Source organism: Mesorhizobium sp. Mes31, assembly GCF_024519675.1.
Lineage (GTDB): Bacteria > Pseudomonadota > Alphaproteobacteria > Rhizobiales > Rhizobiaceae > Mesorhizobium.
Window position 1 is genome coordinate 227,854 of sequence record NZ_JALJRL010000001.1, and the last position, 230,686, is coordinate 458,539.

Sequence of the window (230,686 nt, forward strand, 5' to 3'; positions counted from 1 at the left end):
TGGAAGAGAAGCTTGGACGCGAACGTTGGGCTGACGCCTCACGGGGTCGTCGCGATGCACCCCTTGCCATGATGGTGGATTTGTTGGGCGCGCTTGTCAAGGATGGTGAGTGTTCTCGCCTACGGCTGGTGTACGCAGCGCTGAACGGAAAGACGGCAGGCGGTCTGATTGATCAGGTCGCCTGCCGTTGATTCCAGCATCAGTGACTATCGCTAGGAATAATCAATGATTGTCCTTGGGAATAATCGATGATTACCCCGGGGAATAACCAATGATTACCCAATCAGTGATTGTCCCTGGGGACACCGCTGGTGTGCGCGACATCCTGGTATTTCACCGCCGGCTTCAGCACCATTCCCTCGGAGAACTGGTCGACCATGCCGCGCTGGATTTCCTGCCACGGCGTCTGGTGCTTCGGATAATGATAGCCGCCATTGTTCTGCAGTTCGGCGCGGCGCCGGGTGATCTCGTCGTCGGTGACGAGGATGTCGGCCGTGCCCTTCCTGAGATCGATGCGGACGCGGTCGCCGGTCTTGAGCAGCGCCAATCCACCGCCGATCGCGGCTTCCGGCGAGGCGTTGAGGATCGACGGCGAGCCCGACGTGCCCGACTGGCGCCCATCGCCGATGCAGGCGAGCGCATGGATGCCCTTCTTGATCAGATAGGCCGGCGGCTGCATGTTGACGACTTCGGCGCCGCCAGGGTAGCCGACCGGGCCGGCGCCGCGCATGAACAGGATGGTGTGTTCATCGATGCCTTGCGCCGGATCGTCGATGCGGGCGTGGTAGTCCTCGGGCCCGTCGAAGACCATGGCGTTGCCCTCGAAAGCCTCTGGATCCTTGGGGTTGGAGAGATAGCGCTCGCGGAACTCCGGCGAGATGCCGCTGGTCTTCATGATCGCCGAATCGAACAGATTGCCCCTGAGGTTGATGAAGCCGGCATTGGTCTTCAGCGGCTCGGCGACGGTGCGGATGACGTCGATGTTCTCATTGACGACCCCCTTGCAATTGTCGCCGATCGACTTGCCATTGACGGTCAAGGCATCGGGATGCGGCAACAGCCCGCCCTTCATCAGTTCGGCCACCACGGCCGGCACGCCGCCGGCATGATGGTAGTCCTCGCCGAGATACTCACCTGTCGGCTGCAGATTGACGATGAGCGGCACCTTGAGGCCGATCTTCTGCCAGTCGTCATTGTCGAGCGGCACACCGAGATGGCGGGCGATGGCGTTGAGATGGATCGGCGCATTGGTGGAGCCGCCAATGGCCGAATTGACGACGATGGCGTTCTCGAAGGCTTTCCGCGTCATGATATCGGACGGCTTCAGATCCTCATGCACCATCTCGACGATGCGTTTTCCGGTCTCGTAGGAAATCTGGCCGCGCTCGCGATAAGGGGCGGGAATGGCGGCCGAACCGGGCAGTTGCATGCCGAGCGCCTCGGCCAGCGAGTTCATGGTGGTGGCGGTGCCCATGGTGTTGCAATAGCCGGTGGACGGCGCCGAGGACGCGACGATGTCCATGAACTCGTCATAGTCGATCTCACCAGCCGACAGGCGCTGGCGCGATTCCCAGACGATGGTGCCGGAGCCGGTGCGCTTGCCCTTGTGCCAGCCGTTCAGCATGGGGCCGACCGAGAGGGCAATGGCCGGAATGTTGACGGTGGCCGCCGCCATGAGCAGAGCTGGGGTCGTCTTGTCGCAGCCGATGGTCAGCACCACGCCATCGAGCGGATAGCCGTAGAGCACCTCGACGAGGCTGAGATAGGCAAGGTTGCGATCAAGAGCCGCGGTCGGGCGCTTGCCGGTTTCCTGGATCGGATGGCAGGGGAACTCGAAGGGAATGCCGCCCATCGACACGATGCCTTCGCGCACGCGCTTGGCGAGTTCGATATGGTGGCGGTTGCAAGGCGACAGATCCGAGCCGGTCTGGGCAATGCCGATCAGCGGCTTGCCGGACATCAACTCGGCCCGCGTCAGGCCGTAATTCAGGTAGCGCTCCAGATAGAGCGCCGTCATACCCGGGTTGTCGGGGTTGTCGAACCACTCCTGCGAGCGAAATTTCTTCTTTCTGGTGGGGGCGCCTGCCATCGTGGTCTCCGTATTTGTAAGACAAATCGATATGGCAACGCGCGAGAGCAGGCAAGAGGGCGTGCGGTCGCAACCGGACTTTGGTGCGATAGACACGCACCCGGCCGTGCGTTACGGCTTCAGGCAGTCTTGTCTGGGAGGTTTTCATGGCTTTGGTGATCGAAGGCGAGGAGCGCATTGCCGCACCCCTGCGAAAAGTGTGGGAAGCGCTGAACGATCCCGAGGTTTTGAAGGCGACCATTCCAGGCTGCCAGAGCCTGGAGATGAAGTCGCCGACCGAGATGGCGGCGACGGTGGTGTTGAAGATCGGGCCGATCAAGGCGACCTTCAACGGCGAAGTGACGCTGAAGAATCTCAAGCCACCTCATTCCTACACCATCCAGGGCGAAGGCAAGGGCGGCATTGCCGGCTTCGCCAAGGGCGGCGCCGACGTTACGCTGACGGAGGATGGCCCGGATGCCACGGTGTTGAAATACGCGGCCAAGGCCGATGTCGGCGGCAAGATCGCCCAGCTTGGCAGCCGGCTGATCGAATCGACCTCGAAGAAACTGGCCGGACAGTTTTTTTCGAAGTTCGGCGAGAAGGTCGGCGCGGCTTAGGCTGCTGCTGGCACTGTCCGCCGGCGATCCTCCTCTCCCCGTTCTTTACGGAAGAGGGTAATGATGAGGGGCAGCGCCTGCCGAACGGAAAACTTACTCGAACACTATGCTCGGCACCGCGGCTGCCGCAGCACCGCGCTCTTCATTGACCCGGTCCCAGACTTTGCCGGCGATGTCGCGATAGATCTTCGCTTCGGCGCCATCGGGCTTCGAGACAACCACCGGCGTACCGGCATCCGAACTCTCGCGGATACCCATCTCGAGCGGCACTTCGCCGAGGAAGGTGACGCCGAGACGCTCGGCCTCGCGGCGGGCGCCACCATGGCCGAAGATGTCGTAGCGCTTGCCGGTGTCGGGAGCGATGAAATAGCTCATGTTCTCGACGATGCCGAGCAGCGGCACGTCGACCTTCTTGAACATGTTGAGGCCCTTGCGAGCGTCGATGAGGGCCAGGTCCTGCGGCGTCGAGACGATGACGGCGCCGGCCAGTGGCACCTGCTGGGCCATGGTCAGCTGGGCGTCGCCGGTGCCGGGCGGCATGTCGACGACGAGCACGTCGAGCCGACCCCACTCGACCTCGCGCAGCATTTGCGTCAGCGCCGACATCACCATCGGGCCGCGCCAGATCATCGGCGTTTCCTCATCGACGAGGAAGCCCATCGACATGACCTTGAGGCCGTAATTCTCCATCGGCTTCAGGATCTTGCCGTCGACGGTCTGTGGCCGGCCATGGATGTTGAGCAGCCGCGGCATGGAGGGGCCGTAGATGTCGGCGTCGAGCACGCCGACGCGCAAACCGTTGGCGGCGAGGCCAAGGGCGATGTTGACGGCTGTGGTCGACTTGCCGACGCCGCCCTTGCCTGAAGCCACCGCGATGATCGCCTCGATGCCGGGCACGCCGCGCTTGCCGTGGCTTTGCGATGCGGGGGCGTGGGGAACTGGCCGCGGAGCAGCTGGAGCGGCCGGCGGCGCGGGCCTGGGAGCAGGACGCGCCGGAACCGGAGCCTCCATGCCGCCGCCCTTCTTCTCGGCAGTCAGCGCGACGACGGCGCCGGCGACGCCGGGGATCGCCTTGACGACGCGTTCGGCGGCGGCGCGCAGCGGCTCCATCTCCTGGGCGCGGGCGGCAGGGACGGTGATCGAGAAGAAAACCTTGCCGTCGGCGATGAAAATCTCGGAAACCATGCCGAGGTCGACAATATTGCTGGTGAAGTCCGGCCCGTTGACCGTTTTCAGGCGTTCGATGACGGTATCCTTGGTGACGGGCATGATTTTTCCTCGGCGTTCGGCACCTCAGATAGTGTAGTTTTCGACCAGAACCAAGCAGCCGACTCGACGCACCCCGGCCCCTGCGAGCGAGAACTCCAGCGGGACGCCGGTCGTCAAGCAGGGCACGCGACCTATTTCAATGAGCAACATGAGGAGCGCCAACCAGGGAAGGAGACCATCATGCTTGCAAACAGCAACGCAACGGCCAATCTCGCGGTGAAGGACCTGGCGAGAGCAAAGGCTTTTTATGAAGGAACGCTGGGCCTCAAGCAGGTCGACGATATGGGTGGCGAGCTGATCGTCTACAAAAGCGGCGATACGGTCATCAATGTCTATCGTTCCCAGTTCGCCGGGACCAACAAGGCGACCGCGGTGACCTGGACGGTCGGCGATCAGATCGAGGCTGTCGTCAAATCGCTGAAATCGAAAGGCGTTGCGTTCGAGCACTATGAAATGCCCGGCCTGACGATCGAGGGCGACGTCCATGTCGGCGCCGGCATGAAGATCGCATGGTTCAAGGACCCGGACGGCAACATCCTCAATCTTGTGAACCGATAGACGGTGTCGTGATTGCCGGCCGTTCCAGGCGCTGCAATGCGCACCTCATCCCGCCAGGCGGACCGCGAAGTAAGTGAGCGCCGAAATGGCGGCCGTGGCCGGCAAGGTGACAACCCAGGCAATGACGATGTTGCCGGCAATGCCCCAGCGCACGGCCGAGACACGGCGGGCGGCGCCGACGCCGATGATGGCGCCGGTGATGGTGTGCGTGGTCGACACGGGAACACCGAGCCAGGTGGCGGCGAACAGGGTGATGGCGCCGCCGGTCTCGGCGCAGAAGCCCTGCATCGGGTTCAGCCGGGTGATCTTCGAGCCCATGGTGTGGACGATGCGCCAGCCGCCGAGCAACGTGCCCAGCGCCAGCGCCGACTGACAGGTCAGGACGACCCACAGCGGCACGTAGAAATTGGCGCCGAGCATGCCTTGCGAATAGAGCAGCACGGCAATGATGCCCATGGTTTTCTGGGCGTCGTTGCCGCCGTGCCCGAGCGAATAGAGCGAGGCGGAAAAGAACTGCATGACGCGGAAGGTGCTGTCGACGGCGAACGGCGTCTGCCGCACGAACAGCCACGAAACGACAAGGATCAGGACAAGCGCCAGGACAAAACCGGTCGCCGGCGACACGACGATCGCGGCGACCGTCTTGCCAAGTCCCGCCCAGACGATGGCACTCAATCCAGCCTTTGCAAGGCCGGCGCCGACCAGCCCGCCGATCAGCGCATGCGAGCTGCTCGACGGGATGCCGGCAATCCAGGTGACGATGTTCCAGACGATGGCGCCGACAAGGGCTGCGAAAATCACCGCCGGGGTGACGATGCTGACGTCGACGATGCCCTTTCCCACGGTCTCGGCGACGTGAAGACCGAAGAACATGAAGGCGATGAAATTGAAGAAGGCCGCCCACAGCACCGCATATTGCGGCCTCAAAACGCGGGTGGAGACGATGGTGGCGATGGAATTGGCCGCATCGTGCAGGCCGTTGAGAAAGTCGAAGAACAACGCAACCGCGATGAGACCGGCGAGAACGGGAAAGGCTATGGTGGCTTCCATTACCTAGACATTCTCGATGACGATGCCGCTGATCTCGTTGGCGACGTCCTCGAAGCGATCGACCACCTTTTCCAGCTGGCCATAGATCTCGCTGCCGATCAGGTAGGCCATCGGGTCGCTGCGGCCATGCTTCCTGAACAGGTCCTTCAGCCCCTGCTCGTGCAGGTCGTCGGCCCGGCTTTCGACGCGCATGACCTCTTCGGCAATGGCAGTCAGGCGCGCGGTATGAGTCCCGACCTTGGCAAGCAGCGGGATCGCCTCGGCCACCAGCTTGGCGGCGGCGACGATGACGCCGCCCATTTCCTGCATCAGCGGGTCGAATTCCTTCTTTTCGAACAGCTTCACCGTCTTGACGGTCTTGTGCATCATGTCGATGGCGTCATCCATCGACTGGATCAGGTCCTTGATGTCGCCGCGATCGAAAGGCGTGATGAAAGAGCGCCGCACGGCCAGCAGGACTTCGGCGGTGATGCGATCGGCCTCATCCTCGAGATCGATGATCTTCTGACACCAGCGATCGATGTCCTTGCCCTGGAGAAGCTGCTGGAGCGCCTCGGCGCCGCCGACCACGGTACGGGAATGCCGTTCGAACAGGTCGAAGAAACGATCTTCGCGCGGCAGCAGCTTGCGGAACCAGCCCAGCATGTCCGACCTCCCCGTATTCTGTCCCACCACATAGCGCCACATTCCGCCGGGGGAAACAGGTAGCCGGCTCAAAGATGTGGATGCAGGCCAATTGCGCATAGCGCTTGCGGCGAAGCGCAATTTCCCCGACCTTGCACGCAAAGACCGGACAGATGGCATGATCGACAAGCTGGAATTCTTCATCGCATTGGCCAAGGAAGAGCATTTCGGCCGGGCGGCGGAGCTGTGCGGTGTCACCCAACCGACACTTTCTGCAGGGATCAAGCAGTTGGAGGGCCAGCTCGGCGTGATGCTGGTTCTGCGCGGCTCGCGCTTCCAGGGGCTTACACCGGAAGGCAAGCAGGTGCTGATATGGGCGCGGCGCATCGTCGGCGACACCCGCGCCATGCGCGAGGAAATGCGGGCGGCGCGCCATGGCCTTTCCGGACGTATCCGCATCGCCGCCATCCCGACCGCTCTGGCCATGGTGGCGCGGCTGACGACCCCCTTCCGGGCAAAACATCCCGGCGTCACCTTTTCGGTGCTGTCGCGGACTTCGATCGAGGTGCTGTCGCTGCTTGGCAATTTCGACATCGATGCCGGCATCACCTATCTCGACAACGAGCCGCTGGGACGAGTGACCAGCGTGCCGCTCTATGACGAGCGCTATCAGCTGATCACCGCTGTCGGAAATCCCTATTCCGACCGCGACAAAGTGACGTGGGCCGAGCTCAGCCAGCTGCCGCTCTGCCTGTTGACGCCGGACATGCAGAACCGCCGCATCATCGACCAGCATCTGGCCGAGGCCGGCGTACAGGTGCGGCCGACGCTGGAATCCAACTCGATGATCGTGCTGTTTTCCCACATCCGCACCGGCAAATGGTCGTCGATCATGCCGCTCAACCTTGCGGAAACATTCGGCTTTTCCGAACCGGTCCGGGCCATCCCGATTGTCGAACCGGATGCCAGCCACACCGTCGGGCTGGTGGCAACACCGCGCGAGCCGCACACACCGCTGGTCTCGGCGCTGTTGGACGAGGCGATGGCGCTGGCGGACGATTTCCACGCCCAGCGCTAGGCTAGACAATGCAGGCTGAACACGATCGATAGAAGATCTCTATCGATCGACGGTACAGCGATATTGATTTCGCGGGTTTCCTCTGATTTTGTAAAGACTTAGCGAAAAAAGCTATCGACCAGGGAGGGCGCTGCATGACCATGCAGCCTGCAAGTACCGAGATCGCATCGCGCACGGCGGCGATCATCCAGGAGATGAGAGGGCTGGAAGGCCCGTTGCTGCCGATCCTCCACGGCATCCAGGAAGAGTTCGGCCATGTGCCGCAGGACTCACTGCCTGTCATCGCCGAGGCGCTGAACATTTCCAGGGCCGAGGTGCACGGCGTCGTCAGCTTCTACCATGATTACCGCAGCCATCCGGCCGGGCGGCATGTGCTGAAACTCTGCCAGGCAGAATCCTGCCAGTCGATGGGTTCGGACGCCATCGCCGCCAAGATCAAGCAATTGCTCGGCATCGGTTTCCACGAGACCACCCGCGACGGATCGGTTACACTGGAGCCGGTCTATTGCCTCGGGCTTTGCGCCTGTTCGCCGTCGGCAATGCTGGACGGCGAGGTGATCGGGCGGCTCGATGACACAAAGATCGAAGAGATCGTTGCCGAGGTGCGCTCATGATCCCCCGCATCTACATTCCTGGCGATTCCGGCGCACTGGCGCTGGGCGCCGAAAAGGTCGCCAAGGCGATCGCAAGTGAACTCGCCGAGCGCGGCATCGAAGCCAAGATCGTGCGCAACGGCTCGCGCGGCGCCTATTTCCTCGAGCCGATGGTCGAGGTTGCGACAGCGAATGGCCGTGTCGCCTATGGGCCGGTGAAACCCTCCGATGTCAAAAGCCTGTTCGACAGCGGCTTCCTCACCGGCGGCCATCACAAACGCTGGCTGGGCGCGCCCGACAAGATCCCGTTCCTGGCCAGGCAGACGCGGCTGACTTTCGCGCGTTGCGGCGTCACAGATCCGCTGTCGCTCGAATCCTACAAGAAACATGGCGGGTTGAATGGACTGACGAACGCGTTGGAACTGGCGCCCGCCGCCATTGTTGCGCAAGTGACTGAATCCGGGCTGCGCGGGCGTGGTGGTGCGGGCTTCCCGACCGGCATCAAGTGGAAGACGGTGCTCGATACCGTTGGCGACCGCAAATACATCGTCTGCAACGCCGACGAAGGCGACTCGGGCACCTTCGCCGACCGCATGATCATGGAGGGCGATCCCTTCGTGCTGATCGAAGGCATGACGATCGCCGGCATCGCCACGGGTGCGACCAAGGGCTTCGTCTATATCCGCTCGGAATATCCGCATGCGGTGGCGGTGATGAACAAGGCTGTCGAGGTCGCCCGCAAGGCTGGTGTCCTTGGCGCCAGCGTGCTGGGCTCGTCCAACGCTTTCGACATGGAGATCCGCGTCGGCGCAGGCGCCTATGTCTGCGGCGAAGAGACGGCGCTGCTCGACTCACTCGAAGGCAAGCGCGGCGTGGTGCGGGCAAAGCCGCCGCTGCCGGCTCACAAGGGGCTGTTCGGCAAGCCGACGGTGATCAACAATGTCATCTCGCTGGCTTCCGTGCCTGTCATCATGGACAAGGGTGCCGCCTTCTACAAGGACTTCGGCATGGGCCGCTCGCGCGGCACGATCCCGATCCAGATCGCCGGCAATGTCAAACATGCAGGTCTGTTCGAGGCTGCCTTCGGCATGACGCTGGGCGAGATCGTCGACGATATCGGCGGTGGCACCGCGACCGGCCGGCCGGTGAAGGCGGTGCAGGTCGGCGGGCCGCTCGGCGCCTATTTCCCGCGCGCGCTGTTCGACACGCCATTCGACTATGAAGCCTTCGCGGCCAAGGACGGGCTGATCGGCCATGCCGGTATCGTGGTGTTCGACGACACTGCCGACATGCTGAAGCAGGCGCGCTTCGCCATGGAGTTCTGCGCCATCGAGAGCTGCGGCAAGTGCACGCCCTGCCGCATCGGCTCGACGCGCGGTGTCGAGACCATCGACAGGCTCGCCGCCGGCATCGAGCCGGAGAAGAACCTGGCTCTGGTCACCGACCTCTGCAACACGATGAAATTCGGCTCGCTCTGCGCGCTGGGCGGCTTCACGCCTTACCCTGTGATGAGCTCGATCACCCATTTCCCCGACGACTTCAAGCCTGCGCCCGTGCGCGTTGCTGCTGAATAGGAGCTGGCAGATGAACATCAAGGCCGACTTCCCATCCCTCGTCGAAGAGATCGACTACGGAACCCCGCAATCGAAGGCCGAGAAGCAGGTCACGCTGAGCGTCGACGGCCGCAGCATCACCGTACCGGAAGGCACGTCGATCATGCGTGCCGCGATGGAAGGCGGGGTCGAGATCCCGAAGCTCTGCGCCACCGACATGCTGGACTCGTTCGGCTCCTGCCGCATCTGCCTCGTCGAGATCGAAGGGCGCGGCGGCACGCCGGCGTCCTGCACCACACCTGTCGGCGAAGGCATGGTGGTGCGCACGCAGTCCGAGCGGCTCGACGCCATCCGCCGTGGCGTCATGGAACTCTATGTCTCCGACCATCCGACCGGCTGGAACGAGAAGGCCGGAACCGGCGCCAGCGAGTTCGACGCGGTGGCGAAGTCGGTCGGCCTGACCGAGAACCGCTACGGCATCGAGGGCCGCAACCACGTCAAGCAGGAGAACGGCGTGGCGCCCGGCCATGGCTCGCTGGCGGTCGACTACATCGCCCGCGATGAATCCAATCCCTATTTCACCTATGATCCGGCGCAATGCATCGTCTGCTCGCGTTGCGTGCGGGCTTGCGAGGAGGTGCAGGGCACCTTCGCGCTGACGATCGAAGGGCGCGGCTTCGAATCCAGAGTTTCGGCGGGAATGCACGAGGCGTTCATCGATTCGGAATGCGTGTCCTGCGGCGCCTGCGTGCAGGCTTGTCCGACCGATGCGCTGCGCGAAAAATCGGTACTTGCCAAGGGCTTGCCGGAGCGTTCGGCCGTCACCACCTGCGCCTATTGCGGCGTCGGCTGCTCGTTCAAGGCCGAGGTGAAGGGTGACGAAGTCATTCGCATGATGCCCTACAAGGAGGGCAAGGCGAACCACGGCCATTCCTGCGTGAAGGGCCGTTTCGCTTATAGCTACGCCACCCACAAGGACCGCATCCTGTCGCCAATGATCCGGGAAAAAGTCACCGATCCCTGGCGCGAGGTGACCTGGGAAGAGGCGATTGCCCATACGGCCAAGGAATTCCGCCGTATCCAGTATCAGTACGGACGCACCGCGATAGGCGGCATCACCTCGTCGCGCTGCACCAACGAGGAAACCTACCTCGTCCAGAAGATGGTGCGGCAAGGCTTCCGCAACAACAATGTCGACACGTGCGCGCGCGTCTGCCACTCGCCGACCGGCTACGGGCTCGGCCAGACCTATGGCACCTCGGCCGGCACGCAGGATTTCGACTCCGTCGATTTCACTGACGTCGCCGTCATCATCGGCGCCAATCCCGCTTCCGCCCACCCGGTGTTCGCCTCGCGGCTGAAGAAGCGGTTGCGCCAGGGCGCCAAGCTGATCGTGCTCGATCCGCGTCGCACCGAGATGGTCAAGTCGGCACATATCGAAGCGGACTATCACCTGCCGCTGAAGCCCGGCACCAATGTGGCCGTGCTGACGGCGCTGGCGCATGTCATCGTCACCGAAGGTCTTTTCAACGAAGCCTTCATCCGCGAACGTTGCGACTGGGCGGAGTTCCAGGACTGGGCGTCTTTCGTCGCCTTGCCGGAGAACAGCCCCGAAACCGTCGGCAAATTGTCCGGCGTCGATCCCGAACTGATCCGCGGCGCGGCGCGTCTCTACGCCACCGGCGGCAATGGCGCCATCTACTACGGCCTCGGTGTGACGGAACACAGCCAGGGTTCAACCACGGTGATGGCGATCGCCAACCTCGCCATGGCCACCGGCAATATCGGCCGGCCGGGCGTCGGCGTGAACCCGCTGCGCGGCCAGAACAACGTGCAGGGCTCCTGCGACATGGGTTCGTTCCCGCACGAACTGCCCGGCTATCGCCATATCTCAGGCGAAGCCGTGCGCGACATCTATGAGACCCTGTGGGGCGTGAAGCTGGATGACGAACCCGGCCTGCGCATCCCCAACATGCTGGATGCGGCGGTCGACGGTACCTTCAAGGGGATCTACATCCAGGGCGAGGACATTCTCCAGTCCGATCCGGACACCAAGCATGTCGCCGCCGGCCTCGCCGCCATGGAATGCGTCGTCGTGCACGACCTCTTCCTCAATGAGACCGCCAACTACGCGCATGTGTTCCTGCCGGGCTCGACCTTCCTCGAGAAGGACGGCACTTTCACCAATGCCGAGCGCCGCATCAACATGGTGCGCAAGATTCTGGCGCCGAAGGCGCGCTACGCCGATTGGGAGGCGACGCAGGAGCTTGCCCGAGCGATCGGGCTGGACTGGAACTACCAGCATCCCTCGCAGATCATGGACGAGATCGCCAAGACGACGCCGAGCTTCGCCGGTGTCTCGTTCGAACTGCTCGACCGTGTCGGATCCGTGCAATGGCCCTGCAACGAGAAGGCGCCGCTCGGCACCCCGATCATGCATGTCGATGGTTTCGTGCGCGGCAAGGGCAAGTTCATCCGCACCGAATATGTGGCGACGGACGAGCGGACCGGGCCACGCTTCCCGCTGCTGCTCACCACCGGGCGCATCCTGTCGCAGTATAATGTCGGCGCGCAGACCAGGCGCACCGACAACATCGTGTGGCACAGCGAGGACCGGCTGGAGATTCATCCGCACGATGCCGAGAACCGCGGACTGCGTGACGGCGACTGGGTGCGGCTGACCAGCCGCTCGGGCGAAACGACGCTGCGCGCGCTGATCACGGACCGGGTATCGCCAGGCGTCGTCTACACGACATTCCATCATCCCGACACGCAGGCCAACGTCATCACCACCGACTTCTCCGACTGGGCGACCAACTGTCCGGAATACAAGGTGACAGCGGTGCAGGTCGGCGCCTCCAACGGGCCGTCAGAATGGCAGCGCGACTATGACGAGCAGGCCAAGCAGAGCCGCCGCATCGCAAAGCTGGAAGCGGCGGAGTAGTACGGACAGCCTGCTCTCGTGAGAGATGAGTAGGATGGTGCACTGATGGAGAAGCAAACGTGACCCGAAAGGACGCCTACGAAAAGCTTCTACGCTTGTGTGAAAAGCACGGCTCCGAACTCGACGGCTTTCTCAGCGATATTCAGAAAGAGACTGCCAAAGAAGACTTCGACAACCTCCGTCGCATAGTCGGAAAGATAATGGGCAACGGGCATTACGTTGCGTTTGAATCCATTGCGAGCGACGTTCCCGAACTTACACCGGATTGGATGAGGCGGGCCTAATGCACAAACGCCCTCCTATCTCTCAGATTTCTCGCCTCGCCCACCGTGCCAGCGGCACCGCGGCGGCAAACCGCATGGTGCCGGAGGAGACGCCGGTGGCGTTCTCCTTTGCCGGCACCACCCATGCGGTGATGATGGCAAGCCCGGCCGATTTCGAGGATTTCGCGCTCGGCTTCTCGCTGACCGAAGGCATCATTGCCGACCCGCAGGAAATCGAAGCCATCGAGGTCGAGGATCTCGGCGAGGGCATCGACATCCAGATCCGGCTGAAGGATCAGGCCAACACGCGTTTCGAGGCGCGACGGCGCAGGCTCGCCGGCCCCGTCGGTTGCGGGCTGTGCGGCATCGAATCGATCGAGGAGGCGATGCGCTCGGTCGATACGGTTGGTGCGTCAAAGCTTACGCTTGATGCCGAGGACATCGTTCGCTCGGTCAAGCTCTTGTCCAAGGTCCAGCCGCTGCATGCCGAGACCGGTGCGGTGCATGCCGCCGGCTTTTACATTCCCGGCAAGGGCATCGTCATGGCGCGCGAGGATGTCGGCCGCCACAATGCGCTCGACAAGCTGGCCGGAGCGCTGGCCAGGGCCGGCATCGGCGGCGCTTCCGGTGCCGTCGTGGTGACCAGCCGTGTCTCTGTCGAAATGGTGCAGAAGACGGCGGCGATCGGTTCGGCCTTCATCATCGCCGTCTCTGCCCCGACAGCCCTTGCCATTCGCACGGCGCAAGAGGCCGGCATGACGCTGGTGGCGCTGGTGCGTGGCGATGATTTCGATATTTTCACCCACCCCGACCGGGTGGCTTCCGGAGTTGCCAAGCATGTCGCATGACGAAGAACACATCATGAGCACCAGCGAGAAGCTGGTGCGGATGGCAAACCAGATCGCCGATTTTTTCCATTCCAAACCGCGTGAGGAAGGGATCGCGGGCGTTGCCGAGCATATCAACAAGTTCTGGGAGCCGAGGATGCGTCGGCAGCTGTTCGAGATGCTGGAGGGCGGCACCGAGAACTTCAACGAACTGGTGGTGGCCGCCTCCGCCAAGATCAAGCGGCCGATCACGCCGGCCGAGGCCGACCTCAAACTCGGGCTCGAGGCCTTCCCGGCAGACGTCGCCGCCTCGCAAAAATAGCCGCCGAGCCGCGCCGGCTTATATTTCCTTTCGCTAAAGTTTAAGCTGCCGCAATCGGCACTGTTCTGCTATGGTTGACGATCAGAAATCGTCAGGCCGGGGGCGGATAACCTGGTGAGGCCGATCGAGACCCGATACGCCCTTAGCGGCGACGTGCGGATCGCCTACCAGGTGGTGGGCCAGGGATCGTTCGATCTCGTCTTCGTGCCGGGCTTCATTTCCAATCTCGACCTGCACTGGGAAGACGAAGGCTACAGCCGGCTCTTGAAGCGGCTTTCGGCGTTCTCGCGGCTGATCCTGTTCGACAAGCGCGGCACGGGTCTTTCCGACCGTGTCGACGCGCACCACCTGCCCAGTCTCGAAACACGCATGGATGACGTGCGCGCGGTGATGGACGCCGCAGGCAGCGGCCGCGCGGCGCTGCTTGGTGCCTCCGAAGGCGCGCCGATGGCGATGCTGTTCGCCGCAACCTATCCGGAACGGACGCGGGCGCTGGCACTCTATGGCGGCTATGCGCATTTCCACAAATGGGTGATGCCGCCAGAACGCCTCGAGGCCTTCATCGAGACGGCGGGGACGGCCTGGGGCACCGGCGCCACTTTGCCGAATTTCGCGCCGGGTCGCGTTGATGACGCGCATTTCGCCCAGTGGTGGGCGCGTTTCGAACGGCTGTCGGCGAGCCCGACGGCAGCGGCGGCGCTGGCGCGTATGAACGCGGAAATCGACGTGCGTGACGTGCTGGCGGCAATCAGCGCGCCAACACTTTTGATCCATCGCCGCAACGATGCGCGGGTCGACCCCGACGCCAGCCGTTATCTGGCGAGAAAGATCCCAAACGCCAAGCTGGTCGAAGTGCCGGGGCGCGACCATCCGATCTGGACCGGCGACGTGGACCGGGTGGCCGACCTAATCGAGGAATTCCTGACCGGCGAGCGCGCCGTGGTGGAAGCGGAGCGCGTACTGGCTGCGCTTTTGGTGACACGCATCTACGATACGGCGCGGCTTGGCGACCGCATGTGGAGCGAACGCAGCCAGCGCTTCCAGGAAACATGGCGAACACTTGTCGGGCGCCATGGCGGGCGCTGCGTGGATACGCATGGCGAAGTGATGATTTCACGTTTCGATGGACCGGGGCGTGCCTTGCGGTGCGCGGCGGCGTTGCGCGAAGCAGCGCAGGAAATCGGCGTAGCGAGCGCACAAGGGGCGCATGTCGGCGAGATCGAGTTGCGCGGACCGCCGGCAGGACTGACAGGCCGCGTGGCGATGCAACTCTCTACTCATGCCGGGCGCGGCGACATCCTGGCGTCGCGGCTGGTCGCCGATCTGGCCGCCGGCTCCGGGCTGCATTTCGCGGATGCCGGCCGTATCAGCGTCGACGAACTGGACGAGCCGCTGGCGCTCGTGCTGGCGATGTCCGAACAGCATCTGGAACCGGCTTGCCGTCCCAAGGTCAGGGCGACGGAGCCGGCTTGCCTGACGGCGCGCGAAAGCGAGGTGGTGAGCCTAATCGCCGACGGCAAGAGCAATGCCGCGATTGCCGCCGAGCTCAGGCTGAGCGAACACACGGTCAAGCGCCACGTCGCCAACATACTGCTCAAACTCGATCTGCCATCGCGAGCGGCGGCGGCGGCATTTTCCGTCAGGCACACTGGCCCAGACGGGCCATGAGAGCCATGGCGCTTTCGGGCGAAGCGGCCATGCCACCGTAAGCGCTATCAATTTCTCCCATGCAGGCCAGGCGGGTGTCGCCGGGAAAGGCGCTGCGAACGGAGGATGAAATGCTGAAGTCAAAGCTGAATGTCAGATCACTCGTGATAGCGGCAGGCGTTGGCGCGCTGTTCGCCATCACTCCCGCAAAGGCCGAGGATGCATCGGCAACGGCCGCCTACAAGGACATCCAGGCAACTCTCGGCTCGGTGCCGGACATGTTCAAGACCTTGCCTGACGTCGCGATCGCCGGCGCCTGGGCCGAGATCAAGGGCGTCCAGCTCAACCCGAACACGGCGCTCGACGGCAAGACCAAGGAACTGATGGGCCTCGCGGTCGCGTCGCAGATTCCTTGCCAGTATTGCATCTATTTCCACACCGAGGCGGCCAAGCTCAACGGTGCGAGCGACGAGGAGATCAAGGAGGCGATCGCGATGGCGGCGATCGTGCGCCACTGGTCGACGATTCTCAACGGCAGCCAGGTCGATCTCGCGACGTTCAAGAAGCAGACAGACGACGTGTTTGCTGCCGTCAAGGCGAAGTCGCAGTGAAAATCCCTGCCCGGCGATGAGCGCCGGACAGCACTTCTGATTATCAACCGCCCGATCGCGAAGACGGGCACATGGAGGATAAAATGCTGACCAAGACACAGGCCGTGGACGGCGCGGCGATCAAGAAGGCAATCGAAGGCCGTGACGGAAAACTCCTGTCGAGCTTCTATGCCGACGACGCGCTGGTGCGGGTGATCGACCGCAACAACCCACCGAGCAAGCCGCGCGAAATCCGCGGGCGCGCAGCGATCAGCACGTTCTGGGACGACATCTGCAGCCGGGCGATGACCCACAAGGTCGATACCACGATCGCCGATGGCGACAGCCTGGCCTTCACCCAGGCCTGCGCCTACCCGGACGGCACGAAAGTGTTCGCCGCGGCGATGCTGGAGCTGAAGAACGGGCGGATCGCACGGCAGACCGTCGTGCAGGCCTGGGACGAGTAGATCAATCGCGGGCTCAACCGCAATCTCGGAGGAAACCACCATGTTCAGCGCCAGATGGCAGATCGACGCCAAGTTCGGGCACAAGCAGACCGTGCTTGAACTGTTGAAGAAATGGGAACGTGAGATCGGCTCGCAGGTCGGCATCGCCGACCTGAAGTTCCAGATCATGACCGGATCGATCGGCGCGCGGGAGGCGACTGTCGAGTCGCATCACCAGGTCGAGAGTCTGGCCCAGTTGGAGGCGGTCTTCGCCAAGATCGGCAAGATCGACGCCCACGCCAAATGGGGCAAGGAGATGGAGCCCTATGTCGTGTCGGGCACCAGCATGTGGAACATCTATCGCATTGTGGAGTAGTGGCGACGCCCTTCTCCCCGGCAACGGGGAGAAGGGAAGCAGGCGGCGCTGCTACATCAGGCCAAGCTGCTTGTAGAAGCCGAGCGCGTCGTAATAGTCGCTCTGGGTCGCGATCTTGCCGTCCTTGACCGAGAACATCGAGGCGCCGGTGAAGGAGAACTTCTTGCCGGTGGCGGCGGTGCCGTCGGCCCAGGCGCCGGTATTGGTGCCGGAAAACTCCCATTCGAACGAGACGCGGTCGCCCTCCACGACGGGCGCACCCTTCATCGTCCAGACGGCATCTGGAACGGCCTTGAGGAAGTTGTCGATGACGCCGGTCTTGGCGGCCTCCTTGCCCTTGACCGGTTTGCCGACCGAGGCGTCGTAATAGGTGACGTCGTCGGCGAAGTAGCCGGCGGCCTTGGCCGAGTCATGGGCATTCCAGGCGGCGAGATAGGCTTCGACCACTGATTGCGCCGTGTCGGCGGCAAAGGACGGCGCCGCGACGAAGAGCGCGGCGGCGACGGCTGCGGTTGTCAGAAACTGGCGGCGATGCATGGTTCTTTCCTCCCTGGTTGAATGCTTGTATTGCGCGCTCAAGCGCTAGCCGTGGGCCACCATCACATGCCGCACGGCGGTGTAGTCCTCCAGCGCATAGAGCGACATGTCCTTGCCGTAGCCGGATTGCTTCAATCCGCCATGCGGCATCTCGTTGGTCAGCATGAAATGGGTGTTGATCCAGGTGCAGCCATATTGCAGGCGGGCGGCCGTCGCCATGGCGCGCGAAACATCCTTGGTCCACACGGATGACGCCAGGCCGTAGTCGCTGTCATTGGCCCAGTTCACCGCTTCGTCGACTTCCGTGAAACGGGTGATCGAGACGACCGGCCCGAACACTTCGCGGCGCACGATCTCGTCTTCCTGCAGTGCACCCGCGACCACTGTCGGCTGGTAGTAGAAACCGGAGCCCTCGCCCGGCTTGCCGCCGGTGGTGATCTCGATGTGCTTCAGTTCCGAAGCGCGCTCGACGAAGCTCGAGACACGGTCGCGCTGACGACGCGAGATCAGCGGCCCGATCTCGTTTTCCGTGTCGTCCGGACGATTGTACTTGATGGTCGAGACGGCCGAAGAGAGGTCGGCGACCAGCTTGTCGTAGATTTTCTTGCCGGCATAGATGCGGCAGGCGGCGGTGCAGTCCTGACCGGCATTGTAGTAGCCGAAGGCGCGCAGCCCGTTGACCACCGCACCGAGGTCGGCATCGTCGAAGACGATGACCGGCGCCTTGCCGCCGAGTTCGAGATGGGTGCGCTTGACCGATTTGGCGGCGGCCTGCAGCACCTTCTTGCCGGTGGCGACGTCACCGGTGATCGAGATCATGTTGACCTTGGGATGATTGATCAGCGTGTTGCCGACGCTGTCGCCGCGACCGAGCACGACATTGACGACGCCTTCGGGCAGGATTTCGGCAAGGATCTTCGCTAGCTTGAGCGAAGTCAGCGGCGTCTGTTCCGAGGGCTTGAAGACGACGGTGTTGCCGCCGGCGATGGCCGGCGCCAGCTTCCAGGCCATCATCATCAAAGGATAGTTCCACGGCGCAATCGAGGCGACGATGCCGATGGCATCCCGGCGCACCATCGAGGTGTGGCCGGGAATGTATTCGCCTGCAACGACGCCCGGCATCGAGCGGACGGCGCCGGCAAAGAAGCGGTAGCAGTCGACGATCGCCGGGATCTCGTCATTGAGCACGGCGTTGATCGGCTTGCCGCAGTTGAGCGCCTCGAGCGTGGCGAACTCCTTGGCATCGGCCTCGATGCGGTCGGCGATCTTCAGGAGATATCCGGAGCGCTGAGCCGGCGTGGTGCGCGACCACAAGACGAACGCGTGTTCGGCGGCGCTGACAGCCGCCTCGATCTGCGCCTGGCTGGCTTCGGGCAGGTTGAGGATCGTCGCTCCGGTCTTCGGATTGAGGATCGGCTCCTCGGTTTCGGTACCCTTCTCGAATTTCGAGCCGATCAGCATCTGGGTGTCCATGGAAGTCTCTCCCTTGGGAACTCTTGAAATCATTTGCCCGAACCGGCGATCTGGTCGCCGTCGCGGGTCAGGTAATAGGCGGCGAGGATGGGCAGCAGCGTCACCAGCACGACGACCATGGCCACGACATTGGTGACCGGGCGCTGGCGCGGCCGGATCAGCTCCTCCAGCATCCAGATCGGCAGCGTCTGCTGCTGGCCGGCGGTGAAGGTGGTGACGATGACCTCGTCGAAGGACAGAGCGAAGGCGAGCATGCCGCCGGCAAGCAGCGCGGTGGCGATGTTGGGCAGCACGACATGGCGGAAGGTCTGGAAGCCGTCGGCGCCAAGATCCATCGACGCTTCGATCATCGAACCGGACGTGCGGCGGAAGCGGGCGACGGCATTGTTGTAGACGACGACGACGCAGAAGGTGGCGTGGCCGAGCACGATCGTCCAGAACGAGAAGGGAATGTCGGCCAGCGAAAACGCCGAGCGCAGCGCGATGCCGGTGATGATACCGGGCAAGGCGATCGGCAGGATGACCAGCAGCGAAATGGTTTCCCGGCCGAAGAATTTTGTCCTGGAAACCGCCGCCGAACAGAGCGTGCCGAGGATCAGTGCGATCGCCGTCGAGATGGCCGCGACCCTGACCGACAGCGACAGCGCCTGCCAGACATCGGGGCGGTTCCAGGTGACGGCGAACCATTGCGTGGTCAGGCCGGGCGGCGGCCAGACGAAGCTCTTCTCCTCCGTCGTGAAGGCGTAGACGAAGATCAGCAGGAGCGGCAGGTGCAGGAACAGCAGGCCGCAAGCGGCGGCGACCTTCAGGCTGAGCGGTGCGGTTTGACCACGATCAGAGCGCATCGAAGGCCCCCATGCGCTTGGCGCCCCAGAGATAGAAGCCCATGATGACGATCGGCACGACGGTGAAGGCGGCGGCGAGCGGGATGTTGCCGGCGGTGCCTTGCTGCGAATAGACAGCCTGGCCGATGAACAGCCGGGAGGTGCCGATGATCTGCGGGATGATGTAGTCGCCGAGCGTCAGCGAGAAGGTGAAGATCGAGCCGGCGACGATGCCCGGCAGAGCCAGCGGGAACAGCACGTTGCGAAAAGTCTGGCCGGGCGAGGCACCGAGATCGGACGAGGCCTCGACCAGATTGCCCGGCACGCGCTCCAGTGCCGCTTGCACCGGCAGGATCATGAACGGCAGCCAGACATAGACGAAGACGATGAAGGTGCCCGTGAACGACACCGACAGCGAGTTGCCGCCGACGACCGGCAGCGACAGCCAGGCGTCAATCAGCCATTGCAGATGCAGCTTGCCGAACAGCCAGGTGAGGATGCCTTCCTTGGCCAGGATCAGCTTCCAGGCGTAGATCTTGACCAGGTAGCTCGACCACAGCGGCAGCATGATGCCGAGATAAAACAGCGCCTTCCAGCGACCGCGCGCATAGCGTGCCGCATAATAGGCGATCGGGAAGGCGATGATGGCCGAGGCCAGCGTGACCAGGGCCGCCATCGTCACCGTGCGCAGGATGATGTCGAGATTGGCCGCCTGCAACAGGTCGCCATAGGTTTTCAAGGTGAACTGGCGGTTGATCAGGCCGGAGTACTCGTCGATCGAGAAAAAGCTCTGCGCCAGTAGCGCGAACAACGAGCCGATATAGACGATGCCGAGCCACAGCACCGGCGGCAGCAGCATGAGCAACAGCAGGACTTTTGGCTTGCGCCAGAAAAGATCCGACAGCGCGCCGCGCAAGCCGCCACTGCCTGGCAGGATGGCGGGCGCCGTGGCGCGCGGCATGGCGGCGTCGAGGCTCATGCCGGCTCGTCCATCAGATGCAGGTGCTCGCGGTTGAAGGTGAGGACGACCGCTTCGCCTTCCGCCGGCAAGGCCGTGCCGGCCGGCACGATGGCGTGCAGCCGCAGCCCGTCGGCGTCGAGAGCCAGTTTTGTCGTGGCGCCGAGATAGTTGGTCGAGACGAGGCGAGCGGAAACGCCTTCGCCGCCCGCCCCGCGACCGACGCGAATGGATTCAGGGCGCAGACTGCCCCAGCGATGCTGGCCGGAATAGAGCTGGACGAAATCCGGCGGCAGCACGTTGGAGGAGCCGACGAAATCGGCAACGAAGCGGGTCTTCGGCCGCTGGTAGATGTCCTCGGGCGTGCCGATCTGCATGATCTTGCCGTCGTTGAAGACGGCGACGCGGTCGGCCATCGACAGCGCCTCGCCCTGGTCGTGGGTGACGAAGACGAAGGTGATGCCGAGCGCCTTCTGCAGCGACTTCAACTCCTCCTGCATGTTCTCACGCAGCTTGAGATCGAGGGCGCCAAGCGGCTCGTCAAGCAACAGCACCTTGGGCTGGTTGACCAGCGCGCGGGCGAGCGCGACGCGCTGGCGCTGGCCGCCGGAAAGCTGGCCGGGGCGGCGGGCGCCATAGCCGGGGAGCCGCACCAGCGACAGCGCTTCCTCCGCTGCCTTGTGCCGTTCCGGCTTGCCGACGCCCTTGACCATCAGCCCGTAGGCGACGTTGTCGAGCACATTGAGATGCGGGAACAGCGCATAGTCCTGGAACACGGTGTTGACGTTGCGGCGATAGGGCGGAACGCCCTCGGCGCGTTCGCCGAAGATCGAGATCGAGCCCGAGGTCGGCTGCTCGAAGCCGGCGATGAGGCGCAGACAGGTGGTCTTGCCGGAACCCGAAGGCCCGAGCATGGCGAAGAACTCACCCGGCACGATGTCGAGATCGACCGCGTCGACGGCGCGAACGCTGCCGAAATGGCGCGAGACTTTCTGGAAGGAAACGGCTGATGTCATGGCTTGTCCTGATCTTTCAGGCTCGTCAAGTTCGGGCGCTGCGTTGCCCCTCATCCGCCTGCCGGCACCTTCTCCCCGCATAGGACGGGGAGAAGGGACTTGGCGGAAACGCTGGCGACCCCCTCTCCCCGTTCTTCACGGGAAGAGAGTAAGGGTGAGGGGCAGCGCTATGCTCTCAGCGAAGCGGAATCACCGCCCGCCGATGACGCCGATATAGTCCGACACCCAGCGATAGTAGGGCACGCACTGGTCGTTCTGGGTGGCGCATTTCGACACCGGCGTCTTCCAGAACTTGATCTTTTCGAAATTGTCGTAGCCGTTGGTCTTGCAGCCTTCGTCGGTCAACAGCTCGTTGCCCTTGCAGGCGGCGGGCACCACCGGCAGCGAACCGAACCAGGCCGAGACATCGCCCTGCACCTTCGGCGACAGCGAATGCTCCAGCCACATATAGGCACAGTTGGGATTGGCCGAATCGGCTTCCATCATGGTGGTGTCGGCCCAGCCGGTGACGCCTTCTTCCGGCACGGTCGAGGCAACCGGCTTCTTGGCGGCGACCAGCGCGTTGACCTGATAGGGCCATGAGCCCGAGGCGACGACGCCTTCGTTCTGGAAATCGTCGACCTGGATCGCGGCGTCGTGCCAGTAACGGCCGACCAGGGTGCGCTGGACGCGCAGCAGCTCGAGTGCCGCCTTGTACTGGTCCTCGTTCAGTTCATAAGGATCCTTGATGCCGAGTTCCGGCTTGTGGAACATCAGGTAATTGGCGGCATCCGCAATGTGGATCGGCCCGTCATATGCCTGGACGCGGCCCTTGTTGGACTTTCCGTCCGGCAGCTTCATTTCCTCGAACACGACGTTCCAGCTCTTGGGCGCTTCCTTGAACACCTCGGTGTTGTACATGAGGATGTTCGGACCCCACTGATAGGGTACGCCGTAGTGGACGCCGCCGACGGTGAACCATGGGGCGTCCTTCAGCCGGTCGTCGACCGTCTTCCAGCTCGGGATGAGATCGGTGTTGATCGGCTGCACGCGCTTGCCGGCGACAAGGCGCAGCGACGCATCGCCCGAAGCGGTGACGAGGTCGAAGCCGCCCTCGTTCATCAGGGAGACCATCTCGTCGGAGGTGTTGGCGGTCTTGACGTTGACCTTGCAGCCGGTCTCCTTCTCGAAGGAGGTCACCCAGTCATAGCCCTTGTCGGTCTCGCCGCGCTCGATATAGCCCGGCCAAGCCACGATGTTGACCTGGCCTTCGCCCTTGCCAAGTTCCTTGACCTGGGCGACGGCCTGACCCGAGAAGGTCAGCGCGACCGTCAACGCAGTGCATGACTTCAGGAATGAATTCATCATCGATCTCCCATTTTGGCGCCTGACCCCGAAAGCCGGTTTCGGTCTTCGCTGGGGGGCACGCGCGGACTGAAAAAGTGTCAGTTCTTCCTTCGGACGCGTGTCGCTCTGGTGGCGGCTTTGGTCCCTGAACCGAAAAGTGCTTTGAAAACTCCGGTTTCGCAAATTCATTTATCAGAAAGGCGATATCGGTTTTTCCGATAGATCAGCGACCAATCTTGTCGGGCCGCTGGCGGACCATACGCTGCGACTGGGCAAGGCCGATGAAATCGCGCGCCGCCTGCGGCAGGCCGGAGCCGCGCCGCCAGACCATGCCGACCTGGACCACCGGCAAGGAGCCGGAAATGTCGCGCGATTCGATGCGGTCGCCTTCCAGAGACCATGGCCGGTAGACAAGATCGGGCAGCAGCGCCACACCGGCGCCGGTGGCAACCAGGCTGCGCACTGCCTCGACGGAACGCGTGCGGAAGGCGACATGCGGCTTGGCGCCGATCGCCGTCAGCAGCTTGCCGGTGTTCTCCTCGATCTCGTCGACGGTCAGCATGATCAGCGGCTCGGAGGCGATGTCGCCAATGCTGATAATGTCGGCGCCGGCGAGCGGGTGGCCGAGCGGCAGCCACAGCCGATAGGCCGAAACCTCGAGGATTTCCGACTGCAGCGCGGTGCGGTCGCGCAGGTTGGACGTGACCATGACGGCAATGTCGAGCTTGCCGCCGATCAAGAGATGTTCGAGGTAGTCGCCATTATCCTCGATGGCGGAGACCTCGACGCCCGGATAGGCGCGGCGGTAGCGGGCGAGCAGATCCGACAGCACATAACCGGCGACCAGCGAAGTGACGCCAAGTTGCAGCCGGCCACCGGAAGCGGCCTTTTCACTGGAAAAAGAGCGGCGCGCGTCGGACACGTCTGCCAGGATCTTCGTCGCATGGCGCAGGAACTGGTGCCCCTTGTGGGTGATGTTGAGGCCGCGCGGGTGGCGTTCGAACAGTTCGACGCCAAGATCGTTTTCCAGCTCCTTGATCGCTTCGGTGACCGAGGATTGCGAGATGGAGAGGTTCTGCGCGGCACCCGACACCGTGCCCTGCTCGGCGACGGCGATGAAGAACTGCAGCTGGCGGATGGTGAAAGCCATGGCCGGACTAAACACGCTGAAGGCGGCGGTGGGAAGTGCCGGCCAATCGTCGGCAGCCGTTGGCTGGATCAGAACCCGGCTTCCCCGCCGGCAATGCTGAGCCGCGCGCCGGCCTGCGCAAGGGCGGCGGCAATGTCGCGCGGCGGCGACCGATCGGTGGCGAGTTCGGAAAAGCTGTCGAAGCCGCAGACCTGAACCAGACCAAGGCGGCCGAACTTGCTGTGATCGGTGACGACGATCGAACGCTGGCCGCGCGACAGCACCATGCGGGCGAACTCAGCCTCTTCCAGATCATAGTCCATGACGCCCATCACCGCATCGACGGCGCCAGTGGAGATGATGGCGTGGCTGACCGAGAAGCGGCTGACGAACTCGATGGCCGAGACACCGAAGGCGGCGCCGGAATCGCTGCGCAGTTCGCCGCCGGCCATATAGACTTTATTGCCATTGATGGTGGCCAGCGTGCGGGCGATGTCCGACGAGTTGGTGACGACCGTCAGTCGCCGGTGGGCGAGCAGTTCACGCGCAAGGAACGAGGTCGTCGTGCCGGTGTCGAGCATGATCGATTCCCCGTCGCGGATGGTGGCGGCGACCATGCGGGCAATGACGCGCTTGGCGTCGGCATTTTCGCGCATGCGCCGCTCGAACGGCGCTTCGCCGATCATCGACGGCAGGCCGATGGCGCCATGCATCTTGAGGACGGAGCCGTCGCTGGTGAGCGGCTTGACGTCGCGGCGCACGGTCTCGAGCGACACGCCCAACCGGTCGGCCAGGCTGGCGATGGTGACGGTCCCCTCTTCCTGCAGGAGCCGCAGGATCTCGCCGTGCCGTTTCGAGTGAGCCATGGGGTCGTTTCCGGTCGCATCGTTGCGCAATTGACCGCTTCTAAGGCAAATTTGCTGGATATTACAAGAAATCTCGAAACAAACCGGTCATAAAAGCAGAAAAAGCCACAGAATCCAGTTGACATCCGGTGTCGCGCGGCGTGACATTGGTCTGGTGACAGGCTCGGACTGCCACGGGAGAACGATGGCAGAGCCGCATCCAAACTTGCATGCCCAAAGGTCTGGAAACTGTCTGGCGCAAGGGCGAAGGAACCTATCGAATCCGCGGGGGCGGATGCCGGCCTCGAAGAGCCCGGCACATGGGACTCGTCGGTGCGGCGCAGGATACCGATCCCGAATGCCGCGCCGACGAGATCTTTGCCAAAATGAGCATCCGTCGAAACGGCACGCCGGCACCGCTGCGCCGCCCTGTCGATGCCGTGTCGGACCAGGGGCCAATCCATGATCGCCGAAGACCGCATCCGCGCCCTGCCCTGCTGGACCGGCGACATCGAGATCGCACCGCTGCCTGGCGGGTTGAGCAATGCAAACTATCTGGTCAAGGACGCGGCCGGAAGGCACGTCGTGCGCTTCGGCAAGGACTATCCGTTCCACCATGTCTTTCGCGAGCGCGAGGTGATGACCGCGCGGGCGGCCCATGCCGCCGGTTTCGCGCCAGCCGTCCGCCATACCGAACCGGGCATCATGGTGACGGAGTTCCTTGGCGCGAAGACTTATCTGGCCGAGGACGTGCGGGCCAATCTCGGTCGCGTCGCGGCCCTGATGCGCGGCTTCCACCGGGAGATGCCGAACCATATCTCCGGCGCCGGCTTCATGTTCTGGGTATTCCACGTCATTCGCGACTACGCACGCACGCTGGAAGAGGGCGGCAGCCGCAAGCGCAGCGAGTTGCCGCGCCTGCTGACCCTGGCGGACGAGCTGGAACGCGCACAGAAACTGCTGCCGATCGTCTTTGGCCACAATGATTTGTTGCCGGCCAATATTCTCGACGACGGCAACAGGCTGTGGCTGATCGACTTCGAATATGCCGGCTTCAACACGGCGATGTTCGACCTCGCCGGCGTCGCCTCGAACGCCGGCATGAGCGACGAGGAATCCTTCGCCTTCCTGACCGCCTATTTCATGAAGGAACCGGATGAGGCGATCCGCCGCTCGCACGCGGCGATGCAGTGCGCCTCGCTGCTGCGCGAGGCGATGTGGAGCATGGTGTCCGAGCTCTATCTCGACGCGCCCGGCATCGACTACGTCGCCTATACCGAGGAAAACCTGACGCGGCTCGAAGCCACTCTGGAAAACTACAGAACAAAATACGGGATACAAAAACCATGACATTGCCAACCCATGCTGGCGTCGTCGTCATCGGCGGCGGCATCATCGGCTGTTCGACGGCCTATCATCTGGCGCGCGACCACAAGGCCGATGTCGTGCTGCTGGAACAGGGCAAGCTGACCTCGGGCTCGACCTGGCACGCCGCGGGCCTCGTCGGGCAATTGCGCTCGTCAGCCTCCATCACCCGCGTGCTCAAATATTCCGTCGATCTCTACAAGGGACTGGAGGCCGAGACCGGTCTGGCCACCGGCTGGAAGATGACCGGTTGCCTGCGGCTGGCAACCAACGCCGACCGCTGGACGGAGTACAAGCGGCTGGCGACGACGGCGAAAAGCTTCGGCATGGACATGCAATTGCTGTCGCCGGCGGAGGTCAAGGCAATGTGGCCGCTGCTCGAGACCGGCGATCTTGTCGGCGCCTCCTGGCTGCCCACCGACGGGCAAGCAAGCCCCTCCGACATCACGCAGTCGCTGGCCAAGGGCGCGCGCATGCATGGCGCGAAACTGTTCGAGGATGTCCGCGTCACCGGCTTCGAGATGAAGGATGGCCGCATCACCGTGGTCAAGACCAGCAAGGGTGACATCGCCTGCGACAAGGTGGTCAACTGCGCCGGGCAGTGGGCGCGGCAGGTCGGTGCCATGGCCGGCATCAACGTGCCGCTGCAGCCGGTGAAACACCAGTATATCATCACCGAGAAGATCGACGGGCTGGCGACCGACGCGCCGACCATCCGCGACCCGGACCGGCGCACCTACTTCAAGGAGGAGGTCGGCGGGCTGGTGATGGGCGGCTACGAGCCGAACCCGCAGGCCTGGACGATGGGCGACGTGCCCAATGATTGGGAATTCCGGCTGTTCGACGACGACTACGACCATTTCGAGCAGCATATGACGCAAGCGATCGCGCGCGTGCCGGCGCTCGAAACCGTCGGCGTCAAGCAGATGATCAACGGGCCGGAGAGCTTTACGCCGGACGGCAATTTCATCCTCGGCACGGCGCCCGAATGCGCCAACATGTTCGTCGGCGCCGGCTTCAACGCTTTCGGCATCGCCTCGGGAGGCGGCGCCGGCTGGGTGCTGGCGCAGTGGGTGGTCGATGGCGAGGCGCCGCTCGACCTGTGGGTCGTCGACATCAGGCGCTTTTCCAACCTGCACCGCGACCGGCAATGGGTTTGCGATCGCACGCTGGAGGCCTATGGCAAGCATTATACGATCGGCTTCCCGCATGAGGAGTACGCCAGCGGACGACCCCGCATCGTCTCGCCGCTCTACGAGCGGCTGAAACAGCAGCGCGCCGTGTTCGGCTCGAAGCTGGGCTGGGAACGGCCAAACTGGTTCGCACCGGAGGGCATCGAGCCGCAGGATGTCTATTCGATGGGCCGGCAGAACTGGTTCGCGGCGGTCGGCGACGAGCACCGCCATGTGCGCGAGAAGGTCGGCATCTTCGATCAGTCGTCCTTCGCCAAATACGAGTTGAGCGGGCCCGACGCGTTGAAGGCGCTGGACTGGATCTGCGCCAACGACGTCAGCAAGCCGGTGGGCCGGCTGACCTACACGCAGCTTCTCAACACGCGCGGCGGCATCGAGGCCGATCTGACCGTGGCACGGCTGGCCGAGGAGAAATTCTACATCGTCACCGGCACCGGCTTCCGCACGCATGATTTCTCGTGGATCGGCGACCATATCGGCGAGGGACTCGACGCCTCGCTCGTCGATGTCACCGAGGATTTCGGCACGCTGTCGCTGATGGGTCCTCGAGCGCGTGATGTGCTGGCTGATGTGACAGACGCGGATGTGTCGAACGCGGGCTTCCCGTTCGGCCATGTGCGCGAGATTGCCTTCGCCGGCCACACCGTGCGGGCGCTGCGTGTCACCTATGTCGGCGAGCTCGGCTGGGAACTGCATGTGCCGATCGCGGCCACGGGCGAGGTCTTCGACGCGCTGATGACGGCCGGGAAGAAGCACGACATCCGCCCCGTCGGCTATAGGGCACTGGAATCGTTGCGGCTGGAAAAGGGCTATCGCGCCTGGGGCTCCGACATCACGCCCAACGACACACCGCGGGAAGCCGGGCTCGGCTGGGCGGTCAAGTTGCGCAAGAACACGGATTTCGTCGGACGGCGGGCGCTCGAGAAGACCAACGGCGCGGCATTGAAGAAACGCTTTGCCGGCTTCACGGTCGACGATCCGGAGATCGTGCTCGTCGGCCGCGAGACGATCCTGCGCAACGGCGAACCGGTCGGCTACCTCACCAGCGGCGGCTATGGCTACACAGTGGGCAGGAACATCGGCTACGGCTATGTTCGCGATGCCGACGGGGTGAGCGACGATTTTCTCGCCTCGGGCGACTATGAACTGGTTGTGGCGATGGAGCGGACGCCGGCCCAAATCCATCTCGAGCCGCTGTATGATCCGTCGATGAGCAAGATCAAGGCGTAACGGTGCAGCGATGAGTTTCCATGCGGATCGTCACGTCCATATCCTGATCATCGGTGGCGGCGCCATCGGCACCTCGGTGGCCTATCATCTGGCCCGCGACGGCGCCAAGGACGTGTTGCTGGTCGAGAAATCGCTGCTCACCCACGGTTGCACCTGGCATGCCGCCGGACTGGTCGGACAGCTCCGGGGCAAACGGAACCTGACGCGGCTGATGCAGAATTCGGTCGCCGTCTTCGACCGGCTGGAAGCCGAGACCGGGCAAGCGATCTCATGGAAGAAAGTCGGCTCGCTGCGGCTGGCCGGAAGTTCCGCCCGCTGGAGCGAAATCCGCCGGTCGATGACGCAAGCCAAGAGTTTTGGTGTCGAATGTCACTCGCTGTCGGCCGAAGAGGCAGCCCAACACTTCCCCTACATTGTCAAGGAAGGCATCGAGGGCGCCGCCTACATTCCCGGTGACGGCTATATCGATCCCTATTCATTGACCATGGCCTATGCCAAGGGCGCACGGCAGAATGGCGCCAGAATTGAGGAAGGCGTGACGGTTGAGGAGATCGTCATCGAGGGACGGCGCGCGGTCGGCGTGGTCACCAATGGCGGCTCGATCTCCTGCGACATTCTCGTCAACTGCGCCGGGCTGTGGGCCAAGCGCGTCGGCAAGATGGCCGGTGTGCCGTTGGCCGCAGGTGTCGTCGAACACCAGTATTTCCTCACCGAAAAGACGCTGACGCTCGATCCGAACCTGACCACGCTGCGCGACCCCGACCACAATTTCTACCTCAAGCCGGACACTGGCAGTTTTGCCATCGGCGGCTGGGAGGACGGCTCGAAAGGCTGCTGGCGCGGCATGCCGCCGCTCGATTTCGGCCGTGAGCTCTTCCCGCCCAACATGGAGCGACTGGAACTGTTCGCGCTGCCCGCGGCGGAGCGGCTGCCAGTGCTCAATCAGATCGGTATCCAAACTGTCATCAACGGGCCTATCCCGGTGTCCTTCGACGGCGAGCCGATCATGGGGCTGGCGCCGGAACTCGACAATTTCTTCGTCGCCTGCGGATTTACCGCCGGTATCGCGGCGTCCGGCGGCGCCGGGCTGGCATTGTCCAACATGATCCTTCATGGCGATGCCGGTATGGATTTGTGGCCCTTCGACGTGCGCCGCTTCGGTGCGGTGCAGGCGCAAGGCTGCTATCTGGAAGCGCGCGCCATCGAGGCCTATGGCGCCTACTACAAGATCCACTGGCCGGCGGAGGAATCCCACGCCGCGCGCGGTCTGCGCCTTTCGCCATTGCATGACACGCTGCGCGGCAACGGCGCGGTGTTCGGCTCCAAATTCGGCTGGGAGCGGCCGAACTGGTTCTCTGTCGATGACGGTAAATCGGTCGAGCTGGCCAGCTTCGAAGGCCAGCCCGGCTGGTTCAACGCTGTCGGCGACGAGGTGCGCGCAATCCGCGAGCGCGCCGCCCTGATCGACCAGACCTCGTTCTCCAAGTTCGAGATTACGGGCAATGGAGCACAGGCAGCACTGCAACGCATTGCCGCCAACGACCTTTCCGGCGCGCCGGGTAGGGCCGTCTACACCCAACTCTGCAACGAGAAGGGCGGCATCGAAGCTGACGTGACCATCGTTCATACCGGTGAGGATCGCTTCCTGCTGGTCACCGGCTCCGGCTTCGGTGTGCATGACCGGCATTGGATATCGAGGCATCTGCCGGCCGGCGTGTCGCTGCGCGACGTGACCAATCAGTATGCCACAATCAATTTGTGCGGCCCCCGCGCCCGGCACATCCTGCAGTCGGTCAGCGATGATGATGTTTCCAACGACGCGCTGCCCTTTCTGGCCGCGCGCACCATCGAGGTCGGCAACGCCACCGCACTCGCGGTACGTGTCGGCTATGTCGGCGAACTTGGCTACGAACTCTACGTGCCGCAGGACTATGCCGTGCATGTCTACGACACACTGCGCGAGGCGGGCGAGCCGCACGGCATTGCCGATGCCGGTTATCGCGCCATTGACGCCTGCCGCATGGAGAAGGGCTATCTCTACTGGTCCGGCGACATCACCCCCGACTACAATCCATACGAAGCAGGGCTCGGCTTTGCGGTGGCGTTGGACAAGGGTGAGTTTCTCGGTCGCGAGGCGCTGTCGCGGATCAAGGCCGAAGGCGTGACGCGAAGGCTGTGCTCCTTCACCGTCGACGGCTTCGCCCCGTTCCACGGCGGCGAGGCGATCCTTTTCGGCGGCATGGTCGTCGGTTCGACCTCATCCACTGGCTATGGCTATACGCTCGGCAAGACCATTGCCTTCGGCTACCTTCCGGTGGAGCTGGCCGGCGAGGCCGCGTTCGAGATCGAGGCCTTCGGCAAGGCCTACAGAGCGACGCGCGGGCCGCGCACGCTTTATGATCCAAAGATGGAAAGGCTGCGTGCGTGAGTGACGATCTAGCCCTCGCCCGCCAGGCCATGACAGCGATCCCGCTGTTCAAGGATTTCGCCGGCAAAGCAGAGCGACTTGGCGGCCTCACCAACCTCGTCTTCAAGGCTGGCGAGTTCTGCCTGCGCATTCCCGGCAAGGGCACCGAGGAGTACATCAACCGCGCCAACGAAGCGGTGGCGGCGCGCGAGGCGGCAAAAGCGGGGGTCAGCCCCGAGGTGCTGCATGTCGATCCCGGCACCGGCGTCATGGTGACGCGCTTCATCGCCGGCGCCGAGACCATGTCGCCGGAGAAATTCAAGGTTCGGCCGGGCAGTCCGGCACGGGCTGGCGAGGCTTTTCGCAAGCTGCACACGTCTGGTGCGGTGTTCCCCTTCCGCTTCGAACTGTTTGCGATGATCGACGACTATCTCAAGGTGCTGGCAACCAAGGATGTCGCACTACCCGTCGGCTACCATGACGTGGTGCGCGAGGCCGGGAGCGTGCGCTCGGCGCTCGCCACCCATCCGCTTCCGCTCGTCGCCTGCCATTGCGACCCGCTTTGCGAGAACTTTCTCGATACCGGGGACAGGATGTGGATCGTCGACTGGGAATATTCGGGCATGAACGACCCGCTATGGGATCTTGGCGACCTCAGCGTGGAAGGAAAGTTCGACACGGCGCAGGACGAAGAGATGATGCGCGCCTATTTCGGTGGCGAGGCGAGGCCGGCGAAGCGCGGCCGCATCGTCATCTACAAGGCGATGTGCGACCTGCTGTGGACGCTGTGGGGACTGATCCAGCTCGCCAACAACAACCCGGTCGACGATTTCCGCGCCTATGCCGACGGCCGTTTCGCCCGCTGCAAGGCCCTGATGGAGACGCCGGAGTTTTCACGGCACCTGGCCGCGATACGACGGGGCTAGGGACCAGAAACCCGGAGCCTGAAGCGCGGCGCGCTTCAAGTCATTTCTTGTGCATGTCGTTATCCCAAAACCGCTGCGCACTTTTGGGCGACATGCATCAATTCACACCCTTCGGCACGTTTTCCGGCGGTACCGTGGTCTCGACCACTTTCTGGCGGTGGAAGATGAACAGGCCGGCCAGCACGACGATGCCCGAGCCGATCAGGATGCGCGGGCCTGGAACATCGCCGAAGAACACCAGCCCGAACACAACCGCCCACAGAAGCAGCGTGTAGTGCAACGGTGCCAGCGTCGAGGCCGGCGCCAGCTTGAGCGCCCTGGTGATCATCAGATGCGCCCCGCAAGAAACGATGCCGAGAAGCAGCATGGCACCGAAATCGAGCGCCAACGGTGTCTGCCAGGCGCCGATGGTCAGAATTCCCCCGACGACCAGCGTGCCGATGGTCTGCCACGTCACCAGATTGGTGTCGCTGGTGCCGCGCAGCCGCCGGTTGAGGATGATGGCGAAAGCGAAGGCGATGCTGCCCGTCAGCGCGTAGGCAGACGACAGGGAGAACGCCGCCGAGGAAGGCTTAAGGATGATAAGCACACCGCAGAAGCCGAGCAGGATCGCCATCCAGCGGCGCCAGCCGACCTTTTCGCCGAGCAAGAGGTGCGAGAGTGCCGCGACATAGATCGGCCCGGCCATGTAGAAGCTCATGACGTCGGCGAGCGGCAGATAGACGACGGCGGCATAGAACAGCGCGGTGTCCAGCGTGGTCATGACAACGCGCAAGATCTGCAGTTCGAGCCTCTCCATGCGGAACAGCTTGGCCGTGCCCTGATGGGCGATCATCGGCCCAAGCACGAAGAAGGCGCCGATCGAACGGATCAGCACCACCTGGCCGACGGAGAAGCTGGCGACCAGCCATTTGCCCATGGCGTCGTTCAGCGCAAACAGGAAGTCGCCGGCCAGCATCAGCAGAATGCCGGCCAAAAGCACGTTCCTGATTGTGGAATTCTGCGCCACGGGCTGCGTCATGCCGATCCCGATTCCTCCCTTGCGTAAGCCGCGTCGTAGACGGAAGCAGCCGCTTTGACGAGGAGAATTCGGGGAAACCGGCGAGACCAGAACCGGAAATCGGCTGGGCCTACGTGGCTTTGTGCCTGCGGTTCACCGCCGCCGGCCTTCCATCGATCGAAAGCCGCGTATCCTGCCTTGTCCGCTCCGCTACCACCTTGCCCCTGGCGATGACGCAGATGCGCTCGGCGCGCAGGCGCAAGGCTTCGACAGGATTGCCGGCATCGAGAACGACCAGGCTGGCGCGCTTGCCGACCGCGAGACCGAGATGATCGAGCCCCATGATCGATGCGTTGACGTTGGTGACCATGTCGAAGCAGCGCGCCATGTCGACCGGGCTCGACATCTGGGCAACGTGCAGGCCCATGAAGGCTACATCGAGCATGTCGGCCGTGCCCAGCGAATACCAGGGGTCGAGCACGCAATCCTGGCCCCAGCCGACGCGGATGCCGAGCGCCAGCATCTCCTTGACACGGGTGAGGCCGCGGCGCTTCGGGAAGGTGTCGTGGCGGCCCTGCAGCATGATGTTGATCAGCGGGTTGGGAATCGCCGAAACGCCAGCCTCGGCGATCAGCGGCAGCAACTTCGAGACATAGTAGTTGTCCATCGAATGCATCGAGGTGAGGTGCGATCCGGCCACCTTGCCCTGCAGGCCAAGACGCTGCGTCTCGTTGGCCAACTGCTCGATATGACGCGACAGCGGATCGTCGGTCTCGTCGCAATGCAGGTCGACCATCAGGCCGCGACTGGCCGCGATCTCGCAGAGTTCTGTCACCGAGCGCGTGCCGTCGGCCATGGTGCGCTCGAAATGCGGAATACCGCCGACGATATCGACGCCCATGTCGAGCGCGCGGATGGTGTTTTCGCGCGCCGTCGGCGAGCGATAGAATCCGTCCTGTGGAAAGGCCACCAATTGCAGATCGATGTAAGGGGCGATCGTTTTCTTGACGTCGAGCAGAGCCTCGACCGCCAGCAGCCTGTCGTCGCAGACATCGACATGGGTACGGATGGCGAGCAGGCCCATCGACACCGCCCAGTCGCAATAGGCAAGCGCGCGGTCGCGCACCGCTTCATGCGTCAAGAGCGGCTTCAACTCGCCCCACAGCGAAATGCCTTCGAGCAGCGTGCCCGACGCATTGATGCGCGGGATGCCGTAGGACAGCGTCGCGTCCATGTGGAAATGCGGATCGACGAAGGGCGGCGAGACCAGATTGCCACGGGCGTCGACCTCGGTCCGCGCGGAGCCCTGCAATGTCGGCTCGATCGCCACGATCGTCTCGCCGCTGATGCCGATGTCGGCAATGGCGCCATCAGGCAGCATGCCGCCGCGAACGATAAGGTCGAAATCCATCTGTCGTCATCCCGCTTGAAGAATCACCCGTTCCATCGTGTCGCAAAAGACAGCTTGCCGCAGCGGTTTCTTTGCCGCCGCTGCCGACGGTTCCATCTCGCCGCAACTCCCTCTATAAGCCGCCTTCGTCGTCCCGTTTCAAGGATCAGCCGTTTGTTTCGTTTCTTCCGCTCGACGGAGAACCAGCGCCTCGTTGCGAGGTTGGTCAGGGAATCCTTCCGACAGCATATGTTCGGATACGGCGCCGCCATAGTGTCGATGCTGGTGGTGGCCGGCATGACGGGCGCCAGCGCCTGGATCCTGCGCGAAATCACCAATGAATTCGTGATCGACAAAAGGATCGATCGCGTCAACATGATTGCGATGGCGGTTGCCGCCATCTTCATCATCAAGGGCATCGCCAATTTCGTCCAGGCCTATTTCATGAGCCGGGTCGGCAACGCCATCATCGCCGAACGGCAGCGCAAGATCTACGATCGGATTCTCGCGCAGGGCATCGAATTCTATCATTCCACCTCCTCGTCCGACCTGATCACCCGCATGACCAACAATGCGCAGGCGGCACGCAACGTGCTCGACCTCGTGGTCACGTCCTATGTGCGGGATCTGGTGACCTTGATTGTCCTGGTGCTGGTCATGGTGGTGCAGCAGCCGGCGCTATCGCTGATTTGCTTCGTCGTCGGACCCTTGGCCATCTACAGCGTCAACCGCATCCTGAAGCGTGTGCGCAAGTTCGCTGCAATGGAGTTCCGCTCGGTCGGCCAGATCGTGCAGGTGATGCAGGAAACCGCAATCGGCGTCCGCGTGGTCAAATCCTTCAACCTCGAAGGCCTGATGCGCAAGCGCATGTACAAGGCGGTGTCGGACGTCGAGGATCGCGCCAACAACATCGCTGCGCTGGAAGCGGTGACCAGCCCGGTGATGGAGACGCTGGCCGGGCTGGCGATCGCCGGCGCTGTCGTGGTCAGCGGCTTCCTGGTCCTGCAGGGCGGTCAGTTGCCGGGCAACATCATGGCCTTCATCGCGGCGTTGCTGCTTGCCTACGAACCGGCAAAGCGCCTTGCACGCGTCCGCATCTCCCTGGAAAGCGGCATTGTCGGCGTCCGCATGATGTTCCAGCTCGCCGACGAACCGCTGACGCTGGCCGAGAAGCCGGATGCGAAACCGCTTCTGGCCGGGCCGGGCGAGATCCGGTTCGACACTGTCAGCTTTGCCTACCAGAACGGCCCGCCGGTGCTGGACCGGTTCGACCTGACCCTTGCGCCCGGCAAGATGACGGCGCTGGTCGGACCTTCCGGCAGCGGCAAGTCGACGATCTTGAACCTGATCATGCGCATGTACGACCCGCAGGGCGGCAGGGTGATGTTCGACGGCCAGGACATCTCTCACGCGACGCTCGCGTCGCTGCGGGAAAAGATCGCCTATGTCAGCCAGGACACGTTCCTGTTCGCCGGCACGATCATGCACAACATCCGGCTTGGGCGTCAGGACGCGACCGACGCGGAAGTGATCACTGCCGCCAAGGCCGCCAACGCGCATGACTTCATCATGGCGCAGGCGAAGGGCTACGAGACGGATGTCGGCGAGAATGGCGGCCTGTTGTCCGGCGGCCAGCGCCAGCGCATATCGATCGCACGCGCCATGCTGCGCAATGCCGAGATCCTGCTCCTGGACGAAGCGACCAGCGCGCTCGACGCCGAATCGGAAGCGCTGTTCCGCGACGCGCTACAGCAGTTGACGGAGGGGCGCACGACGATTGTCATCGCGCATCGCCTGTCGACCGTGCATCAGGCCGACACGATCGTGGTGCTCGAAGCCGGCAAGGTGGTGGAGAGCGGCCCGCACCGGACCTTGCTCAAGCAGGGCGGGCTTTATCAGAAGCTCTACGAGTATCAGCTGATGCCGTGACCTGCCTTACCCTCCCCCTTGTGGGGAGGGTCGCTGCGAAGCAGCGGGGCGGGGGTGCGGCGCCGACCCCACCCGGACCTTCGGTCCGACCTCCCCACAAGGGGGAGGTAGGGGTCGCAGCCTAATTCACTCCGGCACGCGCCTGACTGCGCCCTTGTCGGCGCTGGTGGCGAAGGCGGCATAGGCGCGCAAGGCGGTCGTCACCTTGCGCTTGCGCTTTTCCTCAGGCTTCCACGCCAGGGCGCCCTTTGCCTCCATCGCCGCCCGGCGGCTGGCGAGCTCGGCGTCGCTGACGGCGAGACGGATGGTGCGGTTGGGGATATCGATCTCGATCGTGTCGCCCTCCTGCACCAGCCCGATCGTGCCGCCCTCGGCGGCTTCCGGCGACGCATGGCCGATCGACAGGCCCGACGTGCCGCCGGAGAAACGGCCATCGGTGACCAGCGCGCAGGCCTTGCCGAGGCCTTTCGACTTCAGATAGCTGGTCGGATAGAGCATTTCCTGCATGCCGGGCCCGCCGCGCGGCCCCTCGTAGCGGATGACGACGACATCGCCGGCCTTGACCTCGTTGGAGAGGATCGCCTTGACGCTGGCGTCCTGGCTTTCGAACACGCGGGCCGGGCCGGTGAACTTCAGGATCGATTCGTCGACGCCGGCGGTCTTCACGATGCAGCCGTCGAGCGCCAGATTGCCTTTCAACACGGCGAGGCCGCCGTCTTTCGAGAAGGGTGTTTTCGCCGAGCGGATGACACCCTTTTCACGGTCGAGGTCGAGCTCGTCCCAGCGCCGGTCCTGGCTGAAGGCGACCTGCGTCGGCACGCCGCCGGGAGCGGCGAGGAAGAAGTCGCGGACGTTCTGGCTGGTGGTGCGGGAAATGTCCCAATGGTCGAGCGCCTCACCCAGCGTTCGCGTATGCACTGTCGGCAGGTCGCGGTTGATCAAGCCGGCATTGTCGAGCTGGCCGAGGATTGCCATGATGCCGCCGGCGCGGTGGACGTCCTCCATGTGCACATCCGCCTTGGCGGGAGCAACCTTGCACAGCACCGGCACCTTGCGTGACAGCGCGTCGATATCATCCTGATCGAAGTCGACCTCGCCCTCATGCGCTGCGGCCAGGATGTGCAGCACGGTGTTGGTCGAGCCGCCCATGGCGATGTCGAGCGTCATGGCATTCTCGAAGGCGCCCTTCGAGGCGATGTTGCGCGGCAGCGCCGTCTCGTCATCCTGCTCGTAATAGCGCTGGGCCAGATCGACGATCAGGTGGCCGGCCTCGACGAACAGCCGCTTGCGGTCGGCATGCGTGGCCAGCGTCGAGCCGTTGCCGGGTAGCGACAGGCCAAGCGCCTCGGTCAGGCAGTTCATGGAATTGGCGGTGAACATGCCCGAACAGGAACCACAGGTCGGGCAGGCCGAGCGCTCGATGACCTTGACGTCCTCATCGGAGATCTTGTCGTCGGCGGCCGCGACCATGGCATCGACCAGGTCGAGCGCCTGCGTCTTTCCGGCCAGCACCACCTTGCCGGCTTCCATCGGGCCGCCGGAAACGAAAACGGTCGGGATGTTGAGCCGCAGCGAAGCCATCAGCATGCCGGGCGTGATCTTGTCGCAATTGGAGATGCAGACCATGGCGTCGGCGCAGTGGGCGTTGACCATGTATTCGACCGAATCGGCGATCAGCTCGCGCGACGGCAGCGAATAGAGCATGCCGTCATGGCCCATGGCGATGCCGTCATCGACGGCGATGGTGTTGAATTCCTTGGCGACGCCGCCGGCCTTTTCGATCTCGCGCGCGACCAGCTGGCCGAGGTCCTTGAGATGGACATGGCCCGGCACGAACTGGGTGAAGGAGTTGACCACAGCGATGATCGGCTTGCCGAAATCGGAATCCTTCATGCCGGTGGCGCGCCAGAGGCCACGGGCGCCGGCCATGTTGCGGCCATGGGTGGTGGTGCGGGAGCGATAGGCAGGCATGAATTTTCCTTAGGTAGGTGGCCGCGCTCGACGGGAGCGTGACGGCGCTGAATTCGGACCGCAGGCGTTATAGACGCCGAAGCCTGGTCTGGCCACAATTTTGCAATGCGCCAGATTTGTCACAAAAAATCGCGACCACTGTCGGATCACGCTCCGCCACAACGTCCTCTGACCGTAACCAGACCGCCACCAACCGGAAATCCGCACCAAGGAGAGACGTATGCAAAAGATCACCACCTTCCTGTGGTTCGACGGCCAGGCCGAAGAGGCAATGAACCACTACATGTCCATCTTCAAGAATTCCAAAGAGCTGAGCGTAACGCGTTGGCCCAAGGGTCACGCTCTTGAAGGCCAGGTTCTGGTGGCCTCGTTCGAGCTCGACGGCGTCCCGTTCCTGGCGCTCAACGGCGGACCGCAATACAAGTTCACCGAGGCGATCTCGCTGTCGATCGACTGCAAGACTCAGGAAGAAGTCGATCATTTCTGGAGCAGGCTCACCGAGGGCGGCGGCGAACCCGGCCCCTGCGGTTGGCTGAAGGATAAGTTCGGCGTCTCCTGGCAGGTCGTGCCGGAACAACTGCCGCGCCTGCTCGGGGATGCGGACCGGGCCAAGGCCGGCCGGGCGATGAATGCGATGATGCAGATGGGCAAGATCGACATCGCCAAGATCGAAGAGGCGGCAAGAGGCTGAGGGAAGCCTTCAAGCTCGGCGCTGCCCCTCATCTGCCTTTCGGGCACCTTCTCCCCGTGAACGGGGAGAAGGAAGAACGCTCTTACGCCGCCCTGTCGCGGACCTGATAGTCCTTGATCGTGGCGAAACGGATCGCCTTCCAGCGCTCGGCTTCGTAGTTCAGCGAGAAGGCGTGCTGGGCGAGGAACACCGGGTCGTTGTCGAGGTCGCGGGCGATGTCGCCGCGATGCGCCTCGATGAAGCGAAGCACCTCGGCCTTGTCGTCGGCCGAAATCCAGCGGCAAACGGAAAAACGCGACATCTCGAATTCGACGGGCAGCGTGTATTCGAAGTTCAGCCGCTCCTTCAAGACATCGAGCTGCAGCGCGCCGACGACGCCGACAATGGCCGGTGAGCCGTCCTCGGGCGAGAACAGCTGCACGACGCCCTCCTCGGCCATCTGGTGCAGCGCTTCCTTGAGTTTCTTGGCCTTCATCGCGTCGCCGAGGCGGACACGGCGCAGGATTTCCGGGGCGAAATTCGGCACGCCGCGGAACAGGATTTCCTCGCCCTCGGTCAGCGTGTCGCCGATGCGCAACGTGCCGTGGTTCGGAATGCCGACGACGTCGCCCGCAAACGCCTCGTCGGCGGTGACGCGGGTGCGGGCAAAGAAGAATTGCGGCGCCGACAAGGACATCGGCTTGCCGGTGCGCACCAGTTTGGCCTTCATGCCGCGCTCGAGCTTGCCCGAGCAAACGCGCACGAAAGCGATGCGGTCACGATGGTTGGGATCCATGTTGGCCTGGATCTTGAAGACGAAGGAGGTCATCTTGTCCTCGGTCGCCTCGACCTTGCGGGTGTCGGCCTCCTGCGCGCGCGGCGGCGGCCCATAGGCGCCGAGCGCCTCGATCAGGTCGCGGACGCCATAGTTGCGCAGCGCCGAGCCGAAATAGACCGGCGTCAGGTGGCCTTCGCGGAAGGCGTCGATATCAAGGGGTCTGCACGCTTCTCGCGCGAGTTCCAGTTCCTCGATGAAGGCCTCGCGCTCGTTTTCCGGCAAAAGGCCGGCGACGCGATTGGAATCGGGACCGTTGACCGGCGTGCGCTCCTTCTCGTCATCGCCCTTGCGGACCGCGTTCAGCGCCAGGTGATAGGTGCCGGAGAACGTCTTGCCGCGGCCGATCGGCCAGGTGATGGGTGCGGTATCCAGCGCCAGCTTCTGCTCGATCTCGTCAAGGATCTCGAACGGATCGCGGCTTTCGCGGTCCATCTTGTTGACGAAGGTGATGATCGGGATGTCGCGCAGCCGGCAGACTTCGAACAGTTTCAGCGTGCGCGGCTCGATACCCTTGGCGGCGTCGATGACCATGACGGCGCTGTCGACCGCCGACAGCGTGCGATAAGTATCGTCGGCGAAATCCTCGTGGCCGGGCGTGTCGAGCAGGTTGAAGACATTGTCCTCGTACTCGAAGGTCATCACCGAGGTGACCACCGAAATGCCGCGCTCGCGCTCGATCTTCATCCAGTCGGACCGGGTCTGGATCTTGTCCTTCTTGGCCTTGACCTCGCCGGCAAGCTGGATGGCGCCACCGAACAGCAGCAGCTTTTCGGTGAGCGTCGTCTTGCCGGCGTCCGGGTGCGCGATGATCGCGAAGGTGCGGCGGCGCGATACCGCCTGTTCGATGTCTTCAGCCAATGTCTGGAATCCTGTCTGTGGCGCGGGCTTCTAGCAGCGCATTTCAGGCCTGTCGAACAGATTTGGCCAGATTGGTCCGACATCGCCGGTGTGACCCTGGAGAATTGGCAAAGAGACCGCGACTTTCAAATCCATAGACGGCCGCGACCGTCCTCGCTGCCGGAGCGGATGACCGACAAGATTTCGGAGCGATCAATGCCGATGTCGCGCAACAAATAGTCCGGCATGTCCTCAAGCCATGCCCGGTCTCTGCGAATGCGGATGATACGGGCGAGAGCACGAAGGCCGGCGCGATGTATTGCGATGGCCACTGCGAAGAAGCGCCCGGTCGCAGGCTGATCAATGACGAATTCCGGTCCTCTGCGAAGAATTGGCATGGTCATATTCCTTGTTTGATCGAACGATGATTGGGAGGGCCGTCCATGGTCCTCCCAAGAAGTGCCGAGCATCGCGTGCTTCAGGACCGATCGTGTGCGCAACTCACATAGGGGTTCCAATCGGCGAACATGCCGGCTGGATTGTGCCGCCAATGCCAGACGTGAAGCTCGTAGTAAGGGTCCACCGGGTGGACACCCACCGTCGTCTTGCGCTGCAGAGTGCGTCCGAGGAACTCGGGAACACCCTTGCCCTTCCAGTCCTTCTCAAAGACGATGTACTCCATGCCGACGAGTTGCATCGAGCCGTCGGACTCTGGTTCGTACGTCAGAACATCCGGCTCACCGAGCACCAGCTTGCCGTCGCCGGCACGGCCGGGATGGATGAAGTGAACACCCATCGTGCCGTGCTCGTCATGCGTCGTGCATTCGAAGAGCTGCTGGTAGCCCTCGGCCTTGGCGACCTGGATGTTGACGTACTTGGCCGCCATTTCCCGGGACCGGTTGAGCACTGGGTCGGGCGTATCCTGGGCATCCGCGGAGCCACAGGCGAGCGCGGAGGCCCAAATGCAAGCGGACAACGCCGTGCCAAGGATGAGATTTGCGAAGAGTTTCACGGCCCGTCCCTCCGCGTCAGGCGCTGGCGTGCGCTGTCGTCGGATCGAACAGGCGCTTCACCTGCGTGATCTTCGTCGCCGGGAAGCCGCTCATCTTGGCATGGCGCTGGATGATCGCTTCGTCCTTGGCGAGATAGACGCAGAACGTCTTGTCGTCCGCCACGAATGATTCCACCCACTGAATTTCCGGGCCGAGTTCGGCGAGAACGGTGTTCGAGGCCTTGGATGCCTCGCGAAGCTGCTCGCGCTCGAAAGTGCCGACCTTGGGAATCTCCCGTTCGATGATGTACTTGTGCATTTCGTAGTCTCCTTATCTGGGGTTAAAATGCCGCCGGACGGGCGACCATGTCGCTGCCGGTGACATCCCTAGGGCTACTGCGCTAAAGTGCAGCTTGGCTCGCTAGACAGACGAAGAATGGCAGGAGGAGCGGCCGACAGTCCTTACGTCGCCCTTATCTTCTTCTGATCGTTTGCCTATTGTCGCTGGAGGGACTTCTGCCGATGGGAGTTTATTGCTTCGGCAATTTCGAGCTGAACGAGGATTTTCGCGGCCTTCGTCTCGCCGACAGAGAGATCGACGTGCAGCCTCTGGTCTTCGATTTCCTTGCCATCCTTCTGCGTCATCAAAACCGGGCTTTGAGCAAGGACGAGCTGCTTGAAACGCTGTGGCCGGGGGTCACGGTGACCGAAGCCTCGCTGCAGCGTGTTGCCAGCCTGGCTCGCAGCATCCTTCGCCAGGGCGGCATGGAAGCGGCGCTGCGCAATCTGCCGCGGTTCGGCTACCGGATCAGCCTCGATCCACCAGCCGCTTTTGAACACAGGTTGAGTCTCGCCAGCCCGTCGATTGCAAAGTCCCCAAACCTCGTATCGCCGATTCTGGCCGCGCGGGCGGCGGCTTCTGCCAGGAAATGGCACGAGGCCGCGGCTTCCTTCGCCGCGGCAGACGCAGCCGACCAACTGCTCACCGCCGATCTTGAGGAATGGGCGCTGGCTCTGGAATGCATGGGGCGGCCGGCCGAAGCCATTCCACCGCTGACGCGCGCGGTGAGGGCATACAGCATTGCAGCGCAGGGGTCCCGTGCGGCTGCTCCGGCAATCACGCTCGCACGAATACATCTGGAGCGGGGAGAGCTTGCGGTCGCCAAGGGTTGGCATCAGCGCGCGGCAGCCTTGATTGGCACCGCCACCGATAGCCGGGAACACGGCCTCTGGTGCTGGATGGGATCGCGCATCAAGGCAGCGGAGGCGGAGCCGGAACAGGCGCTCGCGCTTGCCGAGCAGGCCTGCGTCGTCGGCAAGTATCTGGAAGATCCGGTGGTGGAGTCACTCGGCCTGATCTATCGCGGCTTTTTCAAGCTTTGCCTTGGCGAAACCCAATCCGGGCTTGAAGATCAGGACTTCGCTGCCGCGCTCGGTTTGTCCAGCGATGTCGATCCGGTGGCCGGCGGAATCCTTTATTGCAACATTCTCTGGGCTTGCCGAAATTTTGGCGACTGGACGAGAGCCAACCAGTGGAGCCTCGGTTATGAAAGCTGGTGCAGGACCTGCGGGCTGGAGGACCTGTCGGGTTCGTGTCGGTTGCATCGGGCTGAAGTACTCGGCGTGCACGGCACGTTGAAGGAGGCTGAGAGGCTGGTGCGCGCCGCACTCGATCAGCTTGCGCTCGATGCGCCCTGGGCGATGGGAGACGCACTGCGTGTTCTGGGTGACATTCACCTCGCCGCCGGAGATTTGGCCGAGGCGGAGGCTGACTATCGCGCCGCACATGCTGCGGGCTGGGATCCGCAGCCGGGCCTCGCGCTGCTGCAGCTAGAACAGGGACATGCAGAAGCCGCTTTCAGCGCTCTCGAGCGGTCCCTGATCGGGACCAGCTGGCCGACGCTGCAACGCCGGGGTCTGATTCTCGCCACTTTGGCGAAGGTGGCGGCGCGAACGGATCGGTTGGAGCGAGCACGGGAAGTCATCGCTGAGTTGGAGACCCAGCCACAACGCTGGCCAATGGCTTCCATCCGGGCGCTCACCGCGGAAGCCAAGGCCGAGCTTTTCATACGGGAAGACCGTTTAGCCGAGGCTGTCGCAGAACTGCAGGTTGCATGCTCGCGCTGGAACGAAATCGGTTCGGCAATCAATGCCGCCGACGCGCGGCTGTCGCTCGCGGATTTGCTCATTCGACTGGATGATCACACCGGCGCCGAACTGGAGCTTGGCACCGTCATGGCTGTCGCAAGGAAAGTCGACTCGCCGCGGCTCCTGTGGCGGTGCGAGGAGTTGCAGGCTCTGCTCGCCGGTGTGACGAAAAAAGCGGCACAATCATAGCCGAAAACGCATCAGGGTGAGCCTTGCCAACTATTGAGATATGCCCGCGGTGATGTCATCAGAAGATGCCATTTCGGCAGAGGACTCGTATGAGCAAGAATATCATCGTCATCGGCGCCGGCATCATCGGCGCCTCCATAGCCTGGCATCTGGCCAAGGCGGGCGCCCAGGTGACGGTCATCGCCGACAGCGCTGCCGGCGGGGTCGCGACGCCGAACTCGTTTGCCTGGATCAATGCCAGCTGGGGCAATCCGGAGCCCTATTTCCGGCTGCGCACGCGCGCCATGGCCGAATGGACGCGACTGGCGCGGGACCTGCCCGGCCTGCCGCTCGCCTGGTGCGGCGGCCTATGCTGGGATCTGTCGGCGGCCGATATGGAAACCTATGCCAGACAGCATTCATCCTGGGGCTATGGCATCGATCGCGTCGACCGCGCCAGCGCCGCGCGCATCGAGCCCAATCTCAAGGAGATTCCGGATTTCGCCTTGCATGTCGCCGAGGAGGGTGTCGCGGAGCCGGTCGCAGCCACCAAAGGGTTGCTGGCTGACGCCGAGCGGCGCGGGGCGCGGATCATCGCCAGCACGGTCACGGCGCTGGTCCAGACGGACGGCAAGATTGCCGGTGTCGACACATCGCACGGCCTGATTGCCAGCGACGAGGTGGTGATCGCGGCCGGCGTCGGCTCGCCGGATATTGCTGCGACGGCCGGCATCAACCTGCCGATCGAGACACCGCCCGGGCTGATCGTCCATTCGCGGCCTTACGAAAAACTGCTCAACGGGCTGGTGTTGGCCGAGCGGCTGCACATGCGCCAGACGGCGGAGGGCCGCATCATCGCCGGTTCGGATTTCGGCGGCGCCGATCCCGGCATGGATCCGCAAGTCACCGCCCGCGAGCTGTTCGAGGCCATGAAGGCCATGTTGCGCGGCGGCGACAAGCTGGAGCTCGATTTCCACACGGTCGGCTACCGGCCGACGCCGATCGACGGTTTTCCGATCATAGGCCGCCCCGAGGGCATGAATGGCCTCTATGTCGCGGTCATGCATTCGGGTATCACGCTGGCGCCGGCCGTCGGCCTGTTCGCCGCCCGGGAAATCCTCGACGGCGAGCGCGATCCGCTGCTCGCCCCCTACGGGTTGTCGCGCTTCGCTCAATAGGCTGGCGGACGGCGAAAACCGCCGGTGAGCGGTTCGATCGCCGCCGCAATGCCGAGCAGCCGCGACTCCGACCAGCGTTTGCCGACCAGTTGCAGGCCGATCGGCAGGCCGTCGCTGTCCTGCCCGCACGGCATGGAAAGCGCGGGATGACCGCTGTAGTTGAAGACCGCGCCATAGGCAGGCAGCAGCCAGTAGCTCTGCTCCTTGCCGTCGACCTTGACCGGCGTGCCCGGCTCGCAATGCGGGAAGGCCGTGGTCATGGCGACCGGGCAGAGCAGCGCGTCCCAGCTTTCGAAAAACCGGTCCCAGGCGAGAATGGATTTGTCGCGACGGGCGAGCGCCTCGAACCAGCGCGATACCGGCGTGGGTTGCTCCGGCGGCTGCGCGGCCTCCATCATCATGCCGATCAACGCGCCGCCCTGCTCCAGATCGTCGTGCAGATCGAGCCTGGGCAGTTTCGCTTCCTCGACGATCGCACCTGCCGATTGCAGCTGCCTTGCGAGACTCTCGAGCGCAGCGCTGATATCGCCGGCCACCGGGAAGCCTGGAAAGGACGGCGCGACGGCGATGCGCAATGCCTCGAGGTCGAGCTTTGGCATGGCCCCGACCGGCACCGGCGCAAGATCGGTATCGCTCCCGTCCGGACCGGCGATGATTTGATAGATCAACGACAAATCTTCCACGCTGCGCGCCAGCGGGCCGAGGCAGGACATCAACCGCACGCTACGCGCGGCACCATCTGGATCGGGGAAGGCGCCGGCCAGCGAGACGCGATGCTCCGTCGGTTTGAGCCCATAGATGCCGCAGAAAGCGGCCGGCAGGCGGATCGAATCCTGCATGTCGGTGCCGACATCGAACGGCGTCATTCCGGCGCAAAGCGCCGCCGCCGCACCGCCGCTGGAACCACCCGCCGTGCGCTGGAGGTTCCAGGGATTGCCGGTGCGGCCGAACAATGGATTGTTCGACTGCCAGTCCGACAGCATGGTCGCGACATTGGTCTTGGCCATCAGCACGCCGCCGGCCGCCTTCAGCCGGGCGACGACCGGACTGTCGTGCCTCGCGACATAGTCGGCGAAGGGCGGAAAGCCGACCGTGGTTTTCATGCCAGATGTCTCGTGCATGTCCTTCAGCGTGAACGGCACGCCATGCAGCGGCCCGAGCGCCTCGCCACGCGCCAGCGCCGCGTCCGCCTTCCTGGCGCGCTCGCGAGCCCCGTCCCTGTCGAGCGAAATGACGGCGTTGACCGCCCCATTGTGCCTGTCGATCTGCGCCAGATGCGCGTCGAGTGCCTCCACCGCAGAGATTTTCCGCGCGGCGATCGCGGCGGCGAGATCGACGGTTGAGGAAAAGACGAGATCCATGATCAAGGCTCCGGCTTGGCCGCACTCGCCCTGTTCAAGATGGCGGACAGCGGCGCGACTTCAAGCCAAGTTGAGCATTCGAGCATCGGCCGCGCTTGATCGGAATTGTGCAGAAGGGGGACTATCCCACCAGCGCCAGCTTCGCGGCGGCCGGGGCAAAGGGACGGATGGTGATGCCGTCCCTGGTCATGGTGACGAAGCTCGACGGCGGGATCGCCTGCCAATCGCCACCCTCGCGATCGAAGGGTTCGGAAACGATGCAGCGGCCGCCCCGGCGCAAGACGGATGTGTAGAGCGTCGGCGCATGCGCGTCGGTCGTATAGCGCACCGCATGCAGCGCCTGCCCATCCGAGAAGGCGGCGGTGAGTTTCAGCGCCGGTTCGAGACCGGCGCGGCGCGAGGCTTCGAGCACCCGGCTGGTGGCACGGGACACGGCGCCTTGCGGATCGGTGGCCAATCCTTCGTCGATCAGCAGCAGGAAGAACAATTCGGAATCGGTGGTGCCTTCGCGCTGGTCGAAGACGGCGTCGCAGAGCGAGTTCTCAAGCGCCCGGCGGATCTTCTCAAAGCCGCCGATCTGACCATTGTGCATGAACGACCAGCGGCCTGAGATGAAGGGATGGCAGTTCATGCGGCTGGTGGCGCCGCCGGTCGACGCCCGCACATGGGCAAGGAACAGGCCGGACTTGATCTGCCGGCACAGGCTTTTCAGATTGGGGTCCGACCAGGCCGGCAGGATATCGCGATAGTGCCCCGGTTCGGGCCGGTCGCCATACCAGGCAAGGCCAAAACCGTCGCCATTGGTCGGCGATTTCGCTTCCTGGGCGCAATGGCTCTGGGCGATCAGCGAGTGACAGGGCGCCGTGAGAATGTCTTCGAGAAAGACCGCTTCACCAAGATAGGCCGCCCACCGGCACATCGCATCAACCGTTCTCTAGGCGCGATCCATGAGAGCCGCGGGCTCCTTGATCGCGTGTTTGCCTCTGTTGTGCGTCCGCTCGAAAAGCTCGCGAACGATTCGGCTGGCGGTAGTCTCGAACAGAAATGGCAAGAAAGCGTGAACGAGCGCGGCACCCGCCGCCATCAGCAACCGCGACGAGAACCAGGCGGCAAAGGCCATATGGCCGAAATAGGTTTCGCCGACCTTGGCCGGATGAGAGGTGAAAATCCTTGCGAGTCCTGCCGACATGCTGGTCCCCTTCAGCGCTTGAGTTCCTGATGATAAGTATCCTGACACGCTTCGCAGGTTCATTGGTCTCAAAATGTCCTTGTATTTGGCCATTTTGTGGGACAAACATCCCACATGGTGCTGGAAATCGACGAAATCGACCGAAAATTGCTGACTGAATTGCAACGCGACGGCACACTCTCCGTCGACCAGCTGTCGGAACGGGTGGCCTTGTCGCGCAATGCCTGCTGGCGCCGGGTCAAGCGGCTGGAGGAGGATGGCGTCATCACCGGGCGGGTGGCGCTGGTCGATGCAGACAAGCTCGGGCTTGGGCTTTCGGTGTTCATCCTGATCCGCACGTCCAACCACGATCCGGACTGGCTGCAGAAGTTCCGGGCGGCGGTGACCGGCCTTCCCGAGATCACCGGCGTCTATCGCATGTCCGGTGACCTCGACTACGTGCTGCGCGCCCGCGTCGCCGACGTGAAGGCCTATGACCGGCTCTACCAGCGACTGATCGCCAAGGTGGCGCTGTCGGACGTTTCCGCCTCCTTCGTGATGGAGGAGATCAAGGAAACAACGGTCGTTCCGATGGAACTGCGCTAGATCACGGTGATGCCACAAAGAAAGCCGTTGATAGCATTGCGGTTGAGTTGACCGAATCGCGGTTCGCGCCGATAGGATCGATTTTATGCGCGCAGCCCTCCACACACCCTCCGTCATCGGTCCGACCGTCGGCTTCGTCAGATTGCCGCACGGTGAAGGGCTTCCCCTCCCCGCCTATGAAAGCACCGGCGCCGCCGGCATGGATTTGCGGGCCGCGGTGCCCGACGACCGGCCGTTGCTGATCCTGCCGGGAAAACGCGCCTTGGTGCCGACCGGGCTGGTCCTTGAAATTCCGGAAGGCATGGAAGGCCAGGTGCGGCCACGTTCGGGCCTCGCCTTCAAGCATGGCCTTACCGTTCTCAACACGCCCGGCACCATCGACAGCGACTATCGCGGCGAAGTGAAGGTGCTGCTGATCAATCTCGGCGACGAGGATTTCGCGGTGACGCGCGGCATGCGCATCGCCCAGATCGTTTTTGCGGCAGTGACGCAAGCAGCGGTGGGAGAACGCACCTTGGCCGGCGGAACGGCACGTGGCTCGGGCGGGTTCGGATCGACCGGCACCGCCTGATGCATGGGGCCCTGCCAAAACTCGTTATCTTCGACTGCGACGGAATCCTGGTCGATACGGAGAACCTCGCCAATCGACGCCTCGCCGAATGGCTGACCGCTGCCGGCTATCCAACAAGCTTCGAATATTGCCGCAAGAACTTCTCCGGCCGCAGCATGGCTTCGGTGCAGAAGGAGATCGAGGCAGAGACCAGCGTCAGGCTCGGCGCCGATTTCGTCGATCGCTGGAATGCCGGCCTGCCCGACCTGTTCGCCCACGGGGTCGAGGCGATCCCTTACGTCCACGACTTCATCGAAGTGGTGCGAGCGGCCGGCATCGCCTATTGCGTCGCCACCTCGGCCAGGGTGTCGAAGATGCACATCACGCTTGGTCAGACCGGCCTGTTGCCGCTGTTCGAACACGCGCTGTTCAGCTCGACCATGGTTGGGCGCGGCAAGCCATTTCCCGACCTGTTCCTGCATGCGGCGAAGACGATGGGCTTTGCGCCCGCCGACTGCATCGTCATCGAGGACAGCGTCGCCGGAACGCAGGCCGGCATCGCGGCCGGCATGCGGGTATTTTCCTATCATGGCGATCCCTATTCCGACCGCGATGGGCTGGTCCAGGCCGGCGGCATCCTGTTCGACGACATGCGCGAACTCGCCGGACTGGTGCCGATCCACTGATGTGATCTTCCAGCTCGCGGCTGTACGCCTCGATTGTCCGTGCTAGCTTGGCGCCGCCAACTCGAGGCCACGCATGAGACCCACCCTGCTTCGCTTCGTTCTCGCTCTTGTGCTGCTGCCGTTTCTCTGGACGGCAGCCGGCGCACAGGCCGTCAGCTTCCCCGAACTCGGCAGCGCGCTGCCCGGCCACCAGGACGTCACCTATCTCGACCTAGCCAGGATGGTCATCCCCGACCTGAGCGCGGACAGTGACGGCTTCTACAAGGGCGGGTCGCCGATCGACATGCGCCACATCGAGGGGCCCGATAGCGGCGGTTCGCCGCCCGAGGCGTCGGCCCTCCCCAACGCAGCGGTGCTCGACATCAAGGCCGGCGGCAGGGATCGGCTGGCGATGCTGTTCGACTTCGGCGATTCTCCCGACAGCGCCGAGGGCTATGCGGCGCTGGCGCTCTACGACATCACGGCCAAGCCGAGACTGCTCGACGCCGTCAATGTCGCCGTCGACCGCAGCACCTATTTCCGTGATCCCGGCAAGCTTTCCGTCAGTCCCAACGACGATTTGCTCATCACCATGAGCACGCATTTCAATTCGAATCAGGGCTATGTGAGCACGCCGCTGATCATGGTTCGCAACGACCGGTTCGAATTGATCGACATGATTCATACGTTCGACGAGAACCTGTGCGCCTACAAGCGCACGCAGGATATCGTCTTCCGGCCAATCGCCGGCAAGCCTTATGCCGCGATCAAGGCGACGGTGACCGACGCCACCATGCCGAGCGGTGAAAGCTGCGACGAGGCACCGCCAAAGGCTTCATCGCACAAGATTTCCGTCACCTATCACTGGGACAAGAAGACATCGCGCTACGTCAAGGATTCCGACGCGTTCGAACGTTTGTCAGCAGAGAATGCCAAACGCTTCTGAACCGATCGCATTCGTTTGCCCGACCGAGGACGGCAGGATAAATTCCGCTCCACCACACCGCACATGATGGGGAACTACCATGGACAAGGGCAAGATCTTTCGTGACCTGCATGCCTCGATCTTCGTCATGCCAAATCCCTGGGACATCGGCACGACGAAACTGCTGGGCTCGTTCGGCTTCAAGGCGCTGGCGACGACCAGCGCCGGCTTTGCCTTTTCGCGCGGCCTGCCGGATGGCTCCGTCACCTTCGAGGCGATGATCCACCATTGCCGCGAAGTGACGGCGGCGACCAGCCTGCCGGTTTCCGCCGATCTCGAACGCGGCAAGGGAGACAGCGCCGAACAGGCCGCCGAAACCATCTTCGCAGCGGAAGCCGCCGGCCTTGCCGGCTGCTCGATCGAGGACCACACCGGCGACCCGGACAAGCCGATTTATGATTTCTCGCACGCGGTCGAGCGCGTCGCTGCGGCCGTGGAGGCGGCGCGGGCGCTGAAGCGCGATTTCGTCTTCACGGCTCGCGCCGAGAATTTCCTGTGGGGCAAGTCCGACCTCGACGACACCATCAAGCGGCTGCAAGCCTTCGAGAAAGCCGGCGCCGACGTGCTCTATGCGCCAGGCATCGGCGACGTCGAGATGGTCCGTACGGTCTGCTCGGCAGTCGGCAAGCCGGTCAACGTCATGGCGAGACCGGGCTTCACCATCGCCGATCTTGCCATGGCCGGGGTCAAGCGCATTTCGCTCGGGCCATGGCTGACCAATTTCGCCTATGGCATGCTGGAGACCGCGGCGCGCGAGATCCAGCAGGACGGAACGTTCGGCTTCACCCGCGCCGCCATGCCGTTCGGCAAATTGCAGGCGCTGTTTGCCAAATCTCCAGCTTGAATGAGGCCCGTCGCATGACGCTTGCCGTCGTCGACATGCATAAGGGCGACGAGTCGCTCAGGATCGTCACCGGCGGCTCTACGTCCGCCGATATCCAGGCCGGGCCGCTTCCCGCGCGCTAATCGCCTTGTGCAGATGCACCATCATGGCGGCTGCGAACAATGGCGTCACCAGGTTGAGCAGCGGCACGGCGAGGAAGGCCGATATGACCAACCCGCCGAGAAACACCGTGCCGGCATAGTGCCGGCGCAAGGCCCTGGCCTCTGCCTCCGGGCGAAAGCGCATGGCGGCGAATTCGAAGAACTCACGCCCGAGGAGGTAGCCGTTGACGATGAAGAAGGCGGCGATGTTGACGCCCGGTACCAGCAGAAGCAGCAGGGCGACGATGTTGCCGAGGATGACGACGCCGAGGAATCTCATCGACAGCACCAGCGACCGCAGCGCCGGCATGGCGCGGCCGGGCGAGTCGCCGGGATAGTCGGTGCGCTCGACCACTTCGGCGACATCGTCGAGAAACAGGCCGGCGACAATCGCCGTCACCGGCGCGATGAGCAACGCCATGCCGAACGCAAGGGCGATGGCGGCGACAATACCGCCCAGCCATCCGGCCCAGGAGGGCATGCCGGGCAACAGCGCGTGGAGCCATGGCAGGGCCAGCCACTCGACGAGGCTGGTCAGGCCGACCCACAAGGCGACCAGCGCCAGCAGGGTCAAGCCCAACGTCTTCAGGAACACGGCACGAAACGGAGGCGAGAGCAGCTCAAGGGCCGCAGTGCGGGCAGCGTCGAAAATCACCGTGCTTGAACCCCAGGTCAGCGGACTCCGCCGAGCGGGCGGACGCTCCCGAGATAGGCAGCGCAGGGCGCGAGCACAAGCGCATATAGTTTCTTTGTTTTGACGCAATTCCCAAGGGAAAGCGCTACGCGCTTTTCTTGGAATTGCTCTATCGAGCGAGCGCCGGCTTGCGAACGGGGATGGTCATGGCGGCGACGCCTGCGACGACAAAGGCCATTCCCAGCCATGCCGTCGAACCGAGACTTTCGCCGAGAAAGAGGGCGCCGATGCCGACGCCGATCGGCACGCGCAGATAGGCTTGCGAGGTCGTGCCGACCGAGCCCAGCGTGTGGATCAGGCGGAAATAGATGACGAAGGCCAATGCGGTCGAGAAGACGGACAGGCCGAGCAAGGCCAGAATCGACGACGACGACGGTGCCAGCGTCCATGGCTGGTCAACCACAAGACTGAGCGGCACGAGCATGATGGCGCCGCTGAGCATCGAGCCGGCCGCGGGGAGCATCGGATCGAGACCCTTGAAGCCGCGGCCGAAGATCGCCGCACCGGCATAGCAGATCGTTGCCGCGACGATGGCAAGCTGCGCCCAGAGCTGGTGACCGAGACCACCCAGCGCCTCGGTGCCGATGATGAGACAGATGCCGGCTATGCCGGCGCCGACACCAAGCAGCTTGCGCAACGTCACCGGCTCATGGCGGGTGATGAGCGCGGTCAACAGGAAGGTGAAGATCGGCGAGGTCGCATTGAGGATGGTGGCGAGGCCGGCATCGACCGAACGCTCGGCCGCGGCGATCAGCGTGAACGGCACAACACTGTTGAGGCATGCCTGGAAGGCGAAACGGCGCCAGCTTGCGGCATCGCGCGGCATGGCGAGCCCACGCCAGCGGATGATGGCGAACAGGATGCCACCTGCGATCAAGGTGCGGGCGGCAATGAACGTGACCGGCGGGATCGTCTCGACGCCGATCTTGATGAAGGTATACGAGGCGCCCCAGAGCACCGCCAGCACGGCAAGCAGTGCCAGCTCGGTCGTCATATCGTTCTTTGTCGGCACGTTCTTTGTAGACATGGGGGCTTGGATCGCCTTGGAGACGTGATCGGCTGAACCAGGCTTGTAAGCGACGCGGCGATGAAATGTTTCGGCCACGGTCGAATTGTCGTAGCGCCTGGCGTGTCGCGCTCCAGGGTCCGCCGTTCGCGGACCGGCATCACCTGAATCTCAGCGCACCCTAGGCAAACCCGTTGCGAATCGCTAGACCCGCGCCCGGCCGGCGTGGCAAGAAGCCGGCTCGGATTCTTGGCGGAGACTTTGATGCCGGATTATGACGTGCTTTGCATCGGCAATGCCATTGTCGACATCATCGCCCAGTGCGACGAGGAATTCCTCGAGACCAACGGCATCATCAAGGGCGCGATGAACCTCATCGACACCGAGCGCGCCGAACTGCTCTACAGCCGCATGGGCCCGGCGATCGAAGCGTCCGGCGGCAGCGCCGGCAACACGGCGGCCGGCGTCGCCAGCTTCGGCGGACGCGCCGCCTTCTTCGGCAAGGTCTCCAGCGACGCGCTCGGCGAAATCTACGCCCACGACATCCATGCACAGGGCGTCGCCTTCGACACCAGGCCGCTCAAGGGCGAGCCGCCGACGGCGCGCTCGATGATCTTCGTCACTCCCGACGGCGAACGCTCGATGAACACCTATCTCGGCGCCTGCGTCGAACTCGGGCCGGAGGATGTCGAGGCCGACAAGGCCTCGGGCGCCAAGGTCACCTATTTCGAGGGTTATCTGTGGGACCCGCCGCGCGCCAAGGAAGCGATCCGTCAGACGGCGAAGCTGGCGCACGCGGCCGGCCGCGAAGTGTCGATGACGCTGTCGGATTCGTTCTGCGTCGACCGCTACCGCGACGAGTTCCTCGACCTGATGCGCTCCGGCACCGTCGACATCGTTTTCGCCAACAGCCACGAGATCAAGTCGCTCTACCAGACATCGTCGTTCGACGAGGCGCTGGCGCAGATCCGCAAGGATTGCAAGATCGCCGCCGTGACGCGCTCTGAAAAGGGCTCGGTGATCGTGCGCGGCGACGAGACCGTGGTCATCAAGGCGACCTCGATCAGGGAACTGGTCGACACGACAGGCGCCGGCGACCTCTATGCCGCCGGTTTCCTGCACGGCTACACGCAAGGCCGCGACCTCAAGACCTGCGGCGATCTTGGCTCACTGGCGGCCGGATTGGTGATCCAGCAGATCGGTCCCAGGCCGCGGCAGAATTTGCGCCGCGAGGCCGAACAGGCAGGGCTGCTGTAGGGCGGGCTCTCCCTTCTCCCCTTGTGGGAGAAGGTGGCCGAGCGAAGCGAGGTCGGATGAGGGGTGTTCCAGAAAACACCAACGCCTCGTTCCGTCCAACACCCCTCATCCGTCTCGGCGCTGCGCGCCAATCCACCTTCTCCCCCTGGGGGAGAAGGTAAGGGCGAACCGGCTTCTCACCGTCGCGCAGCTGTCACACATCGCACCTACACGCAATCGAGGCCCCCGCGACTGACATTTCGGGGCGCCCATAGCCAGTTGGGGTGTCAAAAAATGCAAGACAGCAAGCTGTCGGGCCGCTGCATCCGTTGCCGCTGCGATTTCCGCTTTCCGCACTAGACGTTCAACATTCGGCCGCGGCTGAGGGAGGAGCGCGCGCGGCCCAAAAAGACAGATGCATGAACAGATTTCAGACCCAGACGACCGGCATCAGGCAGGACGAATTCGCGGATATGGTCGCGGAGAGAGTCGAACGCGCGCTCGCCCACTATGACGAGGCGATCAACAAGCCCACCATGGTCTCGGTCGGCAGGATCGCCGGCAGCATAGCTTCCGCCGTCACCCTGCTGTCGCCGAAGCATCAGCGCGCCATCGACGCCATCCATGCCGACCTTCCCGGCCTTGCATCGAAGTTCGTGCGCGCGCTGGCGGCGGAAGCCGCGCGCCGCAGCGAAGCCGGCACCGCGACAAGCCTGCCGGCGGCATCGCTGGCGGATATCGATGGACCTGTTTCTTCATCCCCACGCAGCCAGTCCGACGACCTCGAATCGATGCTGATCGAGGACTGGGCCGGCCGCGTCGCCGGCTCGACCTATCTGGAGGACAACCTGCGCATCGCCCGCTCGACATTGCACCGCTGGCAAAGGCGGGGCGAGGTCGTCGCCTTGCGCAAGGGCGGCCGCAAGCATGTCTTCCCGCTGGCGCAGTTCGTCGACGGCAGGCCGGTGGCGGGTCTGCGCGAGGTGCTATCCCTGATCAGCAATCCGAGGCTCGCGTGGCTGTGGCTGACCCGCCCCTCGGCGCAGCTCGACGGCCGCATCCCGATCGACCTGCTGCGTCAGGACCAGGTCGACGATGTGGTGCTGGCCGCGCGTGCCTTCGCGCCGGATCCAGCGCCCTGAGGCCTGAGCAGACGCCAAATCCGGCCCGGCCGATATCAAGCGGTTCCGCCAGTGGCTTCTGTCGGGAATCGCCAAGCACAAGCTGGCGATGGGGCTGGTTCAAGGGCTTTTGGGCACGCCCTTGATGGCGCTAGAGCCTGTTCCATCCCGATGGAATCGGGATGGGGCTCTATCTCTTTGTTTGAGCATGATCTTTCCCGAAAACCGGATTCCACTTTTCGGGATCATGCTCTAGGCCGTCTTGCGAACCGGGTGGCGAGGCCCTGACGATGGCAGTTGCGGCGCCATTTCCCTGGCGGTGACCAGACGGTTGCGGCCACTCTTTTTCCCGATGTACATCAGCCGGTCGGCGAGAGCGATCAGCGCTTCGGAATCGGCGGCTTCCGCCGGATACATGGCCACGCCAACGGTGCAGCCGACCTGGATGGCGCCATTGGGCGTCGGAACCTTGATCCGCAACCTTTCCAGGATGCGTTCGGCGACGCGCACGGCCTTCTGCTGTGCCAGATCGGCGTCGCCCGAGAATAGGAAGGCGAATTCGTCACCGCCGAGCCGGGCCACGAAATCGGCGCTGCGCAGGATCGAGCGAAGCTGGCTCGACACGCGCTGCAGCAGCGCATCGCCGGCCTCGTGGCCGAGCGTGTCATTGACTTCCTTGAACCGGTCGAGGTCGATGAACAGGAGGCCGGCCGCCTCGCCGGTGGCGCCGCAGCGGGCGACCACCGATTTGAGTTCGTCGTGGAAGGCGCGCCGGTTGGGCAGGTCGGTCAATGCATCGTGGTTGGCCGAATGGTCGCTCTGCTGCTTCGCCACCTCGATCTCGCGCTTTTGCGCCGAGAGTTCCTCGTTGGCTGCCTTCAGATCCAGGAGCAGCTGGGCGTTGAGGTCTTCGACAACCTTGCGGTCGCTGATGTCGACGACGAAGCCTTCCAAAAATTCGAGTTCGCCGGCATCGTCCCAGACACCGCCGCCGATCTCGCGAACCCAGAGCGGCTCGCCGACCCTCGGCACGATGCGGTAGTCGACGTTCCAGTTGCAACGCGCCTCGAGCGCGGCGTCGACGGCGGCATAGACCGCGGCGAGGTCGTCCGGGTGGATGGCCGAGACATAGTCGCGCACGGCGTTGTGCACGAAATCCGTGGGCGGAAAGCCGCTGACCGTGAAAACGCCGTCGCTGATATAGAGCATCGTGTAGGACGCGTCGTTGCGGCAGCGGTAGAGATAACCGTCCATGCGGCCGGTGATGCTGAGCAGGGCGTCCAGCCGCTCGTCGTGGTCGGCACCCTGGCCGATCGTGGATACAGGAACTCCGTCATGCTTCATGGCCGCACCCCCCATTTGGCGGTCTGAGCGCGCCGTAGATGCCGTTACGGCAAGTCGGCAAGAGGTTCCCTATATCAGTTGAATCTTATCAATCCCTTATGGACCGAGGTCCGACGGCGTCCGGGGCTGCCTGGTCGAAAGCCGGATCGCTGGCTTTGGCTGGCCATTCGTCCGCCGCACGGACCGTTCGTCACGTCCCCGCCGTATACGCCGCGATCGCCGCCATGTTGACGATGTCCGAGTCCTTGGCGTTGAGCGAGACGATCTGCACCGGCTTGTTCAGGCCAACCAGCAGCGGGCCGATCACCGTCGAGCCGCCGAGTTCCTGCAGCATCTTGGTCGAGATCGAGGCCGAGTGGAACGCCGGCATGATCAGCACGTTGGCCGGGCCGGTCAGGCGGATGAACGGATATTGCGCCATGGCGCGGGCATTGAGCGCGACATCAGCGGCCATCTCGCCGTCATATTCGAAATCGACGCGGCGCTTGTCGAGGATGCGCACGGCTTCCTGGACGCGTTCGGAGCGTTCGCCCTGCGGATGGCCGAAGGTGGAATAGGCGAGCATGGCAAGCCTCGGCTCGTAGCCCATGCGGCGGGCAAAGCCGGCCGCCTCCTCGGCGATGTCGGCGATCTGCTCGGCGTTCGGCATGTCGTGCACGGCGGTGTCGGCGACGAGCACGGTTCTGCCGCGCGCCAGCACGATCGAGACACCGATGACGCGGTGGCCGGGCTTGGCGTCGATGACGCGGCGGATGTCGTCGAGCGCGGTGGAATAGTTGCGGGTGACGCCGGTGACGATGCCGTCGGCGTCGCCCAGCGCCACCATGCAGGCGGCGAAATGGTTGCGGTCGTTGTTGATCAGGCGCTGGCAGTCGCGGAACAGGAAGCCCTTCCGCTGCATGCGCTCGTAGAGATAGTCGGTGTAGATCGAGTTGCGGCGCGACAGCCGGGCATTGATGATCTCGATGCCTTGCTTGTTGAGGTCGATGCCGGCGTGCTTGCCGTTTTCCTTGATGACGTCGTCGCGGCCGAGCAGGATGGCGGTGCCGAGCCGCTGGTTCACATAGGAGACGGCGGCGCGCATCACCTGCTCCTCCTCGCCCTCGGCGAAGACGACGCGCTTGGGCTGACGCCGCACGCGGTCGTAGATGCGCTGCAGGGTCGAGGCGATCGGATCGCGGCGAGCGGACAGCTCCTGCGCGTAGCGGTCGAGGTCGAGGATCGGCTTGCGGGCGACGCCCGAATCCATCGCCGCCTTGGCAACCGCGATCGGGATGGCCGAGATCAGGCGCGGGTCGAACGGCACCGGGATGATGTAGTTGGGACCGAATTTCGGCCGGTTGCCCTGATAGGCGGCGGCAACGTCGTCGGGTACGTCCTGGCGTGCCAGTGCTGCCAGCGCGCGGGCGGCGGCGATCTTCATGTCGTCATTGATGGTGGTGGCCCGCACATCCAGCGCGCCACGGAAGATGTAGGGGAAGCCGAGCACGTTGTTGACCTGGTTCGGATAGTCCGAACGCCCGGTGGCCATGATGGCGTCGGTGCGGATCTCGGTCACTTCCTCCGGCGTGATCTCCGGATCGGGATTGGCCATGGCGAAGATGATCGGGTTCTTGGCCATCGACTGCACCATGGCCGGGGTCAGCGCGCCCTTGGCGGAAAGGCCGAGGAAGACGTCGGCGCCGTCGAGCGCCTCGGCGAGGCTGCGCGCCTCGGTCTTGATCGCATGCGCCGACTTCCACTGGTTCATACCTTCGGTGCGGCCCTGGAAGACGACGCCCTTGGTGTCGCACAAGGTGATGTTCTCCGGCGCGAAGCCCATCGCCTTCAAGAGCTCGATGCACGCGATGCCGGCGGCGCCGGCGCCGTTGCAGACCATTTTCGTGGTCTTCATGTCGCGGCCGGTGATCTCCAGCGCATTGATCAGGCCGGCGGCCGAGATGATGGCGGTGCCGTGCTGATCGTCGTGAAAGACCGGAATGTCCATCAGCTCGCGCAGGCGCTGCTCGATGATGAAGCACTCCGGCGCCTTGATGTCCTCGAGGTTGATGCCGCCGAAGGAGGGGCCGAGGAAGCGCACGCAGTTGATGAACTCGTCGGCATCCTCGGTGTCGACCTCGAGGTCGATGGAATCGACATCGGCGAAGCGCTTGAACAGCACCGCCTTGCCTTCCATGACCGGCTTGGAGGCCAGCGCGCCGAGATTGCCGAGGCCGAGGATGGCGGTGCCGTTGGAAATGACGGCGACCATGTTGCCGCGCGTCGTGTAGTCGAAGGCGCGGCTGGGGTCCTCGGCGATGGCCAGGACAGGAACCGCGACACCCGGCGAATAGGCGAGGCTGAGGTCACGCTGCGTCGCCATCGGCTTGGTGGCGACGACCTCCAGCTTGCCGGGGCGACCCATGGCGTGGAATTCGAGCGCTTCCTGCGCGCTGACGGACGGACCGTTGTTCTCGGTTTTCCTGGCCATGATGTTCTTGATTTCCTCACCTTATGCAGCACCTCCTTGAAGCGGGTGCCTTGTGTCGCTCCGAATTAAGACCACGCGCCGCCGCGTGTAAACCGCCAGCACTCGGGAATCGCAGCCCGAAGGTCAAATGCCAGCAAGCGACAGCCTCCGTCGTCCCCTGCTTTTCGCGGGCCCGGCATTAAACCGCGCGATCACTTCTGCTAGCGTGCCGCGCATGAACATGCACACCCCGAACGAGCCCGAAGCTCCCGAGGCGATGACGTCGTTGCCCACCGCCGTCACGCCGATGATGGAGCAGTTCATCGAGATCAAGGCAGCGAACCCGGATTCGCTGCTGTTCTACCGCATGGGCGATTTCTACGAGCTGTTCTTCGACGACGCCGAGAAGGCGAGCCGCGCGCTCGGCATCGTCCTGACCAAGCGCGGCAAGCATCAGGGCCACGACATTCCGATGTGCGGCGTGCCGGTGCATGCGGCCGACGACTATCTGCAGAAGCTGATTGGCCAGGGATTCCGCGTTGCCGTCTGCGAGCAGATCGAGGATCCGGCCGAGGCCAAGAAACGCGGCGGCAAATCGGTGGTGCGGCGCGACGTGGTGCGGCTGGTGACGCCGGGCACCATCACCGAGGACAAATTGCTGGCGCCGTCGGAATCGAGCTTCCTGATGGCGCTGGGGCGGGTGAAGGGTGGAGCGGAGCACTCCTTTGCCCTGGCCTGGATCGACATTTCGACCGGCGCTTTCCGTGTCACTGACACCACCGCCGACCGGCTGCTGGCCGACATCTTCCGTGTCGATCCGCGCGAACTGATCGTCGCCGAGCCGGTGTTCCATGATCCGGAGCTGAAGCCGGTGTTCGACGTGCTCGGCCGCGTCGCCAACCCGCAGCCGCCCTCGCTGTTCGATTCTGCCTCGGCCACCGGGCGCATCGCCCGTTTCTTCGAGGTGGCGACGCCGGACAGTTTTGGCGCCTTTTCGCGCGCCGAGCTGTCGGCGATCTCGGGTGCCATCGCCTATGTCGAGAAGACGCAGAAGGCTGAGCGCCCGCCACTGTCGCGGCCGGAGCGCGAGGAGCAGGGATCGACCCTGTTCATCGATCCGGCGACGCGCGGCAATCTGGAACTCTTACGCACGCTGTCCGGCAGCCGCGAGGGTTCGCTGTTCAAGGCGATCGACCGCACGGTGACCGGCGGTGGCGCAAGGCTGCTCGCCGACCGGCTGATGGCACCGCTGACCGACCCGGCGGCGATCGGCGCGCGTCTTGACTCGGTGTCGTTCTTCCGCTCCGAGACGCGGCTGTGCCAGGCGGTGCGGTCGAGCCTGAAGAGCGTCGCCGACATGCCGCGCGCTTTGTCGCGGCTGGCGCTCAACCGTGGTGGCCCGCGCGACCTCGGGGCGCTGCGCGCCGGCTTCGAGGCGGCAGCCGCCATCGCCCAGATCTTTGCCGCAACCGCCCTGCCCCTGGAACTCACGGCGGCACTGGCCGCTATTCATGCGCTGCCCCAGGCGCTTGCCCGGCATCTGACGCAGGCGCTGGGCGAGGAACTGCCGCTGCTCAAGCGCGACGGCGGCTTCGTGCGCGGCGGCTACCATGCCGATCTCGACGAGATGCGGGCGCTGCGCGACGAATCGCGAAAGGTGATCGCCGGGCTGGAGCGCTCGCTGATCGACGAGACCGGCATCCGCTCGCTGAAGATCCGGCACAACAATGTGCTCGGCTATTACATCGAGGTGACAGCCAACCATCACGCGGTCATGACCGGCAGCGATGGTGCCAAGGCACGCTTCATCCACCGTCAGACCATGGCCAACGCCATGCGTTTCACCACGACCGAACTCGCCGAACTCGAGACAAAGATCGCCAATGCCGCCGACCGGGCGCTCAGCATCGAACTGGCCGCCTTCGACGCGCTGACGGCGGAAGCGGTCGGCGAAGCGGAAAAGATCCGCGCCGGCGCCGATGCGCTCGCCGTACTCGACGTGTCGGCGGCGCTCGCGCTTTTGTCGGAAAGCGAGGCTTGGTGCCGGCCGCTGGTGGATTCCAGCCTCGCCTTCGAGATTGCGGGCGGGCGGCATCCGGTGGTCGAACAGGCACTGCGCCGCTCCGGCGAAGGCCCGTTCGTCGCCAATGATTGCGACCTGTCGCCGGAAGGCAGCGCGAAAAACGGCGCCATCTGGCTTTTGACCGGGCCCAACATGGGTGGCAAGTCGACGTTCCTGCGGCAGAACGCGCTGATCGCCATCCTGGCCCAGACCGGCTCCTTCGTGCCGGCGACGTCCGCCCATATCGGCGTCGTCGACCGGCTGTTCTCGCGCGTCGGCGCCTCGGACGATCTGGCGCGCGGCCGCTCCACTTTCATGGTCGAGATGGTCGAGACGGCGGCGATCCTCAACCAGGCCGGCGAACGGGCGCTGGTCATCCTCGACGAGATCGGCCGCGGCACCGCCACCTTCGACGGCCTGTCGATCGCCTGGGCGGCTGTCGAGTACCTGCACGAGAAGAACCGCTGCCGGGCGATCTTCGCCACCCATTTCCACGAGATGACCTCGCTGGCCGGCAAGCTGGCGCGGCTGCACAACGTCACCATGCGGGTCAAGGAATGGGAAAACGACGTCGTCTTCCTGCACGAGGTCGGCAAGGGTGCCGCCGACCGATCCTACGGCGTGCAGGTGGCGCGGCTCGCCGGCCTGCCTGAGGCGGTGGTCGACCGGGCCAAGGAAGTGCTGCACCAGCTGGAAGAAGGCGAGGTTTCCGGCAAAACCAACCGGCTGGTCGACGACCTGCCGCTGTTTTCGGTGGCGGTGAAGCGCGAAGCGCCGAAGCCGGTGAAGAGCGACGCGTTGGGCGCGGCGCTTGGCGACATCAATCCCGACGAGATGACGCCAAGGGAAGCGCTCGAAGCGCTGTACCGGCTGAAGGGACTGGCGAAGTAGTCAAGACCGTCGTTTCAGGCGATCAATTGCCGAAGTCAGCACCGCCTGCCGGTAGCAATGCATGCCCATTTCGACGCTGGCGCGGCATCGGCGGTGCCCCCATCCGTTCGTGCCGGCCCGCCATGCCGTTTATGGAAGCCGAAACTGCTGGCGCTGCGACCACGCGATAGCAGCAAGAACCGCGCCCATGACAATCGTGTGAATCCAGTCCTGATGCAGGAAGAATATCTGCGCGAAGAACGCACCGATGCAGACGGCCGTCAGCACGACCGCACCAAAGAACGTTGTTGTCGGGATGAGCAAAAGTATGGCGCCGCCGATCTCAATGATCGCGGTGAAATAGCGGAACCACTGTCCCAGCCCAATCGTATCGAACTCGGCGACCATTTGAGGCAGCCCGTAGAGCTTCGCGCATCCGGCCCCTATGAAGGCGAGGGCAAAGGCGATCTTAAGCACCCAGAAGGCGATCGGTTTCCATCGGCTTGCGGGGGCGGATGCAGACAGCGACATGACAATTCCCGTGTTAATTTGAATGTGCTGGTGATAATGTGGATGCAACATCGAAAGCACAAGTAGGATGGATTTTCTGGTATAGTATGGAAAATATGACCGACACTACCGACACTCTGGAATGTGAGAGGATAGCCGCGTTGCGCGAGCCGCCCCCGGAGATCGACGCCACGTTGGCCGTCCTCGGCGGCAAGTGGAAAATCCTCATTCTTTGGCAATTGATCGGACGCCCTTGCCGGTTCAACGAACTGCGCCGGGCCATAGCGGGTGTCAGCCAGCACATGCTGACGACCCACCTGCGCGAGCTTGAAGGCCAGGGGATCGTCAGCCGAAAAATCTTCGCCGAAGTGCCGCCGCGGGTGGAATACGCACTGACCGATCACGGCAAGACGTTAGGCACCGTGCTGCGTACCCTGGCGGAATGGGGCAAGACGCATCTCGAGCGCAGCCCTGCGGGCCAGAAACCGTAGCGGGACGAAGCCGACGCCTGGACTTGCTTCGCCGCTCAGATCATCTCCAGCCCGCGCTTGCGGGTCGGCGGCGGGAAGGCACGGTCGAGATCGGCAATATCCTGCGCCGTAAGCCTGATGTCGAGCGCGGCGACGTTCTGGCGGACATGCTCCTGGCTGCTGGCCTTGGGGATGGCGATGACGCCGTCCTGATGCATCACCCAGGCAAGCGCGATTTGTGCCGGCGTCGCATCGTGGCGTGCGGCAACGGCGTCGAGCCGGGCATTGCGCGCCAGCGCGCCCTGCTCGACCGGCGAATAGGCCATCAGCGGAATGCCACGCTGGCGGCTCCAGGGTGCCAGGTCGAACTCGATGCCGCGCCGGACCAGATTGTAGAGCACCTGGTTGGTCTGGACGTTGGCGCCGGACGGCAGCGATGCCAGTTCACGCATCTCGTCGGTATCGAAATTGCTGACGCCCCAGTGGCGGATCTTGCCGGCCTTCTTCAAAGCCTCGAAGGCCGCCACCGTCTCCGTCAACGGCACGCTGCCCGGCCAATGCAGCAGGTAAAGATCGATGCGGTCCGTGCGCAGGCGCTTCAGGCTGTTTTCGCAGGCGCGCTGGACGCCGGCGCGCGAGGCGTTGGACGGCAGCACCTTCGAGACCAGGAATGTCTCGGCGCGGCGCCCGGCAATGGCCTCGGCCACCACCTCCTCGGCACCGCCACTGGCATACATTTCGGCGGTGTCGATCAGCGTCACGCCAAGATCGAGGCCGAGCTTGAGAGCGTTAACCTCATCGGCGCGACGGCGGGCGTCCTCACCCATCTTCCAGGTGCCCTGACCGAGAATGGGGACGGCTTCGCCCGCGGGCAGCGTGGTGGTTCTGATGATCGATGGCATGGCGGGGCTCCGGTTGGGACCCGATCGCATCACAGCCCCGGCGAGAAATCCAGAGCGAGTTCCCTCCGGATTCTCTTCGCCATCGGCAGAAGGCTCACTTCACGGGATGAGCGGCAAGCCAGTCCTGCATCTGCTTGATCTCGGCTTCCTGCGCGGCGATGACCGCCTCGGCCAGTTTGCGGATTTCCGGGTCCTTGCCGTTGGCGAGCTCGACCTTGGCCATGTCGATGGCACCCTGGTGATGCGGGATCATGCCCCTGACGAAGTCGACATCGGCGTTGCCGGAATATTCGATCATCATGTCGCCATGCATCTTGTCCATCGCCGCCTTGTAGGCGTCGGTCGAGGGACTGTCCGCGCCCATCGCCATGCCGGCCATGTCGTGTTTCATTTCCTCGCTCTGCGCCGGAACACTTTCGAGAAAGACGGCAAGCAGCATTCCGGCCGCCATCAGCAACAGCACGAGTTTTTTAGCCAAGGTCATTCATGGTCTCCTGTTGGGTGGATTCGTATTTGGGGGCTTTGCTCAGAGTTTCAACGTTCTCAGCCGCAATGCATTCGATATCACCGACACCGAGGACAGGCTCATCGCCGCCGCCGCCAGCATCGGCGACAGAAGCGTGCCGGTGAGCGGATAGAGCACGCCGGCGGCGACCGGCACGCCAAGCACGTTGTAGAGGAAGGCGAAGAACAGGTTCTGGCGGATGTTGCCAATCGTCGCCCGCGCCAGCGTGCGCGCCCGCACGATGCCGTTGAGGTCGCCCTTGACCAGAGTGATGCCGGCGCTCTCGACAGCGACGTCGGCGCCGGTGCCCATGGCGATGCCGACATCGGCAGCGGCAAGTGCCGGTGCATCGTTGACGCCGTCGCCCGCCATGGCGACGCCGGCGCCCTTGGCGCGCAGTTCCTCGACGAGCGCTGCCTTCTGTTCCGGCAACAGGCCGGCGCGGACCTCGTCGATGCCGAGGCTCCTGGCGATCGCGTTGGCCGTGCGCTCATTGTCGCCGGTCGCCATGATGATCCTCAACCCGCTGTCATGCAGCGCCTTGATCGCCTCGGCGGTGGTTGACTTGACCGGATCGGCGACGACGACGATGCCGGCCAGCCTGTTGCCGACGGCAACAAACATCACGGTCTTGCCCTCGGCCTGCAGCGTCTCCGTCCTGGCTGCGATGGATGCGGTGTCGATGCCGAGATCGGCCATCATCGCCGCGTTGCCGAGCGCGACCTTCTGTCCCGACACGGTGCCGGAAACGCCCTTGCCGGTGACCGCCTCGAAATCGCTGGCTTCGACGATCGTCAGGCCACGGGCGCTAGCCCCCTCGACGATCGCCTCGGCAAGCGGATGCTCCGAGCCTTTTTCTAGAGCGGCCGCAAGCGCCAGCAATTCATTCTCGGCCACGCCCTCGACAGCGACGACATCGGTCAATCGCGGCCGGCCTTCGGTCAAGGTGCCGGTCTTGTCGACGATCAGCGTGTCGACCGAGGCAAAGCGCTCGAGTGCCGCGGCTTCCTTGATCAGCACGCCGGCGTGCGCCCCGCGCCCGGTGGCGGTCATGATCGACATCGGCGTGGCGAGGCCGAGCGCGCAAGGACAGGCGATGATCAGCACCGACACTGCCGAAACAATGGCGAAGATCAGGCTGGGCTCAGGTCCGAAGATCGCCCAGGCGGCGAAGGCCACGACCGCGACAAGAACGACGGCCGGGACAAAGTAGAACGACACGCGATCGACCAGCCCCTGGATCGGCGCACGCGAGCGCTGCGCCTTGGCGACGAGTTCGACGATGCGCGCCAGCGTGGTCTCGGCGCCGATCCGGTCGGCACGCATGATCAGCGAGCCGTTCTTGTTGAGCGTGCCGCCGGTCAGCGCATCGCCTTCGGCCTTTTCGACCGGCAACGGTTCGCCTGTGATCATCGATTCGTCGACTGAGGAACGGCCGTCCAGCACGGTGCCATCGACCGGCACGGCGTCACCAGGGCGAATGCGCAAGCAGTCGCCGGCCTTGACCGCGTCGAGCGGCACGTCGCTTTCCGAACCGTCGGCGGCGATCAGCCGCGCGGTCTTCGGCGCGAGATCGAGCAAGGCACGGATCGCCGAGCCGGTCATTTCGCGGGCGCGAAGCTCCAGCACCTGGCCAAGGAAAACCAGCGCGACGATGACCGCGGCGGCCTCGAAATAAACCGGCACCGCACCACCATGGCCGCGGAACTGATGGGGGAAGATATCTGGAAACAGCGTCGCGACGACGCTGTATAGATAGGCCGCGCCGACACCGAGCGAGATCAGCGTCCACATGTTGGGGCTGCGGTTGAGGATCGAATCCCAGCCGCGACGGAAGAAGGGGAAGGCGGCCCAAAGCACCACCGGACTCGCCAGGGCCAGCTCGATCCAGACCTTTGTCCGATCCTCGACCAGGCCTCCAAACGTCAGGCCGATCATGGGCGCCATGGCCATGATCAGAAGCGGGACCGACAGGGCCGCGCTCACCCAGAACCGCCTGGTGAAATCGACCAGTTCGGGATTTGGCCCTTCATCGCCTGTCGGCACGCCCATCGGCTCCAGGGCCATGCCGCAGATCGGGCAGGAGCCGGGCTTGTCGCGGATGATCTCGGGGTGCATCGGACAGGTGTATTGCGTGCCCTTGGGCATTGGCTGCGGCGCTGGCCTGTCGCCGAGATATTTCTGCGGCTCGGCCTCGAATTTCGCCTTGCAGCCGGCGGAGCAGAAATAGAAGCCCTGGCCTTCGTGACGGACAAAGTGCTTCGCCGTGGCGCGGTCGACAAGCATGCCGCAGACCGGGTCGGTGGCCGTCAGGAAGCCTTCCGGCTCGGCCTCGAACTTCGAACGGCAGCGCTCGCTGCAGAAATGATAGAGGTGGCCGCCATGTTCTGACGTCGGCTTGCCGGCGGCGGGATCGACGGTCATGCCGCATACCGGATCGCGCACAACTCCCGTGTCGCCAGCCGCGGCTTTTGCCGCGCAGCAGCTGCCATGCGCGTGATGATCGTGATCTGAATGCGTCATTTGGAAGTGCCTCGATGCCTTCTGCTTCGGTGCTGGAGGTAGTGCTTCCAGTAACTGGAAGGTCAAGGGCTGTTTTGATTTTTTCCCATTGGCGCCGACGGTGGCTATCCTCCCCAAAAAAGCTCGCACGCAGCAGCACCGCCTATGCTAGAAGCGCCGCCTGGTCCCTGTATGGTAAAGATTTCGTTAGACAATGAAGTGTCTGGTCATCAACCTCGATCGGTCTCCAGACCGGCTTGCCCATATCACGGCGGAGTTTGCCCGCATCGGCGTTGCCTTTGAGCGAATCGTTGCAATCGACGCCCGTGACCATCCCGACCTGGTGCTGCAGCCACAGCATGCGATGTACGCCATCCGGCACCTGTCCGGCAGCGAGATCGCCTGCATGCACAGTCATCGCGCCTGCTGGTCGATCATCGCGCAGGACGACGCCCCCTACGGCGCCATCTTCGAGGATGACATGGTGTTTTCCGCGAAAGCGGGTGCCTTGCTGGCTGATGCGCGCTGGATTCCAGCGGATGCCGATGCCATCAAGCTCGAAACATTCTTCAGCAAGACCATGATCCAGCGGAAAAAGACTCCCGTTGGTCATGGTTTTTCTGTGTTCAGGCTCCGCAGGAGCCACATGGGAACCGGCGGCTACGTCCTCTCCAGGCAGATGGCACGCGATCTCCTGGAAGCAACCGCGCAGACCAATGCCGCGGCTGACGATCTCGTCTTCAACCCGGCATTCCCGACATCGGGCAGCAAGACGATCTACCAGCTCGTTCCCGCGCTCTGCGCGCAGGACCAGTTCATGGACGACAGGCTGCCAAGCCTGCTTTCCGAGGAACGGGACGCCGAATGGGTCGCGAGCGGGCTGACCGTAAAGCGCAAAAAACCGATCGCCGAGAAAATAAGGACAGAGACCAGGCGGATCGTCGAGTGGATCATCGATTTCTGCAGGTTGCGGCAATATAGGGTCATCCCGCTCGATCCGCCCGCGGCAGAGGAATAGGCGGCTTGCCGGGCCTGCCAGCAGGCCCCATACCCAGCGCCGTGAAAACGCGCTATAGACGCCGCCCAAAAGGCAAGGCCAACCGGTACCTATGGCGAAAATCTCCCTGAAGCTCGATGAACTGATCGACGGCGAAGCCTTGCGCCGCGAGATGACCGCGCTGACCCGGGCCACGGCCGGGGACGGCTCGGGACAGGCCGCGCGCAGCGGTGTGCTCCAGCTTCTCAAAGGGCGGCTGGCGGACGGGCGCGCCATCGCCGAACGCATGCTGAGGGACGACGGCGGCGGCAGTGCCTGCTCGGCGCGGCTCTCGCATCTCATGGACGAGATCATCCGGGCGCTTTACGATTTCGCCGTCACGCATGTCTACCGGGTCAAGAACCCATCTTCGGCGGAGCGCATGGCCGTCGTCGCGGTCGGCGGCTATGGCCGCGGCACGCTGGCGCCCGGGTCCGACATCGACCTGTTGTTCCTGCTGCCCTACAAGCAGACGCCGTGGGGCGAGCAGACCGTCGAATACATGCTCTACATGCTGTGGGACCTCGGGCTCAAGGTTGGCCACGCCACCCGCAACATCGACGAATGCCTGCGCCTGTCTCGCACCGACATCACCATCCGGACCTCAATCCTCGAAGCGCGTTTCCTGTGGGGCGAGCTCAAGCTCTATGACGAGCTGATGCTGCGCTTCGACCATGAGGTGGTGCGCACGACTGGCCCCGAATATGTCCAGGCCAAGCTTGCCGAACGCGACGACCGCCATGCCAAGGCTGGTGAAAGCCGCTATCTCGTCGAGCCCAACGTCAAGGACGGAAAAGGCGGCCTGCGCGACCTGCAGACGCTGTTCTGGATCGGCAAGTACTTCTACCGGGTGCGCACCGGCGAGGAGCTGGTCGACAAGGGCGTCTTCACCGAAGGCGAATACCGGGAGTTCCAGAAGGCCGAGGATTTCCTGTGGGCGGTGCGCTGCCACATGCATTTCCTCACCGGCAAGGCCGAGGAACGGCTGCATTTCGACATCCAGCGCGAGATCGCCGAGCGGCTGGGCTACACCAGCCATCCCGGGCTGTCGGCGGTCGAACGTTTCATGAAGCACTACTTCCTCGTGGCCAAGGATGTCGGCGACCTGACCCGCATCTTCTGCGCCGCGCTCGAGGAAGAGCAGGCCAAGCACGTGCCGGGCTTCAACCGCATCTTCCTCACCTTCTCACGGCGCAAGCGCAAGCTTGCCGGCACGTCGGACTTCATCGTCGACAACCACCGCATCAACATCGCCGACGACCAGGTTTTCCAGCGCGATCCGGTCAATCTGCTGAGGTTGTTCTGGTTCGCCGACAAGCACGGTCTGGAATTCCATCCCGATGCGCTGAAGCTGTTGACCCGCTCGCTTGGCCTGGTCAACAAGTCGCTGCGGCGCGACGAGGAGGCCAACCGGCTGTTCCTCGACATCCTGACCTCGGATCGCAACGCCGAACTCAATTTGCGGCGCATGAACGAGGCCGGGCTGCTGGGCAGACTGATCCCGGATTTCGGCAAGATCGTCGCCATGATGCAGTTCTCGATGTACCACCACTATACGGTGGACGAGCATCTGATTCGCTGCATCGGCGTGCTGGCGGAGATCGAGCGCGGCGACGGCGAAAAGATCCACCCGCTGTCGCACACGCTGATTTCGGGGCTCAGGAAGAGCCGCGAGGCGCTGTATGTCGCCGTGCTCCTGCACGACATCGCCAAGGGCAGGCCGGAGGATCACTCCGAGGCCGGCGCCAGAATCGCCCGCCGTATCTGTCCGCATATGGGGCTCTCGGCCGTCGACACCGAAACGGTCGCGTGGCTGGTCGAGCATCATCTCGTGATGTCGATGACGGCGCAGACCCGCGACCTCAACGACCGCAAGACGATCGAGGATTTCGCCTCGATCGTGCAGTCGGTGGAGCGGCTGAAGCTGCTTTTGATCCTGACCGTGTGCGACATCAGAGGCGTCGGACCGGGCGTCTGGAACGGCTGGAAGGGCCAGTTGCTGCGCACACTCTACTACGAGACCGAACTGCTCCTGACCGGCGGGTTTTCGGAGGTGTCGCGCGCCCAGCGGACGGCGGCGGCGCGCGAGCGTCTGGCCGAGGCGCTCGCCGACTGGCCGGACAAGGCGCGCAAGCGCTATGTCGGCCTGCACTATGAGAATTACCTGCTGACCGTCGATCTCGCCGACCAGTTGCGCCATGCCGAGTTCATCCGCGAAGCCGACGTGGCCGGCAACAAGCTCGCCACCATGGTCAAGACCCACCAGTTCGAGGCGGTGACCGAGATCACCGTGCTGGCGCAGGACCATCCCCGCCTGCTCTCGGTTGTCGCCGGGGCCTGCGCCGGAGCCGGCGGCAACATCGTCGACGCGCAGATCTTCACCACGTCGGATGGCCGCGCCCTGGACACCATCCTGATCTCCCGCGAGTTCGACCGCGACGAGGACGAGCGCCGGCGCGCCGAGCGCGTCGGCCGGCTGATCGAGGACGTGCTGTCGGGCAAGAGCTGGCTGCCGGAGATGATCGAGAAGCGCACCAAGCCGCGGCGCGGTGCCAAGGTGTTCAAGATCCCGCCGCGTGCCGAAATCCGCAACACGCTGTCGAACCGTTTTTCGGTCATCGAGGTCGAGGGTCTGGACCGGCCCGGGCTGCTGTCGGAGATCACCGGAACGCTGTCCGACCTGTCGCTCGACATCGCCTCGGCCCACATCACCACCTTCGGCGAGAAGGTCATCGACACCTTCTATGTCACCGATCTCACCGGCCAGAAGATCGACAGCCCGGCGCGCATCGCCACCATTCGCAACCGGCTGATGACGACGCTCGAAGGCATCGCGCCCGAGCGCGGCGGCAAGGCCAAGGCGGCCGCCGAGTGACGATCACAATCCCCTTGTCCCCATCCCGCAGGCAGTTCCCAGACTTATGAGCCTCGTCAAGAAATTCGCAACGGTCGCCTCCGGCACGCTGATGAGCCGCGCGCTTGGCTTCGGCCGCGAGATGCTGATGGCGGCGGCGCTCGGCACCGGACCGATCGCCGACGCCTTCAACGCCGCCTTCCAGTTTCCCAACACCTTTCGCCGGCTGTTCGCCGAGGGCGCCTTCAACGCCGCCTTCGTGCCGCTGTTCGCCAAGGAGATCGAGACCCACGGCACCGACGGCGCCAAGCGCTTCTCCGAGGAGGTGTTCGGCGTGCTGTTCACGGCGCTGCTGGCGCTGACCATCGTCATGGAACTGGCGATGCCGCTGATCGTGCGCTACCTGGTGGCGCCGGGTTTTGCCAGCACGCCGGGGAAATTCGACACCACGGTGACGCTGGCGACGATCATGTTCCCCTACCTGATCTGCATGTCGCTGGGCGCCATGATGGCGGGCATGCTGAATTCGCTGCGCCGCTACTTCGCCGCCGCGGTGGCGCCGGTGTTCCTCAACATCATCCTGATCGGCGTGCTCGCCTATGCCTGGTACAAGGGGGCCGACGCGCGCACCGTCGGCTTCGGCCTGTCCTGGGGCGTGCTTGCCGCCGGACTGGTGCAACTGGCGATCGTCTGGGTGGCGGTGCGCCATGCCGGCATCTCGATCGGCTTCCGCCGGCCGAAAATGACGCCCGCGGTCAAGCGCCTGCTGATCCTGGCGCTGCCGGCGGCGATCACCGGCGGCATCACCCAGATCAACCAGCTGATCGGCACGGCGATCGCCTCGGCGCAGAACAGCGCGGTGTCCTCGCTCGCCTATGCCGACCGCATCTACCAGCTGCCGCTCGGCGTCGTCGGCGTCGCGGTCGCGATCGTGCTGTTGCCCGAACTGTCGCGGGCGCTGAAATCAGGCAATCTGATCGAGGCCGCCAACCTGCAGAACCGCTCGGTCGAGTTCACGCTGTTCCTGACCCTGCCGGCGGCCGCCGCGCTCTGGGTCATGTCGGAGCCGATCGTCCGGCTGGTCTACGAGCGGGGCGCGTTCGCCGCCAACCATTCGACACCGACGGTGGCGGCGATCCTGGCGATCTTCGGCCTCGGTCTGCCGGCCTTCGTGCTGATCAAGGCATTCACCCCCGGCTATTTCGCCCGCGAGGATACGCGCACGCCGATGATCTTTGCCGCCATCTCGGTGGGGGTCAACGTCACCACGGCGCTGACGCTGTTTCCGTCGATGGGCGCGCCCGGCATCGCCGTCGCCTCGGCCGTTGCCGGCTGGGTCAACGCGCTGATGCTGCTCGGCGTCCTGATCCGGCGTGGCCATTGGGGCCGCGACGTGCCGCTGATGAAGCGCATTCCGCGGCTGGTGCTGTCGGCGATCGTGATGGCGGTCGCGCTCTATTTTGCCGAGCACTGGTTCGCCGTCAAGCTCGGCCCAGGCTCACCGCTGATCGTCAAGGCGACGACGCTTCTGTCGCTCGTCGCCGGTGGGGCGCTGCTCTACTTCATCGCCGCCTTCGTCACCGGCGGTGCCGATTTCGGCATGATCCGGCGCAACGTCAAGCGGGGCACGGCGAAGGCAACACCTCCCGCCGCAAAACCCGAAGCAGACGAATAGGCCAGGCAACCGACGGTGATGCCGGTCTTGATCGCAGCGCCGTGTTCGTCCATAAGCGCGCCGTCGAAAGACTTTCGCCGCGCGCGAAACGGCCCTCCACAAGCCCAGGGAACAACAATGACCGCCTTCAAGCCACTCGTCTTCTCCGGTGTCCAGCCGACCGGCAATCTGCACCTCGGCAACTATCTCGGCGCCATCAAGAAATTCGTCGCCCTGCAGGACACATCCGACTGCATCTATTGCGTCGTCGACCTGCATTCGCTGACCGCGCAGCTCGTCTATGAAGACCTCGCCGACCAGACACGGTCGATCACCGCGGCGTTCCTCGCCTCGGGCATCGACCCGAAGAAGCACATCGTCTTCAACCAGTCGCGGGTCATGCAGCATGCCGAGCTTGCCTGGATCTTCAATTGCGTGGCGCGCATCGGCTGGATGAACCGCATGACGCAGTTCAAGGACAAGGCCGGCAAGGACCGCGAGAACGCCTCGCTCGGCCTGCTCGCCTATCCCTCCCTGATGGCTGCCGACATCCTGCTCTACCGCGCCACGCACGTGCCGGTGGGCGAGGACCAGAAGCAGCATCTGGAACTGACCCGCGACATCGCGCAGAAATTCAACAACGACTTTTCCGCGCGCATCGCCGGTCTTGGCGTCGGTGTCGAAATGCAGGTCGGCGAAGAGACGGTGAATGGCTATTTCCCGCTGACCGAACCGGTCATCGGCGGGCCGGCGGCGCGCATCATGTCGCTGCGCGATGGCTCGAAGAAGATGTCGAAGTCGGATCCGTCCGATCTGTCGCGCATTAACCTGACCGACGACGCCGATGCCATCTCGAAGAAGATCCGCAAGGCCAAGACCGACCCGGAAGCGTTGCCGAGCGAACTGGACGGCCTGGCCGCCCGGCCCGAGGCGGAAAACCTGGTCGGCATCTATGCCGGTCTCGCCGAGATGTCGAAGGCCGACGTGCTGAAGGAGTTCGCCGGCCAGCAGTTTTCGGTGTTCAAGCCGGCGCTGGCCGATCTGGCGGTGGAAAAGCTGGCGCCGATCGCCAGCGAGATGCGCCGCATTTCCGATGACCGCGCCTATGTCGACGCGGTTCTCAAGGACGGCGGCGAGCGCGCCGGCGTGCTCGCCGAAGCGACGATGAAGACGGTGCGCGACATCATCGGGCTGCTGCAGGGCTGATCCCGACGTTGGTGCACCGCACCAACACTGGCACAAGGCCGGCGGCTTGCCGCCGGTCGGCCGCGGTGGCAGATTGCGGCCGAAAACTCATCGAGTAGATAGACATGGTCTCCAAACGTCTCAGCCGCGAAGCCGGCCACCGCCGCAAGTTCCTGGCGATCATCGACGACACGCCGGAATGCGAACGCGCCGTCGCCTACGCCTCGAAGCGGGCGCAGAGCACCAACGGCACACTGGTGCTGCTCTATGTCATCGAGCCGGACGATTTCCAGCACTGGCTGGGTGTCGAGAAGATCATGCGCGAGGAGGCAAACGCAACGGCGCGCGCTGCACTCGACAGCTATGCCAACAAGGTGCGCCAGAAACTTGGCATCGAGCCGGAGATGGTGGTGCGCGAAGGCAAGCCGACGGACGAGATCCACAAACTGATCGAGGAAGACCAGGATATCGCGATCCTGGTGCTGGCCGCCGGCGCCGGCAAGGAAGGGCCAGGACCTCTGGTCGGCGCTGTCGCCGGCAAGGGTGCCGCATTCCCGATCCCGGTCACCGTGGTGCCGCAGAACCTGTCGGACGAGGAGATCGACAGCCTCGCCTGAGATCTATTGATATTCAGGTGATGCCGGCCTGACCTGAATCTCGACACGCCGTGGAGCTGTCCAATGCGCGCAAAAACATTCCGCCAGCCGGCCATTCCGGCGACGCGTTTCGCTTGAATGTCCCGCCAATAGAGCTTATTTAGAATTATTCCAAACTAGTTGCCCGAATGGGCACGGAGACGGCCATGTTCATCCAGACCGAATCGACACCAAACCCGGCGACGCTGAAATTTCTGCCCGGCAAGGAAGTGCTTCTGGAAGGCACCGCCGATTTCCGCGATGCCGACAGTGCCGCCGTTGCCTCGCCACTGGCCGGCCGGCTGTTCGAGATTCCGGGCGTCACCGGTGTCTTCTTCGGCTACGACTTCATCACCGTGACCAAGGATGGCCCCGACTGGCAGCATCTGAAGCCGGCTATCCTGGGCGCCATCATGGAGCATTTCATGTCCGGCGCGCCGGTCATGGCCAAGGCCGGCCCTGCCGCCGAAACCAGCCTGACCGGTGAGTTCTACGACAAGGCCGACGAGGAACTCGTCATCACCATCAAGGAACTGCTCGACACGCGGGTGCGCCCGGCTGTCGCCCAGGATGGCGGCGACATCACCTTCCGCGGCTTCGAGAACGGCACGGTTTTCCTGCACATGAAGGGCGCCTGCGCCGGCTGCCCGTCATCGACGGCGACGCTGAAGCACGGCATCCAGAACCTGCTGCGGCATTTCGTGCCTGAAGTGCAGCAGGTCGAGCAGGTCTCATAGAGACCACTTCCGAGCGCCAATTCAGCATCGAGAGACAACAAAAAACCGGGCCAAATTGCCCGGTTTTCTGTTTGGGACGTCCGTTGTTGCCTAGACGGTCCGCGTACGAAAGCTGCCTCTATCTGATCACGATTTCCGAAAACCGGTACCGGTTTTTCGGGATCATGATCTAAAGAACAATGACCTTGGCGCCGACCGAGGTGCGGTCATAGAGGTCGATAATATCCTGGTTCATCAGGCGGATGCAGCCCGACGACATTGCCTTGCCGATAGAGTTCCATTCCGGGCTGCCATGCAGGCGATAGCCCATGTCGCCGCCCTTGTTGAACAGATACATGGCGCGTGCGCCGAGCGGGTTCTTCAGACCAGGCTCCATGCCGCCGGCAAACTTGGCCAGTTCCGGCTGACGCTGGATCATCTGCGAAGGCGGCGTCCAGGTCGGCCACTCGCGCTTCAGCGCGATGTGGGCGGTGCCGTGCCATTCAAAGCCCTCGCGGCCAACGCCGATGCCGTAGCGCATCGCCAGGCCGTCGCCCTCGACGAAGTACAGAAACTTGTTCTGCGTATCGACGATGATCGTGCCTGGCTTTTCCTGGGTGTCGTAATTCACCTCTTGCCGATGATACTTCATCGGCACCTTCTCGATCGGGATGCGCGGCAGCTGGTAACCGGCATCGGTGACCGCGCCATAGTCGTTGGAGAACATCCGCGAGCCGATGGTGCTGCAACCGGCGATAGCAGTGGAAAGCGCCAGTGCGGCGACTATTGCAAACGACTTCATGCGCATCAGGTGATCCGGTGCCCCGCCCCAGCGGCACGAGTCGGCCGCTTTCTCACCATTATTCATGCTGGCATTTGCTTTGCTTGCCAAGCACGCGATGCCTATATGGTGGGGCTTACGCGCCGGTAACCGTATCACTATGGCATTTCGGCAACAGCCCTCACAGGATTGTGAAGGAAATTCAAAGGGCCAAGCTCGCTGGCTCGTTAAAAACCGAGGAAAATCGTCATGAATGTCGGTGACGCCGCCCACCGTTCAGGCCTGCCGGCCAAGACCATCCGCTACTACGAGGAAATCGGCCTGATCGCTCCGGCGCGCGCCAGCAATGGCTACCGCGACTATTCCGGCGACGACATCCACCGGCTTGCCTTTCTGCGCCGCGCGCGCAACCTCGGTTTTTCCATCGACGATTGCCGGCAGCTGATGGCGCTCTACCAGGATCGCGGCCGCGCCAGCCATGATGTGCGCGAGATTGCAGCCGCGCATGTCACGGCCATCGAGGAGAAGGTGCGCGAGCTGCAGTCGATGCGCTCGACCTTGCAGAAGCTGATCCACGCCTGCCATGGCGACCAGCGGCCGGACTGCCCGATCCTTGATGACATGGCGGGGGCGCTCGGCGACAAAACCGCTTCGGCGCCGGCATAGGGACCGCGCGGCTCGATACCTTATCGGCGCCAGCAGGGAGGATATCCACCAATGGTCTCGATGACCGTCGAATTGCGCAATATCGAGGACACGCAAGCCGCCATGGGCTGGGCCGGCGGCCACACGATCATCGTCGACAGGGCCGAAGGCAAGGCCGGCGGGATGGGCCTCGGCTTCAATGGCGGCCAGCTTCTCGCCCTGGCGATCGGCGGCTGCTTCTGCAACGACCTTCGCTATGTCGCCGAGGAGATGGGCGCGAGACTTGGAAAAATCGCCGTGACCGTGACGCTCACTCTCGAGGGCCAGCCCTTGCTGGCGACCACGGCAACCATGGTGGTCGCCTGTCAGACATTGGATGGCTCTGATCCGGCGCAAATCATTGCAAGGGCCGGAGCTATTTCCACGGTCAGCAATTCGCTGCGGCAGGGCGTGCCGGTCAGCATCGAAACGAACGCGGCGCGGACGTTCGATTGACCCAATTCCTTCCGCCTCTGGCCGCGCCGGCCGACTGCTCTACTTCCCCATTGTCGCGTTGATCAACGATGGAGGTTGGCATGGATCGGCGATTGTTTCTGACTGGAATGCTTGGACTGGCGGGGACCGCGGCCGTGATCACCGTCGCGCGCCCTGGTACCGCATTGGCTGGCATCCCGAATACGGGACCCGGCATTCTCGACGAGCTCGACAAGCCTTCCGACGACATTCTGGAGCCGGATGGTCCCGATACCCAGAACGGCATCGAGCCCGTACACTGGTATCGCAGGAGGCGCCGCCGCGTGTGGAGACGGGTTTGCCGTCGCTACCGGCATCGCGGCCACTGGCACCGGAGATGTTTCCGCAGAGCCGTCTGGATTCACTTCTGACGAGAGCCGGTAAACGCGAAGGCCCAGGAATGGGCCGGGCCTTCGCGGTTCATCAGACGCAAGGCAACGGCCAAATCAAACGCGCGGCCGCGCCGACAAGCGGCCGCACCAGTTTCCACAGGGAACCCCGTTCCCTATGGCTGGGTGTCGCCGACAGGGTTAATTGCGCTATTTCTAATATGCCTATAGTTTGAGCAGCGCGGGGAACGTAGGACCCTTCCGCAGTGGCCGGTGCAGTCCATACCCCAAAGAGCCCGAACTGCACCGGCCATTTGCCCCGCGGATGGGTGGCGCCCATGCCGCAGCCTGAATTGTGATGTTTCATTGGACCCAGTGCCGCGAAAGGCATAGCGTACTGGCTTGCTCAAGCCTCCTGAAAGGAGCGCGAGATGCCGGTCAGCGATGCCGAGTTCATACATCGAGAGAATATCAAGCACTTCGAAAAGAGGCTGGAAACGGAAACAGACCCCGTAAATCGCGGTCTGCTCTTGAAGCTCCTTGCAGAAGAGAAGGCTTGGATGCTCCCTCACGCTCCTGCGGTTAAGACCGCGTAGGGGAAGAGTCGACCAGCGTTCAGGTTGACGCAGGATAGCCGGGTCTGCGCCGGACAGCGTTGGGGTGACCGGGCGGGACCGTGGTGCCCCCCGGCATCCAGTTCTCGATTAAAAATCAATGTACAGTTTTACGGAGGTGAGAGCCCGACCTGTCGAGGACTGGATTCCGATTTTTTCATCTGGGTTTGTCAACCAGATAATCGCCCGCATAAAACAGGTTCAAACCGTGAACAAAATCTGGCATGGTGCATGCATGCCAATCATCTCACCCATAGCAATCAATCCGCTCATCGACGGTCGCCAATCTGAGCGCGCCATGCTGGTGCGGCGCGGGGTGCAGCGGCTGTTGAGGGAAATGGGCGCGCATGTGCTGCCCGAACTGTCGCTGGCCACCGGCCGCCGCGCCGACCTCGTGGCGCTGACCCGGCAGGGCGACATCTGGATCATCGAGATCAAGTCCTCGATCGAGGATTTCCGCGTCGACCGCAAATGGCCCGACTACCGGCTGCACTCCGACCGCTTCTTCTTCGCCACCCATCCCGGCGTGCCCGCGGAGATCTTTCCCGAGGAGTGCGGCTTCATCCTCTCCGACGGCTACGGCGCCGAGATCCTGCGCGATGCGCCCGAGCATCGCATGGCGGCGGCAACGCGCAAGGCACTGATGCTGCGGATCGCACGGGCTGGTGCCGCACGGCTGCTGGCGGCTGAGCTTGCCGGCGTTTCGGTGCCGGCGCTGGAAGGTGAGAGCGAGTAACATCCGCCAAACATCACTGCGGCTGACAGGCTTCACCCTATCCTTCACCGGTTCGAGCTTCGCGGAGGTCGTCCCCTCTCCGTCCCGGCTTTTCCGGGCCACCCCTCCCCGCGTTGCGGGGGCGAGGAACCAAGAGGCGGGAACGACCCTACCCTTCGCCCTCATCCACACCACCAGCCGCCGGCGCCATCAGCAGCACGGCGGCGCCGAGGATGGCGGCGATGAAGGAGCCGGCGAGGATGCCGACCTTGACCGCATCCTGCAGCGCCACATCGCTGGCGAAGGCGAGCAGGCCGATGAACAGGCTCATGGTGAAGCCGATGCCGCAGAGCAGCGAGACGCCGATCATGTGCGACCAGCCGGCATGGGCCGGCAGGTCGGCGACGCCGAGCCTTATGGCAAGTGCGGAGGAGCCCAACACGCCGACCAGCTTGCCGACCACGAGGCCGGCGGCGACACCCAGCGTCAACGGCTGGATCAGCGCGCCAAGGCTCAGGCCGGCCAGCGAAACGCCGGCATTGGCGAAGCCGAAGATCGGGATGACGACGAAGGGCACTATCTTGTGCAGGCCGTGCTCGAGCCGGTGCAGCGGCGAATGGTCGAGATCGTGGCCGACCCCGGCGGAGCGTTCGAGCGGAATGGTCAATGCCAGCGCCACGCCGGCAAGCGTCGCATGGACGCCCGATTTCAGCACCAGCACCCACAGGATGACGCCGAGGACGAGGTAGGGCACCAGCGTCATCACCCGCATGCGGTTGAGCACGACGAGCACGGCAATGACCGCGAAGGCAGCGGCGAGATAGGCTGATGACAGGCCGCTGGTGTAGAATATGGCGATGATGATGACGGCGCCGAGATCATCGATGATGGCGAGCGCGGTGAGAAAGACCTTCAGCGAGGCCGGCACGCGGCTGCCGAGCAGTGACAGCACGCCGAGCGCGAAGGCGATGTCGGTGGCGGTCGGTATCGCCCAGCCGGAGAGTGCCGCCGCATTGTCGCGGTTGACGGCGACATAGACGAGTGCCGGAACCAGCATGCCGCCGGCGGCGGCGATGCCGGGCAGCGCGCGCCTGGGCCAGGTGGACAGCTGGCCGTCCAGCATCTCGCGCTTGATCTCCAGCCCGACGAGCAGGAAGAACACCGCCATCAGCCCGTCATTGACCCAGTGCGAGACGCTGAGCGGACCGAGATAGGCGTGGAGAACGGCGAAATAGGTTTGCGAGAGCGGCGAATTGGCGACGATCAGGGCAAGGGCCGCCGCCGCCATCAGGATGATGCCGCCAGCCGCCTCGCCATCGAGAAATTCGCGGAAGACGGAAACCGGCCGCTGCTTCAAGTCCCGCATGTCGCCTCCGTTAAGCTGCTGATTTCGAAGTTGCCCAATTACTCTTTTTACAGGCGTTTGCGCTGCCCCTCACCTGCCTGCCGGCATCCTCTCCCCGTGGTGACGGGGAGAGGGGCGCTCTCATCACCGGTTTCGCCAATCACCAGCGTCACAAGTAAGGCGCCAGCGTTGCGGCCAGCCCCTTCTCCCCGTCACTATACGGGGAGAAGTGCCCGGCAGGGCGATGAGGGGCGGCGCTAACCTCGGCGATTGGTGGTCTCTGCCACAAGTTGGACACTTGTCATTGGTCCGAAGCAATTGCCCCGCGTGTCCAGAGATCCTAACGCGGCGCGCGTTTGGCCAGGATCCGCTGCAAGGTGCGGCGATGCATGTTGAGCCGGCGCGCGGTCTCGGAGACATTGCGCTCGCACATTTCGTAGACGCGCTGGATATGCTCCCAGCGGACGCGGTCGGCCGACATCGGGTTTTCCGGAGGCGCCGCGCGCTCGCCGGCGGTGCGGGTCAACGCGGCAAAGATGTCGTCGGCGTCGGCCGGCTTCGACAGATAGTCGACGGCGCCAAGCTTCACCGCCGTCACCGCCGTGGCGATGTTGCCATAGCCGGTCAGGATGATGGTGCGGGAATCGTCACGCTTCTCGCGGATGGCCGCGACCACGTCGAGGCCGTTGCCATCGCCGAGACGCATGTCGACCACGGCATAGGCGGGCGGGTTGGCGCGCGCCTTGGCGACCGCTTCCTCGACACTCTCGGCCGTCTCGACCACAAAGCCCCTGGTCTCCATGGCGCGAGCCAGACGCGTAAGGAACGGCTTGTCGTCATCGACGATGAGCAGCGAGGTGTCCTCGCCTTCAACCATTGCGCCAATATTTTCGTCGCCTGTCATAGTCTCAAAATTCCTGCTGCCTCAATTTTACGCAGATATAGTTCCTGAGCCCCGTTGTCCAATTCTTAGAGCCCCCGAAGGGCTCTCAGGCGGTGTCGAACATACTGGCCGAGGTGACTTCCGGATTGAGGAACACGCCGCGCGGCCATGATATCTGTACCACGGCGCCCTCGCCCAGGCCGCTCGAATTGCGAAAATCGAGCGTCGCCCCCGAGCGTTCGAGCAGCGTCTTGGCGATGAACAGGCCCAGCCCCAGGCCGCCGCCGGCTTCGGTGCCCTGGCGCGTCGACATGTAGGGTTCGCCGATACGGTCGATGATCTCGGCCGGGAATCCGGGTCCATCATCGATGATCGAGAAGGTGACGATGGCCTCGTCCCAGCTCCAGCTCACGGTGACGCTCTTGCGGGCAAAGTCGACCGCGTTTTCGACCAGGTTGCCGAGGCCATAGATGACGCCCGGATTGCGGCGTCCGACCGGTTCGGGGCCGATGCGCTCGCCAGGCCGAAGCTTGATCGAGATGCCGAAGTCGCGATGCGGGGCGGTGACCTCCTCGACCAAAGAGGTCAGCGGCAGCCGGGAAAGATGCGCCTCGCCCTCGGACGACAGGCTGGTCAGGCGCTTGAGGATCTCGCGGCAGCGCTCGCTCTGCGAGCGAAGCAGCTTCACGTCTTCCCCGTATTTCGGATCGTTGCCGAGCGCCTTTTCCATCTCCTTGGCGACAAGCGTGATGGTGGCGAGCGGCGTGCCGAGCTCGTGCGCGGCCGCCGCGGCCAGCCCGTCGAGCGCCGACAGGTGTTGTTCGCGCTGCAGCACCAGTTCGGTGGCGGCAAGCGCGTTGGCCAGAAGCCGCGCTTCGGCGGCCACCCGGAAGGCGTACATGGCGGTGAAGGCGATCGAGGACAGCACCGCCATCCACATTCCCGCGACATAGATGAAGGGCATCGCCAGCGGCGCGCCTTCATACCAGGGCAAGGGCAGATGGATGAAAACCAGCAAGGTCGCCGCCGACATCACCAGCCCGCCGAGGATGGCGGTCAGGCGCAGGGGCAGCGATGTCGCCGAAATGACCACAGGCACGGTCATCAGCAGCGAGAACGGATTGGTGAGGCCGCCGGTCATGTAGAGCAGGCCGGCAAGCTGCAGGCTGTCGAAGACGAGGATGCCGAAGGCCGCGAGCGGGGTGAGCCGGTGCGCGGCCGGAAACCGGAAAGCCAGAAACAGGTTCATCCAGGCCGAACAGGCGATCAAGGCGAAGCAGAGGCTGACCGGCAGCGGGAATTTCAGGCCATAGGCGACGACGAGCACGGTCAGGCTCTGGCCGACAATGGCAAGCCAGCGCAGCCGGATCAGCGTGTTGAGGCGCAGTCTCTGGCTCTGCTGGAAATCGGGCGAACGCAAAACGTTGATCATGGCCATGGATTACAGCCGCCGGGCCAGGAACGCTAGGTCCCGCGCGGCTTGGCGCGGGCGGTGGCGGCGGCGAGCAGCGGGTTTTCAGGCCAGACATGCCGGGGGTAGCGGCCGCGCATGTCGGCGCGCACGTCGGCCCAGGAGCCGCGCCAGAAACCGGGCAGGTCGCGTGTCGTCTGGATCGGCCGGTGCGCCGGCGACAGGAGTTCGAGCGTCAGCGGCACGGTGCCATTGGCGATGGCAGGATGGCGGTCGAGGCCGAACAGTTCCTGCACGCGAACCGCCAGCACCGGCCATTCGCCTTCATAGCGGATCGGCACGTGGCTGCCCGACGGGACATCGAAATGGGTGGGCGCCAGCGTATCGATCCTGCGCTGCAAGTCGTGCGGCACGAGCGCGGCGAGCCCTGCCGAGACAATACCCGGATCGATGGCGGCAAAGGATGCCGCGCCGGACAGGAACGGCAGCAGCCAGTCGTCGAGGCGATCGAGAAGGGCTGCATCGGCCATATCGGGCCATGGCGGGCCAAGACCGCGATGCAACCAGGACAGCCGCTGGCGCAGCGTCTGCGCCTCCTTGCTCCAGGTGAGCAGCGAAAGCCCATGCTCGCGCAAGGCGTCGAGAATGGCACGATCGGCGTCCGCGCCGGTTGGAGGCGGCAGCATGCGCTCGGACAGGGCAATGGCGCCGAGGCGCACCGTTTCGCGCATGCGCACGGCGCGGCGGTCGCGGTCGAAGCTCGTTTGCCTGCGGGTCTCGATCCTGTCCGCCAGCGTGGCGCGGATATCGTCCTCGCTGATGGCGGCGGCCGCCGTGATACGGGCATTCTGCGCCTTGCCCTGCAAATCGGCGACGACCAGAAACGGCTCGCCCGCCAGCGGGTCGGCGGCGTCGAGCATGGCGCCGGAACCGTTGGCCAGAACGAAGCGGCCGCGCTCGCCGCGTGCCTTCGCCACCCGGTCCGGCCAGGCATGGATGAGCAGGGCGCCGGCACCCTCCCCCTTGTGGGGAGGGTCGGCGAGCGAGCCTTGCACAGCAAGGCGAGGGAGACGGGGTGGGGGTGCCGCGCTCAGCCTGCCCCCACCCCGCTCCGCTTCGCGGATCGACCCTCCCCACAAGGGGGAGGGTGAAGGAGAGGCTGCCTGCCTCGCCAGCCGCTCGGCGAGCTGCCGCGCGGCGGTCGCGCGCGGCGATCGTTCAGACCGAAACCGCATCAGCCGCCGTTCGAGATCAGCACCTTCGCCGCCAAGCCCACGCTCGGTGAGCAGCACGGCAAGCATGGCCGCCTCGTCGGCATGGCCGCTCCGGGCTGCCTCGGCAACCATATGCGCCAGCCGCACGGGCAGGGCGAGCTTACGCATCGCCATGCCCGCTTCCGTCAGGCGTCCCGCCTCGTCGACGGCATCCAGCGCGCGCAGCAGCGCCCTTGCCTCGTTGAGCGCCGGAGCCGGCGGCGGATCGAGGAAGGCGAGTGCCGTCGGATCGGCGACGCCGAAGGCGGCGCAGTCTAGCAGCAGGCCGGACAGGTCCGCCTCGAGGATCTCCGGCGGCGTGAAGGCGGGGAGTGCAGCCGTCTGCTCGGCGCGCCACAGCCGGATGGCGACACCAGCTTGCGTGCGCCCGGCACGACCGGCGCGCTGGTCGGCCGAAGCCTTGCTGACGCGCACGGTTTCCAGCCGGGTGAGGCCGCTGGCCGGCTCGTAGCGCGGCAGCCGCGACAGGCCGGAATCGATGACGACGCGCACACCGTCGATGGTGATCGACGTCTCGGCGATCGAGGTGGCCAGCACCACCTTGCGGCGGCCGGCCGGCGCCGGCTTGATCGCCGCGTCCTGCGCCTTGCCGTCGAGCATGCCGTAGAGCGGCACGATGTCGGTGCCGGCCCCGACCTTGTCCGCCAGCCGCTCGGCGGTGCGCTCGATCTCGCGCTGGCCGGGCAGGAAGGCGAGCACACTGCCGCTCTCGTCGGCGAGCGCCGAGCGGATCGCCTTGGCCATGGCGTCCTCGATGGTGGCGCCGGCCGGCCGTTCGTCGTAGCGGACATCGACAGGGAAGGCGCGGCCCTCGCTTTCGATCACTGGCGCGCCCGACAGCAGTTTCGCGACACGCGCGCCATCGAGCGTCGCCGACATCACCAGCAGCCGCAGATCCGGCCGCAGCGCCCCTTGCACGTCGAGCGCCAGAGCGAGGCCGAAATCGCCATCGAGCGAACGCTCGTGGAATTCGTCGAAGATCACCGCCGAGACGCCGGGCAGTTCGGGATCGTCGAGGATCATGCGCGCCAGCACGCCTTCGGTGACGACGAGAATTCTTGTCCGGGCCGAGGTGCGGTTTTCCATGCGCATGGCGTAGCCTACGGTGGCGCCGGGTTCCTCGCCGATGAGTTCGGCCATGCGGCGGGCGGCGGCGCGGGCGGCGAGCCGGCGCGGTTCGAGCAAAACGATCTTGCCGACACCCAGCCACGGCGCGTCGAGCAGCGCCAGGGGCACCAGCGTTGTCTTGCCGGCGCCCGGCGGCGCCACCAGCACAGCGCTGTTGCCATGGCCAAGCGCCTCACTCAGAGCCGGCAGCACGGCGGATACCGGAAGCTCCGGCAAGGGGTTTGTCGTCATCGGTCCAGGAATGCGTTCATCCAATCGCGGCAGGCCCGCCTCGCCCGCATATCAGCGGTCGCGGTGACCTTGCAACTCATGGGATCGCGGCCGGTTCAAAGCCGGGTCCTGGAAAACGGATTCCAGCGCACCGTGCCCAGCCGCGCTTCCTCGCGCACCATGGTCAGCAGGCCGGAGCCGCCGACGACCGCGAGCCCGACCAGGGACAGCCAGTCAGGATACTCCTGGAAGAACAGCGCACCGAGGATCACCGCCCAGACGATCTGCGAATAATGCGTCGGCGCGACCCGGTTGGCGGGCGCGTATTTGACGGCCAGCAACTGCAGCAATTGTCCACAGGCGGTGAAGGCGCCTGCCATCACCAGCCACATAAGCTGTTTTCCGTCGGGAACCGTGAAGGACGTGGCGGCGGCACCGATGCCGTTGAACAGCAGCCCATAGCCGATCAGCACGCCCAGCATGGTCGTGCGCTTTTCCTGCTGTGCGAGCGAGCGCATCAGGATGACGCTGGTGGCGGCGAGGAAGGCAACGCCGAAGGCGGCAAGATGGCCGAGATTGAGCTCGCGAAAGCCCGGGCGCACCACCAGCATGACGCCGGCGAAGCCGGCTACCACCGCCAGCCAGCGCCACGGCCCGACCTTCTCCTTGAGGATGACCGTGGAGAGGATGGTGACGCACAGCGGCGCCAGGAAGACCAGCGCATAGACCTCCGCCAGCGGAATCGTGGTGAAGGCGTAGACGCTGAGCACGCCCGAGGCGATGCCCGTCCAGGCTCGGGCCTGCACAGCCCAGGGACGACTGGTGCGCCAGAAATCGCGCCAGCGCTCGTGTGCCGGCCGCGCGAAGAAGAGAAAACAGCCGGCAAACAAGGTCGAGAAGAAGCCGATCTCGAAGACCGTGAATTGTCCGCCCAGGCTTTTGACAACGGCGTCGCTGCCCGAATAGCTTGCGTAGGCGATCAGGGCGAGCAGGATTCCGTTCGTCACGTTTTTCCATTTCCGGGGAGAGAGTAGCGTGAAAATACTGGCTCTCGGCGCGCATCCGGACGACATCGAGATCTTCATGTTCGGTACGATGGCAGCCTATGCCGCGCAAGGCGCAGAACTCACTTTTGCCATAGCCACGGATGGCGCCAGGGGCGGCAAGGGTGATCCCGGCGCGCTTGCCCGGGCGCGCCGGCAGGAGGCGGCCCAAGCAGCGGCCCTGCTTGGTGCCGCGCCACGCTTCCTCGACTTCCCGGACGGCGCGCTGGTGGCCGACGCGGCACTCATCGCGGCGCTGAAGACGCTGATCGGCGAGATCGGCCCGGATCTCGCGATCACCCACGCGCCGAACGACTACCACGGCGACCACCGCGCGTTGTCGGATGGCGTGCGCATCGCCGCCTCGTTCGCGGTGCCGGTGCTGCATGCCGACACGCTCGGCGGCACCGGTTTTTCACCGACGCACTATGTCGATATTTCCGCGCATGCCGCCGTCAAGGCAAAGGCGATCCGCATGCACCAGTCGCAGGACCCGGAGCGCTTCGTCGACGCGGCGCGAACGCAGAACGCCTTTCGGTCCGGTCAGTGCAACGGTGCGCAAGGCGCGCTGGCCGAAGCGTATCGCTTCGAGCCGACGTTCCCCTTCGCCGACATCCGTGCCCTGCTGCCGCCGGCGCCGCCGATCCGGACGGTGATGGTCAGCACCAGACGGGTCGACTGAGCAAATTCCAGGTAAAGTGTGAAACGGTTTTCCCGGGAAAAGCGCACAGCGCTTTCCCTTGGGAATTGCGTCAAGACAGAGAACCGAAACGACCTTCAGGTCTGCTCGGGATCGACCTGCCCGGCTCCCCACAGCCCACAGGGACCGACCAGCGATCCGCACTTTTTCCAACGTTTTCAGACACCGGCGCCGGCATGCTGCGGCGCAGCAACGAATTCGCTTGCCTTGTTTAGTAAAAATTGCATCACTAAACAAATTACTAAACATCTGCCGCGCTCCGGCGCCGCCATGTTTAGGCCCCTGAGGAGAGGGGTTGAGGGCTCTTGAAACCGTCATCCGGGCGCGTTTCGCAAATGGGAGGAAGGCATGAAATCGAGCTTGAAAATGGCGTTGGGACTGGCCTCGGCGATGGTTGCGTCGACAGCGGTCTCGAACGTCGCGCACGCTGAAGACCTGACGCTTTGCTGGGCCGCCTGGGACCCGGCCAACGCGCTTGTCGAACTGTCCAAGGACTTCACCAAGGAAACCGGCATCGGCATGAAATTCGAATTCGTGCCGTGGACCAACTACGCCGATCGCTTTCTCAACGAGCTGAACTCGCACGGCAAGCTGTGCGACCTCATCATCGGCGACAGCCAGTGGATCGGCGGCGCCGCCGAGAACGGCCACTACGTCAAGCTGAACGACTTCTTCGACAAGGAGAAGATCAGCATGGACGACTTCGTGCCGGCAACGGTCGTCGGCTATTCGGAATGGCCGAAGAACACGCCGAACTATTGGGCGCTGCCGGCGATGGGCGACGTCGTCGGCTGGACCTATCGCAAGGACTGGTTCTCCAAGCCGGAGCTGCAGAAGGAATTCAAGGAGAAATACGGCTGGGATCTCGGCCCGCCGGCGACCTTCGACCGGTTGAAGCAGATCGCCGAATTCTTCCAGAAGCGGCAGATCGACGGCAAGACCGTCTATGGCGCCTCGATCTACACCGAGCGCGGCTCGGAAGGCATCACCATGGGCGCCATGGACGTGCTCTACAGCTACGGCTTCCAGTACGAGAACCCCAAGAAGCCCTACGAGATGGAAGGCTACGTCAACTCCGACAAGTCGGTGAAGGGCCTGGAGTTCTACAAGGCGCTCTATGATTGCTGCACCCCGCCGGGCGCCTCGAACAGCTACATGGGCGAAGGCGTCGATGCCTTCAAATCCGGCCAGGTGGCGATGCACATGAACTTTGCCTTCACGTGGCCGGGCCTACAGAAGGACGAGAATGTCGGCGGCGACAAGATCGGCTACTTCGTCAACCCCAAGGGGCCTGACGGCGACCAGTTCGCCCAGCTCGGCGGCCAGGGTATCTCGGTGGTGTCCTATTCCGACAAGCAGGAATCGGCGCTGAAATACATCAAGTGGTTCGCCAACAAGGACGTCCAGGCCAAGTGGTGGTCGCTCGGCGGATATTCATGCCTCAACGCGGTGGTAAAGGACCCGAAGTTCCCGGCCAGCCAGCCCTACGCGCAGACCTTCCTCGACTCGATGGCCATCGTGAAGGACTTCTGGGCCGAGCCGAGCTACGCGCCGCTGCTGCAGGCCTCGCAGAAGCGCTTCCATGACTATGTCGTCGCCGGCCAGGGTTCGGCCAAGGATGCACTCGACGGCCTGGTCAAAGACTGGACCCAGGTCTTCCAGGACGATGGCAAAATGTAACCGGGGCAAGATGTAACCGGCTCCTCCCGAGCTAGGCCGAAGCGTCCCGTGCCGCCCTTGGCACGGGACGCAGTTCAGATAAATTCATGACAGAGACGACCCAAGTGACCGAAGCAGGACTGACCATGCTCAATCGGACCGCGGAGAACGTTGCCCGGGCGACCCCGGAACCGTTGGCCCGCAAGGTCCGGGGCATCAGCGACAAGGGACTCGCCTGGCTGTTCATCTCGCCGACGATCCTGTTGCTGCTCGCCATCAACATCTTTCCGCTGTTCTGGGCGATCTATCTGTCGTTCACCAATTACCGCGCCAACCGGCCCAACGAGGTGGTGAAGAATCTCGGCTTCGCCAACTATCAGCGCATCCTCGGCGACCAGGACATCTGGATCGCCATGCAGACGACGGCGCATTTCGTGTTCTGGACCATCCTCTTGCAGACGCTGATCGGCTTCACGCTGGCCTGGCTGATCGACAGGAAATTCCGTGGCCATGCCTTCTGGACGACGCTGATCCTGGTGCCGATGATGCTGTCGCCGGCGGTGGTCGGCAATTTCTGGCGCTTCCTCTACGAGCCGCAGATCGGCCTGTTCGCCTATGCCATCTCCTTCGTGTCAGGCATTCCGCCGACGAATATCCAGATGCTCTCCAACGTCTCGCTGGCGCCGTGGTCGATCATCATCGTCGACACCTGGATGTGGACACCTTACGTGATGCTGATCTGCCTCGCCGGCTTACGTTCGATCCCCGAATACATCTATGAGGCGGCCGAGGTCGACCGCGCCTCGAACTGGCGGCAGTTCTGGTCGATCACGCTGCCGATGGCGCTGCCCTTCATCATGCTGGCGGTGCTGTTTCGCGGCATCGAGAACTTCAAGATGTTCGACATGGTCAATCTGTTGACCGGCGGTGGGCCGGGCTCGACCACCGAGGTCGCCTCGATCACGCTGAAGCGGCAGGCTTTCGAGAGCTGGCGCACCGGCTATTCCTCGGCCTTCGCCATCATCCTGTTCGTCGCCGTGTTCGGGCTGGCCAACATCTACGTCAAGGCGCTCAACAAGGTGAAGCAGAGATGAGCCTGACCACTGCCCACTCGGTCGTCGCACCCTCTGCGAATTCGAAGCGGATCGCCGGCGCGATCATCATTGCCTATGCACTGATCTCGATCGTGCCGCTGCTGTGGATCTTCGCCACCAGCTTCAAGACCCCGCCGGATTCGATCGCCTATCCGCCCAAGATCCTGTTCCAGCCGAGCCTCGAAGGCTACTGCAATTTGTTCACGACGCGGACGCGGCAGACACCGGAATACATCAACTCGCTGGGCCCGGCGACGAGCTTCTGCGACGAGACCACGCGCAAGCGCAACATGGTCATCGCCGGTCCGTCCAACTTCGTGCCGCGCTTCGTCAATTCGCTGATCATCGCCTTCGGTTCGACCTTCTGTGCCGTCTTCCTCGGCACGCTGTCGGCCTATGGCTTCTCGCGCTTCAAGGTGCCGCTGGCCGACGACCTTCTGTTCTTCATCCTGTCGACGCGCATGATGCCGCCGATAGCCGTCGCCATTCCGATCTACCTGATGTACCGCGAGCTCGGCCTGTCCGACACCGCGCTCGGCATGATCCTGCTCTACACGGCGGTCAACGTGTCGCTGGCGGTCTGGCTGCTCAAAGGCTTCATCGACGAGATTCCGCGCGAATATGAGGAAGCGGCGATGATCGACGGCTATACGCGGCTGCAGGCCTTCTGGCGCACCGTGCTGCCTCAGGCGACGACCGGCATTGCCGCGACCGCGATCTTCTGCCTGATCTTCGCCTGGAACGAATATGCCTTCGCCGCCCTCTTGACCTCCGGCACGGCGCAGACCGCGCCGCCGTTCATCCCGACCATCATCGGCGAAGGCGGCCAGGACTGGCCGGCCGTGGCTGCCGGCACGACGATCTTCCTGGTGCCGATCCTTGTCTTCACCATCCTGCTTCGCAAGCAGCTGCTGCGCGGCATCACCTTCGGCGCGGTGCGCAAATGAGCATGACCAATCCCGTTAAACGCAAATCGCGCTGGCCGGTCTGGGCCAGGCGCGGCCTGATGGAAAACATCGCGACGGCGCTGATCGCCATCGGCTTCCTGATGCTGTTCCAGCCCTTCGCGCTGTCGCTCTACACCTATTCCTTCATCACCATGCTCGCCGGCACCGTGATGTTCATCATCGTCTCGAAATTTCCGGAGTAGGTGATGGCCGAGATTCGTGTTCAGCATCTGAGAAAGGCCTTCGGCGATTTCGTCGCCGTGCAGGATTCCAACTTCGTCGTCGAGGATGGCGAGTTCTTCGTCATGCTCGGGCCTTCGGGCTGCGGCAAGACGACGACCTTGCGCATGATCGCCGGGCTCGAATTGCCGACGGGCGGCGAGATCCTGCTCGGCGGCGAGGACGTCACCATGCGCCGCGCCCGCGAGCGCGATATCGCTTTCGTCTTCCAGCTGTTCGCGCTCTATCCGCACATGAACGTGCGCAAGAACATCGGCTTCCCCTTGCTGGCTCAAGGCATGCCTTCGGCCGAAATCCGCACCCGGGTCGAGGAGACGGCGAAGCTGTTGCGCATCGATCATCTGCTCAACAAATCCGTCTCCGGCCTTGCCGGCGGCGACCGCCAGCGGGTGGCGCTCGGCCGCGCCATCGTGCGGCGGCCAAAATGCTTCCTGATGGATGAACCGCTGGGGACCCTTGATACCGAATTCCGCGATCTGATGGTCCATGAGTTGCGCGAGTTGCACAACCGCATCCACGCCACCACCGTCTATGTCACGCATGACCAGATGGAAGCGATGTCGATGGCCGACAAGATCGCGGTGATGAACCATGGCGTCATCGAACAGTTCGGCACGCCGCGTGAGATCTACGATCGTCCGGCAACCATGTTCGTCGCCGACTTCATCGGCTCGCCGCCGATGAATTTCCTGAGATTTGGCGGCGGATTGGCAAAGGGCGCCAGGGAGATCGTCGTCCAGGGCGCGAAGGTCGTGGTGCCGGAAGTGCGCGAGGATATCGCGCCCGGCGACATGGCGCTCGGCATCCGGCCGGAACATATCCGCTTCGACGATGCCTCCAGGCTGCGCGGCGCCATCTACGGCACCGAATATCTCGGCACCACGCAGATCGTCGCGGTGGAGACAGCGGACGGCATCATCAAGGCACGCGTGCCGGCCGAGATCCGCCTCGCCACCGGCGATCATGTCGGCCTGGCGCTGAGCAGCGCCCGCCTGTCGCTGTTCGAGAAGGGATCCGGCCGCGCGGTGAGGACCGCGATCCACGATGTGGCCTCGGAGCGGAGAGCACAGCATGGCTGAGGTGCACATCAGAAACGTGACCAAGAGCTTCGGCGACCATGTCGCCGTCAACGATCTCGACCTGCATATCGCCGATGGCGAATTCGTCGTGCTGCTCGGGCCGACCGGGGCCGGCAAGACCACGACGCTGCGGCTGATCGCCGGGCTGGAGCGGCCGAACGCCGGCACGATTCGCATTGGCGGCCACGATGCCACGACGCTGTCGCCGGCCGAGCGCGACACCGCTTTCGTGTTCCAGCAATATTCGCTCTACCCGCATCTGTCGGTGTTCGACAATCTTGCCTTCCCGCTGCGCTCGCCGGCGCGAAAAATGCCGGAAGACCAGATCCGCCGCCGGGTCGAGGAGGTGGCGAAGATGGTGCGCATCCATCACAAGCTCGCCAACCGCTCGACCAAGCTGTCGGGCGGCGAAATGCAGCGCGTCGCCATCGGCCGCGCGCTGGTGCGCAAGCCGGCCATCTATCTGATGGACGAGCCGCTGTCGTCGCTCGACGCCAAGCTGCGCGCTGATCTGCGGCTCGAACTGAAGCGCATCCAGTCCGAACTCGGCGCCACCATGCTCTACGTCACCCACGACCAGATCGAGGCGATGACCATGGCCGACCGCATCGGGATCCTCGCCGATGGCGTGCTGGTGCAGATCGGCACGCCGAGGACGATCTATTCCGAGCCGGCAAACCTGCATGTCGCGGCGAGGCTCGGCCAGCCGGCGATCAATCTGCTGCCCGCCGGTCTGCTGCCTGACGGCGGCGCGCCGGCAGGAACGAAGACAATCGGCGCGCGCACCGAACATCTGTCGATCGGCAAGGCCGCCAATGGCCATGCCGACGGTGTTGTCGACTGGGTCGAGCATCTCGGCGACCAGAACCACCTGCATGTGACGGTGGGTTCCAGGAAGCTTGTGACGCTGACCGATCCCGACACGGATCTGGCACAGGGCGACAAAGTGGTGATCCGCTACCGGTCGCCGCTCTATTTTGGTGCCGACGGACAAAGGCTGATGTGAACGGTTTTCGGTGTTCCCCTGACAAGGGTTCGACACCGGCTTCTGATTGACGAATGGAACTGGACGAATTCGATGAAGCACTTTTTCAATCGCAGGGAAACGATCGTCACCGAGGCGCTGGATGGCCTGCTGCGGACCATCGGCGCCGGCGACCTCGCGCGTCTCGACGGCTATCCCGAGATCAAGGTCATCCTGCGCGCCGATTGGGACAGGACGAAAGTCAGCGTCGTTTCCGGCGGCGGCGCCGGGCACGAGCCGTCGCACGCCGGCTTCGTCGGCAAGGGTATGCTGACGGCGGCGGTCTCGGGCGAGATCTTTGCCTCGCCCAGCGTGGAGGCGGTGCTGGCGGCCATTCGCGCGGTCACCGGCCCGGCCGGCTGCCTGTTGATCGTCAAGAACTACACCGGCGACCGCCTCAATTTCGGCCTGGCCGCCGAGAAGGCGCGCGCCGAAGGTTTTCGTGTCGAGATGGTGATCGTCGCCGACGATATAGCTTTGCCGGATATCAACCAGCCGCGCGGCGTTGCCGGCACCTTGTTCGTGCACAAGATATCAGGCCATCTGTCGGAAGCCGGCCACGACCTGGCCGACATCGCGGCGGCGGCGCGCGCGGCGGCAACGGACATCGTTTCACTCGGCATGTCGCTGTCGTCCTGTTCGATCCCGGGCCAACCTCATGAAGACAGGTTTGGCGCGGACGATGGCGAGCTCGGTCTCGGCATTCACGGCGAACCGGGTGTCGAGCGCATCGCCGTGCAAAGCGTCGACAGGCTGGTCGCGATCATGGCGGAGCGCCTCGCGGCGGAGCTCGACCCGAAAGCCAGCTATGCCTTGCTGATCAACAATCTCGGTTCCGTCCCTCCGCTCGAAATGTCGCTTGTCGCCAATGCCGTGCTTGCCTCGCCGCTCGCTCGGACAGTCAAGCTGACGATCGGCCCTGGACCGCTGATGACGGCGCTCAACATGAACGGCTTCTCGCTGTCGCTGATCCGGCTCGATGCAGCGCGCGAGGCGGCGCTGCGCGCGCCCGTCGGCCCGCACGCCTGGATGCCGGCCAAGCCCGTTGTCGCGCCTTCCGTCATGCCGCTGGCGAAACCCGCCACCGAGAGCGCGGCCCGCAAGCCCAGTCAGGATGCACGCAGCAGGCGCCTTGTAGTAGCCATCTGCGAAAGGCTGATCTCGCTCGAAGCCACCTTGAACGGGCTGGACGCCAAGGCTGGCGATGGCGACACCGGCTCGACGGTAGCGACCGGCGCGCGCAGTGTCCTCGACCGGCTGGATACGCTGCCGCTTGCCGACCCCGCCGCAACCCTCGGCGCGGTCGGCGACATTCTGAGCGCATCCATGGGCGGCTCCAGCGGCGTGCTGCTGTCGATCTTCTTCACGGCGGCGGCGCAGGCTCTGGACGGCGGTGCCAGCATGGCCAAGGCGCTGCTTGCGGGCCTCGAACGGATGACCTTCTACGGTGGTGCGAGAATTGGCGATCGCACCATGGTCGATGCCCTGGAGCCAGCGCTCAAAGCGCTCAACGCCAAGGGGCTGGAGGAGGCGGCAACCGCTGCCCGAGGCGGCGCCGAGGCCACCGCCGCGATGGACAAGGCGAAGGCCGGGCGGTCCGCCTATGTCGGCAGCAAGCTGCAGGGCGTGGTCGACCCCGGTGCCCATGCCGTGGCCGAGGTCTTCGCGGCCGTCGCCGCACTGCATGCAGCGGCCTGACGCATGCTTCAGTTGTCGAGTGACAGTTCTTTCGATACTGCCGGCGGGATGGAAACCGGGAATTTGGGCGACATGGCGAGGTTGAACCTTTCCAGGCTGATCACGGCCGCCGCGGATACGATTGCCGCTCATGCCGAGGAGTTGACGGCGCTCGACCAGGCGATCGGCGACGGCGACCACGGGCTGAACATGAAGCGTGGCTTCGAGGCCGTGCGCAGCGAGGCGGAAGCGTTTTCGACCAAGCCGCTGCCCGAGGCCCTGAAGGCGATTGGCACCAAGCTGGTGATGACGGTCGGCGGCGCTTCAGGTCCCTTGTTCGGCACCCTTTTCATGGCGCTCGGCAAGGAGATTTCCGCCGCGCCCGATCGCGCCAATCTGACGACGGCTTTTGGCAAGGCGATCGAAGCGGTGGCGGCGCGAGGCAAATCGCAAGTTGGACAGAAGACAATGCTCGACGTGCTGCAGCCCGTGCATGACGCTTTGCGGCAGGGAAGAGCCCCCTCTGAAATCGCCGATATCGCCGACGCGGCCGCCGAGGCAACCGTGCCATTGAAGGCCCTGCGTGGCCGCGCATCGTTCCTCGGCGACCGTTCGATCGGTCATATGGACGCCGGCGCGCGCTCAACCGCGCTGCTGGTGCGGACAGTGGCGAAAACCGTCGGGGAAAGCGCATGAGCAATGTCGGTATCGTCATCGTCTCGCATTCGCCGCTGGTCGCCGAGGGCACGGCCGACATGGTGCGGCAGATGGTGGGCGACGAAGTGCCGCTTGCATGGTGCGGCGGAAACGGCCATGGCGGGCTCGGCACCAATGTCGAGGCGATCATGGGTGCCATCGACAAGGCCTGGTCTGAAGCCGGGGTCGCCATCCTCGTCGATCTCGGCGGTGCTGAGACCAACAGCGAAATGGCGGTCGAGATGATCGGCGAGCCGCGTTCGCAGAAGATCATCGTCTGCAACGCGCCGATCGTCGAAGGCGCGGTGATGGCCGCGACCGAGGCTTCCGGCGGCGCCTCGCTGAAGGAAGTGGTGGCGACGGCGCATGAATTGTCGCCGTCGTGAGCGAACGGGAACTTTGAAGACATGTCCGCATCCGCCGAAGCGAGCGTCCTGATCACCCACGAGGTGGGTCTGCACGCGCGTCCTTCGGTGAAGTTCACCAAGCTTGCCAAGACCTTTGCCGCCGACGTGGAAATAGCGCTTGCCGCCAACGGGCCATGGTTCGACGCCAAGAGCATCGTCAAGGTGATGGCGGCCAAGGCGCCGAAGGGCACCGTGCTGCATATCAGGGCCAGCGGCGATGGCGCCGATGATGCCGTCGACGCCCTGGTCGAACTGGTGCGGCGCGATTTCGACGAAGGCGCGGACCATGTCCGGACCGCATAGGCTGCAGGGCATTTCGGCCTCGGCCGGTTATGCCGAGGGTCCGCTCTTCGACCTCGACCGGACTGCCGCATCCTATGTCGGCAAGGCAACAGCCGCTGAAGAGAGAGCCGCGCTCGAGACAGCGATAGGCGCAGCGACCGGCCGGCTCGCTGCGCTGATCGCGGCGAGCGAAGGCGATGCCGCCGACATTCTCGAGTTCCAGCTCGCGATGCTCACGGACGATGCACTGACCGGCCCGGCTTTTTCGCACATTGCCGAGGGTACGGCCGCCGATTCGGCCTGGCGCCGCGCACTCGACGCGGAAATCGCCGGCTACGAAACGTCCGACCAGGATTACTTCCGGGCGCGTGCGGCCGACATCCGCGACATCAGGGATCAGGTGCTGCGGGCGCTGACCGAGGATGGCGATGTCCTGGCCCCGGCTGGCGCCATTCTCTACGGCGAGGACATCGCACCGACACGTTTTCTCGAAACCGACTGGAGTCATGGCGGCGGCATCGCGCTGAAGGCAGGCAGCACGGCCAGCCACGTCGCCATGCTGGCCCGGTCGCGCGGCGTGCCCATGGTTGTCGGGCTTGGGGCGGTTGGCCTTGGCGCTCCGCCAGCCAAACTTGCCGGCACGGCGCTGCTCGACGCCGAGCACGGCGGCATCGTGCTGTCGCCCTCCAGGGCCGAGATCGACGCCTTTCGCCGATCGTCCTCATCATTCTCGGCGCGCCGCGACCTGGCTGGGACTTTCCTGGCCCGGCCGGCGATGACCAAGACCGGCACGGCGGTGCGCGTGCAGGTCAACATCGCCGACCCGTCCGATGTCGACGGCATCGACATCGCGACCTGCGACGGTGTCGGGCTGATGCGCACCGAATTCCTGTTCGGCAAGACGCTGCCGGACGAGGACACGCAGTATCGCGCCTATCGCAAGGTGCTGGAGTGGGCCGGCGAAAAGCCGGTGACGATCCGCACCGTCGATGCCGGCGGCGACAAGCCGGTGCCTGGCTTCACCGTCGAGGAAGGCAATCCGTTCCTCGGCCTGCGCGGGATCAGGCTGTCGCTGGCGCGGCCTGAGGTGTTTCGTGTACAAATCCGTGCGCTGCTGCGCGCCGCTGTCCATGGCAGCCTGAAAGTGATGTTCCCGATGATCGCCGTTGTGGAGGAATACAGGCAGGCCGCGGCAATGTTTGCAGAGGAGCAGGCAACGCTCGCCGCGCGTGGCATCGCGCATGAAATGCCGCCGCTTGGCATCATGGTCGAGGTGCCGTCGGTGGCGATCGCGCCGGAGGCCTTTACTGATGCCGCCTTCTTTTCGATCGGCTCCAATGACCTCACCCAGTATGTCATGGCCGCCGCGCGCGACAATGCCGCCGTGGCGCATCTCAATTCGGTCCGCCATCCGGCGGTGCTGCGGCTTGTCGCTGCCGTGGCCGCGTTTGGCCAGCGCGAAGGAATCCCGGTCAGCCTGTGCGGCGACGCCGGCGGCGATCCCGCCTCGATCCCGTCACTGCTCGAGGCCGGCCTGCGCGATCTTTCCGTCGCTCCGGCTCAACTCGCCATGGCCAAGGCGGCCATCGCGGACGTTTCGGTCTAGGTTCGGCTGGCATGGTCGAAAAGACACCTGAACCCGGTTCCGAAGAGGCGATCCGCGCCTACAAGACGATCCTGTCCCAGGTCATCGACCAGCGGCCGTCCGGCATGCGCCAGCGCCTTGCCGACGCGCTTGGCAAGCACCGCAGTTTCGTCACGCAGATTTCGAGCCCCGCCTATTCGATCCCGATTCCGTCGAAACATTTGCCTTCCATCTTCTCGGTCTGCCATTTCAGCCCGGCCGAGCGTGATCAGTTTCTCGCCGCCTATCACCAGGCGCATCCGGGCAAGATGTCTGTCGCGGCGGGCATGCGCAAGACGCGGCATGTTTCGCTGATCGTGCCGGATTTCGGCGACGACAAGCAGAACGCCGCGCTCGACAGGGCGGTGAATGATTTCATCCAGAAGATCACCAGCATTACCGGCAAAGGCAGCTGATCGCCTATTTCGGGAGGAGACGGCCGTGAAGAAATTTATCAATTCGGTGGACACGGTGCTGACCGAGAGCCTCGACGGTTTCGTCGCCGCCCACGCCGACATCCTCGTGCTCGGCGACGGGCACAAATTCGTCCGCCGCAAGACCTTGCGGCCGGGCAAGGTGGCGCTGATCTCCGGTGGCGGCTCCGGCCACGAGCCGCTGCATGGCGGCTTTGTCGGCCACGGCATGCTGGACGCCGCCTGCCCTGGCCAGGTGTTCACCTCACCGACGCCGGACCAGATGCTGGCGGCGGCTGAGGCCGTCGACACCGGCGCCGGCTGCCTGTTCATCGTCAAGAACTACGAAGGCGACGTGATGAATTTCGACATGGCGGCCGAAATGTCGGAAGGCGTCCTGCAGGTGGTCACCAATGACGATGTCGCCGTCGAGAACTCGTCCTATACGACCGGCCGGCGCGGTGTCGCCGGCACGCTGGTGGTCGAGAAGATCGTCGGCGCGGCCGCCCAGCACGGCATGGCCTTGCCACTGCTGAAGGCGCTGGGCGATCGCGTCAATGGCGTGACCCGCTCGATGGGCGTGGCGCTGACCAGTTGCACGGTGCCGGCCGCCGGCAAGCCGACCTTCGACATCGGCGACGGCGAGATGGAATTCGGCGTCGGCATCCACGGCGAGCCCGGAAGGCGGCGCGACACATTGAAGAGTGCCGATGCCATTGCCGAGGAGATATGCGCGGCGATCCTGGGCGATCTGGGCGACAGGGCGAAAGGCCCGGCGCTGCTGTTCGTCAACGGCTTCGGCGGCACGCCGCAGATGGAGCTCTACCTGATGTACAACAGCGCCCGCCGGATTTTCGAGAAGCACGGCGTGACGATAACCCGCTCGCTGGTCGGCACCTATGTCACTTCACTCGACATGGCCGGCTGCTCGATCACGCTGACCATGCTCGATGACGAGACGACCGGCTGGTGGGATGCGCCCGTCCATACGGCGGCACTGCGGTGGGGCATGTAGAGCAATTCCGGGAAAAGTGTGTAACGGTTTTCCCGGGAAAAGCGCGTAGCGCTTTCCCTTGGGAATTGCGTAAAGCAAATGGGCAGAGCGCTGGCTTCCACCGTGCTTTTCTGCAACCATCCTGGACAATCCCCTTATCCGTAACATTGTCCGGTTGATGCTGCCATCTCTCACCTCCGCCGAAGAAAAGCTCATGCTGCGCTACGCCGATCCGGAGGCCGCGGCAGTCGGGGAAGATTTGTCGGCGAAGACGCTGACGGCGCTGCTCGACAATGCCGAATTCCATGGCGTCCTGCCGATCATGCTGCGCAAGCTCCAGGAGCGTGGCGACGCGCATCTGCCACCGGACGCCGGCTTGCGGGAGAAGCTTGACGACCTGCGCCAGAAGGCGACGATCGCCACCGGCCAGTCGATGCTGCTGCAGTACCATGGCGACCGCATCATGAAGGGCCTCGCCGCGGAAAACATTCCGGCGCGGATCGTCAAGGGACCGGTCTTCGCGCGAAAGCTCTACCGCAATATTTCCGACAGGCCGTTCACCGACATCGACATCCTCGTCGAACCCGCCAACCTGTCGCGGGCAAACCAGGTGATCGCGGCATGCGGCTTCGAGCTTGGCAGCAACGAGGCCGAATCCTATGCGCTGCAGGAATTCAAATGGCTCGAAAAGGAGAATTCGAGCCTGCTGATCGAACTGCATGGCGACCTGGTGCACGATACCGGCATGCGGCGGCGCCTGTCGCTGGGATTCCGGGAACTGCGCGTCATCGACGGCGAGGCATCGGACACACCGGCCGCGCTTTTGACGATCGCCATCGTGCATGCCGCCGGAGGGCACAAGTTCCACCGGCTGCAGCTTTGCGTCGACGTGCTGCAAGGCGTGCGGGCGCTGCGGTCGCCGGAATCGGAAGCCCGCCTGCTCGACGCTGCCCGTATGACCGGCATCGAGCTCGAACTGGCGATCGTGCTCAATGTCACCGGCCAGTTGTTCGGCGAGGGTCGCGCACTTGAGCTCGCCGGGCGGATCAAGCCCGATCTCTCGATAAGGCTGGCCAAGCGGCTGATCACGACGAACACCCTGCTCAGGGTCAATTCTCGGGAGAAGATCGGCTCGCGGTTGCGCCGCGATGCCTTCCGATGGATCCAGCGGCTGGCCAAGGCCAGGCCGTACGCCGCCTGACCGGCTCGATCAGTCCCGTGCTTTCAGGGTATCGCTGATCAGGGCAGCCGCGTCGGCCGGACGCGCGCCCACTTCCAGCCTGAAGGTCGGCACCGACGAGACCAGCCTGCCGATCGTCGCCAGCCGCCGTTTCTGCAGCGGCAGCAGGCCGGTCATGCCGGTGCGGACATTGTCCATCGCCAGCGCCACCATCGCGTCGGTCCGGGCCATGGGCACAAGCCGGGTCTGGCTGTCGACGGACCGCGCGAGGTGGAGAAGTGCCGCCACCGGCCTGGCGGCCGGGCTTTCGATTCGTACAATCTCGCTCAATCGCTCCAGCGAGACGGCTTGTTCGCCATTGCGGTCCCATGAAGGACCGAGGCATGGCGACACCTGCGGGATCATCCGCGCGGTTTTCTGGTGGATCTTGACGTGGCGCGGCAGCCCCCAGGCAAAGGGCCTGGGGGCTGCCGCGTCCAGGATCATGGCATCGTCGGAGCACAGGCCGAAGCCTTGCGTTGCCAGCGCCAGCGACGTCGTGGTCTTGCCGGTGCCGCTCGGGGCGTGGATCAGCACGACGGCGTCTTGGTCCGGCAATGTCAGGCCCGCGGTGTGCAGCATATGCTGGCCGCCGGCGTCGAGCGCGGCGTCGAGCACCAGCATCGATGGCGTCCAGGCGGCTTTCGCATCGGGGCGCATCCGGATTTTAGCCCAGCCTTCCTCACCATTGATCGACACAGTCTGGCGTTCGGGAAGGACAAGATGGACTGTGCCACCGTCTTCGATCATCCGGCAGTAGCCATCCTCAGGGATTTCGCCGTCGAAGACGAGAGATCCATCCGGTGCCTCGTCCAGGACCTCGGCCTCGGTGATATCGAGGCGAAAGTCCGGCTCGACCGGACCTGTGATACGCAGGCTGGCGAGCATCCTGTCGAAGTCCCGCCATAGATCGGGACCCTCGGCCGATATGCCGAGGATCTGGCCGTTGAGGCCATAGCACGCTGAAGGTCTGGTCAAGCGGGACGCACCTTTGTGGCATCGGCATGGTGGCGATAGATCTCGACCATGCCGGGAAGGCTATCACTGACCACCGGCCTGCCATCGAGGCAGACCCAGCAATGCGCCGACATGCGCGGCGCCTGCATCGACTGGGGATCGACGCCGAAGCGGAGCTCCGGATCGAAGCCGGCGAGGCGCAGGAAACGATGGCCGAGCAGACCCTCCCTCAGGCATCTGCGGTCGCGCATCAGCCAGGGATGGCGCACGGTGTGGTTGACGCTGGCGACAATGTAGGCGGACGGCAAGCCGCGATAGGGCGTCGACGAGGCGAGCGGCGCCCATTTGAGCACGTCCTCGAAGCTGCGGTTGCCGATCAGGACCGGCAGCAGCCGCGCGCTCGCCCAGAGATGGCAGCGAAACAGGGCGCGCAGGAGAGGACCGTCAGCCATCATGCGGTACCTTTGGCCATCAAGCGGAACCCTTAGCCATCAAGCGCCTGGGGCGGCGAGGATACCTTCCGAAACCAGATCCATGGCGAGCGCCGCCATGTCCTGATCGAGCGTGCCCTTGTCGACCTCGAACTCCTCGCAAAGCAGGTCGACGATCTGGTCGAGACTGCGCGCGCCATCGACCTTGTCGAGAAAAGCCTCGGTCGTGCCGTTGCACGTATAGAGCTGGCCGCTGCGTGCCAAAAGCACGACCGCTCCGTCGCCGGCATGCTGAACCGAAGCGTCGTCCGCCAGCCGCAAAACAGTTCCAGAGGCAATTTCCATCACGAACCCCACCAAGCCACGCAAACCCCGAAATGAGATAGCGCGGTGGTGGGGCGCTGTCCATTGGCCGACCAGTTTCACCTTCCCTGGCATCGCCCAGCTTGGCCTGCTGCCGCGCATCGATATCGCGCCGCTGCCGGCTCTCGACGGGAATCGTCCCAGAAATAGTCGCGGCAGCAGTGGGTTATCCGTGAGCAGTCCGAGCAGGGCCGTTGCTTTTCTTCCCCTAAGTAAGGTAAAGAAGCCGCGGGTCTTGGGGAGATAGAGTATGCGTTACAATTGGGAGCGGGCTCCGACGAGCTTCGAACGTCATCGGAAAGCCTTGGCGGCAGCGATTTTGATCGCAGGCGGTGTTGGCCTGATGCTTATGGCTCTGCCGCTGTAGAGCAAGCCCAGAAAAAGCGTGAAACCGTTTGCCGTCTGAATTGCGTCAGATCAAGGAGATCGGGCGGTTCGGCGTTTCCGTGAAACGATGAACCGCTTCAGGTCCAATCGACTTTCAGGCCACCGAACAGGACGCTGCTGGGCAGCCGCTGCGTCGCTCGCGCTGGCGCTGCCGGCCGAGACAGCCAGCATAGCGCCGATCGTCAGCGCGAACACCGGTTTTGCCATGGCCGCCCGCGGATGGCGCATTCGTTCACATCCTCCCTGTCACGGCCGCAGTTCGCGACACCATGCATCCGCGGTCAAGACGAGACCGACTCAGACGAAAATGCAGGAGACATCACCGGAAAAAACAGCATAGGCTGTTCACAAGTACGGCAAATCGTTCCTGGGGAGGGTACGGAATGGCTTCACGCTATCACGAGGTCTATGACGGCTGGCAACGCGATCCGGAGAAGTTCTGGGCGGATGCGGCCGTCGCCATCGACTGGTACTCGCCCCATGACAAGGTGTTCGACGCCACGGCAGGGGTCTACGGACGCTGGTTCACCGGTGCGACCTGCAACACCTGCTTCAACGCGGTCGACCGCCACGTCGCGGGCGGGCGCGCCGACCAGATCGCGCTGATCCATGACAGCGCCATCACCGGAACGGTCAGGAAATTCACCTATGCCGAGCTGAAGCGCGAGGTGGTCGCGCTGACCTCGGTGTTGAAGAACCGCGGAATCGGCAAGGGCGACCGCGTCATCATCTACATGCCGATGGTGCCGGAGGCGGCCTTCGCCATGCTTGCCTGCGCCCGCATCGGCGCCGTGCATTCGGTCGTCTTCGGCGGCTTTGCCTCGCATGAGCTTGCCACCCGCATCGACGACGCCAAGCCGAAGCTGATCATTTCGGCCTCCTGCGGCCTGGAGCCGGGCCGTGTGGTGGCCTACAAGCCGCTGCTCGACAAGGCGATCGAGATCTCCAGGCACAAGCCGGACGCCTGCCTGATTCTGCAGCGCGACCAGATGCGCTGCGAATTGAAGAACCATTTCGACATCGACTATGCCGACGCTGTCGCCCGCGAGCGCGCCGCCGGCGCCAATGTCGACTGCGTGCCTGTGCTGGCCACCGATCCGCTCTACATCATCTACACGTCGGGCACGACCGGCCAGCCCAAGGGCATCGTGCGCGACAATGGCGGCCACATGGTCGCGCTGAAGTGGACGATGGAAAACGAGTTCGGCGTCAAGCCGGGCGAAGTGTTCTGGGCGGCCTCCGATGTCGGTTGGGTGGTTGGGCATTCCTACATCGTCTACGGGCCGCTGCTGCATGGCTGCACCAGCGTCCTGTTCGAAGGCAAGCCGATCGGCACCCCCGATGCCGGCACCTACTGGCGGGTGATCGCCGAACACGGCGTCGTCGCATTGTTCACCGCGCCGACGGCGTTTCGGGCCATCAAGGGGCAGGACCCGAAGGGGGAGTTCATTCCCAAATACGACCTTTCGACGTTCCGTACGCTGTTCCTCGCCGGCGAGCGTGCCGACCCCGAAACCATCAAATGGGCGGAGCAGAAGCTGAACGTGCCAGTGATCGACCATTGGTGGCAGACCGAGACCGGTTCGCCGATGACGATCAATCCGGCCGGTCTCGGCCTGTTGCCGGTCAAATACGGCTCGCCCGGCGTGCCGATGCCCGGCTACGACATCCGCGTGCTCGACGATGCCGGTCACGAAGTGCCGCGCGGCACGCTGGGCAATGTGGTGGTCAAGCTGCCGCTGCCGGCCGGCTGCCTGCCGACGCTGTGGAATGCGGACGAGCGTTTTCACCAAGCCTATCTCGACGAGTTCCCCGGCTTCTACAAGACGGCCGACGCCGGCATGATGGACGAGGACGGCTATCTGTTCGTCATGGCCCGCACCGACGACATCATCAATGTAGCCGGCCACCGGCTGTCGACCGGCGCCATGGAGGAGGTGCTCTCGGCGCATCCGGACGTGGCCGAATGTGCCGTCATCGGCATCGCCGACCAGATGAAAGGCCAAATCCCCCTCGGCTTCGTCGTGCTCAATGCCGGCGTCGCGCGCGACATCGGCGCCATCGAGAGCGAGGTGGTGAGGCTGGTGCGCGAGCGGATCGGCCCGGTGGCCGCCCTCAAGATGGTGGTAACGATCAAGCGCCTGCCGAAGACGCGTTCCGGCAAGATCCTGCGCGGCACGATGCAGAAGATCGCCGACAAGGAAGAATGGGCGATGCCGGCGACCATCGACGACCCTGTCATTCTCGACGAGATCACCGCCGCCCTGAAGGAGCGCGGCATCGGGCTTTGAGCAGCCGGCGCGGTTGACAGCGGACCTGCGTGCACAACGCCGCCTCGCGGAAGGCTGTGCCTGGCATCGGTAAGCAATACTTCTATTGTGCAATGCAGCAATGCACCCTACAGTTCATGGTGGGGGGCCATCGACAAGGTTCGCATGGCTCAGCAGAAGATCACATTTGGCGGCGTCGACATCCTGCGGTTTCTCGCCGCCGTGCTGGTCATGGTCTACCACTATGGCTTCTGGGTGTGGGCCTTCCCGGACGGCGTTTCGGCGCGGGCCACGGGCGGCATTGCTCCACATCCGGAAATAGGCGCGTGGGTCGAATCCGGCTGGGTCGGCGTCCAGATATTCTTCGTCATCAGCGGCTTCGTCATCGCCTTCAGCGCCGAGAAGTCGACGCCCCTGCGCTTTTTCGAAGCAAGGGTAAAGCGGCTGGCGCCGGCGGTCTGGATCTGTGCGCCGCTCACCGCAATGGTGCTGTTGATCGTCGGCCTGAGCTGGCCGACCGATGCGGTCATCAGGCTGGTCCGCACTGGCCTGTTTGTCCCCTACGGCCCATGGGTCGACAGCGTCTACTGGACGCTCGGTATCGAGATCGCCTTCTACGCCGTCGTCTGGACCCTGCTGCTGCTCGGCCGCTTCCATCTCATGGAAGTGGTGGCCATCGCGATCGGGCTGACCAGCACGCTTTTCTGGTGCCTCTATTATCCGCTCGACTGGTCGGGCCTCGCCGAAACGCGCTCGCTCGACCTGCTCCTGGTGCATCACGGCGTTTTCTTCGCAACCGGCGTCATACTGTGGCTGATGCGGTTCAAGGCGGTGACGGTCCCTCGCCTTGCCTTCTGCGCCCTGTTCCTGGGCGGCGGCGTGTTGCAGATCGCCAGTTCGGTCGACGTTCATATGCTGAAGGTCGGGCAGCAGATGCCCTTTGCGCCGCCGATCCTCATCTTCCTCGCTGCGATGGGGCTGATGGCGTGGTCGCTGCGGCTCGATCTGTCATGGAGCGGCTGGCGCCGCATCGGCCTGATGACCTATCCGCTCTACCTGCTGCATGACGTCGTCGGCGCCGCGATGCTCGGCGTCCTGGTCCGCGCCGGACTGCCGCATCTCTTGTCGATGGCCGCGGTCGGCGCGACGATGATCGCGGCAAGCTGGCTGGTGGCGACGGAGGCCGAGCCGCGCATCCGGCAGATGCTCGACCACACCGTTTTCCGCTATCGTCTCAAGGCAGCCTGACAGCAATCTGCCGGCAAGGTCGGTCCGGTCGCCGACGCGGCCGCTCAAGCGGTTCGGCGGGACCGCATTTGCGGCCATTGCGGAGTTTTTCGCTTCAGGCATGATACAGACATTCATGCCCTGCGCATGACCGCATGCCTTCGACATCGAGACGCTCCTCCCGTGACCTTTTTCCAGCGAAAACCCCGTATCGCGCAGCGTGTGCGCCTCGACATCGATATGCAGGACACCGTCGTCTACGCCGTCGGCGACGTGCATGGCTGCTACAAGGAACTCCGCTCGCTGGAGCAGAAGATCCTGCTCGATTCGCTGCGTTTCCAGGGCCGCAAGATCATCATCATGCTGGGCGACTATATCGACCGGGGGCTTCAGTCGGCGCGGGTGCTCGATCACCTTCTGGCGCCGCCGCCGAAAGGGTTCCAGCGCATCTGCCTTGCGGGCAACCACGAAGTCGCGATGCTGAACTATCTCGACGGACATCTGTCCCGCGAATCCTGGCTGGCGACGGGCGGCCTGCAAACCCTGTTTTCCTACGGCATCGACCCGGCGCGCCTTGCCCGGCTCTACGAGAACAGCGCACGGATCGACCAGCGCATAAGGGAGGTCATTCCAGCCGATCACGTCAGCTTCCTGCGCGGACTGCCGATCATGGTCCGTTCCAGAAAGTTCGTGTTCGTCCACGCCGGCATCAGACCGGGTGTCGACCTCGCGGCGCAGGCCGACCAGGACCTGCTACACATCCGTTCGGATTTCTTCGAGGCGACGCACCTGCTCGACCGCTGGGTGGTGCACGGGCATACGCCGGTGGACATCCCGAGACTCGAGGGGCGGCGGCTCGGCATCGACACCGCCGCCTTCCAGAGCGGACGTCTGACCGCCGTCAGGATCGCCGACAAACAGGGCCGGCTGATCTTCTCCTGATCAAAGCGCGCCGCGTCGAAGCGGGTTTATGCGACGCGCTTCAAGTCTTTGCTGCCATGCATGTCGTTGGCCCAAAACCGGGGCCGCTTTTGGGCGACATGCATTAGACGGCGGCCTTGCTGCGCACTTCGGATTTTTCCAGATAGTAGGTCGAGTATTTGTCGAAGAACTTTTCCGAACCTCCGAACGTGCCGTATTTGGCCAGTTTTTTCAGATCGACCTTGTTCAGCACCGCCCCGATGATCTTGTTGGCGACATAGGGCTCCGCGTTGAGCAGCGACTGCACCATCGCGCGCGGCGTACGTCCCCACTCGGTGACGAGCACGAAACCGTCGACCAGCGGCGCGAAGGCCTTGGCGTCGACCACCGGTCCGAGCGGCGGCAGATCGACGACGATGTATTCGAACGTCTCCTTGGCGTTCTCGATGAAGCGCCGCATCCCGGCCGAGGAGAGAAGTTCGCTCGTGTGGGAGAAGTGACCGCGCAACACGGCGGGGACGATCGCAAGCTTCGTCTGCCGGTCGATCTTGCCGACGGACTGCCAGGTCTGGCCGCTCACCACCGCTTCCATCAAGCCTTGCTCGGCCTCCATGCCAAGACCGCGGCTGAGGCCGGGGTTGCGCAGATCGCCGTCGATCAGCAGCGTCTTGGCGCCGTTGGCGGCAAGCAATCCGGCGAGATTTGCCGCGACCGTCGACTTGCCCTCGCCGGGAAGGACCGAAATGACGCCGATGACGCGGCTGCCTTGCCCTTCCATCACGACGTCGAAGGCGATCTTGGCGCTGCGCAAGGTTTCGGAGAACATCGACGCGGGCGAATCGATGCTGACACGCATGCGCGCCCGCCTTTCGGCGGCCGATAGCGACTTGGCGGTCTTGGCATCCAGCTGGGTTTCGCCCGGCTGTTCTTCCTTGCCGAGCTTGCCGCCGATCGTGGGCAGATAGCCGAGGAATTTCAGGCCGACGCGGTCGCGCACATCATCGCCGGTCCTGAAGAAGCGTTCGTTGAATTCATTCAGGCCGCCGAAGCCGGCGCCCATCAGCATGCCAAGCACCAGCGAAAGTCCAAGCACGACGATCGTACGCGGGCTTGATGCGGCGAGCGGCATCGAGGCGTCCGAGATGATGCGGATCTTGCCGACCGGGAAGGATTGCTGCTGCGCGGCTTCCTCGTAACGACCGAGGAATGTCTGATAGAGCGTTGTGAGTGCGGTCGCCTGCTGGTCGAGTTCGCGCAGCTTGACCTGCGTCTGGTTGTCGACGGAACTCTTGCCTTGTGCGGCCGCCACATTGGCCCTGAGCGCGGTCTCGCGCGCCAGCGCCACTTCATACTCGTTGCGATAGCTTTCGGTCAGCTGCTTGAGCTCGCCGAAAATCTGCGTCGAGATGTCGGCCTTCTCCTTGGTAAGTGCCTGTGCCTGCGGATGCTGGGGGCCGAAATTCGCCTCGACGTCCTGCAGCCGCTTGGAGACAGTGAGGTAGCGGGTCTTGAGCGCCGCGATGACCGAGCTGCTCGGCTGATCGCTCGATATGGCGGCATCCTTGAAGGCGTTGTCCGAACCGCTGTCGATGATCGCCTTGTATTGCTGGTAGCGGGCACTGGCGCGTGCGGTATCGGCCTGCGCCACGATGAGCTGGGCGTTCAGGTCCGAGAGCTGCTTGTCGCTCATCAGCTGGCCATCGCTGTTGGCGGCCAGTCCGTGGTCGGCCCTGAATTTTTCGACCGCCAGCGAGGCCGCCTGGGAACTCTGGCGCAATTCCGTCAACCGGCCCTGCAGCCAGACCGCCGCCCGCTCGGTAGCGTCGAAGCTGGCATCGAGCTGATCGGCGAGATAGGCATCGGCATAGGCTTTGGTGACCGCGTTTGCCAGTCCCGGATCGGTCGCCTGATAGCCGAGGGCGATCACGAAGCTCCGTCCGATACGCTCCGCCCGCACCTCGCTCTGCAACTTGAGAATCGCATAATCGCGGCGGGCCGTGGCGATCATCGCCTCACGCGTGGCCGCGTCGACCTTGGTGATGTCGCCCATGGCCCCGACGGGAGAGCTGGGATGCACATACTGGATTATGCTCCTGACAAAGCCGATGCCCTTCGCCAGCGCCGACACGGGAGGGTTCATGAAGGCATCGTTCTGGTCGAGCTTCAGCTTGTCGACGACCACGGCGGCGAGCCGCGACGACGTCAGAATCTCGATCTGGCTCAGAATCGCCGAGTCGGTCTGCATGCTCGTCGACGTTGCCGAGATGTCATCGACGATCTTGTTCAATCCCTCGTCGATCAGCACGCTGCTGATCGACACATATTTGGGCGGCGTGGTCTGCAGATAGAGCACGCCCAGGAAAAGACCGATGATGGCGCACACGGCAACCACCTTGGCCTGCCGGGCGGCCATGCCAAGCAGCCGCTCGATATCGATGAAGTCTTCGCCGTTTCCTGCGTCTGAATTCGGCAATGGCATCCTCTTGTCGAGAGGAAAGTTGGCATAATTCATCTTCGGTCCAATTCTAGAGCCGGTCCCATCCCGATGATCGGGATGGGGCTCTATCTGTTTGTTTGCGCATGATCTTTCCCGAAAACCGGTACCCACTTTTCGGGATCATGCTTTGGCTTGCAGGCGCCGCGAAGATCGGGAGCTTTGCGAAAAGCAACGCAAGCTTCATGCCAGACAGCGCGGGGCTATCGCCTCGCGCCATCAGCCGTCTGAAAATACTCCCGAAAGATGGGCATTATGCGGCTTCTTCCTGGCGTTCATGCGACTGGACGAACTCCTGAAGCATCTCGAAAACCGGGCCCTTCATGTCGTCGCGCGCCAACGCGAAGGCGATGTTGGCCTGGATGAACCCTTCCTTCGAACCGCAGTCGAACATTCGACCTTTGAAAGGCTGGGCGAAGAATGGCTGGTCCTGCGACAGCCGGACCATGGCGTCCGTCAGCTGGATCTCGTTGCCGGCGCCACGCTGCTGATCGCCCAGCAACGCGAAGATCTCGGGCTGCAGGATGTAGCGGCCGTTGATGTAGAAGTTCGACGGCGCGTTGGCCGGCGCCGGCTTTTCGACCATCGCCGTCACCTCGAAACCACCGCCGATATCCGCACCACGGCCGACGATGCCGTATTTGTTGGTCTCGGTCGGATCGCAGCGCTCGACGGCGATCACATTGCCGCCGGTTTGGGCATAGAGGTCGGTGATTTCGGCCAGGCACCCGCGCCCGCCGAACGACACCATGTCGGGCAAAAGCAGAGCGAAGGGCTCGTTGCCGATAACCTCGCGCGCGCACCAGACGGCGTGGCCAAGGCCTTGCGGCGACTGCTGGCGGATGAAGCTGGTGGCGCCGGCCACCGGCAGCATGCTTTCCAGCGCCTCCAGTTGGGTCTTCTTGCCGGTCTGCTCCAGCGTTCCGATCAGTTCCGGATGGAGGTCGAAATAATCCTCGATGACTGCCTTGTTGCGACCGGTCACGAACACGATGTGCTCGATACCGGCCTCGAACGCCTCGTCCACCGCATATTGCACGACAGGCCTGTCGACGACGGGAAGCATTTCCTTCGGCATCGACTTGGTCGCCGGCAGGAACCGTGTTCCAAGCCCCGCCACCGGTATCACGGCCTTCCTGATTTTCTTCATTGCAAATTCCTTCTGAGGAGATCGACTTCAGTCCATTCACAGGCCACGAAAAATCCCTCCATGTGCCTGCATCTTCACCTCCCCACCCCCACGGCAAACTGTGCCGCTACTCTTCGCAACCGCACGGCGATCGGCATGCTCATATGGCTGACCGCCGCCGGATCGCTGAGCGCCGTCCGGATCGCCTTGAGCGGAGACCGCGCCTTGATGTGCTGAACCATTGACAGGAACGATGCGGCCTTGCGCAGGCTGCGGCTGCGCCGGGCGAACGCGGCCAGCGCGGCTGGATCCATCGAATGGACCTGAGCGAACACGGCATCGGCCTTGCGCATCGCCTCGACGTGATGAAGCTCGAGCACGCGCGAGATGGAGCCGCTGCGAATATGATAGGCATAGCCGATCGTCGGCTCGACCACGCATTTGCCACCTTTGGCCAAGGCCTCGGCGAGCAGAATGTAGTCTTCGCCGATGATCAGTTCTTCATCATAGCGAAGTCCGTTTTCATCCAGGAACCGGCGCTGGAAGATCGGCTTGAGATAGCCGAGATTGAACTTCGATTCGAAAACGATGTTGCCAGCGATGTAGCTGGCCAGCGAGATTTCACTCAAGCTCTCCAGATAGCGCGTCGGAAACATAGCGTCTTCAACGACACCGTCCTCGCGAATGACCTGAAGGTTGTCGACGGCGATTTGGGCATCCGCCCTTTCGGCGCGGGCGATCATGGTGGCGATGCGGTCCGGAAAGACCGCGTCGTCGGAATCGAGAACCGCGATCCATCTGCCGCGGGCGAGGTCGAGCCCGGCATTCCTGGCGCCGCCGGGACCGCGATTGCTGGCCAGGGCGACGACACGAACGATATCCTGCGGGTAGGCCCTTGCCACATCGAGCGTCGCGTCGCGCGACTTGTCGTCGACGACGATGATCTCGACGCTGACGTTTTTCTGGGCGATGGCGCTGGCGATCGCACGGTCGAGGGTTGCCTCGGCGTTGTAGGCGGCAATGACAAAGGAGACGTCAGGCTGCACGCTTGCCTCCTTCCTGTGGCGAAGGCTGGCCATAGAGGCGGATTTCACGGATGCCGACGAGACCGCTGACGACGCCGACATGCATGATGCCGCGCAGCACGCTGCGGTTCCTGCGAACCGGGTTGACGACAACCGGGATAGCCGAGGCGAAGCAATAGATGGCCTTTGCCGACGCCAGGCCGACCTGCTTGACCAGGCCGATGCCGCTGGCGCTGCTGCCCAGAAGATGGCCATGCGTCTGGCCGACGCGGAAACGGCGGCGGCCGAGCCAGTCGAATGCCGCCCTGGCGCGCGGCACCACCTCGTCCACCCAGGCCTCGGGCGAAAAGGCGATCCGGCCGCCGGCCTTGTGCATCTGGTCGAAGAACTCGGTATCCTCGCCGCCGGTCTGACCACGCGCCAGGCTGAAGCGGCGGCCACGCAGACTGTCGGCACCGGCCCGCAGCAGCACATTGCAGGTGTAGCCGGTGTGGATCTCGCCGCGCACCCAGACGGGCAAGGTTGAATGGAAGTCGCCGCGGCGCATCCAGTCCGGCGCGTCCGGGCGATAGAGCGCCCGCACCGGACCGAGCACGGCGGCCGCACCGCTCGCTTCGGCCGTCGCGACCAGCTCGGCGAGCCAGCGCGACGAAGCCGTCTCGTCATCATCGATGAAAGCGACAAAATCCGCTGTGCTGGCGTCGAGGCAGGCGTTGCGGGCGATCGAAATGTTGCGCGCCGGGGCATGGCGATAGTGGATCGGCAGCGTCAGTTCCCGCGACAGCGCCGTCACCAGGTCCCGGGCGCTTGGCGTGTCGTCGTTGTCGGCGATGATAACGCTGACGTCGAATCCCGGAGGCATGTCCATGGCAGCCAGCGAGCGCAGCGTGTCGGCCAGTTCCGGTCGCCGGAACGTGCAAACACCGATGTCGATGCTGCGGTTGTTGACAGGCACCGCCATCAGGCCACCCTGCGCCGCGAGCCGAGGCCGAGAAGCTGCAGCCAGAAACCGACGGACCAGCCAAGATGCATGACCATTGCCGAGACGCCGGCAAGCGCGATATCGGCATTGCGCTGGCGGATGGCCGTCCACAAGCCATAACCCAGGCACACCGACGCCCACAGCAGAAGCGGCACCGCCGCCAGCCAGTGCACGAAAGAGAAGGCCGCCAGCAGGACGACCGGAAACACCAGCAGCGGCACCATCTGCCGGACTTTCGGGATTACACGGTGCTTCAGCACATTCTTGGCGCGGCCGCGGCCATAGCCGAGATACTGGAAATAGAGCCCGCTCAACGAGGCGCGTGGATAGTAGACCATCTGCGTTTTGCCGCTCATCCAGATTTTGTAGCCGGCCTGTCGCAGCCGGTAATCCAGCTCTGCGTCCTCGTTGTGGCTGAACGTCTCGTCATAACCACCCACGGCCCCGAACGCCGATATCCGCATCAACGCATGATGGCCGTGATCGATCCACTCTCCCGCGGAAAGGTGCCGGTGCTTGGAGCCGCCGGTGCCGAGCCTGGAGTTCTGTGCCGCGGCGGCCGCTTTCTGCACGGCGCCGCTTCCGCTGGTCAGCATCGAAACGACGACCGAATCGGCACCGGTGGCCAGCGCCTCCTCGACCAGGCGGTCGCAATAGTCGTCGGGATAGCCGCCATGCGCGTCGATGCGGATGAGATAGTCCGTGCCTTCGCCGAATGTGCCGACGGCGAGATTGATCGCCGCGCTCTGTATGCGCCGCTTGTTGTGAAGCAGGATAACGCGCGAATCCTTCGCAATGACATCCTCGACGATGGCCAGCGTGCCGTCGGTGCTGCCGCCATCGGCGACGATGATCCTGGCGCCAAGCCTTGCGGCCGAAGGGCGCAATTGATCGAGCAGCGCACCGATGTGGGCGGCTTCGTTCAGGCACGGAACAACGATCAGGCTGGATGATGGTTTTCCAGTTTGCGTCATCGACCCACGTCCATCTCCAGCCATCCTATGCGAGCGCTTCTGCTGCGAAGGAACCGGGCACGGTGGTCAAGCTGCGCAGCCGCTCGACGAGCGCACGACAATCGCTGCGATCGTAGCTCCACGTCCTCGGGTTGCGGGCAAGGACACGCGCCTTCAGCCTGCCGAAGCGGTGCTCCTCCATCTTGCCGAGCGCTGCCTCGAGCCCCTCGGGCGTGGCCTGGGAGAGCAGGACGCCGATATCCTGCTGGTTGAGGAAACGCCCGGTTTCGGTGTTGCCCATCGAGATCGGCACCGCGCCGAAGCGGCAACCTTCATAGAGTCGGTTGGGCAGCAGCCATTCGGAGTTCTGTCCGGCTTCGAAGAAATCGATGGCCCAGGAAAAATGGACCTCCCTGTAGATCGCCGCCATGTCCTCTGGGTTGCGATAAGGCCCGCGAAAAGACAGCCACGGCTCGGATTCGACAAAGCCATGGAAATCCGGAAACTCCGACAGCGCCGGACGGCCGCGCAGCACGATCTCGAAGCGCCCCTCCATCCGGCGGGAGAAATCGGCCAGAAGTTCGAGCGAGCGGCGGCAGCGCAGGGCGCCGAACCAGCCGATCCGCCATGGCGGGCCGACCGGGCCGTCCGCCGGCTCGGGGTCGCCGGGCAAAATCGCCGCGGCTTCGAAATATTTGTTCTCGACCAGTTCGATCGGTGCCGCGACCTGGCCGAACGGCTTGAAGTAATTGGCGATGAAGGCGGGCGAACTGGTCACCAGCAGCTTCACGTCCCTGGCCAGAAAACGTTCGGTGGCGCGCAGCGCCTTGCCCAGAAAATCGTTGCGAAGCACGAGGCGATGAATGTCGAGACATTCGTAGACGATCGGAACCGACGCACCGAATGCCGACTTGGCCCGCCGCGCCAGCGCCAGCATTTCCAGATTGCGCGCGATGATGAGATCGGGCCTCGGCATGCCGCCAAGCTTCGAGCCGCCAAGCTTCGAGCCTATCGAAACCGCCGCCTTGGCGACCGCCGCGAGGCGCTGGCCGAACCGGCCGTCGCGCGTCGCGCCAAGGTCGATCGGCCGCAATCCCTCGATATCCGCAATCGGATCGGCCGTACGACGAAAGCCGGCCAACGTGACCTGGGCTCCACCTGCCCTGAGCATCGTGATCCGCCGGCGCACGGCCGGGTCGGAAACGTCGTGCACAAGGTACAAGACATGCAGCATGAAAACTCGACCGCTGTTGGCCCACCCACGGGAATGCTAGTACAGCTCTTGCTGCATCGCAACATTTTTGGTGCAGCAATAGACGTTTTCTGTTGCACTGCAAAATTAATGCCCTAGTTTGTCCTTGGCGGCGGTTGTGGATTTTCAGGGGTCGGAAATCCGCGCAAAGATCAGGAATCCTGAATTTGGAAGCCAATGCATTCGATCCGCCTGAAGGCTCGCTCCGCAAATCGGTCGGGCGCGGCGCCGTTGTCACGGCCATGGCGCAGTCTGTACGGGTCGCGACACAGATCCTATCGGTTATCGTGCTGTCGCGGCTCTTGTCGCCGCAGGATTTCGGCGTCGTGGCGATGTGCGCGCCGGTGCTGGCGTTCATAGCGCTGTTCCAGGATTTCGGCCTGACCCAGGCAACGATCCAGAAAAACGGCATCAGGCATGAGGAGGTAAACTACCTCTTCTGGATCAATGTCGCCGTCAGTGCGATCCTGGCCTGCGTGCTCGCGGGGGCCGCTCCGCTGGTCGCCGCCTTCTACGGCGAGCCGCGCGTGGCCGGCCTCGTGGCCGCGTTCGGGCTGCAGATCATGGCCTATGGGCTTGGCGCCCAGCATCTGGCGCTTTTGACGCGCCGCATGCAGTTCGGCCGTCTCGCGATCATCGATGTCGCCAGCGCTGTCGCCGGCCTCGCCGTGTCGATCGCCTGGACCTTCATCGACCGCTCCTACTGGGCGCTGTTTGCCGGCACGCTGACCGGCGCGGTGCTGCCGACGCTCTGCTACTGGGCCGGTTCGCGCTGGCGTCCGAGCCTGCCGCGCAAGGTCGCCGGAATCAGCGAGCTGGTCAATTTCGGCGCCGGGATCACCGGCTTCAATTTCGCCAATTTCTTTGCCCGCAATCTCGACAATGTGCTGATCGGAAAATTCTGGGGCGAGGCCCAGCTCGGCCTCTACGACCGCGCCTACAAGCTGCTGCTGTTTCCGCTGAGCCAGATCACCAATCCATTGTCAAAGGTGATGGTGCCGGCGCTCTCCAGGCTGAAGGACGAGCCGGACCGCTACCGCAGCGCCTATCTGCGCGTCATGCCGCTGATCCTGCTGGTGGCGCTTCCCGGTGTCGCCTTCGCCACCGCGATGTCGGACGTGCTGATCCCGTTCGTGCTCGGCGAGCAATGGCGCGAAAGCGCCAGCATCTTCCTGGCACTTGGCTTTGCCGGGTTGCTGCAGCCGCTCAACAACCCGGCGGGATGGCTTTTCGTCAGCCAGGGCCGCTCCGGCGATTTCATGCGCTGGGGCATCGTAACGGCCGTGACCTCGGTGATCGCCTTCATGCTCGGCCTGCCTTATGGCGCGCTGGGCGTGGCGATCGCCTATGCGATCAGCGAGTATCTGCGGACGCCTTTCCTGTGGCTCTATATCGGCAAGAGCGGTCCGCTGCAGGCCCACCATGTGCTGCGCGCCGCAACGCCTTTCGTGCTTGGCGCCCATCTGGCACTGGCCGCCATCTGGTTCATCAAGCCGCTGTTGCCGCAGCAGCATGTCGTTGCCTTGGCCAGCGGCGCCGTCCTCGCCTACCTCATCACCATCGTCATCGCGCTGGCATTCGCGTCCGGCCGCGAAGCCCTGCGCGAGGCGATAAAGATGCTGCCGGCAAGACCGCCCGCGGCAACGCCTCGCGAGGCGCAATAATTTGGACGCCTTCGACAGCTACGGACATCCACTCCAGTTTCAGGTCTGATTCATGCACTACCGATCAATCTCCGACATGAACGACGCGATCGTCAGGAACCTTCACCGGCTGCCCCGCGACATCGACCTTGTCGTCGGCGTTCCCCGAAGTGGCATACTGGCGGCGACGCTGGTGAGCCTGACGGCCAACATTCCGATGACCGATCTGGATAGCTTCCTGACCGGACGGATCTACACCTCGGGCGTCACCAAGCGCCGCGCCGCGCTCGATCGCAAGGCCTCCGAAATGCGCAAGGTGCTGGTGATCGACGACAGCGTCGCCGGTGGCAATGCCATGCGCGACGCGCGCGCCCGCATCGCGGCGGCCGGTATCGAAGCGGACTTCACCTTTGCCGCGGTGTTCGGCCTGCAGCCGGAACACCAGGAGACTGACTTCGTCTTCGAGGTCGTGCCGCATCCACGCATGTTCCAGTGGAACTTCATGCATCACAAATTCCTGGCACAATGCTGCGTCGACATAGACGGCGTGCTGTGCCTGGATCCGACCGAGGCGGAAAACGACGACGGACCGGTCTACGAGAAGTTCCTCAGCGAGGCGCGGCCTCTGCATGCGCCGACCCACAAGATCGGCTGGCTGGTCACCAGCCGGCTGGAGAAATACCGTGCGCTCACCGAGGCGTGGCTCGCCAAGCACGAGATCAAATACGACCAGTTGATCATGCTCGATCTGCCGAGCAAGGCGGAACGGCAGCGGCTTGGCGCGCATGGCAGTTTCAAGGCCGATTTCTACCGCAGATCCAATGCCGTCCTGTTCATCGAGAGCGAACACGAGCAGGCGCTGAAGATCACCGAACTGTCCGGCAAGCCGGTGCTGTGCGTCGAAACGCATATGGTCAGCTTTCCCGACGCGCTGTCGCTGCCAGCGCTTGGCCAGGCGGCCCGCAACCTGCCGGCAAGGCTGCGGCAGATCAAGTCGCAGGAAGGGCGCAAAGCGGCCGCCAAGACCCTCGCCCGCGCGCTGCTTGGCGCACGCGGTTACGAGACGCTGAAGAACCGGGTCAAGCGCCCGGCCTGACCCGGACTACCAGCATCCTTACGCCGCTTGCCGCGCGCGTTGCTGTACCGCCCTGTCGAGTATCGAAAAGAAGGTGGCGAACTGGCGATCCGGATCCAGTTCGGGCCGCCCGGCGAAGCTGCGCGCGAGGCCCGAGAGCCGGTCATATTCCTGGTTGTCGTTCCACAGCCGCCTGACGGCCGCGACCCAATCGGCAAGCGGAGCATCGTAATCCAGCACCACGCCGCCGGGGCCGACCGCTTCGGGCAGACCGCCACGCCGCGAGCCGACGACCGGGATGCCACTGCAATGGGCCTCGGACGCGACGCGGCCCCAGGCCTCTTCCCATTTGCTGGGGGCAAGCAGGATCCTGGTGCGGCCATAGACTGTCTTCATGTCGCTGGTGCGGCTCTCGAGCGTGACGTTGCCGAGCGGCGCGATCGTCTCCTCGATGCGCGCGCGATGATCGTCCTCCAGTTTCCAGCTTTCGACGAACAGGAACGGGATTTCGGGGCACGCGCCAGCAACACGCACAGCAAGCTCGAAGCCTTTTTCCTCGTAGGGGTTGATCAAAGTGACAAACTGGCCCGTCGTCTGGGTGCTGTAATGCGCCGGATTGATGGTCGGCGGGATCACCGCCGCCTCGATGCCGAACTCTCTCTTGTAGGTGCGCGCGGTGAACTCCGAGTTGGCGATGTAGAGTGCCGAACGCAATTCCCGCAGATCGCCACCCAGTTCATGGAACTCGACATTGCGGAGATAAACGACCAGCGGCACGCCCTCGGCCTGCAATGCCTTGCCGAGCGGAACCGATTTGTGACACTGGACCAGCGCCACATCCGGCTTCTGCCTGTCGACGGCAAAGGCTGCTGCCTCCCAGGGAAACCACGCCCGGATCACCGGATAGCCGGGATAGCTGTCGACGACCGCCGGCTGCCGCAGCAGCTTCATCTTGGCGCGCGCCTTCAAGCCGAAGACACCGTCCCCGAACAGCGCGGCCAGCACGGCGGCCTCATGCCCATGTTCGATCAGCTGTTCGACCAGATGATGGGTGCTCGACTGAACGCCGCCGCTGAATTCCGGTGGGTAGCCGTTACCGCCTGCAAAAAGAACTTTCATGGTCCTGGCTCCTGGTCTTTTCGCGTTTCATTCCATGCAGCCCGATCAAGGGCTGCGTTGAAGGCCGCCTCAGGCATTCTGCGGCGGATCGAGTTTCGCGAACGGATTGGTACATGACTGCCATCCGGTGAACCGGATCGGATCGCTTGGCGAACTGCGCCATGCGTAGTCCGTCAGCATATGGAATTCGGCGATGACCCAGCGGTCGAAATGCACCAGATCTTCCCGCTTCTGCTGGGGCAGCAGGCGGCGTGCGGCGCCCAATTTGAACTCCTCCGCCAGAGTGACGGCGTCGCTCAGCTTCTCGCTCGGAAAGATCCATGGATTCCTGTCGCGGAACGCCAGCACGAACTGCTGCAGATGCTCGATGCGCATGTTCAGCGTGCCGAAGTATTTTTCGAGCGTGACACGGACGAGGTCCTCGTCTGAAAACGAGGAGACGGCGGCATAGGCAATGCCCGTCGACACCACACCACCCGCCACGATCGCCAGGGCCGAACGTCTGGAAATTTCGATCATCCGATACCTCCTTTCACGCGATCCGGCTCGCCGCCCGCAAGGACAGCGCTGCCGCGGTCAGGCTCGGATTGGCGCAGGAGCAGCTTGGATAGGTGCTGGTGCCGACGACAACCAGGTTTCTGAGCCGGTGATGGACCATGTTGCTGTCGATCACCGAATCGGCCGGGCCGGTGCCCATTCTCAGCGTGCCCTGGACATGCGATTCGGTCGGCCGGATGCCGCGGTCGAAGAGCTTTTCGACCGGCAGCGGGGCAAGCAGCCCAGGCAATTTCTCCAGCGCCCGGGCCATGCCTTTGACCGCGTAGTCCGACGGCGCCTTGAAGCTGACGAAGGCATTGTCGTCCTCGTCGAGGGTAACGAAATTCTCGTGATCGAGCAGGTTTTCGGTGACCACGACAAGCGGCAGCGCCTGGCGCAGCCGCCCCTTTTCGGCACGCATTCCGTGTTGCCAACGGTTCTCGAAATAGACGAGTGCCGCCGCATGCTCCGATCGGTGCGGACCGTCATAGAGGCCGAAATTCAGCCCCGTCGTGATGGTGCTGCCGTCGAAATTGTCGACACCGTCGAGATAGACCTCGAAATTCCAGCCGTAGGATTCGTGCAGGCCGCGCCCGACGAATTCGTCGCCCAGGCCGGATCGCAGCATGATGGCCGCGCTCTGGATGGCATTGGCGCCGAGAATGAAGAGGTCGCTGGTGACCGAATATTCCTTGCCGCCGTGAACGAAAGTGACCGAACGAACCGTTCCGCCGACATGATCGAGCCGCCGCACTTCCGCGCCGAGGCAGACCGAAACGTCGGGATCCTCGAAGACATGCATCAGCCCGTTGTTGACAGTGAATTTCGCGTCGACCGGGCATAGCCAACAGCGCAAATTGGCACAGCATGAGGTGCGCTGCGCGGTCGGCACGCGCGCTCGTGCCGTCGGCATGACGAAATGCTGGCCGGGCTGCGCCGCCTTCATCATCCGGTCCGGTGTGGACATGCGATGTGGCGGCTGCGGAAACGGCCGCGAACGCGGCAGCATCGCCGCCATGTCGGGATCGCCCGAAATCGACATGATGTCTTCGGCGTCGCAGTAGAACGGCTCGACGTCGTCATAGCTGATCGGCCAGTCGTTGCCGATGCCGTAGGTGGTCTTCAGCCTGAAGTCATTGGGATGGAACCTTGGCGTCTGCGCGAACCAGCAGTTCGTTCCGCCACCCAGTCCGATCGTGTAGTTCCAGGGCTTGTCGGAATTGGTCTTGTAGGTCGTCTCGTCATCGATGTCGGTGTTGGCGTTCTGGTTGAGCTGCCATTCATGGGTGTTGTGCCGGCCCCACTCCAGAACCAGGATGCGTGCCTTTCGCCGCTTCGCGAACTCGTGCAGGAAAAAGGCCGAACCGAAGCCGGAACCGATCGCGACAAGATCGAAATGATCCCTGGTGATTTGCTCCGGCTTTACGTCCAGCACCATCAGCCACAAGTCCTTTCCGCGCCGAGCGCGCCCACCAGATTCTGCTTCCAGGTCTCCACGCCCGGCCTCACGCCGCTATCCTGCCGATCGAGTGGTATTCGATGCCGTGGCGAGCGACGACCTTGGGGTCATACAGGTTGCGGCCATCGAAGATGACCGGCGTGGTCAGCGCGTCCTTCAGCGCGTCGAAGGCTGGAGCGCGGAAGCTCTTCCATTCGGTGGCGATCAGCAGCGCATCGGCGCCGCGCAGTGCCGCTTCCTTGGTGCCGCACAACAGCAGGTCGTCGCGCAGGCCGTAGAGGGCCTGGCATTCCTGCATCGCCTCGGGATCATAGGCCTGCACAGACGCGCCGGCCTTCCAGAGCGCCTCCATCAGCACACGCGCCGGCGCCTCGCGCATGTCGTCGGTGTTGGGCTTGAAGGCCAGGCCCCACAGCGCAAAGGTCTTGCCCCCAAGATTGCCCTTGAAATAGCGGTTTACCTTGTCGAACAGGACGGATTTCTGGTCGTTGTTGCGCTCCTCGACGGCGCGCAGCAGCTTGGCGTCGAACTTGACGCCTTCGGCGGTCTTGATCAGCGCCCGCACGTCCTTTGGAAAACACGAGCCGCCATAGCCGAGGCCCGGATAGATGAAATGGTAGCCGATGCGCGGATCGCTGCCGATGCCCTTGCGGACCTCCTCGATGTCGGCGCCAAGCTGCTCGGCCAGGTTGGCCATCTCGTTCATGAAGCTGATCTTGGTCGCCAGCATGCAATTGGCGGCATATTTGGTGAATTCGGCGCTGCGCACGTCCATCACGATCATCTTCTCGTGGTTGCGGTTGAACGGCGCGTAGAGCTCGCGCATCACCGCCTCGGTGCCCTCGCTCGAGGTGCCGACGATGATGCGATCCGGCTTCATGCAGTCGGCGACCGCCGAACCCTCCTTGAGGAATTCCGGATTCGAGGCGACGTCGAAGGCGAGGTCCTCACGACCTCTTTTCTTCAGCGTTTCGGCGATCCTGGCCTTTACCTTTTCACAGGTGCCGACCGGCACGGTCGACTTGCCTACGACGATCTTGGGCGCGTCCATTTCGCGGCCGATGGTCTCGGCGACCGCCAGCACATATTTGAGGTCGGCCGAACCGTCCTCGCCGGGCGGCGTGCCGACCGCGATCATCTGGATCTCGCCATGCTTGACAGCGGCCGCGGCATCAGTGGTGAACTTGATGCGACCGGCGGCGTGGTTCTCCTTGACCAGGCTCTCAAGCCCCGGCTCGAAAATCGGCACGAGCCCCTGGTTGAGCCGCTCGACCCGGCCTGCGTCGATGTCGACGCACACCACCTGGTGGCCGACTTCGGCAAGCACCGCCGCCTGCACGAGACCGACATAGCCAATTCCAAACACCGTCAAATTCATTCGGTTTCGTTCCCATTCAAGGCGGCGGACCGTTTTCGGTCCGGCCAGTTCAATTCGACTTTCCCAACTACTTTACGCTGCATGCCAGCGATTCCGGAAACTGACAGGGCTCGCCGAGTGCGGTAAAGGCAACGCGCTCGACCTGCAGCGAAAGCTTGCGGCCAGGATCGGCGAACGCACCCATCCAACCCTTCATCGTATCGCTGCCCCACAGGCTGAAGAAGATCTTCTGCGCATGGGTGGGCAGCTTCGCTGGGTCGGTGATCGTGTTGACGAGCTGGCCGTTGAGGTACCAGCGCAAGCTGTCCTTCTGCCAGACGAAAGCGTAGTCGTTGAAGGCGTTTTCGGTACCGCCCGCGACGTCGACCAGCTTCTCGTTCTTGCCCTTGCCGCCGATATAGGCGTTGACCTGCACCTTGGAGGTGTCCTTGGTCAGGATCTCGAAGTCGATCTCGTCCCAGGGCTGCTTGTCGGTGGGGCCGATATAGGAAAAGAACGCCGCATTGAGACCGGGACCGGTGTCGGTCTTCATCCGCGCCTCATAGGTGCCGTAACCGAAGCGCTGCTTGGTCTGGATCTCGCCGCAGACGAAGTCGCGGTCCTTCAGCTTCTGCTTTTCGAAGCCGAGCGACAGCACGCCGTCGGAGAGCTTAACCATGCCCTTCGACCAGGTGCAATTCTGATGGCTGCCGTTGTTCCAGCCGTCGGAAACGTACCAGCGCGCACGATCGAAGCTCTTGAAATCGTCGACGAATGATGGCGACGTCGGTATGTCCTGGGCACGGGAAGGGGTCGTTGACAGGCTGCCGAGAGCGGCAAGCAGCAAGGCGCTGATCGAAATCAGCCGCCTCAAGCCGGCTTGCCTGGCCCGAGGCGTGAACGGCGTTCCGCCGGTTGCGATGGTGGACGTAGCTTTCGGATCCGAATTCATACCAAACTTACCTTTGTGCTGTGCTTCCCCCAACCCAAAGTCGACATTCGAACCGCTCCTGAACGGGCCAACCCTGACCTCCTACGTGACCCTCCCGAATTGCTTTTCCTGCCTCGCATCAAATCTGTTGCAACAGTTCCCGAGCCTTCACTCTTACGCCCTGCCGGCGCCTGCCGGCTTGGCGAATTCGGCCGGAGTGGCCGAATCGGACGCGCCATCCTCATGGAAGAGCACGTCCAGCGAATGACGAAGCTCCTTCATCATGCCGTTCTGGCGCGACAGCGCCGCGATCCGGCGCTCACAGTTCAGGATCGACTCCGTCAGCGCGTTGACTTCGGATGACCGACGGTCGGAGGTGGAGCCGTTTTCCATCGCCTCGACCAGGAAGGCGGCGTTGGTCGCCTTTGTCCGATAGCGATTCTCAAGTCCGGCTCTCTCGGCCTCGATCTCTGCCGCGATCTGCTCGAAAAGCTTTGCCAGACGATCAAGCCGCGAACCGTCGGTTTGCCGGTCGCGGGCCGGATCCCTTGATCTGAAGCCGAATATCGAGGCCATGAGTTCAGGTTCCTGTCATCGCCGGCTTCCAGGCCGGGTTTGTGGCCGATCCCCGCAACCGGGGTCCAAAAGTTGCATCGTCCTGCTCCTCTGACGGGAGAGACATCAGACCAATCCGATCGGGGCCAGTTCGGCTGGTCGTCTAATTTGCTGCACCGCAACATAGACTGCCATCCCCGGAGCCGTGAGGCAACCACCCAAATCGTAAACTCATAAATCCGTCCGAAATGGTTTGAACGACAAGCCGGCACTGGCGGACGGACCGGACGGCCGGATATCCTCAACGCTCCTTGCCGGTGCTGGTTCCGGCCATCAGAAAACGCAATGGCGGCACATGGCTCCGTTTCGAGGCGAAGCCGGCGCGGCGAAACAGCGACTCGAGCTTGTCGGCGGCAACGCCGCGAACGATGGGAACGAGGTTGGATTGACTGGCCAGCGCATAGGCCGCGGCCGATGCCAGTCCCCGCTCGGCCTTGACGTCGAGGAAATTGCGCAACCGGAATTTGTCGCGCACGTGCCGCTCGTGCCGCCTCAGCACCGCTTTCGAGCCTTCCGGCAGGCTTTCGATTGCCAGCAACGCCAGATCCGCATCGGCCAGGCGTTCCAGGTCCTGCGTCTTGTGACGACCGCTCAGCGAATCAGCGCGGACGATGGCGCCGTAGCCGCATGAGCGGATGACCTTGAACCGTGCCCCGCGGGCGACGGCGCGCGCGTAGAGCTCATAGTCCTCGCCCAGGCGTAAGCTCTCGTCGTAGCGCAGCCCGTGGCGGTCGAGGAAGGCACGACTGATGACAGGCTTGAGGAAGCCCAGCTCGCCCCTTTGCACCCGTCGCCTGGAGATGTTGCCTTCGACGAAGCGTTCGAAATCGAGGAATTCCGGCTCGGCGGCAAATTGCGGGGCGACGATTTTCGTCACGTCGCCGGTCGCATCGTCCCGGATGAGCATGATGTTATCCGCCGCGAAATCCCAGTCGGCGCCGGCAAACAGGTTGCGAAACCGGCCTTCGAGGAAAAAGTCGTCGGCGTCGAGAATGCTGATGAACGGCGACCTTGAACCGGCGATCGCGGCGTTGCGGGCGAAAGAAGGACCGCGATTGACATCGAGACGCATCACCGTGAGCCGGCCGCTGCCGTCGTCGGCGGATCGGGCGGCTGTCGCGGTGTCGTCGGTGGAAGCATCGTCGACGACGACGACCTCCGCCACTTCCGGTTCGCGCAACGCGGACGCGATGGCTACGGCGATTGTCGGCGCCGCGTTGCGGGCCGCGATGATCACGCAGACTTGGGGTTTGGTAGTCATCGACATGGATTTGCCTCTCGTACAGGTGATACCGACTTGTGTTCGCCCCGTACCCATTCGATGCCCGATATGCTTTTCATCACTGACCGCCCGGCCGTTCAAAGATGCGGCGGCTGATGTCGGCCGACGCCGCCCAGCCGGCCTCGGCCAGATAGCGGACCGGCGCACGGCCGCACAATTCCCACAACACCGTTCGCCGCTGCGGCCACCGCAGGGACGACAGCCACGGCGCGATGACCATGTTGAGCAGGTCCTCGTTGCCGATGCGTGACAGGATTCGTGTGGCCCGCTCCGACAGAAGCGTGCCGACGCCGCCGAGCAGTACATCGGCGGCGCGCAGGCCAAGCAGCAGCGTGTCGTCCAGTCCCTGCCTGACCGCGGCGTCAAGCACAAGCTGCTGATCCGCCTCGTCGAGGCGGCTGGCGCTGGCGCGAACGTCGCAGACATAACCCGCGCAGGGTTCCCGATTGAACAGCGCCTTGGCGACGCTGATGCAGGACAGAAGCAAAGTGTCGGCAGCCGAGGTGAACGGCACCGTCGCACCGGCGATCTCGAGCTGGCGCTTGCGCCGCAGAAACCCGTCCGCATCGCGCGGGCTCGGCGAGCCCGGCTGCTGGAGGCGATAGTGAAGATCGAGCGTGGACGGCCTCGGCCCGTCGCCGCGCGTCATGTGCTGTTCGCCAAGGAAGCGAACCCACCAGACGGAGCGCGACTTGCCGGCGACCTCGTAGCCGATCGAGCGGAGCGCATCACGCGCCGGGAAAAACCCGGCCGGCGAAACCAGAATGTCGACATCGCCGGAAGGCTTCATGAAATGGTCGTCATAGAGCAGCTGCTGCTGGAACGGGCCCTTGAGGAAGACGAAATCGATCTGCCTGGCGCGCAGCACGTCATGAATCGCCATCGAATCCATGATGCAGGACGCGTTCATCGAAACCGTCCTCCTGCGGTAAGTGTCCAACCAGTGAAAAAGCTCGGCCGGTCTTTCACCCGCCGGCGCGCGCGACAGCGCCTTGAGGACAAAGGTCGCGATCTTGTTCAACCTGGCAATGTCGGCAACATTGGCGACGCTCAGGCCAGGCATCGACATGTCGCCGGCAGCGGCTCCCGGCCCCGCGAAATATAACCGCAGGCAAGCCTGTACGTAGGCAATCTCGTCGGCACAGTCGGCGGCGCGCAATCGTTCGTATGAACCGTCCGACAAGGCCATTTAGCGCACAGTCTCCTCAAGAAGTGATTTGCTCGCCGCCAATGCTGCAAGTGCGAAGCAAGCATCACCAAAAACCTCGATGCCGTAAAGCCTTTCCTTTTGCAGTGCGGAATTTCGGCCTTTTGGAGCCCGGAATTCTACAACCATAGCGTTTGCCTCGTGATCTGAGGGCAGCGCAAATTCCGGTTGAGATACCACCCCTGCCAGGGCGTTTCAGCCGGCCCTTGCCAAATGAAACTGCTTTTTTAGCGATGCCTAAATAGAAGGCGCTCGGGCAAATATTTTATGCAAGCAAAATCAAATGCTTAAAGAATCACCATCGCCATAGCGCCGACGCACAAGGATTCGGCTTGAAAGATGTCAGGTTTTAGGCATCTCTTACACGTATCGCGACGCCCGCAACCCGTAATTGATTAACGCTTGGTAAATCAGACTTGACTCATAAATGCTGCCATGCAGCTATTGCGCCGCAGCATGAGAAGTGCTGACGGCACTCGACAGGCCGTTTCCAGTCTTTATTGGAGAGTAAAATGGAACAGAATGTTGAAAAGCATGAATACGAAACGCCAAGCCTGACGGTACATGGTTCTATTGAAACCATCACCCAGGGCGGCGGCGGCAGCACGGCGATCGATGCATCGTTTCCCGCGCATACGCCGATCGGCGACCTGACGTTCTCCTGAGCCTATCACAAACTTCCAGGGTGACGACGTTGGGACTCTGGATGCAAAAAAATAAGAGGGTCGGGGGCCAAAAACCTCCGACTCCCCTTTCATTACCCGGAACTGTCGAAGCGTAGTGTAAACGAGGTTTGGTGATGAACTGGAACCCATCCGACCACGATTTGGTGAGCGCGACCAAGGACGCCGTGGCTTGCGAGTTTGGCGAAGGCCTGGCGCTGCTCAACTTGAGATCCAACATCTATTACAGCCTGAATGGCGTCGGCGCCTTCATCTGGGACCTGATCCAGGCACCGAAGTCGATCGGGGACATCCGCGGCGCCGTGCTTGCGCGCTACAATGTCGAGCCGGCGCGCTGCAAAGCCGACGTCGACGCATTGCTGAAGGGCCTGGCGGACAACGGGCTTGCGAGGCTGCATCATGAGGAACTTGTCTAGGCAGGTTCCGCAAAAGTGGGCCACGGTTTTGCGACAAGAACCTGCGACAGAAAAACGCCCTAAGCAGACGAAGCGCCAGCGAGGTATGCTTAGGGTTCTCTCCCTGAGCGGCTCGGAAATGATCTTCCTCGCCCGCTGCCTGCTGGTGGTCACGGCGGTTCGGCTGGGGCTGACACTGCTGTCCTACAACCGTGTCCGCGGCTTGGTGACGCGGCTCGAGGCGCGTCAGTGCGCCAGCATGGGCGAACTGCGCCGTGTCGCGTGGGGCGTTGCCGCCGCAGCCCGTTTCGTGCCGCGCGCCACTTGCCTGACCCAGGCGCTTTCAGGCCAGTACATTCTCGCCCGCCAGGGCAATGCCTCGAAAATCCGCATCGGCATCGAACGCGGCACCGGCGAGCAGCTGAAAGCGCATGCCTGGCTGGTCAGCGACAACCATGTCGTCCTCGGCGGATCGATCGACGGCTTCGCCCATCTCGTCGACCACGGCAGCCGATGAGCGGCGTGGCCGGAATCCTGCTGCGACAGGGACACGCGCCAGCGGCCCAAGGACACGCCTCAGCGGTCCGGGGACACGCGCCAGCCGCAGCGGATATACAGCAGATGCTGGCGCGCATGCGCCATCGTGGCCCTGATGGAAATTCGTGGTGGCTGGACAGCGGCATCGCCCTTGGCCACGCCTGGCTCAACACGTCAGATGAAGCCGGCCCCGGCCCGCTGACCATGGCCGGCGGCAAGCTGGCCATCACCGCGGATTGCCGGCTGGACAACCGCGACGAACTGCTGGCCAGGCTGGGTATCCGGGACAGGTCGGTCGCCGATGCCACATTGCTGATGCGGGCCTATCTGCGCTGGGGCGAAGCCTGCCCCACGCAACTGCAAGGCGATTTCGCCTTCGCCATATGGGATGCCGAGCGACAGCTCCTATTTTGCGCGCGCGACCATTTCGGGGTCAAACCGTTCTACTACCACGCGGCGGACCGGCATTTCGTCTTTGCCTCCGAGATCGGTCCGATCCTCGGCGTCGACGGGGTCGGCACGCGCGTCAATGAACACCAAATCTCGGGCTTCCTGGCCGGGCTCCCCGACGACCCGCAGTCGACGCCCTACAGCGATATTTTCAGCCTGCCGGCCCGCCACAGCCTCACCGTCACCGCGCAACAGGTTATGCTGCGCAGATACTGGCAGATCGAGCCGTCGCCACGACCGATGCGCTCGGATGCGGCCGAGGAATTCGCCGATCTGTTTTCGCAATCGGTCCGCAACCGCATGCGGGGAACCTCTGCGATCGGCGCGATGCTGAGCGGCGGCCTCGATTCCTCGTCGATCGCCTGTGTCGCCGGCATGCAGAATGCCACCGCGCGCAAGCCAAAGCTGCCGACCTTCTCCCTGATTTTCGAGAAGGGCTCTTCGATGGACGAACGCCCGTTCATCGATGCCGTGCTTGACCAGAACAAGGTTGACGCGACGCTGATTCCGGTCGGCAATTATGCGCCGTTCGCTGAATTTGAACGCGTGCTGGAGGAACAGGAAGGAACGTTCCTGGCGCCAGGCCTCACGCTCACCCGCGGCATCTACCGGACGGCGGGCGCCAATGGCATCAAGGTGCTGCTGGACGGCCATGGCGGCGACGAGGTCGTTTCGCAAGGTCATGGCCACCTGCATGAGCTTGCCAATGCCGGCCGGTGGATGGACCTGTGGCGTGAGATCCGCAGTGCCTCAGATACCTATGGGGACAGCACGCTTGGCATGTACTTCCAGTTCCTGACCATCTACGGGCCGGCCTGGCGCATCGCGAAGCTGAGACACGTGGCGAACCGTGTCCTGAACAGGATCCGCAAGCCGGCACAGGCGCCGCGCGGCGGAAGCTGGCGCGACCTGATCAATCCGGACCTGGCCAGGCGAACCGAGCTTGTCGACCGGTTTCATCGCGCCGGCTACATGCCGCCCGGCGTCAAGGCCAGCGATGCCTTGAGCCATCGCTGGATCCTTTCAAACGGCTATGTGCCGCATGCTTTCGAGGTTCTCGACAAGGCCGCGGCCAATTTCGGCGTCGAGCCGCGCTATCCCTTCTGGGACAAGCCGCTGGTGGAGTTCTGCCTGGCGCTGCCGGGCGAAGAAAAGCTCAGCCACGGTTTTGGCCGCTATGTGCTGCGCCGCGCCATGGAGGGCATCCTGCCGGCGGCGGTCCAGTGGCGGCGCGACAAGATCGATTTCACCTCCAATCTCGTCAATGGCATGCTGCGCAACCATCGCGACCTGCTGGAACAGCTGCTCGTTTCGGATTCCAGCCGCATAGCACCCTACGTCAACCTTCCGGAGGTCAGCGCGGCCTATGCGCGGCTGCAGCGCCAGCCTGACCAGGCAGCCCCCCTGGACGTCCAGTATGTCTGGCGCTCGGCTTCATTGTCGCTCTGGCTGCGGCAGGTGCAGTCCGGCGGGAGCCCCGCATGATGCCTCGCAACGAGCCGCTCGCCCGAGACGTTGGTCATCCCCTGGCGCATGGCGGAGCCGCGCGAGAGCGGCGCTTCTATCGGGCCTACGGCCTGACCATCGCGTCCGAAGTGTTGCTGCCCGAGTTGGAGCCGACGGCGCCAACGGTGGCGGATGTCGTGATCGCCGTCGGCACGATCGACCTGCCGAAGCCCTCGCCCGAGGCCGCGACCGACTTCCGCTTCGAGCCAGACCGGCAGTATCTGGCATGGGACGCCGTCGGCGCGTTCCTGATCACCGACGGTCGCCGCATCGACATCGAGCCGGCGCCCGGCGTCGACGACGCGCTGATCGCGTTTCCGCTGCTGGGCCCGGTCCTGGCGCTGCTGCTGCACCGGCGCGGCCTGCTCGTCCTGCACGCCAGCGCCATTGCCGTGGCCGGCAGGAGCGCTATCTTCATGGGCGACAAGGGCGCCGGCAAATCGACGACGGCAAGCGCGATGATCCGTGCCGGACATGACCTGCTTACCGATGACGTGGTGGCCCTGGACCTGACCCATCCGAACCAACCGATGCTCGTTCCGGGTTTCCCGCAGATCAAGCTCGCTGCCGATGCGGCGGCCGCGATCTCATTCAGGGACGCGGAAGTCCGGCCGCAAGCGCATCCGGCGATCGACAAGATGCAGCATCGCCTGAATGGCGCCTTTTCCGGCGACAGGGTGCCGGCAAGCAGGATCTATATACTGGAGCGCGGCGAAAAGGCCGACATCACACCCTTGCCCGGCATCGCCGCCTTGCCGGCAATCATCAAATTCTCCTACGTGACGCGTTTCGGCCGCGCGGCCCTGCCCGACGATTTCGCGGCGATGCATCTTCGGCAATGTTCAGGACTCGCGAACCATGTCGGTGTGTGCCGCCTCGAAGTGCCGACGGGCCTGGAGCGGATCGACGAGGCCGTGGCCCTGATCGAAAGGGATCTGGCGGCCGATGTCTAGGTCATCGGTCTTCAGCCTGTCGCTGTTTCGCGACGTCGCCGCCTTCGGCGCCGTTATCGCCCAGATCGGCGGGCGGCGAACCTGGACGGCGCTGCTCTTCCTGATCCTGGGCAGCCTGACCGAAGGCATCTCCATCCTGCTGCTCGTGCCGCTGCTGCATCTGGTCGGGCGCGCCGACCAGGATTTCGCGGTCAGGCTGCCGAACAATGATTTCGTGCGCTGGCTGGTGCCGGACGGAACGCTGCAACTGACGACGGTGCTTTGCGCGCTGGTCGGGCTTGTCACCGTGCAGGCGGCCTTCAACCGCTTCAAGTCGGTCTACATGGCGAAACTGCTGTTCGATTTCATCAACCGCCTGCGCATGAACCTGTTCGAGAGCATCGGCAAGGCGCGCTGGGGCGTCTTCACGCGCATGCGCAGTTCCGATCTCGACCATGCCCTGACCGGCGACATCGACCGCGTCCAGGGCGCCGCCTTCTCGCTGCTGATGCTGGTGCAGATCGCCGTGCTTCTGGCCGGCTATCTCCTGGTTTCCATGTTCATCTCGCCTGTCATGACGCTGTTTGCCGTCGTGATCGGCATCCTGATGTTCGTGGCGCTGCAGCCCTTTCGGGCGCGGGCCACCGCCTTTGGCCGGGTTCTGACGGCCAATCGACAGGACCAGTACCGGACGGTCTCGGAATTCCTTGGCGGCATCAAGGTGGCCAAGAGCCTGAACGTCGAGGCGAGCTATTTCGCGCAGTTGCAGTCGACCCTCGAAAGGATGAAGGCCGACAACGTCGACTATGTGCGCAACAGCACCATCGGCACCGCGCTGTTCCAGGTGGCGAGCGTCGTTGGCCTCAGCCTGTTCATCTATGTGGCGCTGGTCCACTTCAACCTGTCGCTGGCCGAGATCGTCGTGCTGCTGCTGGTTTTCATGCGCATCGCGCCGCGCTTCATGGACATGCAAACGCAGGCCCAGCAGGTTTTGATCAATCTGCCCGCCTATGCCGCGATGCGCAGCCTGCAGACGCGCTTCGACGCCGAGCGCGAACCGGGCGACGCAGAAGCCGGCGAAGGCGGCAACCTGTCGCTGGCAACCGGGCTCAACATAAGGGACGTTTCCTTCGGATATGGCGATGACCCCACCAAGACCGTCGTCACGGGCATCACCTTCGGCCTCCCGGCGGGCAAGGTCACCGCCCTCATCGGCCCCTCCGGATCAGGCAAGAGCACGATTGCCGACATGCTGCTCGGGCTGCTCGAGCCGACCGCCGGCAAGATTCTCGTCGATGGCGTCGAGATCGATGCCGCCAACCGCCGTCGCTGGCGCGGTCAGGTGGCCTACGTGCCGCAGGACGTGTTCCTGCTGCATGACACGATCGCGGCGAACCTGCGCCTTGCCGCGCCGCAGGCCAGCGACGAGGATTTGTGGACCGCGCTGCGCTCCGCCCATGCCGGCGAATTCGTCGAGCGGCTCGACCTCCGGCTCGGGACGGTGGTCGGCGACCGGGGCGTGCGGCTTTCGGGCGGCGAGCGCCAGCGCATTGCGCTTGCGCGCGCGCTGCTGCGCAAGCCGTCCCTGCTCATCCTGGATGAGGCCACCAGTGCGCTCGACTGGCAGAATCAGTCACTGATCGCCCAGTCGATCGATGGATTGCGCGGCACGATGACGATCCTGACCATTGCGCACCGGCCGTCGATGATAGCGTTCGCCGACTGGGTGGTGGCAATGGAACATGGCCGTATCGTTGAAGTCGGGCAATATCAGCGGCTGAAGGCAAAGGCCGGAAGCCGATTGTCGAAGATGCTGTCGGGCGAGCAGTCCGAGACGGAACCTGCCGACGTGGCTTGAGCCCGGATGCGGCCGAGTCAGTGCAGGCTGCGCCTGGCGCCCAACTTATCGCCTTCGGCCACCTCGGTCGTGTTCAACTTTCTTTCGGCGTCGCGAGCCATGTCGGCTGGCGTCGGCGCGCTGCCGGCGATCATGGCATAGACGAGCACGAAGTAACCCGCCTGGATGACGACGGCGCAAATGATGACGCGCACCAGTATCGTGCCTGTCGAAGCACCGCCCAACCAGGACCAGCCAACGACGATCGCCAAAGCGAAGATCATCCCAAGGATGAATTTTGGAAGTGCCATACCCAACAGCCCATAAACCGGCTCGGGTTATATCCAACGATTGCCCTACCCGAGCGCCGTCCCTTGTCATGCGGGCTTGTTAAGTCGCCCGCTCTCGGCCGGTTGCTTCCGGCCTTTCCAACCTGTCGGTACTCTGACAGGTATAATTTGCAATTCTATTAAGGCGAGCAATAGGCGGCAAGGGCAACTGGACATATTTTTGATTGGAGCTTTTGTGATCGACTCGCTCATGGTGCAATGCACACGGCGGAATTTCGCCCGATCTCCTGCGCTTATCAACTTTCAGTAGAAATACGATATTAACTAGTATTTTATGTTATTTCTCCCTAGTATCAGGCAGCTCTAAAGCACTGGCATGTTCCGCGTTCCGGCAGATAGGGCGCCTCGCCTAAAAACCGCCCCAAAGTTGCCCCTATTTTTTCGCCTATGCCCATTTATTGTCACAAATGTGCTAAATATCTCGAAATTTGTGCATGGTGAGCTTATTATTTAGTCAATTCATGACGTGACTATTTCAGTAGGCCGGGAAATTGTGTGTTGCGCTGCAACATTTTTTTGGTATCGTGTGGTGAACCATTCGTTCAACGCATGGAGTTTTCCGCATGAGGGACATTGCCAAGTCGGCCACCGCGGGCTTTTCGCAGGCCGACATCGAATTTCCGCCGCCGATCGGCGGCCTGCTCAAGCGCGGCTTCGATATCACCGGTTCACTGATCGGCCTGATCGCTCTCAGCCCGCTGTTTGTCATGATCGCCTTGCTGGTCAAGTTTTCCGACGGCGGATCGATTTTCTACGGCCACAGGCGAATCGGGCGCGGCGGACGGGTTTTCCCGTGCCTGAAGTTCCGCACCATGGTTCCGAACGGCGACAAGGTGCTGGCAGCCTATCTAGCCACCAACCCGGACGCCAACGCGGAATGGATAGCGACGCGCAAGCTGAAGAACGACCCGCGCGTCACCCGTGTCGGAGCGGTGTTGCGGAAACTCAGCCTCGACGAGTTGCCGCAGATCATCAACATCCTGCAGGGCGACATGAGCCTTGTCGGACCTCGGCCGGTCGTGCGCGACGAACTGGAGATCTACGGCACTTCCGCCGTGTATTACCTGAAATCCCGCCCCGGCCTGACTGGCCTGTGGCAGGTCAGCGGCCGCAACGACGTTTCCTATGACAGCCGCGTTGCGTTCGACCGCCACTATGTCGAGAACTGGTCGCTGTTCGAGGACGTTCGCATCATCATCAAGACTGTCCCTGCCGTCTGGATGTCGCGCGGCTCCTACTGACCGGCATCGACCAACCCTTCGGCAGCAAGCACATCGGGCGATGGGGCTAAAGCGGATCGGAACGTTCAGTTGAAAACAGATATGTTCGAAGCCTTTCGCAGCGGCCCGTTTTCCGGCCGCCTGCGGCGGGCACGATTGCTGGCCACATGCCTTGTCGTGTCGCTCGTCGTCCCCCACATCGCCGTCGCCGACGACTATCGCCTCGGATCGCAGGACAAGCTCACCATCCGCGTTGCGGAATGGCAGACCGTCGAAGGCACGTTCCGCGACTGGTCGGCGGTGAATGGCGAATACACGGTCGGTCCATCCGGCACGCTGTCGGTACCGTTCGTCGGCGAATTGCCGGCCTCCGGCAAGACCACCTCCGAAATCGCGGCGGCGATCGGCGAGGCGCTGCAGCACAAGCTCGCTCTGTCGGACAAGCCTGAAGCCTCGGTCGAAATGGCGCAGTTCCGGCCATTCTACATTTCCGGCGAGGTGCAGAACCCCGGCCAATTCCCTTATGTGCCCGACCTGACGGTGCTGAAGGCGATCAGCGTTGCCGGCGGCATCAGGCGAAACGCCGACTTTGGTCCCCAGCTCGGCAAGGACATGGTCACCGCCAAGGGCAACTTCGATATCTCCGACGACCAGCGCGTTCGGCTGATCGTCAAGCGCGCCCGCATCGACGCCGACATGGCCGGCAAGACGACCTTCGAGGTGCCGAAGGAGGTCGAGGGCGATCCGCGGTTGCCGGCCATCGTCGCCGACGAGATGACGATCCTGACGTCCGACCAAAAGGCGCTGAAGCTGAAGCTCGAGGCGCTCGACGATCTGAAAGGGGTTTTGCAGTCCGAGATCGAATCGCTGCAGAAGAAGATCGTCAACCAGCAGCAGCAGGTCGACCTGGCACAGCAGCAACTGGCCAGTATCGGCCCGCTGGCTCAGAAAGGCCTGATCGCCAACGCCCGACTGCTGGATTCGCGGCAGTCCGTCGCCGACCTGCAGGGCAAGATCCTGGACTACGAAACCGCCATCCTCACCGCCAAGCAGGCGATCAGCAAGGCGGCGCAGGACGCCATCGATGCCCAGAACACCCTGAGTTCAAGTCTTGCCACCGACCGGCAGCAGACCGAGGCCGACCTGAACGAGGCCGCGCTGAAGGTGAATATGCAGAAAGGCCTGATGGCCCAGGCCAGCGATCCCGCGACGAGAGTCGCCAGCGACAGCGACCAGCAATCCAGCCTGATCTATGCACTGGTGCGAGTCGTCGACGGCAAGGCCAGCGAAATCGCCGCGAAGGAAGATACACCGGTGCTGCCTGGCGACGTGATCAAGGTGAAGATGGCGCCGCTCGCCAGCCAGTAGGCTCGCGAAGCTCAACAACACGATCAAGTGTTTCGGTTCAGAGCCTCCATCCCGACGGAATCGGGATGGAGGCTCTTCTTGTTCGAGCATGATCTCCCGCGAAAACCAGTAACCCATTCTTCCGAAATCACGCTCCATCCCTCCAGGGGTGGATCTTCAGCTTCACGCAAGCGTATCTGGCCGAAGGCTTCCCCCGGCCAGACTTCAGCGCGCGAAACGGGAGCTCATGGCCGATCGGCAACTGCCGGACGGCCGGCGTGCCGGGGCCAGGCAGGCTCACCCCTCGTTGCATCCGCCTGCTCGAAGGCCGGCGACCAGCGCGTGCGGGTAGCCGGCAGCCGCGCCAGCTTGAAGAAGCTGAAATACAGCAGGAAAGAGCCCATGATGTAGGGGTTGAGAACCTCGACCTCGACGAAGGAGCGGATCAACAGCAGCACCATCACGCCGATGAGGATCACCGAATCTGCTTGCCATGTCCTGAAGATCACGGCCGAGACATGGCCGTAGAGCGTGCGCAGCATGATCAGAGCAATCATCGCCACCCCGACGAAGCCGAGTTCGACAAGGGCTTCGATATAGGTGTTGTGGAAGTGAAAGCCGGTGCGGGTGGTGATGTAGAACTCGTTCCACAGCCGTTCGGCTTCGGCGAAACCCTGCACCCAATAGGCGGCATAGCCGACACCGAGGATCGGCGATTTCTGCGCTGCGTTCCAGCCCTGCTCCCACAGATAGGTCCGCCCGGTGAGCGTCGAATCCTTGCCGAAAATGCCGAGGATGAAGTCCATGAGCCCGAGATTCAAGGCGACGAAGGCAACCACGACCAGCAGGCCCGCGCCGATCAGGAAAATCACCCGGCGATAGCGCCGTGACAACAATTTGCTCATGGCAAGAAGCGCCACCAGCGCCAGAACCGCCGGTATCGAGGCCATCGACGTGGCGGAATGCGAAACGACCAGCAGATAGGCCGACAACAGCACGATAGGCACCGCCAGAGTGAAGCTCAGCCAGCCGCGCCTGTAAAAGGCAAGGAATACGACGCAGAAATAGATGCCGAGCGAGGCGACGAAGCCGATCTGGTTCTTGGAGGCGAAGGCGCCGACGAAGTTGACGGTGCCGTCGAGGACGTCCTCGGAATAGTGTCCGACCCGCAGCGAATAGAGCATGACGACGAATATGCCGATCAGGGCGCCGATCGTCAGTGTACGCACGCTGACGGTTCGCGCCGCGATATAGGCGCAGGCAATATGGGAGAAGTACTGGATGGCCGTCCGTGCGGTGATGCCGGGAGCCGCCGACCAGAAGACCGAGAAGCAGACATAGGCCGCAAACAGCAGGGGCAGCCAGGCGCTGGACAGCTGCCGCAGGAACCGCCGATAATCGACCAGGATGAGTGGAAGCCAGACCGCGTAATAGGCCAGGATCATTACCTGGCCGAAAATGACGGAGTAGGAAAACGCCCAGATCGAGACGGCCACGGCGAAACTGCCATAGACCGAATTCTTTTCGGGGTCGACCAGCAGGGACTTTGGAATCTTCATCTCAGAGTCCCGCCGACGCGATCCGAGCCCGGCGTGCCATGAGCCAGCCGGCATATTCGCGAACAGGGGCGTGCAATAAACGGCGTCTCCATTGTGCAGTGCAATATAACCTATCGTGCCCGGCGCTCAATGGCAAATCCGGTCACCTTGTCTTACAGCCAAGGGGACGCGGAGAGGTCAACGTCCATCCTGCAAGAACGCTACCACAGGGCTCCGCCGGTGATCTGTATGTTTTCCATGGTGATGCCCTTGGCCAGATCGGAGCACAGGAAGACCGCCAGCGCCGCGATCTCCTGGGGCTGCAGCATGCGCTGCTGCGGGTTACCCCTGGCGATCTCGGCCATCGCTTCCTCTGGCGTGCGCCCCTTGCCTTCGCGCTCGACGACCTGCGCCACGTTGCGACGCATCAGTTCGGTCTCGACCCAGGTCGGGCTGATCATGACGCAGGTGACGCCTTGCGCGGCGCCTTCCAGCGCCACGCAACGAGTGAGGCCGAGAAGGCCGGCCTTGGAGGCACAATAGGCCGGGTTGTCCTTCCAGCCGACGGAAGCCGCCGTCGAGCCGATGTTGACGATGCGGCCCCAACCGCGCCCGATCATGCCCGGCAACACGGCGCGGGTGACACGGAAGGCACCGGTGAGATTGGTGTCGACGATCTTCTCCCACAGCGCGTCGGAATGACCACAGACCGGCTGCTCGGCGGTGGTGCCGGCGGCGTTGACCAGAATGTCGGCAGGGCCGATGGCCGCTTCTGCGTTCGCCGCGAACCGATTGGTGACCTCGCTGTCGCGCACGTCGAGATGCGCGGCGTGAACCTTGGTTCCGTGCGCAGCGAGAGCCGCGCGCACGCGCTCGATCTCGTCCGCGCCGGGATAATAGGCGGCATCGGATCTGTCAGCGCCGGCGGGCGCGATGTAGGAACCGACGGCGACATTGGCGCCGGCCTCGGCCAATGCCGTGGCAATGGCAAGGCCCATGCCTGAAAACCCGCCGGTGACGATCGCGCTGCGGCCGGAAAGGTTTTGCATCAGGTGTGGTCTCCGGACAGGTCAGGGCGAGCAAGCCTGCCCAAAAGGATTTCACACGGCAAGATAACCTCCATCGATGGCCATCCCGGCCTCGGTGACGAGCGCAACCTTGCCTGCTACGCGATTCACAATATCAGTTTCCTCAAAGTGGTTTGCCCAGCCATTCTCGGTAAAAGCCTTCGAGGTCGGGTTCGAAATCATGGACGATCGGATAGCCCGGCGCTGCCGCCTCGACCTCGTGCAACGTTCCGCACTGCGGGCAGATGAATTCGCGGATCTCCATCCATTGCGGATCGGGAAGGTCGCTGTTGGGGTAGATCTCGCGCAGCGCTTGCTCGGTATTGCGCACGTTGATCGCGGCGTTCAGCTTCCAGTTCTTGCGATAATCGCCGAAGGAATGGCCGCACTCGCAGCGGGTTATTCGGTCATCGCCGCTCTGGCAGATGAACAGGTGATCGCTCACAGGCAGCAGGATCGGATCCTTCCAGGCGACGCGATCCTGATGGACGGCGACCATCTTGAAGAAACGATCATCGTCCTTGTAGGCGCTCATGATGCGCCGCGTCTGCGGCCAGGGCAGCTGACCGGCGGCCAGATCGCGGATGACTTCCTTGCTGTACGAGGTCATGGCTTAGCTCCCGGCGTGAAGATCGATCTGGCATCGACGTTCCAGAAATCACTGAAATCCTTGGTGAAGCGCGACGACAGCTTGATCGCGCTGGCATACATTTTCTTCACCTCGGGCGCGAAGTCAGCCTTCTCGACGCGGCCGCGCTCCCTGGCGATCCAGTCCGAAACCGGGATCGCCTTGGCCAGACGTTGCCTGCGCATCTCGGCCCGGCGTTTGACGGTCGCATCGATATCGGCTGTGGGATAACCGTCTTCATCGTCCTTCAGCACAATGCCAAAAACCTGGTCCGCCGCTTCGCGGGTGAGAAAACCGTTCTCGACGTCCCACGCCGTCTTGATCGGGTCGCGCTCCAGCACGTCGCCGTAGCCGCCGCCGCCATTGTAGGAATGGCTGAAGATATCGCCGGACTTGTGCGGCGACGTGATGTAGGGACCCTCCACCACGACATGGTCACCGCCGATATTCTTCTCGTAATCCGAGACATGCGGGTCAATGCCGGGCGCATGCGCCAGCGGTTCGCCTCTTGCCGCCAGCTCGTGGATGTTGGAATTGCGCACCGCGCGGTGCTTCTGGCAGGTCGGCGCGGGATAGCCGCCGCACATGCCGCCATTGTCGAATACCCTGGAGGAATGCTCCGAGGTGTGCAGCCTGAGATGCGGGGTCTTGTTGATCAGCCAGGTCGAGACGAAGGAACAGCCGCCGCGATATTTGCCGGCGCCGCCCGAGTTGGGCACAATCGAGCGGCCGATATAGACCATCGGCATCGACTGTTCCCAGACCTCGATGTTGCCCATGTCGGATTCCGGGTTCCAGCCGACATAGGCGGTGTCGAGCCCGTCCTTGATGGCGAGCGCGCCGGAACCGGCGGCTGCGCATTCGAAATGCGCCATGCCGAACGGCGTGCCATACTGGCTTTCGCCGCCCATCTCGATCATCGGGCTGTTGACCTGGCCGACAAAGGCCTCCTCGACGAAGCCACGGGCGATGAAGCCGCGTGACAAGAGCCTCTGGAAGACGCCGTAGGCCGGCAGCAGCAAGGCCCATGAAGTGGCGGTCGCCACCATCTCGTTATCGGGGTTGGTCCAGGTGCCGTGCGGCAGTTTCAGCTCGGTCGCCATCCAGGCGCCGTCATTGACCAGCCCTTCGAAATTCATGTGCTGGGTCAGCGTCACGAACATGCCGCCATCCATGCCGGCCGGCGTGCAGTTCATCGAATGGTAACCCCAGGGCTGCGTGCCCTCGAAGTCCATGGTGATCTTGCCGTCGGTGGTGATCTCCATCTCGATCGGGATGTTGTAGAGCCAGTCCGGATCGCCAAGCAGCTGGAAACCGGGTTTTCCCGCCGTGACGTGGCCATAGAAGGTGTGGCCGCGATAAATGCCGGGAACGGTGAGCTGGCGGGTACGGGCGAGCTGGGCGCGACGGCCTTCCTCGATGAACTCCTTCGACACCTTTATCCAATAGTCGAGGCCGATCTCCGAGATCAGCTGCTTGACGCTTTCGCGCATGTCGATGCAGGAGGCGACCTTGGCCTTCTCGTCGAGCACCCAGTAGATCGGCATGCGCAGATTGCGCTCGCAGCGGATGACGTAGTCGCGGCGGATCTCGTCATTCTCGCCGATCTTCTCGGCGCAGACGAACAGGCCTTCGGTGAAGCGCTCCTGCGCGAGACACACGTCGCCACCCGGCGTGATGCCGCCGGCTTCCAACTCGTGGCAGACGGCACCGGCCCAGCCGACCAACGTGCCTTCATGGAAGATCGGCACCACGTCCATGACGTCAGGCACCTGCACGGTGCCGATGAAGGCATCGTTGTTGGCGAAGATATCGCCTTCGCGGATCTTCGGATTTTCCTCGTAGTTGTTCTTGATCATCCATTTGATGAAACGGCTCATCGTATGGACATGCACCATGATGCCGTTGGAGAGCGCGATGGCGTCACCTTCGGGTGTGTAGATGGCGACCACCATTTCGCCGACCTCGCGCACGCCGGGCGAAGCCGAGATGCGGCGCGCCATTTCGCGGGCCGAGACGCAATAGGCGCGCAGCTTGGTGTGCAGCGTCTCGAATTTCAGCGGGTCCTGGTTGCGCAGCGTGAGTTCCGTGATGCCGTCATAGCAACCGGTCTCTTCCATCAGCCGCTCGGAATCGAGCAGCCGTTCGCGAAGGCGCAGGGCCGAGGCAGGTTTGTCCAACATGGCGTTCGCCCTCTCAAGCGTGGGTGTAGTGCAGCAGCGTCCATTCATCGACGAAGACACGGTCTTGCGGATGAACGACGAGCGTGGTGGCGGGATGTTCGATGATGGCCGGGCCGATCACTTCGTGGCCGGGTTGCAGGAAATCCATCTCATAGAGATTGGCCTTGTGCCAGCGCCCGCCAATATAGGCCTCGCGCACCCCCTTATGGGCGGATGCCGGATTGGAGGCGCCAAGCGGCCGCTTGAGCAACACCGGCTTGACCTTGTCGGCGGTGGCGATCAGCCCGAGCTCGGTGATGGTGAAGCCGGCCTCGCCATAGCGCGACACGCGGTGGTTGACCTTGGCATAGACCGCCTCGAACTCGTCGATGACCTTGCGCATATCGTCGGCCGAATTGACCTCGGCCAGCGGCGCCATGACCTCGACGTCCTCGAGCTGACCGGTGTAGCGCATCATCAGGAACGGCACCGTCTTGATCTTCTCCCTGGCATGGCCGTCGGCGATCATCTCATCGACCGCGGCCTTGGTCAGATCGTTCCAGACCGTCGTGACCTTGGCGCCGAAAGCGGCCAGCGTCGCCTCGTCGGCGCGCGTCGGGATATCGTGCTGTGTCGACACCGAATGACGGCGCATGAAGTCGGCGGTGGTGCAGCCGAAGGCGGAGAAGGCGGCGGCGAACTGGAAGGTGATGATGTCCTTGAAGCCGATGCCCCTGGAGCAACCGGCCAGGTGCAGTGGGCCGGAGCCGCCATAGGAAAGCAGCGTGAATTCGGAGGGGTGGATGCCTTGGCCAGAAATGACACGGCGCAGCGCGTTGTTGGCATCGGACTCCAGCATGTCGATCATGCCTTCGGCGGCTTCCTCGACGCCAACACCGAGCACACTGGAGCACTTTTCCTCGAAAGCCCGGCGAGCCTTTTCGACCTGCAGCACAACCTTGCCGCCAAGGAAATAGTGCGGGTTCAGGCGACCGAGGATGGCGTCGCAGTCGGCGATGGTGGGTTCGGTGCCGCCGCGATCGAAGCAGATCGGGCCGGGGTCCGAGCCGGCGCTTTCCGGTCCGAGGCTGACTTTTTTCGTCAACGGATCGACCTTCAGGATCATGCCGGCGCCGGCGCCGATCGTGTCGAGATGCAGCGTCGGCACGTTGAGCTTGAAACGATCCATCAGCGGCTCGTTCTCGATCCGCGTCTGGCCGCGCGTGATGACGCCCATGTCGAAGGATGTGCCACCCATATCCGAACAGATCAGCGAGTCGTTGCCGATCAGCTTGCCGACATAGGCCGCACCGAGGATGCCGCCGATCGGGCCGGAGATCATGGTTTCGTGCAGGCGCGGATGGTTGATCGAGGTCAGGCCACCGAAGGAGAGCAGCGTCTGCACGCCATATTTGAAGCCGTATTTCTTCGAGACGTCCTCGATCCCCTTGAGCTGCTTGCGGCCGCGCGAGGTGGCATAGGCTTCGATCAGCACCGAATTCAGCCGCGACTGTTCGCGGATGACCGGGCGCACCTCGTGGCTGGTGTAGACGATGATGTCGGCGCCAGCCTTCTCGACCTCCTCCCGGCAGATCTCGGCGATGCGCTTCTCGTGCACCGGATTGACGTGCGAGAAGATGGTCATGATGCAGATCGCCTCGACCTTGTCGGCGATCAGCTTTTTCGCGGCGGCGGAGACCTCGTGCTCGTAGAGCGGCAGGATGATGTCGCCGAACTGGTCGATACGCTCGGTGACGCCATGGGTGCGGCGGCGCGGCACCAGCGGATCGGGATGATGATGGGTCACCGCATGCAGCCTGTCGGCATAGGAATAGTCGGCCCAGGCCTGCAGGCCGCGGCCCATCAGGATCATGTCCTCGAGGCCCCTGGTGGTGATCAGGCCAAGCCGGCGACCGGTGCGCGACAACAGCGTGTTGAGCATGCCGGTCCCGGAATAGAGCACGACGTTGACGCCGGAAAACAGCTGCTCCAGCGAGATGCCCCAGGCATCGGCCGCGTCTTCTGCCGAGGCCAGGAAGCCCTCGGCTTCGTTCTTCGGCGTGGTCGCCGACTTGCCGATCTTGAAGTGGCCGTCCTGATCGACAAGGATGGTGTCGGTCATGGTGCCGCCGGCGTCGATGCCGATGACGATGGGATTGCCAATGATCGGCGGATTGCCAACGATGGGGCCGGTGAGATTGGGCTGGGTCACGGTCGCCTCGGGATGTGGTCTAGGTTGACGCAAGGCTAGATTGGACAGGCGGCCTCGCGCCATATGCCTAAAGACACAATGACGGCTGGGCCGGGATCGCCGAGAAAAGGGCATGCGCATGGGCAATATCTGGGCGCCGCTCGCCAGGGCGATCGCCGCCACCGGCACCGACAGGCATGTCGACTGCCTGATCGACCTGATCGGCGCGGACATCGAACACGACCTCGTCACCGTGACGCGCTATTCGGCGACGCAGACACCGGAATTCATCAAGCACCGGCGCTTTTCGGACGAGATGGTCCAGCGCTACCTCGCCAGCTACTATGTCTTCGATCCGTTCTATGCCTCGTGGCGGCGCGAGCGAAGGCTCGGCATCATGCCGCTGAAGCGGCTTGCCGACGATGAGGCCAAGCGCGGCCAATACATAGCCGGCTTCCTGGCGCAGTCGGAAATCTGCGACGAGGTCGGCATAATGCTGGCCGATGGCGGCGACTGGTGTCTCGGCATCTTCCTCGACCGCTCGAAGATGTCGTTCAAGGACAGCGAGATCTCACTGCTGGATGAGCGGCTGCCGGTGTTCGAGGCGTTGCACGCCCTCGACATCAAGGCGCGGGGAACCGAGTTCTCCCGCACCTCGGCGCCGACGAGCCCCGGCGCCTCGCCGCAGCAGCAGCCAAGCATTCCGACGAGCCTGTGGCCGGAGCTGTCGCTGCGCGAACGGGAACTGGTCCAGCTGATCCTGGCTGGCCATCCAACGGCGAACATCGCCGAGCGGCTTGGTATCACCGTCGGCACGGTCAAGAACCATCGCCGTCGCATCTACGAGAAGCTCGACATCACCACCGAACGGGAATTGTTCTTGCAGTTCTTCCAGCACCGATAGCGGCCGCATTCCGCTGGCCCACCAGTATCCCGTTTGGCGGCTCCAATCCCGGCTTGAACTTGTCCGTCGTTGACTTCACATTCGCCGCCGATTGGGAGGAATGCCACATGCCGATGAGTTTCGCAGGACGGTTTGCCGGCCGGTCGGCCGTGATCACCGGCGGCGCCTCGGGCATCGGCCTGGCCGTCGCGCAAAGGATCGTCGACGAGGGCGGACGGGTTTGTGTGTGGGACCGCGATTCCGGCCAGATCGAGCAAGCCAAAACCGTCATTCCGGCCCTCCACGGTATGGCGGTCGACGTTGCCGACGCCGCTGGCGTTGAACGTGCGGCTGCGCAAACGCTCGAAGCCCTTGGCGGTGTCGACATCCTGGTCACCAGTGCTGCCATCACCGGGCCGAACATGACCACCTGGAACTATTCGACCGAGGACTGGCAGAAGGTCATCGACATCAACATCAACGGCGTCTTCTACTGCAACAAGGCGCTGGTGCCGCATATGCTCGAGCGCAACTACGGCCGCATCGTCAACATCGCCTCGATCGCCGGCAAGGAAGGCAACCCCAATGCCTCGGCCTACAGCACCTCCAAGGCCGCCGTGATCGGCCTGACCAAGTCGCTCGGCAAGGAACTGGCCAAGACCAAGGTGACGGTCAATTGCGTGACACCGGCGGCGGTGCGTACCGCGATCTTCAAGCAGATGAGCCAGGAGCACATCGACTTCATGCTGTCCAAGATACCGATGGCGCGCTTCGGCGAAGTCGACGAGGTGGCGGCGCTGATCTGCTGGATCGCCTCGGAGGAGTGCTCGTTCACGACAGCTGCCGTGTTCGACGTTTCCGGCGGCCGCGCCACCTATTGAAACCGGCCGGGACACACCCTGCGTCAGCCCTGATGCGCTACAATTCCGCGTGACAGGGCAACGAACGAAGCTGGACAGGCGTATAGTGGGCGGCGCTGGACTCGGCGAGGGCGCAACAGGTGGGCGGAAAAGCCATGACACGGTGCAACAGTTCTGCAAGCACGATGACCTGCCAGGTCCGCACCTCTGCCTTGCGCTCGCCGGGCGCCGCGGCCATCCGGCTGGAGTCTGCTGCATTTGCTTAAGGTCGACCCAACCCCGCTGTCCGATGACGACCTTCTGGACCGCTATCAGCGCGCGGCCTTCGACTATTTCCTCGAAAACGTGAACCCCGACAACGGGCTCGTCGCCGATACTTCACGGCCGAATTCGCCGGCCAGCATCGCCGTCGTCGGTTTTGCGCTGTCCTGCTATCCCATCGGCGTGGAGCGCGGATGGATGACGCGCGAGGCGGCTGTGAAGCTGACGCTTGCCGCGCTGCGTTTCTTCTGGACCAGCACGCAAGGCAATGGCGACGACGTCACCGGCCACAAAGGTTTCTACTACCATTTTCTCGACATGCGGACCGGCAGGCGGGTCTGGCGCTGCGAACTGTCGATGGTGGACACCGCGCTGCTGATGGCCGGCGTGCTCCTGGCAGGCGCCTATTTCTCGGGCGCCGGCGAAGACGAGCGCGAGATCCGGGACCTGGCCGAGGCGCTCTATCGGCGCGTCGACTGGCGATGGGCGCAGGGCAGAACGCCCACCTTGCGGCAAGGCTGGAAGCCGAAGAGCGGCTTTCTCCACTATGGCTGGGAAGGTTACAACGAAGCGACGATCCTCTACGTGCTGTCGATGGCCTCGCCCGACAGCCCGAGCTCGGATGACAGCTATGTCGGCTGGACGGCGACCTATCAGTGGGAAAACATCTACGGCTACGATGTGCTCTATGGCGGTCCGCTGTTCATGCATCAGTTTTCGCATGCCTGGATCGATTTCGCCGGCATCCGCGACGCCTTCATGCGCGAGAAGAACTCGGATTATTTCGAAAACAGCCGGCGCTCGACCTACCTGCATCGCGACTATGCGCGGCATAACCCCTATGGCTATGACGGCTACGATGAGAACCTGTGGGGACTTTCTGCGGGCGACGGGCCAGGCGGCTTTCGCGCCAGTATAGAGCGTCGGCCTCACCGGTTTTCAGGTTATGCCGCGCGCGGCGCTCCTTTCGGGCCGGATGACGGGACGATCGCTCCGTGGTCCTGTCTGGCATCGCTGCCTTTCGCGCCGGATATCTGCCTGGCGGCGTTGCGCCATCTCGGGGATCGCTACCCCGAGGTGATCGATAATTTCCGACTGCCGAGCGGCTTCAATCCGACATTGGCGAACCGGCGAAAATTCGGCCGGCATGGCTGGGTGTCGGAAGGCCACTACGGGCTGGACCAGGGCATCGTGGTGATGATGATCGAGAACCACCGCTCGCGCCTGATCTGGAAACTGATGCGGTCCAGCCAGCACATCCGTCGCGGCCTGGGCAAAGCGGGTTTCACGGGTGGATGGCTGTCGCAGCCGGCAAGTCCGGCGCCATGTGGTCGCGATGTCGCATGAAAAGACAAAAGCAGCTGCTTTCCCTGTCGACCGCAACGACGCCGAACTGATCAGGGGCGCGCATCCGCCGCACTGGCGCAACCCCGACCCGACGGGACCGTACAATCTCGTCGTCATCGGCGCCGGCCCCGCCGGGCTGACCGCGGCCCGCGAAGCGGCGGGCCTCGGCGCAAAGGTTGCACTGATCGAACGCAGCCTGATCGGCGGCGTTTGCGTCAATGCCGGCTGCATTCCGTCGAAAGCGGTCATCCGCACCGCCAGGCTCTATGCCGACATGCGCGATGCCGGGAATTTTGGCGGCGACACACCGAAACATGTTCGCGTCGATTTTCAACGCGCGATGACGAGGATGCGGCAGATCCGGCGGCGGATCAGCCGCGCCGATTCGGCCGAGAGACTGGCTTCCGAAGGCATCGACCTCTACTTCGGCGAAGCGCGATTTTCCGGGCCGGACTCGATTCTGGTCGCCGGGCAAACCCTGCATTTCAGGAAGGCGCTGGTCGCGACGGGAGCGCATGCGCGCCTGCCGACGATTCCGGGCCTCACCGAGACCGGCTATCTCAGCAACGAGACCATGTTCGATCTCGCCGACTGCCCAAAGCGGCTTCTGGTCATTGGCGGCGGGCAGCTTGGCTGCGAGATGGCTCAGACGTTCTGCCTGTTCGGTGCGAACGTCATCCTGGCGCAGCGTGATCCGATGTTTCTGCCCGGCGAAGAACGCGACGCCGCCCAGATCCTTTCGGACGCGCTGGCGCGCGAAGGGGTAGAGGTCCGCCTGAACACCGAGGTGGTGGCGGTGCGGACAGCGGGTGGGAAGAAGCTGGCCGACCTGGTGCGGGACGACGAAACGACGACGATTTCCGTCGACGAGATCGTCACCGGCATCGGCCGGTCGCCCAATGTCGATGGTCTCGACCTGGAGAATGCGGGCGTGGCGTACGACGCCGATGGCATCAAGGTGGATGATTATCTGCGAACCACAAATCCGCGCATCTACGCGGCCGGCGACGTTTGCCTCGAACACAAGTTCACGCATACCGCGGAAGCGACAGCCCGCATCGTCGTGCGGAACGCGCTGTTTTTCGGGCGCGGGAAGCTGAGTGACCTGGTCGTTCCCTGGTGCACCTACACCGACCCGGAGATCGCCCATGTCGGCCTCTATCCGACGGAGGCGCGCCAGAACGGCGTCCCGGTCAAGACCTACACCGTGCTGATGCACGATGTCGCCCGGGCGGTGATGGACGGCGAGGAGGAGGGTTTTGTCAAGATCCACGTCAGGGAAGGTTCCGACCGCATCCTCGGTGCCACGGTCGTCGCCTCCCATGCCGGCGAGATGATCAATGCAGTGTCGCTCGCCATCAGATCGGGCATGGGATTGCATGCGCTGGCCGATGTCATCCATCCCTTCCCGACCCAGGCACAAGGCATCAAGATGGCCGGAGACGCCTATCGGCGAACCCGGCTCACCGCGTTTTGGAAGCATCTGGCGGGACGCTGGCTGGCATGGTCCAGGCGATGACCCTCGCGCCCTGCCGGCATGCATTCTGGCCGGCGGGGTGCGAGGCTGGCGCACCGGACATCCAAAGGGTAGCCAGCGCTTGACGAAGGCCCCGTTGGGCTGAACAAGTCAAAGCTGATTCTTGTGGCCCGGGACCGTCGTGAATGCCGTCTGGAACAAAGCCTTCAGCGCAGCGCCCCATGCAAAGTCCCGGGCGTTTGCCATGAACCCCATAGGCGCGCGACCCGACGGTACCGTCTCCGCAGGGAACGCCGAGCGGCGCGTGCTGGTCGTGTCTCACGATCCGGCCTTTCCACCGACGTCTGGCGCTGACCTCAGGAACTACCGCAACGCCGAAGCGGCAGCCGAATTCGGTCCCGTCTGCCTGGTGTCGGTGCGGCCGCAGGCCGCCGTGCCGCTGGTGGCCGATGCACCGATCCGCATTGAGGCCTTGTCGATCGAAGGCGAGGCCCGCACCAGGTCGATCGGGTGGTGGCGCATGGGAGCGGAGCAGCGCATTTCACGCTCCGCCTTGGCGCGGCTCGAGACACTCGTTCGAGACTTCCGCCCCGACACGGTGCTGGTCGAGGGCATTGGCCTGTTCAAGCTGCTACGGCCTTTGAGACCGCTGACCAAACAACTGATTCTCGACATGCACAATGTCGAGTCCGACCTGGCGGGACAGTTGCGGCGTGTCGGTGCGGCGCGATCCGCCGCCGCGGTGATCGCCACGAGCCTGGGCATCAGGCGTCTGGAGAGAAAGGCGCTGGCCATTGTCGACAGGGTCTGGGTCTGTTCGACCAGCGATCGCGAAAGGCTGATGGCCGTTTGCCGGCGCAAGGTGCCGATCGATGTCGTTCCGAACGGAATTCCGCACGCCGGCGACATTCCCGAGACGCTGCCCGCAGAAGCCGTGACCGGCAGCGGCTTTCCGGAGATCCTGTTTGTCGGCCATCTCGGCTATCCTCCAAACGTCGATGCCGCCGAGCGATTGGCCGGCGTCATATTGCCCCGCATCCGGCGAGCTTTTCCAACAGCGAGACTGGTTCTTGCCGGACGCAGCCCCAAGCCGGCGGTGCGGGCGCTGGCCCGGTTGCCTGATGTGGAGCTCGTCGAAGACCCGCAAGAGGTGGCGCCACTGCTGTCCAGGGCGCATCTCAGCATCATCCCGCTTACGGCAGGCGGCGGCACGCGCATCAAGATCCTGGAGGCGATGGCCTGGGGCGTGCCGGTAATCGCGACACCGCTGGCGGCCGAGGGCCTGGACCTGGTCGAGAATGAAGAGGTGCTGCTGTCGGATACCGATGAAGGGCTTGCCGAGATGGCCGTCGGACTTTGCCTGGACGCTGAACGCCGGGCGCTGCAGCGCATTCGCGCGCATCGAGCGGTATGGGCAAGATTTGGCCCGCGAGCCATCCGCGCGGCCGTCCGCGGCGGGCTAGGACTGGACGAGGCCGGCGCATGATTCCGCCGATCCTTCACCAGACATGGAAGAGCGACGCCGTTCCTGCCCGTTTCCAGGGCTATGTCGAGAGCTGGAAGTGGCACAATCCGGACTGGACATTCCTGTTCTGGAACGACCGGATGCTGCTGGACTTCGTTGCCGACCACTATCCGGATTTCCTGCCGACCTTCTGCGGCTACTCGAACGGCGTCCGGCGCGCCGACGCGGCGCGCTACCTGCTCCTCTACCATTTCGGCGGGGTCTATGCCGACATCGACTGCGAATGCGTGGCCCCGTTTGATCGGATCATGGGCGAAGACCGCATCGTGCTGTGCACGGAACCCGCCTCGCACACGGGCGTCCAGGCGGAATTTCGCGGCCTTTCCTATCTGATCTTCAATGGAACCATGGCCAGCCCACCCAGGCATCCCTTCTGGCTGCATGTGCTGTCTTTGTTGCCCGGACTGGTCCATGCCAAGGACGTGCTCGACGCGACCGGCCCTTGCCTGCTGACCTCGGCCCAACGCGGCTACGACGATCAGAAGGCCTTCGCCATCCATCCTTCAACGCTGTTCTCTCCGGTGGATTCGGCTGGATCGGGGGAACCAGGCAGTGGAACAACGCTTTCCATTCATCATTGGGCGGGCACCTGGTGGACGCCGGAGCCGGCGCCAGGATGGTTCACCAAGCTTCGCAATCATGTCTACCGTGGCTGGTATCACCTGACGCGTGGGGCGCATCTGGATGAGGCCACGGCAAAGGCAAGCGTCAGCCCCTCAGCCGTTCTGGCAGAACGGCCATCGGGCCAGAACATTGCCATCCTGGTGCCGCTTCGCGACGCGGCCGAGCATATCCAGCCGTTCCTCGACCTCCTGCAGACGCTCGACTATCCCAAGGACCGGATCAAGCTGGTGTTCTGCGAAGGCGACAGCGTCGATGGAAGCTGGGAAAGGCTGCAGGCGGCAACAGCACAATTAGCCGGCGAATACCGCGGTATCGTCCTTCTGCAAAGACATGTCGGCACCAGCCTCGACAGAACCGATCGGGCAAAGCCACGGACGCAGCGCATCCGGCGCGGCACGATTGCCAAGGTGCGCAACCATCTGATCGATCATGGGTTGAGCGAGGACGATGATTGGGCGCTGTGGATAGACATCGACGTCTGGCGTTACCCGCGCGACGTCGTAAACCGCCTCATCGAAACCGGTCACCGCATCGCGGTTCCCAACTGCGTGAAGATCGCCGGCGGCGCCAGCTTCGATCTCAACAGCTTCATCACGACGCGTTCGACGAAGGACTATCGCTATTATCGCCATATACGCGGCGGCCTTTACCAACCGCCCCTGCAATCGGCGAGCCGCCTTCATCTCAGCGATATCAGGCATCTCGACGTCATCGGTCTCGATGCCGTCGGCGGCACCATGCTCCTGGTCGATGCCGGGCTGCATCGCGGCGGCCTTCGCTTCCCCGAGATTCCCTACCGGGACCTGATTGAGACAGAAGGCTTCGGCGCGCTTGCCAACGATCTCGGCATCAGGCCGGTCGGCCTGCCGAAGCTGGAAATCCTGCATGTTCCGTGGTGAGGCAGCGGCCCCGCCGAAGCTCTTGCCAGTCGTCCGAGCCGCAAGCGTCAATCGTGCAATTCCCGCGATATCGGCGGACCAATCGAAAACCCTGAGAACGTGACCTCAAAACCCTCGCGTTGCGGCGAACAGCACATCATGCCGACATCGACCGTCTTCGAGGTCGGAAAATAGGCAAGCCGCACAGGCTTCCAGTGGCCGTCGGAAGCGTCGAGATACTGGATGCGGATCGTCTCGGCATGGCGGGTCAACCGGATCCTGACCCCGTCCGGACTGGCCGGAATGGTGGCCAGCGACCAGTCCGAGGCATCGTTGGTGACGACGACGGAAAAGTACATCACGCCGTCGGTATACTCGATGCCGGCCTTGACCCAATGCGTTTCGCTGAGCCGGACCATCAATCCGGCCTGGTCGTAGAGCACCTCGTAGCGCCCGGCGACGGTAACCTCGGCGGTGAAATCGCCCGCGACCGGCCGGTACATAAAGTGGCCGTTGTCACGCCGGAAACCGTAGAAGGTCTCGCGCCAGAAGTCGGTCTCCTTGCCGGTGCGCACGCGAACGGCATCGCCGTCGATGGAATGCCGGGGCGGTGGATTGAGCCAGGTCAGGTCCTGCAATGTCATCGCGTTGCGCCCGTCCGGTCCTTTGATGCGTGGGAGCTCGCCGGCCCGATAAGCCGGCGCCCCGATTGGTCAGCGCTCGTTAGCCTGCGCCCGTTTAGCCTGCGAATGTGTAGGCCGTCTTCACGGTGGTGTAGAACTCCGCCGCATAGCGGCCCTGTTCGCGCGGGCCATAGCTCGATCCCTTGCGCCCGCCGAAGGGAACATGGAAGTCGACACCCGCCGTCGGCAGGTTGACCATCACCATGCCGGCCTCCGAATTGCGCTTGAAGTGCGTGGCATGCTTGAGGCTCGAGGTGCAGATGCCCGACGTCAGCCCGAAAGGCGTGTCATTGGCGACAGCCAGCGCCTCGTCATAGTCCTTGACGCGGATGACGCTGGCGACAGGCCCGAATATCTCCTCGCGCGAACTGCGCATGGCGTTTGTGGCCTGCGTCAGCAGCGCCGGCTGCAAGAAGAAGCCCGGCGTCTTGCGATCGAGCCGCTCGCCGCCGAAGGCGAGCGTAGCACCTTCCCTGACGCCGATGGCGATGTAGTCCTCATCCTGCTGCAACTGTGTCGCGTCGACGACCGGACCGATCTGGGTCTGCGCGTCGAGCGCGTCGCCGACGACCAGTTTGCTCATGCGATCCTTGAGGGCATCGACGAAACGGTCGTGGATGCCGTCGGTCACGATCAGCCTGGACGACGCCGTGCAGCGCTGGCCGGTCGAGAAGAAGGCGCCATTGAGCGCGCAATCGACAGCGACGGCAAGATCGGCGTCGTCGAGCACGACCAGCGGGTTCTTGCCGCCCATTTCGAGCTGGAACTTGCGCATGTGCTCGATGCTTGCGGCGGCGACGCGCTTGCCGGTGCCGACCGAGCCGGTGAAGGTGATGGCGTTGACATCGGGGCTGTCGAGCATCGCCTGACCGACCACCGAGCCCTTACCCATGACGAGGTTGAGCACGCCCTTCGGCAGGCCGGCGCGATGCAGGATGTCGACGATGGACCAGGCGCTCTCGGGAACCAGCTCAGCCGGCTTGAAGACGATGGTGTTGCCATGCGCCAACGCCGGAGCGATCTTCCACGCCGGAATGGCGATCGGGAAATTCCACGGCGTGATGATGCCGACCACGCCGACCGCTTCGCGGGTGATCTCGACGCCGACGCCCGGCCGAACGCTTGGCACGACCTCTCCCGACAGCCGCAATGTTTCGCCGGCAAAGAAATCGAATATCTGAGCGGCGCGAATAGTCTCGCCGATGCCCTCGGCCAGCGTCTTGCCTTCCTCGCGCGCCAGGTTGCGGCCGATCTCGTCCTTGCGCGCCATGATCTCGTCCGCGGTCTTTTTCAGCACCGCGTGGCGCGCCAGCGGACCGGAACGGGACCATGCCGGAAACGCCGCCTTGGCCGCAGCGATCGCCTGCTTGGCCTGTTCGACACCAGCCGAGGCATATTCGCCCACGACGTCACCGGTATCCGAGGGGTTGATGTTGCGGGAACCGGCGTCGCCGACCCATTCGCCATCGATGAGGTTTTTTCGAAACTGAGCCATGTCCTGGTCTTTCCTGCTGATTGGCCGCGTGGCGGCATCTGTCTGAATTGGTATTTGCCAGACAATTGCCTTGCGGGAAAGCACGCACTGAGCTGGTAGCCGCGACAAAAATCCCCTGACTTGCCGTCACGCCCGCGGCGTGGCGGCGACAGCATCACAACCCGGCTAACATCCACCGGCCACCCCCAAAGGCTCAAACGAATTGCCCTGTACAGATATGTCCATAGCCTTGATTTGCCCAATGCGGCGTGTCATGCGTCGTGCCGATGGCGGCACTCGAAACGACGATCCAGCGCGCCGGCGCCACCGGCAACATCAAGGCCACTCGCGAAGACTGGCTGAAGCTTGCGCTTGAAACGTTGATCTCCGATGGTGTCGAACGCGTCCGCGTGCTGACGCTTGGCCAGAAGCTCGACGTCTCGCGCTCGAGCTTCTACTGGTACTTCAAGAGCCGGCAGGATTTGCTCGACCAGTTGCTGGACTACTGGCGGCAGACCAACACCAGGTTCATTGTCGAGCGCGCCGGACGACCTTCCGCGACCGTCATCCGCGGGGTGATGAGCATTTTCGAATGCTGGGTGGACGAAAGGCTGTTCGATCCCCAGCTGGATTTCGCGATCAGGGCTTGGGCTCGTCGCTCCCCCGCCATCAGGCGCGCGCTCGACGAGGCCGACGAGGAGCGCGTCAATGCCATTCGCGACATGTTCATGCGCCATGGCTATGCGGAAGAAGACGCGTTCGTGCGAGCCCGCATCCTGTATTTCATGCAGATCGGCTATTACTCGCTTGAGCTCGACGAACCGATGAGCAGCCGCCTGGGACATGTCGCCTCGTATCTGCGCAGCTTCACCGGCCAGGAGCCTTCGGCAGAGGATATCGAGGACTTCTCACGCTATGTCGAGGAAACGCTTTCGCGCAAACGCTAGCGCCATCCGCAGCACACAGGACCGCAACCCTAACTAGACATATATGTACAATACCAGTACGCTTTGCCATGAGAGATCAGCCTTTGTCCGGCACACCATGACCAGAATTTATTCCGCCCTGTCGCTGTTCAAGGAGGGTCTGGCCGGCCAGACAGGCTGGCAGCCGGCTTGGCGCTCGCCCGAGCCGAAGCCGTCCTACGACGCGATCGTCATCGGCGGCGGCGGCCATGGGCTGGCAACGGCCTACTATCTGGCAAAGAACCACAACATCGCCAGGGTCGCCGTACTGGAAAAAGGCTGGATCGGCGGCGGCAACACCGGCCGCAACACCACCGTAGTGCGCTCCAACTACTATTATCCCGAAAGCGTCGAGCTCTACGGGCTGGCACACCGGCTCTATGAAGGGCTGTCCAAGGACCTGAACTACAACGTCATGCTGTCGCAGCGCGGCATGGTCAATCTCTGCCACTCGACCGCCGAGATGGAGATCGGCGCGCGCACCGTCAACGCCATGCAGATCAACGGCATCGATGCCGAGCTGTTTTCTCCCGAGGATGTGCGCCGGGTGGCGCCGATCTACAATTTCTCAGTCGATGCGCGCTTTCCGGTGTTCGGCGGCATCTGGCAAGGCCGGGCCGGAACGGCGCGTCATGACGCGGTCGCCTGGGGGTATGCGCGGGCGGCAAGCCGGCTCGGCGTCGACATCATCCAGAACTGCGAGATCACCGACTTCATCATCGAGGGCGGCCGCTGCCGCGGCGTGCAGACGACGCGAGGCGCCATCCGTGCCGATCGCATCGGCATGGCGGTGGCGGGACATTCCTCGGTGCTGGCGGCCAAGGCCGGCTTCCGGCTGCCGATCAATTCCTATGCGCTGCAAGCCTGCGTTTCCGAGCCGGTCAAGCCGATCCTCGATACGGTGGTGCTGTCGCCCGGCTGCGGCGTCTATGTCAGCCAGTCGGACAAGGGCGAGATCGTCATCGGCGGCGGGCTCGACCGCATCCCCTCCTATGCGCAGCGCGGCAATCTGCCGACGCTGGAGACGGTCATCGCCGGGCTGCTGGAGATGTTCCCGATCTTCGGCCAGCTCAAGCTGATGCGGCAATGGGCTGGTATTGTCGACGTCGTACCGGACTCCTCGCCGATCATCGGCGAATCGCCGCTGCCCGGCCTGTTCCTCAATTGCGGCTGGGGCACGGGCGGCTTCAAGGCCATCCCCGCCGGCGGCACGCTGCTGGCGCACTTGCTGGCGACAGGCAAGTACAACGACATCAGCCGACCGTTCGACCTCGATCGCTTCGCCAGCGGACGGCTGATCGACGAAGCGGCCGGCTCCGGCATCGCGCATTAGAGGATCTTATGCAGCTTTTCCCTTGCCCGTTTTGTGGCCCGCGCGACGAGACCGAATTCCACTATGGCGGCGACGCCGGCAACGCCAGGCCGGACGGCACCGACGTGCCGATCGACCGCTGGGCGAACTATCTCTATCTGCGCTCCAATCCGAAGGGCACGGCGCGCGAGATCTGGGTCCACATGACTTGCGGCGAGTTCTTCGTCATGGACCGTGACACCGTCACCCACAGGGTGCTGTCCTCGGGCGCGCTTGGCGGGGAGCACGTGGCGTGACCGCCTCGCGTCTTGCCACCGGCGGCAGCGCCATCGACCGGTCGCGCCCGATCCGGTTCAGCTTCGACGGCACCACCGTGCACGGCTTTGCCGGCGACACCATCGCCTCGGCGCTGCTGGCCAATGATGTCGCGGTTGTTGGCCGGTCCTTCAAATATCATCGGCCACGCGGCATCTGGGGCGCTGGCGTCGAGGAACCGAACGCGCTAGTCGATGTCGGCGGCCTCCGGGCAACGCCGAACACCCGCGCCACGACCGAGCCGGCGCTCGACGAGCTGGTGGCGATGAGCGTCAACGCGACGCCCAATGCACTGGCCGACCGCAACGCCTTCCTCGACCGCTTTTCTCGCTTCATTCCGGCGGCGTTCTACTACAAGACCTTCATGTGGCCGGACTGGCATATGTTCGAGCCGCGCATCCGCGCCATGTCGGGGCTTGGCAAGGTCGATACGGACTGGACCTCGTCAGGCACATCAGACCAGATCAACCACCATTGCGACGTGCTGGTGGTGGGCGCCGGGCCGGCCGGACTGGCCGCGGCAAGCCTTGCAGCCGGCACGGGCCTGTCCGTCATGCTTGTCGACGACCAGCCGAAGCCTGGCGGATCGCTTGGCCATCGTGCCGGCGGGATCGACGGCAAGCCGGCGACCGCCTGGGTCGAGGAGACGGTTGCGGCGCTTGCCGCTGGCGGTCACCTGATCCTGCCGTCGACCACCGCCTTCGGCATCTACGACCACAATCTGGTGGGGCTCAACCAGCGCCATCCCGACGGCCGGCCGGACACGATGCGGCGGGTCAGGCCGCGCCACATCGTGCTGGCGACCGGCGCCATCGAGCGGCCGCTGCCTTTTGCCAACAATGACCTGCCGGGCATCCTATCGGCGGATGCGGCACTCGCCTATCTTCGGCGGCATGCGGTGCTGGTCGGCCACCGCATCGTCGTCGCCACCAACAATGACAGCGCCTACGAAGTCGCGGGGGCGCTCGTCGAGGTGGGGGCCGATGTCACGCTCGTCGACATCAGGCGCGATGGCATGCCCGCCACGCCCGCCGAGGTGCGATTGATCGAGGGTCGGGCGCTTGCCGCTGCCAACGGCAAGCTGCGCGTCGAGGGCGTGACGCTGGATGACGGCACCAGGCTCGATGCCGACTGCGTGCTGGTCTCGGGCGGCTGGACGCCGACCATCCATCTCTTCGGCCAGGCCAGGGGCAAACTTGCCTGGAGCGAGGCGCGCGCCGCCTTCCTGCCGGGCGATCCGGTGGACGGCATTGCCGTTGCCGGCGCGGCCGCCGGTGCGGTTTCCTTGTCGGAGGTGTTTGCCAATTCGGCGAAGGCGGTTGCATCGCTTGGCCAGACGAAAGCAGCAGTGCCGGACAGCACCGGACCAGAGGCGACGGGCGGCATAACAGCTGCATGGCCGATGCCCGGTTCGAAGGGACGCATCTGGATCGACTGTCAGAACGACGTGACGGTGAAGGACGTCGAACTGGCAGCGCGGGAAAACTTCGTCTCGGTCGAACATCTGAAACGCTACACCACGCTCGGCATGGCGACCGACCAGGGCAAGACCTCCAACCTGCCTGGCCTGGCGCTGATGGCCGGGATCACCGGCCGCACGGTGCAGGAGGTCGGCACCACCACCTATCGCCCGCCATTCACACCGGTGCCGCTGGCGAGCTTTGCCGGCGAACGCGCCGGCGAGTTGATGGCGCCGGTGCGCCGGTTGCCGCTGGAAAACGTGCATCGCGCCAGCGGCGCGGTCTTCCAGGAATATGGCGGCTGGCTGCGCCCGGCTCACTATGGCGGTCGCGACGCCGATGCGGATGGCGCCGTTGGGGACGAGGCGCGGCGCGCCCGTCAGTCGGTCGCGCTGTTCGACGGTTCGACACTGGGCAAGATCGAGGTGATCGGACCGAAGGCTGCCGAGTTCGTCGATTTCATCTACTACAACACCATGTCGACGCTGAAGCCGGGCCGATGCCGCTACGGCTTCATGCTGTCGGAGAACGGCGTGGTCTTCGATGACGGCGTGCTGGTGCGGCTGGACGAGCATCGCTTCATCGTGTCGTGCTCGTCCTCGCATGTCGCGGCGGTGCATGCGCGGCTGGAGGAATGGCGGCAGGATCGCTTCGGGCGCGGTGCTGTCTACATCCACAACGCCACATCAGAGATGGCGACACTGACCGTCTCCGGACCGAACGCCCGGAAGCTGCTCCAAACGTTGGATCTCGTCCTGTCGCTCGACGATGCCGACCTGCCGCACATGGCGATCGGCCATGGCACCTATGCCGGTGACGAGGTCCGCATCGCCCGCGTCAGTTTTACCGGCGACAGGAGCTACGAGATTTCGATCCGGGCTGATCGCGCCGAGCCGTTATGGGCGCATCTGCGCAAGGCTGGCCAGGCGTTCGACGCCGCTGTCATCGGCCTCGAAGCACTGATGATCCTGCGGGCGGAGAAAGGCTTCATCGTCATCGGCAAGGACACTGACGGCACCACGCTGCCGCACGATCTCGGCGTCGAGGGGCCGCGCACCAAACGCCAGACCGAATTCGTCGGCCGCCGCTCGCTGTTCACCGAGGAGGCCTCGCGTGGCGATCGGCTGCAGCTTGTCGGACTGACGGTGCCGCAAGGTGAAGCGCCGCTGCCGACTGGCGCGCATGGCATCAGACGGAGCGACGGCAGGCTACACAGCCAGGGCTTTGTCACCTCGAGCTACCAGAGCCCGACGCTTGGCCGGCCAGTCGCGCTTGGCCTGATCGAACGCGGCGTGGCCCGCCACGGCGAGGCGATCGAGATCCAGCATCTCGGCAAGGTCAGGACGGCGACGATTGCCGCGCCTTGCGCCTTCGACCCCGCAGGAGAGCGGCTGCATGCGTGATCTCGCCGAAAAATGGTCCGTCGCGCCGGACTGGCAATCGGCGCTCATCACCGCGCCCGGCCTCGTGGTGCGCGCGAACTCGGATCTCAACCAGCTGCTGGTCAGCGGCGATCTCGACGCCTGGGCGCGAGTATCCGGCGTGGACGGGACCGGCGCAGGTGCGTTTGGCGCGACGCAGGGCGACCGCTATGCGGCTCGGCTGGCGCGCGACCGGCTGCTCGCCATATCGGACGGCCCTCTCGCCATCGCGACGGGCTGGCACGCAGCAGGCTTCGCGGTGACGGCGATCAGCGCTGGCTTGCAGGTGTTCGAAGCCGAGGGCTCGGCGCTCAACGCTTTCATCGCGCGTGGAACGACGCTCGACCCCAGCCAAGCGAGCGCGAGTGCCGCGCTTTCCTTCGCCGGCATCAGTGCCGTCGTCTATCGCCATCAGGCCAGTCTGCGCATCCATGTCGACCGCGGTCTTGCAGCCTATCTCTGGACGTGGATGGAGCAGGCATCGCGGCCGGTTCATCAAATTAGCCAGCCATGATCACGCTCAAAGCGTGAACGACCAGAACAGGCAGGCCAGCGTCGCGGCGGCGAAAACCACGAAGAACAGGCTGCGCAGCAGCACGTTGCGGCGCAGTTCGTTCATGACGAAGTGGCAGCCGACCACCGCCACCGCAAACAGGAACCGCCAGTTCAGCAGCGCCCCCAAAACCCCGCTCTGGCCGAACGCCCATCGGGCGACGAGACCGCCGACGATGGTGGCAAGCAGCACGATCACCGTCCAGAACAGGGCGTCGGCGGCATGGGTCAGGACAATGCTGGCCGCGCGGATCGGCAGGATCATCATCAACAGCGCGCTGAAGAAATAGACGGCAGCCAGCGGAATGAACGTCCCGGCATCGGCGATGCCGTCGAGGCGCCTGACGCCGATCGCGCCGTAGGGATAGCCGTGCCTGGCCACCGCCAGGCTCAACGCCATGAGCAGAGCGGTCAGCACGGCGACGAGTGCGAAGGTCGTGAGGGCTTTGCTCATGGTGTTCCTGTCCCGGACGAATCAGACAGGAACTGATGTAACCGACGGTCGTAAATTGCGGGTAAGCGAAGTTGCCGCAGCGCGGATTTCGGTTTGGCGAAGAGGTCGCCCGGGCCGGCCTCTTCGTCTCGGAACGCGGGCTCGACCGGGTTGGCGTTGCCCTGGTGACGACGGTCGGCGGGATTGAAACCCGGCCTATCAAACACGCGGCATTCCAATATAACCTGACCATTTCTGGTGAACGAAGACGCGGATTTCCCATGGACCTGGATCCTTCGACGCTCAATCGCGCTCATCCGCTCCGCGATCAGATCTATCACCAGATCCGCAACTTGATCGTCATCGGGCAGATGAAGCCGGGGGAAGTGATCAACGAGGTGGCTATCGCTGAAGCGCTCGGCGTCTCGCGCACCCCCGTGCGCGAAGCGGTCAAGCGGATCAGCGATGAAGGCCTGGTCAAGATCCTGGCGCAGACCGGCACCTATGTCGCGCCGATCAGCCGGGCCGACCTGGAAGAAGCCTATGTCATCCGGCGGGCCCTGGAGATGGAAAGCGCCAGACGCGCGGCCGCCAAGCTCACGCCGGCAGCCAGCGCGTTGCTGGAAGACAACATGGCGGCACACCGGCTTGCGATATCGCGGGGCAGATATGCCAACGCGATACAGCTCGACGACATCTTTCATCGCACCATCGCCGAGATCTGTGGCCTGCCGATGATCTGGCGGGCCGTCGACATTTCCAAGGCGCAGATGGATCGCGGCCGCTATCTCGCCATTCCCAAGCCCGGCTATGGCGAACAGACGATCGAGCAGCATCAGGCCATTCTCGACGCGCTCAAGCGCCACGACGCCGAGGGTGCCGCGCAAGCGATGGAACACCATCTCGAAACGTCTTTACGCAACACGCTCGACGTCGCCGCCGATCTCCTCGGCTGACAGCCGCGCCCGCGCATTCCGCGCGGCCGTCTGCCGGAGGCCGACGAGGCCGCCGTCATGGTCGGCTGGATCGAGCTGATTACATCCGGCAACCGCCTTCAGCCGTCGCGAAGCTTCTCTTTCGCAATTCGCCAGGCCTGCTCCACATGTCGTCGGGCGGCTGCTTCGGCGTCATCGCCGCGATGCGACTTGATGGCGTTCATGATGACGGTCATTTCGGCGATCGCGGCTTCGCGTCGGTTCTCAGAAGCGATCGTCATGGAACGCAGGTGGTTGATGCGGACGTTCAGGCCCTGGACGATCTCCCAGGCGATGCGCTTGTCGGCGGCATCGAAAAGCACTTCGTAGAACTTCGTCGTCGCCCGCATCACTTCGATCGGCTTCGCCGATGCCCAGGCCTCGAGCAGGTTCTGCAATGACCGTTCGAGGTCCGCGATCTGATCATCCGTCGCCGTCAGGGCGGCGGCACGCGCCGCGATGCCTTCCATCAGCGCGCGCAATTCATAAATCTCGTCGGTGCGGCTGAGATCGGGCCGGGCCACGGCGGGTCCATGACCCGGTATCATCTGGACGAGGCCTTCCGTCTCCAGCTGCCGCAGAACTTCGCGCACAACCGAGCGGCTGACCCCCAGCTGGTCGCAAAGCGGTCGCTCGACCAGCCTTTCGCCCGGCTGGAAATGGAACTCCATGATCGCTTCGCGCATGCGTTCCAGCGCCAGCGTTCTGAGCGTCTTGGTGGACCGTTCGATCCTGAGCGTGTCGTCGGCCAATTCATGTACCTCCCAGACGCGCAAAGAACAGATTCGGCGATCCGTTGACAAGGGTTTTGGTCTTCAATAGTATGGTATACCATAAGATGATCGGCAGAAAGAGGAACCTTGCCTGGACCTCGGCCCCGGTCGAGCCCCGAGGATTCCATGAAGCCGGCCATCCGAAAGATCGTCACCCATGTCGAGACTACCCTGATCGAAGGCGGCAAGGCGGCCCCCCGGCCGCTGCGCCTGATCGGCGTCGCGGCGGTGCTCGACAATCCGTGGGCCGGGCGTGGGTTCACCGAAGATCTTTCCCCTCATATCCGGGCCTATGCGCCGGTCCTGGGGGAGATGCTGACCCGTGAAATTCTCGCGGTCGCGGGATCCGGCGAAGCCATCGAGGGCTACGGCAAGGCCGCCATCTGCGGCACGGCAGGCGAAATCGAGCATGCTTCGGCGCTCATCCACACGCTGCATTTCGGCAATCACTATCGCCGCGCCGTCGGCGCCAAAACCTATCTCGCGTTTACCAACCTGCGCGGCGGGCCGAACACACCGATCATGATCCCGCTGATGGACAAGAACGACGAAGGCCGACGCTCGCATTACCTGACGGTGCATTTCCAGATCGGCGACGCGCCCGCGCCCGACGAACTGGTGGTGGCTCTCGGCGCCTCGATCGGCGGCCGCCCGCATCATCGCATCGGCGACCGCTATCAGGATCTCAAGGAAGTCGGAGACCTGCATGGCTGAATCCTCGGCCTGGCATCGCGCAACGGCGCCTGACGGCACCAGCTTCATCCGTGCCGGCTCGGGAGCGCCGGTCCTGCTCATCCACGGTGTGGGCATGAACGCCGCGATCTGGGAGCCGCAGATCGCGCGGATGAAGGACCGATGGGATGTCATTGCGATCGACATGCTGGGACATGGCCAGTCACCGCTGCCGCCAGCGAATGCCGACCTTGCCGACTATGCCGCGCAGGCAATCCGGCTTCTCGATCATCTGGCCATTGGCGCCGTCTCGATCGTCGGTCATTCGATGGGCTCGCTGGTCGGACAGGAGATCGCTCTCGACGCGCCCGAACGGGTTCGCGCCGTCATCTCGCTCAACGCGGTCTTCCGCCGCCCGGCGGACCTTGCGGAGGCCGTGCGCGGGCGCGCCGCCGAATTGAACGGCGTGGGCAACCTGTCGGGAACGGACGCGACGATCGCACGCTGGTTCGGCGACCCGGTTCCCGCCGAGCTGGCCGAGGCCGCGAGGATGACACGCGCGGCTTTGGAAAACGTCGACCCGGAAGGCTATGCGCGCACCTATCGGCTCTTCGCCCATGCGGATGCTGCGCATGTCGATCGTCTTCCCGGCCTTGCCATGCCGGCATTGTTCATGACCGGCGCCGAGGACAGGAACTCCTCGCCGGCGATGTCGGCGGCGATGGCCCGTCTCGCGCCGCGCGGCCAGTGCGAGGTCCTGGAAGGCGAGCGGCATATGATGGCCGTCGCTTCACCGGAAAAGGTCACACGGCAGATAACCGCTTTTCTTGAAAGCGTAGACGGTGGCGCCGGCCTCCAGCCCGCCTTCGACGCTGGCGAATTCAGGCGGGCGCTTGGCTCGTTCCTGACCGGCGTGACCATCGTCACGACGATCGGAGCGGAAGGAGAACCACGCGGCTTCACGGCGAATTCGTTCACCTCGGTGTCGCTCGATCCGCCGCTCGTGCTGGTCTGCATCGCCAAGAAGGCGATGGGTCACCCCGTGTTTTTAACCTCGAAGGGCTTTGCCATCAACGTCCTTTCGGAGGGACAGAAGGCCGCCTCCGGTGTTTTCGCGTCGAAAGCGCCGGACAAGTTCTCGGCTGTCGAATGGCGCGCCGGCCGAACCGGCAGCCCGCTGCTCGACGGCTCGGTCGCGGCCTTCGACTGCGACCTCGACCAGTTGGTCGACGCCGGCGACCATTCGATCCTCATCGGCCGCGTCCGCGACTTTTCCCACAATGGCGCCCAGCCTCTGGGCTATTGCCGGGGTGCCTATGTTGCCCCCGGCCTCTCCCAGGAGGCGCTGGCGGCAGCGCCACCGGACATGGAAGTCGGTGCCATACTGGAAGACGAGGGCCGGGTGCTGTTCTTCGAAACCGCCGATGGTTTTCACCACTTGCCGGCGGGCCGCGGGCTGGGTACGGCGAGCGACGCAAAAAGCCTCAAGGGCCGACTCGCCGCCTCGGCGGTCAACGCCCAGCTCGGGTTCCTGTTCGCCGTCTGGGACGACACGGCGACGCCGTCGCGCACCCACGTCTATTACCGCGGCTCGGTCGACGCGCCCGCCTCCGGCAACAGCCAGGTCCGGCTCGTCGACATCGATCGCATCGCGCAACTCAGGATCGCCGATCCGGCGGTACGGTCGATGCTTGCCCGCTATGCCCGCGAACGCATGGAAGACGCTTTCGGGGTCTATGTCGGCAACGAGATCGAAGGCGAGGTCCAGCCTTTGGCAAGGCCGGCCGCGCAGCCTGCAATTCGGGGTAGACAAGCATGAAGTTCTCGCTGTTCGTCCATATGGAACGCTCGGACCCGGCAAAGCCGCACGCCGAGCTTATCGACGAGCTCGAAGAGCTTGTCCTGATGGCCGAGGAGGCCGGTTTCGAGACCGCCTGGATCGGCGAGCATCACGGCATGGAATTCACCATCTCGCCGAATCCGTTCATCAACATCGCCTATCTCGGCGCCAGGACGAAGCGCATCCGGCTCGGCACCGGGACGGTCATCGCGCCGTTCTGGCATCCGATCAAACTCGCCGGTGAAGCGGCCATGACCGACCTCGCGACGCGAGGCAGGCTCGACATCGGCATAGCGCGCGGCGCCTACAGCTACGAATATGAAAGACTTTTCCCGGGGCTCGATGCCTGGGGCGCGGGCCAGCGCATGCGCGAGATCATTCCCGCCATCAAGGGCCTGTGGAAAGGTGACTTCGAACTGTCCGGGCAGTTCTGGACTTTTCCGTCCACCACCTCCTCGCCCAAGCCGGTGCAGGAACCGCACCCGCCGATCTGGGTGGCGGCACGCGACCCGAACTCGCATGACTTCGCCGTTGCCAATGGCTGCAATGTCCAGGTGACGCCGCTCGCCTCCGGCGATGGCGAGGTGACCAGCCTGATGGAGCGCTTCAATGCGGCGTGCGCGGCGCACCCGGACATGGCGCGCCCCGACATCATGCTGCTGATGCATACGTTCGTTGCCGAGGACGCCGCCGATGCCGAGCAGCTGACGCGGGACCTGTCCCTTTTCTACTGCCAGTTCGGCGCCTGGTTCCAGAACAAGAAGCCCGTTCGCCAAGGCATATTGGAAGCGCTCACCGACGCCGAGATCGCGGCCATGCCGCAATACGCGCCGGACAAGATCCGCCAGAACCTCGTGATCGGCGAAGCCGAAGAGGTGATCGCCCGGCTGAAGGCATACGAGGCGCTCGGCTACGACCAGTACTCGATCTGGATCGACAGCGGCCTGCCGCACGAGCGCAAGAAGAAATCGCTGAAACTCTTCGTCGACAAGGTCATGCCGGCCTTCAGTGACGGGGGGTCGCAATGACCCTCGTGGCCTTCAGCAACTTCATCGACGGAGCATTCGACGCGCCGACGGTCGCCTTCGAAAGCATCGATCCGTCGACAGGAATGTCCTGGGCGACGATGCCGGCCGCGACGGAAGCCGATGTCGACCGCGCCGTCGCGGCGGCGCACCGGACGTTGCACTCAGCCGCCTGGGCTTCGCTGACGGCGACGGCGCGCGGCAAGCTTCTGGTGCGCCTCGGCGACCTCGTCGTCGCTAATGCCGGCCGCCTTGCCGAACTGGAAACGCGCGACACCGGCAAGATCATCCGCGAGACCCGCGCCCAGATCGTCTATGTCGGCGACTACTACCGCTATTATGGCGGGCTGGCCGACAAGCACGAAGGCTCGTTTGTCCCCATCGACAAGGCGGACATGGAAGTGACGATCCGGCCCGAACCGATCGGCGTCGTCGCCGCCGTCGTGCCCTGGAATTCGCAACTGTTCCTGTCCGCCGTCAAACTCGGGCCGGCACTGGCGGCTGGCTGCACTGTCGTTCTCAAAGCGTCAGAAGACGGCCCAGCCCCGCTGCTGGCCTTCGCCGAACTCGTCCATGAGGCCGGCTTCCCTGCTGGGACCGTGAACATCCTGACCGGGTTCGGACAGGACTGCGGCCGCCGCCTGACCAGCCATCCGCTTGTCTCGCGCGTCGCCTTCACCGGGGGCCCTTCGACAGCGCGCGCCATCGTCGCCAACACGGCGGAAAACCTCGCCTATACGACGCTGGAGCTCGGTGGAAAGAGCCCCGTCGTCGTCTTCGCCGATGCCGACCTGGACAGCGCCGCCAACGCGGTCGTCGCCGGAATCTTCGCCGCGTCCGGACAAAGCTGCGTCGCCGGCTCGCGGCTGCTGGTCGAACGTTCGATAAAGGGCGAATTCCTCGCCCGGCTCAAGCGCAAGGCCGAGGCCATCAGGATCGGCGATCCGCAGGATCCAGCCACCGAGATGGGGCCACTGGCAACGGCGCGCCAGCGGGAATGGATCGAGAAGATCGTCGCGGCAAGCCTTGCCGGCGGGGGACGGCTGATCACTGGCGGTGAAAGACCCGCCGGTCACGACGGCGGCTTCTACTACGCACCAACCATCATCGATGCCCAGGACAATGCCGGGTTGCCCTGCGTGCGTGAGGAGCTGTTCGGCCCTGTGCTCAGCGTGCTCGGTTTCGACACCGAGGCCGAAGCGCTGGCGCTTGCCAACAACACGCCGTTCGGCCTCGCCTCGGGCGTGTTCACGACCAATCTCGGCAAGGCCCATCGCATGGCGCGCGGCATCCATGCCGGCGTCGTCTGGGTCAATACCTACCGCGCCGTCTCGCCGCTGGTGCCGTTCGGCGGCTACGGCATGTCCGGACTCGGCCGCGAGGGCGGGCTCGATGCGATCCGCGACTACACGCGCTCGAAATCGGTCTGGATACGGACATCGGACGAGCCGATCCCCGATCCGTTCGTCATGCGATGAGGGCAGCGCCGCCGCGCAATTCCGCAACAACAAGAAACCAAACAACCAACAGAGGAGAATGACATGAAACTGATTTTGACCGGCATCCTGGCCGGGCTTCTGGCGGCCACCGCCGCACGCGCCGACGAAATGGTGTTCACCAGCTGGGGTGGGACCACCCAGGAGGCGCAGACCAAATCCTGGGCCGCGCCGTTCGAAGCGAGTTCCGGCGTCAAGGTGCTCCAGGATGGGCCGACCGACTACGGCAAGCTGAAGGCCATGGTGGAAGGCGGCAGCGTCGCCTGGGACGTCGTCGACGTCGAAATGGATTTCGCCATCAAGGCGGCCAAGGACGGCCTGCTGGAGCCGATCGATTTCACCGTCGTGCCGAAAGCCGATCTCGATCCGCGCTTCACCACCGACCATGCTGTCGGCAGTTTCTACTATTCCTTCGTCCTGGCCTGGAACAAGGGCGCCGTATCGGGCGAGCCGACAGGATGGGCCGACATGTTCGACCTGAAGAAATTTCCCGGCAAGCGCACCTTCTACAAATGGTCGGCGCCGGGCGTCATCGAGATCGCGCTTCTGGCCGATGGCGTGCCGGCCGACAAGCTCTATCCGCTCGACCTCGACCGGGCTTTCAAGAAGCTCGACACGATCAAGTCGGAAATCGTCTGGTGGGACAGCGGCGCGCAATCGCAACAACTGATCGCTTCCGGTGAAGCGGCCTTCGGGCAGCTCTGGAACGGGCGCGTCTTCGCCCTCAAGCAGGATGGTGCCGACGTCGGCGCGTCCTGGAACCAGAACATGACCGCCGCCGACGTTCTCGTCATTCCAAAGGGTTCGAAGAACAAGGCAAGCGCGATGAAATTCCTGGCCTCGGCGACGAGCCCGAAAGGCCAGGCGATGTTTGCCGAGGCGAGCGGCTATGCGCCCGTGAACACGGCAGCCAAGGCCGAGATGCCGGCCGATGTCGTCAAGTCGCTGCCGGACGCCTTCGTCGACGGCCAGATCAATCTCGACATGAACTACTGGGCTCAAAACCGCGACACGATCGCCCAGCGCTGGTACGCCTGGCAGGCCAAGTAGCCGCCAACCTCACCGTGAACCGGCGGGACGCCGCAAGGCGTTCCGCCTGATGTGCCGGGATCATCGCCATGTCGGGCAATTTGCCTCATCGAACGCCAGTCTTGCAAAAGCCCGTCGTGCGAACACGACGCGGCCTCGGCGGTGCCTTGCCGGCCCTCATCCTGGTAACCCTGTTCTTCGTGGTGCCGGTCGTGGCACTGCTGCTGCGCAGCGTCACCGAGCCCACGCCCGGCCTGCAGAATTATGCCATCCTGTTTGGCGACGGCACCTATGCGCGGGTGTTCTTCAACACCTTCCTGGTCGCCTCCATCGTCACCGCCGTCACCGTCATTGTGGCATTTCCGGTTGCCTGGACGCTGGCGATCATGCCGCCCGCCCTCGGCTCGATTGTCTTCGGCATCATCATCCTGTCGATGTGGACCAATCTGCTCACCCGAACCTACGCCTGGATGGTGCTGCTTCAGCGCACCGGCGTCATCAACCGGACATTGATGGATATCGGCCTGATCAACGAACCGCTGCCTCTCATCAACAACCTTACCGGCGTCACCATAGGCATGGTCTACATCATGCTTCCCTTCATGATCCTGCCGCTGGTCGGAACCCTGCGCGCCATCGACCCGATGACGCTGCGCGCCGCCGCCCTGTGCGGCGCCAGCCCCCTCGACGCCTTTCGCCGGATATTGCTTCCATTGTCGCTGCCGGGAATAGCCGCCGGCGGGCTGATGGTTTTCGTCATGTCGCTCGGCTATTTCGTGACGCCGACGCTGCTCGGCGGCACTTCCAACATGATGCTCGCCGGAATGATCGCCCAGATGATCCAGTCGCTGCTCAACTGGGGGCTGGGAAGCGCCGCCGCCTTCATCCTGCTTGTGGTGACGATGGCGCTCTACGCGCTGCAACTGCGCCTCGTCGGCACCCAACGCGTGACGGGAGGCGTCTAAAATGCTGCTCGACTATGACCGGCTGGGCTGGCTGCGCGGCGCCCTTCTTGCCTTCACCGGCCTTGTCGCCGCTTTCCTGCTGCTGCCGGTGGTCTTCATCGTGCTGCTGTCCTTCGGATCGTCGCGGTGGCTGGCCTTTCCGCCGCCCGGCTGGACGCTGAAATGGTATGAGGAGCTTTTCGCCGAACCGGCCTGGCTCGAAGCGGCACTGACCAGCGCGCGCATTGCCACGATGGCGACGGTTCTTGCCGTGGTCATCGGCCTAATGGCTTCCTTCGCCCTGGTCCGGGGTAAATTTCGCGGACGCGACGCCGTGCGCGGCCTTCTGCTGACGCCGATGGTGCTGCCGGTGGTCGTCTTCGCCATCGCCATCTACGCCTTCTTCCTGCGGATTGGGCTTGGCGGCACCACGGCCGGCTTCGTCATCGCCCACACCGTGCTCGCGCTCCCCTTCGCCATCATTCCCATCAGCGCGGCGCTCGAAGGCTTCGACAAGTCCATCGAGGACGCCGCGATCGTCTGCGGCGCCAGCCCGTTCGAGGCAAAGCTGCGGGTTACCTTGCCGTCCATCAAGATCGGAATCTTCTCGGCGGCGATCTTTGCCTTTCTCGCATCCTGGGACGAGGTCGTGGTCGCCATCTTCATGGCCAGCCCGACCTTGCAGACCTTGCCGGTCAGGATCTGGGGCAGCCTGCGCCAGGATCTGAGCCCGGTCATCGCCGCCGCTTCCAGCCTTCTCGTTCTCCTGACGCTGGGCCTGATGATCGCGACAGCACTGATCCGACGGAAATTATCGACATGACCGAGCCGTTCCTTTCCATTCGCAATCTGCGCAAGACGTTCGGCAGCTTCGTTGCCGTGCACGATGTCACCATCGACATACCCAAGGGCGAATTCCTGACCTTCCTCGGTCCCTCGGGCTCGGGCAAGTCGACGACGCTCTACGCCATCGCCGGCTTTCAGGACCCGACATCCGGCGACGTTCTTCTCGAGGGCAGGTCGCTGCTTTCAGTGCCGTCGCACAAGCGCAATATCGGCATGGTGTTCCAACGCTATACGCTGTTCCAGCATCTCACCGTCGCCGAGAACGTCGCCTTTCCGCTGCGCGTGCGGCGGCGGCCGGACGCCGAGGTGAACCGAAAGGTCGCCGAGATGCTGTCGCTGGTTCGATTGGAGGGTTTCGGCGGCAGATACCCCGGCGCGCTGTCGGGCGGACAGCAGCAACGCGTCGCGCTTGCGCGGGCGCTTGCCTACGATCCGCCGATCCTTTTGATGGACGAGCCGCTGTCTGCTCTCGACAAGAAGCTGCGCGAGGAGATCCAGGCCGAGATACGGCGCATCCATCGCGAAACCGGCGTAACGATCCTTTACGTCACCCACGATCAGGACGAGGCGCTGCATCTTTCGGACCGCATCGCCCTGTTTCGGGACGGGCGCATCGCCCAGATCGGCACCGGCGAAGACCTCTATCTGAGACCCGCGAGCGAATTCGTCGCCAGCTTCATCGGCAATTCGAACTTCCTGCCGGCCGAGCATCTCCAGACCACGAATGGCGCGGCGACGATCCGTCTCGCGGACGGCTCAATCGTGTCGGGCGTCAAGGCCACCCAGGAGTTCGGCCAAGGCCAGAAAACCAGGCTGATGGTGCGGCCGGAAGCGTTTCGGCTGAGACCTGGCCCGGCCACTGCCGGGCTTGCGGTCGAGTTCATCGATGCCGCTTTCTTCGGCGAGCGGCGGCGTGTCGTCGCGCGTACCTCCGCCGGTCAGGAGATCGACGTCAGGCCGCCTTCGGACATGGCGAATGACCACGACGCAACCGCGCAGCAGAGCGGCCAGGTGTTTTTCGATCCCGCCGCCGCATTCCTGTTTCCCGCCCTGCAGACGAGCTAGCCCGGCAGGCTCTGCAGGGGTCGTTTTTCGACGGGATGAACCGGCGCCGGATCGCCATCCCTTGTGAACTTCGCCCGAAGCGCGTCGGCGTAGACCCGGGCCCAGTTTCGAGGGATTTGCTCCTGGTCCGAACGTTTCTGGCCGGCACGACGGAAACTGGCGAGTGCCGCCGCGACACAACGGCAGCCATAGTGAATTCCTGACGCTGCTCGGCCCGTCCAGTTCCGGCACGACGATGCTGTTGACGACAAGCGCAGCGCGGTGCCGGCGTGCTCCTTCGCGACGGTCGATCCAGGCCATTGTGTGAGGAGTGGGCATTCACTAGTCTTTCGGCCGGGTCGAGGATCGCACGCATGACGCCGAAACTGAACCGCTGGAAGCGCTTCGCCGACTGGGATGAGCGGCCGCTGCGCCTGGACAAGTTTGCGGCGGAAGACCCTGCCAACGGCTTCTCCGCCTTCTCCAGCCCGGCCGATCCCAAGCCTGGCATCGGCATCGCGGGCGGGCGGGTCGTGTCCCTCGATGGGGTGCTCGAACACGACTACGATATGATCGATCGCTTCATTGCCCGCCATCACATCGATCCGGAGGTGGCGCCCGAAGCAATGGCGCTGGACTCGGCGACCGTCGCACGCTGGCTGGTCGACATGAACGTGCCGCGCGAAACGCTGGTGCGGCTCGCGCATGGCATGACACCCGCGAAACTCGCCGAGGTGGTGTCGCAGCTCAACGCGCTGGAGATCGCTTTTGCTTACTCGAAGATGCGGGCACGCAAGACGCCGGGCAACCAGGCGCACGTCACCAACGCCAAGGACGACCCGCTGCAGCTCGCAGCGGATGCCGCGACCGCCGTCGCCTTTGGTTTCGACGAGATCGAAACGACGATGCGCGTGTCACGCAACGCCTGGTCCAACGCGGTGGCGTGTGCGGTGGGCGGTGCGGTCGGCCGCTGGGGAACGCTGTTCCAGTGCTCCAGCGAGGAAGCCGAAGAGCTGCGCATCGCCATGGCCGGCTTCACGTCCTACGCCGAGACCGTTTCCGTCTACGGCACCGAGAAATCGTTCACCGATGGTGACGACACGCCATGGTCAAAGGCGTTCCTCGCCGCCGCCTATGCCTCGCGCGGCGTCAAGATGCGCTGCACGTCGGGTGCCGGCTCCGAGTTGCTGATGGGCTTCCATGAAGCAAAATCGCTGCTCTACCTGGAGGCGCGCTGCCTCTGCCTGCAGCGCGGCATGGGAGTGCAGGGCACGCAAAACGGCGGCATCGACGGAGCGCCGTTGACGGCCACGATTCCCGGTGGCGTCCGCGAACTGATGGCCGAGAACCTCATCGCCGTCTGGCTCGATCTCGAATGCGCATCGGGCAATGACGCGCGCTCCACCGAATCCGAAATTCGCGTCGGCGCCAAGATCCTTCCCTACCTGATCGCCGGCTCGGACCTGATCTGCTCCGGGATGGGATCGATCCTGAAATACGACAATTCGTTCAACCCGTCGCTGATCAACGGCGAGGAGCTGGAAGACTATCTGGTGCTGCAGCGGGATTTCGAGGCCGATGGCGGCCTGACGCCGCTGCCCGAGTCCCGAGCCATCGAATTGCGCGAGCGGGCGGTGGAGGCGATCGCTGCCGTGTTCGAGGAGCTCGGACTTTCGACGCCGACCGAGGACATGAAGACCAGTGTGATCTACGCCTCTGGCTCCGACGATACGCGCAGCCTGATGCCGCGCGACGTGTCCTTCATCAGCGAGGCGATCAAGGAGCGTGGCATCACCGTGATCGACGTGGTCAAGGCGTTGGCCAACCGCGGGTTCCGGGAAGAGGCCGAGAACCTCCTGAACGTGGTGAAGCTGCGCCTTTCCGGCGACTATCTGCAGACCTCGGCGATGATCCGCAACGGGCGGATCGTCAGCGCAGTGAACGATCCCAACGACTATCTCGGGCCCGGCTCCGGCTATCGGGTGTCCGAAGAACGGCGCCTGCAGCTCAACGACATCCGCGACGTGCTGGATCAGAAGGAAGTGCTGCGCTCGGAAGCCCTGCACGAGAAGGACGAGGCAAGGCACATCCGCTATCGTAACCTCGGGCCGGCAGCCAACGGGTCGACAAAGGACGACGTGGTCATCGGCATCAGCCCGGCCTTCGGGTTGAAACTTTACCGGACGACGGCCGGGCATCGGCTGTCGGAAGTGCTGGGCGCCATGCTGGATGCGATCCGCGCGCGCGGGCTCAAGGCGCGCGTCGTTCGCTTCCGCCATACGGCCGACACCTCCTTCCTCGGCCTGTCCGCCGCGCGGCTTGCCGGCAGCGGCATCGGCATCGGCATCCAGGCCAAGGGCACGGCCGTCATCCATCAGCGCGACCGCCAGCCGCACAACAATCTGGAACTGTTTTCCAATGCGCCGATCACCAGGCTCGAGCACTATCGCGCGCTCGGCGCCAATGCGGCGGCCTATGCGCTGGGCGAAATGCCGGAGCCTATCGTCGTGCCGCAGCGAGGCGAGGCCATGGGGTCGCGCTATCATGCCCGCGTCGCCCTCATCTACGCCATCGAAACCGGACTGACCGAGGCTGGTGCGGCTCCCGAAGAGGTCGACGTCACCCTGACGGGAGCGAAATCGTGACCCATACGCGCGCCGACTATCCGCTTGCCGAAACCCAGCCCGGCGCCGTCACCGGCAAGCACGGCAAGGCGCTTCCGGAGATAACGCTGGATGCGGTGCTTGCCGGCCACGTGACGATGGAAGACCTTCGCATCACGCCGCAAGCACTGCAGGCCCAGGCCGACGTGGCGCGCGATGTCGGCCGGCCGACTCTCGCCCTCAACTTCGAGCGGGGGGCTGAGCTTGTCGAGGTACCGCAGGATTTCATCATGCAGGTCTACGAACTGCTGCGCCCCGGCCGCGCCAAGTCCAAGGAAGAATTGCTCGAGGCCGCCGCCACGATGCGCGACACCTACCAGGCAGAACGCATCGCCCGTTTCATCGAAGAAGCCGCGGAGACCTATGCGGCGCGCGGCCTTTTCACGTTCCGCTTCTGAAAGGACCGCATGAGCTGGAAAACCGGATTCCGTTCGCTCTACTACCTCGGTGCGCCCGAGCCGGATGATCCGGTGCTGGTGCCGGCGCAAACCGCCATCCTGGTCATCGACGTCCAGAACACCTACCTCGAACGGCCGGATCGTGCGTCGCTTTCGCCGCAGGAACAGCACCGCTACGACCTGTGGACGCCGTTCCACGAGCGTATGCACGGCACGGTGATACCGAACACGGCAAGATTGCTGGCGCTGGCACGGCAAAATGGCATCGAATGCCTTTTCGCCCGCATCGCCTGCCACACCAAGGACGGGCGCGATCGCTCGCTCTCCCAGAAAATGCCGGGCTGGAACAATCTGCTGCTGCCGAAGAACGACGCGCCGTCGCAGCTCGTTGCCGAACTTCAGCCGGCCGGCGACGAAATCGTGGTGACCAAGACCACCGATTCCGCGCTGACAGGGACGAATCTGCGCCTGATCCTTCACAATCTCGGCATCAGGAATGTCATCTGCTGCGGTATCTTCACGGACCAGTGCGTGTCTTCGACGGTGCGCAGCCTGGCGGATGAGAGCTATGCCGTCATCGTGCTCGAGGATTGCTGCGCGGCGGCGACCGAGGAGCTTCATCGCAAGGAGCTCGAAATCATCAACATGATCTACTGCCACGTCATGTCGAGCGGCGAGCTATGCAAAATCATGGCCTTGGCAAAGTGACGCTGCGTCCGTAGTGTCATGGCTGCACTCGCAGGCCGGGAGACATCGGCCGCCACGTGCGGGGACCAAAGTACAGCTGTCACGAATGGAGAGGGCTTCATGGCCATAGAAACTGCACGCGGGACGATCGACGTCTCGAAGAGTAACAGCATCGACCTTTTGCACTCGAAGGCCGTGGGGCTTGCGGGAGTGCTCTTTCTGGCGGTCACCGGCGCCGCGCCAATGTCGGCAATGCTGGGCAATGTCCCGTTCGCGGCAGGCTATGGCATCGGCAAATACACACCGGCCGCCTTCCTGATGGCGACGATCGTGCTGACCATATTCTCGGTCGGCTATGCCGCGATGGCATCGCGCGTCTCGTCCGTCGGCGGCTTCTACTCCTTTATCAGCCAAGGGCTCGGCCGTGAGGTCGGCATGTCGGCGGGCATAGGCTCGCTCGCCTGCTATTCGCTGTTCGAGGCCTCGCTGACCGGGTTGTTCGCATTTTTCGGCAATTTGTGGATTTCCCAACACTTGGGCATCAACGTGCCGTGGATCGTGCTTGCGCTGGCCATGATCGTGGTCATTGCCGCACTTGCCTACCGCGACGTGAAAGTGTCGGCACGGCTGCTCGGCATAGCCCTCATTCTCGAAGTGATCATGCTGGTGATCTTCTCGCTGGGTGTGATTTTCGCCCATGGCGGGACGAATTTTTCCGGCGATTCGTTGAATATGTTCAAGGTGTTCACGCCTGTCGCCGAGCAGACAGTCGGAACCGTGGCCATACCCGCGGGTGCGGCGGCCGTCGGCATCTTCATGGCGTTCTGGTCGTGGGTCGGCTTCGAGATGGCGCCGAACTACGCCGAGGAATCCCGCGATCCGAAGCGCATCATTCCGCAGTCGCTGCTGATTTCGGTAATTGGCCTCGGCCTGTTCTACACCTTCGTCAGCTGGTGCGCCGTTGCAGCCTATCCCACCGAGGCCGACATGGTGGCCAAGGCATTCTCCGACGGGGTAAATTTCTTCCTGACCCCCATCCAGAGTTTTGTCGGCGGCTGGGGCTACCAGCTGATGTCGCTTCTCATCCTGACCAGTTCCTTCGCCTGCGGCATGGCCTTCCACAACACCGCTTCCCGCTATTTGTACTCGCTGGCACGCGAAGGCGTCCTGCCACAGGCGATCGCGGAGACGCATGACCACCACAAGAGCCCCCACAAGGCCTCGGTGCTGCAGTCGGTGCTGGCGGCGGTCTGGGTCCTGCTCTACGGTCTGGCCTACGGCTTCGACGATCCGTCGGGACAGGCCTGGCTTGGCGTCTATACGCTGTTTGCGGTGCTTGGCACCGGACTGCTGCTGGTGCTGCAGGCCGTTGTCTCGCTGGCGATCTACATGTGGTTCAAGAAGAATGGCGGCGGCAACGCGTTGACGACAGTCATCGCGCCGTTGATCTCGGTGGTTGTCCAGCTGGTCCTCGTCTACACGCTGGTGGCCAATCTCGCCACGCTCGGCGGCACCAATGGTTTTGCCAGGAGCATCCCCTATGTCGGGCTTGCGATCCTTATCGTCGGCCTGATCTGGGGCTTCGTGCTGAAGTCGGCCAACCCAAAGGCGTACGGCAACATCGGTCACATGGTGAACGAAGGCTAGGGCATCCATCGCCCTGGATTTCTTGCGGCAACGGGGACGGAGGATCACTCTGTCCCCGTCTCATTTTGGAGCTTCAATTCATGACCCAGTCTTTGAAGGGTCGGTCCGTCGTCGTTACCGGCGGATCGAAAGGCATCGGCAAGGGCATAGCGCGGGTATTCGCGCTCTCCGGTGCCAAGGTCGCCATCATCGCGCGCCATCTCGACCAGGCTGAAGCCGCTGCCGCCGAAATCGGCCACGGCGCCTTTGGCGTGGCTGGCGACGTCACTTCGCTCGCCAGCATCGAGGCCGCGTTCGCGGCGGCAGCCGCGAGAAACGGTGGCATCGACGTGTTGTGCGCCAATGCCGGTATTTTCCCGCAGGCGCGGCTCGAGGACATGACCTCGCAACAATGGGACGAGGTCGTCGACACCAACCTCAAGGGCACCTTCCACGCGGTCAAGGCGGCGGTTCCCTATCTCAAGAAGTCCGACCAGGGCCGCATCGTGCTGACGTCGTCGATCACCGGACCGGTCACCGGTTTTCCCGGCTGGTCGCACTACGGCGCCACCAAGGCGGGGCAGCTCGGCTTCATGCGCACGGCCTGCATCGAGCTGGCGAAATACGGTATCACCGTCAACGCCGTCATGCCGGGCAACATCATCACCGAGGGCCTTGTCGGGCTGGGCGAGGACTACCAGAAGACCATGGCCGCCTCGATCCCCCTCAAGCGGCTCGGAACCGTGGAGGACATCGGCCACGCCGCGCTCTACTTCGCGTCGAAGGAAGCAGGCTACGTGACCGGGCAGACGATCATCGTCGACGGCGGCCAGATCCTGCCGGAGAGCCTGGAGGCCCTGGCATAGAGCCGTTCACCAACCGCTCTATCTCCTTGACGCAATCCCCAGGGAAAGCCCTACGCGCTTTTCCCGGGAGAACCGTTTCACACTTTTCCTGAAATTGCTGTCAGGAGAACTTGCTCAGATAGGCCTCGCACAGCCCGACGGTTCCCTCGGTGTAGGGGAGGCCCATCGACTTGGCGAGATCCGTCTCCGCGTGCGAGCCGATCCACGCGACCAGGAGCAGGCGGCGCAGCATCACGAAGGTCGGGATCTCGTCCTCGTCCGCCTTGGGCAGGTCAAGCACCCGGCGATAGCCGGTCGTCCACGACTGGATGAGATCGGCGGCCTGCGGCTCGTGCTCGTAGAAGGAGATGGGCGTCGCCGCGTCGTACATATACCAGCCGAAGCCGCAGTCGTCGAAGTCGATGACCTTCACTGTCTTGCCGTCGATCAAAAGGTTGGCGAGCCGCAGGTCGCAATGAATGAGGCCGAAGCGGTCATGGCCCTTGCCGAAGGCGGCGAGCCTGCGGCCGATCAGGTCCGTGGTGCGGCCAAAGAGTTTGGCCTTCGCGGCGTCGACGCCCATGCCGTCGCGCCAGCGTCCCCAATGAGGGTGTTCCTCGCCGAGGCTTGTTTCGAAATCCCACACGTGGCGGCTGAACCAGGATGGGCGCCGCCACTGTCGGGCGTGGATGTGCATGCGGGCGGTCACCTCCCCCAGCAATTCGAAAGGTTCCTCGAGCGCCTCGCCTATGCCCGGCTCCGAACCGGTCTCCCATTGCGACAGCACGACGTGGCGGGGTTGCGCCAGCCTGGCATGGCCGACATGCTGGATCTGCTCGCCGTCCTTGCCAGCGACCGGCACGGGTGTGGAGACGATCCCGGTCTGGCGCAAATCGGTCAGCCAGGCCAGTTCGGATTGGATGGCCGTCCTTGTATGGTAGCCGTCGCGATGGATGCGCAGTGCCCAGCGCCGGCCGTCGGGAGCCGCAATCCTGTAGGTCGCGTTCTCCGACAGGTTGATCATCTCGACGGAAACATCCGCCGGCAGATCGTAGTTGGCGGTGGCCGCTTCCGCCGTCTCCTGCAGGATGCCGAGTTGCTGGTCGTGGGTGAGCGCGTCGAAATCCGTCACTGTCAGTCCTGCCCGATCATTGCGCCATTGCCCCAGCCAGAACCCGAACGATCCCGGCAAGTCCAGCCGCCGGCTCGAACTGGACATTTGGCAGTTTCAACCAGGTTCGAGCCATGTCAACTCGCCTTGCCCGCCTGGTGCAGCAGCTCCCGCGCACGCGGCATTGCCGCATCGAAGCGATCCATGATGTCCTGGCAGGTCTCGCGATCCAGAAGCACGCCGGGCTTCCACTGCAGCACCCTTTTGTCGAGCGACGAGAAGATCGCCCAGACGCCCTGCTCGTAGAGTGCGCGTGACGCGAAGACGGCACCCTCCGGGTGGTTGCTGAATTCCAGGCCGAGGATCACGCCTTTCTGGCGCACGCCGGTGAAGATGTCGCCGTGACGAGCCAGCATCTCGCGCATGGCCTGTGCCATGAACTCGGTCACGGTGCCGACATTGGCAACCAGGGCAGGCCGCTGCAGCATCTCGATGACCTTGTGGGCGACGACGCAGCCGAGCTCGGCCCCACCGGTGGTCGAGATGTGGGCAGCCCCGTCCTCGTTGAGCCAGCCGCCGGCCTTGTCGTTCACCAGCGTCGCGCTGATCGGATAGAGTCCGCCGGACAGGCCCTTGGCCGTCACCATGATGTCCGGCTGGACGCCATAGGCCTGCCAGCCCCACATGCTGCCGGTCCGCATCAGGCCGGTCTGGACCTCGTCGGCGATGTACATCGCGCCATGCTTTTCGCACAGCGCCTTGCAGGCGTTGAGATAGCCGTCCTTCGGCATCGGGAAGCCGTAAGTGGCGGGGATCGTCTCCATGATCAGCGCCGCGACGTCTTCGCCCTCGAGCGCCTGCTCCATGGCGTCGATATCGTTGAAGGGAACCTGGATGAACGTCTCCGGCTGGTCGGAGAGGAAGATCTTGGTGAAGCGATCGTCGCCGGTCGCCACCGCGAGCCCCGAATGCCCATGGTAGCCCTTGATGATCGACACGATCTTGCGCCGCTTGGTGGCATAGCGGGCGCTCTTGATGGCGATGTCCACCGCCTCCGCGCCGCCCGGCGCGAAGACCGCGTATTTCATTCCCGGCGAGACATTGACGAGGGATTCGGCCAGCGCCGTGCGCGCCACGGAGGGGAACCAGTGATTGCCGATGTCGAAATAATCGAGCGCGCTCTTCAGCGTGTCGACCAGCTCCGGATTGCGGTGACCGAGATTGTAGGTGCCGCCGTTCAGGTGCAGGTCGATCAGGCGGCGTCCCGACATGTCGTAGAGGAAATAACCCTCCCGCCTGCCGATCACCAGGTCGATCCCGGCCTTCTGCCAGAACCTGGTCTTGTCGGGGTTCCAGAAACGGATTGCCTTGTCGAAAAAATCCTGCTTCGACTCGAACTTGAAGGGACCGAAGTCGTACATGCCTGTCTTTTTCCTCGGAGGTTGATCGGCGCGCAACCGAGCCGGCGAGGCTCGCGTGCCGGATGATGCAGGATTACGAGGCGGGGAGAAAGGGTGGAGAGGGATGATCCTGAAGGACAGGGCCGCGATCGTGACCGGCGCGGGATCGGGCATCGGCAGGGCGGCGGCGCTGATCATCGCGCGCGAGGGCGCGGTGGTCGGCGTGGCGGACCGCAGCGCCGACGGCGCCAACGCGACCGTCGAACAGATTCTTGCTGCCGGTGGACGGGCGAAAGCGCTCGTGTTCGACCTGACCGACGATCAGGCGCTCGAAGCCGGTTTCCGCGATTTCATCGCCACGCAGGGCAGGATCGACATCCTCCACAATCATGCCGGCGTGCAGGTCGAGGGTGACGTGCTCGGTGTGAGCGTCCAGGGCTTCGACACCTCCTGGTCGCTCAACGTGCGGGCTCACTTCCTCGGCGCCCGCATCGTCATGCCGTTCATGAAAAAGGCCGGCCGCGGGGTCATTCTCAACACGTCGTCGAGCTCCGGCGTGCTCTACGACCGTGAGATGATCGCCTATACGACGACCAAGCACGCGGTAATCGCGATGACCAGGCAGATGGCGGGCGACTATGGCCGCTTCGGCATTCGCGTCAACGCGCTTTGCCCCGGCTGGGTCGACACGCCCTTCAATGGCCCTTTCATCGCCCAGATGGGGGGCCGGGACGCCATCGAAGCCTACATCCGCGAAAAAGTACCGCTCGGCCGCTGGGCCAGCGTCGAGGAAATCGCCGAGTCCGTGCTGTTTCTGGTATCCGACCGGTCCTCGTACATGACGGGCCAGATTCTGGTCGTCGACGGCGGAGAAACGGTGGTCTAGCGGATTATCGTTTCACGGAAACGCAGAAATACTCTGCTTGCCGGGCTACTCGTCGATGCAAGGGGCCGACGGCCAAGTTTGTCAGGGACTGTTTGGTGGAGCCAATCGGAATCGAACCGACGACCTCTTGAATGCCATTCAAGCGCTCTCCCAACTGAGCTATGGCCCCACTTCCGGCAGTCAACCGGCGCCGTTTCCGGCGAAGAGATCCGGCGCGGGTTGGAGACCGCGCCGTTAGTGCAGGCGGCTTCTAACCCCGCCCTTCGTCAATATCAAGCCTTGAATACCGGCTTTTTGTTCACAGGCCGAGAAAGCCTGCGAACGCTTGCGTCCCAGGCCGATCAGACCTCGTCGTCGTCGTCGCCAACGCCGATCATGTCGGCGACGTCGTCGTCTTCTTCCTCTTCGTCGGCCAGGAAGGTGTCGTCCTCGTCGTCGCCGAGGTCGACGTCGTCCTCATCATCGCCGAGATCGGGCAGATCGTCGGCCTTGACGTCCTCGTCGGCCTCTTCGAGCGAGACAACCTCAACGCCCTCCTCGTCCTCGGCGTCCACTTCCTTCTCGGCCACTTCCTCTTCCTCTTCGAGGGCGGCGATCTTGCCTTCCTCGAAATAGGAACGCGGATAGGTCTTGCCGGTGTAGGGCGAGACGATCGGGTCCTTGTTCAGGTCGTAGAATTTTCGGCCCGTCTCCGGGTCGATGCGTTTTGTGCCAAGTTCGGTTTTTGCCACGGCAAGCCTCGTCAATAAAAGAGTGGTCCCCTTAACCACAGTTTGCAGCGCTGTCAAAGCGAAAAGCCGGCGTCACAAAACCATGCATTGAAAGGCCTCGCGGCAAGTGATGACCATTGGGGATGACCATTTCGGCCCGCCGTGATACGAGACCGCCGCAACAAATGAAAAGCGCCGGCCCGCCGGCGTTCCGTCCAGGGAAATTCCATGTCTCACGCTGCCGCCCCAAAGCCGGCCACCGCCCGCAGATCATCAGCCCTTTCCGGCACGGCGCGCGTGCCGGGCGACAAGTCGATCTCGCACCGCTCCTTCATGTTCGGCGGCCTCGCCTCCGGCGAGACCCGCATCACCGGCCTGCTGGAGGGCGAGGATGTGATGCGCACGGGTGCGGCCATGAAGGCGATGGGCGCACATATCGAAAAGCGGGGCGCCGAGTGGGTGATCCGCGGCACCGGCAACGGCGCGCTGCTGCAGCCGGAAGGCCCGCTCGATTTCGGCAATGCCGGCACCGGCTCGCGGCTCACCATGGGCCTGGTCGGCACCTATGACATGGAAACGACCTTCATCGGCGACGCCTCGCTGTCGGGCCGGCCGATGGGCCGCGTGCTGGAACCCTTGCGCCAGATGGGCGTGCAGGTGCTGAAGGCAACGCCCGGCGACCGCATGCCGATCACGGTGCATGGGCCCAAGCATGCCGCGCCGATCACCTACCGCGTGCCGATGGCCTCGGCGCAGGTGAAATCGGCGGTGCTGCTGGCCGGCCTCAACACGCCGGGCATCACCACAGTCATCGAACCGGTGATGACACGCGACCACACCGAAAAGATGCTGAAGGGCTTTGGCGCCAATTTGTCGGTCGAAACCGACGAGCGCGGCGTGCGCCACATCTTCATCGAGGGCCAGGGCAAGCTCACCGGCCAGACCATCGCGGTGCCTGGCGACCCGTCCTCGGCCGGCTTCCCGCTGGTGGCGGCGCTGATCGTGCCGGGCTCCGACATCGTCATCGAGAACGTGCTGATGAACCCGACCCGCACCGGGCTGCTTTTGACGCTGCAGGAAATGGGCGGCAAGATCGACATCCTCAATCCGCGCAATGCCGGCGGCGAAGATGTCGCCGACCTGCGCGTGCGCTACTCCGAACTGAAAGGCGTCGCCGTGCCGCCCGAGCGGGCGCCGTCGATGATCGACGAGTATCCGGTGCTCGCCGTCGCCGCCAGCTTCGCCGAGGGCGAAACGCTGATGCAGGGGCTGGAAGAATTGCGGGTGAAGGAATCCGACCGGCTGTCGGCCGTCGCCAACGGGCTGAAGCTCAACGGCGTCGACTGCACCGAGGGCGAAGCAACGCTCGCGGTGCGCGGCAGGCCGGGCGGCAAGGGGCTGGGCGGCCATCCGAACGGCCAGGACACTACCGTGCAGACCCATCTCGACCACCGCATCGCCATGAGCTTTCTGGTGATGGGGCTGGCGACGGAAAAGCCGGTGACCATCGACGACCAGGCGATGATCGCGACCAGCTTTCCCGAGTTCATGGGGCTGATGCAGGGGCTTGGCGCGGAGATCGGGTGACAGTCATGGCAATCGCAGACCGTGGAGATAGGGTGTCGACATCCTTGCCTTCGTCATCCTGGGGCGAAGCAAGGAGCGAAGCGACGCGGCGCAGACCCCAGGATCCATGCCGTGACGTCGAAACGTCGCGACGGTGCCAAATTCTCGTCCGCAGCACTCTTCGGCAAATGTCACGGCATGGATCCCAGGGTCTTCGCGACGGAGCTGCGCTCCTGCTCCGCCCTGGGATGACGAAGGCGCGTGGGCTGTACGCCAAGCCTTGGGAAGCGTTGGCCTGCCAATGACTTCTACCTTCACCATCGCCATCGACGGCCCCGCCGGTGCCGGCAAGGGCACGCTGGCCCGGCGGCTCGCCGACCATTACCGGCTGAACCTGCTCGACACCGGCCTCACCTATCGCGCGGTGGCCTATGCGCTGATCCAGCATGCACTGCCGCTCGACAATGTCTCGGCGGCGGAGACCGCGGCTCGCCAGGTCGATCTGGCAAGGCTCGACCGGGCGGTCTTGTCGGCGCACGCTATCGGCGAGGCCGCCTCGAAGGTCGCCGTTTTCCCGACGGTGCGGCGCATCCTCGTCGAAAAGCAGCGCGACTTCGCCAAGACCCCGCCGGGCGCCGTGCTCGACGGCCGTGACATCGGCACTGTCGTCTGCCCCGACGCCGACGTAAAACTCTATGTGACGGCGAGCGCCGAGGTGCGGGCACAGCGGCGGCTGGCCGAGATCGAGAGCATCGGCGGCACCGCCAATTTTGACGAAATCCTCGCCGATATCGTGCACCGCGACGAGCGCGACATGGGCCGCGCCGACTCGCCGTTGAAGCCCGCCGCCGACGCGCACTTGCTTGATACCAGCGAAATGGCTATAGAAGCCGCGTTTCTCGCAGCCAGAGCTGTCATCGACGACGTGCTGGCCAAGAGAGACAAGGCCTGAGTTGGGTTTTCATGCTGTTTCCGATTGCCGGAGACGAAGAAAATACCCATGTCGGGCACGAACCAGCCTGCCAGCATTCTTCATGCGCCGGAATTGCCGCCTAAAGAGCGGCCCAGGGCTTTTGTAGCCCGGAACGCCGGCAGGCCCACGCAACGCTAACCCACGGCGCCCGTCCCGCGACAGATGCGGGGCATTCCAGGAGAAACAATGTCAGCTGCAAATCCCACTCGCGATGATTTCGCGAGCCTGCTCGAAGAATCTTTTACCGCCGGCCATTCCGGCGAAGGCCAGGTCGTCAAGGGCATCATCACCGCCATTGAAAAAGACATGGCGATCATCGATGTCGGCCTCAAGGTCGAAGGCCGCGTGCCGCTGAAGGAATTCGGCGTCAAGGGCAAGGACACGACGCTGAAGGTCGGCGACACGGTCGAGGTCTATGTCGAGCGCATCGAGAACGCGCTTGGCGAAGCGATGCTTTCCCGTGAGAAGGCCCGCCGCGAAGAGAGCTGGGTCCGTCTCGAAGAGAAGTTCACCAAGGGTGAGCGCGTCGAAGGCGTCATCTTCAACCAGGTCAAGGGCGGCTTCACCGTCGACCTCGACGGCGCCGTGGCCTTCCTGCCGCGCAGCCAGGTCGATATCCGCCCGATCCGCGACGTCTCCCCGCTGATGCACAACCCGCAGCCCTTCGAGATCCTCAAGATGGATCGCCGCCGCGGCAACATCGTGGTGTCGCGCCGCACCGTGCTCGAGGAGAGCCGCGCCGAACAGCGTTCGGAAATCGTGCAGAACCTCGAAGAAGGCCAGGTGGTCGAAGGCGTCGTCAAGAACATCACCGACTACGGTGCGTTCGTCGACCTCGGCGGCATCGACGGCCTGCTGCACGTCACCGACATGGCATGGCGCCGCGTCAACCATCCGACCGAAATCCTCAACATCGGTCAGACGGTCAAGGTGCAGATCATCCGCATCAACCAGGAAACCCACCGCATCTCGCTCGGCATGAAGCAGCTCGAGAGCGATCCGTGGTCCGAGATCGGCACCAAGTTCCCGATCGGCAAGAAGATCAAGGGCACCGTCACCAACATCACCGACTACGGCGCGTTCGTCGAGCTGGAGCCGGGCATCGAGGGTCTCATCCACGTTTCGGAAATGTCGTGGACGAAGAAGAACGTGCATCCCGGCAAGATCCTGTCGACGACGCAGGAAGTCGACGTGGTGGTGCTCGAGGTCGATCCGGCCAAGCGCCGCATCTCGCTCGGCCTCAAGCAGACGCTGGAAAACCCGTGGGAAGCCTTCGCGCGGACCCATCCGGTCGGCAGCCAGGTCGAGGGCGAGGTCAAGAACAAGACCGAGTTCGGCCTGTTCATCGGCCTGGAAGGCGACGTGGACGGCATGGTGCACCTCTCCGACCTCGACTGGACCCGTCCGGGCGAGCAGGTCATCGAAGAGTACAACCGCGGCGACATGGTCAAGGCGCAGGTGCTCGACGTCGACATCGAGAAGGAACGCATCTCGCTCGGCATCAAGCAGCTGGCCAAGGATACGGTCGGCGAAGCAGCGACTTCAGGCGAACTGCGCAAGAACGCCGTCGTCACCTGCGAAGTCATCGGCGTCAAGGATGGCGGTCTGGAAGTGCGGCTGGTCGACAGCGGCATCGAGACCTTCATCAAGCGCTCCGATCTGAGCCGCGACCGCGACGAGCAGCGCCCCGAGCGCTTCACCGTCGGCCAGAAGGTCGATGCCCGCGTCATCGCCTTCGACAAGAAGACCCGCAAGCTGCAGGTCTCGATCAAGGCGCTGGAAATCGCCGAAGAGAAGGAAGCGGTCGCCCAGTACGGCTCGACCGATTCCGGCGCTTCGCTGGGCGATATCCTGGGCGCCGCGCTGAAGAAGCAGGGCAGCTAAGCATCGGCTGCCGCCGCGCACTCGCGCGGCGATCAACGAAAACCCCGCCGGATCGCTCCGGCGGGGTTTTTCTTTACGGTAAGATAAACTTCCTCGCGTATTTGCCTGTGGTCCGCGAGGGAGGCTTTTCATGCGCTATGGCGACGATCGTTCCACCGAGGGATCGTCGTGGTTGCTGCGTCTTTACATCAGGTCGCCGGCCTTTTTCTGCTATTGCGCAATGGCGATCTTGATGACCGTTCTGTGGTCCCTGGACTTCCGGCTCAATGGCGACGCGGACGACCTCCTGAAAATGCATGAAATCCGTACCTTGCTTGAAACGGGCAACATCTTCGACCGGACGATGCCCGGTATTGTCCAACCAGAGCCCTATATCTCGCATTGGCCATGGATCGTGGACCTGCCCTATGCCGCCTTCGCGCGCCTGCTCGCGCCGTTTGCCGGCTTCGAGCCGGCGCTGATGCTTGCAAGCTTTGCGGTTCCGCTGTTGCTGCTTGCGCCGGCGCTCTATTTCTACAATCGATTGGTGATCGCCACTGGCTTTGCCTACCCGGCCGTTGCATTGCCGCTGGCTTTGATCTTTGCCGTGCGCACCTTTTTCGAATACGCCCCCGGACGGATCGACTATCACAATCTGCAGATATTGCTGCTGCTTGCGGCCCTGGTGTTGATGATGTCGCCGAGCCGCTTTTCAGCCTTCGTCAACGGGCTGCTGGCGGCCCTGGCAATTGCCGTCAGCGCCGAGTTCGCGCCGTTCTATGCTCTCGTGATGGCAGTCTACGCCTTTGACTGGATCTTTGGTCGCGAAGGCGGTGACGACAGGATCGTCGGTTTTGGGCTGGCCTTGGCCATAGGCGCGATCGGTCTGTTCGCGGCGATCGTGCCGCCTTCAGCCTATGCCGCCATCAGATGCGACACCTATTCGGCGCCGCATGTGACGGCACTGGCCGCGGCCGGGCTTTCATTTGCCATCGTGCCTTTGCTTGTCGGCCGGCGCGGCGGATGGGCAACGCGCGCGGCAATCCTGCTGGTGTTCGCGGCCGCCAGCCTGGCGGCGCTGGTGATGTTGTTCCCGCAATGCCTGGCCGGCCCTTATGGCGCGCTCGACGCCTATGTTCGCGATAACATGCTCAACAGAATTCTCCAGGAACTGAGCCTGTTTCGGCGCCCTGATTTCGTTCTGTCGGCAGGTTTTCCGAGCATGGCGCTGCTTTTTGTCGGCGCGCTTGCCCCGGTTGTCATCTGCCTCGATCCGCATGGCCGCAGCCGGCCCCACGTCATACTGGCGCTGTTCTCGCTGCTCGCGCTGGTACTGGCGATCGACTATCTCCGCTACTTTCGCTATCTCCCGGTTTTTTCCGGCATCGGCCTGATCTTCGTGCTGGCGAGTTTCCTGCCACGCGACGCCAGACTGGCCCGCTACCTGGAATCTTCCGTGCCGGTGGCATCGCGCAGATACGCGTTGATCGCCCCCGGTCTCGTCTTGTCGGGTGCAATGGCTCTATACCACCTATCGGTGAGACCATCCCAGGCAGCGGTTCCCGCCGCCGAGTTCGCCGACGGTTGCTATTTCAGTCATTTCGAGCCGCAACGGGGTTGGCCGGCAGGCGCCGTCGTTCTTTCACCACCATTGATCGGATCGCATTTTGTCGCTCTTGCCGAAGGTCCCAAGGTCGTGACGATCCCCAACCACCCTTCGGCCAAGGGCATCGAACGGAGCTATCGTTTCCTCGACCCCTCGACCGCCGACCCGCGCGCGATCCTCGATGCCTCCAAGGCGACGCATGTTGCGATTTGCGCGTGGCGCGGCCCGCCGTCGCCACAACTCGAAACCGCCTATCCATTCGCGGCGGCGCTGATGGAGGGCCACCCGCCGGCATGGTTGAGGGAGTGCACTACCGATGCGTCATCGCCACTGCGAATCTACAGCTACCGCAATCCCGATGGATCGGACGCCGGCTGCCCTGCTTCGACGCTCTCTGTTCAGGCCCTGCCGTAAAGCGGTACCAGCGTGCCGCTCATCGCCTGATTGGCCGGTGAGGCGAGATAGGCGATGGCTTCGGCCGCCGCCTCGAGGCTGACCCATTTGGTGACATCGGCGTCCGGCATGTCGGCGCGGTTCGCCGGCGTGTCTAGCGTCGACGGCGCCACGGCATTGACCAGGATGCCCTTGCCCTTGAGTTCCTCGGCCATTGCCACCGTCATTGCCGCCACAGCCGCCTTGCTCGCGGCGTAGGCAACCATGCCGCCGCCACGCCTTGGGTCGAGTCCGGCGCGCGCCGTGACGTTGACGATACGGCCCGCGGTGCCCGACACCAGCATCGAGCGCACCGCCGCGCGGCAGCACAGGAAGGCGGTGCGCGCATTGGTGTCCATCATCTCGGCAAAGGATGCCGATTCGATCTTTTCCACCGGCGCCGCGGCAAAGCCGCCGGCCAGGTGGATCGAGCCCCACAGGCCTGGAACCTGGCTGTAGAACGCCTCGACCTTGGCGGAGTCCGAGAGATCGACATTGTGCACCAGCTTGACGCGGTCATGCGCGGTGAAGGGGAAATGCGCGGGCGCGGCGGCATGGGCATTGGGCACATGGCAGATCGCGCCCTCACCCAGCAGTTTGCCGACTACCGCGCCACCAAGCGCCCCGGTTCCGCCGGTCACGACGATATGCCTGCCTTCAAGTGTTTCCGTCATCCTCGACCGCTCCTGTCATTTTTCTTCTTATGCTTATGCCGCGCCGGCGCAGAAAATCGCGCCTTTCGCGCGATCACTCAACTGAAATCTCGACATGGCAGTCGTCGCGTCTTTGCATGCATCCGCCCGCCAGCCGGCAGGGGTCCATGCAAAGCCGAGGCATGAGGCACGTTGCGCCGCCAATGCTCAATCGACGGTGATTTCGATGACGCACGGCAGTCCGGTTGCCCGCGCGCGTTTCAGCGCGTCCGCCAGGGCGTCGATGTCGGCAATGCGTTCGGCGCCGATGCCATAGGCTTCCGCCAGCTTGCAGAAGTCCGGCGGTGCCGGCGACACACCGACCGGCTCGACACCGACATCGAGCATCGAGGTTTCGATCTCGCGATAGCCGCGATTGTTCCAGACGACGAAGATGACCGGCGCCCGGGCATCGAGCGCGGCACCCAGTTCCGGCAAGGTGAACTGGAAGCCGCCGTCACCGGTCAGGCAGACGACTGGCGCGTCAGGCACGGCAAGGACGGCACCGATCGCCGCCGGCGGGCCATAGCCAAGCGCGCCAAAGCCGGTGGCGGCATTGAACCAGCCACCTGGCCGGTCATGATCGTAGTAAAGGTTGGCGGCATAGATCGGCTGCGTGGAATCGCCGACGATGATCGCGCCCGGCAGCGCATCGCGGATCATCTCGACGGCGCGTACCTGTGCCTGCAGCGTCGGATTGATCTCGGCAAAGGCTGCTTGCCGCGCAGCGGCGGCGCGCTCCGGGCCGGCTTCGTCTGCACGGACATGGCTGGTTTCCAGGAGCAGCGCTTCGAGCGCCTCGGCGCAATCGGCCTGGATCGCAACCGTCACCGGGCGGCGGGCAAGCTGGTCGGCGCCGATATCGATGCGGATCAGGTTGGCGGGCAGGACAAAACCGTCGTCGCCGTAGCCGTCATAGTCGGTCGGGCCGAATTCGGTGCCGGCGGCGATGACCAGGTCGGCTTCGGCTATCAGCGTCCGCACCGCCTTCAGGCTGGGACTGGCCGGCACGCAAAGCGGATGGCCGTGCAAGAGGCCGCGCGCATTGGCGGTCTGCACGACCGGCGCTCCGAGCCGCTCGGCAAGGTTCCGCAATGGCGCTTCGGCGCGCTTGGCGCCGCCGCCAGCAAGGATCAGCGGACGGCGCGCGGCGGCGATGAGTTTGGCCGCGCTGGCAATTGCCGCGCGATCCGGCACGGGCGGCGCGGCATTGCTCAGGACGGCAGCGATGCCGTCAGCCGGCTTGACCATGACGTCGGTCGGGATCTCGATATGCACCGGCCCTGGCCGCGACGACGAAAACAGGGCGAAGGCACGGGCGAGCGCGCCTGGCAGTTCGCCGGCTTCGGTGACGCGCTGAGAAAACAGTGCCACCTTTTCCATCATGCCGCGCTGGTCGGGCAGTTCATGCAGATGGCCGAGACCCTTGCCGAGCGTCGGCGTGGCGTTGACGCCGGAGATCACCAGCATCGGCACCGAATCGGCGCGCGCCTGACCCATGGCGGTGATGGTGTTGGTCAGCCCAGGTCCGGTGATGACGAAGGCGACGCCCGGCCTGCCGCTGGCGCGCGCATAGCCATCGGCCATGAAGCCGGCACCCTGTTCATGGCGTGGCGTGACATGGCGAATCTTCGAGCGGGCAAGTCCCCGGTAAAGCTCGACCGTGTGCACGCCGGGAATGCCGAAGACCGTGTCGACGCCATGGGCTTCGAGCAGCGAAATGAGGGCCTCGCCGACAGTCGTCCCAATGGTCGTCATTGGCGCAGCACCGGTCGCGTCAGGCAGGTCGGGCCGCCCTCGCAAGCGATGCAGAGCGCATCCGCCTCGAAGGTGGAAACCGCACAGCCGGCCGCCTGCATGGCAGCCGCCGTCCTGGCAAAGCCGGCGACAGCGATCACCTGGCGCGGCGCCGTCGGCAGCACGTTGAGACTGAGCCCGTTGGAGGCGAAGAATTCGTCGGCATCGCCCTCGACCAGCTTGATGCCGCGCGCGCGCAGCAACTGGTAGAAGGCGGCCGGCAGCAAAGGCGCGTAGACCAGCGCCAGATCGTCGGCAAGCGGACTTATCACCGACATCAGGTGCAGGCAGGCTTCCTCGCCGTGCCAGAGCGGCAGGTCGAAGCCAAAAACCGAAATGCCCTTGGGAGAGAGCAGGTTTGCCAGCTGCTGGATGCCGTCCTGGTTGGTGCGCACGCCACGGCCGACGGCCAGCGTGTTTGCATCCACCCAGACGCAGTCGCCACCCTCCACCTGGCCCGGACCATCGATGCGGCCGAGAAGGGGGATACCCATGCGCCTGTAGGCTATCTCATGCAGACCGGGCTCGGGCTGGCGCAACGCCTTGCCCATCGAGAGAATGATCGCGCCATCATCGGTCATCAGCGACGGATCATGGGTGAAGACGGAATCGGCCAGCCCGTCATCGGCGTCCGTCAGCCATTCGATCTCGGCGCCGGAGGCTGCGACCATGCTGGTCAGCTGCTCATGCTGGGCAGCGGCTTTTTGCGCATCGAAGCCGGGGCCGTAGTGCCATTCCTGCGCCTTGGCATGACGCATGGCGCTCTCGGCGGAGCGCATCAGCACGCGCTTCAGCGGTCCCGCCATCGACTGCGACCCGTATGCTTTGCCCACTCAATTCTCCCGAAGCGTCCGTTGCCGCCACTAACCACTACAGCAAGCCGTGATCAATAGTCCAAAAACCATGGTTGACGGAGGCAAGCGGAACGGTCCATCTTGAGAATGGGAACTCTGTCAGTGACGGGTAATGGGTAAAAGAATCCAGCAGCGACGAGCTCGACCGCTTTGCGGAGCGTCGAAGGGATGATGGCTCAAGGCGCCGCACCCGTACTGAAACACACGGCGCAGGACGGCGCCGCAGAAGCCATCCATGTCGAGAACCTGCACAAGAAGTTCGGTGAACTGCACGTGCTGAAGGGCGTCTCGCTGTCGGCACGGGACGGCGAGGTCATCGCCATCATCGGCGGCAGCGGCTCGGGTAAATCGACGCTGCTGCGCTGTATCAACTGCCTAGAAAACCCGACCAGCGGCATCATTCGCGTCAATGGCGAGGAGATCAAGCTGAAGGCCGACAGCCACGGCCACACCATTCCGGCCGACCGCAGGCAGATCGAACGCATCCGCTCCAAGCTCGGCATGGTGTTCCAGAATTTCAATCTGTGGAGCCACATGACGCTGATCGAAAACGTCATCGAGGTTCCGGTGCACGTGCTTGGCGTCAAGCGCGAGGTGGCCATCGCCGAGGCCGAAAAGCTGCTTGCCCGCGTCGGCCTGGCCGAAAAGCGCGACGTCTATCCGGCCTATCTGTCGGGCGGCCAGCAGCAGCGCGCCGCGATCGCTCGCGCCTTGGCCATCAATCCGCGCGTCATGCTGTTCGATGAGCCGACCTCGGCGCTCGACCCCGAACTGGTCGGCGAGGTGCTGAAGGTCATCGGCGACCTGGCACGCGAAGGCCGCACCATGGTGCTGGTCACACACGAGATGAAGTTCGCCCGCGAGGTCGCGACACACGTCGTCTATCTCTACAACGGGCTGGTCGAGGAAGAAGGACCGCCGGAGCAGATCTTCGGCGCGCCCAGATCCGAGAGGCTCAAGCAGTTCATCCGCAACATCGGCTAGGAACAGGCCGCGACGGAAGAAAACCGGGAACCAACAACAAACTGGGAGTCGTTACAATGAAGACTGTTCTGAAGACATTCGCCGCAGCGCTGCTGCTGGGCGTCGCCGCCATGGGCGTAGCCAAGGCCGATCCGGTCAAGATCGGCGTCGCCGCCGAACCCTATCCGCCCTTCACTTCGCCGGATGCGTCCGGCAAATGGGTCGGCTGGGAGATCGATTTCATCGACGCCGTCTGTGCCGAAGAAAAGCTCGACTGCGTTATCACCCCCGTCGCCTGGGACGGCATCATTCCGGCCCTGACGACCAAGAAGATCGACGTCATCGCCAGTTCGATGTCGATCACCGAGGAGCGCAAGAAGACGATCGACTTCTCCGACAAGTACTACAACACCCCGACGGCGATCATCGGGCCAAAGGACCAGAAGTTCGGCTCCGCTCCGGACGACCTCAAGGGCAAAGTCATCGGGGTCCAGGTGTCGACGGTGCATGCCGTGTACGCCAAGAAGCACTTCACCGGGGCGCAGGAAATCAAGGAATACCAGACCCAGGACGAGGCCAACCAGGATCTCGCCGCCGGCCGTCTCGACGCGGTACAGGCCGATTCCATCGCGCTTGGCGAATTCCTCAAGTCGGACCAGGGCAAGGCCTGCTGCGATCTGAAGGGCATGGTGGCTCCGGACGATGAAGTGCTCGGACCGGGCGTCGGCGCGGGCGTGCGCAAGGAAGACACCGACCTGAAGGAAAAGATCAACGCCGGCATCAAGGCCATTCGCGCCAACGGCAAATATGACGAGATCTCGAAGAAGTACTTCGATTTCGACATTTACGGCGGCGGCGGCGCGCAGTCGAACTGATCGGCAAGCCTGGGCTCGTGACCGCGCGGCGCGTCTTGCACCGCGCGGTTTCGCCTGAACCTCTCCACGCACGCTTTCGCTGACGAAAATGTCCAGCGGCTGACGCCAGCAATCCGGGGGCGAAGCTGATCGACGCATTTCTTTCGGCCTCGGCGGCCGGCATCATCGAACTGCTCTCGCCCTACCCACCGGGCTGGGGCGGGACGCTTTTGGTTGGGCTTCTGCATTCGATCGAGATCGCGCTGGGCGCCACCTGCCTCGGTCTCCTGATCGGCACGGGCGGCGCCTATGGCAAGCTCTATGGCGGCCCGGTGGTGCGCGATCTGCTGGCGGTCTACACCACCGTCGTGCGCGCCGTACCCGAACTTGTGCTGATCCTGCTGCTCTATTATGCGGGAACCGACCTGATCAACCAGGCACTGGCGGCAATGGGCTATCAGCGCATCGACATCAGCGGCCTTGCCGCAGGTATCGCCGTGCTCGGCTTCGTCCAGGGCGCCTATTCGACCGAGGTGATCCGCGGCGCGATCCTGGCCATTCCGCAAGGCCAGATCGAAGCCGCCCGCGCCTATGGAATGTCTCCCGGCCTTCTGCTGCGGCGCATTACGTTGCCGGCAATGCTGCCCTTCGCCATACCGGGTCTTGCCAATCTCTGGCTCATCGCCACCAAGGATACCGCCCTCTTGGCGGTCGTCGGTTTCTACGAACTGGCGCTGGCAACGCGGCAGGCCGCGGGCGTCACCAAGGCCTATTTCACCTTCTTTTTCGCAGCAGGCGTGCTTTATCTGCTGCTGTCGCTGTTTTCCAATCTGATCATCGGCCGTGTGGAGGCCTGGTCCCGGCGTGGCATGCCTTCGCTCAAGGAAGCACGCTGATGGCCAACGAAGCGGCCATCATCAACGTCGTCGCGCGAACGTCGCTATGGCTGCAGCCGCACCGCATCTTGCTGATCCTGATCGCGCTGGGGCTGGTTCTGAGCGCCGCCTTCTTCATGCGCTGGGACTGGTTGCCGCAATATTATGAAATGGGATTGGTCGGCATCTGGCGCTCGCTGTGGATCCTGGCCGTCACCTGCATCCTGGGCTTCCTGTTCGCGGTGCCGCTCGGGCTGGCGCAGGCCACCGGCTCGTTCTGGTTCGCGGCACCCGCCAACGCTTTCTGCACGATCATCCGGGGAACGCCGCTGCTGATCCAGCTGTGGCTGCTCTACTACGGCCTGGGCTCGCTGTTTCCGCAGTACCCATGGATCCGCGAATCCTGGATGTGGCCATATCTGCGGCAGGCATGGCCCTATGGCGTGCTGGCGCTGACCTTGTCCTTCGCCGGCTATGAGGGCGAGGTGATGCGCGGTGCGTTTGCCGGCGTTCCCAAGGGGCAATTGGAAGCCGCGCGCGCCTTCGGCATGAGCCGCTGGAAGATCTTCCGGCGCATCTGGCTGCCGCAGGCCTTCTACCGGGCGCTGCCGACTCTGACCGGCGAGACCGTGCTGCAGTTGAAATCGACGCCGCTGGTGGCGACGATCAGCGTCATCGACATCTTCGCCGTTTCGTCGAAGGTGCGGCAGGACACCTACCTCACCTACGAACCCTTGCTGCTGCTGGCGCTGATCTACATGACGATCACCGGCATTCTGGTCTTCGCCTTCAGCAGGATCGAGGCGCGGATCCCCAATAAAATTGGGTAGAAGCGAATAGCGAATAGCGAGTAGTAATCGGGGACCGGGGAGGCGCGATGGCCGACAGCTCGCCATTCCCCTATTCGCTATTCCCTATTCGCTACTCACTCAGGAACTCATCGTGATGCAACTCAGTCTCGACCAGGCCAAAGGACTGTGCCGAATGGCGGCGCTTGGCGCCGGTGCCAACGAAGAAGCGGCGCAATCGCTCACCGCCTCGATCATATCAGCCGAGGCGGAAGGGCTTTCGACCGTCGGGCTGTCCCATTTCATCGACTACCTCGAGGCGCTGGAAGCCGGACGCATTGACGGCAATGCCGACCCAGTGATCACCCGGCCGGCACTGGCGATCTATCTCTCCGACGCGCGCGGCGGTCTGGCGCATACCGGTTTCGACCGCACCATCGACGATCTTGCCAAGGCCGCGCGGTTGTTCGGCGTCGCCATCTTCTCGCAGAAGAATGCCTATACATGCGGCGCGCTCGGCTATTTCACCGGAAGGCTGGCAGCGCAGGGGCTGGTGTCGTTCGCCGCCACCAACGGCCCGGCCATTCTCGCCGGCTCGGGCTCGGTCAAGCCGGTCTACTGCACCAACCCGATGTCGTTTGCCGCCCCTGCCGCCGACGGCGCGCCGCTGGTCATCGACCAGTCGTCGAGCGCCACCGCTTTCGTCAACATCCGCAAGGCGGCGGAAGACGGCAAGAAGATCCCCGAAGGCTGGGCGCTGGACGCCAGCGGCAACCCGACCACCGATCCGGCCGCCGCCATGAAAGGCGCCATGCTCGCCTTCGGCGGCCAGCGCGGCGCCAACATCGCCCTGATGGTCGAAGTGCTGGCGGCCGGCCTGTCGGGCGCCAACTGGTCACTCGACGCGCCATGGTTCACCGGCGGAGCTGAGAGCCCCGGCACGGGGTTGTTCGTGCTTGCCGTCGAGCCCAAGCTGCTCGACCCGGACTTCGAGCAGCGGATGAAGGACCAGCTCGACCGGCTGCGCCGGCGCTATGGCGTGCATGTGCCCGGCCGCGCCCGCGCCGAGGCCGCCGAGAGAGCGCAAGCGCGCGGCATCACCGCGTCCAAGGCGGTGGTGCAGCGCATTTCCGAGTTCGCAGCGCGTTATTCTTCCTGAATAGTCTTATTTATCAGATAGTTATCTGAAGTCCGCCTGACCATGGCGTGACTCGGCGTGATTTTTTGTTCGCGCCGCTGAACCTTTTTGCGCGTTGCGACGACCCAGCTTTGTCCAGGGCAAGGCGAGCTTGCCCGATCCAAACCGAGGGAAACAGCAAACCGAAAGCGAAAGCCTGCTTCACGCGGAGGATGTTGCCTCTGCGCCTCGGAAACTCAACCTAAATCAAAAGGAAAATTGCCATGACCAACACCAAAATCACCATGCTCACCGCGGTTCTTCTTCTCGGCTCGTTCATGGGCGCCACCCAGGCCGCCACCTTGAAGGCCGCGCCGGTGAAACCGTCCGCGCCCGGCGTCATCACCGCTCCGAGCGGCGGCGCCACCGAGGACCATTACTGCAAGAACGGCCATGCGAAATTCGCCAATTGCAGCGCCGATTTCATCGCGGCCTGCAAGAAGATCGGTGGCACCATGTCGGATGTTCAGGGCTGGGGTGGGCGTACTTGCTTCACGCCCTCCTGATACCGTCTCAGGTCAGGCCGCTCCGTCGGCCCCTGGCTTCGCATGATGTCATCCGGAAAACCCCGCTTCGGCGGGGTTTTCTGCGTTCGGCGGCATTTTCATTGCCGTCGGCCAGCCGCCTTTGCCGGCCTGTCGTGCTGCTGGTCACTGTCTGGTTTCACTGGGTCACCATGGCCAGGGTTTTTCGGGGGCCGAAAAGTCACTTTTGTGGGCCGCGATCCTGCTGTTCTTCGTCATTCGCGGCGGCAACCGCCATTCGGCCGACGCCTGCGTCGGCAAGGCGTTCTGACAAGGTCGAAACAGGGGCGACAGCGACGACGCGTCACCCTTTGCCTTTGGCGCAAAACCGACTATGAAACGGCTTCAGCCAAGCCATCTGGAACGTGCGCCGGAGCCAGCCATGACCGAAATCCTGCAGACCCCAAAGCTCGTTGTCGTCTTTGGCGGGTCAGGCTTTGTCGGCCGCCATGTCGTGCGCGCGCTGGCCAAGCGCGGCTATCGCATCCGGGTCGCCTGCCGGCGGCCCGATCTTGCCGGCCATTTGCAGCCGCTCGGCAATGTTGGCCAGATCCAGCCGGTGCAGGCCAATGTGCGCATGCGCTGGTCGGTCGACCGCGCCGTGCAAGGCGCCGACCATGTCGTCAACCTGGTCGCCATCCTGCATGAGACCGGGCGCCAGAAATTCGCCTCGGTGCACGAATTCGGTTCCCGCGCCGTGGCCGAAGCGGCGCGCGCCGTCGGCGCCGGCCTGACCCATGTTTCCGCGCTTGGCGCCGATGCGGACTCCGAATCGGACTACGCACGCACCAAGGCGCTTGGCGAAAAAGCTGTCCTGGAGACGATCAAGGACGCCGTCATCTTCCGGCCGTCGATCAACTTCGGCCCGGAGGACGAGTTCTTCAACCGCTTCGCCAATATGGCGCGCTATTCGCCGGTGCTGCCGCTGATCGGCGGTGGCCAGACCAAGTTCCAGCCGGTCTATGTCGGCGACGTCGCCGAAGCCGTGGCGCGCTCGGTCGACGGCAAAGTTGCCGGCGGCCAGATCTACGAACTCGGCGGGCCGAAGGTGCTGACCTTCAAGGAGTGCATGCAGGAACTGCTCGAAGTGATCGAGCGCAAGCGCCTCTTGGTGCCGGTGCCGTGGTGGGTGGCGAACATCCAGGCCTCGATCCTCGGTCTGCTGCCCAACCCGTTGCTGACCAAGGACCAGGTGGTGCAACTTCGCGAGCACAACATCGTTTCCGACGCGGCGACCAAGGCCAACCGGACATTGGCGGGGCTCGGCATCCAGCCGCAATCGATCGGCTCGATCCTGCCGAGCTATCTCTGGCGGTTCCGCGCCGCCGGTCAGTTCCAGCAGCGCAAGCCCGTAGCATAAGCCCTGGGCGTTGAGATTCAGGTCAGGCCGAGCGTTCGCGGGCCGGCATTACCTGAATATCAGCATGCCTAGCGAGGCGTGACCTGCATGGGCAGGCCGCCTTGCGGCTGCGTGGTCAGTTTCTGCACCGGCCAGGGCTTGGTCTCGGCCGTGGTGTCGAAGCGGAAGCGCGACAGCATGATGGCGAGCGCGATGATCGCCTCCTGCATGGCGAAGCTGGCGCCGATGCAGACGCGCGGGCCCGCGCCGAACGGCAGATACTGGAAGCGATCGATCTTTTCGCGGTTTCCCGGGTGGAACCGTTCCGGCAGGAAGGCGTCGGGCCTGTCCCAAAGCTTCCGGTGACGGTGGACGACCCACGGCATCACCAGGACGGCCGCGTGCTTCGGGATGTAAAGATCCTTCCACATCTCCGGCACGATCGGCTCGCGGTTGATCGATGGCGCCGGCGGATAGAGCCTGAGCGCCTCGTCGAAAGCGGCGCGGGTCAAAGGCATGGCGTCCAGCCACTTCGTCGGGTCGGGCTCGCGCGCCAGCACCTGGTCGATCTCACGCTCGATCCTGTCGCGCTCCCAAGGGGACTCCGCGAGACAATAGAGCGTCCAGCCGAGTGCACGCGCCGTCGTCTCATGGCCGGCGCCGATGAAGGTGATGATGTTGTCCTCGACCTCGGCCCGCGTCAGTCCCTCCGGCCCCTCCGCCTTGAGCAGCAGCGTCAGGAAATCCTGCGGTACGCCACCGGGATCGCGCTTCACTCTGTCTTCGCGCATCTTGACCGTGTCCGTCACGATCTTGCGGAAATAGGCCATGGTCTTGCGACCGCGGATGCGGGTCAGGCGTGGCAGCCAGTCGGGGGCACGCAACAGGTCGAGCGGATCGACGCGGCCCATGGTCTCGAACAGGCGGTCGATCTCGTTGGCGAAACTGCCCGGCTCGCCAGCGATCTCGCCGGAGAACAGCGTCTCGGCCAGAATGTCGTAGGTCAGCAGGGTCATGTCATGGGCGATGTCGGACGTGCAGCCATCTTCATAGCGGGTGACGAACTCCTGCGTGCGCCTGAGCATCGGCTGGGCAAAGCCGAAAATGTGGCGCGGCGTGAACACCGGCGCCATCGCCTTGCGCGACCGCTTCCAGACCTCGCCCTCGGCGGTCAGCAGGCCGTCGCGCAGGATCGGCCGCAGGATCTTCTGGCGCACCGTCGCCATCTTGTAGTTCCTGGCGTTGTCGACCAGCACATGGCGGATGAGGCCCGGATCGTTGGCAATGACCAGATGTCCACCAACCCCATTCACCGATATCCAGGGCTCGTTGTAGGTCGGCTCGCCCCACAGTTCGAGCGGATTGCGATAGACGATGCGGATCATCTCCAGCGTCGAAGGCGGCGACGTGCGCGGCTTCGGTGCGGGGGGAACAAAGGGGGCGGGCTGGGTGTCCATCATGTGCTCCGCTGATACACCAATGTAGTGGCTGGCAATCCAGGCGTCCATGTGGCCGAACAGCAAGGCACAAGCCGCGCGACCGGGACGTCGTGGCGGACAGCCTGTTCATCCGATCGTGACCGCCGCGCGCGAGGTCCCGCCTTGTCCACCACGACGCTCTGCCGTAGTGACAGTTACCAACAGATACCGCCAAACGAAGGAGCCGTCCTTGAAGCACCAGCTGAACATCATCATCGGCAGCACGCGGCCGGGCCGCGCCGGACCGGTATTTGCGCACTGGCTGGAGACATTCGCGCGCGAGCACGGGAAATTCGAACCGGTGCTGACCGACATCGCCGCGTTCAACCTGCCGGTGCTGGACGAACCGCATCACCCGAAGCTCGGCAACTACCAGAACGATCATACCAAGGCCTGGTCGAAGGCGATCGATGCCGCCGACGCCTTTGTGTTCGTGGCGCCGGAGTACAATTACTTCGTGGCACCCGCGATCGTCAACGCCGTCGACTATCTGGCGCGCGAATGGAAATACAAACCCGCCGCAATCCTCAGCTATGGCGGCGTCTCCGGTGGCCTGCGCGCGGCGCAAGCTCTCAAGCCGCTGCTGACCTCGGTCGGCATCATGCCGATCCCCGAAGGGGTTTCCTTGCCGCTGTACCAGAAACTGCTCGAAAACGATGGCTCCTTCCAGGCCAGTGAGCAGGTGCGGGGCGGAGCAAAGGCCATGCTCGACGAGCTGTTACGCTGGAGCGAGGCGTTGAAGCCGATGCGCGCTGGCTGAACGAGCTGGTCCAGCCAAAAGCCCGGCTTGCTCATGCCATAAAGAGGTGGAATGTTCGCGCAAATGAAGGAGCCGGGGGCGGTTCGACTTGCGCTTGCTGTTTGCCTTGCTGCTGATCCTGTCGGCGACCGCCACTGCGATGGCGGAGCGGCGCGTGGCTCTGGTGATTGCCGCTGACGACTACCGCCTGGTCCGGCCGCTCGCCAATCCCGTCCATGACGGCGAGGCCATGGAAGCGGCGCTGAAGAAGCTCGGTTTCGAGGTCGTTCTCGAAACCAACCGCGATCTCAGGCGCATGCGTCGGGCGCTCGATGATTTTCGCCAGGACGCCAAGGGCGCCGACGTGGCGCTGGTCTACTTCTCCGGCCACGGCGTCGAAATCTCCGGCGACAACCGGCTGCTGCCGATCGATGCCGATGCCTCTTCCCTCGATGCGCTGGAAAAGACCAGCCTGCCGCTGGAGGAGGTGCGCGACGCAGTCGCCGCCACCGCCAAGGTCGGGCTGATCGTGCTCGACGCCTGCCGCAGCGATCCGTTCTCAGGCACGGTGAGCGAAGGGCGTGGCGCGACATCGCTGGCCAAGGATGTCGCCGACAAGGTCAAGCCGGGCCTCGGACGCATTGGCCGCGCCGAAAACATCCTGTTCGCCTTTTCGGCCGCACCCGGCGAGACGGCCGCCGACGGAACCGGCCGGAATTCGCCATTCACCACAGCGCTGGCCAAATATCTCGGCACCGATGGCCTCGAGATCCGTTCGGTGCTGACCTTGGTCCAGCAGGAGGTCTACGACCTGTCGCGTGGAAAGCAGCTGCCCTATGTCGAGAGCGGCCTGCCGAAACTGTTCTTTGCCGCCTCGGCCAAGGAGCCGTTGCCGGAACGCGAGCGCCTGCTGCTCGCCATGGCCGATGTGACACCGCAAATGCGCGGCGAAGTCGAACAGATCGCCAGCGATGCCGACATGCCGCTGGCACCACTCTATGGCGCGCTGATCAGTGCAGATGCCAGCCATTTGTCGGCCGACAGCCTGAATGCCAGGCTGCGCGAGGCGGCCGATGCCTTCGTCAAGGTGCGCAGCGAAATGAAGACGCTCGCCTCCGACGATCCGCAGGTGACCGAACTGCGCCGGCAGGCCGAGGAACAGCTTTCGCTCGGTGCCTTCGATGGCGCGCGTGCGATCCTCGCCAGGGCGGCCGACATCGACAATGTTTCGCGTAATGCCTTGAAGGCCAATTTCGTCAGTCGCACGCTGTCCGAAGCCGCGACGCGTTTTCTTTCCGGCGGTGCGGCGCGCGCCGACCTCGACTACGCCACCGCCATCAAGGACTATGAATCGGTTCTGGCCCTCTACGGCGAAGCCGGGCAAACCTCGCTGGCGCTGGACGACGCCGACCGTCAGATCCGCACACTGGATGAGCTCGGAAAGCTCTACACCCTTGTCGGCAACACCGATGCGGCAGGCCGCGCCTTTGCGGCGCTGGTCTCCAATCTCGAGCTGCGTTCCGGCCGCGAAGCCGATCCGAGCGTCAAGCGCGATTTCGCCGTCAGCCATATCAAGCTCGGCAACATCAGGCTGGCGCAAGGCGATCTGTCGGCCGCGCTGGAAGGCTACCAGGCGGCGAAGGCGATCTTGCGGGACCTGACCGCGGCCCGGCCGGACAAGCTGCCATGGTTCGGCGATCTGGCCATGGCCGACGACAAGATCGGCAATGTGCTGGTGACGCAAGGCGATCTGGCTGGTGCCGCGCAGGTCTACCAGGAAAGCCTGTCCATCAAGAAGCAGCTCGCCGACAACGAGCCGGACCGCGCCGAACTGCAGCGCGACCTGACCATCAGCTATGACGAGATCGGCGACCTTGCCCACGTCATGGGCCAGCTGGACAATGCGCAGGCGGCCTATGAGGAGAGCCTGAAGGTGCGGTTGGCGCTGGCCGGCAAGAAACCGCAGGATGCCGAGCGGCAGCGCGATGTCTCGGTCAGCCATGAGACGATCGGCGATCTCAAGCGCGAACGCGGCGATCCTGCAGGGGCGCTCGCGGCCTACCATGCAAGCCAGGCGATCGTCGAACAGCTGGTGAGCTGCGACCCCGACAATACCGAGCTGAAGCGCGACCTGTCGGTCGGCAACGCCAAGATCGGAAATGCGCTGAGCGATCAGGAGGACTGGCCGGCGGCGCTCGCCGCCTATCAGGATGCCCTCTCGATAGCCCGCGTGCTGGCGGCCAGTGACCCGAACAACACCGACTGGCAACGCGACCTTTCCGTCAGCCTTGAAAAGGTCGCCGGGGTTCTAGCCGCACAGGGCGACCAGAAAGGCGCCCTGAAAGCCTATATGGACAGTTTCGTCATCGCCGACCGGCTGGCCAAGCTTGATCCGGGCAATGCCGACTGGCAACGCGACCTGTCGATCACGCTGTCCGAAATCGGCATGCTCAAGGTCAAGCAGCGCGACATCAAGGGGGCGCGGCAGGCATTCCAGGATAGTCTCGATATCCGCCAGCAGCTTGCCCAGTCCGACCCGGACAACGCCACCTGGCAGCGCGACCTGGTGGTTGCCATGATCGATTACGCCCAGGTCGCCAAGAACCCCAGGGCGGTGCTTTCCCAGGCGCTCGACATGACGCAGGAGCTCGACCGCAGCGGGCGGCTGGCGCCGCGATACAAGTTCATGATCAAGTTTCTCAGGGACCGGCTGGCCAAGGCGAAATAGGGCCTGGCGGGAGCCAGTCATGGACAGCCGGCTCATTCCCCTGGAAATGGCTGCAAACCTTGGAAAAACCGCCTTTAGCGCCTATATCTAGGCAATAACAGAAGCGCGATTCGGGGCCGATTTTTCGCGCTGTACAAGCGGCATCTAGACAACAGGTTTTCATGAGCGACCAGACCGAAAACGCCAACGGCGCCGAAGCCGAATACGGCGCCGATTCCATCAAGGTTTTGAAGGGGTTGGATGCTGTCCGCAAACGCCCCGGCATGTATATCGGAGACACCGACGACGGTTCGGGCCTGCATCACATGGTCTATGAGGTGGTCGACAACGCCATCGACGAGGCGCTGGCCGGTCACGCCGACCTCGTCACCGTGACGCTCAACCCCGACGGTTCGGTGACGGTTATCGACAATGGCCGTGGCATTCCCACCGATATCCACACCGGCGAAGGCATTTCCGCGGCCGAAGTGATCATGACGCAGCTGCATGCTGGCGGCAAGTTCGACCAGAACTCCTACAAGGTGTCGGGTGGTCTGCATGGCGTCGGCGTCTCGGTGGTCAACGCCCTTTCGGCATGGCTGAAGCTCAAGATCCGCCGCAACGGCCAGATCTTCGAGATGAGCTTCACGCATGGCAATGCCGATGCGCCGCTGAAGGCGACGGGCAGCTATGAGCAGAACAAGCAGCCGGGCACCTATGAGGGACGCAGCGGCAGCCAGATCACATTCTTTCCGTCGGCCGAGACCTTCACCATGGTCGAATTCGACTTCGCCACACTGGAACACCGGCTGCGCGAGCTCGCCTTCCTCAATTCCGGCGTGCGCATCGTTTTGACCGATGCCCGCCATGCCGACATCGTGCGCCATGAGTTGCATTATGATGGCGGGCTCGAAGAGTTCGTCAAATATCTCGACCGGGTCAAGAAACCGCTGATCGACAAGCCGATCGCGATCAAGGCCGAGCGCGACGGCATCACCGTCGAAGTGGCGATGTGGTGGAACGACAGCTACCACGAGAACGTGCTGGCCTTCACCAACAACATCCCGCAGCGCGACGGCGGCACCCATCTGGCCGGTTTCCGCGGGGCGCTGACGCGCCAGGTCACCGGCTATGGCGACTCCTCGGGCCTGACCAAGAAGGAAAAGGTTTCGCTGATCGGCGACGACTGCCGCGAGGGCCTGACAGCCGTGCTTTCGGTAAAGGTTCCCGATCCGAAATTCTCGTCGCAGACCAAGGACAAGCTGGTCTCGTCGGAAGTGCGCCCGGTGGTCGAAGGGCTGGTCAACGAAGCGCTCGGCACCTGGCTGGAAGAACATCCGAGCGAGGGCAAGGTGGTCATCGAGAAGGTGATCCAGGCCGCGGCGGCGCGCGAGGCCGCGCGCAAGGCGCGCGACATCACCCGCAAGAGCTCGCTTGGCGTCACCTCGCTGCCCGGCAAGCTGGCCGACTGCCAGGAACGCGACCCGGCGAAATCCGAAATCTTCATCGTCGAGGGTGACTCGGCCGGCGGCTCGGCCAAGGGCGGCCGTTCGCGCCAGAACCAAGCCATTCTGCCTTTGCGCGGCAAGATCCTCAATGTCGAGCGGGCACGCTTCGACCGCATGCTCGGCTCCGACATGATCGGCACGCTGATCACCGCGCTCGGCACTTCGATCGGCAAGGACGAGTTCAACGCCGACAAGTTGCGCTATCACAAGATCATCCTGATGACCGACGCCGACGTCGACGGCGCCCATATCAGAACCTTGCTGCTCACCTTCTTCTTCCGGCAGATGCCGGAGCTGATCGAGCGCGGCCATCTCTACATCGCCCAGCCGCCGCTCTACAAAGTGACGCGCGGCAAGAGCTCGCAATACATCAAGGACGAGAGCGCGTTCGAGGAGTTCCTGATCGGTTCCGGGTTGGAAGAGGCGTCGCTTGCGCTCGGCTCGGGCGAAGTTCGCGCCGGGCAGGACCTGCGCAGTGCCATTGACGATGCGCTGGCCGTGCGCCAGCTCATCAACGGCCTGCACACGCGCTACAACAGAGGCGTGGTCGAGCAGGCGGCGATCGCCGGCGGCCTTAACCCGGACGTGTTTACCGACCTCGGCCGCGCCAACGCCATGGCCGAGCGTGTCGCCAAGCGCCTCGACATCATCGCCGAGGACACCGAGCGCGGCTGGACCGGCCGCATGTCGACCTCGAATGAAGGCACTGGCGGCTACGTGTTCGAGCGCACCGTGCGCAGCGTCAAGGAATACGCGCATCTCGATCTTGCGCTGATCAATTCGGCCGATGCGCGCCAGCTCGACCGCTATGCACAGCGCCTCAGCGACGTCTACGGAACGCCACCGGTGCTGCGCCGCAAGGAAGTCACCGAAACCATCTCGGGACCGCTGGCGCTGCTCAACGCGGTCTTTGCAACCGGTCGCAAGGGCCTGACCATGCAGCGCTACAAGGGTCTCGGCGAGATGAACGCCGAACAGCTCTGGGAAACCACGCTCGACCCGAATGTGCGCTCGCTGCTGCAGGTCAAGGTCAACGACGCGACCGACGCGGACAGCCTGTTCTCGCGGCTGATGGGCGACGAGGTCGAGCCAAGGCGTGAATTCATCCAGGACAACGCGCTGTCGGTGGCCAATCTGGATATCTGATCTCTGGTGTTGGCGCGCCACGGCGCGCCAATTGTTCCGCCCGTGGCAAGCAAAATCATTTTATAACCCGCCGGAACAGAAGCCTCCTCGGGACATTGTGACAACATCGATCACAATTTCTCACAGGAGGCCTTCATGGGACGTGGCATTTTGCTCTGGTTGCTCGGAATTCCGATTCCAATCATTATTTTGATCATGCTGTTCGTACGGTAGGGGGCATTGATGCAGTCCACCCTATCGGCCGTCGACGTATCCTCATCCACCGAATCCTCCGCCACAGCCGTCAGTTGGGGACCGATCATCGCCGGTGCCTTCGCGGCCTCGACCTTGACCTTCATCCTCATGCTGCTCGGCTCCGGGCTTGGGTTGAGCATGGTTTCACCATGGTCCGGCTCCGGCGCTTCGGTCACAACCTTTGCGGTTTCCACCGCCATCTGGCTGATCATCGTGCAATGGCTGTCCTCCGGTGTCGGCGGCTACCTTGCGGGACGCCTGCGCACCAAATGGGTCGGCATCCACACCGACGAGGTCTATTTCCGTGACACCGCCCACGGCTTGCTCGCCTGGGCACTCGCCACCTTGATCGTCGTCGGCGTGCTTGGCTCGGCCCTGTCCGCCGCAGTTGGTTCAGGCGTCCAGGCGGTCTCCACCGTGGCTTCTGGCGCGGCGCTGGGCGCTTCGGCCGGTGCATCGGCCAATGCCGGCGGCGCACCGACCGACAATGCGACTTCCTACCTGGTGGATTCGCTGTTTCGTCCGGCCGATCCGAGCAAGCTCGCGACCGCCGGTCCGGACGGCGATGCCGCCGCAGCCGGGCAGGCCTCGCGCATCCTGATCGCCAGTGCAGCCGCAGGCGAAATCTCGGCCGACGACAAGACCTATCTGTCGCAACTGGTCGCCGCCCGCACCGGTCTGTCCGAAGCCGATGCCAAGGCACGGGTCGATGCGCTGGTTGCCAAGGTGGAGGACACCAAGGTCAAGGCCAAGCAGGCCGCCGATACCGCCAGGAAGGCAAGTGCGACCTTCGCGTTGCTTGGCGCGTTGTCGCTGGTCATCGGCGCCTTCATCGCCAGCGCCGCCGCTGCCCTCGGCGGCAGGCAGCGCGACGACGAGGAAGCGCTTTTCATCACCAGCCGCTGAACCGGCTACGCCGTTGACAACGCAAAAGCCCGGCCGCGAGGCCGGGCTTTTGTTTGGCTCAATCTCGCTGTCGCCGGATCAGTGATCCATGGCTTTGACGATCTCTTCGGTCATTTTCTTGGCATCGCCGAGCAGCATCATGGTGCCGTCCTTGTAGAACAGCGTGTTGTCGATGCCGGCATAGCCGGAGCCGAGCGAGCGCTTCACGAACAGGCAGGTGCGGGCCTTGTCGACGTCGAGGATTGGCATGCCGTAGATCGGTGAGGACTTGTCGTCACGGGCCGAAGGGTTGGTGACGTCGTTGGCGCCGATGACGTAGGCGACATCGGCCTGCGCGAATTCGGAGTTGATGTCCTCGAGTTCGAACACCTCGTCATAGGGCACGTTGGCTTCGGCGAGCAGCACGTTCATGTGGCCGGGCATGCGGCCGGCGACCGGGTGGATGGCGTATTTGACGTCGACGCCGTTGGCCTTGAGCTTGTCGGCCATTTCGCGCAGCGCATGCTGCGCCTGGGCGACCGCCATGCCGTAGCCGGGCACGATGATGACCTTCTGCGCGTTCATCATCAGATAGGCGGCATCGTCGGCCGAGCCCTGCTTGACCGTGCGCTCGATGCCGTCATCCGCCGTAGCGGTAGTCTCGCCGCCGAAGCCGCCGAGGATGACCGAGATGAAGCTCCGGTTCATGCCCTTGCACATGATGTAGGACAGGATCGCGCCGGACGAGCCGACCAGCGCGCCGGTGATGATCAGCGCCAGATTGCCGAGCGTGAAGCCGAGTGCGGCCGCCGCCCAGCCGGAATAGGAATTCAGCATCGAGACGACCACCGGCATGTCGGCGCCGCCGATCGGAATGATCAAGAGGATGCCCAGCACCAGCGAGGCGGCGACGATCAGCCAGAACACCAGCTTCGATTCCGTGCCGACCAGAAGCACGATCAACACGATCAGGGCGATGCCGAGGGCGGCGTTGATGAAGTGTCGGCCGCCGATCATGATCGGCTTGCCCGACATGCGGCCATCGAGCTTGAGGAAGGCGATGACCGAGCCGGTGAAGGTGATGGCGCCGATGGCGACGCCCAGGCTCATCTCGATCAGCGCCTGGGCATGGATGTCACCATTCGTGCCGATGCCAAAGCTTTCCGGCGCATAGATGGCGGCGGCCGCCACCATGACGGCGGCAAGGCCGACCAGCGAGTGGAAGGCGGCGACCAGTTGCGGCATCGAGGTCATGGCGATGCGGCGCGCGGTGATGGCGCCGACGCTGCCGCCAATGGCAAGGCCGAGCACGATGAGGCCGAAGCGGCCGGCCGAGGGCGTTGCCAGCGCCAGCGTGGTGGCGATGGCGATGGCCATGCCGATCATGCCGTAGAAATTGCCCTGGCGGCTGGTGGTCGGGTGCGACAGGCCGCGCAGCGCCATGATGAACAGGACGCCGGAAACCAGATAGAGGAAGGACGCGAAGTTGGCGTTCATGGCGCTCTACTTGTCCTTCTTCTTGTACATGGCCAGCATGCGCTGGGTGACGAGAAAGCCGCCGAATATGTTGACCGAGACCAGCATCAGCGCGACGAAGCCGAAGCCGGCGGCGATGCCGGAGGCCGCTATGCCGACGGCGAGCAGCGCGCCGACGACGATGACCGAGGAAATGGCGTTGGTGACGGCCATCAACGGCGTGTGCAGCGCTGGCGTCACCGACCAGACGACATAATAGCCGACGAAGATCGCCAGCACGAAGATGGCGAAACGGAACACGAAGGGATCTATGGCGCCACCGGACAGAGCATGCGCGGCATCACCGGCCGCCTCGGCGCCGCCGGGTGCGGTCGCCATGTTTTGTACCGCCAGCCGAACGGCGGCGGAGGCCTGGTCGAGCTGGTCGAGGGCTTTCTGGAGGGTCTGATCCATCACGCAATGCCTTTCGACTTCGACGAGGGCGACTTGGATGCGGCCGGTTTCCTGGGCGCGGCTTTCTTTGCGGCAGCCGGTTTACCCGAAGCGTCGGCGACCATGGTCTTGGCCGGGATCGCGGCCGGCTCGACATGAGGCTGCTGGTCGGCCTTTATGAAAGCAGGATGCACGATCTTGCCGCCGTCGGTCAGCATCGTCGCCTTGACCAGATCGTCATCGCGGTTGATGGCCAGCGTCTTCGTCGTCTTGTCGACCAGCGTCTCGACGAAGGCGAATAGGTTCCTGGCATAGAGCAGCGAAGCGGATGCGGCGATGCGGCCGGGCACGTTGAGATGGCCAACGATCTTGACGTTGTTGGCCGTGGTGACGACCTGACCTGCCACTGCACCCTCGACATTGCCGCCACGTTCGACGGCAAGGTCGACGAGCACCGAACCCGGCTTCATCGAAGCGACCATCGCCGCCGACACCAGCTTCGGCGCCGGCCGGCCGGGGATCAGCGCCGTGGTGATGACGATGTCCTGCTTGGCGATATGCTCGGCGGTCAGCGCCGCCTGCTTGGCCTGGTATTCCTTCGACATTTCCTTGGCGTAGCCGCCGGCCGTCTCGGCCGCCTTGAATTCGTCGTCCTCGACGGCGAGGAACTTTGCGCCGAGCGAGGCAACCTGTTCCTTGGCGGCGGGGCGAACGTCGGTGGCGGTGACGACCGCGCCAAGCCGGCGCGCGGTGGCGATCGCCTGCAGGCCGGCGACGCCGACGCCCATGATGAAGACCTTCGCCGCCGGCACCGTGCCGGCCGCCGTCATCATCATGGGCAAGGCCCGGTCATATTCCGAAGCGCCGTCGATCACCGCCTGGTAGCCTGCGAGATTGGCCTGCGAGGACAGGACGTCCATCGACTGGGCGCGGGTGATGCGCGGCATGAACTCCATCGAGAAGGCGGTGACGCCAGCCCTGGCCAGGGCCGCAACGGCGGCATCATTGCCATAGGGATCCATGATGGCGATGACCGCCGCACCGGGCTTGTAGCTCTTCAGCTCGGCATCACCAGGCCGGCGCACTTTCAGCACCACATCGGCCTTGGCGACATCGGAAGCTTTGCCGATCGTGGCCCCGGCCTTGGAAAACTCCTCGTCGGGGATGCGCGACCGCGTGCCGGCGCCGGTCTCGACGACAACGTCGAACCCCAATCCCGCCAGCCGTTTCACCGTATCGGGCGAGGCCGCGACGCGGGGCTCGTTCGCATCGAGCTCACGAGGGATGAAAACCGTCTGTCCCACCGCATGATCCTTTCGGCTGGAACCTGTTTCCGCAAGACATCGGCCGGACTTCCGGCGGCGCCCCCGGCAAAGGGTCTGAAAAGTCTATCGGAGAATAAAGCCGCCGACGGCCAGGATCAGGACGAACAGGATGGTCGCCGAGAAGAAGCCGCCTGCAAAGAAGCCAAAAGCCATCGCCAACAAAAGGGCGCCGCAAAACAGCGAGCCGTATTTGGCGAGCATGAGAAAGCCCGCATAGGTGCGATCATGCTCGGCGTAGTCCATCTTCGCGCCCAGTTCGACAGGACCGGTCGGCGTATGATCAGCCATAGGAATTCCCCTTCGAAGACATCTTTGAGGCACATAGCGAAAAGCCGGGCCGAGGGCAATGGTGCTATTGCCGCATCGCCGGCGACAACTGCCTCAAGGGAAAGTTGAAGCCGGCTGCCGACGCGGCGCTGGATCTCGGCGACAAGCGGCATCAGCGGCTTTGAACATGCTGTGATAATTTCGCGATTCCTTGGCGGCGTAAGGAGAGGCTACTGTCGCATACAACATCGGCCGAACGGTGAAGCGCCATGATCTCGCCGACACAGAAATTTGACTGGAACGGCACCCGCATCGCCTGGGGCACGGCCGGCTCCGGTCCACCGATTGTGCTCGTTCACGGAACGCCGTTCTCCTCGCATGTCTGGCATCGGGTCGGTCCTGAACTGGCGCGCGACCATACGCTGTATTTCTACGATCTTCCCGGATATGGGCGATCCGACAAACGGGAAGGCCAGGATGTTTCGCTGGGCATCCAGAACAGGGCGCTGGCGGCAATGCTGGGTTTCTGGAAGCTCGAGCGGCCTAAAGTCATTGCCCATGATTTCGGTGGTGCCACTGTCTTGCGCGCGCATTTGATCGACGGTTGCAACTATGAAAGGCTGCTGCTGATCGATCCGGTGGCGGTGCGCCCCTGGGGCTCGCCTTTTGTCCAGCATGTCCGGCAGCATGAAGCCGCCTTCGCTGGCGTGCCGGACTACATCCAGGCCGCGATCCTGAAAGCGTATGTTGCGGGCGCCGCAGCCAGGCCCTTGTCGGACAGCGAGCTCGAGCCCTATATCGCGCCGTGGACGGGGCCAATTGGCCAGCCGGCTTTCTATCGCCAGATCGCCCAGATGGATCAGCGTTTCACCGACGAGGTCGAGCCGCTCTATGCCGAATTCCGCTGTCCGGTGGCTTTGCTGTGGGGAGAAGAAGATCGCTGGATCCCTCCCGAGCGTGGCAGGGAGCTCGCGGCCCTGCTGCCGGATTGCGCCTTGACCCTCATTGCCGGGTCCGGCCATCTCATGCAGGAAGATGCCCCTGAAGCGATCGTGGCGGCAGCCCTGCGCTTTTTCGCGGGCTGACGGACCTTCAGCCGGCAAGATGCGGGAAAAGCCCGAGCAATCCGACGACGATCAGATAAAGCGCGACGATGTAGTTCAACAGCCGTGGCATCACCAGGATCAGCACGCCGGCGATCAGCGAGATGAGTGGGGTAAGCGCGAGCTGGGAAATGTGCATGTCGGGTTCCTTCGGACAGGTTCGTTGGCATGACGACAAAGACGGCGCGAAGCACGCCGCCGTCATCAGAACGCGGATATGGCTGGAAGGCTCCAGACGCCTGGCGAAAAACGCGTAGCCTCAAGCGGCTTCGCGAAAGTACTTTGCCGTTGGCAGAATGGTCAGCGGCGCCAGTTCGCCCGCGCCAGGCGTCTCGAACAGCATGCGTTGCTCCATCGGGGTCGACCGGAAGAACGGGAACCGAGAGAAGGAGCGCTCGCGGATCGCGTTGACGTTGGCCCTGTAGAGCACGACCTTGTAGTTCAGGCCTGGATAATCGCGCAGCTCGCCGATCTGCTCAGAACAGTAGATGCGACGGTAAAAACCCGCATGTTCCGGCCGAATGGTCGACAGGCAGTAAGGTGCATCGAAATAGAAGCAAGCCATACCGGCGAGACGCAACGTCAGATAGGGAATCTGCGGATAGATCCTTGACCAGTCGGGGTCGGCGGCAAAGCGGCTGGGGTCGGCGAAATGCGCGCCAGCGGCAAGCATTGGCCGCAAGATATCACCGTAGACGGTGGTGGAGGGCGATTGCGGGGTCGCGCTGCAGGCATGATGGATGCGCAGCGTGCTGACCAGCTCCCCGTCAATGTAGATGCCGAATTTCGAGCAATTCTCGGTTTCGTCGAGCTCATCATGCACAATATGCTCGGGGTTTTCCGGCACCATATCGCTCAACCGATAGGACTTGTAGCGCAACCTATAGATGTCTTCGAGATCTTCGCCCTTGTCGCAGCGGCGATACTCTGTGCGCTCCAGCATTGCCGAAATGTTTCGAGCAAAGCTCGACATGTTGTCGGGCGAATTTTCTCCGCCCGTGCCCGCCGCATGGCGAAGCACCGCCAACTGCCCGTCCATCATGCGTCCCCGTAAGTTGCCGCCGCAGTTCAACCCTACGACAGGCCCCCGGGATGTAAAGATGAAAATGGGACAGACGCCGTTTACTCATCGTTAACGTTAATAATTCGTAAAGTTTTACGAAAATGCATCGCTTCTCCGGCAAGGAGTCAGCGGCGTGCAATCCTCTTGGCTGTCTTGATGTCCTTGGCGAAGGGCCAGACCGTGCTCGACATCGTGTCGATACCGGACGCGCTGAGCGCCGAGCCGAACAGAAAACCCTGCACAAGATCGGGTTTGACCTGCAGCGCCAGGATCTTGAGCTGCTCGAACGTCTCGACGCCTTCGACCGTCACCGAGAGCCCCAACGGCCGTGACAGATTGACAATGCCCTTGAGCAGTTCAAGCGAGCGGGCGTTCTGGGTGACGTCGATCAGGAACGAACGGTCGATCTTGATCTTGTCGAGCGGCAGCTTGTGAAGGTAGCTCAGGCTCGAATAGCCGGTGCCGAAATCGTCGAGCGCGATGCGCACGCCAAGCTGCTTCAGTTCCTCGATGTACTGGCGTGTCAGCGACTTGTCGTCGAGCAGCGCCGTTTCGGTAACCTCGATCTCCAGCCGGCCGGCGGCGAGGCCGGAACTGGCCAGGGCATCGCGAACCTTCTGGATGACGTCACGGTTGCGGAAATCCTTGGCGGAAAGGTTGACCGAGACGCTGGTCTGGTTCGGCCATTTGGCGCATTCGGCGCAGGCTGCCTGCAGCACGAAAGTGCTGATCTCGGAAATGATGCCCATTTCCTCTGCCAATGGAATGAAGATGCTAGGCGAAACCGGCCCAAGATCCGGATGGTCCCAACGGCACAACGCCTCGCAACTGGCGATGCGCATGGTGTTCATCGCCACGATCGGCTGATAGACCACCCGCAGACTCTTGGCCTCCACGGCGCTGCGCAGATCCGCCTTCATCAGCTGACGGTTGCGGAAGGCGGCATCCATCGAGGCCTCGAACAGCCGCCAGCTGTTCTTGCCGAGTTCCTTGGCCTTGTAGAGCGCCAGGTCCGCCTTGACGATCATGGCGTCGACATCGGTGTCCTTGACGCGCGACAGCACCGCGCCGCCGCTGGCCTGGATGCGCAGGCCGTGACCGGCGACGTCCACTTCCCCCTGCAGGCCGGCGAAAATCTCGTCGAGCTGACTGGTCAGATCGCTCTCATCCTCGACGCGGTTGAAAAAGATCATGAACTCGTCGCCGCCGAAACGGCTGACCGTGATGCCTTGCCCGGCAATGGCGGCTAGCCGCTCCGCAACGGCGTAGATCAGACCGTCGCCGATTGGATGTCCAAGCGTGTCGTTGACGCTCTTGAAATCGTCAAGGTCGAGCACAGCCAGCCCGCAGAGACGGTCGCGGTCGCCGGACGCCATGGCCTCGCCGACCAGCTCGTGGAAATAGGCGCGGTTGGGCAGGCCGGTGAGGTTGTCGTAGCGCGCCATGAAGCGGATCTTTTCTTCCGCCTCGACACGGGCGGTCACGTCCTCGAACGTGATGACGCCCAGCTCCTGGCTGCCTTCGCGAGCCGAGAACTCATAGTGCTGGCCATTGGCAAGCGAAACGAGCACCTTGCGGTCACGACCCTCGCGCAGGGCGCGTGTCAGCTGGGCTTCGATATAACGGCAATCCTTGGGCGCCAGCATACCACCGGCGACGCCGCGCATCAGAAGGCCGTGGATCGACCGCCCGAGCAGCGCATCCGGCGATTTGAGCGACATCAGATGCGCGGCTTCGGCATTGGCCACCGCCACCCGGCCGTCCGGGCCGAGCATGACAAGGCCATGCGACATGGTGTTGAGCGCCCGGTTGAAGCGCTGGGCAATGCGGTTCGCCTTCTTTTCCTCCGACAAGGCAGCAAAAAGCACCTCGCGGACCAGGTCGGCGAAGCGCTTGATGGCAAACAGGAAAGGCGCCGAGAGCAGGCCAAGGATAAAATGATAGGGATCACCGCGCAGGATGAAGCCCAGCGAGATCGGCCAGGTCATGGTCATGATGAAGATCATGACCATCCTGGGCGAGCCATAGTTGCGGCCGGCGATCGCAGTAGCGGAGGCGAGCGTCACGCAGACGGCCGCGATCTCGGCGAAACTGTCATAGGCTAGATAGATGCCGACGAAACAGAAGGTGCCCAGCATGAAACCATGCATGGAGCCGTAGAAAATGTAATCGTTCTCGCGTTGACGCGCTTCTTCCCGACTCTTCGGCACCGGCGCATTCCGATACTTTCGGATGTTGCGCAGACGCAGGAATGCAACTGTCAGAAAGCCAAACGTCACGGCAAGATAGGCTGGATCCCTGGTTTTCCAGTAGACAAGCACCACCAGCAGGGTCTGGGCGAAGAATCCAATCGAAAGCGTCAAACCGTCGCGAAACAGGGTTTCCACGAACGGAATGTAGACGTCGACCGGGATCTCGTTCTTTTTTCTCAGATTCAACGCCTGAATCCCAACCCTTGGGACACAAGCAGTGCCACATCCGCCTTAAGAAAGATTTAGAGAGACCGTCACGCCCTTGCCGTCAAGCCGGGTGACGTTGCGGAAAGCGACGAAAGTGTTCTTCAGGTAAACAAGGCGTATCGATCACTCCGCGGCCTGAAGTTCGGGCCGCGCCGGCGTGTTCGACAGGCGTTCGAGCAGCCTTTGGCGCTCGCCCGCGGCCTTTTCGGCGCTGGCTTGCCGGACGTGGCCGTAGCCGCGGATAAGCGCCGGCACCGAGACCAGCGCAACCGCCGCATCGACCCTGGCCGGCGTCAGCGATCTGGCGACGAGTTCCAGATCCGCCTCATACTGCCCAAGCAGCTGCCGCTCCATGCGCCGCTCGGCGGAGTAACCGAACAGGTCGAAGGCGGTGCCGCGCAGGCCCTTCATCGCCGCCAGCACGCGAAACCCCTTCATCATCCAGGGACCGAAGCTCGATTTCCTCGGCTTGCCGTCATTGCCGCGGCGCCCCATGATCGGCGGCGCGAGATGGAATTCGAGCTTCTCGTAGCTCTGGAACTGCTTTGCCAAGCCGGCGGCGAAGGAACCGTCCGTATAGAGCCGCGCCACCTCGTACTCGTCCTTGATCGCCATCAGCTTGAACAGGTTCCTGGCCGCGGCCTCGGTCACGGCGGTCGAGCCGGGCACGGCCTTGGCCTCAGCGGCGCGCACAGTGGCCAACCTCTCGGCGTAGCGCCTGCCGTAGGCGGCGTTCTGATAGGCAGTCAGGAAAGCGACGCGGCGGGCAATGATGTCGTCCAGCGTCTCGGCGACATCGGCAATCTGCCCGGCCTTGCCCGGCTGAACGACGAGGGCGCGCACGAAATCCGGCTGATGGGCGGCGCGACGGCCCCAGCGGAACGCCGCGATGTTCATCGCCACGGCTTCGCCATTGAGTTCGATCGCCTTCTCGACCGCCTCAGCGGACAGCGGCAAGCCGCCGTGCTGGAAGGCAAAGCCGAGCATGAACATGTTGGCGCCGAGCGAATTGCCAAACAGCGCGGTGGCGGTTCGCGTGGCGTCGAAGAAATGCACCTTGTCGTCGCCCGCGGCAGTGCGGATCGCCTTCTTGAGGCGCTCTATCGGCAACGAGAAATCGGCCGACCGGGCGAACTCGCCGGGCATGATCTCCGCGGTGTTGGCGAGGAAGATCGTATGGCCCTCGCGCACCGCCGTCAGCACCTTCTTGGCACCCGACACCACGAGATCGCAGCCAAGCACGAGATCGGCCTTCCCCGCCGAAACACGGATGGCATGGATGTCGTCCGGGGTGCGCGCGATACGGACATGGGTGAACACCGAGCCGCCCTTCTGGGCGAGGCCGGCCATGTCGATCATGCCGCAGCCCTTGTCCTCGAGATGGGCCGCCATGCCGAGCACCGCACCGACGGTGACGACACCGGTGCCGCCGACGCCATCGATGATCGCCGCCCAGCCTTGCTCGCCCAGCGGGAATTCGGCCGGCGTGGGCACGCCGTCAAGCGGATCGGCCTTGCCGGCCAGGCCCTCGGCCTTGCGGATCTTGGCGCCGTGCACGGTGACGAAGGACGGGCAGAAGCCGTTGACGCAGGAGAAATCCTTGTTGCAGCTCGACTGGTCGATCCTGCGCTTGCGGCCGAATTCGGTTTCGACCGGCTGGATCGAGACGCAGTTCGACTGCACGCCGCAGTCGCCACAGCCTTCACAGACCAGCTCGTTGATGAAGACGCGCTTGTCGGGATCGGGAAAGGTGCCGCGCTTGCGGCGGCGGCGCTTTTCGGCGGCGCAGGTCTGGTCGTAGAGCAGGATCGAGACGCCCTTGACGTCGCGCAGTTCGCGCTGAACGAGATCGAGATCGTCGCGGTGATGGATCGTGGCGCCGGCCGGGAACTCGGCCTTGCCGGCATATTTGTCGGGTTCGTCGGTGACGATGGCGATGCGGTCGACGCCCTCGGCCCGCACCTGCCTGGCGATCATGTCGACGGTCAGGCCGCCTTCATGCGGCTGGCCGCCGGTCATGGCGACGGCGTCGTTGTAGAGGATCTTGTAGGTGATGTTGGCGTCGGTCGACAGCGCGAAGCGGATCGCCAGCGTGCCGGAATGGTTGTAGGTGCCATCGCCGAGATTCTGGAAGATGTGGCCGCGCTTGGAGAAGGGCGCCTGGCCAACCCATTGCGCGCCCTCGCCGCCCATCGCCGTGAAGCCGACGGTGTTGCGGTCCATCCACAACGCCATGAAATGGCACCCGATGCCGGCCGCGGCGATCGAGCCGTCCGGCACCTTGGTCGAGGAATTGTGCGGGCAGCCGGAGCAGAAGAAGGGCGTGCGCGAGCCGATGTCGGTGGCATCGGCCAGCATTGCCTGGAACTGGCGCAGCTTGGCCACCCGCGCCGAAATCTCTTCCGACGGGCCGATGGTTCTGACAATCCTCTCGCCAAGCGCAATGGCGATCTCGTTGGGGTCGAGCGCGCCCTTGGCCGGGAACAGCCAGTCGCCGCGCTCGTCCTTCTTGCCGACAATGACCGGCTGGGTGGCGGTGCCGTAAAGGCTCTCGCGCAGTTGCACCTCGATCAGCGAGCGTTTCTCCTCGACGACGACGATGGTGTCGAGGCCGCGGGCAAAGTCGGCGATATGATGCAGGTCGAGCGGCCAGGGGCAGCCGACCTTGAACAGCCGCACGCCGATGCGGTTGGCGGCCGCCTCGTCGATGCCGATGTCTTCGAGCGCCTGGCGGACATCGAGATAGCTCTTGCCCAGCGTGATGATGCCGATCTTCGGGTTGCGACCGCCCGAATAGACGATGCGGTTCAGCCCGTTGGCGTGGATGAAAGCGGAGGCGGCGGCGCGTTTGTGTTCATGCAGCCGCTCCTCCTGACCGAGCATGTCGATCTCGTGGCGGATGTTGAGACCGCCGGGCGGCATGTCGAAATCCGGCACGACGATGTTCAACCGCTCAAGCGAGGCATCGACCGAGGCCGTCGATTCGATGTTGTCCTTGACGCATTTGATCGCTGCCCAGGTGCCGGCGAAGCGCGACATGGCAAAGCCATAGAGCCCGTAGTCGATGATCTCCTGGACGCCGGCCGGGTTGAGGATCGGCACCATCGTGTCGACAAACAGGAATTCGGTGGCGTGAGCATTGGTCGAGGATTCGGCCATGTGGTCGTCGCCCATGAGGGCGAGCACACCGCCATGTCTGGACGAGCCGGCGAGATTGGCGTGGCGGAACACGTCGCCAGAGCGGTCGACGCCCGGCCCCTTGCCGTACCAGACCGAAAAGACGCCGTCATGGGTGCCCTCGCCCAACAGTTCCGTCTGCTGCGATCCCCAACAAGCGGTGGCTGCCAGTTCCTCGTTGAGGCCGGGCTGGAAAACGATGTCGGCCTGGGCGAGCTGCTTCTTCGCCTTCCACAGCTGCATATCGAGGCCGCCGAGCGGCGAGCCGCGATAGCCGGAGACAAAGCCGGCCGTGTTCAGGCCAGCGCGGCGGTCGCGCTCGCGCTGCATCAGAAGCATGCGGATGACCGCCTGCGCGCCGGATAGGAAGATGCGCTCCTTTCCGAGGTCGAACTTGTCGTCGAGCGCGACGTCGTGCAGCGTCATCAGGCATTTCCTCTGCGAAGGCCGCGCGGGGGCAGGCAGCCAACGTCGGGGTCGGATGACGCATCCTTTCTCCCCTTGCAAGGCAGGTCAAACAAAATCGAAGGGTCCAGCAGAGCGCGGAGAGCAAACCGCCGCATACCCGTCAGGCGGATGAGAACGGCACTGGCGGCGCTCGCAAGCGGGAGATGTCAGGCGGCCTTCGAACAGTCGGGCTTCGGCTCGCCCGGCAGCTTGCCGTCGACGTGGCCGATCATGTCCTTGTTGAGTTCGTAGACCGGCCCGACCACCAGTGGCCGGTCGGGCAGGACCGACTGATCGAGCGACGATGTCAGCGTCGTCTCGAAGCTTTGCAGCAGCGTACCGTTGGCATCCTCGATGCGGATCGAAACGGCATAGGGCTTGTCCTTGACCACGCAGGTGAGCGGCGGGCTGGTGAGCGTGATGTGCGGCAGCTTCGGCCAGATCTTCTGGTTGACGATGATCGGATCGCCGCCGGCGGGGTTCTGGAAGTTGACCACGGCGACCTGCCCCTCGCCCATCGGACGCAGGGGATTGAGGGTGATGACATAGGTGGCGATGCCCAGCCGGTAGTTGAACTCGAAAAGCTTGCCCGAAATGGCGAACAGCTGATCCTTGCCAGAGTCCCGGCAGGCGCCAAGGGCGACGGCGGCAAACAAGCTCGCACCCAGAACGATCGAACGCGAAAACCTTCTAGACATCGGAGACCTCCCTGGCCGCTGTGCGGCGGCGATAATGTCGACTGGCCTTCTGACGGTTGCCGCACACCGCCATGTCGCACCAAAGGCGGCTGGAATTGCGGCTTCGGTCAACAAACAACCAACTGCAGTTGGGGCAGATTCTGAGCCTGGCGACGGTGTCGTCGCGCAGCAGCGACAGGGCCGAGACGGCCAATGCCGCCTCGAAGGCGATCGGCGTCGCCGGATCGCCGAACGGCCGTCCAACCGCACCGATCTCGGTGCGGCTGTGCGTCAGACCGTCGGCGCAGGCCCGCAGGAAGCCCGCTAGATCGCCGGTGGCGATCGCGCCTTTCGACACAGCGCCGCGAAACAACCGGTCGGTGCTCTCGCGGATCGACAGTACCACCGGCGCTATCGTCTCCGGCGACGGAGCCTGCAACCGCCTGCCACCGAGTTCGGCCGCGCGAAAACCGCTTGCGGCATCGGCGAAACGCGCGATCTCCATCGGATCGTCGAAACGATCGAAGGTCTTCTGGGGGTCATCGCGCAACACGACGGTGTTGGCCGTGTCGAGCGCCAGAATGCCGCCGGTGAAGCGATGCGGGGTCCAGGATACCGTCATGCACTAAATCTAACCGATAAATCCTGTTTGACAAGTTAGATTCCACGATGCACCCTTGCTTCGGGCGCGGCCCCGGCGGCGACCTTTCGTTGAGCATGTCGTCGTCCCAAAACCGCCTCGCATTTTGGGCGACATGCTCTGAGGACCGTGCATGCTCTATTTCTTCCAGCAGGTTCTGAACGGGCTGCATTCGGGCGCGCTCTATGCCCTGCTCGCCTTCGGCTATGTGCTGACCAACGGCATCCTGCACCGCACCAATCTTGCCTATGGCGCGGTGTTCGCCTTTTGCGGCCACACGATGATCCTTACCGCCGCCTTCGGTTACCAGGCGTTGTGGATGACGCTTTTCGCGGCGGTAGCGCTCGGCATCGTCGCTGCTTTCCTTTACGCGGCGCTGATCAGCCATGTCCTGTCGCGCAACGTGTTCGAGCCGCTGGCCGACCGCTCGCCCAACGCCATCGTGGTGACGACGCTGGGCATATTGCTGGTGCTGTCGGAGGCAAGCCGCATCGCCGCCGACACCCACGATCTATGGCTGCCGCCGATGCTGGCGGTGCCGGTGATCCTCGCGCAGGACGACCGCTTCAAGGCGACGCTGACACTGATCCAGCTGCTCGACTGTGCCGCCGTGCTGGCGGCCATCGCACTGGCCGCATGGGCATTCGCGCGCTCAAGCTTCGGCAGGTCATGGCGCGCGGTTTCCGACGACCCCAAGGCGGCGGCGATGTGCGGCGTCGACGTGCGTGCCGTGTTCCGCCACGCGGTGCTGTTCGGCGGCTTCTGCGCCGCGCTCGCCGGCGTGCTTGCCGGCATCTACTATGGCAACATCAGCTTCGGCACCGGCCTGACCTATGGTCTGAAGATCCTGTTCGTGACGGCGGTCGGCGGCTATCTCTCGCCGCCACGCGCGGCGCTCGGCGCGGCTGCCTTCGGCATGGCCGAATCGCTGTGGGCGGGCTATTTCCCGCTCGAATGGCGCGACGCCTGGATGTACGTGTTCCTCGTCGCCATGCTGGTGCTGATCGGCGCCGGCCGCGACCAGCAGAAGATCGTCTGAACCATATCAGACTTTGGTTGCATGACGCGAGGGTAACCGCCGGTATCCGGCCCTGCCGCTCGTTCGATGATGTTTTGCCGCCTCTATGCATGTTGACCCGTCAGTCCACGCGCGGCATACCGTTGGACCACGCGGCGTGACGGAGACAAGGGGGGAAGCCGGCACGCCTCCGATACCAGGGAGGAATGCATGGCAGGGCTTCTCGCTCTATCCAGAACCATTGATCGCGCGAACGAATTCATCGGCAAATGGGTATCGTGGCTGATCCTGCTGGCGATCCTGGTCAGCGCCGCCAACGCCATCATCCGCAAGGTGTTCGACATATCCTCGAACGCGTGGCTCGAGTTGCAGTGGTATCTGTTCGGCGCCGCCTTCATGCTGGCAGCCGCCTACACACTGAAGCAGAACGAACATATCCGCATCGATGTCGTCTACGGCCTGTTTTCACGCCGCGTGCAGCACTGGATCGACCTGCTCGGCCATATCTTGTTCCTGATGCCGTTCGTGACGCTGATGGTGATCTATTTCGTTCCCTATGTGTCGCTGTCGTTTCGCAGCGGCGAGATGTCCAACAACTCCGGCGGGCTGATCATCTGGCCGGCCAAGGCCATCCTGCTCGTCGGCTTCTTCCTGCTCGCGCTGCAGGGCATTTCCGAGATCATCAAGAAGATCGCCATCATGCGCGGCGACATGGACGACCCCAATCCGTTCATATCGGCACATGAGCAGGCCGAACTCGAAGCCAAGGCCTTGGCCGACGAGGTGCGCTCATGATGGAGTTCATCGCCCAGAACATGGCGCCGATCATGTTCGCCTCGCTGATCATCTTCCTGCTGATCGGCTACCCCGTCGCCTTTTCGCTGGCCGCCAACGGCCTGATGTTCTTCTTCATCGGCGTGCTTCTCTCGCCCTATTCCGGTGGATCGATCAACCTCGCCTGGCCGCTTCTGCACGCGCTGCCGGATAATTTCTATGGCAGCCGGGTGATGTCGAACGACACGCTGCTGGCCATTCCGTTCTTCACCTTCATGGGCATCGTGCTTGAACGATCGGGCATGGCCGAAGACCTGCTCGACACGATCGGCCAGCTGTTCGGGCCGATCCGCGGCGGCCTTGCCTATGCGGTGATCTTCGTCGGCGCGCTGCTGGCCGCAACCACCGGCGTGGTGGCCGCTTCCGTCATCGCCATGGGCCTGATCTCGCTGCCGATCATGCTGCGCTACGGCTACGACCGCCGGGTGGCGGCCGGCGTCATCGCGGCGTCGGGTACGCTGGCCCAGATCATCCCGCCATCGCTGGTGCTGATCGTACTTGCCGACCAGCTGGGCCGTTCGGTCGGCGACATGTATGCGGGCGCGCTGATCCCTGGCCTCGTGCTCACCGGCCTCTACATGCTCTACATCCTGATCATGTCGGTCATCCGGCCACACTCGATGCCGGCGCTGCCGCTCGAGGCACGCACGCTCGGCCACGGTGTCCTGTCGCTGCTGGCGGCGCTGCTGGCGACGGTCGTGGTGTCCTACGCGGCGTACCGCTATCTCGTGCCGGCGCATGGCGACAACGCCGACATCCTCGGCGCCAGCGCCGGCGTGCTCTTCATCTATGTCGTGGCAATTGCCGACAAGCGACTGAACTTCAACATGATGTCCAGGCTGGCGCAGCAGGTAATCATCGTGCTGATCCCGCCGCTTGCGCTGATCTTCCTGGTGCTTGGCACCATCTTCCTCGGCATCGCCACCCCAACCGAAGGCGGCGCCATGGGCAGTGTCGGCGCGTTGGCCATGGCGGCGGCAAAGGGGCGACTGTCGCTGGACGTGATCAAGCAGGCATTGACCTCGACAACGCGGCTGTCGTCCTTCGTGCTGTTCATCCTGATCGGCGCGCGGGTGTTCTCGCTCACCTTCTACGGCGTCAATGGCCACATCTGGGTCGAGCATCTCCTGACGTCCTTGCCGGGCGGCGAGGTCGGCTTCCTGATCGGGGTCAACCTGCTGGTCTTCTTCCTCGCCTTCTTCCTCGACTTCTTCGAACTGGCCTTCATCATCGTGCCGCTGCTGGCGCCGGCCGCCGACAAGCTCGGCATCGACCTGATCTGGTTCGGCGTGCTTCTGGGCGTCAACATGCAGACCAGCTTCATGCACCCGCCCTTCGGCTTCGCGCTGTTCTACCTGCGCTCGGTGGCAGCCCGCGTGCCCTATCTGGACCGCCTCACCGGCAAGCAGATTGCGCCGGTCACCACCGGCCAGATCTATTGGGGCGCGGTTCCCTTCGTCTGCATCCAGGTCATCATGATCGGGCTGACCATCGCGTTCCCGCAGATGGTGATGCACTACAAGGGCACAACCGTCGATCCAGGCACCATCGACTACAAGGTGCCGGAGGTGCCCGGCCTGTCGCCACTCGGCGCACCGCCGGCCGGCGGCGGCACGGCACCGGCCGCTCCTGCCGCTCCTGCCGCCCCCGACCTGTCGCAGCCGCCGAGCTTTGGCGACACGCCGTCAGCAAAGCCGGCGGCACCGCAGCCGGACCTGTCGCAACCGCCAAGCTTCAACTGAAACCGGCATGGCGACGATCATGAAAGCGGTGCGGCTTGAAGCGGTGGGCAGCATCGCGCTGCGCGAGGTCGACAAGCCTGACATCGGGCCGGATGAACTTCTGGTCCGCGTCGAGGCCTGCGGCGTGTGCGGCACCGACCGGCATCTGTTCCACGGCGAATTTCCGTGCAAGCCGCCAGTGACGCCCGGGCATGAGTTCTCCGGCATCGTCGAAGCGATCGGAACGTCCGTCTCGGGCTTTGCCGTCGGCGATCGCGTCACCGGCGACCCCAACATCGCCTGCGGGCGTTGCGCGCACTGTCATGCCGGGCGGGTCAATCTGTGCAGCAATCTGCGCGCCATCGGCATCCATCGCGATGGCGGCTTTGCCGAATATCTCGCCTTGCCGCAGAAACAGGCTTTCGTCCTGCCTGCTGGCCTGAAGCCTACCCATGGCGCCTTCTGCGAGCCGCTCGGCTGCTGCCTGCATGGTGTCGACCTTGCCGAAATCGGGCCGGGCAGCTCGGTGGTCGTGCTTGGCGGCGGCGTGATCGGCCTGCTCACCGTGCAACTGGCGCGTCTGGCCGGGGCCAAGACCATCATCCTGTCGACAAGGCAAGCCTCGCGGCGCGCGCTCGCCAGGGATCTCGGTGCCACGGCGACGGTCGATCCGACCGCCGGCGATGTCGTCGATGCCATCGCCGGACCAGCGGGACTGGCGCCCGGCGGTGTCGACGTTGTCTTCGAATGCGCCGGCGTACGGGAAACCGTCGAGCAGTCGATGCGGCTGGCCCGGGCCGGCGGCACGATCGTCATCGTCGGCGTGACGCCGCAAGGCATGAAAGCGGAATTCGAGCCCTTCGACCTGCTGTTCCGGGAACTCAGGGTGCTGGGCTCCTTCCTCAATCCCTACACTCATCGCCGCGCGGCCGAACTTATCGCGTCGGGTGCGATCGAAGTCGACCGGCTGATCTCCAGGCAGGTGCCGCTCGAGGACGCGCCAGCGGTGATCGCCAATCCGCCGGCTCCGGGCGAGGTCAAGGTGCTGGTGGTGCCCAGCCTGAAATGAAAAACCCCGGGCGCGCCGGCCCGGGGTCCCTGCTTAACGCATGCAATGGGACGGTCTACAGCTTGCCGTTACGCTGCTGGACCATCATGAAGGTGTCGTAGTTGTACTCGGCCACCTGCGCCCAGAGATAGTGCTCCTTGCGGAAGCCCTTGATCGATTCCCAGATCTTCTTGAAGGGCGCGTTGGAGGCTTCCATTTCGGCGTAGACTTCGTTGGCCTTTTCGAAGCAGGCAGCCATGATTTCCTGGCTGAACGGGCGCAGTTTCGCACCCCCGGCCACGAGCCGCTTCACCGCTGCCGGGTTCAGATAATCGTATTTCTGCAGCATGTTGGCGTCGGCCGCCTGGGCGGCGGTGCGCAGCAGCGACTTGTAGGCCGGCGAAAGCTCGTCGTATTTCGCCTTGTTGAACATCAGGTGGACCGTCGGGCCGCCTTCCCACCAGCCGGGATAATAGTAATAGGGCGCGACCTTGTAGAAGCCGAGCTTCTCGTCGTCATAGGGGCCGACCCATTCGGCGGCGTCGATGGTGCCTTTTTCCAGCGCCGGATAGATGTCGCCGCCGGCGATCTGCTGCGGCACGACACCGAGTTTCTGCACCACCTTGCCGGCAAAGCCGCCGATTCGCATCTTGAGGCCGGAAAGATCGGCGACCGTGTTGATCTCCTTGCGGAACCAGCCGCCCATCTGCACGCCGGTGTTGCCGCCCGGCAGGCCGAAAAGGCCCTGCGTGGCGAGAAACTCGTTGAACAGATCGATGCCGCCGCCATGGTAGTGCCAGGCATTCATGCCGCGCGCATTGAGCGAGAAGGGAACCGCCGCGCCGAGCGCCCATGTCGGGTCCTTGCCCCAGTAATAATATGCCACCGTGTGGCAGGCCTCGACAGTGCCGGCCGTGGTGGCGTCGGCGGCCTGCAGGCCCGGCACGAGCTCACCAGCGGCGAAGACCTGGACCTGAAAGTTGCCGTCGGTGGCTTCCGACAGCATCTTGGAGAACACCTCGGCGCCGCCATAGATGGTGTCGAGCGACTTCGGAAAGGACGACGCCAGCCGCCATGTCACCTTGGGGTTGGACTGGGCAATGGCGGGTGCCGCCAGCGTTACGGCGGCGGCAGCGGCGCCGACGCCTGAGACGCCAGCCTTGCGGATGAATGTACGACGATCCATGAAGTTCCTCCCTTTTGGACCAACAGACCGACGTTGGGGAATCCTCGGCTCCCCGCATCGGTCGCTCGAACAATACACAGGCGAAAAGTCGAGTCCAGCGCGGTGGCCGGATTTGATGACGAAGCCACGTGGCCCTGCAACTATAGTCTAACAGACCGGCTCGTGGCCCATGCGACACGCTGAAACTTGGCATGGAAAAATATCTGCGGATCGCCTATTTTGGAGGCAGGACATTCCTTGCCCAGATGGAAAACAGAGCCAAAATGCACCAGCCGCTCGTCGCCATATCGACCGACGTCCGTCAGTTCGACAACTACACCTGGCATGCCGCCCCGCAGCAATATCTGGAGGCGGCGATAACAGGCGCCGGCGTATTCCCGGTGCTGGTGCCATCATTCGGCGACAGGCTCGACTTCGACGAACTTTTGTCGTCGGTCGACGGCGTCATGGTCACCGGCTCGAAATCCAATGTTCATCCCTCGCTCTATGGCGGCGATGCCAGCGAGGCCAACGGCCCCTATGACCCGGCGCGCGACGCCACCACGCTGCCGCTGATCCGCAAGGCGGTGGAGCGCGGCGTGCCGCTGCTCGCCATCTGCCGCGGCATCCAGGAGATGAACGTGGCGCTGGGCGGAACGCTGGCCACCGAGATCCAAGAGCGTGACGGCTCGCTCGACCATCGCGCGCCGGCAAGCGACAATCAGGACGAACGTTTCGGCATCCGCCAGAAGGTGACGATCGCACCGGGAAGCTGCCTGGCGGGTGTGTTCGGTGCCGGTGACATTTTGGTCAACTCGGTGCACCGCCAGGCCGTCGACCGGCTCGGCCCCAACCTGCAGATCGAGGCAGTCGCCACCGACGGCACGGTTGAAGCGGTGTCGGTGAAGGATGCCCGCGCCTTCGCCGTCGGCGTCCAGTGGCATCCGGAATACTGGGTCAAGTCGGACGGCAACTCGGCCAAGATCTTCCGCGCCTTCGGCGATGCGGTGCGCCTGCACGCGGCGGCGAGATCGGGCGCGCGCGCCGCAGCGGAATAATCAGTCGCCAGGCCTCAGATCACCGGTGGCCGCAAGCGACAGCAATGGCGTAGCCGGCGCATAGGATTCGTAACCGTCACCATCCGCAACCGCGAAGGTGACGATCGGATCGACGCCATTGGCACTGAAGGCGACCGTGCCGTCCTGTTTCTCGCGCCAGAACTTTGCCCGCTCGATGCCCGGCAAGAGCCGACGGCAGGTCGAGGCGACGGTGAGCAGGGACAGGCCATCCGAAATTGCGGCGCCGCGGCTGACCGCGCAGACCGCCTCGTCGCCATTGGCGACCAGCCTGAAGCTGCTGGGCGGCGTGACCTCGTCGGCAGCACTTTCACCATTGCCGTCATGAAACAGCTGAACGCCGCCTAACAGCGCGGTGGCGGCAATCAATGCGGAAAGCGCTTTCATCATGTTCATCCGGGCACACTGACAGGATGAAGAATGATTTCAAAGGGTTAAGCTGACGTTAATAAATGTGGCAGCCCGCCACTCAGCTTCGTGCCCTGACATGCACCGTCTCGGGCACCGGCGTCAGTGGCCGACGCTCGGTGAACCAGGAGACCAGATTGTCGACGCACAGATCGGCCATGGCGCGGCGGGTATGGTCGGAGGCAGAGCCAACATGCGGCAACAGCGAGGTGTTCGGCGCGTCGAGCAGCGCCTTGGGCACGTTCGGCTCGTCGGCAAAGACATCGAGGCCGGCGGCGGCGATGGTGCCATTGGCAAGCGCTGCCGAAAGTGCCGCCTCATCGACCGTGCTGCCGCGGCCGATGTTGACGAAAACGCCGTTCGCGCCAAGCGCCGACAGGATTTCGGCATTGACCGCCTTCTCCGTCGAGGCGCCGCCGGGGGCCACCGAAATCAGCGTATCGACCGCTTCGGCGAGCCCCTTCAGCGTCGGGTGGTACTGGTAGGAAAGACCGTCGACCTTGCGCCGGTTGTGGTAGGCGACCGGCAGTCCGAACGCTTCCAGCCGGCGGGCTATGGCTTGCCCGATGCGGCCCATGCCGAAAATACCGGCCTTGCGGCCACGCAAGGTCAGCCGGCTCAGCGGATAGTTGCCCTTGCGCACCCAACTGCCGTCACGCAGCCAGGTCTCGGCACGCGGCAGGTCACGGACGGTGTTGATCAGCAGCCCGATCGCGGTGTCGGCGACCTCCTCGGTCAGCACATCAGGCGTGTTGGTGACCATGATGTCTTTCGCGGCCGCATGGCCGACATCGACCGAATCGTAGCCGACCCCGAAGGAGGCGATGAGTTCGAGATTGGGCAATGCATCCATCATCGCCGCGCTGATACCGGCGAACGAGGCGATGCCGCGCACGCCACGACGCATCTCGTCAGTGACGAGCGCCGGATCGGCGCGCTCGATCCTGATGCATTTGAACGTTCGGTCGATGCGCTCGACCGCGTGGTCGCTGAAGTCGCGCGGCACCAGAATGGTGACCGCCTGCAGCTGTTCGGCCTTGGTCATGCACGCTCCACCGGCTTGCCGGTCGACTGGCGCACATGCAGTTCCGGCTTGATCAATTCCTGCGAGGGCCGCACCGTCTGCCCGTTGAGCTTGTCGAGCAGCGCGCTGGCGGCGCGGCGACCAACCTCGCGCTGGCCGTTCCAGACGGTGGTCAGCGCCGGCGTCGCGATCGCCGCCTCTTCGAGATCGTCATAGCCGGTGACGGAGATATCGATGCCCGGCACCAGGCCGGCGCGCGCGATGCCGTTCATCAGGCCGATGGCGACGAGGTCGTTCCAGCAGCATGCCGCCGTCGGCTTGTCCTTCAGTGCCAGGAACTGCCCGGCTGCCTCGAAGCCTGCCTGCTTGGTGCGCGGGCCGGCAATGCGCCAGGACGGCCTGACTTCAAGTCCGGCCGCCTCCATGGCGTTGAGGTAGCCCTGGTAGCGGTCGCGGCCGGTCGAAGTCTGGTCGGTGCCGCCGATCATGGCGATGCGCTTGTGACCGAGCGAGATCAGGTGATTGGTGGCGAGCGCGGTGCCATAGGCATCATCGCCGCGGAAGACCGGCACGTCGGCGCCCTCGACGGTGCGCGCGATCAGCACCGCCGGCAGGCCGTTCTCCTCGGCCATCAGAATGTCGGAAGCCGGCGTGCCGATGGCCGGCGACATGATGACGCCGTCGGCGCCAAGCTGCAGCAGCGTATCGATGAAGGTGCGCTGCTTCTCGAGCTGATCGTAGTGATTGGACAGGATGAAGGTCTGCCGGCTGCGGTCGAGCTCGCTCTCGATCGAGCGCAATATTTCGGCGAAGAACGGGTTCATGATGTCGTGGACGACGACACCGACAATGCCCGAACGCGAGGTGCGCAGACTGGCGGCGCGACGGTTGTAGATATAGCCGATGGCGCGGGCATGTTCCTTGATGCGGTCGCGGGTGCCGCCCGCGACCAGCGGACTGTCACGCAGCGCCAGCGAAACCGTGGCCGTGGACACGCCAAGCGCATCCGCGATCGTCGAGAGCTTTATCTTCTGTGCCAGCGCCTGGTGCTCCCCAATCGATTTAAACTGTTTAAAGGCGGCCTTATGCCATCGATCGGGAGCAAATCAAAGTTTTTTTGCCAGCGCTTCCGCCTCGACATCCGAGGCAGCGCGGCTGCGCAGCCGAAGCCGATGCTCGCGATGGACTATGTAAAGGCCGCTGGCGACGATGATGGCGGCCCCCAGCAGCGTCCAGCGGTCGGGGAACTGCTTGAAGACGATCCAGCCGGAAATGATCATCCACACCATCTGCGAATAGGGATAGGGCGCCAATGCCGTGGTCGTCGCCAGCCGATAGGCCTGGACCAGCAGCCAGTGGCCGACGGCGCCGAATACGCCGAGCATGAGCAGCACGAACCAATGCCAGCCATCATTCGGCAGGGAGAATGAAAATGGCAGGAGGGGCAAAAGCAGCAGCGCCGGGGCGAGCGCCGAGAACAGGATGAGGCTTTCCGACGTCTCGGTTGCCGACATGCGGCGCGTCATGATGACGTAGAAGCAGTTCGACAGCATCGAACCGAGCGCGAAGAGGTGCCCGACACCGAAGACACCTACGCCTGGCCGGGTGATGATGAGAACCCCGGCGAAAGCAGCCAGGATCGCCAGCCAACGCCGCCAGCCGGCCCATTCGCCCAGCAGCGGACCGGCAAGTGCCGTGATCACCATCGGCCCGAAGAAATAGATCGACGTCGTCTCCGCCAGTTGCAGCGACCGCAGCGCCAGGACGTTGAAGATGGTCGAGCCGAACAGGAACAGGCCGCGCAGGACATGCGCCGGCAGGTTGGCCGGGCGAAACCGCGCCGGCTCGCGCCAGCCGCGCAGCAGCGCGCCGACCAGCACCACATGCACGGCAAAGCGCACCCAGGCGACGATCAGCACCGACACGCCGGCAAGGACGAGATATTTGCTTGAGGTGTCGAGGAAGGTGAAGCAGACATAGGTGGAAAGCATGCACAAGATCGCCACCGGCGGCGTCGCGCTTTCGACATATCGTTGGGGAGCACTCACTTGCAGGCCGGGGAAAAGCTGGGCTGGAGCCCACCTTTGCGGGAATTGTCGCTTGCCGGCAAGCCAATTGTCGCCCGCTGCCACGCTAAAGCCGGCTGGCACAACAATAGAGGCCGGCAGGCTTAGTCCAAGCTTTCCACGCTAGGCATGCATGCGGGCGCCCTTGGTGATCTTGTCGACCACCTTCTTCTCGGTGCGGAGCGCGATGCCGACCACCTTGGCGTCGTCAGGCGCAGACTCGGCAAAGACGGCGCGGTTGGCCGCGTCAAAGCCGGTCGAGAACATCTCCTCGACATAGAGCGATGTCGTCACACCGCGCTCCAGCGTGCGCCGGTGGATCGTGCCCAGCGTCGCCTGGTCGGCCGAGAGCACGATGACCGGCTGGATCGACAGCGGATTGTAGTGATTGCCGGCTCGATCGCGATAGGGCTCGCCGATGATGTCCGGAAACTGGGCGATGATGCCGCTGGTCAGGAAAGCGGTGACGTTGAGTTTCTGCCAGACCGGCAGATCCTCCCTGAGCACGATTGCAAACTTGGTATCGAACATGTGACATTGACCATTCGAGGTTGCGCCCCGATTTCGAGGCTGAAGGAGACGATGTCGCACGATGTAGGCAGCCAGGCCTTCGAGGGTCTTGGACGTTTGTGCGTTGATGCGGCGGAAGACTGCATCATCTCCGCCACCGATCCTGCCGGCATGGAGAGGATCGAGGCGCGGTTCCATGGCAGCGCCTTCGAACTGCATCGCCACGACACCTATGCGATCGGGGTGACGCTGCATGGCGTGCAGACATTTCGCTATCTCGGCGCAACACGCCACAGCCTGCCTGGCCAGATCATCGTGCTGCATCCCGACGAGCTGCACGATGGCGGCGCCGGCACCGAGGACGGCCTGCGCTACAGGATGCTCTACCTGGAGCCGTCGCTGATGCTCGACTGCCTTGGCGGCGCATCACTGCCCTTCGTCCGGGACGGCGTGGTAACGGATGGCGCCTTCTGCGCAACACTGCTTTCGGCGCTGGGGCCGCTGGAACAGGAACTCGATGAGTTGTTCGTTGCCGACTTCCTCGCCCAACTGATGCAAAGCCTGACCCGGCATGCCGGCCAGCCGGCCAAGCCGATCGCGAGGACGGCGTGGCGGGCGGCGACGCTAACGCGTGACTATCTCGCGGAAAACTTCGCCCGCCCCGTGCATTCCGGCGAACTGGAGGCGATCACCGGGCTCGACCGCTATGCCTTGTCACGGCACTTCCGCGCCGCCTTCTCGACCAGCCCGCATCGCTTCCTGGTGATGCGCCGGCTTCAGAGCGCGCGGCGGATGATCGCCGCCGGCGAACCGTTGGCGCAGATCGCCATCGAGACCGGCTTCAGCGACCAGAGCCACTTTATCAGGCAATTCAAGAAGGCGTTCGGCATGACGCCGGGACGCTGGTCGTCGCTGATCCATGGATCCGCCGCGGCGGCGGCTTGATCGTTGCGCCGGGATCAGGCGATCATTCGTCCGACTCGGCGTCGTCGTCGATCAACACCAGTTCCTCGTTCGAGAGGTTGGCCTCGATGCGGGCAAGCAGCTTGAAAAGTGCCTTCTGGTCCTTTTTGTCGAGGCCCTTCAGCGCCTGCTTTTCGGTCTTCTTCACCGATTTCTCGATGGCGTGGATGATGTCGCGGCCGGTGTCGGTGAGGAAGATATGCGCCTGGCGAGCATCGGCCGACGAGGCGCGCTTTTCCAGAAAGCCCTGGGCCTGCAGCCGGTTGATGGTCTTGGTGATGGTCGGCGGGCGCACGCCGAGACGGCCAGCGAGATTGCCCGGCGTCTGGCCGTCTTCACGGTCGAGCGCCAGCATGATCTGGTCCTGGCCGGCATAGAAGCCGTGCGCCAGAAGCCGCGCCGCCAGCGCGGTTCTTGCCAGCCTTGCCGCCGAATGCAGCCGGCTCATTGTCGCAGTCTTGTCCGCCTTGGCCATGGTCATCCCTCTTCGGCCGTACCGGTGCGGGCAGCATAGAAGCTGCCAGCCGGTTGGCAATCGACGATAAAAAGAATCCGGCGTCCCAAACAGCTTTGCCGGCAAGCATTGCGGTGTCCGCCGTGGCTAATGCCAGATGATTATTTCAGTTAGATGACAAACGAGTTTCGTGGCCGGAGTTTTCGCCGCAGGCGAAGTACCGGCGCGGACCGCTCATCCTG

The 230,686-nt window shown here is 63.8% G+C and carries 205 protein-coding genes, 1 tRNA gene and 1 pseudogene (1 of these 207 cut by a window edge); 118 read left to right on the forward strand and 89 right to left on the reverse strand.

Features of this window, described 5'->3' with window-relative positions; all coding sequences use genetic code 11:
* Positions 1-283: 283 nt before the first annotated feature.
* Positions 284-2,089 carry an IlvD/Edd family dehydratase gene (locus NR193_RS01040; RefSeq protein ID WP_256749039.1) on the reverse strand — a complete coding sequence of 602 codons (1,806 nt, stop codon included), beginning with the start codon at positions 2,087-2,089 and terminating at the stop codon, positions 284-286.
* A 146-nt stretch (positions 2,090-2,235) separates the two neighbouring features.
* Between NR193_RS01040 and NR193_RS01045 the strand changes: the two genes are divergently transcribed.
* The gene (locus NR193_RS01045; protein WP_256749040.1) at positions 2,236-2,688 is read left to right on the forward strand and encodes a carbon monoxide dehydrogenase subunit G; all 453 of its coding nucleotides are present in this window, start codon (positions 2,236-2,238) and stop codon (positions 2,686-2,688) included.
* 93 nt (positions 2,689-2,781) lie between these two features.
* Here NR193_RS01045 and NR193_RS01050 read toward each other — a convergent pair whose 3' ends face one another.
* Positions 2,782-3,957, reverse strand: coding sequence for an Mrp/NBP35 family ATP-binding protein (locus tag NR193_RS01050; RefSeq protein ID WP_306279906.1), 1,176 nt, complete (start codon positions 3,955-3,957; stop codon positions 2,782-2,784).
* A 180-nt stretch (positions 3,958-4,137) separates the two neighbouring features.
* Here NR193_RS01050 and NR193_RS01055 point away from each other — a divergent pair, with 180 nt between their 5' ends.
* The gene (locus NR193_RS01055; RefSeq protein ID WP_256749041.1) at positions 4,138-4,515 is read left to right on the forward strand and encodes a VOC family protein; all 378 of its coding nucleotides are present in this window, start codon (positions 4,138-4,140) and stop codon (positions 4,513-4,515) included.
* 45 nt (positions 4,516-4,560) lie between these two features.
* Here NR193_RS01055 and NR193_RS01060 read toward each other — a convergent pair whose 3' ends face one another.
* A complete protein-coding gene (locus NR193_RS01060) occupies positions 4,561-5,565 on the reverse strand; it encodes an inorganic phosphate transporter (RefSeq protein WP_256749042.1) in 1,005 nt (334 codons plus the stop codon).
* Positions 5,566-5,568: 3 nt separating this feature from the next.
* Complete coding sequence (locus tag NR193_RS01065) at positions 5,569-6,210, reverse strand: DUF47 domain-containing protein (protein WP_256749043.1); 642 nt, start codon at positions 6,208-6,210, stop codon at positions 5,569-5,571.
* A 157-nt stretch (positions 6,211-6,367) separates the two neighbouring features.
* Between NR193_RS01065 and NR193_RS01070 the strand changes: the two genes are divergently transcribed.
* The 11 genes from NR193_RS01070 to NR193_RS01120 all read left to right on the forward strand — a co-directional run bounded on the left by NR193_RS01070 (position 6,368) and on the right by NR193_RS01120 (position 16,828).
* Positions 6,368-7,267, forward strand: a complete 900-nt coding sequence (locus tag NR193_RS01070; RefSeq protein WP_256749044.1) for a LysR family transcriptional regulator — start codon at positions 6,368-6,370, stop codon at positions 7,265-7,267.
* A gap of 134 nt (positions 7,268-7,401) precedes the next feature.
* Positions 7,402-7,881 carry a formate dehydrogenase subunit gamma gene (locus NR193_RS01075; RefSeq protein ID WP_256749045.1) on the forward strand — a complete coding sequence of 160 codons (480 nt, stop codon included), beginning with the start codon at positions 7,402-7,404 and terminating at the stop codon, positions 7,879-7,881.
* Positions 7,878-9,434 carry an NADH-quinone oxidoreductase subunit NuoF gene (locus NR193_RS01080; RefSeq protein ID WP_256749046.1) on the forward strand — a complete coding sequence of 519 codons (1,557 nt, stop codon included), beginning with the start codon at positions 7,878-7,880 and terminating at the stop codon, positions 9,432-9,434. Before NR193_RS01075 ends, NR193_RS01080 begins: the two co-directional genes overlap by 4 nt.
* Positions 9,435-9,444: 10 nt before the next feature.
* Positions 9,445-12,357, forward strand: a complete 2,913-nt coding sequence (gene fdhF, locus NR193_RS01085) for a formate dehydrogenase subunit alpha (protein ID WP_256749047.1) — start codon at positions 9,445-9,447, stop codon at positions 12,355-12,357.
* Positions 12,358-12,416: 59 nt separating this feature from the next.
* Positions 12,417-12,641 carry a hypothetical protein gene (locus tag NR193_RS01090; RefSeq protein ID WP_256749048.1) on the forward strand — a complete coding sequence of 75 codons (225 nt, stop codon included), beginning with the start codon at positions 12,417-12,419 and terminating at the stop codon, positions 12,639-12,641.
* Positions 12,641-13,468: a formate dehydrogenase accessory sulfurtransferase FdhD gene (gene fdhD, locus NR193_RS01095; RefSeq protein WP_256749049.1), complete on the forward strand. Its 828-nt coding sequence runs from the start codon at positions 12,641-12,643 to the stop codon at positions 13,466-13,468. Before NR193_RS01090 ends, fdhD begins: the two co-directional genes overlap by 1 nt.
* Positions 13,458-13,769, forward strand: coding sequence for a formate dehydrogenase subunit delta (locus NR193_RS01100; RefSeq protein ID WP_256749050.1), 312 nt, complete (start codon positions 13,458-13,460; stop codon positions 13,767-13,769). Before fdhD ends, NR193_RS01100 begins: the two co-directional genes overlap by 11 nt.
* Before the next feature lie 114 nt (positions 13,770-13,883).
* Positions 13,884-15,437, forward strand: coding sequence for an alpha/beta fold hydrolase (locus NR193_RS01105; protein WP_256749051.1), 1,554 nt, complete (start codon positions 13,884-13,886; stop codon positions 15,435-15,437).
* Positions 15,438-15,547: 110 nt separating this feature from the next.
* Positions 15,548-16,027 carry a carboxymuconolactone decarboxylase family protein gene (locus tag NR193_RS01110; RefSeq protein WP_256749052.1) on the forward strand — a complete coding sequence of 160 codons (480 nt, stop codon included), beginning with the start codon at positions 15,548-15,550 and terminating at the stop codon, positions 16,025-16,027.
* 83 nt (positions 16,028-16,110) lie between these two features.
* The gene (locus NR193_RS01115; RefSeq protein ID WP_256749053.1) at positions 16,111-16,473 is read left to right on the forward strand and encodes a nuclear transport factor 2 family protein; all 363 of its coding nucleotides are present in this window, start codon (positions 16,111-16,113) and stop codon (positions 16,471-16,473) included.
* 40 nt (positions 16,474-16,513) lie between these two features.
* A complete protein-coding gene (locus NR193_RS01120) occupies positions 16,514-16,828 on the forward strand; it encodes a hypothetical protein (protein ID WP_256749054.1) in 315 nt (104 codons plus the stop codon).
* Between the two features lie 51 nt (positions 16,829-16,879).
* On the opposite strand, the gene NR193_RS01125 is transcribed toward NR193_RS01120, so the two are convergent.
* The 8 genes from NR193_RS01125 to NR193_RS01160 form a co-directional block, all read right to left on the reverse strand.
* A complete protein-coding gene (locus NR193_RS01125; RefSeq protein ID WP_256749055.1) occupies positions 16,880-17,365 on the reverse strand; it encodes an ester cyclase in 486 nt (161 codons plus the stop codon).
* A 45-nt stretch (positions 17,366-17,410) separates the two neighbouring features.
* A complete protein-coding gene (locus NR193_RS01130; RefSeq protein ID WP_256749056.1) occupies positions 17,411-18,838 on the reverse strand; it encodes a gamma-aminobutyraldehyde dehydrogenase in 1,428 nt (475 codons plus the stop codon).
* Positions 18,839-18,867: 29 nt separating this feature from the next.
* Positions 18,868-19,683 (reverse strand): ABC transporter permease, encoded by an 816-nt coding sequence (locus NR193_RS01135; protein ID WP_256749057.1) that lies wholly within the window; start codon positions 19,681-19,683, stop codon positions 18,868-18,870.
* On the reverse strand, positions 19,673-20,623 hold the full coding sequence (locus tag NR193_RS01140) for an ABC transporter permease (protein ID WP_256749327.1): 951 nt from the start codon (positions 20,621-20,623) through the stop codon (positions 19,673-19,675). Before NR193_RS01140 ends, NR193_RS01135 begins: the two co-directional genes overlap by 11 nt.
* Positions 20,624-20,637: 14 nt before the next feature.
* Positions 20,638-21,636 (reverse strand): ABC transporter ATP-binding protein, encoded by a 999-nt coding sequence (locus NR193_RS01145; RefSeq protein ID WP_256749058.1) that lies wholly within the window; start codon positions 21,634-21,636, stop codon positions 20,638-20,640.
* Positions 21,637-21,825: 189 nt separating this feature from the next.
* Complete coding sequence (locus tag NR193_RS01150) at positions 21,826-22,980, reverse strand: ABC transporter substrate-binding protein (protein ID WP_256749059.1); 1,155 nt, start codon at positions 22,978-22,980, stop codon at positions 21,826-21,828.
* A gap of 205 nt (positions 22,981-23,185) precedes the next feature.
* A complete protein-coding gene (locus tag NR193_RS01155; RefSeq protein WP_256749060.1) occupies positions 23,186-24,112 on the reverse strand; it encodes a LysR family transcriptional regulator in 927 nt (308 codons plus the stop codon).
* 68 nt (positions 24,113-24,180) lie between these two features.
* Complete coding sequence (locus tag NR193_RS01160; protein WP_256749061.1) at positions 24,181-24,957, reverse strand: DeoR/GlpR family DNA-binding transcription regulator; 777 nt, start codon at positions 24,955-24,957, stop codon at positions 24,181-24,183.
* 441 nt (positions 24,958-25,398) lie between these two features.
* Here NR193_RS01160 and NR193_RS01165 point away from each other — a divergent pair, with 441 nt between their 5' ends.
* From NR193_RS01165 to NR193_RS01180, 4 genes are read left to right on the forward strand one after another with little or no spacing between them, the layout of a single operon-like run.
* Positions 25,399-26,286 (forward strand): phosphotransferase family protein, encoded by an 888-nt coding sequence (locus NR193_RS01165; RefSeq protein WP_256749062.1) that lies wholly within the window; start codon positions 25,399-25,401, stop codon positions 26,284-26,286.
* On the forward strand, positions 26,283-28,724 hold the full coding sequence (locus tag NR193_RS01170) for an FAD-dependent oxidoreductase (RefSeq protein ID WP_256749063.1): 2,442 nt from the start codon (positions 26,283-26,285) through the stop codon (positions 28,722-28,724). Before NR193_RS01165 ends, NR193_RS01170 begins: the two co-directional genes overlap by 4 nt.
* A gap of 10 nt (positions 28,725-28,734) precedes the next feature.
* Entirely contained in the window at positions 28,735-31,152 is a 2,418-nt protein-coding gene (locus tag NR193_RS01175) for an FAD-dependent oxidoreductase (RefSeq protein ID WP_256749064.1), read from the forward strand.
* A gap of 29 nt (positions 31,153-31,181) precedes the next feature.
* Positions 31,182-32,057: a phosphotransferase family protein gene (locus NR193_RS01180; RefSeq protein WP_256749328.1), complete on the forward strand. Its 876-nt coding sequence runs from the start codon at positions 31,182-31,184 to the stop codon at positions 32,055-32,057.
* A gap of 97 nt (positions 32,058-32,154) precedes the next feature.
* Here NR193_RS01180 and NR193_RS01185 read toward each other — a convergent pair whose 3' ends face one another.
* Complete coding sequence (locus NR193_RS01185) at positions 32,155-33,078, reverse strand: DMT family transporter (protein ID WP_256749065.1); 924 nt, start codon at positions 33,076-33,078, stop codon at positions 32,155-32,157.
* A gap of 109 nt (positions 33,079-33,187) precedes the next feature.
* Positions 33,188-34,468 carry an amidohydrolase family protein gene (locus NR193_RS01190; RefSeq protein WP_256749066.1) on the reverse strand — a complete coding sequence of 427 codons (1,281 nt, stop codon included), beginning with the start codon at positions 34,466-34,468 and terminating at the stop codon, positions 33,188-33,190.
* Positions 34,469-34,621: 153 nt separating this feature from the next.
* Here NR193_RS01190 and NR193_RS01195 point away from each other — a divergent pair, with 153 nt between their 5' ends.
* The gene (locus tag NR193_RS01195; RefSeq protein WP_256749067.1) at positions 34,622-36,376 is read left to right on the forward strand and encodes an ABC transporter ATP-binding protein; all 1,755 of its coding nucleotides are present in this window, start codon (positions 34,622-34,624) and stop codon (positions 36,374-36,376) included.
* 126 nt (positions 36,377-36,502) lie between these two features.
* On the opposite strand, the gene ilvD is transcribed toward NR193_RS01195, so the two are convergent.
* Complete coding sequence (gene ilvD / locus NR193_RS01200) at positions 36,503-38,347, reverse strand: dihydroxy-acid dehydratase (protein ID WP_256749068.1); 1,845 nt, start codon at positions 38,345-38,347, stop codon at positions 36,503-36,505.
* Between the two features lie 220 nt (positions 38,348-38,567).
* Between ilvD and NR193_RS01205 the strand changes: the two genes are divergently transcribed.
* A complete protein-coding gene (locus NR193_RS01205) occupies positions 38,568-39,038 on the forward strand; it encodes a VOC family protein (protein ID WP_256749069.1) in 471 nt (156 codons plus the stop codon).
* Between the two features lie 82 nt (positions 39,039-39,120).
* Here the strand turns inward: NR193_RS01205 and NR193_RS01210 are convergent, their stop codons facing one another.
* The 4 genes from NR193_RS01210 to NR193_RS01225 all read right to left on the reverse strand — a co-directional run bounded on the left by NR193_RS01210 (position 39,121) and on the right by NR193_RS01225 (position 42,002).
* Positions 39,121-40,713: a peptide chain release factor 3 gene (locus NR193_RS01210; RefSeq protein ID WP_256749070.1), complete on the reverse strand. Its 1,593-nt coding sequence runs from the start codon at positions 40,711-40,713 to the stop codon at positions 39,121-39,123.
* A 125-nt stretch (positions 40,714-40,838) separates the two neighbouring features.
* Positions 40,839-41,162, reverse strand: a complete 324-nt coding sequence (locus NR193_RS01215; RefSeq protein ID WP_256749071.1) for a DUF1127 domain-containing protein — start codon at positions 41,160-41,162, stop codon at positions 40,839-40,841.
* A gap of 8 nt (positions 41,163-41,170) precedes the next feature.
* Positions 41,171-41,704: a hypothetical protein gene (locus tag NR193_RS01220; RefSeq protein WP_256749072.1), complete on the reverse strand. Its 534-nt coding sequence runs from the start codon at positions 41,702-41,704 to the stop codon at positions 41,171-41,173.
* Between the two features lie 16 nt (positions 41,705-41,720).
* Positions 41,721-42,002, reverse strand: coding sequence for a DUF4242 domain-containing protein (locus NR193_RS01225; protein ID WP_256749073.1), 282 nt, complete (start codon positions 42,000-42,002; stop codon positions 41,721-41,723).
* Between the two features lie 203 nt (positions 42,003-42,205).
* Here NR193_RS01225 and NR193_RS01230 point away from each other — a divergent pair, with 203 nt between their 5' ends.
* Both NR193_RS01230 and NR193_RS01235 read left to right on the forward strand, forming a co-directional pair.
* Positions 42,206-44,020 carry a winged helix-turn-helix domain-containing protein gene (locus NR193_RS01230; protein ID WP_256749074.1) on the forward strand — a complete coding sequence of 605 codons (1,815 nt, stop codon included), beginning with the start codon at positions 42,206-42,208 and terminating at the stop codon, positions 44,018-44,020.
* Positions 44,021-44,109: 89 nt separating this feature from the next.
* On the forward strand, positions 44,110-45,177 hold the full coding sequence (locus tag NR193_RS01235; protein WP_256749075.1) for an FAD-binding oxidoreductase: 1,068 nt from the start codon (positions 44,110-44,112) through the stop codon (positions 45,175-45,177).
* Here NR193_RS01235 and NR193_RS01240 read toward each other — a convergent pair.
* The 3 genes from NR193_RS01240 to NR193_RS01250 form a co-directional block, all read right to left on the reverse strand.
* A complete protein-coding gene (locus NR193_RS01240) occupies positions 45,171-46,538 on the reverse strand; it encodes an amidase (protein ID WP_256749076.1) in 1,368 nt (455 codons plus the stop codon). The genes NR193_RS01235 and NR193_RS01240 overlap by 7 nt on opposite strands.
* A gap of 121 nt (positions 46,539-46,659) precedes the next feature.
* On the reverse strand, positions 46,660-47,457 hold the full coding sequence (locus tag NR193_RS01245; RefSeq protein ID WP_256749077.1) for a class II glutamine amidotransferase: 798 nt from the start codon (positions 47,455-47,457) through the stop codon (positions 46,660-46,662).
* 15 nt (positions 47,458-47,472) lie between these two features.
* Positions 47,473-47,727, reverse strand: a complete 255-nt coding sequence (locus tag NR193_RS01250; RefSeq protein ID WP_256749329.1) for a DUF6356 family protein — start codon at positions 47,725-47,727, stop codon at positions 47,473-47,475.
* A gap of 114 nt (positions 47,728-47,841) precedes the next feature.
* Between NR193_RS01250 and NR193_RS01255 the strand changes: the two genes are divergently transcribed.
* From NR193_RS01255 to NR193_RS01275, 5 genes are all read left to right on the forward strand, one after another.
* On the forward strand, positions 47,842-48,312 hold the full coding sequence (locus NR193_RS01255; RefSeq protein WP_256749078.1) for an Lrp/AsnC family transcriptional regulator: 471 nt from the start codon (positions 47,842-47,844) through the stop codon (positions 48,310-48,312).
* An 85-nt stretch (positions 48,313-48,397) separates the two neighbouring features.
* Positions 48,398-48,883, forward strand: a complete 486-nt coding sequence (gene dut / locus NR193_RS01260) for a dUTP diphosphatase (RefSeq protein ID WP_256749079.1) — start codon at positions 48,398-48,400, stop codon at positions 48,881-48,883.
* Positions 48,883-49,548 carry an HAD family phosphatase gene (locus tag NR193_RS01265; RefSeq protein WP_256749080.1) on the forward strand — a complete coding sequence of 222 codons (666 nt, stop codon included), beginning with the start codon at positions 48,883-48,885 and terminating at the stop codon, positions 49,546-49,548. Before dut ends, NR193_RS01265 begins: the two co-directional genes overlap by 1 nt.
* Before the next feature lie 73 nt (positions 49,549-49,621).
* The gene (locus tag NR193_RS01270; protein WP_256749081.1) at positions 49,622-50,473 is read left to right on the forward strand and encodes a hypothetical protein; all 852 of its coding nucleotides are present in this window, start codon (positions 49,622-49,624) and stop codon (positions 50,471-50,473) included.
* Positions 50,474-50,552: 79 nt separating this feature from the next.
* A complete protein-coding gene (locus NR193_RS01275) occupies positions 50,553-51,356 on the forward strand; it encodes an isocitrate lyase/phosphoenolpyruvate mutase family protein (protein WP_256749082.1) in 804 nt (267 codons plus the stop codon).
* A 78-nt stretch (positions 51,357-51,434) separates the two neighbouring features.
* Here NR193_RS01275 and NR193_RS01280 read toward each other — a convergent pair whose 3' ends face one another.
* A complete protein-coding gene (locus tag NR193_RS01280) occupies positions 51,435-52,151 on the reverse strand; it encodes a sulfate transporter family protein (protein ID WP_256749083.1) in 717 nt (238 codons plus the stop codon).
* A 148-nt stretch (positions 52,152-52,299) separates the two neighbouring features.
* The gene (locus NR193_RS01285; RefSeq protein ID WP_256749084.1) at positions 52,300-53,217 is read right to left on the reverse strand and encodes a DMT family transporter; all 918 of its coding nucleotides are present in this window, start codon (positions 53,215-53,217) and stop codon (positions 52,300-52,302) included.
* 243 nt (positions 53,218-53,460) lie between these two features.
* On the opposite strand from NR193_RS01285, the gene NR193_RS01290 reads away from it, so the two are divergent.
* The gene (locus NR193_RS01290) at positions 53,461-54,453 is read left to right on the forward strand and encodes an adenosine kinase (protein WP_256749085.1); all 993 of its coding nucleotides are present in this window, start codon (positions 53,461-53,463) and stop codon (positions 54,451-54,453) included.
* Positions 54,454-54,851: 398 nt separating this feature from the next.
* Positions 54,852-55,574 (forward strand): antitoxin Xre/MbcA/ParS toxin-binding domain-containing protein, encoded by a 723-nt coding sequence (locus NR193_RS01295; protein WP_256749086.1) that lies wholly within the window; start codon positions 54,852-54,854, stop codon positions 55,572-55,574.
* 231 nt (positions 55,575-55,805) lie between these two features.
* Here the strand turns inward: NR193_RS01295 and NR193_RS01300 are convergent, their stop codons facing one another.
* Both NR193_RS01300 and NR193_RS01305 read right to left on the reverse strand, forming a co-directional pair.
* Entirely contained in the window at positions 55,806-56,897 is a 1,092-nt protein-coding gene (locus tag NR193_RS01300) for a sensor domain-containing diguanylate cyclase (protein WP_256749087.1), read from the reverse strand.
* Between the two features lie 190 nt (positions 56,898-57,087).
* Positions 57,088-59,367, reverse strand: coding sequence for an NADP-dependent malic enzyme (locus NR193_RS01305; RefSeq protein WP_256749088.1), 2,280 nt, complete (start codon positions 59,365-59,367; stop codon positions 57,088-57,090).
* Positions 59,368-59,581: 214 nt separating this feature from the next.
* On the opposite strand from NR193_RS01305, the gene mutS reads away from it, so the two are divergent.
* The gene (gene mutS, locus NR193_RS01310) at positions 59,582-62,299 is read left to right on the forward strand and encodes a DNA mismatch repair protein MutS (RefSeq protein WP_256749089.1); all 2,718 of its coding nucleotides are present in this window, start codon (positions 59,582-59,584) and stop codon (positions 62,297-62,299) included.
* Between the two features lie 129 nt (positions 62,300-62,428).
* Here the strand turns inward: mutS and NR193_RS01315 are convergent, their stop codons facing one another.
* On the reverse strand, positions 62,429-62,809 hold the full coding sequence (locus NR193_RS01315) for a DoxX family protein (RefSeq protein WP_256749090.1): 381 nt from the start codon (positions 62,807-62,809) through the stop codon (positions 62,429-62,431).
* Positions 62,810-62,904: 95 nt separating this feature from the next.
* Here NR193_RS01315 and NR193_RS01320 point away from each other — a divergent pair, with 95 nt between their 5' ends.
* Positions 62,905-63,279 (forward strand): helix-turn-helix domain-containing protein, encoded by a 375-nt coding sequence (locus tag NR193_RS01320; protein WP_256749091.1) that lies wholly within the window; start codon positions 62,905-62,907, stop codon positions 63,277-63,279.
* Between the two features lie 35 nt (positions 63,280-63,314).
* Here the strand turns inward: NR193_RS01320 and NR193_RS01325 are convergent, their stop codons facing one another.
* The 3 genes from NR193_RS01325 to NR193_RS01335 form a co-directional block, all read right to left on the reverse strand.
* Positions 63,315-64,160, reverse strand: coding sequence for an aldo/keto reductase (locus NR193_RS01325; RefSeq protein ID WP_256749092.1), 846 nt, complete (start codon positions 64,158-64,160; stop codon positions 63,315-63,317).
* 94 nt (positions 64,161-64,254) lie between these two features.
* Positions 64,255-64,644, reverse strand: a complete 390-nt coding sequence (locus tag NR193_RS01330) for a DUF305 domain-containing protein (RefSeq protein WP_091580637.1) — start codon at positions 64,642-64,644, stop codon at positions 64,255-64,257.
* A gap of 42 nt (positions 64,645-64,686) precedes the next feature.
* The gene (locus NR193_RS01335) at positions 64,687-67,188 is read right to left on the reverse strand and encodes a heavy metal translocating P-type ATPase (protein WP_256749093.1); all 2,502 of its coding nucleotides are present in this window, start codon (positions 67,186-67,188) and stop codon (positions 64,687-64,689) included.
* Positions 67,189-67,381: 193 nt separating this feature from the next.
* Here NR193_RS01335 and NR193_RS01340 point away from each other — a divergent pair, with 193 nt between their 5' ends.
* The 6 genes from NR193_RS01340 to NR193_RS01365 all read left to right on the forward strand — a co-directional run bounded on the left by NR193_RS01340 (position 67,382) and on the right by NR193_RS01365 (position 75,268).
* The gene (locus tag NR193_RS01340; RefSeq protein WP_256749094.1) at positions 67,382-68,185 is read left to right on the forward strand and encodes a glycosyltransferase family 25 protein; all 804 of its coding nucleotides are present in this window, start codon (positions 67,382-67,384) and stop codon (positions 68,183-68,185) included.
* Positions 68,186-68,276: 91 nt separating this feature from the next.
* On the forward strand, positions 68,277-71,078 hold the full coding sequence (locus tag NR193_RS01345; RefSeq protein WP_256749095.1) for a [protein-PII] uridylyltransferase: 2,802 nt from the start codon (positions 68,277-68,279) through the stop codon (positions 71,076-71,078).
* Positions 71,079-71,124: 46 nt separating this feature from the next.
* The gene (murJ, locus tag NR193_RS01350; RefSeq protein ID WP_256749096.1) at positions 71,125-72,732 is read left to right on the forward strand and encodes a murein biosynthesis integral membrane protein MurJ; all 1,608 of its coding nucleotides are present in this window, start codon (positions 71,125-71,127) and stop codon (positions 72,730-72,732) included.
* 117 nt (positions 72,733-72,849) lie between these two features.
* Complete coding sequence (trpS, locus tag NR193_RS01355) at positions 72,850-73,917, forward strand: tryptophan--tRNA ligase (RefSeq protein WP_256749097.1); 1,068 nt, start codon at positions 72,850-72,852, stop codon at positions 73,915-73,917.
* Positions 73,918-74,021: 104 nt separating this feature from the next.
* Positions 74,022-74,513 (forward strand): universal stress protein, encoded by a 492-nt coding sequence (locus tag NR193_RS01360; protein WP_091580652.1) that lies wholly within the window; start codon positions 74,022-74,024, stop codon positions 74,511-74,513.
* Between the two features lie 185 nt (positions 74,514-74,698).
* Positions 74,699-75,268 (forward strand): NifU family protein, encoded by a 570-nt coding sequence (locus tag NR193_RS01365; protein WP_091581039.1) that lies wholly within the window; start codon positions 74,699-74,701, stop codon positions 75,266-75,268.
* A gap of 169 nt (positions 75,269-75,437) precedes the next feature.
* On the opposite strand, the gene NR193_RS01370 is transcribed toward NR193_RS01365, so the two are convergent.
* On the reverse strand, positions 75,438-76,055 hold the full coding sequence (locus NR193_RS01370; protein WP_256749098.1) for a L,D-transpeptidase: 618 nt from the start codon (positions 76,053-76,055) through the stop codon (positions 75,438-75,440).
* A 222-nt stretch (positions 76,056-76,277) separates the two neighbouring features.
* Between NR193_RS01370 and cueR the strand changes: the two genes are divergently transcribed.
* The 5 genes from cueR (at position 76,278) to NR193_RS01395 (ending at position 78,865) form a co-directional block, all read left to right on the forward strand.
* Positions 76,278-76,694 carry a Cu(I)-responsive transcriptional regulator gene (gene cueR / locus NR193_RS01375; protein WP_256749099.1) on the forward strand — a complete coding sequence of 139 codons (417 nt, stop codon included), beginning with the start codon at positions 76,278-76,280 and terminating at the stop codon, positions 76,692-76,694.
* Between the two features lie 51 nt (positions 76,695-76,745).
* Positions 76,746-77,168: an OsmC family protein gene (locus tag NR193_RS01380; RefSeq protein ID WP_256749100.1), complete on the forward strand. Its 423-nt coding sequence runs from the start codon at positions 76,746-76,748 to the stop codon at positions 77,166-77,168.
* 80 nt (positions 77,169-77,248) lie between these two features.
* Entirely contained in the window at positions 77,249-77,557 is a 309-nt protein-coding gene (locus NR193_RS01385) for a protamine-2 (modular protein) (protein WP_256749101.1), read from the forward strand.
* A 389-nt stretch (positions 77,558-77,946) separates the two neighbouring features.
* Positions 77,947-78,111, forward strand: a complete 165-nt coding sequence (locus NR193_RS01390) for a hypothetical protein (RefSeq protein WP_256749102.1) — start codon at positions 77,947-77,949, stop codon at positions 78,109-78,111.
* A gap of 253 nt (positions 78,112-78,364) precedes the next feature.
* Positions 78,365-78,865, forward strand: coding sequence for an MmcB family DNA repair protein (locus NR193_RS01395; protein ID WP_256749103.1), 501 nt, complete (start codon positions 78,365-78,367; stop codon positions 78,863-78,865).
* Between the two features lie 148 nt (positions 78,866-79,013).
* Here NR193_RS01395 and nhaA read toward each other — a convergent pair whose 3' ends face one another.
* The 5 genes from nhaA to NR193_RS01420 form a co-directional block, all read right to left on the reverse strand.
* On the reverse strand, positions 79,014-80,210 hold the full coding sequence (gene nhaA / locus NR193_RS01400; protein ID WP_256749104.1) for a Na+/H+ antiporter NhaA: 1,197 nt from the start codon (positions 80,208-80,210) through the stop codon (positions 79,014-79,016).
* Positions 80,211-80,529: 319 nt separating this feature from the next.
* Positions 80,530-81,093 (reverse strand): ActR/PrrA/RegA family redox response regulator transcription factor, encoded by a 564-nt coding sequence (locus tag NR193_RS01405; RefSeq protein ID WP_111544836.1) that lies wholly within the window; start codon positions 81,091-81,093, stop codon positions 80,530-80,532.
* 85 nt (positions 81,094-81,178) lie between these two features.
* On the reverse strand, positions 81,179-82,510 hold the full coding sequence (locus NR193_RS01410; protein ID WP_256749105.1) for an ActS/PrrB/RegB family redox-sensitive histidine kinase: 1,332 nt from the start codon (positions 82,508-82,510) through the stop codon (positions 81,179-81,181).
* Between the two features lie 26 nt (positions 82,511-82,536).
* Positions 82,537-85,116, reverse strand: coding sequence for an ATP-dependent helicase HrpB (gene hrpB, locus NR193_RS01415; RefSeq protein WP_256749106.1), 2,580 nt, complete (start codon positions 85,114-85,116; stop codon positions 82,537-82,539).
* Between the two features lie 95 nt (positions 85,117-85,211).
* Positions 85,212-86,102, reverse strand: a complete 891-nt coding sequence (locus NR193_RS01420; protein ID WP_256749107.1) for a DMT family transporter — start codon at positions 86,100-86,102, stop codon at positions 85,212-85,214.
* A gap of 28 nt (positions 86,103-86,130) precedes the next feature.
* On the opposite strand from NR193_RS01420, the gene NR193_RS01425 reads away from it, so the two are divergent.
* The 15 genes from NR193_RS01425 to NR193_RS01495 all read left to right on the forward strand — a co-directional run bounded on the left by NR193_RS01425 (position 86,131) and on the right by NR193_RS01495 (position 100,175).
* Positions 86,131-86,820 (forward strand): PIG-L deacetylase family protein, encoded by a 690-nt coding sequence (locus tag NR193_RS01425; protein ID WP_256749108.1) that lies wholly within the window; start codon positions 86,131-86,133, stop codon positions 86,818-86,820.
* 366 nt (positions 86,821-87,186) lie between these two features.
* Positions 87,187-88,518, forward strand: coding sequence for an ABC transporter substrate-binding protein (locus NR193_RS01430; protein ID WP_256749109.1), 1,332 nt, complete (start codon positions 87,187-87,189; stop codon positions 88,516-88,518).
* Positions 88,519-88,643: 125 nt separating this feature from the next.
* Complete coding sequence (locus tag NR193_RS01435) at positions 88,644-89,591, forward strand: carbohydrate ABC transporter permease (RefSeq protein ID WP_091581047.1); 948 nt, start codon at positions 88,644-88,646, stop codon at positions 89,589-89,591.
* Positions 89,588-90,538, forward strand: coding sequence for a carbohydrate ABC transporter permease (locus NR193_RS01440; RefSeq protein ID WP_256749110.1), 951 nt, complete (start codon positions 89,588-89,590; stop codon positions 90,536-90,538). Before NR193_RS01435 ends, NR193_RS01440 begins: the two co-directional genes overlap by 4 nt.
* Positions 90,535-90,741, forward strand: a complete 207-nt coding sequence (locus NR193_RS01445; RefSeq protein ID WP_256749111.1) for a hypothetical protein — start codon at positions 90,535-90,537, stop codon at positions 90,739-90,741. The genes NR193_RS01440 and NR193_RS01445 overlap by 4 nt, the downstream gene beginning before the upstream one ends.
* 3 nt (positions 90,742-90,744) lie before the next feature.
* Positions 90,745-91,857, forward strand: a complete 1,113-nt coding sequence (locus tag NR193_RS01450; RefSeq protein WP_256749112.1) for an ABC transporter ATP-binding protein — start codon at positions 90,745-90,747, stop codon at positions 91,855-91,857.
* Entirely contained in the window at positions 91,850-92,863 is a 1,014-nt protein-coding gene (locus tag NR193_RS01455; RefSeq protein ID WP_256749113.1) for an ABC transporter ATP-binding protein, read from the forward strand. Before NR193_RS01450 ends, NR193_RS01455 begins: the two co-directional genes overlap by 8 nt.
* 72 nt (positions 92,864-92,935) lie before the next feature.
* The gene (locus NR193_RS01460) at positions 92,936-94,579 is read left to right on the forward strand and encodes a dihydroxyacetone kinase subunit DhaK (RefSeq protein ID WP_256749114.1); all 1,644 of its coding nucleotides are present in this window, start codon (positions 92,936-92,938) and stop codon (positions 94,577-94,579) included.
* Positions 94,580-94,651: 72 nt separating this feature from the next.
* Positions 94,652-95,254 (forward strand): dihydroxyacetone kinase subunit DhaL, encoded by a 603-nt coding sequence (dhaL, locus tag NR193_RS01465; RefSeq protein ID WP_256749115.1) that lies wholly within the window; start codon positions 94,652-94,654, stop codon positions 95,252-95,254.
* On the forward strand, positions 95,251-95,640 hold the full coding sequence (dhaM, locus tag NR193_RS01470; RefSeq protein WP_027040441.1) for a dihydroxyacetone kinase phosphoryl donor subunit DhaM: 390 nt from the start codon (positions 95,251-95,253) through the stop codon (positions 95,638-95,640). The genes dhaL and dhaM overlap by 4 nt, the downstream gene beginning before the upstream one ends.
* A 21-nt stretch (positions 95,641-95,661) precedes the next feature.
* Positions 95,662-95,964 (forward strand): HPr family phosphocarrier protein, encoded by a 303-nt coding sequence (locus tag NR193_RS01475; protein ID WP_091580694.1) that lies wholly within the window; start codon positions 95,662-95,664, stop codon positions 95,962-95,964.
* Complete coding sequence (gene ptsP, locus NR193_RS01480; RefSeq protein ID WP_256749116.1) at positions 95,948-97,549, forward strand: phosphoenolpyruvate--protein phosphotransferase; 1,602 nt, start codon at positions 95,948-95,950, stop codon at positions 97,547-97,549. The genes NR193_RS01475 and ptsP overlap by 17 nt, the downstream gene beginning before the upstream one ends.
* 11 nt (positions 97,550-97,560) lie before the next feature.
* Positions 97,561-97,983: a hypothetical protein gene (locus NR193_RS01485; RefSeq protein ID WP_256749117.1), complete on the forward strand. Its 423-nt coding sequence runs from the start codon at positions 97,561-97,563 to the stop codon at positions 97,981-97,983.
* 25 nt (positions 97,984-98,008) lie between these two features.
* Positions 98,009-98,995, forward strand: a complete 987-nt coding sequence (dhaK, locus tag NR193_RS01490) for a dihydroxyacetone kinase subunit DhaK (RefSeq protein WP_256749118.1) — start codon at positions 98,009-98,011, stop codon at positions 98,993-98,995.
* 157 nt (positions 98,996-99,152) lie between these two features.
* Entirely contained in the window at positions 99,153-100,175 is a 1,023-nt protein-coding gene (locus tag NR193_RS01495; protein ID WP_256749119.1) for a nucleotidyltransferase family protein, read from the forward strand.
* Positions 100,176-100,184: 9 nt separating this feature from the next.
* Here the strand turns inward: NR193_RS01495 and NR193_RS01500 are convergent, their stop codons facing one another.
* Genes NR193_RS01500 through NR193_RS01510 form a run of 3 tightly spaced genes read right to left on the reverse strand, consistent with a single transcriptional unit; the run spans position 100,185 to position 101,926 of the window.
* Entirely contained in the window at positions 100,185-101,171 is a 987-nt protein-coding gene (locus NR193_RS01500) for a serine kinase (RefSeq protein WP_256749120.1), read from the reverse strand.
* Positions 101,168-101,602 (reverse strand): lasso peptide biosynthesis B2 protein, encoded by a 435-nt coding sequence (locus tag NR193_RS01505; RefSeq protein ID WP_256749121.1) that lies wholly within the window; start codon positions 101,600-101,602, stop codon positions 101,168-101,170. Before NR193_RS01505 ends, NR193_RS01500 begins: the two co-directional genes overlap by 4 nt.
* Positions 101,603-101,641: 39 nt before the next feature.
* On the reverse strand, positions 101,642-101,926 hold the full coding sequence (locus NR193_RS01510) for a PqqD family protein (protein ID WP_256749122.1): 285 nt from the start codon (positions 101,924-101,926) through the stop codon (positions 101,642-101,644).
* A 788-nt stretch (positions 101,927-102,714) separates the two neighbouring features.
* Here NR193_RS01510 and NR193_RS01515 point away from each other — a divergent pair.
* From NR193_RS01515 to NR193_RS01525, 3 genes are all read left to right on the forward strand, one after another.
* Positions 102,715-104,622, forward strand: a complete 1,908-nt coding sequence (locus NR193_RS01515; RefSeq protein WP_256749123.1) for a propionyl-CoA synthetase — start codon at positions 102,715-102,717, stop codon at positions 104,620-104,622.
* A 144-nt stretch (positions 104,623-104,766) separates the two neighbouring features.
* The gene (locus NR193_RS01520; RefSeq protein WP_256749124.1) at positions 104,767-105,849 is read left to right on the forward strand and encodes an acyltransferase; all 1,083 of its coding nucleotides are present in this window, start codon (positions 104,767-104,769) and stop codon (positions 105,847-105,849) included.
* A gap of 162 nt (positions 105,850-106,011) precedes the next feature.
* Positions 106,012-106,770, forward strand: a complete 759-nt coding sequence (locus NR193_RS01525) for a metallophosphoesterase family protein (protein WP_256749125.1) — start codon at positions 106,012-106,014, stop codon at positions 106,768-106,770.
* 103 nt (positions 106,771-106,873) lie between these two features.
* Here the strand turns inward: NR193_RS01525 and NR193_RS01530 are convergent, their stop codons facing one another.
* From NR193_RS01530 to NR193_RS01555, 6 genes are all read right to left on the reverse strand, one after another.
* Positions 106,874-109,261, reverse strand: coding sequence for a polysaccharide biosynthesis tyrosine autokinase (locus NR193_RS01530; RefSeq protein ID WP_256749126.1), 2,388 nt, complete (start codon positions 109,259-109,261; stop codon positions 106,874-106,876).
* 235 nt (positions 109,262-109,496) lie between these two features.
* Entirely contained in the window at positions 109,497-110,393 is an 897-nt protein-coding gene (locus NR193_RS01535) for a UTP--glucose-1-phosphate uridylyltransferase (RefSeq protein ID WP_256749127.1), read from the reverse strand.
* A gap of 74 nt (positions 110,394-110,467) precedes the next feature.
* Positions 110,468-111,451 (reverse strand): glycosyltransferase family 2 protein, encoded by a 984-nt coding sequence (locus NR193_RS01540; protein ID WP_306279908.1) that lies wholly within the window; start codon positions 111,449-111,451, stop codon positions 110,468-110,470.
* Complete coding sequence (locus tag NR193_RS01545) at positions 111,408-112,358, reverse strand: glycosyltransferase family 2 protein (RefSeq protein ID WP_256749129.1); 951 nt, start codon at positions 112,356-112,358, stop codon at positions 111,408-111,410. Before NR193_RS01545 ends, NR193_RS01540 begins: the two co-directional genes overlap by 44 nt.
* A complete protein-coding gene (locus NR193_RS01550; RefSeq protein WP_256749130.1) occupies positions 112,358-113,353 on the reverse strand; it encodes a glycosyltransferase family 2 protein in 996 nt (331 codons plus the stop codon). The genes NR193_RS01545 and NR193_RS01550 overlap by 1 nt, the downstream gene beginning before the upstream one ends.
* A gap of 25 nt (positions 113,354-113,378) precedes the next feature.
* Positions 113,379-114,566 (reverse strand): glycosyltransferase, encoded by a 1,188-nt coding sequence (locus NR193_RS01555; RefSeq protein ID WP_256749131.1) that lies wholly within the window; start codon positions 114,564-114,566, stop codon positions 113,379-113,381.
* 185 nt (positions 114,567-114,751) lie between these two features.
* Between NR193_RS01555 and NR193_RS01560 the strand changes: the two genes are divergently transcribed.
* Complete coding sequence (locus NR193_RS01560) at positions 114,752-116,248, forward strand: lipopolysaccharide biosynthesis protein (RefSeq protein WP_256749132.1); 1,497 nt, start codon at positions 114,752-114,754, stop codon at positions 116,246-116,248.
* A gap of 52 nt (positions 116,249-116,300) precedes the next feature.
* Positions 116,301-117,323: a phosphoribosyltransferase family protein gene (locus NR193_RS01565; protein WP_256749133.1), complete on the forward strand. Its 1,023-nt coding sequence runs from the start codon at positions 116,301-116,303 to the stop codon at positions 117,321-117,323.
* Between the two features lie 18 nt (positions 117,324-117,341).
* Here NR193_RS01565 and NR193_RS01570 read toward each other — a convergent pair whose 3' ends face one another.
* The 8 genes from NR193_RS01570 to NR193_RS01605 all read right to left on the reverse strand — a co-directional run bounded on the left by NR193_RS01570 (position 117,342) and on the right by NR193_RS01605 (position 125,791).
* Complete coding sequence (locus NR193_RS01570; protein ID WP_256749134.1) at positions 117,342-118,421, reverse strand: glycosyltransferase; 1,080 nt, start codon at positions 118,419-118,421, stop codon at positions 117,342-117,344.
* A 69-nt stretch (positions 118,422-118,490) separates the two neighbouring features.
* Positions 118,491-118,940, reverse strand: a complete 450-nt coding sequence (locus tag NR193_RS01575; RefSeq protein WP_256749135.1) for a hypothetical protein — start codon at positions 118,938-118,940, stop codon at positions 118,491-118,493.
* Positions 118,941-118,953: 13 nt separating this feature from the next.
* Complete coding sequence (locus NR193_RS01580) at positions 118,954-120,396, reverse strand: GMC oxidoreductase (RefSeq protein WP_256749136.1); 1,443 nt, start codon at positions 120,394-120,396, stop codon at positions 118,954-118,956.
* Between the two features lie 67 nt (positions 120,397-120,463).
* Positions 120,464-121,795 carry a UDP-glucose/GDP-mannose dehydrogenase family protein gene (locus NR193_RS01585; protein ID WP_256749137.1) on the reverse strand — a complete coding sequence of 444 codons (1,332 nt, stop codon included), beginning with the start codon at positions 121,793-121,795 and terminating at the stop codon, positions 120,464-120,466.
* A 67-nt stretch (positions 121,796-121,862) separates the two neighbouring features.
* Positions 121,863-122,726, reverse strand: a complete 864-nt coding sequence (locus NR193_RS01590; RefSeq protein ID WP_256749138.1) for a family 16 glycosylhydrolase — start codon at positions 122,724-122,726, stop codon at positions 121,863-121,865.
* A gap of 153 nt (positions 122,727-122,879) precedes the next feature.
* Positions 122,880-123,281, reverse strand: coding sequence for a hypothetical protein (locus tag NR193_RS01595; protein WP_256749139.1), 402 nt, complete (start codon positions 123,279-123,281; stop codon positions 122,880-122,882).
* Positions 123,282-123,561: 280 nt separating this feature from the next.
* A complete protein-coding gene (locus NR193_RS01600; RefSeq protein ID WP_256749140.1) occupies positions 123,562-124,587 on the reverse strand; it encodes a glycosyltransferase in 1,026 nt (341 codons plus the stop codon).
* Between the two features lie 73 nt (positions 124,588-124,660).
* The gene (locus tag NR193_RS01605) at positions 124,661-125,791 is read right to left on the reverse strand and encodes a nucleotidyltransferase family protein (protein ID WP_256749141.1); all 1,131 of its coding nucleotides are present in this window, start codon (positions 125,789-125,791) and stop codon (positions 124,661-124,663) included.
* A 530-nt stretch (positions 125,792-126,321) separates the two neighbouring features.
* On the opposite strand from NR193_RS01605, the gene NR193_RS01610 reads away from it, so the two are divergent.
* The 6 genes from NR193_RS01610 to NR193_RS01635 all read left to right on the forward strand — a co-directional run bounded on the left by NR193_RS01610 (position 126,322) and on the right by NR193_RS01635 (position 132,170).
* Positions 126,322-126,474 (forward strand): lasso peptide, encoded by a 153-nt coding sequence (locus NR193_RS01610; protein WP_010913078.1) that lies wholly within the window; start codon positions 126,322-126,324, stop codon positions 126,472-126,474.
* A 134-nt stretch (positions 126,475-126,608) separates the two neighbouring features.
* On the forward strand, positions 126,609-126,908 hold the full coding sequence (locus tag NR193_RS01615; RefSeq protein WP_256749142.1) for a PqqD family protein: 300 nt from the start codon (positions 126,609-126,611) through the stop codon (positions 126,906-126,908).
* A gap of 85 nt (positions 126,909-126,993) precedes the next feature.
* Entirely contained in the window at positions 126,994-127,404 is a 411-nt protein-coding gene (locus tag NR193_RS01620; protein ID WP_256749143.1) for a lasso peptide biosynthesis B2 protein, read from the forward strand.
* Positions 127,401-129,359, forward strand: a complete 1,959-nt coding sequence (locus tag NR193_RS01625; protein ID WP_256749144.1) for a lasso peptide isopeptide bond-forming cyclase — start codon at positions 127,401-127,403, stop codon at positions 129,357-129,359. Before NR193_RS01620 ends, NR193_RS01625 begins: the two co-directional genes overlap by 4 nt.
* Positions 129,356-130,333: a serine kinase gene (locus NR193_RS01630; protein WP_256749145.1), complete on the forward strand. Its 978-nt coding sequence runs from the start codon at positions 129,356-129,358 to the stop codon at positions 130,331-130,333. The genes NR193_RS01625 and NR193_RS01630 overlap by 4 nt, the downstream gene beginning before the upstream one ends.
* Complete coding sequence (locus tag NR193_RS01635) at positions 130,326-132,170, forward strand: ABC transporter ATP-binding protein (protein ID WP_256749146.1); 1,845 nt, start codon at positions 130,326-130,328, stop codon at positions 132,168-132,170. The genes NR193_RS01630 and NR193_RS01635 overlap by 8 nt, the downstream gene beginning before the upstream one ends.
* Before the next feature lie 17 nt (positions 132,171-132,187).
* On the opposite strand, the gene NR193_RS01640 is transcribed toward NR193_RS01635, so the two are convergent.
* Positions 132,188-132,460 carry an exopolysaccharide production repressor exox gene (locus NR193_RS01640; protein WP_256749147.1) on the reverse strand — a complete coding sequence of 91 codons (273 nt, stop codon included), beginning with the start codon at positions 132,458-132,460 and terminating at the stop codon, positions 132,188-132,190.
* Positions 132,461-133,062: 602 nt separating this feature from the next.
* Here NR193_RS01640 and NR193_RS01645 point away from each other — a divergent pair.
* Positions 133,063-133,740 (forward strand): sugar transferase, encoded by a 678-nt coding sequence (locus NR193_RS01645; RefSeq protein ID WP_256749148.1) that lies wholly within the window; start codon positions 133,063-133,065, stop codon positions 133,738-133,740.
* 81 nt (positions 133,741-133,821) lie between these two features.
* Positions 133,822-135,087 carry a polysaccharide biosynthesis/export family protein gene (locus NR193_RS01650; RefSeq protein WP_256749149.1) on the forward strand — a complete coding sequence of 422 codons (1,266 nt, stop codon included), beginning with the start codon at positions 133,822-133,824 and terminating at the stop codon, positions 135,085-135,087.
* Positions 135,088-135,311: 224 nt separating this feature from the next.
* On the opposite strand, the gene NR193_RS01655 is transcribed toward NR193_RS01650, so the two are convergent.
* The 5 genes from NR193_RS01655 to NR193_RS01675 all read right to left on the reverse strand — a co-directional run bounded on the left by NR193_RS01655 (position 135,312) and on the right by NR193_RS01675 (position 142,625).
* A complete protein-coding gene (locus NR193_RS01655; protein WP_256749150.1) occupies positions 135,312-136,625 on the reverse strand; it encodes an O-antigen ligase in 1,314 nt (437 codons plus the stop codon).
* Between the two features lie 200 nt (positions 136,626-136,825).
* Positions 136,826-137,653: an SDR family NAD(P)-dependent oxidoreductase gene (locus NR193_RS01660; RefSeq protein WP_256749151.1), complete on the reverse strand. Its 828-nt coding sequence runs from the start codon at positions 137,651-137,653 to the stop codon at positions 136,826-136,828.
* Between the two features lie 142 nt (positions 137,654-137,795).
* The gene (locus tag NR193_RS01665; RefSeq protein ID WP_256749152.1) at positions 137,796-138,281 is read right to left on the reverse strand and encodes an acetone carboxylase subunit gamma; all 486 of its coding nucleotides are present in this window, start codon (positions 138,279-138,281) and stop codon (positions 137,796-137,798) included.
* A complete protein-coding gene (locus tag NR193_RS01670; RefSeq protein ID WP_256749153.1) occupies positions 138,278-140,482 on the reverse strand; it encodes a hydantoinase B/oxoprolinase family protein in 2,205 nt (734 codons plus the stop codon). Before NR193_RS01670 ends, NR193_RS01665 begins: the two co-directional genes overlap by 4 nt.
* Positions 140,483-140,495: 13 nt before the next feature.
* Positions 140,496-142,625 carry a hydantoinase/oxoprolinase family protein gene (locus tag NR193_RS01675; RefSeq protein ID WP_256749330.1) on the reverse strand — a complete coding sequence of 710 codons (2,130 nt, stop codon included), beginning with the start codon at positions 142,623-142,625 and terminating at the stop codon, positions 140,496-140,498.
* Positions 142,626-142,785: 160 nt separating this feature from the next.
* Between NR193_RS01675 and NR193_RS01680 the strand changes: the two genes are divergently transcribed.
* The 6 genes from NR193_RS01680 (at position 142,786) to NR193_RS01705 (ending at position 150,528) form a co-directional block, all read left to right on the forward strand.
* Positions 142,786-143,556: a LuxR C-terminal-related transcriptional regulator gene (locus NR193_RS01680; protein WP_256749154.1), complete on the forward strand. Its 771-nt coding sequence runs from the start codon at positions 142,786-142,788 to the stop codon at positions 143,554-143,556.
* A gap of 107 nt (positions 143,557-143,663) precedes the next feature.
* Positions 143,664-144,416 carry an SDR family NAD(P)-dependent oxidoreductase gene (locus NR193_RS01685; protein WP_256749155.1) on the forward strand — a complete coding sequence of 251 codons (753 nt, stop codon included), beginning with the start codon at positions 143,664-143,666 and terminating at the stop codon, positions 144,414-144,416.
* 237 nt (positions 144,417-144,653) lie between these two features.
* Positions 144,654-146,003, forward strand: coding sequence for a glucoamylase family protein (locus NR193_RS01690; protein WP_256749156.1), 1,350 nt, complete (start codon positions 144,654-144,656; stop codon positions 146,001-146,003).
* Entirely contained in the window at positions 145,993-147,522 is a 1,530-nt protein-coding gene (locus tag NR193_RS01695) for a mercuric reductase (RefSeq protein WP_256749157.1), read from the forward strand. The genes NR193_RS01690 and NR193_RS01695 overlap by 11 nt, the downstream gene beginning before the upstream one ends.
* A 202-nt stretch (positions 147,523-147,724) precedes the next feature.
* Entirely contained in the window at positions 147,725-148,966 is a 1,242-nt protein-coding gene (locus NR193_RS01700; RefSeq protein ID WP_256749158.1) for a glycosyltransferase family 4 protein, read from the forward strand.
* On the forward strand, positions 148,963-150,528 hold the full coding sequence (locus NR193_RS01705) for a glycosyltransferase (RefSeq protein WP_256749159.1): 1,566 nt from the start codon (positions 148,963-148,965) through the stop codon (positions 150,526-150,528). Before NR193_RS01700 ends, NR193_RS01705 begins: the two co-directional genes overlap by 4 nt.
* Before the next feature lie 47 nt (positions 150,529-150,575).
* Here the strand turns inward: NR193_RS01705 and NR193_RS01710 are convergent, their stop codons facing one another.
* Entirely contained in the window at positions 150,576-151,151 is a 576-nt protein-coding gene (locus tag NR193_RS01710; protein ID WP_256749160.1) for a DUF1349 domain-containing protein, read from the reverse strand.
* A 94-nt stretch (positions 151,152-151,245) separates the two neighbouring features.
* A complete protein-coding gene (locus NR193_RS01715; protein ID WP_256749161.1) occupies positions 151,246-152,685 on the reverse strand; it encodes an aldehyde dehydrogenase family protein in 1,440 nt (479 codons plus the stop codon).
* 266 nt (positions 152,686-152,951) lie between these two features.
* Here NR193_RS01715 and NR193_RS01720 point away from each other — a divergent pair, with 266 nt between their 5' ends.
* The 5 genes from NR193_RS01720 to NR193_RS01740 all read left to right on the forward strand — a co-directional run bounded on the left by NR193_RS01720 (position 152,952) and on the right by NR193_RS01740 (position 158,651).
* Complete coding sequence (locus tag NR193_RS01720) at positions 152,952-153,611, forward strand: TetR/AcrR family transcriptional regulator (RefSeq protein ID WP_256749162.1); 660 nt, start codon at positions 152,952-152,954, stop codon at positions 153,609-153,611.
* Between the two features lie 97 nt (positions 153,612-153,708).
* Complete coding sequence (locus NR193_RS01725; RefSeq protein WP_256749163.1) at positions 153,709-154,962, forward strand: sarcosine oxidase subunit beta; 1,254 nt, start codon at positions 153,709-153,711, stop codon at positions 154,960-154,962.
* Positions 154,963-154,970: 8 nt separating this feature from the next.
* A complete protein-coding gene (locus NR193_RS01730; protein WP_256749164.1) occupies positions 154,971-155,237 on the forward strand; it encodes a sarcosine oxidase subunit delta in 267 nt (88 codons plus the stop codon).
* Positions 155,234-158,119, forward strand: a complete 2,886-nt coding sequence (locus tag NR193_RS01735) for a sarcosine oxidase subunit alpha family protein (RefSeq protein WP_256749165.1) — start codon at positions 155,234-155,236, stop codon at positions 158,117-158,119. The genes NR193_RS01730 and NR193_RS01735 overlap by 4 nt, the downstream gene beginning before the upstream one ends.
* On the forward strand, positions 158,112-158,651 hold the full coding sequence (locus NR193_RS01740) for a hypothetical protein (RefSeq protein ID WP_256749166.1): 540 nt from the start codon (positions 158,112-158,114) through the stop codon (positions 158,649-158,651). The genes NR193_RS01735 and NR193_RS01740 overlap by 8 nt, the downstream gene beginning before the upstream one ends.
* Positions 158,652-158,657: 6 nt before the next feature.
* Here NR193_RS01740 and NR193_RS01745 read toward each other — a convergent pair whose 3' ends face one another.
* Positions 158,658-159,143 (reverse strand): hypothetical protein, encoded by a 486-nt coding sequence (locus tag NR193_RS01745; protein WP_256749167.1) that lies wholly within the window; start codon positions 159,141-159,143, stop codon positions 158,658-158,660.
* Positions 159,144-159,403: 260 nt separating this feature from the next.
* Here NR193_RS01745 and NR193_RS01750 point away from each other — a divergent pair, with 260 nt between their 5' ends.
* Positions 159,404-160,078 (forward strand): GntR family transcriptional regulator, encoded by a 675-nt coding sequence (locus NR193_RS01750; RefSeq protein WP_256749168.1) that lies wholly within the window; start codon positions 159,404-159,406, stop codon positions 160,076-160,078.
* Between the two features lie 98 nt (positions 160,079-160,176).
* Here NR193_RS01750 and NR193_RS01755 read toward each other — a convergent pair whose 3' ends face one another.
* On the reverse strand, positions 160,177-160,848 hold the full coding sequence (locus NR193_RS01755) for a GntR family transcriptional regulator (protein ID WP_256749169.1): 672 nt from the start codon (positions 160,846-160,848) through the stop codon (positions 160,177-160,179).
* Positions 160,849-160,995: 147 nt separating this feature from the next.
* On the opposite strand from NR193_RS01755, the gene NR193_RS01760 reads away from it, so the two are divergent.
* The 13 genes from NR193_RS01760 to fabG all read left to right on the forward strand — a co-directional run bounded on the left by NR193_RS01760 (position 160,996) and on the right by fabG (position 176,005).
* The gene (locus tag NR193_RS01760) at positions 160,996-161,583 is read left to right on the forward strand and encodes an amino acid synthesis family protein (RefSeq protein ID WP_256749170.1); all 588 of its coding nucleotides are present in this window, start codon (positions 160,996-160,998) and stop codon (positions 161,581-161,583) included.
* Positions 161,576-163,360: an alpha/beta fold hydrolase gene (locus NR193_RS01765; protein ID WP_256749171.1), complete on the forward strand. Its 1,785-nt coding sequence runs from the start codon at positions 161,576-161,578 to the stop codon at positions 163,358-163,360. The genes NR193_RS01760 and NR193_RS01765 overlap by 8 nt, the downstream gene beginning before the upstream one ends.
* A complete protein-coding gene (locus tag NR193_RS01770) occupies positions 163,357-164,409 on the forward strand; it encodes an LLM class flavin-dependent oxidoreductase (protein ID WP_256749172.1) in 1,053 nt (350 codons plus the stop codon). Before NR193_RS01765 ends, NR193_RS01770 begins: the two co-directional genes overlap by 4 nt.
* Positions 164,406-165,884, forward strand: a complete 1,479-nt coding sequence (locus NR193_RS01775; protein ID WP_256749173.1) for an aldehyde dehydrogenase — start codon at positions 164,406-164,408, stop codon at positions 165,882-165,884. Before NR193_RS01770 ends, NR193_RS01775 begins: the two co-directional genes overlap by 4 nt.
* A gap of 63 nt (positions 165,885-165,947) precedes the next feature.
* The gene (locus tag NR193_RS01780; RefSeq protein WP_256749174.1) at positions 165,948-166,952 is read left to right on the forward strand and encodes an ABC transporter substrate-binding protein; all 1,005 of its coding nucleotides are present in this window, start codon (positions 165,948-165,950) and stop codon (positions 166,950-166,952) included.
* A 68-nt stretch (positions 166,953-167,020) separates the two neighbouring features.
* Positions 167,021-167,896, forward strand: coding sequence for an ABC transporter permease (locus tag NR193_RS01785; protein WP_306279909.1), 876 nt, complete (start codon positions 167,021-167,023; stop codon positions 167,894-167,896).
* 1 nt (position 167,897) lies between these two features.
* Positions 167,898-168,698 (forward strand): ABC transporter permease, encoded by an 801-nt coding sequence (locus NR193_RS01790; RefSeq protein ID WP_256749176.1) that lies wholly within the window; start codon positions 167,898-167,900, stop codon positions 168,696-168,698.
* Positions 168,695-169,786: an ABC transporter ATP-binding protein gene (locus tag NR193_RS01795; protein ID WP_256749177.1), complete on the forward strand. Its 1,092-nt coding sequence runs from the start codon at positions 168,695-168,697 to the stop codon at positions 169,784-169,786. Before NR193_RS01790 ends, NR193_RS01795 begins: the two co-directional genes overlap by 4 nt.
* A gap of 353 nt (positions 169,787-170,139) precedes the next feature.
* Positions 170,140-172,410, forward strand: a complete 2,271-nt coding sequence (locus tag NR193_RS01800; protein WP_256749178.1) for a propanediol/glycerol family dehydratase large subunit — start codon at positions 170,140-170,142, stop codon at positions 172,408-172,410.
* Positions 172,407-172,826 (forward strand): diol dehydratase small subunit, encoded by a 420-nt coding sequence (locus NR193_RS01805; protein ID WP_256749179.1) that lies wholly within the window; start codon positions 172,407-172,409, stop codon positions 172,824-172,826. Before NR193_RS01800 ends, NR193_RS01805 begins: the two co-directional genes overlap by 4 nt.
* Positions 172,827-172,835: 9 nt before the next feature.
* The gene (locus tag NR193_RS01810) at positions 172,836-173,534 is read left to right on the forward strand and encodes a cysteine hydrolase family protein (RefSeq protein ID WP_095789842.1); all 699 of its coding nucleotides are present in this window, start codon (positions 172,836-172,838) and stop codon (positions 173,532-173,534) included.
* Between the two features lie 99 nt (positions 173,535-173,633).
* Positions 173,634-175,160, forward strand: coding sequence for an APC family permease (locus NR193_RS01815; RefSeq protein WP_256749180.1), 1,527 nt, complete (start codon positions 173,634-173,636; stop codon positions 175,158-175,160).
* 80 nt (positions 175,161-175,240) lie between these two features.
* Positions 175,241-176,005, forward strand: coding sequence for a 3-oxoacyl-ACP reductase FabG (gene fabG, locus NR193_RS01820; RefSeq protein ID WP_256749181.1), 765 nt, complete (start codon positions 175,241-175,243; stop codon positions 176,003-176,005).
* A 100-nt stretch (positions 176,006-176,105) separates the two neighbouring features.
* Here fabG and NR193_RS01825 read toward each other — a convergent pair whose 3' ends face one another.
* On the reverse strand, positions 176,106-177,203 hold the full coding sequence (locus tag NR193_RS01825; protein WP_256749182.1) for a phosphotransferase enzyme family protein: 1,098 nt from the start codon (positions 177,201-177,203) through the stop codon (positions 176,106-176,108).
* A 29-nt stretch (positions 177,204-177,232) separates the two neighbouring features.
* Entirely contained in the window at positions 177,233-178,516 is a 1,284-nt protein-coding gene (locus NR193_RS01830) for an aspartate aminotransferase family protein (RefSeq protein WP_256749183.1), read from the reverse strand.
* A gap of 103 nt (positions 178,517-178,619) precedes the next feature.
* Between NR193_RS01830 and NR193_RS01835 the strand changes: the two genes are divergently transcribed.
* Positions 178,620-179,381, forward strand: a complete 762-nt coding sequence (locus NR193_RS01835) for an SDR family NAD(P)-dependent oxidoreductase (RefSeq protein WP_256749184.1) — start codon at positions 178,620-178,622, stop codon at positions 179,379-179,381.
* Positions 179,382-179,474: 93 nt separating this feature from the next.
* Here NR193_RS01835 and NR193_RS01840 read toward each other — a convergent pair.
* Both NR193_RS01840 and NR193_RS01845 read right to left on the reverse strand, forming a co-directional pair.
* Positions 179,475-179,550: transfer RNA gene (locus NR193_RS01840), tRNA-Ala, on the reverse strand.
* 172 nt (positions 179,551-179,722) lie between these two features.
* Positions 179,723-180,112, reverse strand: a complete 390-nt coding sequence (locus NR193_RS01845) for a TIGR02300 family protein (protein ID WP_091581070.1) — start codon at positions 180,110-180,112, stop codon at positions 179,723-179,725.
* Positions 180,113-180,319: 207 nt separating this feature from the next.
* Between NR193_RS01845 and aroA the strand changes: the two genes are divergently transcribed.
* From aroA to NR193_RS01865, 4 genes are all read left to right on the forward strand, one after another.
* Positions 180,320-181,678, forward strand: a complete 1,359-nt coding sequence (gene aroA, locus NR193_RS01850; protein ID WP_256749185.1) for a 3-phosphoshikimate 1-carboxyvinyltransferase — start codon at positions 180,320-180,322, stop codon at positions 181,676-181,678.
* A 280-nt stretch (positions 181,679-181,958) separates the two neighbouring features.
* Positions 181,959-182,609 carry a (d)CMP kinase gene (gene cmk / locus NR193_RS01855; RefSeq protein ID WP_256749186.1) on the forward strand — a complete coding sequence of 217 codons (651 nt, stop codon included), beginning with the start codon at positions 181,959-181,961 and terminating at the stop codon, positions 182,607-182,609.
* A 207-nt stretch (positions 182,610-182,816) separates the two neighbouring features.
* Complete coding sequence (gene rpsA, locus NR193_RS01860) at positions 182,817-184,514, forward strand: 30S ribosomal protein S1 (RefSeq protein WP_091580884.1); 1,698 nt, start codon at positions 182,817-182,819, stop codon at positions 184,512-184,514.
* 232 nt (positions 184,515-184,746) lie between these two features.
* Complete coding sequence (locus NR193_RS01865; RefSeq protein ID WP_256749187.1) at positions 184,747-186,513, forward strand: DUF998 domain-containing protein; 1,767 nt, start codon at positions 184,747-184,749, stop codon at positions 186,511-186,513.
* Here NR193_RS01865 and NR193_RS01870 read toward each other — a convergent pair.
* From NR193_RS01870 to NR193_RS01880, 3 genes are all read right to left on the reverse strand, one after another.
* Positions 186,498-187,205: an SDR family NAD(P)-dependent oxidoreductase gene (locus NR193_RS01870; RefSeq protein ID WP_256749188.1), complete on the reverse strand. Its 708-nt coding sequence runs from the start codon at positions 187,203-187,205 to the stop codon at positions 186,498-186,500. The genes NR193_RS01865 and NR193_RS01870 overlap by 16 nt on opposite strands.
* 186 nt (positions 187,206-187,391) lie before the next feature.
* Positions 187,392-188,981, reverse strand: coding sequence for a 5-guanidino-2-oxopentanoate decarboxylase (locus tag NR193_RS01875; protein WP_256749189.1), 1,590 nt, complete (start codon positions 188,979-188,981; stop codon positions 187,392-187,394).
* On the reverse strand, positions 188,978-189,826 hold the full coding sequence (locus NR193_RS01880) for a dimethylarginine dimethylaminohydrolase family protein (RefSeq protein ID WP_256749331.1): 849 nt from the start codon (positions 189,824-189,826) through the stop codon (positions 188,978-188,980). Before NR193_RS01880 ends, NR193_RS01875 begins: the two co-directional genes overlap by 4 nt.
* Positions 189,827-190,042: 216 nt before the next feature.
* Here NR193_RS01880 and NR193_RS01885 point away from each other — a divergent pair, with 216 nt between their 5' ends.
* From NR193_RS01885 to NR193_RS01915, 8 genes and pseudogenes are all read left to right on the forward strand, one after another.
* On the forward strand, positions 190,043-190,858 hold the full coding sequence (locus NR193_RS01885; protein ID WP_375162678.1) for an ABC transporter ATP-binding protein: 816 nt from the start codon (positions 190,043-190,045) through the stop codon (positions 190,856-190,858).
* Between the two features lie 56 nt (positions 190,859-190,914).
* Positions 190,915-191,712, forward strand: a complete 798-nt coding sequence (locus tag NR193_RS01890; protein ID WP_256749190.1) for a transporter substrate-binding domain-containing protein — start codon at positions 190,915-190,917, stop codon at positions 191,710-191,712.
* A gap of 161 nt (positions 191,713-191,873) precedes the next feature.
* Positions 191,874-192,587, forward strand: coding sequence for an ABC transporter permease (locus NR193_RS01895; RefSeq protein WP_256749333.1), 714 nt, complete (start codon positions 191,874-191,876; stop codon positions 192,585-192,587).
* Entirely contained in the window at positions 192,587-193,396 is an 810-nt protein-coding gene (locus NR193_RS01900) for an ABC transporter permease (protein WP_256749191.1), read from the forward strand. Before NR193_RS01895 ends, NR193_RS01900 begins: the two co-directional genes overlap by 1 nt.
* Positions 193,397-193,511: 115 nt before the next feature.
* Entirely contained in the window at positions 193,512-194,513 is a 1,002-nt protein-coding gene (locus tag NR193_RS01905) for an Ldh family oxidoreductase (RefSeq protein ID WP_256749334.1), read from the forward strand.
* 242 nt (positions 194,514-194,755) lie between these two features.
* A complete protein-coding gene (locus tag NR193_RS01910) occupies positions 194,756-195,037 on the forward strand; it encodes a hypothetical protein (protein ID WP_091580909.1) in 282 nt (93 codons plus the stop codon).
* A gap of 108 nt (positions 195,038-195,145) precedes the next feature.
* Positions 195,146-195,326 (forward strand): annotated as a pseudogene (locus tag NR193_RS33605) (DoxX family protein); the annotation flags it as partial.
* A gap of 111 nt (positions 195,327-195,437) precedes the next feature.
* Positions 195,438-196,415 carry a complex I NDUFA9 subunit family protein gene (locus NR193_RS01915; protein ID WP_256749192.1) on the forward strand — a complete coding sequence of 326 codons (978 nt, stop codon included), beginning with the start codon at positions 195,438-195,440 and terminating at the stop codon, positions 196,413-196,415.
* A gap of 68 nt (positions 196,416-196,483) precedes the next feature.
* On the opposite strand, the gene NR193_RS01920 is transcribed toward NR193_RS01915, so the two are convergent.
* On the reverse strand, positions 196,484-197,851 hold the full coding sequence (locus NR193_RS01920; protein WP_256749193.1) for a cytochrome P450: 1,368 nt from the start codon (positions 197,849-197,851) through the stop codon (positions 196,484-196,486).
* A 211-nt stretch (positions 197,852-198,062) separates the two neighbouring features.
* Between NR193_RS01920 and NR193_RS01925 the strand changes: the two genes are divergently transcribed.
* From NR193_RS01925 to NR193_RS01940, 4 genes are all read left to right on the forward strand, one after another.
* Complete coding sequence (locus tag NR193_RS01925) at positions 198,063-198,632, forward strand: NADPH-dependent FMN reductase (RefSeq protein WP_256749194.1); 570 nt, start codon at positions 198,063-198,065, stop codon at positions 198,630-198,632.
* 88 nt (positions 198,633-198,720) lie between these two features.
* Positions 198,721-201,339 carry a caspase family protein gene (locus NR193_RS01930; protein ID WP_256749195.1) on the forward strand — a complete coding sequence of 873 codons (2,619 nt, stop codon included), beginning with the start codon at positions 198,721-198,723 and terminating at the stop codon, positions 201,337-201,339.
* 161 nt (positions 201,340-201,500) lie between these two features.
* Entirely contained in the window at positions 201,501-203,972 is a 2,472-nt protein-coding gene (gyrB, locus tag NR193_RS01935; RefSeq protein WP_256749196.1) for a DNA topoisomerase (ATP-hydrolyzing) subunit B, read from the forward strand.
* 222 nt (positions 203,973-204,194) lie between these two features.
* The gene (locus NR193_RS01940) at positions 204,195-205,112 is read left to right on the forward strand and encodes a hypothetical protein (protein ID WP_256749197.1); all 918 of its coding nucleotides are present in this window, start codon (positions 204,195-204,197) and stop codon (positions 205,110-205,112) included.
* A gap of 78 nt (positions 205,113-205,190) precedes the next feature.
* Here NR193_RS01940 and NR193_RS01945 read toward each other — a convergent pair whose 3' ends face one another.
* The 4 genes from NR193_RS01945 to NR193_RS01960 form a co-directional block, all read right to left on the reverse strand.
* A complete protein-coding gene (locus tag NR193_RS01945) occupies positions 205,191-206,588 on the reverse strand; it encodes an NAD(P)(+) transhydrogenase (Re/Si-specific) subunit beta (RefSeq protein WP_256749198.1) in 1,398 nt (465 codons plus the stop codon).
* 6 nt (positions 206,589-206,594) lie between these two features.
* Complete coding sequence (locus NR193_RS01950) at positions 206,595-207,020, reverse strand: proton-translocating transhydrogenase family protein (RefSeq protein WP_091581083.1); 426 nt, start codon at positions 207,018-207,020, stop codon at positions 206,595-206,597.
* Complete coding sequence (locus NR193_RS01955; RefSeq protein WP_256749199.1) at positions 207,020-208,303, reverse strand: Re/Si-specific NAD(P)(+) transhydrogenase subunit alpha; 1,284 nt, start codon at positions 208,301-208,303, stop codon at positions 207,020-207,022. The genes NR193_RS01950 and NR193_RS01955 overlap by 1 nt, the downstream gene beginning before the upstream one ends.
* Positions 208,304-208,387: 84 nt before the next feature.
* Positions 208,388-208,612: an aa3-type cytochrome c oxidase subunit IV gene (locus tag NR193_RS01960; protein WP_256749200.1), complete on the reverse strand. Its 225-nt coding sequence runs from the start codon at positions 208,610-208,612 to the stop codon at positions 208,388-208,390.
* 248 nt (positions 208,613-208,860) lie between these two features.
* Between NR193_RS01960 and NR193_RS01965 the strand changes: the two genes are divergently transcribed.
* Positions 208,861-209,676, forward strand: coding sequence for an alpha/beta fold hydrolase (locus NR193_RS01965; protein WP_256749201.1), 816 nt, complete (start codon positions 208,861-208,863; stop codon positions 209,674-209,676).
* A 7-nt stretch (positions 209,677-209,683) separates the two neighbouring features.
* On the opposite strand, the gene NR193_RS01970 is transcribed toward NR193_RS01965, so the two are convergent.
* The 6 genes from NR193_RS01970 to NR193_RS01995 form a co-directional block, all read right to left on the reverse strand.
* Positions 209,684-209,833, reverse strand: a complete 150-nt coding sequence (locus tag NR193_RS01970; RefSeq protein ID WP_080680904.1) for a DUF3096 domain-containing protein — start codon at positions 209,831-209,833, stop codon at positions 209,684-209,686.
* 120 nt (positions 209,834-209,953) lie between these two features.
* On the reverse strand, positions 209,954-210,733 hold the full coding sequence (locus NR193_RS01975) for a hypothetical protein (protein WP_256749202.1): 780 nt from the start codon (positions 210,731-210,733) through the stop codon (positions 209,954-209,956).
* Positions 210,734-210,882: 149 nt separating this feature from the next.
* Positions 210,883-213,195, reverse strand: coding sequence for a bifunctional diguanylate cyclase/phosphodiesterase (locus tag NR193_RS01980; RefSeq protein WP_256749203.1), 2,313 nt, complete (start codon positions 213,193-213,195; stop codon positions 210,883-210,885).
* A 144-nt stretch (positions 213,196-213,339) separates the two neighbouring features.
* Complete coding sequence (locus NR193_RS01985) at positions 213,340-216,819, reverse strand: indolepyruvate ferredoxin oxidoreductase family protein (RefSeq protein ID WP_256749204.1); 3,480 nt, start codon at positions 216,817-216,819, stop codon at positions 213,340-213,342.
* Positions 216,820-217,007: 188 nt separating this feature from the next.
* Positions 217,008-217,538: a hypothetical protein gene (locus NR193_RS01990; protein ID WP_256749205.1), complete on the reverse strand. Its 531-nt coding sequence runs from the start codon at positions 217,536-217,538 to the stop codon at positions 217,008-217,010.
* Positions 217,531-218,139: a CGNR zinc finger domain-containing protein gene (locus NR193_RS01995; RefSeq protein ID WP_256749206.1), complete on the reverse strand. Its 609-nt coding sequence runs from the start codon at positions 218,137-218,139 to the stop codon at positions 217,531-217,533. The genes NR193_RS01990 and NR193_RS01995 overlap by 8 nt, the downstream gene beginning before the upstream one ends.
* A gap of 151 nt (positions 218,140-218,290) precedes the next feature.
* Here NR193_RS01995 and NR193_RS02000 point away from each other — a divergent pair, with 151 nt between their 5' ends.
* The 4 genes from NR193_RS02000 to NR193_RS02015 all read left to right on the forward strand — a co-directional run bounded on the left by NR193_RS02000 (position 218,291) and on the right by NR193_RS02015 (position 222,799).
* The gene (locus NR193_RS02000; protein WP_256749207.1) at positions 218,291-219,196 is read left to right on the forward strand and encodes a branched-chain amino acid ABC transporter permease; all 906 of its coding nucleotides are present in this window, start codon (positions 218,291-218,293) and stop codon (positions 219,194-219,196) included.
* 189 nt (positions 219,197-219,385) lie between these two features.
* A complete protein-coding gene (locus NR193_RS02005; RefSeq protein WP_256749208.1) occupies positions 219,386-219,970 on the forward strand; it encodes a TRAP transporter small permease subunit in 585 nt (194 codons plus the stop codon).
* A complete protein-coding gene (locus NR193_RS02010) occupies positions 219,970-221,751 on the forward strand; it encodes a TRAP transporter large permease subunit (protein ID WP_256749335.1) in 1,782 nt (593 codons plus the stop codon). Before NR193_RS02005 ends, NR193_RS02010 begins: the two co-directional genes overlap by 1 nt.
* Before the next feature lie 19 nt (positions 221,752-221,770).
* A complete protein-coding gene (locus NR193_RS02015; protein ID WP_256749336.1) occupies positions 221,771-222,799 on the forward strand; it encodes a zinc-dependent alcohol dehydrogenase family protein in 1,029 nt (342 codons plus the stop codon).
* A 55-nt stretch (positions 222,800-222,854) separates the two neighbouring features.
* Here NR193_RS02015 and NR193_RS02020 read toward each other — a convergent pair whose 3' ends face one another.
* Positions 222,855-223,964, reverse strand: coding sequence for a TRAP transporter substrate-binding protein (locus tag NR193_RS02020; protein WP_256749209.1), 1,110 nt, complete (start codon positions 223,962-223,964; stop codon positions 222,855-222,857).
* 263 nt (positions 223,965-224,227) lie between these two features.
* Between NR193_RS02020 and NR193_RS02025 the strand changes: the two genes are divergently transcribed.
* Complete coding sequence (locus NR193_RS02025; RefSeq protein WP_256749337.1) at positions 224,228-225,001, forward strand: gamma-glutamyl-gamma-aminobutyrate hydrolase family protein; 774 nt, start codon at positions 224,228-224,230, stop codon at positions 224,999-225,001.
* Here the strand turns inward: NR193_RS02025 and NR193_RS02030 are convergent, their stop codons facing one another.
* The 5 genes from NR193_RS02030 to NR193_RS02050 all read right to left on the reverse strand — a co-directional run bounded on the left by NR193_RS02030 (position 225,002) and on the right by NR193_RS02050 (position 229,048).
* Positions 225,002-225,406 carry a hypothetical protein gene (locus NR193_RS02030; RefSeq protein WP_256749210.1) on the reverse strand — a complete coding sequence of 135 codons (405 nt, stop codon included), beginning with the start codon at positions 225,404-225,406 and terminating at the stop codon, positions 225,002-225,004. It lies immediately after the preceding gene.
* 82 nt (positions 225,407-225,488) lie between these two features.
* Complete coding sequence (locus NR193_RS02035) at positions 225,489-226,472, reverse strand: 2-hydroxyacid dehydrogenase (RefSeq protein WP_256749211.1); 984 nt, start codon at positions 226,470-226,472, stop codon at positions 225,489-225,491.
* Positions 226,469-227,491, reverse strand: coding sequence for a LacI family DNA-binding transcriptional regulator (locus tag NR193_RS02040; RefSeq protein ID WP_256749338.1), 1,023 nt, complete (start codon positions 227,489-227,491; stop codon positions 226,469-226,471). The genes NR193_RS02035 and NR193_RS02040 overlap by 4 nt, the downstream gene beginning before the upstream one ends.
* 66 nt (positions 227,492-227,557) lie before the next feature.
* A complete protein-coding gene (locus tag NR193_RS02045) occupies positions 227,558-228,442 on the reverse strand; it encodes a DMT family transporter (RefSeq protein WP_256749212.1) in 885 nt (294 codons plus the stop codon).
* Positions 228,443-228,640: 198 nt separating this feature from the next.
* Entirely contained in the window at positions 228,641-229,048 is a 408-nt protein-coding gene (locus NR193_RS02050) for a DUF2000 family protein (protein ID WP_256749213.1), read from the reverse strand.
* Positions 229,049-229,099: 51 nt separating this feature from the next.
* Between NR193_RS02050 and NR193_RS02055 the strand changes: the two genes are divergently transcribed.
* The gene (locus NR193_RS02055; protein ID WP_256749214.1) at positions 229,100-229,972 is read left to right on the forward strand and encodes an AraC family transcriptional regulator; all 873 of its coding nucleotides are present in this window, start codon (positions 229,100-229,102) and stop codon (positions 229,970-229,972) included.
* 22 nt (positions 229,973-229,994) lie between these two features.
* On the opposite strand, the gene NR193_RS02060 is transcribed toward NR193_RS02055, so the two are convergent.
* A complete protein-coding gene (locus tag NR193_RS02060) occupies positions 229,995-230,465 on the reverse strand; it encodes a MarR family winged helix-turn-helix transcriptional regulator (RefSeq protein ID WP_032921461.1) in 471 nt (156 codons plus the stop codon).
* A gap of 213 nt (positions 230,466-230,678) precedes the next feature.
* A protein-coding gene (locus NR193_RS02065; protein WP_256749215.1) for an intradiol ring-cleavage dioxygenase crosses the window boundary here: on the reverse strand, positions 230,679-230,686 show its 3' end. The gene runs 733 nt beyond the window's last position; only the last 8 of its 741 coding nucleotides appear in the window; the start codon falls outside the window, past its right edge; the stop codon is at positions 230,679-230,681.

Coding starts and splice junctions, on each gene's coding strand:
- NR193_RS01040 (WP_256749039.1), bottom strand. CDS start 2,089: ATGGCAGGCGCCCCCACCAGAAAGAAGAAATTTCGCTCGCAGGAGTGG.
- NR193_RS01045 (WP_256749040.1), top strand. CDS start 2,236: ATGGCTTTGGTGATCGAAGGCGAGGAGCGCATTGCCGCACCCCTGCGA.
- NR193_RS01050 (WP_306279906.1), bottom strand. CDS start 3,957: ATGCCCGTCACCAAGGATACCGTCATCGAACGCCTGAAAACGGTCAAC.
- NR193_RS01055 (WP_256749041.1), top strand. CDS start 4,138: ATGCTTGCAAACAGCAACGCAACGGCCAATCTCGCGGTGAAGGACCTG.
- NR193_RS01060 (WP_256749042.1), bottom strand. CDS start 5,565: ATGGAAGCCACCATAGCCTTTCCCGTTCTCGCCGGTCTCATCGCGGTT.
- NR193_RS01065 (WP_256749043.1), bottom strand. CDS start 6,210: ATGCTGGGCTGGTTCCGCAAGCTGCTGCCGCGCGAAGATCGTTTCTTC.
- NR193_RS01070 (WP_256749044.1), top strand. CDS start 6,368: ATGATCGACAAGCTGGAATTCTTCATCGCATTGGCCAAGGAAGAGCAT.
- NR193_RS01075 (WP_256749045.1), top strand. CDS start 7,402: ATGACCATGCAGCCTGCAAGTACCGAGATCGCATCGCGCACGGCGGCG.
- NR193_RS01080 (WP_256749046.1), top strand. CDS start 7,878: ATGATCCCCCGCATCTACATTCCTGGCGATTCCGGCGCACTGGCGCTG.
- fdhF (WP_256749047.1), top strand. CDS start 9,445: ATGAACATCAAGGCCGACTTCCCATCCCTCGTCGAAGAGATCGACTAC.
- fdhD (WP_256749049.1), top strand. CDS start 12,641: ATGCACAAACGCCCTCCTATCTCTCAGATTTCTCGCCTCGCCCACCGT.
- NR193_RS01100 (WP_256749050.1), top strand. CDS start 13,458: ATGTCGCATGACGAAGAACACATCATGAGCACCAGCGAGAAGCTGGTG.
- NR193_RS01110 (WP_256749052.1), top strand. CDS start 15,548: ATGCTGAAGTCAAAGCTGAATGTCAGATCACTCGTGATAGCGGCAGGC.
- NR193_RS01115 (WP_256749053.1), top strand. CDS start 16,111: ATGCTGACCAAGACACAGGCCGTGGACGGCGCGGCGATCAAGAAGGCA.
- NR193_RS01120 (WP_256749054.1), top strand. CDS start 16,514: ATGTTCAGCGCCAGATGGCAGATCGACGCCAAGTTCGGGCACAAGCAG.
- NR193_RS01125 (WP_256749055.1), bottom strand. CDS start 17,365: ATGCATCGCCGCCAGTTTCTGACAACCGCAGCCGTCGCCGCCGCGCTC.
- NR193_RS01130 (WP_256749056.1), bottom strand. CDS start 18,838: ATGGACACCCAGATGCTGATCGGCTCGAAATTCGAGAAGGGTACCGAA.
- NR193_RS01135 (WP_256749057.1), bottom strand. CDS start 19,683: ATGCGCTCTGATCGTGGTCAAACCGCACCGCTCAGCCTGAAGGTCGCC.
- NR193_RS01140 (WP_256749327.1), bottom strand. CDS start 20,623: ATGCCGCGCGCCACGGCGCCCGCCATCCTGCCAGGCAGTGGCGGCTTG.
- NR193_RS01145 (WP_256749058.1), bottom strand. CDS start 21,636: ATGACATCAGCCGTTTCCTTCCAGAAAGTCTCGCGCCATTTCGGCAGC.
- NR193_RS01150 (WP_256749059.1), bottom strand. CDS start 22,980: ATGAATTCATTCCTGAAGTCATGCACTGCGTTGACGGTCGCGCTGACC.
- NR193_RS01155 (WP_256749060.1), bottom strand. CDS start 24,112: ATGGCTTTCACCATCCGCCAGCTGCAGTTCTTCATCGCCGTCGCCGAG.
- NR193_RS01160 (WP_256749061.1), bottom strand. CDS start 24,957: ATGGCTCACTCGAAACGGCACGGCGAGATCCTGCGGCTCCTGCAGGAA.
- NR193_RS01165 (WP_256749062.1), top strand. CDS start 25,399: ATGATCGCCGAAGACCGCATCCGCGCCCTGCCCTGCTGGACCGGCGAC.
- NR193_RS01170 (WP_256749063.1), top strand. CDS start 26,283: ATGACATTGCCAACCCATGCTGGCGTCGTCGTCATCGGCGGCGGCATC.
- NR193_RS01175 (WP_256749064.1), top strand. CDS start 28,735: ATGAGTTTCCATGCGGATCGTCACGTCCATATCCTGATCATCGGTGGC.
- NR193_RS01180 (WP_256749328.1), top strand. CDS start 31,182: ATGACAGCGATCCCGCTGTTCAAGGATTTCGCCGGCAAAGCAGAGCGA.
- NR193_RS01185 (WP_256749065.1), bottom strand. CDS start 33,078: ATGACGCAGCCCGTGGCGCAGAATTCCACAATCAGGAACGTGCTTTTG.
- NR193_RS01190 (WP_256749066.1), bottom strand. CDS start 34,468: ATGGATTTCGACCTTATCGTTCGCGGCGGCATGCTGCCTGATGGCGCC.
- ilvD (WP_256749068.1), bottom strand. CDS start 38,347: ATGCCTGCCTATCGCTCCCGCACCACCACCCATGGCCGCAACATGGCC.
- NR193_RS01205 (WP_256749069.1), top strand. CDS start 38,568: ATGCAAAAGATCACCACCTTCCTGTGGTTCGACGGCCAGGCCGAAGAG.
- NR193_RS01215 (WP_256749071.1), bottom strand. CDS start 41,162: ATGCTCGGCACTTCTTGGGAGGACCATGGACGGCCCTCCCAATCATCG.
- NR193_RS01225 (WP_256749073.1), bottom strand. CDS start 42,002: ATGCACAAGTACATCATCGAACGGGAGATTCCCAAGGTCGGCACTTTC.
- NR193_RS01230 (WP_256749074.1), top strand. CDS start 42,206: ATGGGAGTTTATTGCTTCGGCAATTTCGAGCTGAACGAGGATTTTCGC.
- NR193_RS01235 (WP_256749075.1), top strand. CDS start 44,110: ATGAGCAAGAATATCATCGTCATCGGCGCCGGCATCATCGGCGCCTCC.
- NR193_RS01240 (WP_256749076.1), bottom strand. CDS start 46,538: ATGGATCTCGTCTTTTCCTCAACCGTCGATCTCGCCGCCGCGATCGCC.
- NR193_RS01245 (WP_256749077.1), bottom strand. CDS start 47,457: ATGTGCCGGTGGGCGGCCTATCTTGGTGAAGCGGTCTTTCTCGAAGAC.
- NR193_RS01250 (WP_256749329.1), bottom strand. CDS start 47,727: ATGTCGGCAGGACTCGCAAGGATTTTCACCTCTCATCCGGCCAAGGTC.
- NR193_RS01255 (WP_256749078.1), top strand. CDS start 47,842: ATGGTGCTGGAAATCGACGAAATCGACCGAAAATTGCTGACTGAATTG.
- dut (WP_256749079.1), top strand. CDS start 48,398: ATGCGCGCAGCCCTCCACACACCCTCCGTCATCGGTCCGACCGTCGGC.
- NR193_RS01265 (WP_256749080.1), top strand. CDS start 48,883: ATGCATGGGGCCCTGCCAAAACTCGTTATCTTCGACTGCGACGGAATC.
- NR193_RS01270 (WP_256749081.1), top strand. CDS start 49,622: ATGAGACCCACCCTGCTTCGCTTCGTTCTCGCTCTTGTGCTGCTGCCG.
- NR193_RS01275 (WP_256749082.1), top strand. CDS start 50,553: ATGGACAAGGGCAAGATCTTTCGTGACCTGCATGCCTCGATCTTCGTC.
- NR193_RS01285 (WP_256749084.1), bottom strand. CDS start 53,217: ATGTCTACAAAGAACGTGCCGACAAAGAACGATATGACGACCGAGCTG.
- NR193_RS01290 (WP_256749085.1), top strand. CDS start 53,461: ATGCCGGATTATGACGTGCTTTGCATCGGCAATGCCATTGTCGACATC.
- NR193_RS01295 (WP_256749086.1), top strand. CDS start 54,852: ATGAACAGATTTCAGACCCAGACGACCGGCATCAGGCAGGACGAATTC.
- NR193_RS01300 (WP_256749087.1), bottom strand. CDS start 56,897: ATGAAGCATGACGGAGTTCCTGTATCCACGATCGGCCAGGGTGCCGAC.
- NR193_RS01305 (WP_256749088.1), bottom strand. CDS start 59,367: ATGGCCAGGAAAACCGAGAACAACGGTCCGTCCGTCAGCGCGCAGGAA.
- mutS (WP_256749089.1), top strand. CDS start 59,582: ATGAACATGCACACCCCGAACGAGCCCGAAGCTCCCGAGGCGATGACG.
- NR193_RS01315 (WP_256749090.1), bottom strand. CDS start 62,809: ATGTCGCTGTCTGCATCCGCCCCCGCAAGCCGATGGAAACCGATCGCC.
- NR193_RS01320 (WP_256749091.1), top strand. CDS start 62,905: ATGACCGACACTACCGACACTCTGGAATGTGAGAGGATAGCCGCGTTG.
- NR193_RS01325 (WP_256749092.1), bottom strand. CDS start 64,160: ATGCCATCGATCATCAGAACCACCACGCTGCCCGCGGGCGAAGCCGTC.
- NR193_RS01330 (WP_091580637.1), bottom strand. CDS start 64,644: ATGACCTTGGCTAAAAAACTCGTGCTGTTGCTGATGGCGGCCGGAATG.
- NR193_RS01335 (WP_256749093.1), bottom strand. CDS start 67,188: ATGACGCATTCAGATCACGATCATCACGCGCATGGCAGCTGCTGCGCG.
- NR193_RS01340 (WP_256749094.1), top strand. CDS start 67,382: ATGAAGTGTCTGGTCATCAACCTCGATCGGTCTCCAGACCGGCTTGCC.
- NR193_RS01345 (WP_256749095.1), top strand. CDS start 68,277: ATGGCGAAAATCTCCCTGAAGCTCGATGAACTGATCGACGGCGAAGCC.
- murJ (WP_256749096.1), top strand. CDS start 71,125: ATGAGCCTCGTCAAGAAATTCGCAACGGTCGCCTCCGGCACGCTGATG.
- trpS (WP_256749097.1), top strand. CDS start 72,850: ATGACCGCCTTCAAGCCACTCGTCTTCTCCGGTGTCCAGCCGACCGGC.
- NR193_RS01360 (WP_091580652.1), top strand. CDS start 74,022: ATGGTCTCCAAACGTCTCAGCCGCGAAGCCGGCCACCGCCGCAAGTTC.
- NR193_RS01365 (WP_091581039.1), top strand. CDS start 74,699: ATGTTCATCCAGACCGAATCGACACCAAACCCGGCGACGCTGAAATTT.
- NR193_RS01370 (WP_256749098.1), bottom strand. CDS start 76,055: ATGCGCATGAAGTCGTTTGCAATAGTCGCCGCACTGGCGCTTTCCACT.
- cueR (WP_256749099.1), top strand. CDS start 76,278: ATGAATGTCGGTGACGCCGCCCACCGTTCAGGCCTGCCGGCCAAGACC.
- NR193_RS01380 (WP_256749100.1), top strand. CDS start 76,746: ATGGTCTCGATGACCGTCGAATTGCGCAATATCGAGGACACGCAAGCC.
- NR193_RS01385 (WP_256749101.1), top strand. CDS start 77,249: ATGGATCGGCGATTGTTTCTGACTGGAATGCTTGGACTGGCGGGGACC.
- NR193_RS01390 (WP_256749102.1), top strand. CDS start 77,947: ATGCCGGTCAGCGATGCCGAGTTCATACATCGAGAGAATATCAAGCAC.
- NR193_RS01395 (WP_256749103.1), top strand. CDS start 78,365: ATGCCAATCATCTCACCCATAGCAATCAATCCGCTCATCGACGGTCGC.
- nhaA (WP_256749104.1), bottom strand. CDS start 80,210: ATGCGGGACTTGAAGCAGCGGCCGGTTTCCGTCTTCCGCGAATTTCTC.
- NR193_RS01405 (WP_111544836.1), bottom strand. CDS start 81,093: ATGACAGGCGACGAAAATATTGGCGCAATGGTTGAAGGCGAGGACACC.
- NR193_RS01410 (WP_256749105.1), bottom strand. CDS start 82,510: ATGGCCATGATCAACGTTTTGCGTTCGCCCGATTTCCAGCAGAGCCAG.
- hrpB (WP_256749106.1), bottom strand. CDS start 85,116: ATGACGACAAACCCCTTGCCGGAGCTTCCGGTATCCGCCGTGCTGCCG.
- NR193_RS01430 (WP_256749109.1), top strand. CDS start 87,187: ATGAAATCGAGCTTGAAAATGGCGTTGGGACTGGCCTCGGCGATGGTT.
- NR193_RS01435 (WP_091581047.1), top strand. CDS start 88,644: ATGCTCAATCGGACCGCGGAGAACGTTGCCCGGGCGACCCCGGAACCG.
- NR193_RS01440 (WP_256749110.1), top strand. CDS start 89,588: ATGAGCCTGACCACTGCCCACTCGGTCGTCGCACCCTCTGCGAATTCG.
- NR193_RS01445 (WP_256749111.1), top strand. CDS start 90,535: ATGAGCATGACCAATCCCGTTAAACGCAAATCGCGCTGGCCGGTCTGG.
- NR193_RS01450 (WP_256749112.1), top strand. CDS start 90,745: ATGGCCGAGATTCGTGTTCAGCATCTGAGAAAGGCCTTCGGCGATTTC.
- NR193_RS01455 (WP_256749113.1), top strand. CDS start 91,850: ATGGCTGAGGTGCACATCAGAAACGTGACCAAGAGCTTCGGCGACCAT.
- NR193_RS01460 (WP_256749114.1), top strand. CDS start 92,936: ATGAAGCACTTTTTCAATCGCAGGGAAACGATCGTCACCGAGGCGCTG.
- dhaL (WP_256749115.1), top strand. CDS start 94,652: ATGGCGAGGTTGAACCTTTCCAGGCTGATCACGGCCGCCGCGGATACG.
- dhaM (WP_027040441.1), top strand. CDS start 95,251: ATGAGCAATGTCGGTATCGTCATCGTCTCGCATTCGCCGCTGGTCGCC.
- NR193_RS01475 (WP_091580694.1), top strand. CDS start 95,662: ATGTCCGCATCCGCCGAAGCGAGCGTCCTGATCACCCACGAGGTGGGT.
- ptsP (WP_256749116.1), top strand. CDS start 95,948: ATGTCCGGACCGCATAGGCTGCAGGGCATTTCGGCCTCGGCCGGTTAT.
- NR193_RS01485 (WP_256749117.1), top strand. CDS start 97,561: ATGGTCGAAAAGACACCTGAACCCGGTTCCGAAGAGGCGATCCGCGCC.
- NR193_RS01495 (WP_256749119.1), top strand. CDS start 99,153: ATGCTGCCATCTCTCACCTCCGCCGAAGAAAAGCTCATGCTGCGCTAC.
- NR193_RS01505 (WP_256749121.1), bottom strand. CDS start 101,602: ATGGCTGACGGTCCTCTCCTGCGCGCCCTGTTTCGCTGCCATCTCTGG.
- NR193_RS01510 (WP_256749122.1), bottom strand. CDS start 101,926: ATGGAAATTGCCTCTGGAACTGTTTTGCGGCTGGCGGACGACGCTTCG.
- NR193_RS01515 (WP_256749123.1), top strand. CDS start 102,715: ATGGCTTCACGCTATCACGAGGTCTATGACGGCTGGCAACGCGATCCG.
- NR193_RS01520 (WP_256749124.1), top strand. CDS start 104,767: ATGGCTCAGCAGAAGATCACATTTGGCGGCGTCGACATCCTGCGGTTT.
- NR193_RS01530 (WP_256749126.1), bottom strand. CDS start 109,261: ATGAATTATGCCAACTTTCCTCTCGACAAGAGGATGCCATTGCCGAAT.
- NR193_RS01535 (WP_256749127.1), bottom strand. CDS start 110,393: ATGAAGAAAATCAGGAAGGCCGTGATACCGGTGGCGGGGCTTGGAACA.
- NR193_RS01540 (WP_306279908.1), bottom strand. CDS start 111,451: ATGGCCAGCCTTCGCCACAGGAAGGAGGCAAGCGTGCAGCCTGACGTC.
- NR193_RS01545 (WP_256749129.1), bottom strand. CDS start 112,358: ATGGCGGTGCCTGTCAACAACCGCAGCATCGACATCGGTGTTTGCACG.
- NR193_RS01550 (WP_256749130.1), bottom strand. CDS start 113,353: ATGACGCAAACTGGAAAACCATCATCCAGCCTGATCGTTGTTCCGTGC.
- NR193_RS01555 (WP_256749131.1), bottom strand. CDS start 114,566: ATGCTGCATGTCTTGTACCTTGTGCACGACGTTTCCGACCCGGCCGTG.
- NR193_RS01565 (WP_256749133.1), top strand. CDS start 116,301: ATGCACTACCGATCAATCTCCGACATGAACGACGCGATCGTCAGGAAC.
- NR193_RS01570 (WP_256749134.1), bottom strand. CDS start 118,421: ATGAAAGTTCTTTTTGCAGGCGGTAACGGCTACCCACCGGAATTCAGC.
- NR193_RS01575 (WP_256749135.1), bottom strand. CDS start 118,940: ATGATCGAAATTTCCAGACGTTCGGCCCTGGCGATCGTGGCGGGTGGT.
- NR193_RS01580 (WP_256749136.1), bottom strand. CDS start 120,396: ATGGTGCTGGACGTAAAGCCGGAGCAAATCACCAGGGATCATTTCGAT.
- NR193_RS01585 (WP_256749137.1), bottom strand. CDS start 121,795: ATGAATTTGACGGTGTTTGGAATTGGCTATGTCGGTCTCGTGCAGGCG.
- NR193_RS01590 (WP_256749138.1), bottom strand. CDS start 122,726: ATGAATTCGGATCCGAAAGCTACGTCCACCATCGCAACCGGCGGAACG.
- NR193_RS01595 (WP_256749139.1), bottom strand. CDS start 123,281: ATGGCCTCGATATTCGGCTTCAGATCAAGGGATCCGGCCCGCGACCGG.
- NR193_RS01600 (WP_256749140.1), bottom strand. CDS start 124,587: ATGTCGATGACTACCAAACCCCAAGTCTGCGTGATCATCGCGGCCCGC.
- NR193_RS01605 (WP_256749141.1), bottom strand. CDS start 125,791: ATGGCCTTGTCGGACGGTTCATACGAACGATTGCGCGCCGCCGACTGT.
- NR193_RS01610 (WP_010913078.1), top strand. CDS start 126,322: ATGGAACAGAATGTTGAAAAGCATGAATACGAAACGCCAAGCCTGACG.
- NR193_RS01615 (WP_256749142.1), top strand. CDS start 126,609: ATGAACTGGAACCCATCCGACCACGATTTGGTGAGCGCGACCAAGGAC.
- NR193_RS01620 (WP_256749143.1), top strand. CDS start 126,994: ATGCTTAGGGTTCTCTCCCTGAGCGGCTCGGAAATGATCTTCCTCGCC.
- NR193_RS01625 (WP_256749144.1), top strand. CDS start 127,401: ATGAGCGGCGTGGCCGGAATCCTGCTGCGACAGGGACACGCGCCAGCG.
- NR193_RS01630 (WP_256749145.1), top strand. CDS start 129,356: ATGATGCCTCGCAACGAGCCGCTCGCCCGAGACGTTGGTCATCCCCTG.
- NR193_RS01635 (WP_256749146.1), top strand. CDS start 130,326: ATGTCTAGGTCATCGGTCTTCAGCCTGTCGCTGTTTCGCGACGTCGCC.
- NR193_RS01640 (WP_256749147.1), bottom strand. CDS start 132,460: ATGGCACTTCCAAAATTCATCCTTGGGATGATCTTCGCTTTGGCGATC.
- NR193_RS01645 (WP_256749148.1), top strand. CDS start 133,063: ATGAGGGACATTGCCAAGTCGGCCACCGCGGGCTTTTCGCAGGCCGAC.
- NR193_RS01650 (WP_256749149.1), top strand. CDS start 133,822: ATGTTCGAAGCCTTTCGCAGCGGCCCGTTTTCCGGCCGCCTGCGGCGG.
- NR193_RS01655 (WP_256749150.1), bottom strand. CDS start 136,625: ATGAAGATTCCAAAGTCCCTGCTGGTCGACCCCGAAAAGAATTCGGTC.
- NR193_RS01660 (WP_256749151.1), bottom strand. CDS start 137,653: ATGCAAAACCTTTCCGGCCGCAGCGCGATCGTCACCGGCGGGTTTTCA.
- NR193_RS01665 (WP_256749152.1), bottom strand. CDS start 138,281: ATGACCTCGTACAGCAAGGAAGTCATCCGCGATCTGGCCGCCGGTCAG.
- NR193_RS01670 (WP_256749153.1), bottom strand. CDS start 140,482: ATGTTGGACAAACCTGCCTCGGCCCTGCGCCTTCGCGAACGGCTGCTC.
- NR193_RS01680 (WP_256749154.1), top strand. CDS start 142,786: ATGCGCATGGGCAATATCTGGGCGCCGCTCGCCAGGGCGATCGCCGCC.
- NR193_RS01685 (WP_256749155.1), top strand. CDS start 143,664: ATGCCGATGAGTTTCGCAGGACGGTTTGCCGGCCGGTCGGCCGTGATC.
- NR193_RS01695 (WP_256749157.1), top strand. CDS start 145,993: ATGTCGCATGAAAAGACAAAAGCAGCTGCTTTCCCTGTCGACCGCAAC.
- NR193_RS01700 (WP_256749158.1), top strand. CDS start 147,725: ATGAACCCCATAGGCGCGCGACCCGACGGTACCGTCTCCGCAGGGAAC.
- NR193_RS01705 (WP_256749159.1), top strand. CDS start 148,963: ATGATTCCGCCGATCCTTCACCAGACATGGAAGAGCGACGCCGTTCCT.
- NR193_RS01710 (WP_256749160.1), bottom strand. CDS start 151,151: ATGACATTGCAGGACCTGACCTGGCTCAATCCACCGCCCCGGCATTCC.
- NR193_RS01715 (WP_256749161.1), bottom strand. CDS start 152,685: ATGGCTCAGTTTCGAAAAAACCTCATCGATGGCGAATGGGTCGGCGAC.
- NR193_RS01720 (WP_256749162.1), top strand. CDS start 152,952: ATGGCGGCACTCGAAACGACGATCCAGCGCGCCGGCGCCACCGGCAAC.
- NR193_RS01725 (WP_256749163.1), top strand. CDS start 153,709: ATGACCAGAATTTATTCCGCCCTGTCGCTGTTCAAGGAGGGTCTGGCC.
- NR193_RS01730 (WP_256749164.1), top strand. CDS start 154,971: ATGCAGCTTTTCCCTTGCCCGTTTTGTGGCCCGCGCGACGAGACCGAA.
- NR193_RS01740 (WP_256749166.1), top strand. CDS start 158,112: ATGCGTGATCTCGCCGAAAAATGGTCCGTCGCGCCGGACTGGCAATCG.
- NR193_RS01745 (WP_256749167.1), bottom strand. CDS start 159,143: ATGAGCAAAGCCCTCACGACCTTCGCACTCGTCGCCGTGCTGACCGCT.
- NR193_RS01750 (WP_256749168.1), top strand. CDS start 159,404: ATGGACCTGGATCCTTCGACGCTCAATCGCGCTCATCCGCTCCGCGAT.
- NR193_RS01760 (WP_256749170.1), top strand. CDS start 160,996: ATGAAGCCGGCCATCCGAAAGATCGTCACCCATGTCGAGACTACCCTG.
- NR193_RS01765 (WP_256749171.1), top strand. CDS start 161,576: ATGGCTGAATCCTCGGCCTGGCATCGCGCAACGGCGCCTGACGGCACC.
- NR193_RS01770 (WP_256749172.1), top strand. CDS start 163,357: ATGAAGTTCTCGCTGTTCGTCCATATGGAACGCTCGGACCCGGCAAAG.
- NR193_RS01775 (WP_256749173.1), top strand. CDS start 164,406: ATGACCCTCGTGGCCTTCAGCAACTTCATCGACGGAGCATTCGACGCG.
- NR193_RS01780 (WP_256749174.1), top strand. CDS start 165,948: ATGAAACTGATTTTGACCGGCATCCTGGCCGGGCTTCTGGCGGCCACC.
- NR193_RS01785 (WP_306279909.1), top strand. CDS start 167,021: ATGTCGGGCAATTTGCCTCATCGAACGCCAGTCTTGCAAAAGCCCGTC.
- NR193_RS01790 (WP_256749176.1), top strand. CDS start 167,898: ATGCTGCTCGACTATGACCGGCTGGGCTGGCTGCGCGGCGCCCTTCTT.
- NR193_RS01795 (WP_256749177.1), top strand. CDS start 168,695: ATGACCGAGCCGTTCCTTTCCATTCGCAATCTGCGCAAGACGTTCGGC.
- NR193_RS01800 (WP_256749178.1), top strand. CDS start 170,140: ATGACGCCGAAACTGAACCGCTGGAAGCGCTTCGCCGACTGGGATGAG.
- NR193_RS01810 (WP_095789842.1), top strand. CDS start 172,836: ATGAGCTGGAAAACCGGATTCCGTTCGCTCTACTACCTCGGTGCGCCC.
- NR193_RS01815 (WP_256749180.1), top strand. CDS start 173,634: ATGGCCATAGAAACTGCACGCGGGACGATCGACGTCTCGAAGAGTAAC.
- fabG (WP_256749181.1), top strand. CDS start 175,241: ATGACCCAGTCTTTGAAGGGTCGGTCCGTCGTCGTTACCGGCGGATCG.
- NR193_RS01825 (WP_256749182.1), bottom strand. CDS start 177,203: ATGTCCAGTTCGAGCCGGCGGCTGGACTTGCCGGGATCGTTCGGGTTC.
- NR193_RS01830 (WP_256749183.1), bottom strand. CDS start 178,516: ATGTACGACTTCGGTCCCTTCAAGTTCGAGTCGAAGCAGGATTTTTTC.
- NR193_RS01835 (WP_256749184.1), top strand. CDS start 178,620: ATGATCCTGAAGGACAGGGCCGCGATCGTGACCGGCGCGGGATCGGGC.
- aroA (WP_256749185.1), top strand. CDS start 180,320: ATGTCTCACGCTGCCGCCCCAAAGCCGGCCACCGCCCGCAGATCATCA.
- cmk (WP_256749186.1), top strand. CDS start 181,959: ATGACTTCTACCTTCACCATCGCCATCGACGGCCCCGCCGGTGCCGGC.
- rpsA (WP_091580884.1), top strand. CDS start 182,817: ATGTCAGCTGCAAATCCCACTCGCGATGATTTCGCGAGCCTGCTCGAA.
- NR193_RS01865 (WP_256749187.1), top strand. CDS start 184,747: ATGACCGTTCTGTGGTCCCTGGACTTCCGGCTCAATGGCGACGCGGAC.
- NR193_RS01870 (WP_256749188.1), bottom strand. CDS start 187,205: ATGACGGAAACACTTGAAGGCAGGCATATCGTCGTGACCGGCGGAACC.
- NR193_RS01875 (WP_256749189.1), bottom strand. CDS start 188,981: ATGACGACCATTGGGACGACTGTCGGCGAGGCCCTCATTTCGCTGCTC.
- NR193_RS01880 (WP_256749331.1), bottom strand. CDS start 189,826: ATGGCGGGACCGCTGAAGCGCGTGCTGATGCGCTCCGCCGAGAGCGCC.
- NR193_RS01885 (WP_375162678.1), top strand. CDS start 190,043: ATGATGGCTCAAGGCGCCGCACCCGTACTGAAACACACGGCGCAGGAC.
- NR193_RS01890 (WP_256749190.1), top strand. CDS start 190,915: ATGAAGACTGTTCTGAAGACATTCGCCGCAGCGCTGCTGCTGGGCGTC.
- NR193_RS01900 (WP_256749191.1), top strand. CDS start 192,587: ATGGCCAACGAAGCGGCCATCATCAACGTCGTCGCGCGAACGTCGCTA.
- NR193_RS01905 (WP_256749334.1), top strand. CDS start 193,512: ATGCAACTCAGTCTCGACCAGGCCAAAGGACTGTGCCGAATGGCGGCG.
- NR193_RS01910 (WP_091580909.1), top strand. CDS start 194,756: ATGACCAACACCAAAATCACCATGCTCACCGCGGTTCTTCTTCTCGGC.
- NR193_RS01915 (WP_256749192.1), top strand. CDS start 195,438: ATGACCGAAATCCTGCAGACCCCAAAGCTCGTTGTCGTCTTTGGCGGG.
- NR193_RS01920 (WP_256749193.1), bottom strand. CDS start 197,851: ATGGACACCCAGCCCGCCCCCTTTGTTCCCCCCGCACCGAAGCCGCGC.
- gyrB (WP_256749196.1), top strand. CDS start 201,501: ATGAGCGACCAGACCGAAAACGCCAACGGCGCCGAAGCCGAATACGGC.
- NR193_RS01940 (WP_256749197.1), top strand. CDS start 204,195: ATGCAGTCCACCCTATCGGCCGTCGACGTATCCTCATCCACCGAATCC.
- NR193_RS01945 (WP_256749198.1), bottom strand. CDS start 206,588: ATGAACGCCAACTTCGCGTCCTTCCTCTATCTGGTTTCCGGCGTCCTG.
- NR193_RS01950 (WP_091581083.1), bottom strand. CDS start 207,020: ATGGATCAGACCCTCCAGAAAGCCCTCGACCAGCTCGACCAGGCCTCC.
- NR193_RS01960 (WP_256749200.1), bottom strand. CDS start 208,612: ATGGCTGATCATACGCCGACCGGTCCTGTCGAACTGGGCGCGAAGATG.
- NR193_RS01965 (WP_256749201.1), top strand. CDS start 208,861: ATGATCTCGCCGACACAGAAATTTGACTGGAACGGCACCCGCATCGCC.
- NR193_RS01970 (WP_080680904.1), bottom strand. CDS start 209,833: ATGCACATTTCCCAGCTCGCGCTTACCCCACTCATCTCGCTGATCGCC.
- NR193_RS01975 (WP_256749202.1), bottom strand. CDS start 210,733: ATGGACGGGCAGTTGGCGGTGCTTCGCCATGCGGCGGGCACGGGCGGA.
- NR193_RS01985 (WP_256749204.1), bottom strand. CDS start 216,819: ATGACGCTGCACGACGTCGCGCTCGACGACAAGTTCGACCTCGGAAAG.
- NR193_RS01990 (WP_256749205.1), bottom strand. CDS start 217,538: ATGTCTAGAAGGTTTTCGCGTTCGATCGTTCTGGGTGCGAGCTTGTTT.
- NR193_RS01995 (WP_256749206.1), bottom strand. CDS start 218,139: ATGACGGTATCCTGGACCCCGCATCGCTTCACCGGCGGCATTCTGGCG.
- NR193_RS02000 (WP_256749207.1), top strand. CDS start 218,291: ATGCTCTATTTCTTCCAGCAGGTTCTGAACGGGCTGCATTCGGGCGCG.
- NR193_RS02005 (WP_256749208.1), top strand. CDS start 219,386: ATGGCAGGGCTTCTCGCTCTATCCAGAACCATTGATCGCGCGAACGAA.
- NR193_RS02010 (WP_256749335.1), top strand. CDS start 219,970: ATGGAGTTCATCGCCCAGAACATGGCGCCGATCATGTTCGCCTCGCTG.
- NR193_RS02015 (WP_256749336.1), top strand. CDS start 221,771: ATGAAAGCGGTGCGGCTTGAAGCGGTGGGCAGCATCGCGCTGCGCGAG.
- NR193_RS02020 (WP_256749209.1), bottom strand. CDS start 223,964: ATGGATCGTCGTACATTCATCCGCAAGGCTGGCGTCTCAGGCGTCGGC.
- NR193_RS02025 (WP_256749337.1), top strand. CDS start 224,228: ATGCACCAGCCGCTCGTCGCCATATCGACCGACGTCCGTCAGTTCGAC.
- NR193_RS02030 (WP_256749210.1), bottom strand. CDS start 225,406: ATGAAAGCGCTTTCCGCATTGATTGCCGCCACCGCGCTGTTAGGCGGC.
- NR193_RS02035 (WP_256749211.1), bottom strand. CDS start 226,472: ATGACCAAGGCCGAACAGCTGCAGGCGGTCACCATTCTGGTGCCGCGC.
- NR193_RS02045 (WP_256749212.1), bottom strand. CDS start 228,442: ATGCTTTCCACCTATGTCTGCTTCACCTTCCTCGACACCTCAAGCAAA.
- NR193_RS02050 (WP_256749213.1), bottom strand. CDS start 229,048: ATGTTCGATACCAAGTTTGCAATCGTGCTCAGGGAGGATCTGCCGGTC.
- NR193_RS02055 (WP_256749214.1), top strand. CDS start 229,100: ATGTCGCACGATGTAGGCAGCCAGGCCTTCGAGGGTCTTGGACGTTTG.
- NR193_RS02060 (WP_032921461.1), bottom strand. CDS start 230,465: ATGGCCAAGGCGGACAAGACTGCGACAATGAGCCGGCTGCATTCGGCG.